Origin of the sequence: Azospirillum griseum, from assembly GCF_003966125.1 — a bacterium.
GTDB classification, from domain to species: domain Bacteria; phylum Pseudomonadota; class Alphaproteobacteria; order Azospirillales; family Azospirillaceae; genus Azospirillum; species Azospirillum griseum.
Map to the genome: position 1 here is coordinate 1 of NZ_RXMA01000011.1, position 164,920 is coordinate 164,920.

At 67.3% G+C, this 164,920-nt stretch carries 149 protein-coding genes, 2 tRNA genes, 1 other RNA gene and 1 riboswitch; of the genes, 70 read left to right on the top strand and 82 right to left on the bottom strand.

Going from position 1 to position 164,920, the window contains the following annotated elements:
- Positions 1-100 precede the first annotated feature (100 nt).
- From EJ903_RS13030 to fdhD, 10 genes are all read right to left on the bottom strand, one after another.
- Positions 101-1,060, bottom strand: a complete 960-nt coding sequence (locus EJ903_RS13030; protein WP_246015530.1) for a formate dehydrogenase subunit gamma — start codon at positions 1,058-1,060, stop codon at positions 101-103.
- Positions 1,061-1,137: 77 nt separating this feature from the next.
- Complete coding sequence (locus EJ903_RS13035) at positions 1,138-1,317, bottom strand: hypothetical protein (protein ID WP_126615900.1); 180 nt, start codon at positions 1,315-1,317, stop codon at positions 1,138-1,140.
- The gene (gene fdh3B, locus EJ903_RS13040; protein WP_126615902.1) at positions 1,317-1,949 is read right to left on the bottom strand and encodes a formate dehydrogenase FDH3 subunit beta; all 633 of its coding nucleotides are present in this window, start codon (positions 1,947-1,949) and stop codon (positions 1,317-1,319) included. The genes EJ903_RS13035 and fdh3B overlap by 1 nt, the downstream gene beginning before the upstream one ends.
- Positions 1,950-1,968: 19 nt before the next feature.
- A complete protein-coding gene (locus EJ903_RS13045) occupies positions 1,969-4,875 on the bottom strand; it encodes a formate dehydrogenase subunit alpha (RefSeq protein ID WP_126615904.1) in 2,907 nt (968 codons plus the stop codon).
- Between the two features lie 13 nt (positions 4,876-4,888).
- Complete coding sequence (locus EJ903_RS13050; protein WP_210211440.1) at positions 4,889-5,104, bottom strand: formate dehydrogenase; 216 nt, start codon at positions 5,102-5,104, stop codon at positions 4,889-4,891.
- A 26-nt stretch (positions 5,105-5,130) separates the two neighbouring features.
- Positions 5,131-5,775: a TorD/DmsD family molecular chaperone gene (locus EJ903_RS13055; protein WP_126615906.1), complete on the bottom strand. Its 645-nt coding sequence runs from the start codon at positions 5,773-5,775 to the stop codon at positions 5,131-5,133.
- 312 nt (positions 5,776-6,087) lie between these two features.
- A complete protein-coding gene (locus EJ903_RS13060) occupies positions 6,088-6,696 on the bottom strand; it encodes a DUF3306 domain-containing protein (protein ID WP_126615909.1) in 609 nt (202 codons plus the stop codon).
- Positions 6,693-7,250 carry a DUF3305 domain-containing protein gene (locus EJ903_RS13065; RefSeq protein ID WP_126615911.1) on the bottom strand — a complete coding sequence of 186 codons (558 nt, stop codon included), beginning with the start codon at positions 7,248-7,250 and terminating at the stop codon, positions 6,693-6,695. Before EJ903_RS13065 ends, EJ903_RS13060 begins: the two co-directional genes overlap by 4 nt.
- Positions 7,247-7,867: a molybdenum cofactor guanylyltransferase MobA gene (mobA, locus tag EJ903_RS13070; protein ID WP_126615913.1), complete on the bottom strand. Its 621-nt coding sequence runs from the start codon at positions 7,865-7,867 to the stop codon at positions 7,247-7,249. Before mobA ends, EJ903_RS13065 begins: the two co-directional genes overlap by 4 nt.
- Entirely contained in the window at positions 7,860-8,750 is an 891-nt protein-coding gene (fdhD, locus tag EJ903_RS13075; RefSeq protein ID WP_126615916.1) for a formate dehydrogenase accessory sulfurtransferase FdhD, read from the bottom strand. The genes mobA and fdhD overlap by 8 nt, the downstream gene beginning before the upstream one ends.
- Positions 8,751-8,834: 84 nt before the next feature.
- Here fdhD and EJ903_RS13080 point away from each other — a divergent pair, with 84 nt between their 5' ends.
- The 6 genes from EJ903_RS13080 to EJ903_RS13105 all read left to right on the top strand — a co-directional run bounded on the left by EJ903_RS13080 (position 8,835) and on the right by EJ903_RS13105 (position 17,434).
- On the top strand, positions 8,835-9,530 hold the full coding sequence (locus tag EJ903_RS13080) for an ABC transporter permease (RefSeq protein ID WP_126615919.1): 696 nt from the start codon (positions 8,835-8,837) through the stop codon (positions 9,528-9,530).
- A gap of 79 nt (positions 9,531-9,609) precedes the next feature.
- Entirely contained in the window at positions 9,610-10,470 is an 861-nt protein-coding gene (locus tag EJ903_RS13085; RefSeq protein ID WP_126615921.1) for an ABC transporter substrate-binding protein, read from the top strand.
- 101 nt (positions 10,471-10,571) lie between these two features.
- Entirely contained in the window at positions 10,572-12,872 is a 2,301-nt protein-coding gene (locus EJ903_RS13090) for a TPR end-of-group domain-containing protein (protein ID WP_126615924.1), read from the top strand.
- Positions 12,873-12,969: 97 nt separating this feature from the next.
- Positions 12,970-15,078, top strand: coding sequence for a 4Fe-4S dicluster domain-containing protein (locus EJ903_RS13095; protein ID WP_126615926.1), 2,109 nt, complete (start codon positions 12,970-12,972; stop codon positions 15,076-15,078).
- Positions 15,079-15,223: 145 nt separating this feature from the next.
- On the top strand, positions 15,224-16,240 hold the full coding sequence (moaA, locus tag EJ903_RS13100; RefSeq protein WP_126615929.1) for a GTP 3',8-cyclase MoaA: 1,017 nt from the start codon (positions 15,224-15,226) through the stop codon (positions 16,238-16,240).
- Positions 16,241-16,306: 66 nt separating this feature from the next.
- On the top strand, positions 16,307-17,434 hold the full coding sequence (locus tag EJ903_RS13105) for a CaiB/BaiF CoA transferase family protein (protein ID WP_126615932.1): 1,128 nt from the start codon (positions 16,307-16,309) through the stop codon (positions 17,432-17,434).
- On the opposite strand, the gene EJ903_RS13110 is transcribed toward EJ903_RS13105, so the two are convergent.
- The 3 genes from EJ903_RS13110 to EJ903_RS13120 all read right to left on the bottom strand — a co-directional run bounded on the left by EJ903_RS13110 (position 17,431) and on the right by EJ903_RS13120 (position 20,598).
- The gene (locus tag EJ903_RS13110) at positions 17,431-18,732 is read right to left on the bottom strand and encodes a pentapeptide repeat-containing protein (protein ID WP_126615935.1); all 1,302 of its coding nucleotides are present in this window, start codon (positions 18,730-18,732) and stop codon (positions 17,431-17,433) included. The genes EJ903_RS13105 and EJ903_RS13110 overlap by 4 nt on opposite strands.
- A 145-nt stretch (positions 18,733-18,877) precedes the next feature.
- The gene (locus EJ903_RS13115; protein WP_126615938.1) at positions 18,878-20,035 is read right to left on the bottom strand and encodes a GNAT family N-acetyltransferase; all 1,158 of its coding nucleotides are present in this window, start codon (positions 20,033-20,035) and stop codon (positions 18,878-18,880) included.
- A gap of 95 nt (positions 20,036-20,130) precedes the next feature.
- Positions 20,131-20,598, bottom strand: coding sequence for a RidA family protein (locus EJ903_RS13120; RefSeq protein WP_126615941.1), 468 nt, complete (start codon positions 20,596-20,598; stop codon positions 20,131-20,133).
- Between the two features lie 347 nt (positions 20,599-20,945).
- Between EJ903_RS13120 and EJ903_RS13125 the strand changes: the two genes are divergently transcribed.
- The 3 genes from EJ903_RS13125 to EJ903_RS13135 all read left to right on the top strand — a co-directional run bounded on the left by EJ903_RS13125 (position 20,946) and on the right by EJ903_RS13135 (position 25,501).
- Positions 20,946-22,808 carry a flagellin N-terminal helical domain-containing protein gene (locus EJ903_RS13125; RefSeq protein ID WP_126615943.1) on the top strand — a complete coding sequence of 621 codons (1,863 nt, stop codon included), beginning with the start codon at positions 20,946-20,948 and terminating at the stop codon, positions 22,806-22,808.
- Between the two features lie 281 nt (positions 22,809-23,089).
- The gene (locus tag EJ903_RS13130) at positions 23,090-24,796 is read left to right on the top strand and encodes a methyl-accepting chemotaxis protein (RefSeq protein WP_126615946.1); all 1,707 of its coding nucleotides are present in this window, start codon (positions 23,090-23,092) and stop codon (positions 24,794-24,796) included.
- A gap of 141 nt (positions 24,797-24,937) precedes the next feature.
- Positions 24,938-25,501, top strand: coding sequence for a bacteriohemerythrin (locus EJ903_RS13135; protein WP_126615949.1), 564 nt, complete (start codon positions 24,938-24,940; stop codon positions 25,499-25,501).
- 60 nt (positions 25,502-25,561) lie between these two features.
- Here the strand turns inward: EJ903_RS13135 and pgi are convergent, their stop codons facing one another.
- The 7 genes from pgi to EJ903_RS13170 form a co-directional block, all read right to left on the bottom strand.
- Complete coding sequence (gene pgi, locus EJ903_RS13140) at positions 25,562-27,214, bottom strand: glucose-6-phosphate isomerase (protein WP_126615953.1); 1,653 nt, start codon at positions 27,212-27,214, stop codon at positions 25,562-25,564.
- 133 nt (positions 27,215-27,347) lie between these two features.
- Entirely contained in the window at positions 27,348-28,706 is a 1,359-nt protein-coding gene (locus EJ903_RS13145) for a M16 family metallopeptidase (protein WP_126615956.1), read from the bottom strand.
- A gap of 2 nt (positions 28,707-28,708) precedes the next feature.
- The gene (locus tag EJ903_RS13150) at positions 28,709-30,109 is read right to left on the bottom strand and encodes a M16 family metallopeptidase (protein ID WP_174237297.1); all 1,401 of its coding nucleotides are present in this window, start codon (positions 30,107-30,109) and stop codon (positions 28,709-28,711) included.
- Between the two features lie 105 nt (positions 30,110-30,214).
- On the bottom strand, positions 30,215-30,805 hold the full coding sequence (locus EJ903_RS13155) for a DUF3035 domain-containing protein (protein ID WP_126615959.1): 591 nt from the start codon (positions 30,803-30,805) through the stop codon (positions 30,215-30,217).
- 109 nt (positions 30,806-30,914) lie between these two features.
- Positions 30,915-31,409, bottom strand: a complete 495-nt coding sequence (lspA, locus tag EJ903_RS13160; RefSeq protein ID WP_126615962.1) for a signal peptidase II — start codon at positions 31,407-31,409, stop codon at positions 30,915-30,917.
- A gap of 148 nt (positions 31,410-31,557) precedes the next feature.
- On the bottom strand, positions 31,558-34,389 hold the full coding sequence (gene ileS, locus EJ903_RS13165; protein ID WP_126615964.1) for an isoleucine--tRNA ligase: 2,832 nt from the start codon (positions 34,387-34,389) through the stop codon (positions 31,558-31,560).
- Positions 34,390-34,603: 214 nt separating this feature from the next.
- Positions 34,604-34,990, bottom strand: a complete 387-nt coding sequence (locus EJ903_RS13170) for a winged helix-turn-helix transcriptional regulator (RefSeq protein WP_126615967.1) — start codon at positions 34,988-34,990, stop codon at positions 34,604-34,606.
- Between the two features lie 180 nt (positions 34,991-35,170).
- Between EJ903_RS13170 and EJ903_RS13175 the strand changes: the two genes are divergently transcribed.
- Positions 35,171-36,043, top strand: coding sequence for an SDR family oxidoreductase (locus EJ903_RS13175; RefSeq protein WP_126615969.1), 873 nt, complete (start codon positions 35,171-35,173; stop codon positions 36,041-36,043).
- A gap of 63 nt (positions 36,044-36,106) precedes the next feature.
- On the opposite strand, the gene EJ903_RS13180 is transcribed toward EJ903_RS13175, so the two are convergent.
- The 4 genes from EJ903_RS13180 to EJ903_RS13195 form a co-directional block, all read right to left on the bottom strand.
- Positions 36,107-37,660, bottom strand: a complete 1,554-nt coding sequence (locus tag EJ903_RS13180) for a SpoVR family protein (protein ID WP_126615972.1) — start codon at positions 37,658-37,660, stop codon at positions 36,107-36,109.
- A 75-nt stretch (positions 37,661-37,735) separates the two neighbouring features.
- Positions 37,736-39,028 (bottom strand): YeaH/YhbH family protein, encoded by a 1,293-nt coding sequence (locus tag EJ903_RS13185; protein ID WP_126615975.1) that lies wholly within the window; start codon positions 39,026-39,028, stop codon positions 37,736-37,738.
- 105 nt (positions 39,029-39,133) lie between these two features.
- A complete protein-coding gene (locus tag EJ903_RS13190; RefSeq protein WP_126615978.1) occupies positions 39,134-41,080 on the bottom strand; it encodes a PrkA family serine protein kinase in 1,947 nt (648 codons plus the stop codon).
- Positions 41,081-41,876: 796 nt separating this feature from the next.
- Positions 41,877-42,278, bottom strand: a complete 402-nt coding sequence (locus EJ903_RS13195) for a response regulator (protein ID WP_126615981.1) — start codon at positions 42,276-42,278, stop codon at positions 41,877-41,879.
- 147 nt (positions 42,279-42,425) lie between these two features.
- On the opposite strand from EJ903_RS13195, the gene EJ903_RS13200 reads away from it, so the two are divergent.
- Positions 42,426-43,286, top strand: a complete 861-nt coding sequence (locus EJ903_RS13200) for an NUDIX hydrolase (RefSeq protein WP_126615983.1) — start codon at positions 42,426-42,428, stop codon at positions 43,284-43,286.
- A 3-nt stretch (positions 43,287-43,289) separates the two neighbouring features.
- Here the strand turns inward: EJ903_RS13200 and gluQRS are convergent, their stop codons facing one another.
- Positions 43,290-44,165 (bottom strand): tRNA glutamyl-Q(34) synthetase GluQRS, encoded by an 876-nt coding sequence (gene gluQRS, locus EJ903_RS13205; protein ID WP_126615987.1) that lies wholly within the window; start codon positions 44,163-44,165, stop codon positions 43,290-43,292.
- A 229-nt stretch (positions 44,166-44,394) separates the two neighbouring features.
- On the opposite strand from gluQRS, the gene EJ903_RS13210 reads away from it, so the two are divergent.
- Entirely contained in the window at positions 44,395-44,958 is a 564-nt protein-coding gene (locus EJ903_RS13210) for an HNH endonuclease (protein WP_246015533.1), read from the top strand.
- A 21-nt stretch (positions 44,959-44,979) separates the two neighbouring features.
- Here the strand turns inward: EJ903_RS13210 and EJ903_RS13215 are convergent, their stop codons facing one another.
- A complete protein-coding gene (locus EJ903_RS13215) occupies positions 44,980-45,552 on the bottom strand; it encodes a demethoxyubiquinone hydroxylase family protein (RefSeq protein ID WP_126615990.1) in 573 nt (190 codons plus the stop codon).
- A gap of 30 nt (positions 45,553-45,582) precedes the next feature.
- The gene (locus EJ903_RS13220; RefSeq protein ID WP_126615993.1) at positions 45,583-46,086 is read right to left on the bottom strand and encodes a disulfide bond formation protein B; all 504 of its coding nucleotides are present in this window, start codon (positions 46,084-46,086) and stop codon (positions 45,583-45,585) included.
- Positions 46,087-46,288: 202 nt separating this feature from the next.
- Between EJ903_RS13220 and EJ903_RS13225 the strand changes: the two genes are divergently transcribed.
- Positions 46,289-46,373: transfer RNA gene (locus tag EJ903_RS13225), tRNA-Leu, on the top strand.
- A gap of 239 nt (positions 46,374-46,612) precedes the next feature.
- Positions 46,613-46,969, top strand: a complete 357-nt coding sequence (locus EJ903_RS13230) for a carboxymuconolactone decarboxylase family protein (RefSeq protein WP_126615996.1) — start codon at positions 46,613-46,615, stop codon at positions 46,967-46,969.
- Between the two features lie 17 nt (positions 46,970-46,986).
- On the opposite strand, the gene EJ903_RS13235 is transcribed toward EJ903_RS13230, so the two are convergent.
- Positions 46,987-47,071, bottom strand: a tRNA-Leu gene (locus EJ903_RS13235).
- A 177-nt stretch (positions 47,072-47,248) separates the two neighbouring features.
- Between EJ903_RS13235 and EJ903_RS27260 the strand changes: the two genes are divergently transcribed.
- The gene (locus EJ903_RS27260) at positions 47,249-47,422 is read left to right on the top strand and encodes a hypothetical protein (RefSeq protein ID WP_174237298.1); all 174 of its coding nucleotides are present in this window, start codon (positions 47,249-47,251) and stop codon (positions 47,420-47,422) included.
- Positions 47,423-47,455: 33 nt separating this feature from the next.
- Here EJ903_RS27260 and EJ903_RS13240 read toward each other — a convergent pair whose 3' ends face one another.
- Positions 47,456-47,701, bottom strand: a complete 246-nt coding sequence (locus EJ903_RS13240) for a hypothetical protein (RefSeq protein WP_126615999.1) — start codon at positions 47,699-47,701, stop codon at positions 47,456-47,458.
- Between the two features lie 106 nt (positions 47,702-47,807).
- Complete coding sequence (locus tag EJ903_RS13245) at positions 47,808-48,560, bottom strand: competence/damage-inducible protein A (protein WP_126616002.1); 753 nt, start codon at positions 48,558-48,560, stop codon at positions 47,808-47,810.
- A gap of 77 nt (positions 48,561-48,637) precedes the next feature.
- Here EJ903_RS13245 and sfsA point away from each other — a divergent pair, with 77 nt between their 5' ends.
- From sfsA to radC, 3 genes are all read left to right on the top strand, one after another.
- Positions 48,638-49,360 carry a DNA/RNA nuclease SfsA gene (gene sfsA / locus EJ903_RS13250; protein ID WP_126616005.1) on the top strand — a complete coding sequence of 241 codons (723 nt, stop codon included), beginning with the start codon at positions 48,638-48,640 and terminating at the stop codon, positions 49,358-49,360.
- Between the two features lie 59 nt (positions 49,361-49,419).
- Positions 49,420-50,235 carry a type I methionyl aminopeptidase gene (gene map, locus EJ903_RS13255; RefSeq protein WP_126616008.1) on the top strand — a complete coding sequence of 272 codons (816 nt, stop codon included), beginning with the start codon at positions 49,420-49,422 and terminating at the stop codon, positions 50,233-50,235.
- Between the two features lie 327 nt (positions 50,236-50,562).
- On the top strand, positions 50,563-51,222 hold the full coding sequence (radC, locus tag EJ903_RS13260) for a RadC family protein (RefSeq protein WP_246015552.1): 660 nt from the start codon (positions 50,563-50,565) through the stop codon (positions 51,220-51,222).
- Between the two features lie 84 nt (positions 51,223-51,306).
- Here the strand turns inward: radC and EJ903_RS13265 are convergent, their stop codons facing one another.
- Positions 51,307-54,618, bottom strand: a complete 3,312-nt coding sequence (locus EJ903_RS13265; RefSeq protein ID WP_126616011.1) for a bifunctional diguanylate cyclase/phosphodiesterase — start codon at positions 54,616-54,618, stop codon at positions 51,307-51,309.
- 458 nt (positions 54,619-55,076) lie between these two features.
- Here EJ903_RS13265 and purB point away from each other — a divergent pair, with 458 nt between their 5' ends.
- Positions 55,077-56,372, top strand: a complete 1,296-nt coding sequence (gene purB, locus EJ903_RS13270; RefSeq protein ID WP_126616013.1) for an adenylosuccinate lyase — start codon at positions 55,077-55,079, stop codon at positions 56,370-56,372.
- 90 nt (positions 56,373-56,462) lie between these two features.
- On the opposite strand, the gene EJ903_RS13275 is transcribed toward purB, so the two are convergent.
- Positions 56,463-57,089 (bottom strand): TetR/AcrR family transcriptional regulator, encoded by a 627-nt coding sequence (locus EJ903_RS13275; protein WP_246015534.1) that lies wholly within the window; start codon positions 57,087-57,089, stop codon positions 56,463-56,465.
- A gap of 157 nt (positions 57,090-57,246) precedes the next feature.
- Between EJ903_RS13275 and EJ903_RS13280 the strand changes: the two genes are divergently transcribed.
- Positions 57,247-58,374 (top strand): alkene reductase, encoded by a 1,128-nt coding sequence (locus EJ903_RS13280; protein WP_126616019.1) that lies wholly within the window; start codon positions 57,247-57,249, stop codon positions 58,372-58,374.
- A gap of 172 nt (positions 58,375-58,546) precedes the next feature.
- Here the strand turns inward: EJ903_RS13280 and EJ903_RS13285 are convergent, their stop codons facing one another.
- Both EJ903_RS13285 and EJ903_RS13290 read right to left on the bottom strand, forming a co-directional pair.
- Complete coding sequence (locus tag EJ903_RS13285) at positions 58,547-59,158, bottom strand: chemotaxis protein CheX (RefSeq protein WP_126616022.1); 612 nt, start codon at positions 59,156-59,158, stop codon at positions 58,547-58,549.
- A 5-nt stretch (positions 59,159-59,163) separates the two neighbouring features.
- Positions 59,164-59,523 carry a response regulator transcription factor gene (locus EJ903_RS13290; protein ID WP_126616025.1) on the bottom strand — a complete coding sequence of 120 codons (360 nt, stop codon included), beginning with the start codon at positions 59,521-59,523 and terminating at the stop codon, positions 59,164-59,166.
- A gap of 178 nt (positions 59,524-59,701) precedes the next feature.
- Here EJ903_RS13290 and EJ903_RS13295 point away from each other — a divergent pair, with 178 nt between their 5' ends.
- From EJ903_RS13295 to EJ903_RS13305, 3 genes are all read left to right on the top strand, one after another.
- The gene (locus EJ903_RS13295; RefSeq protein ID WP_246015536.1) at positions 59,702-60,127 is read left to right on the top strand and encodes a putative toxin-antitoxin system toxin component, PIN family; all 426 of its coding nucleotides are present in this window, start codon (positions 59,702-59,704) and stop codon (positions 60,125-60,127) included.
- 106 nt (positions 60,128-60,233) lie between these two features.
- Entirely contained in the window at positions 60,234-60,701 is a 468-nt protein-coding gene (locus tag EJ903_RS13300) for a hypothetical protein (RefSeq protein WP_126616031.1), read from the top strand.
- A 160-nt stretch (positions 60,702-60,861) separates the two neighbouring features.
- Positions 60,862-61,434: a DedA family protein gene (locus tag EJ903_RS13305; protein WP_126616034.1), complete on the top strand. Its 573-nt coding sequence runs from the start codon at positions 60,862-60,864 to the stop codon at positions 61,432-61,434.
- A 133-nt stretch (positions 61,435-61,567) separates the two neighbouring features.
- Here the strand turns inward: EJ903_RS13305 and EJ903_RS13310 are convergent, their stop codons facing one another.
- The 3 genes from EJ903_RS13310 to EJ903_RS13320 are packed head-to-tail and all read right to left on the bottom strand — an operon-like array spanning position 61,568 to position 63,814.
- Positions 61,568-62,728 (bottom strand): PP2C family protein-serine/threonine phosphatase, encoded by a 1,161-nt coding sequence (locus EJ903_RS13310; protein WP_126616036.1) that lies wholly within the window; start codon positions 62,726-62,728, stop codon positions 61,568-61,570.
- A 12-nt stretch (positions 62,729-62,740) separates the two neighbouring features.
- Positions 62,741-63,496: an ATP-binding protein gene (locus tag EJ903_RS13315; protein WP_126616039.1), complete on the bottom strand. Its 756-nt coding sequence runs from the start codon at positions 63,494-63,496 to the stop codon at positions 62,741-62,743.
- 9 nt (positions 63,497-63,505) lie between these two features.
- Entirely contained in the window at positions 63,506-63,814 is a 309-nt protein-coding gene (locus EJ903_RS13320; RefSeq protein ID WP_246015538.1) for an STAS domain-containing protein, read from the bottom strand.
- Positions 63,815-64,093: 279 nt separating this feature from the next.
- Here EJ903_RS13320 and EJ903_RS13325 point away from each other — a divergent pair, with 279 nt between their 5' ends.
- The 5 genes from EJ903_RS13325 (at position 64,094) to EJ903_RS13345 (ending at position 71,838) form a co-directional block, all read left to right on the top strand.
- Complete coding sequence (locus EJ903_RS13325; RefSeq protein WP_126616041.1) at positions 64,094-66,478, top strand: ATP-binding protein; 2,385 nt, start codon at positions 64,094-64,096, stop codon at positions 66,476-66,478.
- A complete protein-coding gene (locus EJ903_RS13330) occupies positions 66,475-69,423 on the top strand; it encodes a hybrid sensor histidine kinase/response regulator (protein WP_126616044.1) in 2,949 nt (982 codons plus the stop codon). The genes EJ903_RS13325 and EJ903_RS13330 overlap by 4 nt, the downstream gene beginning before the upstream one ends.
- Positions 69,420-70,829 (top strand): DUF1329 domain-containing protein, encoded by a 1,410-nt coding sequence (locus tag EJ903_RS13335; RefSeq protein WP_126616047.1) that lies wholly within the window; start codon positions 69,420-69,422, stop codon positions 70,827-70,829. Before EJ903_RS13330 ends, EJ903_RS13335 begins: the two co-directional genes overlap by 4 nt.
- 128 nt (positions 70,830-70,957) lie before the next feature.
- Positions 70,958-71,293 carry an ArsR/SmtB family transcription factor gene (locus EJ903_RS13340; protein ID WP_246015554.1) on the top strand — a complete coding sequence of 112 codons (336 nt, stop codon included), beginning with the start codon at positions 70,958-70,960 and terminating at the stop codon, positions 71,291-71,293.
- Positions 71,290-71,838, top strand: a complete 549-nt coding sequence (locus EJ903_RS13345) for an SRPBCC family protein (protein WP_126616053.1) — start codon at positions 71,290-71,292, stop codon at positions 71,836-71,838. The genes EJ903_RS13340 and EJ903_RS13345 overlap by 4 nt, the downstream gene beginning before the upstream one ends.
- A 10-nt stretch (positions 71,839-71,848) precedes the next feature.
- Here EJ903_RS13345 and EJ903_RS13350 read toward each other — a convergent pair whose 3' ends face one another.
- The 8 genes from EJ903_RS13350 to EJ903_RS13385 all read right to left on the bottom strand — a co-directional run bounded on the left by EJ903_RS13350 (position 71,849) and on the right by EJ903_RS13385 (position 81,311).
- Positions 71,849-72,673 (bottom strand): ferritin-like domain-containing protein, encoded by an 825-nt coding sequence (locus EJ903_RS13350; protein ID WP_126616291.1) that lies wholly within the window; start codon positions 72,671-72,673, stop codon positions 71,849-71,851.
- Between the two features lie 180 nt (positions 72,674-72,853).
- Positions 72,854-73,273, bottom strand: a complete 420-nt coding sequence (locus EJ903_RS13355; protein WP_126616056.1) for a F0F1 ATP synthase subunit epsilon — start codon at positions 73,271-73,273, stop codon at positions 72,854-72,856.
- Between the two features lie 111 nt (positions 73,274-73,384).
- Positions 73,385-74,803 carry a F0F1 ATP synthase subunit beta gene (gene atpD / locus EJ903_RS13360; RefSeq protein WP_126616059.1) on the bottom strand — a complete coding sequence of 473 codons (1,419 nt, stop codon included), beginning with the start codon at positions 74,801-74,803 and terminating at the stop codon, positions 73,385-73,387.
- Between the two features lie 92 nt (positions 74,804-74,895).
- Positions 74,896-75,780: a F0F1 ATP synthase subunit gamma gene (locus EJ903_RS13365; RefSeq protein ID WP_126616062.1), complete on the bottom strand. Its 885-nt coding sequence runs from the start codon at positions 75,778-75,780 to the stop codon at positions 74,896-74,898.
- Positions 75,781-75,864: 84 nt separating this feature from the next.
- Complete coding sequence (gene atpA, locus EJ903_RS13370) at positions 75,865-77,394, bottom strand: F0F1 ATP synthase subunit alpha (protein WP_126616065.1); 1,530 nt, start codon at positions 77,392-77,394, stop codon at positions 75,865-75,867.
- A complete protein-coding gene (locus EJ903_RS13375; protein ID WP_126616068.1) occupies positions 77,394-77,963 on the bottom strand; it encodes a F0F1 ATP synthase subunit delta in 570 nt (189 codons plus the stop codon). Before EJ903_RS13375 ends, atpA begins: the two co-directional genes overlap by 1 nt.
- Before the next feature lie 431 nt (positions 77,964-78,394).
- Entirely contained in the window at positions 78,395-78,898 is a 504-nt protein-coding gene (locus EJ903_RS13380) for a cache domain-containing protein (RefSeq protein WP_126616071.1), read from the bottom strand.
- 166 nt (positions 78,899-79,064) lie between these two features.
- Positions 79,065-81,311 (bottom strand): primosomal protein N', encoded by a 2,247-nt coding sequence (locus tag EJ903_RS13385; RefSeq protein ID WP_126616073.1) that lies wholly within the window; start codon positions 81,309-81,311, stop codon positions 79,065-79,067.
- A gap of 103 nt (positions 81,312-81,414) precedes the next feature.
- On the opposite strand from EJ903_RS13385, the gene fsa reads away from it, so the two are divergent.
- From fsa to EJ903_RS13415, 6 genes are all read left to right on the top strand, one after another.
- Positions 81,415-82,071, top strand: coding sequence for a fructose-6-phosphate aldolase (gene fsa, locus EJ903_RS13390; RefSeq protein WP_126616076.1), 657 nt, complete (start codon positions 81,415-81,417; stop codon positions 82,069-82,071).
- A gap of 21 nt (positions 82,072-82,092) precedes the next feature.
- Positions 82,093-82,806, top strand: coding sequence for a DUF484 family protein (locus tag EJ903_RS13395; RefSeq protein ID WP_126616079.1), 714 nt, complete (start codon positions 82,093-82,095; stop codon positions 82,804-82,806).
- Complete coding sequence (locus EJ903_RS13400) at positions 82,803-83,753, top strand: tyrosine recombinase XerC (RefSeq protein ID WP_126616082.1); 951 nt, start codon at positions 82,803-82,805, stop codon at positions 83,751-83,753. The genes EJ903_RS13395 and EJ903_RS13400 overlap by 4 nt, the downstream gene beginning before the upstream one ends.
- A 123-nt stretch (positions 83,754-83,876) precedes the next feature.
- Entirely contained in the window at positions 83,877-84,842 is a 966-nt protein-coding gene (locus EJ903_RS13405; protein WP_126616085.1) for a SphA family protein, read from the top strand.
- Positions 84,843-84,854: 12 nt separating this feature from the next.
- Complete coding sequence (locus EJ903_RS13410; protein ID WP_126616088.1) at positions 84,855-86,072, top strand: MFS transporter; 1,218 nt, start codon at positions 84,855-84,857, stop codon at positions 86,070-86,072.
- A 105-nt stretch (positions 86,073-86,177) separates the two neighbouring features.
- Entirely contained in the window at positions 86,178-87,620 is a 1,443-nt protein-coding gene (locus EJ903_RS13415; RefSeq protein ID WP_126616091.1) for an amidase, read from the top strand.
- 135 nt (positions 87,621-87,755) lie between these two features.
- On the opposite strand, the gene EJ903_RS13420 is transcribed toward EJ903_RS13415, so the two are convergent.
- Positions 87,756-88,742: a helix-turn-helix domain-containing protein gene (locus EJ903_RS13420; RefSeq protein WP_246015540.1), complete on the bottom strand. Its 987-nt coding sequence runs from the start codon at positions 88,740-88,742 to the stop codon at positions 87,756-87,758.
- Positions 88,743-89,126: 384 nt separating this feature from the next.
- On the opposite strand from EJ903_RS13420, the gene EJ903_RS13425 reads away from it, so the two are divergent.
- Positions 89,127-90,191: a type II asparaginase gene (locus EJ903_RS13425; protein ID WP_126616297.1), complete on the top strand. Its 1,065-nt coding sequence runs from the start codon at positions 89,127-89,129 to the stop codon at positions 90,189-90,191.
- Positions 90,192-90,569: 378 nt separating this feature from the next.
- On the opposite strand, the gene lpdA is transcribed toward EJ903_RS13425, so the two are convergent.
- Complete coding sequence (gene lpdA / locus EJ903_RS13430) at positions 90,570-91,970, bottom strand: dihydrolipoyl dehydrogenase (protein WP_126616093.1); 1,401 nt, start codon at positions 91,968-91,970, stop codon at positions 90,570-90,572.
- A gap of 306 nt (positions 91,971-92,276) precedes the next feature.
- Here lpdA and EJ903_RS13435 point away from each other — a divergent pair, with 306 nt between their 5' ends.
- Together EJ903_RS13435 and EJ903_RS13440 are read left to right on the top strand one after the other, a co-directional pair.
- Positions 92,277-93,881, top strand: a complete 1,605-nt coding sequence (locus EJ903_RS13435; RefSeq protein ID WP_126616096.1) for a CYTH and CHAD domain-containing protein — start codon at positions 92,277-92,279, stop codon at positions 93,879-93,881.
- A gap of 9 nt (positions 93,882-93,890) precedes the next feature.
- Complete coding sequence (locus EJ903_RS13440; protein ID WP_126616098.1) at positions 93,891-94,514, top strand: nucleotide-binding protein; 624 nt, start codon at positions 93,891-93,893, stop codon at positions 94,512-94,514.
- A gap of 45 nt (positions 94,515-94,559) precedes the next feature.
- Here EJ903_RS13440 and EJ903_RS13445 read toward each other — a convergent pair whose 3' ends face one another.
- The 3 genes from EJ903_RS13445 to EJ903_RS13455 form a co-directional block, all read right to left on the bottom strand.
- Entirely contained in the window at positions 94,560-95,354 is a 795-nt protein-coding gene (locus EJ903_RS13445; RefSeq protein WP_246015542.1) for a methyltransferase domain-containing protein, read from the bottom strand.
- A 130-nt stretch (positions 95,355-95,484) separates the two neighbouring features.
- Positions 95,485-95,628 carry a hypothetical protein gene (locus EJ903_RS13450; protein WP_246015543.1) on the bottom strand — a complete coding sequence of 48 codons (144 nt, stop codon included), beginning with the start codon at positions 95,626-95,628 and terminating at the stop codon, positions 95,485-95,487.
- A 210-nt stretch (positions 95,629-95,838) separates the two neighbouring features.
- Positions 95,839-97,305 (bottom strand): sensor histidine kinase, encoded by a 1,467-nt coding sequence (locus EJ903_RS13455; protein ID WP_126616104.1) that lies wholly within the window; start codon positions 97,303-97,305, stop codon positions 95,839-95,841.
- 128 nt (positions 97,306-97,433) lie between these two features.
- Between EJ903_RS13455 and rfaE1 the strand changes: the two genes are divergently transcribed.
- Positions 97,434-98,882: a D-glycero-beta-D-manno-heptose-7-phosphate kinase gene (gene rfaE1, locus EJ903_RS13460; RefSeq protein ID WP_126616109.1), complete on the top strand. Its 1,449-nt coding sequence runs from the start codon at positions 97,434-97,436 to the stop codon at positions 98,880-98,882.
- A 135-nt stretch (positions 98,883-99,017) separates the two neighbouring features.
- A complete protein-coding gene (locus EJ903_RS13465) occupies positions 99,018-100,211 on the top strand; it encodes a phosphoglycerate kinase (protein ID WP_126616111.1) in 1,194 nt (397 codons plus the stop codon).
- Between the two features lie 74 nt (positions 100,212-100,285).
- On the opposite strand, the gene EJ903_RS13470 is transcribed toward EJ903_RS13465, so the two are convergent.
- A complete protein-coding gene (locus EJ903_RS13470) occupies positions 100,286-101,080 on the bottom strand; it encodes an SDR family NAD(P)-dependent oxidoreductase (protein ID WP_126616114.1) in 795 nt (264 codons plus the stop codon).
- 159 nt (positions 101,081-101,239) lie between these two features.
- On the opposite strand from EJ903_RS13470, the gene EJ903_RS13475 reads away from it, so the two are divergent.
- The gene (locus tag EJ903_RS13475; RefSeq protein ID WP_126616117.1) at positions 101,240-102,121 is read left to right on the top strand and encodes a LysR substrate-binding domain-containing protein; all 882 of its coding nucleotides are present in this window, start codon (positions 101,240-101,242) and stop codon (positions 102,119-102,121) included.
- 21 nt (positions 102,122-102,142) lie between these two features.
- Here EJ903_RS13475 and EJ903_RS13480 read toward each other — a convergent pair whose 3' ends face one another.
- Positions 102,143-103,387 (bottom strand): MFS transporter, encoded by a 1,245-nt coding sequence (locus EJ903_RS13480; RefSeq protein WP_126616119.1) that lies wholly within the window; start codon positions 103,385-103,387, stop codon positions 102,143-102,145.
- Between the two features lie 110 nt (positions 103,388-103,497).
- Between EJ903_RS13480 and EJ903_RS13485 the strand changes: the two genes are divergently transcribed.
- The 6 genes from EJ903_RS13485 (at position 103,498) to EJ903_RS13510 (ending at position 109,906) form a co-directional block, all read left to right on the top strand.
- On the top strand, positions 103,498-104,328 hold the full coding sequence (locus EJ903_RS13485) for an AraC family transcriptional regulator (RefSeq protein WP_158627934.1): 831 nt from the start codon (positions 103,498-103,500) through the stop codon (positions 104,326-104,328).
- An 8-nt stretch (positions 104,329-104,336) separates the two neighbouring features.
- An RNA gene (gene ffs / locus EJ903_RS13490) (signal recognition particle sRNA small type) lies at positions 104,337-104,434 on the top strand.
- Between the two features lie 140 nt (positions 104,435-104,574).
- Complete coding sequence (locus EJ903_RS13495; protein WP_126616125.1) at positions 104,575-106,467, top strand: DNA polymerase III subunit gamma/tau; 1,893 nt, start codon at positions 104,575-104,577, stop codon at positions 106,465-106,467.
- Positions 106,464-106,787, top strand: a complete 324-nt coding sequence (locus EJ903_RS13500) for a YbaB/EbfC family nucleoid-associated protein (protein ID WP_126616128.1) — start codon at positions 106,464-106,466, stop codon at positions 106,785-106,787. The genes EJ903_RS13495 and EJ903_RS13500 overlap by 4 nt, the downstream gene beginning before the upstream one ends.
- Positions 106,788-106,891: 104 nt before the next feature.
- The gene (gene recR / locus EJ903_RS13505; RefSeq protein WP_126616130.1) at positions 106,892-107,485 is read left to right on the top strand and encodes a recombination mediator RecR; all 594 of its coding nucleotides are present in this window, start codon (positions 106,892-106,894) and stop codon (positions 107,483-107,485) included.
- A gap of 171 nt (positions 107,486-107,656) precedes the next feature.
- On the top strand, positions 107,657-109,906 hold the full coding sequence (locus tag EJ903_RS13510) for a phytoene desaturase family protein (RefSeq protein WP_126616133.1): 2,250 nt from the start codon (positions 107,657-107,659) through the stop codon (positions 109,904-109,906).
- A 122-nt stretch (positions 109,907-110,028) separates the two neighbouring features.
- Here the strand turns inward: EJ903_RS13510 and EJ903_RS13515 are convergent, their stop codons facing one another.
- Entirely contained in the window at positions 110,029-110,565 is a 537-nt protein-coding gene (locus EJ903_RS13515) for a c-type cytochrome (RefSeq protein WP_126616136.1), read from the bottom strand.
- Positions 110,566-110,804: 239 nt separating this feature from the next.
- Between EJ903_RS13515 and EJ903_RS13520 the strand changes: the two genes are divergently transcribed.
- Positions 110,805-111,575, top strand: coding sequence for a 3-deoxy-manno-octulosonate cytidylyltransferase (locus EJ903_RS13520; protein ID WP_126616140.1), 771 nt, complete (start codon positions 110,805-110,807; stop codon positions 111,573-111,575).
- Positions 111,576-111,598: 23 nt separating this feature from the next.
- Entirely contained in the window at positions 111,599-112,465 is an 867-nt protein-coding gene (locus EJ903_RS13525) for a prephenate dehydratase (RefSeq protein WP_126616143.1), read from the top strand.
- 91 nt (positions 112,466-112,556) lie between these two features.
- On the opposite strand, the gene nudC is transcribed toward EJ903_RS13525, so the two are convergent.
- Positions 112,557-113,480, bottom strand: coding sequence for an NAD(+) diphosphatase (gene nudC, locus EJ903_RS13530; protein WP_126616146.1), 924 nt, complete (start codon positions 113,478-113,480; stop codon positions 112,557-112,559).
- A 118-nt stretch (positions 113,481-113,598) separates the two neighbouring features.
- Between nudC and hisN the strand changes: the two genes are divergently transcribed.
- The 7 genes from hisN to EJ903_RS13565 all read left to right on the top strand — a co-directional run bounded on the left by hisN (position 113,599) and on the right by EJ903_RS13565 (position 123,024).
- Entirely contained in the window at positions 113,599-114,381 is a 783-nt protein-coding gene (gene hisN, locus EJ903_RS13535) for a histidinol-phosphatase (RefSeq protein WP_126616149.1), read from the top strand.
- Between the two features lie 29 nt (positions 114,382-114,410).
- Positions 114,411-114,959 (top strand): hypothetical protein, encoded by a 549-nt coding sequence (locus EJ903_RS13540; protein WP_126616151.1) that lies wholly within the window; start codon positions 114,411-114,413, stop codon positions 114,957-114,959.
- A gap of 348 nt (positions 114,960-115,307) precedes the next feature.
- Positions 115,308-117,137 carry an extracellular solute-binding protein gene (locus EJ903_RS13545; protein ID WP_126616154.1) on the top strand — a complete coding sequence of 610 codons (1,830 nt, stop codon included), beginning with the start codon at positions 115,308-115,310 and terminating at the stop codon, positions 117,135-117,137.
- A gap of 61 nt (positions 117,138-117,198) precedes the next feature.
- A complete protein-coding gene (locus EJ903_RS13550; protein ID WP_126616157.1) occupies positions 117,199-119,082 on the top strand; it encodes an extracellular solute-binding protein in 1,884 nt (627 codons plus the stop codon).
- 49 nt (positions 119,083-119,131) lie between these two features.
- Entirely contained in the window at positions 119,132-120,244 is a 1,113-nt protein-coding gene (locus EJ903_RS13555; protein WP_126616160.1) for a microcin C ABC transporter permease YejB, read from the top strand.
- Positions 120,245-120,247: 3 nt separating this feature from the next.
- The gene (locus tag EJ903_RS13560; protein WP_126616163.1) at positions 120,248-121,366 is read left to right on the top strand and encodes an ABC transporter permease; all 1,119 of its coding nucleotides are present in this window, start codon (positions 120,248-120,250) and stop codon (positions 121,364-121,366) included.
- Positions 121,363-123,024 carry an ABC transporter ATP-binding protein gene (locus EJ903_RS13565; protein ID WP_126616166.1) on the top strand — a complete coding sequence of 554 codons (1,662 nt, stop codon included), beginning with the start codon at positions 121,363-121,365 and terminating at the stop codon, positions 123,022-123,024. The genes EJ903_RS13560 and EJ903_RS13565 overlap by 4 nt, the downstream gene beginning before the upstream one ends.
- Before the next feature lie 48 nt (positions 123,025-123,072).
- Here the strand turns inward: EJ903_RS13565 and EJ903_RS13570 are convergent, their stop codons facing one another.
- Both EJ903_RS13570 and EJ903_RS13575 read right to left on the bottom strand, forming a co-directional pair.
- Positions 123,073-123,582 carry a GNAT family N-acetyltransferase gene (locus EJ903_RS13570; RefSeq protein ID WP_126616169.1) on the bottom strand — a complete coding sequence of 170 codons (510 nt, stop codon included), beginning with the start codon at positions 123,580-123,582 and terminating at the stop codon, positions 123,073-123,075.
- A gap of 32 nt (positions 123,583-123,614) precedes the next feature.
- Positions 123,615-124,259 (bottom strand): glutathione S-transferase family protein, encoded by a 645-nt coding sequence (locus tag EJ903_RS13575; RefSeq protein WP_126616172.1) that lies wholly within the window; start codon positions 124,257-124,259, stop codon positions 123,615-123,617.
- A gap of 233 nt (positions 124,260-124,492) precedes the next feature.
- Between EJ903_RS13575 and EJ903_RS13580 the strand changes: the two genes are divergently transcribed.
- The 3 genes from EJ903_RS13580 to EJ903_RS13590 all read left to right on the top strand — a co-directional run bounded on the left by EJ903_RS13580 (position 124,493) and on the right by EJ903_RS13590 (position 127,748).
- On the top strand, positions 124,493-125,863 hold the full coding sequence (locus EJ903_RS13580; protein ID WP_126616176.1) for a leucyl aminopeptidase family protein: 1,371 nt from the start codon (positions 124,493-124,495) through the stop codon (positions 125,861-125,863).
- Positions 125,864-126,029: 166 nt separating this feature from the next.
- Complete coding sequence (gene fliG, locus EJ903_RS13585) at positions 126,030-127,052, top strand: flagellar motor switch protein FliG (protein WP_126616179.1); 1,023 nt, start codon at positions 126,030-126,032, stop codon at positions 127,050-127,052.
- A gap of 207 nt (positions 127,053-127,259) precedes the next feature.
- On the top strand, positions 127,260-127,748 hold the full coding sequence (locus EJ903_RS13590) for a MarR family transcriptional regulator (RefSeq protein ID WP_126616182.1): 489 nt from the start codon (positions 127,260-127,262) through the stop codon (positions 127,746-127,748).
- 19 nt (positions 127,749-127,767) lie between these two features.
- Here EJ903_RS13590 and EJ903_RS13595 read toward each other — a convergent pair whose 3' ends face one another.
- Positions 127,768-128,694, bottom strand: coding sequence for a 2-hydroxyacid dehydrogenase (locus EJ903_RS13595; protein ID WP_126616185.1), 927 nt, complete (start codon positions 128,692-128,694; stop codon positions 127,768-127,770).
- Between the two features lie 97 nt (positions 128,695-128,791).
- On the opposite strand from EJ903_RS13595, the gene EJ903_RS13600 reads away from it, so the two are divergent.
- Positions 128,792-129,475, top strand: a complete 684-nt coding sequence (locus EJ903_RS13600) for a pseudouridine synthase (protein WP_126616188.1) — start codon at positions 128,792-128,794, stop codon at positions 129,473-129,475.
- A gap of 35 nt (positions 129,476-129,510) precedes the next feature.
- On the opposite strand, the gene EJ903_RS13605 is transcribed toward EJ903_RS13600, so the two are convergent.
- The 4 genes from EJ903_RS13605 to EJ903_RS13620 form a co-directional block, all read right to left on the bottom strand.
- A complete protein-coding gene (locus EJ903_RS13605) occupies positions 129,511-130,659 on the bottom strand; it encodes a TAXI family TRAP transporter solute-binding subunit (RefSeq protein ID WP_246015544.1) in 1,149 nt (382 codons plus the stop codon).
- An 88-nt stretch (positions 130,660-130,747) separates the two neighbouring features.
- On the bottom strand, positions 130,748-131,242 hold the full coding sequence (locus tag EJ903_RS13610) for a HupE/UreJ family protein (RefSeq protein ID WP_126616194.1): 495 nt from the start codon (positions 131,240-131,242) through the stop codon (positions 130,748-130,750).
- Positions 131,243-131,847: 605 nt separating this feature from the next.
- Positions 131,848-132,375: a hypothetical protein gene (locus EJ903_RS13615; protein WP_126616197.1), complete on the bottom strand. Its 528-nt coding sequence runs from the start codon at positions 132,373-132,375 to the stop codon at positions 131,848-131,850.
- A gap of 66 nt (positions 132,376-132,441) precedes the next feature.
- Positions 132,442-133,179 (bottom strand): SDR family NAD(P)-dependent oxidoreductase, encoded by a 738-nt coding sequence (locus EJ903_RS13620; RefSeq protein WP_126616200.1) that lies wholly within the window; start codon positions 133,177-133,179, stop codon positions 132,442-132,444.
- Between the two features lie 151 nt (positions 133,180-133,330).
- Between EJ903_RS13620 and EJ903_RS13625 the strand changes: the two genes are divergently transcribed.
- Entirely contained in the window at positions 133,331-134,602 is a 1,272-nt protein-coding gene (locus EJ903_RS13625; RefSeq protein ID WP_246015545.1) for a ChaN family lipoprotein, read from the top strand.
- Positions 134,603-134,709: 107 nt separating this feature from the next.
- Positions 134,710-136,167 (top strand): DNA recombination protein RmuC, encoded by a 1,458-nt coding sequence (locus tag EJ903_RS13630; protein WP_126616206.1) that lies wholly within the window; start codon positions 134,710-134,712, stop codon positions 136,165-136,167.
- 22 nt (positions 136,168-136,189) lie between these two features.
- Here the strand turns inward: EJ903_RS13630 and EJ903_RS13635 are convergent, their stop codons facing one another.
- Positions 136,190-137,212 (bottom strand): GlxA family transcriptional regulator, encoded by a 1,023-nt coding sequence (locus EJ903_RS13635; protein ID WP_126616209.1) that lies wholly within the window; start codon positions 137,210-137,212, stop codon positions 136,190-136,192.
- 107 nt (positions 137,213-137,319) lie between these two features.
- Between EJ903_RS13635 and EJ903_RS13640 the strand changes: the two genes are divergently transcribed.
- Positions 137,320-137,994, top strand: coding sequence for a DJ-1/PfpI family protein (locus tag EJ903_RS13640; protein ID WP_126616212.1), 675 nt, complete (start codon positions 137,320-137,322; stop codon positions 137,992-137,994).
- A gap of 38 nt (positions 137,995-138,032) precedes the next feature.
- Here the strand turns inward: EJ903_RS13640 and EJ903_RS13645 are convergent, their stop codons facing one another.
- On the bottom strand, positions 138,033-138,407 hold the full coding sequence (locus EJ903_RS13645) for a hypothetical protein (RefSeq protein WP_126616214.1): 375 nt from the start codon (positions 138,405-138,407) through the stop codon (positions 138,033-138,035).
- Positions 138,408-138,581: 174 nt separating this feature from the next.
- Between EJ903_RS13645 and EJ903_RS13650 the strand changes: the two genes are divergently transcribed.
- The 6 genes from EJ903_RS13650 (at position 138,582) to EJ903_RS13670 (ending at position 144,494) form a co-directional block, all read left to right on the top strand.
- Entirely contained in the window at positions 138,582-139,139 is a 558-nt protein-coding gene (locus EJ903_RS13650; protein WP_126616217.1) for a DUF2975 domain-containing protein, read from the top strand.
- Positions 139,140-139,143: 4 nt separating this feature from the next.
- A complete protein-coding gene (locus EJ903_RS13655) occupies positions 139,144-139,389 on the top strand; it encodes a helix-turn-helix domain-containing protein (RefSeq protein ID WP_126616220.1) in 246 nt (81 codons plus the stop codon).
- Positions 139,390-139,629: 240 nt separating this feature from the next.
- Entirely contained in the window at positions 139,630-141,648 is a 2,019-nt protein-coding gene (locus EJ903_RS13660; protein WP_126616222.1) for a methyl-accepting chemotaxis protein, read from the top strand.
- Between the two features lie 131 nt (positions 141,649-141,779).
- Positions 141,780-141,953 carry a hypothetical protein gene (locus EJ903_RS27265; RefSeq protein WP_174237301.1) on the top strand — a complete coding sequence of 58 codons (174 nt, stop codon included), beginning with the start codon at positions 141,780-141,782 and terminating at the stop codon, positions 141,951-141,953.
- 178 nt (positions 141,954-142,131) lie between these two features.
- Positions 142,132-144,153 carry a methyl-accepting chemotaxis protein gene (locus EJ903_RS13665; protein ID WP_126616225.1) on the top strand — a complete coding sequence of 674 codons (2,022 nt, stop codon included), beginning with the start codon at positions 142,132-142,134 and terminating at the stop codon, positions 144,151-144,153.
- A gap of 137 nt (positions 144,154-144,290) precedes the next feature.
- Positions 144,291-144,494 (top strand): hypothetical protein, encoded by a 204-nt coding sequence (locus EJ903_RS13670; protein ID WP_126616228.1) that lies wholly within the window; start codon positions 144,291-144,293, stop codon positions 144,492-144,494.
- 57 nt (positions 144,495-144,551) lie between these two features.
- Here the strand turns inward: EJ903_RS13670 and thiC are convergent, their stop codons facing one another.
- The 15 genes from thiC to ffh form a co-directional block, all read right to left on the bottom strand.
- Entirely contained in the window at positions 144,552-146,276 is a 1,725-nt protein-coding gene (gene thiC / locus EJ903_RS13675) for a phosphomethylpyrimidine synthase ThiC (protein WP_126616231.1), read from the bottom strand.
- Between the two features lie 150 nt (positions 146,277-146,426).
- Positions 146,427-146,556, bottom strand: a riboswitch (TPP riboswitch).
- A gap of 99 nt (positions 146,557-146,655) precedes the next feature.
- Positions 146,656-147,639, bottom strand: coding sequence for a CorA family divalent cation transporter (locus tag EJ903_RS13680; protein WP_126616234.1), 984 nt, complete (start codon positions 147,637-147,639; stop codon positions 146,656-146,658).
- A gap of 49 nt (positions 147,640-147,688) precedes the next feature.
- A complete protein-coding gene (locus EJ903_RS27345) occupies positions 147,689-148,054 on the bottom strand; it encodes a hypothetical protein (protein WP_210211441.1) in 366 nt (121 codons plus the stop codon).
- Positions 148,055-148,101: 47 nt separating this feature from the next.
- A complete protein-coding gene (gene argB / locus EJ903_RS13690; RefSeq protein ID WP_126616237.1) occupies positions 148,102-149,001 on the bottom strand; it encodes an acetylglutamate kinase in 900 nt (299 codons plus the stop codon).
- Positions 149,002-149,063: 62 nt separating this feature from the next.
- Positions 149,064-150,335 (bottom strand): cation:proton antiporter domain-containing protein, encoded by a 1,272-nt coding sequence (locus EJ903_RS13695; RefSeq protein WP_246015546.1) that lies wholly within the window; start codon positions 150,333-150,335, stop codon positions 149,064-149,066.
- A gap of 13 nt (positions 150,336-150,348) precedes the next feature.
- Complete coding sequence (gene yihA / locus EJ903_RS13700) at positions 150,349-151,011, bottom strand: ribosome biogenesis GTP-binding protein YihA/YsxC (protein WP_126616239.1); 663 nt, start codon at positions 151,009-151,011, stop codon at positions 150,349-150,351.
- A 187-nt stretch (positions 151,012-151,198) separates the two neighbouring features.
- Positions 151,199-152,950, bottom strand: a complete 1,752-nt coding sequence (yidC, locus tag EJ903_RS13705; RefSeq protein WP_126616242.1) for a membrane protein insertase YidC — start codon at positions 152,948-152,950, stop codon at positions 151,199-151,201.
- A 56-nt stretch (positions 152,951-153,006) separates the two neighbouring features.
- Positions 153,007-153,318: a membrane protein insertion efficiency factor YidD gene (yidD, locus tag EJ903_RS13710; protein ID WP_126616245.1), complete on the bottom strand. Its 312-nt coding sequence runs from the start codon at positions 153,316-153,318 to the stop codon at positions 153,007-153,009.
- Positions 153,315-153,845: a ribonuclease P protein component gene (gene rnpA, locus EJ903_RS13715; RefSeq protein WP_126616247.1), complete on the bottom strand. Its 531-nt coding sequence runs from the start codon at positions 153,843-153,845 to the stop codon at positions 153,315-153,317. Before rnpA ends, yidD begins: the two co-directional genes overlap by 4 nt.
- A gap of 7 nt (positions 153,846-153,852) precedes the next feature.
- A complete protein-coding gene (rpmH, locus tag EJ903_RS13720; RefSeq protein WP_012973146.1) occupies positions 153,853-153,987 on the bottom strand; it encodes a 50S ribosomal protein L34 in 135 nt (44 codons plus the stop codon).
- A 97-nt stretch (positions 153,988-154,084) separates the two neighbouring features.
- Entirely contained in the window at positions 154,085-154,489 is a 405-nt protein-coding gene (gene rplS, locus EJ903_RS13725; RefSeq protein ID WP_126616250.1) for a 50S ribosomal protein L19, read from the bottom strand.
- 40 nt (positions 154,490-154,529) lie between these two features.
- The gene (gene trmD / locus EJ903_RS13730) at positions 154,530-155,345 is read right to left on the bottom strand and encodes a tRNA (guanosine(37)-N1)-methyltransferase TrmD (protein ID WP_126616253.1); all 816 of its coding nucleotides are present in this window, start codon (positions 155,343-155,345) and stop codon (positions 154,530-154,532) included.
- Positions 155,342-155,920, bottom strand: coding sequence for a ribosome maturation factor RimM (rimM, locus tag EJ903_RS13735; RefSeq protein WP_126616256.1), 579 nt, complete (start codon positions 155,918-155,920; stop codon positions 155,342-155,344). Before rimM ends, trmD begins: the two co-directional genes overlap by 4 nt.
- 24 nt (positions 155,921-155,944) lie before the next feature.
- Positions 155,945-156,298, bottom strand: coding sequence for a 30S ribosomal protein S16 (gene rpsP, locus EJ903_RS13740; protein ID WP_126616259.1), 354 nt, complete (start codon positions 156,296-156,298; stop codon positions 155,945-155,947).
- A gap of 69 nt (positions 156,299-156,367) precedes the next feature.
- Positions 156,368-157,735 (bottom strand): signal recognition particle protein, encoded by a 1,368-nt coding sequence (ffh, locus tag EJ903_RS13745; protein WP_126616262.1) that lies wholly within the window; start codon positions 157,733-157,735, stop codon positions 156,368-156,370.
- 298 nt (positions 157,736-158,033) lie between these two features.
- On the opposite strand from ffh, the gene EJ903_RS13750 reads away from it, so the two are divergent.
- On the top strand, positions 158,034-159,386 hold the full coding sequence (locus EJ903_RS13750; protein WP_126616265.1) for a pentapeptide repeat-containing protein: 1,353 nt from the start codon (positions 158,034-158,036) through the stop codon (positions 159,384-159,386).
- Positions 159,387-159,411: 25 nt separating this feature from the next.
- Here the strand turns inward: EJ903_RS13750 and EJ903_RS13755 are convergent, their stop codons facing one another.
- The 4 genes from EJ903_RS13755 to EJ903_RS13770 form a co-directional block, all read right to left on the bottom strand.
- Positions 159,412-160,071, bottom strand: coding sequence for a J domain-containing protein (locus EJ903_RS13755; RefSeq protein WP_246015549.1), 660 nt, complete (start codon positions 160,069-160,071; stop codon positions 159,412-159,414).
- An 87-nt stretch (positions 160,072-160,158) separates the two neighbouring features.
- Positions 160,159-160,821, bottom strand: coding sequence for a hypothetical protein (locus tag EJ903_RS13760; RefSeq protein ID WP_126616268.1), 663 nt, complete (start codon positions 160,819-160,821; stop codon positions 160,159-160,161).
- Between the two features lie 2 nt (positions 160,822-160,823).
- Positions 160,824-162,125, bottom strand: a complete 1,302-nt coding sequence (locus EJ903_RS13765; protein WP_246015551.1) for a DUF2336 domain-containing protein — start codon at positions 162,123-162,125, stop codon at positions 160,824-160,826.
- Positions 162,122-163,861, bottom strand: a complete 1,740-nt coding sequence (locus EJ903_RS13770) for a sensor domain-containing diguanylate cyclase (RefSeq protein WP_126616271.1) — start codon at positions 163,859-163,861, stop codon at positions 162,122-162,124. Before EJ903_RS13770 ends, EJ903_RS13765 begins: the two co-directional genes overlap by 4 nt.
- Before the next feature lie 205 nt (positions 163,862-164,066).
- Here EJ903_RS13770 and EJ903_RS13775 point away from each other — a divergent pair, with 205 nt between their 5' ends.
- Entirely contained in the window at positions 164,067-164,798 is a 732-nt protein-coding gene (locus EJ903_RS13775) for a pyrimidine 5'-nucleotidase (protein ID WP_126616273.1), read from the top strand.
- Positions 164,799-164,920: the final 122 nt, after the last annotated feature.

Below are 164,920 nucleotides of genomic sequence, written 5' to 3' on the forward strand. Positions count from 1 at the left end.
TCGACCCAGCTCCCGCCATAAGGGCCGACATACAGAATCCATTTCAACGAACGCTGCTACTCATCTTTTCCAAATGCGATTCCCGTGGCCCCGCCCCGCATCATTCCGCCGGGGCCTTTGGCGCGGGGTGATGATGGTCGGGCACCTCCCCGGTCACTTCCTGAACCCACAGGGAATGGTGTTCGCGCGCCCACTGCAATTCGACCTGGCCGTCGCCCATCGCGGCAAAGGCCCCCTCCATGCCGATGGAGCCGATGTAGATGTGGGCCAGGATGATGGCGATCATCACGATGGCAATGGCGGCGTGCGCCAACTGGAACAGTTGCAGTTCCAGCAGGGTGGCGAAACTGAAGGGGAAGATCAGTTGCACGCCGGTGTAACCCAGCGCCGCGCCACCGACGATGGTCGCCCAGAAAATCACTTTCTGACCGCCGTTGAACTTGCGGGCCGGGGGGTGGACGCCCTTGGAGAAAAGCCCGCCCGCCTTCAGAAACCACACCAGATCGTGGCGCTCCGGAATGTTGTGCCGCACCCACATGACAAAGATCAGCAGCAACCCCAGCAGAAAGGCGAAACCCAGGAAATTGTGGGCGATCTTGCCGTATTGGGTCAGGGTGGCAAAAGGCTGCGCCCCCAGGATCGGCAGCAGAACGTGACGGCCATAGAGCAGGTTGAGGCCCGACAGCGCCAGAACGACAAAGCTGCCCGCCGTCAACCAATGGGCCGCCCGCTCCACCGTGTTGAAACGTTCGATGGTCTGGCCGGTCTTCGCCCCGTCGATGCGGATGCGCCCGCGCAACAGGAAGAAGAGCGCCAGCAAACCGACGATCCCGCCCAACACCCAGCGCCCATACTCGCTGAGGGGACCGTTGCGCAGGGCGCGCCACGCCTCGCCTTCCGATTGGATCAGCACGGCGGCTTGTTTGTTGGGGATGGAAACGATGCCCACCGTCTCGCCGGTGCGCAGGCTGTGCCAGACCGCCCCGCGATCCACCCCTTCAATCTGGGTCGGGACCGGCGGCGCGTCGCCAGCGGCAAGGGCCGGGCCGGTCGTGGCCAAACCGGAAAGCACAACAAGGGCGGAAAGAGCGGCTAAGGTCCGAGGCCGTCGTTGCATCGTCGTCACTCTCCCGCCCGTTAGAAACGCTGAGTCGCGGTGCGCTGTTGAAGCGCCCGCAACTCATCCTCGCTGCGCGGCGTGTCGGGCGTGCCCTGATACACGCCCTTCTCGATGTGGATCGGACGCGGGGCACCGTCCTCCTGGCACCCGGCCAGCAGAACCGCGCACCCAACGACGATGACCCAACCGCGCATCATCACTGCCCCTGCTTGCGTTCGCGCAACTGGTCGCGTTCCTGCCCGTTCTTGGTCTGGTAGGCGGTCCCCCAGCCCCAGGCCCCGGAGCCGAACCCACGGGCGACGACGCGCTCGCGGTAAATGTCGGACACCTTGTCGGCGTCACCGGCCAGCAACGCCTTGGTGGAGCACATTTCCGCGCACAGCGGCAGCTTGCCTTCGGCCAGACGGTTGCGTCCGTATTTGCGGAACTCGGCGTCGGACATGTCCTCTTCCGGCCCACCGGAGCAGAAGGTGCATTTGTCCATCTTGCCGCGCGTGCCGAAATTGCCCGCCTGCGGGTATTGCGGCGCGCCGAACGGACAGGCGTAGAAGCAGTAGCCGCAGCCGATGCACAGATCCTTGTTGTGCAGCACCACGCCCTGTTCGGTCTGATAGAAGCAATCGACCGGGCAGACCGCCTTGCACGGCGCGTCGGAGCAATGCATGCAGGCGACCGAAATGGTCCGTTCACCCGGCTTGCCGTCGTTGATGGTCACGACCCGGCGGCGGTTGACGCCCCAGGGAACCTCGTTCTCGTTCTTGCAGGCGGTGACGCAGGCGTTGCATTCGATGCAGCGTTCCGCGTCGCACAGGAATTTCATGCGGGCCATGGTTCAGCGCTCCCCGTGCTCAAACCGCCGCCGTCACGCGGCAAAGGGTGGTCTTGGTTTCCTGCATCTGCGTGACCGAGTCGTAGCCGTAGGTCGTCGCGGTGTTCGCCGCCTCGCCCAGCACGATCGGATCGGCCCCCTTGGGGTATTTGCCGCGCAGATCCTGGCCCTGATACCAGCCACCGAAATGGAAGGGCATGAAGGCCACGCCGCGCCCCACCCGCTCCGTCACCATCGCCTTGACCTTGACCCGACCCTTTTCCGCCCCCTCGACCCACACCATCTGACCGTCCTTGATCCCGGCGTTGTTGGCGTCGAACGGGTTGAGTTCCACGAACATGTCCTGCTGCAACTCGGCCAGCCACGGGTTCGAGCGGGTTTCGTCGCCACCGCCCTCATACTCGACCAGACGGCCCGAGGTGAGGATGATCGGGTAGTCCTTGGACACGTCGCGGTCCTGGATCGACTTGTAGAGCGTGGGCAGACGCCACGATTTGGTGTCCTTGTAGGTCGGGTAGCTGGCGACCAGATCGCGGCGCGGGGTGTAGAGCGGCTCGCGGTGGATCGGCACCGGATCGGGGAAGTTCCACGCCACGCAACGCGCCTTGGCGTTGCCCGGCGGATTGAGACCGTTCTTGACCGCGACACGCTGGATGCCGCCGGACAGGTCGGTGGTCCAGGACACCGCGCCGATCTTCTCGCCGCCGATCTTCTGGATGACCGCCAGTTCCTCCGCCGTCAGCTCCTTGTCGAAGCCCAGCTTCTGGAGCATCGCCATGGTGACTTCGGGGTAGCCGTCCTTGATCGGCGAGCCTTCGGGGTAGGAGCCTTCGGCCAGCAGGGTGACGCCGTTGCGCTCCACCCCGAAGCGGGCGCGGAAGGCTCCGCCGCCCTCGGCCACCGGCAGCGAGGTGTCATACAGGTTGGCCGTGCCCGGATGCTTCATCTCCGGCGTGCCCCAGCAGGGCCAGGGCATGCCGAAGAATTCGCCGTCGCAGGGACCACCGACGGCGCGCAGCGTCGTCTTGTCGAAGGTGGCCTGATGCTCCATGTGCAGCCGCATGCGCTCAGGCGACTGGCCGGTGTAGCCGACCGACCACATGCCGCGATTCCACTCGCGGGTGATGTCCTCGACCAACGGTTCGTTGCCGTTGACCTTGATCGCCTTGAACAGATCCTGGTCGAAGCCGAACTTCTTGGCGAAGCGGTGCATGATCTCGTGGTCGGTCTTCGCCTCGAACAGCGGTTCGACGACCTTTTCCCCCCACTGCACCGACCGGTTCGACGCCGTGCGCGACCCGTAGGTTTCGAACTGGGTGGCGGCGGGCAGCAGGTAAAAATTGTCCTTCCGGTCCGACAGCACCGCCGTCATCGTCGGATAGGGATCGACGACGACGAGAAGCTCCAGCTTCTCCATCGCCTTCTTCATTTCCGGCAGACGAACCTGGCTGTTGGGCGCGTGGCCCCAGAAGACCATGGCCTTCAGCGATTCGGGCTGGTCCAGATTCTCCTTGGCTTCCAGCACGCCGTCGTACCAGCGCGACACCGGAATGCCGGTCCGCTCCATCAACTCCTTGGACGTGAAGCGGGCGAGCAGCGAGTCGTAAGACACCCCCCACACCCGCGCCCAGTGCTTCCACGCCCCTTCGGCCAAGCCGTAATAGCCGGGCAAACTGTCGGAGGTGACGCCGAAATCGGTCGCCCCCTGCACGTTGTCGTGCCCTCGGAAGATGTTGGTGCCGCCGCCGGTCACGCCGACATTGCCCAGCGCCAGTTGCAGCACACAATAGGCGCGCGTGTTGTTGTTGCCGATGTGGTGCTGGGTCCCGCCCATGCACCAGACCAACGTTCCGGGCCGGTTGGAGGCCAACGTGCGCGCCACGCGGCGCAGCTGCGAGCCGGGAACCCCGGTCACACGCTCCACCTCCGCCGGGGTCCATTTGGCGACCTCGGCGCGGATGTCGTCAAAACCGTACACACGCTTGGCGATGTAATCCTTGTCCTCCCAGCCATTCTCCAGAATGTGCCAGAGGATGCCCCAGATCAGCCCGACGTCGGTGCCGGGACGGAAGCGGATGTATTCGTCGGCCTTGGCGGCGGTGCGGGTGAAACGCGGGTCGGCGACGATCAGCGGGGCGTTGTTCTGCTCCTTGGCCTTCAGGATGTGGAGCATCGAGACGGGGTGCGCTTCGGCGGCGTTGGAGCCGATGAAGAACATCGCCTTCGACTTCTGGATGTCGTTGTAGCTGTTCGTCATGGCACCATAGCCCCAGACGTTGGCCACGCCCGCGACCGTCGTCGAATGGCAGATGCGCGCCTGGTGATCGACGTTGTTGGTCCCCCAGAAGGCGGCGAATTTGCGGAACAGATAGGCCTGCTCGTTGCTGTGCTTGGCCGATCCCAGCCAGAACACCGCGTCGGGACCGGATTTCTGCCGGATCTCCAGCAGCTTGTCGCCCACCTCCTGGATCGCCTGGTCCCAGGTGATGCGGGTCCAGGTGCCGTTGACCATCTTCATCGGGTAGCGCAGGCGGCGTTCGCCGTGCGCGTGTTCGCGCACCGACGCGCCCTTCGCGCAATGGGCACCCAGATTGATCGGGCTGTCAAAACCGGGTTCCTGGCCGATCCAGACCCCGTTTTGAACCTCGGCCACCACGGTGCAGCCGACCGAACAATGGGTGCAGATGGTCTTGACCTGCTTGACCGGCGCGCCTGCTGCGGCCGGGGCAGCGCTGGCGGCGTCGGCCTTCTTCACCATGCCGAACGGCATCGTTGCGGCCAGCGCGGCCCCACCGGCGGCAAGACCGGAGGTGCGCAGGAAGGCGCGACGGTCCACCGTGGCCCCGGTGACGGAGCCGACAGCGGCGGACAGGCTGCGGGACAGGTGGCGGCCACCGGCGGCGGTCGAGCGTTTCTTGACGAGCATCGTGGCGATCCTCTCAGAAGCGGCTCAGCGCATAGACCGTCCGCACATGGTCGGTCTCGCGATAGCCGGTGGTGGCGGGGGCGGTGGGAGCGGCTTCGGCGGTGGGGGCGGCACCGACCGCACCAACGGCGGCGGCACCCAGGGCACCGACGCCAAGACCCGCGACGCGGAACAGGTCGCGCCGCGCCATCGCACCGTTGGGCTTATCCGCTCTGTGTCGTTCCGTCATGGTCCCGCTCCCGTCCATCCCGTCCATCACGCCGCAAGGTCAAAGGCCCGGCCCTCGACCGCCAGAAACTGTTCCCCGACCGCGCCGACCGCCCGGTAAAAGCGCGCCGACGGCGAGGTCTGCAAATCCGCGAAAAACCGCCCGGCCCACGCGCCGATGTGACGGTCGTAAAAGCGCTTCTGCCCGTCCAGGCCAACCGGTGCGGCATCGCCCGTTTCGGTGGTTTCCTCGAACAGGCCGCCGATCAACCCGGCCATCATCTCGCACAGGGCGGCCAGATGGTCTTCGGGTTCGGTCACGCCATCGGCGCGCGCGATGCCCAGCCGGGCCATGTCGTCGCGCAAAACGGCCAACGGCTTTTCGTTCATGAAACCGGTGAGGTAGTAGGAGGCGTAGGGCAAGCGTTCGCTGCCGCCAACGCCGATGAACAGGGTGGTGAACTCCGCCGCCACCGCCGCCGCGTCGCTCTCCCGCGCGGCCCCGGCCAGCGCGTTGAGCGCGTCCCCGAAACCGCCACCATCGCCGCGCAGGTCGGCCAGGGCGGCCAGCAACCCGTCATCGGGGGGTGCGCGCAGCAAGCGGGCGAGCAAGCCATAGACCTGGGCGCGCAACAACTCCTCCTCCGCCACCTCGGCGGAGTCCCGGTTGTCTTGCGCAAGATCGGCGCTCATCACCACGGATCGTTGCCCTTCCATCCCCACGACCATGGGCTTGGCGGCGCGGCGGATCCCGCCGGTGCCGGATGGTCCTTCGGACCCTCACCCATTTTGATGCCACCCATTTTGATGCATCTGCGAAAAGCCATTGCTCAACAGAGGCTTAACACAACAGACGTTGTTAATAAGAAAGCCCGCGCCGACCCGTTGTCAACAAAGGACAGGGGCGAATTGTGGGTCAACCCACTCTTTTTGAAAGCGCTATGCCCGCCGCGTCAGAGCGCCCCTTGCGTGGCAACGGGCGACGGTGCGTTGCGGCGTTTTGCCTCACACCCGCGCGGAGGGGACCGTGTCCTGTTCCCCATCGGTGAGAGGGTGGGGACGGATGGGATCGACGGCCAGGGCGGAGTCAGCCAGCGGAGTCTCCACCGGCGACGGCAACGCGTCGGCCGGGTGGGCAAGGTCTTCCCGCCCCTCCCCCTGGTGCTGGGGGGGCGTGGGGGATTCCGCCGGTTCTTCCGTCAGGAAGCCGCGCCCGACGCGATAGAGCGTCTTGACCGGGTTGGCACCGGTGAACAGGCCCGCGTAATCCTCGGCGTAATCCTTCAGCCCATCGTCGTTGGCGTAGACCGGATCGGAGGTCCACAGCTTGCGCAACGCCTGACGGTGCAGGTCCTCCGGCACGTCGGCGCGCAGGAAGGGGGTGAAGTCGGACTCGGCGGTCAGTTCCTCGACCGACGGCAGATCAGCCAACGGGTCCGATCCGGAATCGGACATGGAATCCGGCGCGGCCTCCACCGGAACCGCACCGTCCACCGCCGCGCCGGACTCGGCTGACGGCACCGGCGGCCGGGATGGTGGTGAATCGACCGGAACCGGCGTCGCCGCCCGGCGCTTCAGCCGCGACCAGCGCGACAGGAACGGTTCGTCGCTCACCCTGTCCCTCCGCCTTGTGGTCCACCACGCCTGCCGTCACCCCGTCTGTCATCCTTGTCGAAATGACGCTTGCGTTCGCGCTTTTCGAACGGGACGTCAACGTGGTGCTGATCGACGAAATCCCGGACCAGCGCGGTGATGTCCGGCGGCATCGGCACGGTTTCCACCACATCCATGCCGACCTGATACCCCTCCCCCTCATGGGCCGACGCGGTGACGACCACCGGAATCATGGCGTCGCCCGCCGCGTCGGGGCGCAGCACCACCCACAGGCGGGGCGGTTCCTGCGACAGGTTCAGGCGGTAGCCTTCGGTGTCGGTGCGGAACAGTTCCAGCTCCAGCGTCGCCGCGTGGGTGTGGGTCCAACCCTCGCCGCTGCGCAGGAGCCGGCCCGGCGGTTCGACCGGTCCGGCGCCGGGGATCACCGCCGCCACCCGCCACGACCAATCCGCCCACGGGCTGGTCGAGGCCCGCCGCTCCACCACGATGCCCAGCGGCAGGGTTTCGATGCGGCGCAGCGGGGCGGTGCCCGGATCGACGGGGTCGTCGGTCATCGCGAAGCCCCCCAGACCAGCAGCCGTTCGGCCTCCTCCAAATCCTCCGGGCGGTTGGCGTTGAAAAAGGGATCGACCGGATCGGTGGAGAAATCGGCCACCGCCAGCCGGTGGCGCGCGGTCCAGGCATCGACCTTGCGCACCCCCTCCTCGGTCACGGCGTGGCGCAGATCGGCGGCCAACGCCACCGGCCACAGGCCGAACACCGGGTGCATCTGGCCGTCGGACCGGGCGCAGGCCAGAGCGGCCCCGTCCCGCTCCGCCGCCGCGATCAGGCGCGCCACCAGATCGCCGGGCACAAAGGGCGCGTCGGTGGCGAAGGTCACGACCCAGCGGGCGTCGGGGGCGTGGTCGCGCGCCCATTCCAGACCTGTCAGCACCCCGGCCAGCGGCCCCGGATAGCCGCCGACCACGTCCGCCGCCACCGGCAAACCGAACGCGGCGAAGCGCGCCGGGTCGCCGTTGGCGTTCAGCACCAGCGCGCCCACCTGCGGGCGGGCGGCGTCGATGATGCGCTCCAGGATCGTCCGGCCCGCCAGCTTCTGCAAATTCTTGTCACCGCCGCCCATCCGGCGCGACAGCCCCCCGGCCAGCAGCAGCCCCACCACATCACTCATCCTCGCGCCCTCCCTTGCGCGCGTGCCGATGCTCCTCCTCCCCGGCGGTGTCGGAGTCGGCGTCGAAGATCAGACGGTCGGTTCCGGCCAGGGCGAGGAAGCGCTTGCCCTTGGCCCGCCCGACCAGCGTCAGGTCCACCTGCCGCGCCAGCTCCACCCCCCAGGCGGTGAAGCCCGAACGGGAAATCAGGATCGGAATGCCCATCTGCACCGTCTTGATGACCATTTCAGAGGTCAAACGGCCCGTTGTGTAAAAGATTTTGTCCGCCGCCGACACAGCGTTCAGGTGCATCCAGCCGGCCACCTTGTCCACCGCGTTGTGCCGCCCGACATCCTCCATATAGACCAGCGGCTGGTCTTCCCGGCACAGCACGCAGCCATGGATCGCCCCGGCCTCCAGATACAGGCTGGGCGTCCGGTTGATCGCCTTGGACAGCGCGTAAATCCACGAGGTGCGCAGCCGCGCGCCGGTCGGCAGCCGGGCGGTGCCGAAGCTTTCCATCACGTCGCCGAAGGCGGTTCCCTGGGCGCAGCCGGAGGTCAGCGTCTTTTTCTTCAGCTTGGCCTCGTAATCGGTCGCGCGTTCGGTGCGGACGACGACGGTGTCGGTCTCCTCGTCCACGTCGATGGCGGTGATGCGGTCGTCGCGCCGCAGCATGTTCTGGTTCAGCAGATAGCCGACGGCCAGACACTCCGGGTAATCGCCGATCGTCATCATGGTGACGATTTCCTGGCCGTTCAGATAGAGCGTCAGCGGGCGTTCGACGGTGACGGCGATCTCGACCGGGTGGCCATCCTGGTCCAACCCGGCGACGCGTTCGGTCAGCTTGGGGTTCGCCGGATCCGGCTGTATGGTGAGGGATGCGGTGGGTGCGGTGGTCATGGGCGCGAGTGTGGGCGACCGCCGCCGCCTGGGCAAGCCCAACCGTTGCCGCACCCAACCATTCCCACCATCCGTTCGGATCGCATGCAGGATTTCACCCAGGCGCTGGCCACCGCCGTCGAGATGATCGTCACGCTGGACACGGGCCTGTTGCGGATCGTCGGCCTGTCGTTGCGCGTCAGCCTGACCGCCCTTCTGGCCGCCACGCTGATCGGCTTGCCGCTGGGGGCGGCCATCGCCGCCCTGCGTTTTCCGGGGCGGCGCGGGCTGGCGGTGACGCTCAACACGCTGATGGGGTTGCCGCCGGTGGTGGTGGGGCTGGTGGTGTTCCTGCTGCTGTCGCGCTCCGGCCCCTTCGGGGTTCTGGGGCTGCTGTTCACGCCCACGGCGATGATCGTGGCGCAAACCGTGCTGATCGTGCCCATCGTCGCCTCGCTCGCCCGGCAGACGGTGGAGGATCTGCTGGTCGAGTACGACGATCTGCTGCGCGTCACCGGGGCCGGGCCGCTCGCCACCCTGACCACCCTGCTGTCCGAAGCGCGGTGGAGCCTGTTGACCACGGTGCTGGCCGGGTTCGGGCGCGCGTCGGCGGAGGTCGGGGCGGTGATGATCGTCGGCGGCAACATCGAACACGCCACCCGCGTGATGACCACCGCCATCGCCCTGGAAACCAGCAAGGGCGATCTGCCCACCGCGCTGGGGCTGGGAATCGTCCTGATGACCCTGTCGCTGCTGGTCAATTTTGTCGCATCCCTGCTGCGGGAGACCGCGCGGCGCTGATCACGCCCGGATGGGGCTGGTCGCGGGCCGCCGCACGCGCTACGTCTTGGAGAGCACAACGCCAAGGGAGGAGTGCGCCATGCAGCGCCGTTCCGTCATCGGTCGGGTCGTTTTGGGTCTCGCCGCCGCCGTCACCCTGTGCACGCTGGGCGGCGCGCCGGGCGCGCGGGCGGAGGACCGTTTCATCACCGTGGCCTCGACCACCTCGACCGAGGATTCCGGGCTGTTCAAGGCGCTGCTGCCCGCCTTCACCGCCAAGACGGGAATCGCGGTGCGCGTGGTCGCCAAGGGAACCGGGCAGGCCATCGATCTGGCCAAGCGCGGCGACGCCGACGTGCTGTTCGTCCACCACAAGCCATCGGAGGAGAAATTCGTCGCCGAGGGCTTCGCCGCCGAACGCAAGCCAGTGATGTACAATGATTTCGTCATCGTCGGCCCGGCCAAGGACCCCGCCGGGGTGAAGGGATCCAAGGACGTGGCCGACGCCCTGGGCCGGATCGCCGCCGCCAAGGCCCCCTTCGTGTCGCGCGGCGACGACAGCGGGACCCACAAGGCCGAACTCGCCCTGTGGAAAGCCGCCAACCTGGACCCGGCCAAGGCGGAATCCGGCCAAGGCTGGTACAAGGCCATCGGCCAGGGCATGGGACCGACCCTGAACACCGCCGCCGCGCTGGAGGGCTACGCGCTGGCCGACCGTGGCACCTGGCTGAACTTCAAGAATCGCGGCGGCCTGTCGATCCTGGTCGAAGGCGACAAGCGGCTGTTCAACCAATACGGCGTGATGCTGGTCAGCCCGGCCAAATTCCCCCACGTGAAGGCCAAGGACGGCCAGAGCTTCGTCGATTGGCTGGTGTCGGCGGAAGGGCAACAGGCCATCGCCGCCTACCAGATCGACGGCCAATCCCTGTTCTTCCCCAACGCCAACGAACCGGGGGTGTGAGCGCCGGTTGAAACACTTCCGCTCCGCATCCGCTCCCCACTTCCTGTTTCCATCACAACCCTGATAGGTTGATCACGGAGTGGGATTGGGGTGCGGGTGCGATGAGTGGGGTTGCCAACACCAGCGTTGAGGAAATTGCCGACTGCATGCGCGCCCGCAAACGGGCCAACCAGGCGTGCAGTCTGCTGATCGGGGCGGGCTGCTCCGTGTCCGCCGGGATTCCGCTGGCCAACGGCTTCGTCAGCCGCATCCAAAAAGAACATGGTGCCGCCTATCGCCGGGCCAAAACCAAACACTACCCGGACGTGATGGCGGAGCTGGGCGACGGCTACCGCCGCGATCTGGTGGCCGAGGCCATCGACAAGGCCCACATCAATTGGGCGCACATCGCCATCGCCCAATTGATGAAGCATGGCTATGTCAGCCGGGTGCTGACCACCAATTTCGACCCGCTGGTGGTGCGCGCCTGCGCGATGGTCGGGGAATTCCCGGCGGTCTATGACTTCGCCGCCTCCCAGAATTTCCACCCCGAATATCTGCCGGAAAAGGCGGTGTTCTACCTGCACGGCCAGCGCGACGGCTTCATCCTGCTGCACACGGAGGAAGACGTTCGCCGCCACAGCGCCAACCTCGCCCCCCTGTTCCGCGAGGCCGGGCAAGGGCGCATGTGGCTGGTCGCCGGGTACAGCGGGGAAAACGACCCGGTCTTCACCCATTTGGAAGCGGTCGAGCATTTCCGCTACAACCTGACCTGGGCGCGGTATGAGGACGAGGATCCGCCACCCCACCTGACCCAAAAGCTGCTGAAGCCCGGCAAGGGGACCCTGTACCTGCGCGGCTACGACGCCGACCGCCTGTTCGTCGAACTGGCGCAACGGCTCGATTGCTTCCCTCCCGATTTCATCAGCGCCCCGTTCCAGCATCTGCGCAACACGCTCGACCGGGTCGGCCCCTTTCAATTGCCGCACAAGGCTGGGCCGCTCGACATCGTGCAGGAGGCCCGCAAACGCATCGACCACGCCGAAACCGTGGTGCGCAGCGCCGCCGACGCCACGCGGGACCGTGTCCTTCAGGCCATCCTCCGGGCCGATTATGCCGACGCGGTGCGCGATGTGACGGACGGAGCCATCGCCGAGGACGCTGAACTGCGGGGCTTGATGGCAACCGCGCATTTCATGCTGGGTGTCAATGCACAGCAGAGGGGAGAAAGCGCGACCGGCAAAGAATTTGAACGCGCGATCAGCACCGCCATCGAACAGTATCAGCGCTGCCTTGCTCTCAAACCCGACAAACACGAGGCGTGGAACAACTGGGGCAACGCCCTCGCCGATCAGGCCAAGACCACAGGCGGAGACGACGCGCGCACCCTCTTCGACGTGGCCGGACAGAAATACGCCGAGGCCATCGCCATCAAACCCGACGACCACGAGGCGTGGTACAACTGGGGCATCGCCCTCTTCCATCAGGCCAAGGCCACAGGCGGAGACGACGCGCGCACCCTCTTCGACATGGCCGGGCAGAAATACGCCAAGGCCATCGCCATCAAGCCAGACTTCCACGAGGCGTGGTACAACTGGGGCAACGCACTCTTCCATCAGGCCAGGGCCACAGGCGGGGACGACGCGCGCACCCTCTTCGACGTGGCCGGGCAGAAATACGCCAAGGCCATCGCCATCAAACCAGACAAACACGAGGCGTGGTACAACTGGGGCAACGCCCTCGCCGATCAGGCCAAGGCCACAGGCGGGGACGACGCGCGCACCCTCTTCGACGTGGCCGGGCAGAAATTCGCCGAGGCCATCGCCATCAAACCAGACTTCCACGAGGCGTGGTACAACTGGGGCGTCGCCCTCTCCGATCAGGCCAAGGCCACAGGCGGGGACGACGCGCGCACCCTCTTCGACGTGGCCGGGCAGAAATACGCCGAGGCCATCGCCATCAAACCAGACAAACACGAGGCGTGGAACAACTGGGGCAACGCCCTCTTCCATCAGGCCAAGGCCACAGGCGGGGACGACGCGCGCACCCTCTTCGGCTTGGCCGCGCAGAAATACGCCGAGGCCATCGCCATCAAACCCAACTGCCACGAGGCGTGGAACAACTGGGGGTTTGCCTTTCTCTATTTGGCAAACATCACAAGCGGGACCGAGGCCGCGCAGAATCTTGCGGAAACCGATGCACGATACCGCCGCGCCCTGTCCTTGACGCCTAACGCCCCAAACACCCTCTACAACCTCGCCTGCCTGCACAGCCTCCGTCGCAACGAATCCGCCTGCCGGATGTGGTTGACCCGTTGCCTGGCCATCCCCCACCCCAACGCCAAACGCCTCCTGTCCTCCGACAGCGATTTTGACTCCCTGCGCGACACACCCTGGTTCCAGGGGTTGCTTGCCGCGCTGTAGCCCCCACACCTCCACTTTCCCATTCCCAAGCCCCCGCCGCCGCCCATATCACTGATGGGGGAAACCGGGGCGGACACCCGGCAGGGGAGGAACCAGAATGATGGACGGCGGGCGGGGCATGCTGGTGTGCGATTGCGCGGGTGGCGTTCCCCTGGATGGGGCAGCGCTGGGGGCGGCCTGTGGCGCGGGCGGGGCGGTGACGGTGCATCACCAACTGTGCCGGTCGCAGCTCGACCGTTTCGAGGCCGCGTTGGGACACGCGGGCGGCGCGCCGCTGCTGGTGGCCTGCACGCAGGAGGCCCCGCTGTTCCGCGAGATCGCGGCGGATGTGGCACCCGACACCGCGCTGGGCTTCGTCAACATCCGGGAAAAGGCGGGCTGGTCGGACGAGGGGGCGCAGGCGCTGCCGAAGATCGCCGCGCTGCTGGCCGAAGCCGCCCTGCCAATTCCGCCCACCGGGGCGTTGACGCTCAGCTCCGGCGGGGTGTGTCTGGTCTATGGCTCCGACGACCGGGCGCTGGAGGCCGGGCGGCGGCTGGCCAAGCATCTGGACGTCACCGTGCTGCTGACGACGGCGCGCGAGGTGGCTCCGCCGCCGGTGCTGGACGTCGCCCTGTTCCGGGGCCGCATCCGCAAGGCGGCGGGCTGGATCGGCGCGTTCGACATTGTGGTGGACGATTACGCCCCCGCCCTGCCCTCCGCGCGCGGGGCGCTGGCCTTCGAACCGCCGCGCCAGGGGGCGACGGCGCGCTGCGACCTGATCCTCGACCTCACCGGCGGGCCGCCGCTGTTCCCCGCCCATGGCCGCCGCGACGGCTACCGCCGCGCCGACCCCGGCAACCCGGCGCAGGTGGCCGACGCCCTGCTCGACCTGATCGATCTGGTGGGGGAGTTCGAAAAACCGCTGTTCGTCGATTACAAACCGGACCTGTGCGCCCATTCCCGCAGCCGCAAAACCGGCTGTTCGCGCTGTCTGGAGGTCTGCCCGACCGGGGCGATCACCCCCAACGGCGACGCGGTGGCGCTCGACCCGCATGTCTGCGCCGGTTGCGGATCCTGCGCGTCGGTCTGCCCGACCGGGGCCGCCACCTACGCCCTGCCGCCCGCCGCCACGCTCTATGACCGGCTGCGCACGCTGCTGACGACCTTTGACAAGGCGGGGGGTGCCAAGGCGGCGGCCAACAAAACCGGGAAAAGCGCGCCCGCCCTGTTGATCCACGATCCCCGCCATGGCGAGGAGATGATCGGCCTGATCGCCCGCCATGGCCGGGGGCTGCCCGCCCGCGTCATCCCCTTTGCCGTGAACGAGGTGACGCAAACCGGATTCGACCTGTTCGCGCTGGCGCTGGCCTATGGCTGCACCCAGGTGCGCGTGCTGACCGGGCCGGAGAATGCCGGGGAAACCGCCGGGCTGGCCGCGCAGATCGGGCTGGCGGAGGCCGCCTTCAGCGGTCTGGGCTATGGCTCCGGCCGGGTGGCGGTGATCGAGTCGCGCGATCCCGACGCGGTGGAGGCGGCGCTGTGGGATCTGCCCGCCGTGGCCCCGCACCGCGCCGCCAGCTTCCTGGCGATGGGTGCCAAGCGCGCCGTCACCATGCTGGCCCTGCGCCACCTGCACAGCGTCGCCCCAGCGACGACAGGGGCGGCAACGGTGGAGGTGCTGCCGCTGCCGCCGGGCGCACCCTTTGGCCGGGTGGCGGTCGATGTGGCGGGCTGCACGCTGTGCCTGTCCTGCGTCGGGGCCTGCCCGACCGGGGCGCTGCTCGACAACGCCGACAAGCCGACGCTGTCCTTCGCGCAGGACGCCTGCGTGCAGTGCGGGCTGTGCAAGGCGACCTGCCCGGAAAAGGTCATCACCCTGGTCCCGGAGCTGGATTTCCGCGACCGCGCGCGCGGTGCGGTGGTGGTGAAGGAAGAGGAACCCTTCTGCTGCGTGTCCTGCGGCAAGCCCTTTGCCACCCAATCCTCCATCGAGAAGATCGTGACGGTGCTGGCCGGCAAACACTGGATGTTCGCGACTCCGGAAGCCGCCAACCGCATCCGCATGTGCGAGGATTGCCGGGTGCAGGACCAGTTCACCCAGGGCGGCGCGCCCTTCGCGCTGGGTGAACCCCGGGTGACGCGCACCACCGACGACGATCTGCGCGAACGGGCGGAGGCCGAACGCAACGCCGCTGCGGACCCCGGCAAGCCCCATCACCATTGACCACCACCACCCTTGACCCCACCACCCTTGACCATGGTCAAGGCGTGCGCCCCCTACCCTATGGGACAAGGGCGCACCATATCTGTATGATGTGTGCCACCAACGAAAGGCGCTCCGCCGGAGCGTCCCCCTGCGGAGCCTGCCGATGACGCGCGAGACCCCCGCCCCCCTGATCGACCCCTTCGGTCGGGCCGTGAAGTATCTGCGCGTGTCCGTGACCGACCGCTGCGATCTGCGCTGCGTCTACTGCATGGCCGAAGACATGAGTTTTCTGCCCAAGGCGGAGGTGCTGACGCTGGAGGAGCTGGACCGGCTGTGCAGCGCCTTCGTCCGGCTGGGAACCCGCAAGCTGCGACTGACCGGCGGCGAACCGCTGGTGCGGCGCGACGTGATGCAGTTGATCCGGCGGCTGGGCCGCCACGTCAAGGCGGACGACCTGGACGAGCTGACCCTGACCACCAACGGAACCATGCTGTTCAAGCACGCCGCCGGGCTGTTCGACGCCGGGGTGCGGCGGATCAACGTGTCGTTGGACACGCTCGACCCCCACAAATTCCAGGCGATCACCCGCTGGGGCAAGCTCGACAAGATCCTGGGCGGCATCCAGGCGGCCAAGGAGGCCGGGCTGGCGGTGAAGATCAATTGCGTGGCGCTGAAGGGCGTCAACGACGACGAGATTCACCGGATGGTCGCCTGGTGCGGCCATGAGGGCTTCGATCTGACCTTCATCGAGGTGATGCCGATGGGCGACATCGGCGAGGGCGCGCGCTACGACCAATATTGGCCGCTGACCCATCTGCGGGCCGAGCTGGAAACCCGCTGGACGCTGGAGGACAGCGACCACCGCACCGGCGGCCCCGCCCGTTACGTCCGCGTGCGCGAAACCGGCCAGCGCGTCGGCTTCATCACCCCGCTGACGCACAATTTCTGCGAAAGCTGCAACCGTGTCCGCCTGACCTGCACCGGGACCCTCTACATGTGTCTGGGGCAGGAGGACGCCGCCGACCTGCGCGCGCCGCTGCGGATGAGCGACGACGACGGGCACCTGATCGACGCCGTGCGCGCCGCCATCGCCCGCAAGCCCAAGGGCCACGACTTCATCATCAACCGCCAGACCAACGGCCCGGCGGTGTCCCGGCACATGAGCGTGACGGGGGGATAAGGCCACACAGCCCGGCGCGCCGCGCGCCAACCAAAAAAACACGAAAAAGCACGGGAAACGCCCACCATGCCGCTGCCCTTCCTGTCCGGCCTGCGGGTCATCGACCTTGGCCAGTATCTGCCCGGCCCGCACGCCGCCCAGCTTCTCGGCGATCTGGGGGCGGAGGTGGTGAAGGTGGAGCCGCCGGACGGCGATCCGCTGCGTTTCCTGGGTCCGACGGACAGCGACGGCGTGACCGCCGCCTACAAAATCTTCACGGCGGGCAAGACCGTCGTCACCCTGGATCTGAAAACACCCGATGGCCGCGCCGGGCTGGAGGCGCTGATCCAACGGGCCGACGCGCTGGTCGAAAGCTACCGTCCCGGCGTGATGGAGAAGCTGGGGCTGGGCCGCGACCGGTTGCGGGCGCTGAATCCGCGCCTGGTCCACGCCAGCCTGTCGGGTTGGGGCTACAGCGGCCCCTACGCCACGCGGGCTGGGCATGATCTGAATTACATGGCGGTCGGCGGCGGGCTGGACGCCTCCGGCCTGCCCGATCAGCCGGTGATCTCCTATCTGCCGGTGGCCGATTTCGCCTCGGCCCAACAAACCGCTTTGGCGGTGGTCGCCGCACTGTTTGGGCGGGAGCGAACGGGCGAGGGCTGCTTCCTCGACCTGTCGATCATGGAAACGGTGCTGGGCTGGCAGGGCATCAACCTGACCGCCGCCGCGCGCGGCCAGATGCCCCAACGGGGCGAAGCGCTGCTGTCGGGCGGGGTGGCCTGTTACCGCATCTACAAGACGGCGGACGGACGTTTCATCACCCTGTCGGCGCTGGAGCCGAAATTCTGGCGCGGCTTCTGCGCGGCGGTGGAGCGGCCCGATTGGGTGGCCCGGCAGGCCGATCCGCTGCCGCAACAGGCGCTGACGGCGGAACTCGCCACGCTGTTCGCCAGCCGCAGCCTGTCCGATTGGCAAACCCTGCTCGACCCGGTGGATTGCTGCTTTGAAGCGCTGCCGGAGATCGGGGAGATCGCCGCGCACCCGCACATCGCCGCGCGCGGGCAAATTCAAACCACCGACGGGCCGGAACCGCTGGTGGAAACCCGGATGGGCCTGCGCGTCGATGGCGGCCAGCCCCCCGCCCGCACGCCCTGGCGGGCCAGCGACACCGCCACGGTGTTGGCCGCCTGGGACGGCAACACAACAGGCTAAACCGCCAACAGGGCCGCCGCGTCCCCCTCCTCCCGCACCGGCAGGGGGCCACGGCGGGCACCCGACAGATAGGCGCGGGTCAGGTCCGCCGCGTCCTCGTCGCAACCGCGCAGGTCGGCGGAGCAGAGGTTCGCGTTTTCGAACACGGCGCTGGTGATGCGGGCACCGGACAGCCGCGCCCCGCGCAGGTCGATGCCGCTCAGGGTGGCACCGGTCAGGTTGGCGGGCCACAGGCGGCCGGTCGGGGTGCCATCGGGCTTGCGCAACTCGACCCGGCCGAAATCGGCGTCCCCCGCCCGCGCACCGGTCAGATCGGCCCCCATCAGATTGGCCCCGGTCAGGATCGCCTGATCCAGCTTCGCCCGGCTCAGATTGGCCCCGCCGAAATCGGTCAGCGACAGTTGCGCGTTGGACAGCGACGCCTCGCTCATCTGGGCGTTGCGAAAGACCGCACCGGACAGGTCGACGGCGGTCAGATCGACCCCGCGCAAATCCATGCCGGTGAAATCCGCCCGCTCCCCGCGTGCCCCGCCGCTGTTGATCCACAAAGTGTGGCTGTCCAGCATCCGCCGCACGTCGGGCGGCAGGGCGCTGGTGCTCTTCATGTAGATGGCACCGTTCAGGTTGGCCCCGACCACATCGGCCTTGGTGAAATCGACGTTGCGCATCACCGCGTCGCGCAGATCGGCGTTGCGCAGGATGGTCTGGTTGAGCGTCGCGCCGTTCAGGATCGCCTGTTTCAGCTTGGCCCCGGTGAAATTGGCCTCGCTGAGGTCGGCCCCGGCCAGATTGGCGGCGAACAGGTTGGCCCCGGCGAAATCGGTGCCGCGCAACGCGCTGTTGGTCAGATCGGCGTGGCTGAGGTCGGCGTTTTTGAAGTTGACACCATCCAGGGAGGCGTCCTGCAGATTGGTGCGGTTGCGCACCTCCTCCCGGCCCGACACGAAGGTCAGGATCTGACCGGGGCGCAAATCCGCCTCTTCGAAATCGGTGCTGCGCAGATTGGCCTTGAGAAAATTCGCCCCGCGCAGATCGGCCCGGACGAAGCGGGACCCGACCAGCACCGCCCGGCTGAAATTGGCCCCGAACAGGTCGGACATGTCAAAGCTCACCCCCTCCAACTCGGCGTCGGAGAAGTTGACCTGGGTCAGAACCGCCGAATTGAGCGTGAAGCCCTTCAGCCGCAGTCCGGACAGGTCCACCGCCTTGGCCTGAAGCCGCACCCCGCCGGGACGGAGCTTCAGGTACATGAGATGGTCCCTGACCTGCTTCAGGAACTCCATGCTTCGATCGTTCATCGAGCCGTCCCCGTTCCAGCCCTATCGCGCCGACGATCATAGGCCGAATGGTCATACCGAAAAAGCTGCTATTACATATTGATGTGATTCTAAACCATCGCTGGAAAGAGTATCCCAACCGATCATTCCGCTGCCATGTCTGGTTTCAACCATCCTGGCGATAGGGCGACAGTTCGGCCAACGCCGCCATGTCGGCGGCGACCGCCGCGCGTTCACGGACCAGATGATCGTCCAGCGCCTTGCGGAATCCGGGGTCGGCCACCCAATGGGCGCTGTGGGTTTCCACCGGCAGATAGCCGCGCTGGATCTTGTGCTCGCCCTGCGCCCCGGCCTCCACCCGCTTCAGTCCGCGCGCGATGGCGAAATCCAGGGCGCGGTAATAGCAGGCTTCGAAATGCAGATGGCGATAACGCCCGTCCGACCCCCAATTGCGGCCATAAAGCGTGTCGCTGCCCAGAAGGTTGAGCGCGCCCGCGACCCACGCGCCCTGATCCTCGCACATCACCAGCACGACGCGGTCGGCCATGGTCTGACCCAACCGGTCGAAAAACGCGCGGGTGAGATAGGCCCCGCCCCATTTGCGGTCGGCGGTGTCGAGGTAAAAGCGGTGGAAGGCGTCCCAATGCTCCGGCTTCAGGTCATCGCCGGTCAGGGTGTGCAGGCGGACACCGCTGTCGGCCACCGCGCGCCGCTCCTTGCGGATGGCCTTGCGCTTGCGGGCGTTCAACGCCTCCAGAAACTCATCGAAGGTGGCGTAACCGCGATTGTCCCAATGATATTGCACGCCCACCCGGCGCAACCACCCGGCCTGTTCCAACCGGTCGGCGTCGGTGGCGTGGGGAAAGGTGACGTGGACCGACGACACGCCGTACCGCCGGGCCACCCGCTCCAACGCGGTGATCAGGGCGGCGGCGACCTCCTCCCCCGCGCCCGGAGCCAGCAGCAGGCGCGGGCCGGGGACCGGGGTGAAGGGAACCGCGACCTGAAGCTTGGGGTAATAACGCCCGCCCGCCCGTTCATAGGCGTTGGCCCAGGCGTGATCGAAGACGTATTCGCCGTAGGAATGGCTTTTCAGATAGGCGGGGACCGCCCCCACCAACCGCCCGCCGCCGTCAAAGGCCAGAAGATGGCTGGGTTGCCAACCGGTTTCGCCGCAGGCCGACCCCGACTCCTCCGCCGCCAACAGGAAGGCGTGGCAGAGGAAGGGATTGTCGGGACCGGCGCAGGTGTCCCACGACGGGGCATCCACCGCGCCGATCCCGGTGATGATCTTCACGGTGATGGCGTCCTGACCGTCCGGCATTGACCCTTCTCCCTTGCCGCCCCTGGTTCCGGGTGCGAGCCGGGACATGGTGTCTCCGCCGTTCGGAGGCAAGACGCCCACCGCGCCGCGACCGATCAGGCGACTTCCAGAACCGCGTCCACTTCCACCGCAACGTTGCCCGGCAGCGACGACACGCCAACAGCGGCCCGCGCGTGCTTGCCCGCGTCACCGAACACGTCCTGCATCAGCTCCGACGCGCCGTTGATGACCAGCGGGTGATCGTGGAAGTCCGGGCCGGCGTTGACGAAGCCGCCCAGCTTCAGCACGCGGGTGACGCGGTCCAGATCGCCGCCCAGCGCCGCCTTGGCCTGGGCCAGGATGTTCAGCGCGCACAGGCGGGCCGCCTCCTTGCCCTGTTCCAGCGTGTAATCCACACCGACCTTGCCGACGAATTTGCGCTCGCCGTTCCAGATGGTGATCTGGCCGGAGATGTACAGGGTGTTGCCCGAGCGCGTGTAACCGACATAGGCCGCCACCGGGGCCGCCGCCTGCGGCAGTTCGATGTTCAGTTCCGCCAGGCGCGCGTCGATCCGACTGGTCATGATGCTCTCCCGTTTCCGCCTTATAAGGCCGGTTTGGTTGGTTGACGGGGCGACCATACCCGCGCGGATCGGTGGATGGGAAGATTCCTCCCACGGACTCACCGGCAGATCCATCCCCACCGGCAAAGTTTTCCCGGAATCTTTTTCGACTCCCCCAGCGGGCGTTCTGGCCCAGCGGATCGGCGATTTTTGCCGACTCGGAAATATTATTGTTATTAATCAATGAGTTATCCTGCAATTTTGGAGTTGGCACGGTCCTTGAAAGAGTGGTGTCACGCAAACGCACGTTGCCTCGCTCCGGTCAAAAGACCAGCCGCGAGGACAGCCTCAGAAGGAGACTTGGAGCCATGGCCAACGACGTCACTCTCACCGCCGCAATGCGCACCAACCTGCTGCAACTGCAGGGGACCCAGTCGAACATCGACAAGAAGCAGAACATTCTGTCGACCGGCAACAAGATCAACTCGGCCCTCGACGGCCCGACCGCCTTCTTCGCTGCCAAGGGCTTGACCCAGCGCGCGGGCGACCTGTCGTCGCTGAAGGACGCGATGGGCCAGTCGATCAGCACCATCAAGGCTGCCGACAAGGGCCTGACCTCGATCGACAGCATGATCGACCAGGCCAAGGGCCTGACCACCGCCGCCTACGCCGCGCTGGGCACGGACGCCGCCTCGGTCGCCACCCGCAAGTCTCTGGCCGCCCAGTTCAACAATCTGAAGGACCAGATCGACAAGCTGGCCGGTGACAGCGGCTATCAGGGCAAGAACCTGATCGGCGGCAACGGCCTGCGGCTGGACAGCACCAGCACCTCGCGCCAGGCGGTCAACACCATCCAGGGCATCGAAAACGCCCGCGCCACCAACGTCATCTCGGCGGACACCTATTCCATCCGCGTCAAGGGCAAGGGGACCATCGAAGGCGCGGTCGGCGACATCGGCAGCGCGGAAAACGCGCACGGCCTGACCGGCCTGAAGCTGTCGGGCAAGATGGCCACCACGCTGGGCAGCTTCTCCGACGTGCAGATCGAGGTGCGCGGCGCTTCGGGCCGCGAGCGCTCCTTCATCATCACCGACGGCAAGGAAAGCCGGACGATCTCCTACTTCGACAACAACCAGACCATCGACACCAAGCTGGCGACCGCCGCCACCTCCGGCGTGGCGCAGTCTTCGCAGGTGTCGATTGGCGGGACGATCGAAGCGGGTGACATCTTCACGGTGACGGTGGAAGGCCAGACCTTCAGCTACACCGCAACGTCCTCCGACGTGGCCGTTGGTCAAACCGGTCGGGCGAACATCGCTTCGCAGCTCCGCGCCTCGATCAACAGCGCGCTGGCGACCGGTGGTCGTTTGAACGGCAAGGATCTGGCATCCACCTCGGTCGGTACCCAGGGAACCATCACGCTGACCGGTGCCACCACCGCCGGTGTGGCCCGTGAAGTGACGCTGTCGGCCTCCACCACCAACGCGCTGACCAAGCACATCTCGGAAAGCTTCTCGTCGGGCACCGTCGTGTCCTTCACCGTGGACCGCAAGCTGCTGGAATCCGCGAACAACTCCGGCAACGGCATCTCGGTGATCGAAAAGAAGGTCGATCTCCAGGTTCAGATCACCAACCTGAACGGCGCGCAAATCACCCGCGATGGCATGAACAACCGGGGTGAAGCCAAACTGGCCGATGGCGACCAGTCCTTCGCGTTCGACAGCGGCACCGTCCGTCTGAAGATCGACCAGCAGACCATCCAGCAGGCGGCCTCGGCCAACTGCTCCGCCAACATCGTGACCAAGCAGGTGACGGACGCCAACACGTCGAACGACCTGACGGTGCAGTTGAACGAACGCAACACCAACACCATCAACGTCACCACGGTGAACCTGACCACCAGCGGCCAAGGCCTGCGGTTGGACTCGGCGCAAAACGACTGGACCGACCGCGCGGACATCGACAAGGCGGTCGCCGGTCTGGATTTCGCCAAAGCCACGGTGCGGTCGGCCTCGCAACAGCTCTCGACCAACCTGAACATCATCACCACCCGTGAAACCTTCACCAAGGAGTTCAGCGACGTCCTGACCGAAGGTGCCAGCAAGCTGACGCTGGCCGACCAGAACGAAGAGGGTGCCAGCCTGCTGATGCTGCAGACCCGGCAACAGCTCGGCACCATCGCCCTGACCCTGGCCAACCAGTCGCAACAGTCGATCCTGCGTCTGTTCTAAGACGGGGGTCTCCCCTAGGCAAACGTGCCGCGTCGATGGGCGCCCCGGTCGGGGCGCCCACTCGCGTTTCTGGACACCGCATCTTCCCCCTTGATTTGCGTGGTGGCCCGAACCTATCTCGCTCTTGGTTGAGAGAACCGAGAGGGCGAAGCGCGCCGACTCGGCTCCGGCGCAAAACATTGTTGCCCGTCATGCGGATAAACAATTCGTAGCAAATTTCCGATACTGTTCCGTCCATCCTGCCGACCCAGGTCCATTTCTTCCAATCAGGAACGACATCCATGGCCTCCCTGCTGAACGCCCCCATCCGCACCCGCCTGTTCCTGGGATTTGGCGCGGTCCTTCTGCTTCTGGTGAGCCTGACCGTGGTCGGCGTGAACGAGGTGCGGAAGATCGACACCGATCTGACGATCATCAACGACGTCAACAGCGTCAAACAACGCCACGCCATCAATTTCCGGGGCAGCGTCCACGACCGCGCGATCGCGCTGCGCGACGTGGTGCTGGTTCCGGACTCGATTCTGCCGACCGTTCTGGGTGACATCGACCGGTTGACCGGCTTTTACGCCGAGGCCGCCAAGCAGCTTGACGCGCTGGTCGCCACCATGGCCGCCAGCATCAGCCCGGAGGAACGGGCGATGATCGCGGCGATCAAGGAGACGGAAGCCAAGACCCTGCCGTTGATCAAGAAGGTCATCGACACCCGCAAGGCCAACAACATCCCGCAGGCCCAGGAAGCCCTGCTGGCCGACACCCGCCCGGCTTTCAACGAATGGCTGACCCGCATCAACGCCTTCATCGATCTGCAGGAAAAGAAGAACAACGTTCTGGCCGCCCACGCCAGCGTCCTTGCCCGTGGCTTCCAGACCCTGATGGTGACGCTGTGCGCGGTGGCCCTGCTGCTGGCCATCGGCTTTGCCCTGTGGACGCTGGGGGCGCTGCGCCCGCTGCGCCGCCTGACCGACAGCACGCTGAAGCTGGCCAAGGGTGATTTCACCGTCGTGGTTCCGCACGCCCAGGGCAACGACGAGATCGCCCAGATCACCGGCGCGGTCGAGATCCTCAAGACCAACGCCGCCGAGGCCGACGCCTTCCGCCGCCGTCAGGCGGAGAGCGAGCAGGCCGCCGACGCGAAGAAGCGGGCGGAGATGAACGCGCTGGCCGACCGTTTCGAAAGCGAGGTCAAGGGCGTCGTCAACAACGTCTCCGCCTCCTCCGACGATGTCCGCACGCTGGCGCGCAGCCTGAGCAGCACCGCCGAGCAGACCGAAAGCAAGGCGACCACCGTGGCCGCCGCGTCCGAACAGGCGTCGGTCAACGTCCAGACCGTCGCCGCTGCGGCGGAGGAACTCGCCGCCTCCATCTCCGAAATCGGCCGCCAGATCGGCGAAAGCACCCGCAAGGCCAAGCAGGCCGCCGATCAGGCCGACGGGACCAACCGCATCGTCGATGGCCTGTCGTCGAAGGCCAACCAGATCGGCGACGTGGTGAACCTGATTTCCAGCATCGCCGGACAAACCAACCTGCTGGCGCTGAACGCCACCATCGAAGCCGCGCGGGCCGGTGAAGCGGGCAAGGGCTTCGCCGTGGTGGCCAGCGAGGTGAAGAGTCTCGCCAACCAGACCGCCAAGGCGACCGATGACATTTCCCAGCAGATCGCGGAAATCCAGTCGGCCACCGCCGACGCGGTCGCCGCGATCAAGAACATCGCCGCCACCATCGGCGAGGTGAACAGCATCGTCGGGACCATCGCCGAGGCGGTGGACGGCCAGAACGCCGCCACCATGGAAATCGCCCGCAACGTCCAGCAGGCCGCCGCCGGCACGAACGAGGTGTCGTCCTCGATCAACGGCGTGCTGCACGCGGCGGCGGAAACCGGCGGCGGGGCCAACCGCCTGCTGACCTCGTCGGGCGAGCTGTCCAAGCAGGCCGAACTGCTGCGCACGCAGGTGGACCGCTTCCTGGCCAGCGTGCGGTCAGGCGGTTGACAGAGGGCGGCTGATCGACAGCCGTTCGTCACCCCGCGTCAAAACGTAGCAAAACCACCGCCGGGCGCACGCCCCGCTTGATGCGCCCGGCGGCTGCGATTAGACGAAGGGCTTCCCTTTTTCAGGAAAGCCCGAATCGTCATGGTGTGCGACAGCGCGGAGTGTGGGGCGGTCGATTATGGCTCGCTGGTGTGGAGCGACGACCTGCGTCTTGGCATCGACACCATCGACGACCAGCACCGCACCTGGATCGCGTTGGTCCAGGCCTATCAGAGCGCGGTGCGCGCCGGTGGCAGCGCCGAGGAGATCCAACGGACGCTGGACGCCGCCACCGCCTACACCGAAAGCCATTTCGCCGACGAACAGGCGGTGATGGAGGAAGCGGGCTACCCCTTCCTGGACGATCATCTGGCCCAACACCGCCTAGCCTGGCGCCGCGTGAACGGCCTGAGCGCCGAGGCGCAACCGGCGGATGGAATTGACGCCCCGACCGACTCGGCCGCCGCCAGCTCCACCAACACCCCCACCAACACCAACGATCTGCGCGACAGCCTGGCCGATTTCCTGCCGCAATGGCTGATGCTGCACATCAACACCGCCGACCGCCAATTCGCCCGCTGGTACCGCAGCCGCCAGACCGGCGAGAACCCCTGCGCCCCGGCGGCGGTCGATGACGGTCGGGTGTTTTCCGACATTCCGCTGTAACCCCCCTCCCCCGCGCATCGGCGGGAGAGGGAAGACACAAGCTGTAGAGCTGCCGCCGGGTCAGCGGTTGACCCGCCACCAGCCCATCAGGCCGCTGGTGGAGGCGTCGTGCGCGCCCGGCTGCGGTCCGCTGTCCAGCTCCGGCAGGATGGTGTTGGCCAGTTGCTTGCCCAACTCCACCCCCCATTGATCGAAGCTGTTGATGTCCCAGACGATGCCCTGGACGAACACCTTGTGCTCGTACAGCGCGATCAGCGCGCCCAGCGTGGCCGGGGTCAGGCTTTTCAACAGGATGGTGTTGGACGGGCGGTTGCCGGTGAAGACGCGGTGGGGAACCAGCGCCTCGACCGCGTCGGGCGCTTTGCCCGCGCGGGTCATCTCCGCCCGCACCTCGTCCGCCGTCTTGCCGCGCATCAGCGCTTCGGCCTGGGCGAAGACGTTGGACAGCAGGATGCGGTGATGCGCCCCCGCCGTCTCCCCAATCGGGTTGTGGCTGGTGGCGGTGGCGATGAAATCGCAGGGGATCAGCGACGTGCCCTGATGGATCAACTGGTAGAAGGCGTGCTGGCCGTTGGTGCCGGGTTCGCCGAACACCACCGGGCCGGTGGCGTGATCCACCGGTTCGCCGCCGCGCGTCACCGATTTGCCGTTGCTCTCCATGTCCAACTGCTGGAGATAGGCGGTGAAGCGGTGGAGATACTGGTCATAGGGCAGCACCGCGTGGCTCGACGCCCCCCAGAAATTGACGTACCAGACGCCCAGCAGACCCAGCAGCACCGGCATGTTGCGGTCCAGCGGCGCGGTGCGGAAATGCTCGTCCATCGCATGGGCACCGGCCAGCAGCTCGGCGAAACGCTCCGGCCCGATGGCGATGGCGATGGGCAGGCCGATGGCCCCCCACAGGGAATAGCGCCCGCCGACCCAATCCCAGAATCCGAACATGTTGGCCGGGTCGATGCCGAACTTCACCACCTCCGCCTCGTTGGTGGAGACGGCGACGAAATGCTTGGCGATGTGGGCGGGGTCCTTGGCGCTCTCCAGGAACCAGCGGCGGGCCGAATGGGCGTTGGTCAGGGTTTCCTGGGTGGTGAAGGTCTTCGACGCCACGATGAACAGGGTGGTGTCGGGGTCCAGCCACTTCAGCGTTTCGGCCAGATGCGTCCCGTCGATGTTCGACACGAAATGCAGGGCGACGTGGGGATGGGCGAAGGGCTTCAGCGCCTCCGTCACCATCACCGGCCCCAGATCGGATCCGCCGATGCCGATATTGACCACGTCGGTGATCGGCTGGCCGGTGTAGCCGGTCCAGCTCCCATCGCGCACGGCGCTGGCGAATCCGTTCATCCGCTCCAGCACGGCGCGGACGTCGGGCATGACGTCGCGGCCATCGACCGGAACCGGGCGGTCGGATTGGTTGCGCAAGGCGGTGTGCAGCACCGCGCGCCCTTCGGTCAGATTGATCGGCGCGCCGCCGAACATGCGGTCGCGCCAGCCTTCGACATCCTGTTGCCGAGCCAGATCGAGCAGAAGGGTCAGCGTCTCAGGGGTGATGCGGTTCTTGGAATAATCAAGGAACAGCCCGGCGGCGTCGAGCGAGAAGCGGTCGAACCGGCTGGGATCGGCGGCGAACAGGTCGCGCATGTGGGTGTCGCCAAACGCCTGGCGATGCTGGGTCAGCGCCGCCCAGGCGGGCGAGCGGGTGAGCGCGGTCATGATGCTTGGACTCCTGAAACACGATGGTCCTTTGACGCGGCGTGTGGAGCCTAACACCGACCGGCGCGAGCGGCCATGCGCCAATGCACGCAATGGCCCGCTTCGCCCAGAGGTTTTTGACCGGAACCGCCGGTCAGCGCGCCTCGTCCACCGTTTGTGTCGGCGTCACCCCATCGGGGCGACCGACCAGCACGGTCAGCAGCCGGGCCGGATCCAGCAGGCGCTTGGCGACCCGCCGCACGTCGTCCGCCGTCACCGCGTTGATGAAGCGGTCGCGCTGGCCCAGATACTCGATGCCCAGCCGGTCGCGCTGCACCTGCAACAGCGTCTTGGCGATGGACGCCGTCGATCCCAGTTGCAGCGGGAAGGAACCGGTCAGATAGGTCTTGGCGTCGGCCAGTTCCTGATCGGTCACGCCGCCGTCGGCCATGCGCGCCCATTCCGCCCGCATGATCGCCAGCGCCTGCCCGGCCTTGGCGTTGACGGTGGAGCCGCCCGCGACCACCATCGCCGCATGGTCCATCGGCGCGAGGTAGCTGTAGACGCCATAGGTCAGGCCGCGCTTTTCCCGCACCTCCTCCATCAGGCGCGAGTTGAAGCCGCCACCGCCCAGCACGTAATTCATCACCGTGGCGGCGTACCAATCGGGATCGCTGCGCTTCACCCCCGCCTGCCCCATCAGGATGATGGTCTGCGCCGTCGGACGCGGCAGCAACAGCGTCTCACCGGCCCCCTGCGGCGACACCTCCGGCAAGACCGCCATTTGGCTGGTGGCGGGCAGCGCGCCGAACAACCGGTCGAGCGCACGGCCCAGCGCCTCCGGCGTCACGTCGCCCGCCGCCGTCACCTTCAACCGGTCTCGGCCAAACTGGCTGTGGACGAATCCGCGCAGATCGTCGGCGGTGATGCGGCCCAGGCTGTCAGCGGTGCCGCGCAACTCCACACCATAGGGGTGATCGGGGAAGGCGGTGCGGTAGAACAGCCGCCGGGCCAATTGGTTGGGATCGGCCTGTTCGCGCGTCAACCCGGCAACGACGCTGGCGCGCACGCGGTCCACCGGGTCGGCGTCGAAACGCGGTTCGGTCATCGCCTGCCGGGCCAGATCGACCGCCTCGTCCAACCGGTCGCGCAGGCTGCGCAGCGACCCGGTGAAGGCGTCCCGTCCGGCGCTGAATCCCAGCGACGTGGCGCTGTCCTGCAAGCGGTCCTGGAAGCTGGCCGAATCGAGCGGCCCAGCCCCTTCGTCCAGCGTGTGGGCGACCAGATTGGCCAGCCCCTCCTTGCCCGCCGGATCCCGCGCGCCAGCCCCTTCGAAGGCCCATTCCAGCGCCACCACCGGGACCTTGTGATCCTCCACCAGCCAGGCTTCGATCCCGCCGGGGCTGACCACCTTCGTGATGGTGATGGCGTGGGCCGAAACAGCGGGAACGGCGATGGCAACGGTCAGCGCCAGCAGGGCCAGCGCCGCGCCGCGAACACTCCAGGCGCGCATTCTCAACCGTCCTTTCCAACCGGCGGCAACAGCAGGCCGGTGACGTGGTTGCTCTGGCCCAGCACGGCGCGGGCGGCGGCGTTGACCTGTTCGGCGGTGACGGCGTCGATGCGGGCGGGCCAGGATTCGACATCGTCCAGGCTCTGGCCGGTGGCGAGCGCGGCTCCCAGCGTCTGCGCCGGGCCGGTCAGGCTGTCGCGGGCGTAGGCGGCGGCGGCCAGCATCCGTTTGCGCGCGGTCGCCACCTCCGCCTCCGTCACGCCCTGGTCGAGCAGGGCGCGCAATTCGCCCCACAGCGCCTCTTCCACCCGCTCCATCGGCACCCCGGCGGCGGGTACGGCACCGGTGCTGACGGTCCCCATGTCCCAGGCGGTCGGGTTGTAGCTGAACCAGACCGAGGTCGCGAGCTTGCGCTCCACCACCAGCGTCCGATAGAGGCGCGTGGTCGATCCGCCGTTCAGGATCTCCGCCAGCACCTGCAAGGCGTAGGCGTGGCCGCCGCTGTCCAGCCGGTAGGACGGGGCCACCCATTGCCGCGAAATCATCGGCTGCCGCACCTCCGCGTCGCGCAGGGTGACGCGGCGTTCGGCCCGGATCGGCGGCTCGGTCACGCGGCGGCGTTCGGGCACGGCGCGGGCCGGGATTTGGCCATAGGTCCGCTCGGCCAACGGTTTCAACTCCTCGGCCGAGACATCGCCGGACACCACGAGGATGGCGTTGTTGGGGGCGTACCAGCTTTTGTAGAAGCGCTCGGCGTCGGCGCGGGTCAGCGCCGCCATCTCCTGCGGCCAGCCGATCACCGGGGTGCCATAGGGGTGATGGACGAACAGGGTGGCGTTCAGCAATTCGCCGATGCGGTCGGACGGCTTGTTCTCCACCCGCTGGCGGCGTTCTTCGATGATGACGTCGCGTTCGGGATCAACCACCGCGTCGGTCAGGCGCAGATTCGCCATGCGGTCGGCCTCCATCGACATCACCAGCTCCAGCCGGTCGCGCGCGACGTTCTGGTGATAGGCGGTGTAGTCGTAGGAGGTGAAGGCGTTGTCGCGCCCGCCATTCTTGGCCACGATGCGGCTGAAGGCCCCCGGTGCCAGACGGTCGGTTCCCTTGAACATCAGATGTTCCAGGAAATGGGCGATGCCCGACACGCCGCGCTCCTCGTCGGCGGATCCCACCTTGTACCACACCATGTGGGTGACGACCGGCACGCGGCGGTTGGGGATGACCACCACCTGCATGCCATTGGCCAAGGTGAAGCTTTCCGGGAAAAACACGCCCTTCTCGGCAGCGTGGGCAACCGACAGCGGCAACGGAATCCCCGGCAGGGCAACGGCCCCCAGCGCCAGGCACGCGGCCACGGCCAGACGCGCGGCGGTGCGGCGGGGGAGGATGGGTGCGGGCATGGCAACTCCCGAACAGTCGGACACACGACGATGGATGAGGCAAAAACACGAAGGGCGTCTTCCCGGTGGGGAAGACGCCCTTGCAAAACTGGTGCGGCGACGCGCTTAGAACAAGCCTTCCAGCGGGGCCTTGCGCTTGCGTTCGATGGTCGGCGACCCGGCCCCGTCCAGCGCCTTGCCCTGGGCCTGGGCCTCGCGCAGGCGCTGCTGCTCCTTGACCGGATCGACAACGGTGAAGGGCTGCTCCTGCTTCTGCCAGAACAGGATTCCGTCGATCCAGCTCTTGTCGGCGACGATGAGCTGGGTGGTTTCCTGATCGACCTTGGTGCGGATGTCGGGATCGACACCACCCTTGGCGGCGACCTTGCCAACCAGCGCCGATTCGCCCGCCGATTTGCCGGTGGCGGCGGCGCGCGCGGCGGCGGCCTTGCCACCCATCACAGCGGCGGCGGCGGTCTGGGTCGGCGAGGAATCCTGCGGGCGGGCCGCACCGGGGCGCGGCTTGGGCAGGTTGGCGGGCAGCATGCTGGGCGGCAGGGTCAGCGGCGCGCGCGACACGACGGTGAATTCGTCCGGGCTTTGCCGGTCAAGGCCGATGGAGCGGCGAACGTCGCTGCACCCACCCAGCGCCAGCGCCGCAAGCGTCAGCGCGACGAGAGACCGGGGGGAGGAGAGGGAGGTCTTGAGGCTGGTCACGTTCGGATTCCGTCGTCAGTCACTTGGCGTCAATCACTGGGCGTCGATCGCTGGGCATCGATCACAGAACGCGTCAATCACGGCATGAGCGGTCGTCGCCGCCCCTCTCTTACGACTTTTCGCGGCCCGCGAACAGTCCGTCGAGCAGCAGAAACGCCACACCGACGCTGATTCCGGCGTCGGCGACGTTGAAGGCCCAAAAATGCCACTCGCCCCAATGGAAGTCGAGGAAGTCGGCCACCGCGCCAAAGCGCAGCCGGTCGATCACGTTGCCCACCGCCCCGCCGATGATGCAGCCGATGGCCAACGCCATCAGACGGCGGTCGGCCTGCCGCAGCCACCCGACCAGACAGGCCGCGATCACCGCCGCGATCCCGCTCAACACATAGGGCATGTAGGACGCGCCGCTGGCGAAGGTGCCGAAGCTGACCCCGTAATTCCACACCAGGACGAGGTTGAAGAAGGGCGTCACCTCGATGACGTGGGGAATCGGCTGCATCACCGACTCGAGGATCCACCATTTCGACACCTGATCGAGCAGGGCGATCACCGCCGCGACGATCAAGCCGAACCGGGTGTAGGACGGGGGGGAAAAGCTGGTCATGGCACCACGCATCCCCCTCTCCCCCCCGGGGAAAGGGTCGGGGTGAAACGGTCACGCCGCGCCCCGGTGCGGGGGCCTTGCGGCCCGCACACCCGGCCCCTCCCCCCGGGGGGGAGAGGGACCAACGGCGCGACGGAAGCGGGTATGGTCATTCCACCGCGTCGGCGCAACGACCGCACAGCGTCGGATGATCGGCGACGGTGCCGACCTCCGGCAGGATCTTCCAGCAGCGTTCGCACTTCTCGCCGTCGGCCAAGCCCGAAGCCACCGCGATCCCGGCAACATCGGCCAACGCGAAGGCCCCATCCGGAGCCGTTCCCTCCACCAGGGTGATGGCCGAGGTGATGCACACGTCCTGGAAATCGACGTCGGCCAGCAACGCCTTGGTCGCCGAATCGACATACACCGTCGGATTGGCCTGAAGCGAGGAGCCGATGGCCTTGTTGGCCCGCTCCAGCTCCAGCGCGCCGGTGACGACGCGGCGCACGCCGCGCACCACCGACCATTTGGCGGCGAGGTCGTCGTTGCGCCAATCCGCCGGGATCGCCGGGAATTCGCGCAGATGCACGCTTTCCTCCGTCCAGCCCAAGCCCTCGGGCCGGGCGAGCCACGCCTCTTCCGCCGTGAAGCAGAGGATCGGGGCCAGCCACGCGGTCAGCGCGGAGAACAGATGCTCCATCACCGTGCGCACCGACCGGCGGCGCACCGAATCGACGGCGTCGCAATAGAGGCTGTCCTTGCGAACGTCGAAATAGAAGGCCGACAGCTCCACCGCGCAGAAATTGTGCAGGGCGACGAACAGGGCGTGGAAGTCGTAGGCTTCGATCTTCTCGCGCACCAGCTCGTCCAGCTCGGCCAGACGGTGCAGGACCCAGCGTTCCAGCTCCGGCATCTGCGCCACGTCGATGCGCTCGGCCGGGCTGTAATCGGCCAGCGCGCCCAGCAGATAGCGCAGGGTGTTGCGCAGGCGGCGGTAGAGGTCGGCCTGGGTCTTGATGATCTCCTTGCCGATCCGCAGATCCTCCGAATAGTCGGAGTTGATGATCCACAGGCGCAGGATGTCGGCCCCATACTGGTCGCAGATTTCCTGCGGAGCGACAACGTTGCCCAGCGACTTGGACATCTTGCGGCCCTGCTCGTCCAGGACGAAGCCGTGGGTCAGCACCGCGTTGTAGGGCGCGCGGCCCCGCGTGCCGCAGCTTTCCAGCAGCGAGGAATGGAACCAGCCGCGATGCTGGTCGGAGCCTTCCAGATAGAGGTCGGCGGGCCAGGCCAGTTCCTCCAGCCGCTGTTCCAGCACGAAGGCGTGCGAGGACCCCGACTCGAACCAGACATCGACGATGTCGCGCACCTGCTCGAACTCGTCGGCGTCATAGCCGTCGCCCAGGAAATCCTTGGGATCGCGGGCGAACCAGGCGTCGGCCCCTTCCTGTTCGAACAGGTCGGCGATGCGGGCGAACACGTCCGGGTCGCGCAGGATGGAGCCGTCGGACTTGCGGACGAACAGCGCGATCGGCACGCCCCAGGCGCGCTGGCGGCTGATGCACCAGTCCGGGCGGCTTTCGATCATCGAGCGGATGCGGTTCTCGCCCTGCTCCGGGACCCAGCGGGTGTTGGAGATCGCCTGCAACGCCGTCTTGCGCAGGTCGTTCGTCTCCATCGAGATGAACCATTGCGGCGTCGTGCGGTAGATCAGCGGGGCCTTGGACCGCCAGGAATGCGGGTAGCTGTGCTTCAGCTTGTTGCTGGCCAGCAGCGACCCGGCCTCTTCGAACGCGGTCAGCACGGCCTTGTTGGCCGGGCCGGGTTTGCCCTGGTCGGTGTAGATCGCCAGACCGGCGAACAGCGGCACATGGGCGTAGTAACGGCCATCCTCGCCGACCGTCTGCGGCACCTCGATGCCGTTGGCCTGACCGAGATGGAAGTCGTCCTCGCCATGGCCCGGCGCGATGTGGACGAAGCCGGTGCCGACGTCGGTGGTGACAAAGCCACCGGCCAGCAGCGGAACCTTGAAGTCATAGCCCTTGGCCACCAGCGGATGATGGCAGACGCTGCCCGCCAGATGCGCGCCGGGGAAACGGTGCAGCGCGGTCCAGCCGGTGATCCCGGCCTCGGCGAACACAGCCTCGGCCAGCGACGCGGCCATCACCAGCCGTTCGCCGACGGTGGCCTTGCTGCCTTCGGTCACGGCGGTGACGTCGTAGGTCACATACTCGATCTCGTCGCCATAGGCGATGGCGCGGTTGGCCGGCAGCGTCCAGGGGGTGGTCGTCCAGATCACCACGCTGGCGTTGTCGATCTCCGGCACCGAGGCGCTGGCGACGGGGAAGCGGGCGAAGGCGGTGGTGGAGGTGTGATCGTGGTATTCGATCTCGGCGTCGGCCAGGGCGGTCTTTTCCACCACCGACCACATCACCGGCTTGGCCCCCTTGTACAGCCCGCCATTGGCCGCGAATTTGTGGATTTCGCGGACGATCTGCGCTTCCGCCGGGAAGGTCATGGTGGCGTAGGGGCGTTTCCAATCGCCCTCAACGCCCAGGCGACGGAACTCGTCGGCCTGGATGCCGACCCATTCCTGCGCAAACTCGCGGCATTCGGCGCGGAACTGGATGATCGGCACGTCATCCTTGTTCTTGCCCGCCTTGCGGTATTTTTCCTCGATCTTCCATTCGATCGGCAGGCCGTGGCAATCCCAACCCGGCACGTAATCGGCGTCGAAGCCCTGCATCTGCCGGGTGCGGACGATCACATCCTTCAGGATCTTGTTGACCGCGTGGCCGATGTGGATGTTGCCGTTGGCGTAGGGCGGGCCGTCGTGCAGCACGAACTTCGTCTTGCCCTTGGCCCCGGCGCGCAGCTTGCCGAACAGGTCCATGTCGGCCCAGCGCTTCAGCAGCTCCGGCTCTTTGGTCGGCAGGCCGCCGCGCATCGGGAAATCGGTGCGGGGAAGGAAAACGGTCGATTTGTAATCGCGGGTCATGTCGGATCCCTGGAAAAGCGTCAACGCCGCGCGGTCATGGATGGATCGGACGCGGCCATGCAGAGTCGTCCCCGGCCCTCCTCAGAGAACCGGGCCGGTAATTCGCGCCCCAAACGCAAGGATCCAGAACGAGACTCCCATGGCGCGGGATATTAGCGGCGCGCGCCGTGGGGTCAAGGAGATGGCAGCGCCGCAACCGACAAAGCACGCGCGCCTACACCTCCCCGTTCGCCGCGTCGAATTGGGCGCGGGCGGCGCGGATGGTGGGGTGGCTGTCTTCGGCCCAAATCGCCAGAGCCTGCAACTGGCCGAGGAAGGATTCGCCCAGGGGGGTGAGGCGGTAATCAACGGCGGGCGGTTTGGTCGGGTAGACGCGACGGAACAGCAGCCCGTCGCGTTCCAGATTGCGCAGCGATTGGGTCAGCATCCGTTTGGAGATGTCGGGGATCGTCCGTTGCAGGGCGCTGAACCGGCACGCGCCATGGCTGAGCGTCAGCACGATCAGCGCGGTCCATTTGTCGCCCAGATGGTCCAGCACCTCGCGCACCGGACATTGCCGCCGGTCTGCGGGCGATTGGTTCAGCGCGGTCCAGCGCTCCATCCCGTTTGGAACAGCCGGTGTCCCATTCGGAACGACCGGCGTGGCCACGACCGCACCGTCCGCCGGGAGGCGGTTCCCTTCTGATAACCTGGGCATGAAAAGCTGCCTCCTTCTGCACGGCTCCAACAGTCTCTATTTTAGACCAACGGTCGGATTGAGACCACACAGAAGGACGCCATCATGTCACAGACCTCCCGCATTCTCGTCACCGCCGCCAGCGGCGCGCTGGGCCGCCTCGTCGTCGCCGCTTTGCTGGAGCGGGTGGATCCGTCGCGCGTCGTCGCGGCGGCGCGCAACCCGGACAAGCTGGCCGATCTGGCCGCGTGGGGGGTGGAGGTCCGTGCGGCCGACCACGAACAGCCCGACACGCTGGCCACCGCCTTTGCCGGGATCGACCGCGCCCTGCTGATCTCGTCAAACGAGTTCGGCCGCCGCCTGCCCCAGCACACCAACGTGATCCAGGCGGCCAAGGCGGCCGGGGTCGGGCTGCTCGCCTACACCAGCATCCTGCACGGCGACCGGTCGCCCCTGGCGCTGGCCACCGACCATGTCGACACCGAAGCGGCGCTGCGCGACTCGGGCGTTCCCTTCGCCGTGCTGCGCAACTCCTGGTATCTGGAAAACTACAACGGGGCGATTCCGGTCGCGCTGGAACATGGTTTGGTCTTCGGCAGCGCCGGAGAGGGCCGCATCGCGGCGGCGGCGCGGGCCGATTACGCGGCGGCGGCGGCGGCGGTGTTGACCTCCGATGAGGACCAGAACGGCAAAATCTATGAATTGGCGGGCGACAGCGCCTTCACCATGGCCGATTGGGCGGCGACCCTGGCGACGGTCAGCGGCAAGCCGGTCGCCTACCGCGATCTGCCCCAGGCTGATTACGCGGCGCTGCTGGCCCAACATGGCCTGCCGGAGGCCTTCGCCGGGCTGCTGGCCGATTCGGACGTCGGCGCGTCCAAGGGCGGGCTGTTCGACGACAGCAAGACGCTGTCCCGTCTGATCGGCCGCCCGACGACGACGCTGACCGCCGCGCTCACCGCCGCGCTGGCTGGCTGAACGAACGCACCCGATCCCTCACCCCCGCTTGACACAAGCCGGGGTGAGGGATCGGCGTTTGCGTCAACCCGACACGCCGCTGGGGGCGGTGACGGCGTGCTCCTTCAGGATGGCGTCGGACACCGCCGACACCTCCACCAACTGCACCTCATAGCCCCACAGATTGGCGATGTGGCGCAGCACCGCCTTGGCGTCGCTTTCGTCCAGCAACACGCCGTTGGTCACGCGGTGGTGCAGGATCAGCTTGCGGTCGCCCGCCAGATCGACGTCCACGATCTGGATGTCCGGTTCCAGGAAGCCCAGATCATATTGGCGAGCCAGCATCTTGCGCAACGAGCGATAGCCCCGTTCGTTGTGGATGTGATCGACCAGCAGATAGGGATCCTCCGCGTCGTCGCGCACGCTGAACAGCTTCAGTTTCCGCATCAGATGCGGGCTGAGATATTGCAGGATGAAGCTTTCGTCGCGGAAATTGGCCCAGGCCTCGCGCACCGCCGCCATGCCGTCGCCCCGCCCGGCCAGATCGGGGAAATACTGCCGATCCTCGTCGGTCGGCTGTTCGGCGATGCGGACGATGTCCTGCATCATGGCAAAGCCGAGCGCGTAGGGGTTGATGCCCGAAAAACGCTTGTCGTCAAACTCCGGCTGAAACACGACCGAGGTGTGGGAGTGCAGGAACTCCAGGAACGCCCCCTCGCTGATTTGCCCGGTTTCGTGCAGGCGGGACATGATCTGATAATGCACGAAGGTGGCACAACCCTCGTTCATCACCTTGGTCTGTTTCTGCGGGTAGAAATATTGGGAGATGTGGCGGACGATGCGCAGCAACTCCCGCTGCCAATGCTCCAGGCGGGGCGCTTTTTTCTCCAGGAAATAGAGGATGTTCTCCTCCGGCAGCCCCAGCAGCTTCTTGCGCTCCGACACCGATTTGGGCGGGCGCTGACCGGCGGCGGGGCGCGGCACGGTGCGCCACAGATCGTTGAAGGTCTGCTCCTGATACTCCTGCCGTTCGCGCTCCCGCTTCTGCTCCAGCCGCAGGTCGAGCGTGCGCTTTTTCGGGTATTTGTGGACGCCCTGGCTCATCAGCGCGTGGGCGGCGTCGAGCACCCGTTCCACCGCCGCGTAGCCGTAACGCTCCTCGCACTGGTTGATGTAGGTCTTGGCGAATTCCAGATAATCTAGAATGCCCTCGGCGTCCGTCCATTGCTGGAACAGCTGGTTGTTCTTGAAGAAATGGTTGTGGCCAAAGGCCGCGTGGGCGATCACCAGCGTCTGCATCGTCATGGTGTTTTCTTCCATGATGTAGCTGATGCAGGGGCTGGAATTGATGACGATCTCATAGGCCAGACCGCGATAACCCTTGCGGTACAGCATCTCGTCGCGGGCGAAATGCTTGCCGAACGACCAGTGCTTGTACATCAGCGGCATGCCGATGGACGAATAGGCGTCCAGCATCTGTTCGGCGGTGATGACCTCGATCTGGTTGGGGTAGACGTTCAGCCCCATCTCGTTCAGGGCGATGTGTTCGATGGCGTCGTAGACGCGCTTGATCGTGTCGTAATCCCAATCGACGCCGTCGTAAATCAGCGCGCCCGGTTTGGTGATGACTGCCGTCATGCTCAACCCTCCCCCCGTGTTCTTCACGGTTGTTGCTCGCGGTGTTCCGTGCAAAACCGATGATCCCGAAGGCGCTCAGGCCCCCACCTTGTCGCGGGCGAACAGGTCGCGGAAGACCGGGAAGATCTCCCGGCGCGAACGGACCCGGCGCATCGCCAGCGGGCGGTCCGGCCCCTGCACCTGCTTGTAGGTCCGCCACAATTCCGTTTCGCGGCCCAACGCCGACAGGCCCATGTTGTGCTCCGCCGCCACCTCGATGTAGGCAAAATACTGGCAGTAGGGGACGATGACGTCGCGCAGCAGCGCCGCCGATTTGGCGTTGTCCGACGACATGTTGTCGCCGTCCGACGCCTGGGCGGCGTAGATGTTCCAATCCTGGGGCGGGTAACGCTCCTCGATCACCTTGCGCATTTCTTCCAGCGCGGTGGACACCACGGTCCCGCCGGTTTCCGCCGAATAAAAGAAGGTCTCCTCGTCCACCTCCTTGGCCTCGTGGGTGTGGCGGATGAAGACGATGTCGACCGCGCCGTAACGCCGCTTGAGGAACAGGAACAGCAGCATGAAGAAGCGCTTGGCCAGATCCTTCATGTGCTCCGTCATCGATCCCGACACGTCCATCAGGCAGAACATCACCGCCTGCGCGATCGGCTTCGGCACCGTGTCGAACCGGTTGTAACGGACGTCGATCGGGTCGATGAAGGGGATGCGCTTGGACCGCAGGATTTGCCGCTCCAACTCCTGCCGCAATTCCTGAAGCCGTTCGGGATCCTCCCCGGCCTCCTCCGCCTCGCGCAGCAGGGCTTCGAGTTCGGCGATCTCGGCGGGTTTGGGGCGGCGCAGGGCGATGCGGCGCGACAGGCTGTTCCGCATGGTGCGGACCAGGCTGAGATTCGCGGGCGATCCCGACACCGAATAGCCCGCACGGGTCAGGGTGTGTGATTCGGTCTGCTTGACCTTCTGCTTCACCAGATCGGGAAGCTCCAAATCCTCCAGGAAAATGTCGAGGAACTCGTCGCGCGACAGGACGAAGCGGAAATCATCCTCGCCCTCGCCGTCCGCGCTGCCCTCGTTGCCACGCCCACCGCCACCGCCCTCGGGACGGGGGATGGTGTCGCCCTCCACATACTCCTTGTTGCCGGGCACGACGTAATCGCGCACCCCGCCGGAGCCGGAGCGGTGAAAGGAGGGTTCGCGCACGCCACCGGCGGCGATCGTCACCTTTTCGCCGTTCTCCAGATCCTGGATGCCGCGCTTGCCAGACGCGTCGCGCACCGCCTTGACCACCTGTTCTTTCGCACGCCGCAAGAAACGCTGGCGGTTCGCCAGACTCTTGCCCTGCGGGTTCAGGCGACGGTCGATGATGTTCATCAAGGGACTGGCCCTCCCACCCCGTTGCTTCACGCACCCTTGTTCCTGTGGGGGGCGGCGGGGCCGCAGCGCCGATCAACGGCACCCCGGCCCGCCGCGAACCCGTCAGCCCGCCTGCTTGACGCGCATGTACCATTCCACCAGACGACGGACCTGCCGTTCGGTGTAGCCGCGCGCGGTCATGCGGGACACGAACTCGGTGTGCTTCTTCTCGGTTTCGCCATCCTTCTTCGACCCAAAGCTGATGACCGGCAGCAGATCTTCGACCTGGCTGAACATCCGCTTTTCGATGACCTCGCGGATTTTCTCGTACGAGGTCCAGGACGGGTTGCGCCCGGAATTGGCCGCCCGCGCGCGCAACGCGAACTTCACCACCTCGTTGCGGAAATCCTTCGGGTTGGCGATCCCGGCCGGCTTCTCGATCTTGGTCAGTTCCTGGTTCAGCAGCTCGCGGTTCATCAACTGGCCGGTGTCGGGATCCTTGAAATCCTGATCCTCGATCCAGGCGTCGGCGTAATCGACGTAGCGGTCGAACAGGTTTTGGCCGTAATCGGCGTAGCTTTCCAGATAGGCTTTCTGGATTTCGTTGCCGATGAACTCCGCGTAGCGCGGGGCCAGCTCGGCCTTGATGAACTCCAGATACTTCTTTTCCATCTCCTCGGGGAATTGCTCGCGCTTGATCGACTGTTCCAGCACATACATCAGATGCACCGGGTCGGCCGAAATCTCCGTGGAGTCATAGTTGAAGGTCGATGCCAGCACCTTGAAGGCGAAGCGGGTGGAGATGCCGCCCATGCCCTCGTCCACCCCGGCCTGATCCTTGTACTCCTGCATGGATTTGGCCTTGGGGTCGGTCTCCTTGACGCTTTCGCCGTCATAGACCCGCATCTTGGAATAATAGCTGGAGTTCGGATGCTCGCGCAGCCGCGACAGCACCGAGAAGCGGGCCAGCATCTGCAAGGTCGAGGGCGCGCACGGCGCGGTCGCCAGATCGGATCCCTGGACCAGCTTTTCGTAAATCTTCTGCTCTTCCTGCGCGCGCAGGCAATAGGGGACCTTGATGACGCAAATGCGGTCGATGAAGGCCTCGTTGTTCTTGTTGTTCTTGAAGGTCTGCCACTCCGCCTCGTTGGAGTGGGCCAGGATCACGCCCTGATAGGGAATCGCCCCGATGTTTTCGGAGCCGACGTAATTGCCCTCCTGTGTCGCCGTCAACAGCGGGTGCAGCATCTTGATCGGGGCCTTGAACATCTCCACAAACTCCAGCAACCCTTGGGTTGCCCGGTTCAGCCCGCCGGAGAAGCTGTAGGCGTCGGGATCGTTCTGGCTGAAGATCTCCAGCTTGCGGATGTCCACCTTGCCGACGAGCGAGGAGATGTCCTGGTTGTTCTCGTCGCCCGGTTCGGTCTTGGTGACGCCGATCTGGCGCAGCTTGCTGGGGTGCAGCTTCACGACCTTGAAGCGGGAGATGTCGCCACCGAATTCGTCCAGCCGCTTGACCGCCCACGGACTCATCAGCCCGGTCAGGCGGCGGCGCGGGATGTTGAAGCGCTCCTCCAACACCGGCCCCATGTCCTCGGGGTTGAACAGGCCGAGCGGGCTTTCAAAGATCGGGCTGATCTCCTTGCCCGCCTTCAGGACATAGATCGGGCATTTCTCCATCAGCGTCTTCAGACGCTCCGCCAGAGAGGATTTGCCGCCGCCAACCGGCCCCAGCAGATACAGGATCTGCTTGCGCTCTTCCAAACCCTGGGCGGCGTGGCGGAAGAAGCCGACGATCCGTTCGATCGTTTCCTCCATGCCGTAGAATTCGGAAAAGGCCGGGTAGATCTTGATGGTGCGGTTCATGAAGACCTTGCCCAACCGGGGGTCGCGGGCGGTGTCCACCACCTCCGGTTCGCCAATCGCCGCCAGCAGCCGTTCGGCGGCCGACGCGTAGGCCATGGGATCGTCGCGGCAAAGCTGGAGATAATCCGTCAGGGACATCTCGGTCTCGCGGCGGCCTTCATAGGATTGCGCGTAGCGCGTGAAAAGTTCGTCAGCCGGGAACATTGGTCGCTCCGTCTTATCTGATCCGATGCGTCAAGCCGCAGGAGAACCCGAACGGCCCTGGCGGCGATCGCCGCAATCCCTTGGGGCGGTCAACGCCGCCCACCATCGAACAAGCCAAGAGGCAACGCGGAGCGGCGGAACCGTCGCCCCGCTCACCGGAAGATAACATCGCCGTGAACCGTCGGAAATCTGGCCCGGCCCAGCGGCCAGCGCCACATTCCGCAACTCTTGATGTGGGTGTTCCTCCGTCGAAATCCATATGACGAAGCGGAGGATCAGGGAAATTTGCGCAATGAACAACTTGGAATGGAACAAACGGAAGGCGGCAGGGTGATGGTGTGTGTCACGGTGTGGACCGGCGGCGCTGCGCGCCCATCCAGTCAGAACAATGTGCCCGGTGCGGATCGACGGGGCGTCCGTGTTCACGCCATAACCCCCCTCTGAGTGTTATCCCGCAAAAATAGTCCGTGCTGTCGTCGCTACACCCAACTCTGCGCCGCAATGGTTAACAAAAACCCGTTTCCCCGCTGGGACCTTCCCCAAGGGCCTATGGCGTTGCGCCAAGCCATCGGTCTCAGCCCCATCACACACCCGCATGCCAATTGGCTGGATCTGCGCCCCGGAATGGTGCGACTGATTTCCCACCATCGCCAAGATCCAAATTGCGTGGATGCGTGGCGCGCGTCGGCAAAGGCCGGACGCACATTGCCATTTCACTTTTGCTATCAAATGGTTATCGCGATTGCCACAGCGCGGCAAAAAATAAAAACACCGGTTGGCAAAGGCCCTTGACGGGTCATTCCAGCGGTGAAAGCCGTTCGGTCAGCACTTGGCGCAGCGTGTCGGGTGTGGCGGGTTTGGCCAGAATCGCCTCTGCCCCGGCGGCCCGTGCCTCCGCCACCCGCTCCTCATCGGCCCGGTTGCTCATGAACACGACCGGCAGGGACCGACGGCGCGGGTCGGGATGGGCGCGCAGATGGCGCAGGAAGGAAAACCCATCCATCGGTTGCATCTCGACATCGCACAAAATCAAACCCGGCGTGTGGGCATCCAGAACGGCCAAACCGCTCTGACCATCGGCGGCCTGATGGACGGTGCCGACACCCAGCCCCTTCACCATGCGGACCAGCACCATGCGGGTGAAGGATTCATCCTCCACCACCAGAACCGACGCCGTTGTCCACGACCCTTCCGCCATGACCCTGCCCTTTCCATCGCGGAGTCCGCGCCACGACCGTGCCGTCCTGTGTACGTGCGCACCCGAATTCGCGCAAGCGGTTCGCAAGAAACCACCGCCGGGCGGACCGGACGTTGCGTTCAAGCCTGTGGTCGGGTTAGATCGGGCATGAGCTTTCTCGATCACATCCGCGCCTGCAACGCGCATGACCTGTCCGGCTTCCGCCGGTTCGAGCTGAATGGGCAACCGGTCGGTTGGGTGCGCCACGCGATGGCCGAGGCGATGGCCGACGCCCTGCCCGGCTTCCTCACCACCCCCGACCGCCTGACCCTGGCCCCGGACATCACCGGTTTCGACGCGCGGTCCGACCGGTTGGCCGACGCCGCCCACTGGCTGGCGGAAACGGGGGTCATCACCCCGCTGCGCGGCGAATTCTATCCGGTCGGCACCGGGTGGGGCGTGCCGCCGCTGGCGCGGCTGGACCGGGCGGCAACGGCGGTGTTCGGCACCGAATCCTATGGCCTGCACGTCAACGGCGTCGTGCGCGGGGCCGATGGCGCGCCGCGCCTGTGGGTGGCCACCCGCGCCCGCGACCGCATCATCGCGCCCGGCAAGCTGGACAACATGGTGGCGGGCGGCCAGCCCATCGGCCTGACCCTGGCCGACAATCTGCGCAAGGAGGCGCAGGAGGAAGCCGGGCTGCCCGCCGCGCTGGTCGACCGCGCGGTGTCGGTCGGTGCGCTCGGCTATTGCCTGGAAACGCCGGAGGGGCTGAAGCGCGACCGCCTGTTCCTCTATGACCTGGAATTGCCGCCGGACGTCACCCCGGTGAACACCGACGGCGAGGTCGAGTCCTTCGCCCTGTGGAGCCTGGAGGCGGTCGCCGCGTCGGTGCGGGACAGCCAGGATTGGAAATTCAACGTCCCGCTGGTCATCATCGATTTTCTGATCCGCCACGGCCACCTGACGCCGGACGACGAGCCGGAGTATCTGGCCCTGATCGACGGGCTGCGCCCCCCGCAACGCTGATCGTCAGGGATCGGGAAAGCCCGCCAGCGCCCGCACCGCCGCCGCGCTGTGCCCGGCCTCGCGCAGGGAGCGCAGGGATTGGGCGCGGTCGCGCTTGGCCAACCGTTCCCCCGCCGCGTTGCGCAGCAGCGGGTGGTGGTGGTGGTCGGGCGGGTCGAAGGCGAACAGCGCCTGCAACAGCCGGTGCAGGTGGGTGGCGAAGAACAGATCGACGCCGCGCGTGACCAGCGTCACCCCCTGGCGGTGGTCGTCCAACGTCACGCTGAGGTGATAGCTGGTCGGCGTGTCCTTGCGCGCCAGCACCACATCGCCCAGCAGCGCCGGGGTCGCGTCCTGCCAGCCCTCCGCCCGGTCGTGCCAGCGCAGCGGCCCGGTGAGTTTTTGCGCCCGCGCCACGTCGAGCCGCCACGCCCAACCGTCGCCCGCCGCCATCCGGTCGGCGCGCTGCCCATCGGACAGGGCGCGGCAGGTGCCGGGATAGAGCGGGCCGTCGGGGCCGTGCGGGGCCGCCCCCGCCCGCGCGATTTCGGCGGCGATCTCCTTGCGGGTGCAGAAGCAGGGGTAGACGACGCCCAGCGCCTGCAACCGCGCCAGCCCGGCCCGGTACTCCTCCAGATGCTCCGACTGGCGGCGCACCGGCCCATCCCACGCCACCCCCAGCCACGCCAGATCCTCGATCAGGTCGCGCTCATGCTCCGGGCGGCAGCGGTTGGGGTCGATGTCCTCGATCCGCAGCAGGAAACGCCCATCCGACTCGCGCGCCGCCCGCCAACCGAACAGGGCCGAATGGGCGTGGCCCAAATGCAGATGCCCGGTCGGGCTGGGGGCGAAGCGGGTGACGACCGGGGTGGGACGGGTGGGGATGGCGGGCGTGGTCATGACGGCTGTTATAGCGACTCCAGCGGCCCGCTGCCCAGCGCGGCAAAACGGTGACACAACGGTGAAGATTGGAACGCGCGTCCCGCCGCGTGTTGTGCGGCCCTGCTTGATCCACTATATCTATGATGGTTGACACTATGCAGACTCTGGCGCGCGCCGTCAGGACCGCGCCGGAACAGGACAAACCGGACCCCGCCGACACGCGGGCGTCATGATGAGGGAGTGGCCGTTGGTTCCACCGCCCAACCATTGTCCGGCCCTGGTGCTGAACGCGGATTTCCGTCCGCTCAGCTACTACCCCCTGTCGCTCTGGTCCTGGCAGGAAACGGTCAAGGCCGTGTTTCTCGACCGCGTCAACATCGTGTCGCATTACGACCGGGTCGTGCGCTCCCCCCACTCCGAATTCCGCCTGCCCAGCGTCATTTCGCTGAAGGAGTTCGTTCCGGCCAACCGCCGCCCCGCCTTCACCCGCTTCAACGTGTTCCTGCGCGACCGCTTCACCTGCCAATATTGCGGCCGCCCCTTCCCCACCCACGACCTGACCTTCGACCATGTGATACCGCGCTCGCGCGGCGGACGGACGACCTGGGAAAACGTCATCACCTCCTGCGCGGCCTGCAATCTGGCCAAGGGCAACCAGATGCCGCAGAGTTGCGGGATGGTCCCGCTCAGTCCGCCGTTCCAGCCCAGCGCGCACGAACTGCAAGAAAATGGCCGAGGCTTCCCGCCAAACTTCCTTCACGAAAGTTGGCGGGATTTTCTTTATTGGGACACGGAGTTGGATCCGCTGTGAGCGGGATACAGGCGGGTGTCTTCACACCCGCTCGGCCACCCAGATCACCGCCTTGGTCCCGGCCTTGATCGCGGCGGACAGCAGGGGATAGGCCGGGGCGTGTTCAGCGTCGTTGGCCAGCCCGATGTCGCGGTGCTCGACCTCTTCGGCCTGGAACTGGCGGATGTTGGCGGCGAGATCCGCCTCCTCGGGGCCGAGATGGGCCAGTTGCTCTTCGTAATGGCCCTCGATCACCTCTTCCACCGCCACGGTGCAGGCCATCGCCGCCCGTTCGCCCAGCAGGGCGGTTCCCGCCCCCAGCAAAAAGCCGGTGACGTGCCACAGCGGTTGCAGCAGCGTCGGCCGCACCTTGCGGGCGTTCAACTGCTGTTCGAAATAGCGCAGATGGACCAGTTCCTGGTCGGCCATGTGGCGCAGGGTCTTGCCGTGCCGCCCCTTGCCCATGACGGCGATCTGCCCTTCGTAAATCCGCTTGGCCCCATATTCTCCGGCGTGATCGACGCGGACGATGCGGGCCAGCCGCTCGCGCGGCGTCGGATCGCCGGGCAGCGCCCCGATGGGGCGGGCGGCGGGGGAAGCGGCGGTCTGGGTCACGGTGCGATCCTCATCACAACGGTCCGGGTCTCAGCGACGATAATTGGTCTTGGCGGCGGTCAGGGCAAAGCCCGCCAGCGCCAGAGACACAAGCACGTTGTAACCCGCCATGGAAACCCCGAACAGCGACCACGCCACTTCGTCGCAGCGGGTGACGGGGGCGGCCATGACCTGGGCGCGCAGGGCCTCCAGCGAGGTGGCCGCCGCCGCCCCGCCGCAGGACGAGGTACCGGCCCACCAATGCTGTTCCACCCCGACATGGAAGGCGGCAATGCCCGCCCCGACCAGCAGGGCCAGCCCGCTCAGCCCCAACAGGGCGGCAACGGCGCGGTTGGACCGGCGCAGCGCCAGCGACGCCATGGTCAGCGCCACCACCGCCACATAGGGCCAGCGTTGCAGGATGCACAGCACGCAGGGCTGATAATCCAGCACGAATTGAAAGAACAACGCCGAGGCCAGGGTGCCGACGCTGGCCAGCGCCAGCAGGATCGCCGCAAGGCGCGGGTCGTTCACAAGATCGGGAAACGTTTTCATAAGACCGGACTCTAGCGCGCGGCGGCGCGGCGGGCCAGCGCGGCGCAACGGGTCCGGACCGGATCGGTCGGCATGGCAGGGTCTCGCCCCCGATGGGGAATAGAGCGGGGGTGCGGATCGTCACGCCCGTTGCACAAACCCCGGGACCGCATGCATTTTTGGCTTTGCCTTTTCACGCGGGTGCGCTAGAAGGAGCGCCGTTGCGGGCGTGGTGGAACTGGTAGACGCGCCGGACTCAAAATCCGGTTCCGAAAGGAGTGTCGGTTCGATTCCGACCGCCCGCACCACCTTCTCTCTACAATCTGTTTGCTGACAGCCGGTGCGATGGCCGCCTTGCGCGGTGCGGTCGCAGACCGGTTTTTTTGTTTTTCCCATCCCGCCCGCCTCGCAGCACCCGGAATCGTCCCGGCGCTCCTCACGTCTTGACCATTCAATTAGTATACTCTAATTTAGAAACATCTCACGGATACGGCGCAGGCCGACCGTTCCACACATACACGCTCCAAACACAGAAGGACGCTGTTCGATGCACAAGAATTGGCCGCAGATGGCGGGGGAATTGTCCGGTGCGATCCGCGACCTGCGCGGCGGCGCGCCGGAGGTGATGAAGGCGTTTTCCGGCATGGCGCAAGCCGCGCTGAAGGCCAACGCGCTCGACACCAAGACCAAGGAGTTGATCGCGCTGGGCATCGCCGTCGCCATCCGCTGCGACGGCTGCGTTGCCTTTCACGCCGAAGCGGCGCTGAAACAGGGGGCCACCCGCGACGAGGTGATGGAGACGATGGGCATGGCCATCTACATGGGGGCCGGTCCGTCGGTGATGTACGCCGCCCAGGCGGTGGAGGCGTTCGACCAGTTCGCGGCGAAAAGCGCGGCGGCTTGACCAGCCACGTCAATGGATGGTGCGGGCGGCGGGACTCGAACCCGCATGCCTTGCGGCGAGGGATTTTAAGTCCCTAGCGTCTACCGGTTTCGCCACGCCCGCACAGCGCGATGGACGGCTGAAATCACCCTTCGGGGTTGAATTCTCCGGCGTGAAACACCCCATCGCGTCGCCATGACTTAGACAATTGCAGGGGATGCGGTCAAGCCCCCTGCGCAACCGGCCAAACATCCCCATATCCATCGCTGCGATGACGGACAGGTTGGAAGGGAACGGACGGTGGACTCGATTGACTGGCTGTCGTTGACCGCGCTGCTGATGGTGGCGGTTCTGGTGGTCCCGGGGGCGTTGCGGATGAATCGCGGGGTTCTGCTGCGCAACGCCGCGCTGTGGCTGGCGGCGGTGGTGGCGCTTGTGTGGGTTTACGACCGATTCGGTCCCTTCGGCTTCTGAGTTCGGGATCTGACCGCCTGCGCCAAAGACCGATCAGGGCCGGTTGTCCTCGTTCAGCGCCATGATGCCGATGCCCATGGCCACGCTGCCGAAGGTCAGCATCAGGCTGGCGTAGAGCATGACCACCGCCTCGACCGCGTAGTCGCTGTTGCCGATCAGGGTGGCCAGACGCGCCACGTCGAACCACAGCAGGCCACTGCCCAACACCACCGCCCCGGACAAACCGGCGACGAGGTGGCGCAACAGAAACAGGATGGCGGCTTTTTCAAAGGGTTTCATGGTGCGGCTCGGTAAGACAGCGGCCCGTGTGGAATATGACATAGGCGGGCCGCCACAACCGGCAACCCGCCCTTGGCCCGAATCGGGGTGCGAACAGGGTTTCCCCTTAGCCTTTCGAGCCGACGGTGACGGTGGGCGTGCCGCCCAGCCGCTGGATGATCCCGGCCAACGCGTCGGCGGCCCCCGCCACCTCCGCCTCGTCGGTCCCGCGCAGCACCAGGCTGACGCCGAAATAGCCCGCGCGGAAATAGGGGTAGCTGCCGATCTCCAGATTGGGATGACGGTCTTGCAGGGCGCTGAGGTCGGCGGCGATCACCCCCTCCCCCAACTCACAAGCCACGGTGCGGGCGTGCAACTCCGGCCCGCCGACCAGACGCGGGACCACCCCGTCCAGCATCGCCCGCATGATGTTGGGCACACCGGCCATGACGAAGACGTTGCCAAGCTGGAAGCCGGGGGCCTGGCTGATCGGGTTGTCGATCAACACCCCACCCGCCGGGATGTTGGCCATGCGCAACCGCGCCTCGTTCAACTGGCCGGGGGCGTAATGGCGCTCCAGCCGGGCGACGGCCTCCGGGTTGCGCTCCAGCGCCACGCCGAAGGCCTTGGCGACGCAGGCCGAGGTGATGTCGTCGTGCGTCGGCCCGATGCCGCCGGTGGTGAACACGTAATCGTAGCGCGCGCGCAGCGCGTTGACCGCCGCGACGATCTCCTCCTCCACATCCGGCACGACACGGGCCTCGCGCAGACGCACGCCGATCCCCGCCAGGGTTTCGGCGATGTGGGGCAGATTGGCGTCCTTGGTGCGGCCCGACAGGATTTCGTTGCCGATGACGAGGACGGCGGCGGTGGGATTCATCCGAACGCGCTCCGGGGAAGTGGGACGGGGATCACGCTTGCGCCCGTCCGAGCGGGCGGGTAGCGTCGGGCCACACGATGCGCTTTCCCGCCCCCCTTCTTCAAGGCCGACTGATCCGCCGCTACAAACGTTTCCTCGCCGACGTCGATCTGGGCGGGGAGACGGTGACGGTTCATGTCCCCAATTCCGGCAGCATGATCGGGCTGGACACACCGGGCGCTATGGTCTGGCTCTCGCGCTCCGACAACCCCAAACGCAAGCTGGCCCACACGCTGGAACTGGTGGAGCCGGTCCCGGCCTGGGGGGAGGGGCTGGTCGGCGTCAACACCGGCCATCCCAACGCGCTGGCCGCCGCCGCCATCGCCGCCGGGACCATCCCGGAGCTGGCCGGTTACGCCCGGCTGCGGCGCGAGGTGAAATACGGCGTCAATTCCCGCATCGACCTGCTGCTGGAAGACCCCGACCGGCCGCTCTGCTACGTCGAGATCAAGAACGTCCATTTGCGCCGTCCCGACCGGGGCGACGGGCGGGCCGCCGAATTTCCCGATTGCGTCACCGCGCGCGGGGCCAAGCATCTGGCCGAATTGTCGGCGATGGTGGCGCAGGGGCATCGGGCGGTGATGCTCTACCTTGTCCAGCGCGGCGACTGCACCCATTTCACAACCGCCCGCGATCTCGATCCCGCCTATGACGCCGCGCTGCGCCGGGCGTTGGATTCGGGGGTCGAGGCGCTGTGTTGGTCTTGCGCAATCACGACAGACGCGATTGAATTGCAGGATCCGCTGACGGTTCGGCTGTAACGCCGCCGGTCGGCGTGTGTCGTCACCCGCGTGGTCTTGTCTCTTGGGGGCTTTTCGTCTTGGAACACAACAACGTCGAATCCAACCGCGTGCGGCTGCATGGCCCGGAAGGGTTCGAGGGCATGCGCAAGGCCGGTCGCCTGGCCGCCCTGACGCTCGACTTCATCGGCCCCTATGTCCAGCCGGGCATCACCACAGGCGAGCTTGACCGCATTCTGGAGCAATTCATCCGCGACCATGGGGCAATCCCCGCCCCGCTCGGCTATCGCGGTTTTCCGCGCGCCAACTGCATTTCGGTCAACCACGTCGTCTGTCACGGCATCCCCGGCGACAAGCGGCTGGTCAACGGCGACGTGCTGAACATCGACGTCACCCCCATCGTCGATGGCTGGTACGGCGATTCGAGCCGGATGTATCTGTGCGGCGATGTTGGCGTTAAGGCGCGCAAGCTGATCGATGTGACCTATGAATCGATGATGCTCGGCATCGCCGCCGTCAAGCCCGGTGCCACGCTGGGTGACATCGGCCACGCCATCCAGACCCATGCGGAGGCGAACCGCTTTTCCATCGTCCGCGATTTCTGCGGCCACGGGCTGGGCCGGGTGTTCCACGAGCCGCCGTCCGTCCTGCATTACGGCAAGCCGGGCGAAGGGCTGGTGCTGCGCGAGGGCATGATCTTCACCATCGAACCGATGCTGAACGCCGGTCGCCACGACGTGAAGATCCTCAGCGACGGGTGGACCGCCGTGACCAAGGACAAATCCCTGTCCGCCCAGTTCGAGCATTCCATCGGCGTCACCGCCGACGGGGCGGAGATCTTCACCCTGTCCCCGGCCGGGCACACCAAGCCGCCCTACCCCGAGGCCACGGCCTGATCGTCCGAATCCGTGTGTTTCGCTTTTTGCGTGCGTGTCCTCTGGGCGCTCACGCAAGAAGGCTCTATAGTCATCGCCGAGCATCAGTATGGCGATGGGCGAATGACGGGCGGCAAACGCAAAAAGAGCGCAGGCAAACAGTCGGAGACGGCGCACACCGCTTCAAGCGGCGGACTGAGTGACGCTGGATTGCGCAGCGCCACCCTGAGCAACGCCGAATTGTTCCCGGATTTGCCGCAAGTCACGCCCGTCACACCAGCCGCCGCGTTCACGGGGGATACCGCACCGGGCGACGATGCCGACCACCACAGCGGCCACCGCGAACGCCTGCGCGGGCGCTTCCTGAACCGGGGGGCCGACGCGCTGGAGGATTACGAGCTGTTGGAGATGGTGCTGTTCACCGCCATCCCACGGTGCGACGTGAAGCCGCTGGCCAAGACGTTGATCCAGGCCTTTGGCGATCTGTGGGGGGTGGTCAACGCCCCGGCGGAGCGGCTGCGCGGCTTCAAGGTCGATCGCGCGTCGATGAACAGTGATGTCGCCGTCGCCACCGTGCGGATTGTCGGAGCAGCGGCCTTGCGGGCGATGCAGCAGCGGGTCATCAACCGTCCGGTGCTGGCCTCCTGGCAAGCCTTGCTCGATTACTGCGCGGCGGCGATGGCGCACGAGCCGACCGAACAGTTCCGCCTGCTGTTCCTGGACCGCAAAAACATCCTGATCGCCGACGAGGTGCAGCAGCGCGGCACGGTGGACCACACCCCGGTCTACCCGCGCGAGGTGGTCAAGCGCGGGTTGGAGCTGTCGGCCAGCGCCGTCATCCTGGTGCACAACCACCCCTCGGGCGATCCCACCCCCAGCCGCGCCGACATCGAGATGACCAAGGAGATCGTGCGCGCCGCCCAGGCGGTGGGGCTGGCGGTGCACGATCATCTGATCATCGGCAAGGGCGGCAAACACACCAGCTTCAAGGCGCAGCGTCTGCTGTGACCGGCGGCTGTGGTGGGCGGCGGGTTCAGACCAGCCCCACAGTCATCGCGTCAAACCATCACCCGATCCGCCATCAATCCGCCGTCAATCCGCCACGTCGGCAATCTCGACCACACCGGTCGAACGCTCCCGTTTTGACAGCGGTTGAGCCTCATCCCGGGGGGATTGCGGTTCTCCAGTCTGGGCCTTCAGGAAGGACACGAAATCGTCGTAGGGCATCGGGCGGCCCAGCAGGTAGCCCTGGATCTGTTCGCAGCCGAGATTGGCGAGGCAGGAAAACTGCTCCTCCGTCTCCACCCCTTCGGCCAGGGTCTGCATGCTCAGGGACCGCGCCATGCTGATGATCGCCTCGGCGATGGCCCCACTGTCGGGATCGTTGGGCTTCAATTCATTGACGAAGCTGCGGTCGATCTTCAGCTTGTCCACCCGGAAGCGCTTGAGGTAGCTGAGGCTGGAATAGCCGGTGCCGAAATCGTCGATGGCCAATTGCACGCCCATTTCGCGCAGTTGGGCGAAGGTTTCGGCCACCAGTTCGGAATCGTCCATCAGAACGCTTTCCGTCACCTCCAGTTCCAGCGCTTCCGCCGGAACGTTGTAGGCCGACAGCCAGCCCGCCACCCGGTCGGCCAGACCGGGGCGGCGCATCTGCACCGCCGACAGGTTGACAGCGATCAACAGATCCTGATGCCGCAACAGCTCCGCCGCACGGCGGCAGGCCTCGCCCAGCACCCAATCGCCCAGGGGCAGGATCAGGCCGGTGTCCTCGGCCACCGGGATGAACTGACCGGGCATGATGAGCGTGCCGTCGGGCTGTCGCCAGCGCACCAGCGCCTCCGCCCCGACCAGACGACGCCCACCCACGGCGAACTGCGGCTGGAAGAACAGCTCCAACTCGTTGTTGGCCAGCGCCCGGCGCAGGTTGTTTTCCGTCCACATCCGATCGGACGCCCGGCGATTCAGCTCCGGCGTGAAGAAATGATAGGTGGCGCGCCCGCCATCCTTGGCCGCGTACATCGCCATGTCGGCGTTTTTCAGCAGCGCGTCGATGGTGGTCCCGTCCTGCGGGTAGATGGCCACCCCGATGGACGGCGTAACCTGCAACTCATGCCCGTCGATCAGGAAGGGTTCGGACAGGTTTTTCAGCACCTTGCGCGCGACGATTCCGGCGGCGTCGCTGGAGTCCATGTCGCTGATGAGGATGATGAACTCGTCGCCGCCCTGACGGCTGACCGTGTCGCTGGCCCGCACGGTGGCCTGAAGCCGCACCGCGACCTCGCGCAACAGCTTGTCGCCGACCTCGTGCCCCAGACTGTCGTTGATGGTCTTGAAGCGGTCGAGATCGACGAACAGCAGACCAACCTTGTTGCCGTGCCGTTCCGCCGACAGCATCGCCCGTTCCAGACGGTCGCGCAGCAGAAAGCGGTTGGGCAGATCGGTCAGGAAGTCATACTGCGCCAGATGGCGGATGCGCTCCTCCTGCGCACGGGTTTCGGTGATGTCGGTGAAGGCGGCGATGTAATTGACGACCGCGCCAGCCTCGTTCACCACCGCCTTGACGCTCAACCACTCCGGAAAGACATCTCCATTCTTGCGGGTGTTCCAGATTTCCCCGGCCCAGTGGCCGTTGGTCTGCAACTGTTCCCACATGTCTTGGAAAAACGCCGGGTCATGGCGGTTGGACCGGAGGAATTTCGGGTCCTGCCCCACCGCCTCGTCCCGGCTGTAGCCGGTGATGCGGGTGAAGGCGTCGTTGGCGGCGACGATCCGGTTGCGCTCGTTGGTGACGAACATGCCTTCGGCGGCGTTGTCGAACACCTTGGCCGACAGGCGCAATTCCCATTCCGCCCGTTTGCGCTCCGTGATGTCGCGGGCGATGGCGGAATAATAGGTGTCGCCGTCATAGGCGATCCGGCTGGCCGTGACCTCCAGTTCCAAGGTGCGGCCGTCCGGCGTGCGGTAGACGGTTTCGTAATGGGCGGCGGTGTCGTCCGGTCCCTCGGCGAACCGCTTCAGCAGATCCGCCTGCCCCATCACCAGATGCTCCAGCGTGCCGCCCAGGGCGGCGCAGCCGAAGGGGTTGATGTAGGCGATGCGCAACTGGGCGTCGGCCAGGACGACGATTTCGGAGACGTGATCGACGAAGAAGTTGGCCAGATACAGTTGGCGGGCGCGTTCGCGCAGCATGGTGTCGCTGCGCCGCATGCTGCTTTCGTATTTGTGGACCAGACGCCGGATCCAGCCGGTGATGAGCCAGGAGACGCCCACCGACGCCGCCAGCGCCAAAGCCAGAACGGCCACGGTGGTCAGCACCCGCTGGTCCACGCCCCGGCTGATTTCGGCGCGCCGCGCCTCCATCTCCCGCGCCACATCGTCGATGTAGAATCCGGCGATCAGCGACCACCCCCAGACGCCGGGGGCCGAAACATAGGCCATTTTAGGCGTTGGCCGCCCCGACACCGGGTGCACCCAATCATAGCGGATTTCCCCGCCGCCCTTGCGCGCGATGTCCAGGAATTTCAGAACCAGCTCGCGCTCGACCTCCCAGGGCAGTTCACTCGCGTTCATGCCCTCCGAGGTGGGCGAGGTCAGCGACAGCAGGACCCGGCCATCCTCGCGCAGCACGCCGACATAGCCGCTTTCGCCGAATCGGAAGGAGCGCAAGCGATCCAGCGATTCCTGTTGCAGCTTGGCCTCCACCGCCGCCATCGAATCGCTGGCCCCGATGATCCAGTCATACGGTTCGAACCGGCGGACATAGGCGATCTTGTCCACCATCTTGGTGGGGTTGTCTGGCATGCTCCAGCGGTAACGGGCGAAGCCGCGCAGATGCGGGTCGTGCGCCGCGCGCAGCAGCTCCTGCATCACCTTGGCCGCCGCCGTGTCGCTCGACCCGATGGGCGACCATCCCTCCCGCTTGGGATCCATGGGCATCAGCACCGTGGTCCCGACCGGGTCGTTGATGAAGTAATAGCCCCGCCCGTTGGCAAAGCGCAGCGGACGCAACGTGTCCTTGATCGATTCCTTCACCGCCGCTTCGGGCAGCAGGTCCTTCTGCCGCTCGTAAACGGCGCGCGCGATGGTGTAGGCCTCATCCACCTGGGTGCGAAGCTGTTCCTTCAGCAACGGCTCGGTGCGCGAGCGCATGTAAGCCAGATAGGACCGCGCGTTCTCGACCTCCTGCTCCAACGCCTGGCGCTGTTCCTGAAGGTAGCGGGTCTCCGACTGGTGCAGGTCGGTCTCGAAATCCGCCCAATGCTGCCAGACGAAGTAAAAACCCAGGCCAAGCACCAGCACCGTCACCAGCGACAGCGACGCCAAAAACTGCAGGCGGTACAGCCGGGCCTCGTCGGACGAGCGAGACGGCTCGCGCACCAACTCGGCAACAGGATCAGACAACGAACCTCCTCCTGGCACGCGGAACAACGAACGGAGCCTTGCCGCGCCGCAATTCTTGCTGAATGCCCGCAAGACTGCAACCGCAAGCGCGCGGAAATGATCGTGGCGCGACTCCGAAACAGGATATTTCTCGCAAGAGAGTTGCCGGAGGCGACAACACCACCGGATGGCACGCCGCTGGCAGTTCCGTTTCCAGCGTCACGAACACAACCTTGGCGCTTTCACCCCCATCACTCGCACCAATTTTCCGGTCACTCCATTGCCTTAGCCGACTCTTGGGCGGAACTCCCCGCATGTTTGCGCCCCTGCCACGCCCTTCGCAAGGCTTTGCAACGGCGGCCTCCGCCGGTATGGTCGCGCGCGCGTGGCGGATCGCCCGCCGCCGGGTGCTTGGCGCACCCACCCCAACCGTTCGCCCACCGCCGTCGTTTCAGGACCGCATCCTTCGGAGAGTGCCGATGATCCCCCGTTACACCCGCCCCGACATGGCCCGCATCTGGGAGCCGGAAAACCGCTTCCGCATTTGGTTCGAGATCGAGGCGCACGCCTGCGACGCGCAGGCCGAACTGGGCGTCATCCCCAAGGAGGCCGCTGCGGCCGTGTGGGCGCGCGGCAAGTGGGAAATCGACCGCATCGACGAGATCGAGCGCGAGACCCGGCACGACGTGATCGCCTTCCTGACCAATCTGGCCGAGTATGTCGGGCCGGAGGCGCGCTTCGTCCACCAGGGCATGACCTCGTCCGACGTGCTGGACACCTGCCTGGCCGTGCAGCTGACCCAGGCCGCCGACCTGCTGCTGGACGGCATGGACAAGCTGCTGGACGCGCTGAAGCGCCGCGCCTACGAACACAAGAACACCGTGACCATCGGCCGCAGCCATGGCATCCACGCCGAGCCGACCACCTTCGGCCTGAAGCTGGCCGGTCACTACGCCGCCTTCGCCCGTGGGCGCGAGCGTCTGGTCCAGGCCCGCAAGGACATCGCCACCTGCGCGATCTCCGGCGCGGTCGGCACCTTCGCCAACATCGACCCGCGCGTGGAAGAGCATGTCGCCGCCAAGCTGGGGCTGGCGGTGGAGCCGGTCTCCACCCAGGTCATCCCGCGCGACCGCCACGCCTTCTACTTCTCGGTCCTGGGCGTCATCGCGTCGAGCATCGAAAATCTGGCCGTGGAAATCCGCCACCTGCAACGCACCGAGGTGCGCGAGGCGGAGGAGTATTTCCACCCCGGTCAGAAGGGGTCGTCGGCGATGCCGCACAAGCGCAACCCGGTGCTGTCGGAAAACCTGACCGGTCTGGCCCGCATCGTCCGCGCCGCCGTCACCCCGGCGCTGGAAAACGTCGCCCTGTGGCACGAGCGCGACATCTCCCACAGCTCGGTCGAGCGCATGTTCGGCCCCGACGCCACCGTGACGCTCGACTTCGCCCTGGCCCGTCTGACCGGCATGATCGAAAAGCTGGTGGTCTATCCGGAGCGCATGCAAAAGAACCTGGACGATCTGGGCGGTCTGGTCTTCTCGCAGCGCGTGCTGCTGGCCCTGACCCAGGCCGGGATGAGCCGCGAGGACAGCTACAAGGCGGTGCAGCGCAACGCCATGCAGGTGTGGGAAAAGGGCGGCAACTTCCTGGAGCTGCTGGCCAGCGACGCCGACGTCGCCAAGCACATCAGCCGCGAGACGCTGGCCCCGATGTTCGACATGTCCTATCACACCAAGCATGTCGACACGGTGTTCCAGCGCGTGTTCGGAGCGTGATCGGCTCCAGACCCGCTGTGTGAGTTGATGCGGAACGGGGCGCGTACAGCGCCCCGTTTTCGTTTCCGCTGTGTGAGCGCCCGCCGTCCGTCAGCCGCGCGGCGTCAGGCCGTGCGCGATGGTGTGGGCCAGGGTGGCGACCACGCCCAGAACCCGGTCGTTGTCACGACCGAACACCACCTGATCCAAAAAGCCCAGGCCGAAACTCAACGTCGCGATCCCCGCCGCCACATTGGCCAGATCGACGTCAGCGGCGATGTGGCCCCGTTCGCGGAAGCTTTCCAAACGCTTGAGCAGGCAGGGAATCCGGCTTTCTGACAGCGCGCGCCCCATCTCCTCGGCGATCGCCGGATCGACCAGGGCGCGGGACAGCACCACGCGAGTGAAGTCGCGGCAGGCCCAGCTGTGCGCCAACTGCGCCGTCAGGAAATGCGCCAGATCGGCTTCCAGGCTGTCAGCGGGCGGGGGCAAGGCGCAGCCGCCGGTTTCCTGCCGCCAATAATGCTCGACCACCGCCAGCAGCAGCCCGCTCTTCCCGGAAAAATAGCGCTGGATGAGCTGTTCGTTGACCCCGGCCCGCCCGGCGATCTCCCGTGTCGTCGCGGCGTCGAATCCGCGCTGGGCGAACACCATCTTGGCGGCGTCGAGCAACGCGCCCTTGGTCGCCTCCCGGTCGCGCTTGCGCCCCGCGCCATCGCCACCGCAGCAATCATCCACGGGCGCTGTTCCCTGCTCCACGGTCTCATCCTCCTCTGGGGCGTCCGTCACCCCCTGCGCTGTTGATAATAAGTATGTCGATGCATACTTGACAAGGGGAGGCGGATGGATCAAGTATGTACTCACATACATACAACCCGCCGACGAGACTCCCGCCATGAGCCAGAGCACCCAAACCCAAGGCACCAGCGCCGACCTGTTCACCCCGCTGCGTCTGGGCGCCATCGAACTGCCCAACCGCATCATCATGGCCCCGCTCACCCGCAGCCGGGCCGGGGAAGGCAACGCGCCGACCGCGCTGAACGCCGAATATTACGCCCAGCGCGCCAGCGCCGGTTTGATCGTGACCGAGGCGACGCAGGTCTGCGACACCGCCCAGGGCTATCCCAACACGCCGGGCCTGCACACCGACGCCCAGACCATCGGCTGGCGCGCGGTGGCCGAGGCGGTGCACGCCGCAGGTGGCCGCATCGTCACCCAATTGTGGCACACCGGCCGCATCTCCCACCCGCTGTTCCAGCCGAACGGCGCGCTGCCGCTGGCCCCGTCGGCCATCGCCGCGCAGGGCCAGCTTTACACCGGCCAGGGCATGGAACCCTTCCCGACGCCGCGCGCGCTGGAGACCGCCGAAATCCCCGCTCTGGTCCGCCATTTCGCCGATTCCGCCAAACGCGCGGTGTTCGACGCCGGTCTGGACGGTGTCGAGGTTCATGGGGCGAACGGCTATCTGATCGACCAGTTCCTGCGCGACCGCACCAACCACCGCACCGATCAATATGGCGGCAGCGTGGAAAACCGCGCCCGCTTCCTGATGGAGATCCTGGAGGCGACCACCCACGCCATCGGGGCGGACCGCGTCGGCCTGCGCCTGTCGCCGACCGGTGCCTTCAACGACATGGCCGACAGCGACCCGCTGGGCCATTTCACCACCGTCGCCAAGGCGCTGAACAGCTTCAATCTGGCCTATCTGCACGTGATCGAGGGCCGCCCCGGCCACCACATGGCCCCGGCGGAGGGTCAGCCGCACGTCGCCGCCGCCCTGCGGTCGGTCTACAAGGGAGCCTTGATTCTGAACGGCGGCTACAGCCGGGCCGACGCCGACGCCGCCATCGCCAAGGGTGAAGCCGACGCCATCAGCTTTGGCGAACCCTTCCTGGCCAACCCGGACCTGCCGGTCCGCTTCGCCCGCAACGCCGCGCTGAACGAACCCGACCGCACGACCTATTACGGCGGCGGGGCCAAGGGCTACACCGATTATCCGGCGCTGGAGACGGTCGCCGCCTGACCAAACGGCACCGCCCCCGGAACGAGAGGCGGGCGGTGCTGCCCAGCGCGTTTTGCTGGGTTCCTGTTGTTGTGTGCGCTCCCCCGGTTGGGGAACACGCCCCTGCTTCCCCAACCGCCGACGGCCGGACGCACGCCCCATGCGTTCGGCCGTCTCTTTGCGGCGGGTTCGGTCAGAGATTGGCGATGGCTTGGCGGATCGCCGTGCGGAACGCGTCCAGCGACGCGATGTCCAGCAGGAACAGCGCATGCCCGTGGGCGTCGCCCGCCGCGAGCGCCATGTCGATGCGCACGAACAGCACCGGATCGTCGGCCGACCCGATCACCTCTTCCGCCTTGCCGGAGCCATAGCCCGGAACGGTCCCGGCGATCTCACCACCGATCAGGTTCGACAGGCTGGCCAGACAACCGTTCAGGATGATGTTGCCGATCTCGGTCAGGGCGTCCTGTTCCATTTCGCCGGGGCCGTTGGCCGCCGGGTCGATGGGAACCAGCCGCCCAACCAGGGCCAGCGTCCCTTCCTCCGGGAAAATCAACATGGCTTCACCGGTGAAGGGACCGGCGAATTCGCCGCGCACGGCGCAGACCGGCGGCTTGATGCCCGGGGCCAGATCGTGGGTGATCCGGGCGCGGGTGGACACCGCGAAGGACGGCACCGACAACCGAACCTCTTCCCCCAGCATGGAACTCAGCGCCGCCGCCGGTTCCCCCATGCCGATGTTGAAGAGTTCGGCAATTGCGTCCGCTTCGTCGCCCGTCAAATGAAACGAGTCATCGGCGGCCATCGGCGTCACTGCCCGCCAGCGGCGAGGAACTCGCGAATCTTGTCCGATGTGATCGGCTTGGCGATGAAGCGCACGCCGAGCGCCTCCGCCTTCATCTTCAACGAGTCCTGGACGTTGGCGGTCAACAGGCCGATGTGCAGGCCCAGAAAACGGTCCTTCAGCCGTTCGCACAGGGTCAACCCGTCCATGCCGGGCATGTTGTAATCGACGATGGCAGCCACCGGCACCGTCTCGCCAATCACCTCCAACGCCTCCTCACCGCTGGCGGCGGCGACGATGGTCCAGTCCGGGCGCAGCGACGTGATGACGCTGCCGACCATGTTGCGCGCCAGCCGACTGTCGTCGACGATGAGAATCGTGGTCATGCCCTGAGTTCCGCCGTTAATGATCGGTTGACACAATTTGGTGTTCTTAGCGCAAACTTTGGTTCTGAACAAGAAAGGGCGGCAGGGTTTCGGTATGTGTGATGATAAAAAATCAACAGAACCTGCCGGATCGGTCAGAATTCGCGCCCCTTCGATCGATTGTCCACCGATCCGGGCGGTGTTGGACACCAACATCCTGGTGTCCTACGCCCTGATGACGGGACGGCCGCCCCGTCACAACCAACGCCAGCACGATGCGTTGCGCCGCTGTGTGGAGTGGGTGCGCCGTGACCATGGGCTGTTGGGCAGCGAAGACACTCTGGCGGAGTTGCGATCCACCCTTTTGCGTCCGGATTTCGAGCGCTATCAGAGAAAGGCGGCGCGGGTGCGGTTTTGCGAGGCCATCGAATCCGAAACCACACGGGTGGCGCAACCGCCCGACGTCCGTCTGTGCCGCGATCCCAACGATGACATGTTCCTGGCCGTGGCCCTGGCGGGCGACGCCGATTGGCTGGTCACGGTGGATCAGCAATTGCTGTCGGTCGGACGGGTCGGGCGCACGGTGATCCTGCGTCCGGAACGGCTGCTGGAACGGCTGGGCTGAACGGGTGATCCCGGGTTTTCTCGGTGCCCAGCGGTCGATTTCGCTCGACAGACGAGGGGTATTAGCGGAATAAAAAGGGAACACTTCGCAAACTGCGAGTGAACGGATGACCGCCCAGCCCCTGCTCTTCACCGATCTTCCCACGACCGACCGGGTGCGCAAGCCCCCCCGCCGACCGCGTTCGGGCAGCATCGCCGCCCCGGTTGCGGTCGATCAGGTGCACGAACCGCTGCGCCCGACCGCCGCGTTGCCCGTGTTTCCCGCAAGCGCCCCCCCCACCGCCGTGCCCCCCACCACCGTGCCCCGCGTCAACGCCTCTTTCGATCTGGTGCCGCCAGGTCCGCCGCCGCCCTTCGATCCGGCCACCTTGTCCAACGCGGAGGCGCGGGCGCTGATTCACGCCCTGCCCGATCACAAGCTCAGCCACCTCTTGCTTGAAGCCGCGCGGGAGTTGAAGCGGCGCGCCCTGCCCGACAATGATCCGGACGACCCGGACACCGACGCCAGCCCCAACCCGGCGCTGTTGCGCGCCGCGCGTCAGGTGGCGGCGGAGCTGTCGGGCGAGGATGTCTGATCGAGCGTTCAAAGTCTGACAGAAAGTTTAGGGGACAAGCCGTCCGGCCTATGCCATGATGCGCAATCAGCCGTTTTGTTTATGTTGCGCCGCACAATAACGCAGCCCATCAGGAGCAAACCGGCAACAAAGCGTCGCGTGTCGTCTCCCGGAGGGGGCTTTGGACTGGATCAACTGGTTGCAGGAATGGGGCAACGCCTTCTACCCGCTGGCGTTCTTCTGGGCTTTTTTTGAAGGTGAAACATTTGTCATCTTCGGCGGGATGGGCGCGCAGCTTGGCATCATCAATCTGTATTGGCTGATCGGCACGGTGTGGATCGGCAGCTTCATGGGCGATCAGCTGTGGTTCTGGCTGGGGCGTCGGTGGGGAGCCAAGGCGCTGGCGCGCTTCCCGTCCGCCGAAACCCACGCCAACCGTGCCTTGCGCTGGTTGGAGAAATACGGCGTCGCCTTCATCCTCAGCTTCCGCTTCCTCTATGGTGTCCGCAACATCGCCTCGGTGGCCATCGGCACGTCGAACATGCCGTGGAGCAAGTTCCTGTTCTGGAACTTCCTGGCCGCTGGCATCTGGGCGTGCAGCTTCGCCGGTGCCGGCTACATGTTCGGCGAAGCGGCGGCGACCATCGGCGAGAACGGACCAAAGATTCTCATCCTCAGCGTGGCGGCCATCGGCGGATTGTGGATCGCCTTCAAAAGCATCCGCTGGGTTGTGCGGCGCTTCGCCGCGTCCTGAGACCGGCACCAGCCACCGGCGGAGTCGGCCTCAGCCCCGCTCCGTCAGGGCCAGCAGAATTCACCGCGCCGGGCCTTCCCGGCGCGGTTTTTTGTGACGGTCGAGCGTTCGCCGCCCCGACCTGCACCAGTCCTCACGCCCGACGGGCGATCCACACCGCCGTCAGATCATCGCGCAACGGCAGGTGCGTGCGGGCGTAGAAGCGTTCCTTCATCGGTGTCAGCGGATGGGCGCGGTTGGCCTCCACCGCCGACCGGACGAAATCGGGAACCGCATCCTGCCCCAACGGTCCCAGCCCGTTGGCTCCCCCGCATTCGATCAGCGCGTCGCTGTAAAGAAACAGGAAGCCGCCGCGCGGCAGGCGGTGGCTGTGATCGGTGTAGCGGGCGTGGCGCGAGGCCCCCAGAACCAGCCCGGCCGAATCCAGCAGGCGGATGTCCCCCCCCACCCCCAACACCGGGTTGGGCGACCCCGCTGCCGCGTAAGTCAGCGTGTCGGTCGTCAAGTCAAGGATACCAAAGAATGCTGTGGCGAACTGCCCGGTCGGCAGCACGTCCTTCAACGCCCCGTTCAACTGCATCAGCCATTGCGAGGGAGCCGCGTCCTGCATCGGAAAGCGGTCGATCAGCGTGTGCAGACGAAAGGTGTTGATCGCCGCCGTGATGCCGTGCCCGGCGAAATCGATGATGAGAAAGCCGACCCGACGGTCGTCCAGCGGATAGACGCCCCAAAAATCCCCGCCCAACTCCGACGACGTTTCAAAATGCGCCTCGAGCACAAGGCCGTAGCGCTCCGCCACCGACTGCAACCGGCGTCCCTCCGGCAACAGGGAATGCTGCATCGCCCGCGCGTGCGCCAGTTCCCGCTCCACCCGCGCGCGATAGGCGGCCAGATCGGTGAACAGCTTGCGCTTTTCCAGTTGGTGACGCACCCGCGCCACGCATTCGCCGGGCTTGATCGGCTTTGAGATGAAATCGCTGCCACCCGCCTCGAAACAACGGACCTGCTCCTGGTCGCTGTCGAAGGCGGTCTGGAACAGCACGGGCAATTGTTCGTGCGTGGCGTTGCGGCGCAGCGCCTCGCACATCTCCAGCCCGTTCATCACCGGCATGTCGACGTCCAGCAGCACCAGATCGGGGCGGAAGCTCTCCACCGCCTTCAACCCCTCCGCCCCGTTTTCGGCAAAGGCGATCTGGGTGATTCCCGCCCGCCGGATCACCAGCGCCAGGGATTTGCGGTTGAACTCGTTGTCGTCAACGATCAGGACACGGCTGTCGGACAGCGAAATGGCCATGTCAATGGCCCGTCAGACGTCGAAATGCAGAACGGTGCAGCGTCCGCCATCGGTCACGGCCACACGGCTGGCCAACGCGCGCATGAACACGAATCCACGCCCGGAACGCGCCTTGCCATCGCTCGCCGGGGACGTTGCCCCGCTGTCGAACCCACCGCCCTGATCGACCACGGCGATCGCGATCGTCGTCGCGTTCCATCGGCAGAAAATATCGATGCGGCGGCGCTTGATGGCGGGATCGCCCAAGCGGTCGCGCAGCAGTTGCCCGAACACGCGGTAGCCGTCGGGCTGGTTCTTCGCCGCGCTGGAGATCCCCAGATTGCCGTGCACGATGGCGTTGGCGATGGCCTCGTGCAGGCACATCTCCACGTTGGCGCGGTGATCCGCCGACAAGGCCCCACGACGCGCCAGCTCGTCGCACACCAGAACGGCGCATTGCAGGCCATAGGCGGTTCCGGTGGTCAGCGACAGATAGAATCCCGGCTCCACCGCCGGTGCACCGGACCAGTCTTCCATCAGGGCGGCGGGTTCATCGCCGCCCTCCCCCAGCTCCACGGTCAGGAACGGGTTGCGGTGAAAGGCCTCGCGCAGGCAATCGCGGTCGGCCCGCTCCACCAGCAGCGCGTCGGCCCAGGGCGGTGCCGCGTCGGAAGGAACCGGCTCGAAGCCGTTGACGTCGAACCGCGCCGTCACCCGGGCCGTCATGTCGGCCGGAACACGATCCCGCACGACGCAGAAGGGACGCAACGGAGAGGGGATCGTATCCATGTCAGGTCATCACTGTTCGATGGTGACGATTTCGTTGATCTTGGCCAGATCAATGGACCGTTTTACGTCGCCGCGCGGGCCGCTGACAACCAGCTTGATGTTCCGCTGCTCCGCTTCCTCCTGAAGGATCAGCAGCATGCCCAGACCGGCGGAATCGATGAAATCCAGCGCCGACAGGTTCAAGACGAAGCGGCGCAGGCCGTTGCCATCCAGCAGCTCGACAATGTCCCGCAGACGATCATGATCGGTGAACTCCAGGCGTCCCGACAGCTGGACTTCAACCGTGTCCTGTTCCACGCGCGATCGAAACTCCATCATTCCCTCTTCTTGTGGCGGGCCGCGCGCCGATGCGGTCGCGCGCGTTTCTCGGATGAAACGCCTATGCACAGTAGTGCAACGCAGCGACTCTTCACAAGCATCGTCATACCGGGATGCTCAAGCCTGCGCAAAAACGCGACAAAACCGTCAACATCTTCGCCTGCGCCATCGATCATGGACGGCGGCGGTCGGAACGGGGTAGAAGAAATCCGGCGGCTTCACCAACGCGCGGGCGCTGCCCCAGTCAATCAGTCAGCCCACTGGCCGGAACACCATGGCATGAACAGGATCGCACAGGCGTGGCGGCGGGTGCCGACGGTGTCGGCCAAATTTCTGCTGATCCTGATTCCCAGCCTGGTTCTGGCCGTCTCGGTCTTTTCATCGGTGTTTTTTTACAACCGCCACCAGGACTTGCGTCTGGCCCTGCGCGACAAGGTGTCCACCATCGCCGACATCAACGCGGCGGCGCTGTCGGCCAGCCTGTGGAGTTTCGACGTCAACGCCATCCGCAACGTCGTCCAGGCCATCGCGGCCAACCGCGAACTGGTCTGCGTCGAGGTGACGGACGATCTGGCCGACGGGCTGTTCGTCTGGCCCGGTGTGGATTGCCCCACCGACAGCCCCAACACCGAACGCCGCGCCATCAAGGTGCAGAATCTCCAGGTCGGGACCATCACCCTGCATTTCAGCTACGACGCGGTGCGCGAACAGCTTCGGCAGGAGATCGTCAACACGGTGTTCCTGTTGCTGATGATGCTGGCCGGGACCGTCGCCGCCGCGCTGGCGGCGCTGCGCCTGACCATCGGCAAGCCGCTGCGCCGCCTGATCGCCTCCATCCTGCATTCCGAACAGGGGTTCGGCCACCGCCCGGTCGACTGGAGCGCGGCGGATGAGCTGGGGCGGGTGATCCACGCCTACAACGGCATGCTCGCCCGCCTGGGCGAGGAGGAAGCCGCCCTGCGCAAGAGCGAGCAACGCCTGTCGCTGGCCATCACCGCCACCCGCTCCTCGGTGTGGGATTACGACCCCACCACCGGGCAATATTGGTGGTCGAAGGAGTTTCCCGCCCTGCTGGGCTATGGCCCGACCGAGCTGGCGATGACGACCAAGACCTGGGTCTCGCTGCTCCATCCGGACGAGGCCGACGACATCGTCGCCGAGTCGCGCCGCCGCCGCCGGGACAAGGCGCTGGCCTACAGCGCCGTGTACCGCATGCGCCGCCGCGATGGTCAATGGGCCTGGATCGAGGACCGCGCCACCGCCCTGCGCGATTCCCAGGGCAACGCCCTGCGCATCACCGGGACCATGTCCGACGTGACGGAGCGGGTGCAGGCCGAACTGGATCTGGCGCGCGAGCGCAACATCCTGCAAATCACGCTGGACAACACGGATCAGGGCATCATCAAGGTGGACCGGGATCTGCGGGTGGTGATGTCCAACCGCCGCGCCGCCGAATTCCTGAACATCCCGCCGGAGTTCCTCGCCGCCTGCCCGGTCTTCCCCGACATCGTCAGCCTGCAACGCAGCCGGGGCGAGTTCAACGAGATGGGCGACGACCCCGACCTCTACCTCGCCTATGGCGGCGATGACCTGGAAGACGGGTTGTCCGGCGGGGGTGGCGGGGGCAGCGTGTGGGAACAGCCGCTGACCTTCAAGCGCCGCCGTCCCGATGGCCGCATCATCGAGGTGCGCACCAACCCGCTGCCCGAAGGCGGCTTCGTCCGCACGTTCACCGACGTGACGGTGGAGGCCCGCTCCGCCGAGGAGATCTTCAACGCCATGCAGGCGCTGGGGGCCGCCTACGCTGATCTGAAGGAAACCCAGGCCAGTCTGGTGCAGGCCGAAAAGATGGCCTCGCTCGCCCTGCTCGTCGCCGGCGTGGCGCATGAGATCAACACCCCGATCGGCATTGCCTTTGGCTGCTCCACCCATCTGTCCAGCCGCACCCAGGCGCTGAACGACGCGTTCGAAGGCGGGACGATGAAGAAATCCGATCTGGCGGCCTACGTCGCCACCGCCGGGGAATCCTCCCGCCTGATTCAGCAGAACCTGACCCGTGCGGCCGAACTGATCCAAAGCTTCAAGCGCGTGGCCGTCGATCAGACCAGCGAGGAACGCCGCGCCTTCGACCTGCTGGCCTATCTGGAGGAGATCGTCACCTCGCTCGGCCCCACCCTGCGCAAGGGGCCGCACCGGGTTGCCATCGCCTGTTCGCCCGGCGTCGTCATCGACAGCTTCCCCGGCGCGCTCAGCCAGGTCGTCACCAATCTGGTGATGAACGCGCTGACCCACGCCTTCCCCGACGGCACCAAGGGGCATATGGTCATCGACGTCGATGATCTGGAGGATGGCGATCTGCAAATCCGTTTCGCCGACGACGGAGTCGGCATCCCCGAGGAGCACCGCAACAAGGTGTTCGAACCCTTCTTCACCACCAAACGCGGGGCGGGCGGCAGTGGGCTGGGCCTGCACATCGTCTTCAACCTCGTCACCCAGACGCTTGGCGGGCGGATCTCGGTTGACAGCGCGCCCGGCGATGGAACTACGTTCACCCTGCGCATTCCCAAATCCATCCCGGCGGTTGCCGCCGTCGCGGGTGTGGACAGCCCCGCAACCAGCCCGGCCACCGTCGGCACCGCCAGCCTGGAGACCGCAGCAGCATGAGCATGGGCGCTCTGGCCGACCGCATGTTCGACGACGACGACATCCTGTTCGCCGACGAGGATGACGCCAACGGCGTTGGCGTGGCGGAAGAGGCACCGCCCCCCTGGACCGTTCTGGTGGTCGATGACGAGGCCGACGTCCATCTGATGACCAACCTGCTGTTGGCCGACGTCACCTTTCAAAACCGCCCGCTCGACCTGATCGGTGCCCACACCGCCACCCACGCGCGGATGATCCTGGAAAACCGGCCCGACATCGCCGTCATCCTGCTGGATGTGGTGATGGAACAGGACGATTCCGGCCTGCGGCTGGTGCGCTGGATCCGCGACGATCTGGGGAACCGCGACGTGCGCATCATCCTGCGCACCGGCCAGCCGGGCCAGGCCCCGCAGCGCGACGTCATCGTCGATTACGACATCAACGACTACAAACCCAAAGCCGACCTGTCGGCGGAAAGCCTGTTCACCGCCGTCATCGCCGCCCTGCGCGCCTTCGATCAGATCCAGTCGATCGAAACCCGGGTGGCCGAACGCACCCGCGAGCTGCGCGAAAGCCGCGAGCAGATCAACGCCGTGCTGGAGGCCAGCCCGATCGGGGTCTGCGCCTATGACGAAAGCGGCATCATCGTCCTGACCAACCACCGGCTGACCACCCTGCTGGGCGTCTCCAAGGACCGGCTGCTGGGCGGCAGCATCGGCGAGCTGTTCGCGCCGATGGAGGATCGGCAGGACGAACAGCGCTGGCTGTTCTACCGCCGCCAGATCCGCGACGCGGAGGTGAAGCTGCTGCGCGCCGACGGCTCCAGCTTCTGGGCGCTGATGACGGTCGATCCGACCCACGTCAACGGCCAGCCGGTCTTTCTGTCCTGGATCTACGACATCACGCGCCGCAAGCTGGCCGAACGCCAGATGGAAAACGCCAAGGAGCAGGCCGAGCAGGCGACCAAGGCGAAATCCGCCTTCCTCGCCACCATGAGCCACGAAATCCGCACGCCGATGAACGGCGTGCTGGGCATGCTGGGGCTGCTGGAACGGACGGAGCTGGACAGCCACCAGCTCGACACCGTGGCGACCATGCGGGAATCGGCCACGTCGCTGTTGCGCATCATCGACGACATCCTGGATTTCTCGAAGATCGAGGCCGGGAAGATGGACGTCGAGCGCGTCGTCGTCTCCATCCCCGCCCTGGTCGAAGGGGTGGCGGAAACGCTGGCCCCTTCCGCCCGCGCCAAGGGGTTGTCGCTGCTGACCTACATCGACCCGGCCATTCCTCCCGCCCTGCTGGGCGATCCGGTCCGGCTGCGGCAGATCCTGTTCAACCTCGGCGGCAACGCCATCAAATTCACCGAACATGGCCGCATCGTGTTGCGGGCGGGGTTGAGCGGCCTCAGCCCGGACAGCGCCGCCTTGCGGATCGAGGTCATCGACACCGGCATCGGCATCCCCGACGCCGCCCGGCGGCGGCTGTTCCAGCCCTTCACCCAGGCGGAAAGCTCCACCACCCGGCGGTTCGGCGGCACCGGCCTCGGCCTGTCGATCAGCCGCCGTCTCGCCACCCTGATGAACGGCGAGATCGGGGTGGAGAGCAACCCCGGCGACGGCTCCACCTTCTGGCTGACCCTGGCGTTGGATCGGGTGGACGCGCTGCCGCCCGTCGGTGACGCCCCCCCGGTCGCCGACACCCCGGATGACCCGATGGCCTTGGACCTGTCGGGCCTGACGGTGCTGCTGGGCGTGCCCGACGCCACCGAACGCGCCTTCCTGTCCAGCTATCTGGAGGTTGCGGGCGCACGGGTTCTGCCCGCCGGGGATCCGCAACAGTTGGCGACCCAGGCCCGCATCGCCCGGGACGCCGGATGCCCGGCCAGTGTGGTCGCGGTGGACGAGGCGCTGCGGGTTCCCGCCGCCGCCTGCGCGCCGGAGGAGTTGGGACGGCGCAGTGGCGAGGCCTGCCCCCCCATCGTGCTGTTGATGCAGGGCAGCGGGGGCGATCGCCCCAGCGGCAACACCGTGCCGTTGGGGCGGCCGGTGCGCCGTGTGCCATTCCTGCGCGCGGTCGCCACCGCCGCCGGGCGCGGGTCGTCGGTGGAACCACCGCCAACGGCCACCACCCCATCCAGCCGCCCGGCGGAGAGCGTGCCGGTGGAACTGGATGCCGAGCAGGCGCACGCCGAGGGCCGCCTGATCCTGGTCGCCGAAGACAACGCGGTGAACCGCAAGGTGCTGGGCATGCAGTTGCGGGCGCTGGGCTACGCCGCCGAGATGACGCCGGGCGGGGCGGAGGCGCTGGCCGCGTGGCGCGGGGATCGCCGTTACGCCCTGTTGCTGACCGATGTGCAGATGCCGGAGATCGATGGCTTCGAACTGACCCGCCGCATCCGCGCGGCTGAACAGAACGGCGATGGCCCCGCCGGAGCCGCACGCCTGCCGATCATCGCCATCACCGCCAACGCCGCGCCGGGGGAGGTCGCGAGCTACCACGCCGCTGGCATGGACGCGGTGTTGAGCAAACCGCTCGACCTGTCGCAACTCGCCATCACCCTGGCGCGCTGGATGCCCCCGCTGTCCAGCGACGCACCGGGCGTCACCGTGGCGGCAGCCCCCCCACCAACCAACGCCGACGCGCCCATCGACCTGAGCGCGCTGCGCGCGCTGTGTGGAGGAGACGACGGCATGGTGGACGAGCTTTTGGGCGATTTCCGCAGCACCAGCCGCGAGATTCTGGCCGGTCTCGACGCCGGTCTGCTGAATCAGGATCTGTCCGCCGTGCGCGCCGCCGCGCACAACCTCAAAGGCTCCAGCCGCAACGCCGGGGCCAAGCCGCTCGCGGACGCGGCGTTGCGCTTGGAACAGGCGGCCAACGGCACCACCGACTGGCCGACCCTGACGCGCTTGGCCAGCGATGTCCACGCGGCCTTCGCCGCTCTGGAACAGCACCTGTCATGACCGCCCCCGACCACCCCAACCGCCGCAGGGCGCTGGCGTTGCTGGGCGGGGCGGCGGCGGCGGCCCTGCCCCTTCCAGCAACCGCCCAGACCACCCCCGCCCCACCACCTCCCATCCAAGACTCGCCCGCCCCAACCGCTCCACCGGTCCCACGGTTGGGGGAGGAGTTGACCCCCTTCGGCGCGATCCGCGCGGGGAACCGCACCCGCGTCATCCCGCCCTGGACCGGTGGCCTGATCAAGCCGCCGCGTGGCTACACACCCGGTCGTCACAGCCCGGATCCCTTCATCGAGGATGGCCGTTGGATCACCGTCGGCCCGGCGGATGTGGAACGCTACAAGATCCGGCTGTCCGCCGGGTTGCAAGCGCTGCTGGCCAAATACCCGACCACCTTCGAAGTGCCGGTGTTCCCCTGCCGCCGCAGCGCGGCGGCACCGCAACGGATCTATGACGCCAGCTTGGAAAACGCCACCCGCGCCGCCCTGGGGGCCAATGGGTTGGTGCTGTCGGGGGCGCGGGTGGGGGTTCCCTTTCCCATCCCCGCCAACGGCGTCCAGGCGATGTGGAACCACCTGCTGCGCTGGCGCGGCGGGGCGATGAGCCACACAAGCCAGACCGTGCTGCCCGGCGGCGACGGCAAATTCAGCGACCGCCTGTATCAGGAGGATTTCCTGTCCCCTTACGCCGCCGGTGAGGGTGGCACGCCGCTGCTGTACCGACGGACCACCCTGACCCCCGCCGACCAGAGCGGCACCACCCTGCTGACACAAGCCACCCTGAACCCCATCCAATCGGGGTTTCGCGCCTGGTTCCGCGCGGGGGAGCGGGGGCGGGTGCTCCCGGCCCCGGATTTTCTCTATGACACCAACGATCCGGCCACCGACGGCATCGCCACCGCCGACATGCTCGACATGTTCAGCGGCCCGCTCGACCGGTTCGACTTCACGCTGATTTCCCGGCGGGAAATGTATGTTCCCTACAACGCCTACCGCATGAACACGCCCAACCTCGCCCCCCACGAGTTCCTGTGGTACGGCCACCCGAACCCGCAGTTCCTGCGCTATGAGATGCACCGGGTGTGGATCGTCGACGCCCGGCTGAAGCCGAATTTCCAGCACAAGCTGCCCGACCGCACCTATTACCTGGATGAGGATTCCTGGCAGATCGTGATGGCCGAGCATTACAACGGCAAGGGTGAGTTGCAGCGCTACGCCGAGGCCCACAACGTCGCCCATTGGCAGGTCCCGGCCTTCGTCCCTGCGGCCGAATTTGTGTATGACCTCACCGGTGATCGCTACGTCGCCCGTGGCATCGACAATCTGCAGCGCCCGCCGGTGTTCGACAAACCCCTGAAGCCCGACGCCTTCACCCCGGAGTCACTGGTCCGTCGCGGTCGCCGCGACTGAGCGTTCGGCTGCGTCGTCACACCGGGCCACTTTGTGCGGCCACACATTCAACCAATTGGTTGACAGTCACCGCCGTCGGGTTCATAGTCAACCATATGGTTGAGCAAGATTCCCCCCAATTGGACAGCGTGTTTCACGCCCTCAGCGACAACACCCGACGGCGGATGCTGCGGGATTTGGCGGACGGGGAGCGCACGGTCGGGCAACTGGCCGAACCCTTCGCCATGTCGCTGGCGGCGGCGTCGAAGCACATCAAGGTTCTGGAAAGCGCCGGCTTGATCCGGCGCGAGGTGCGCGGACGCACCCATCTGTGCCGCCTGGACCCCGGACCTCTGTCCAACGCGCAACGCTGGCTGACCTTTTACGAGGCGTTCTGGACCGATCGCCTGTCGGTTCTCGACCGGTTGCTGCGCGAATCCCCGCTCCCCGCCCCCCCCACCACCGACAAGGATGCCGATCCATGACCGACACCGCGACGCTCGACGCCTCCGTCGAGTCCTTTGCCCGCTGGAGCGAGCCGCTGAGCCTGACCCTGCAACGGCTCTTGCCCGGTCCCATCGAACGCTGCTGGTCCTATCTGACCGACAGCGACCTGCGCCGCCAATGGCTGGCGGCGGGTGTCATGCCCGACCGCACCGGGGTTCCCTTTGATCTGGTGTGGCGCAACGACGAGTTGACCAACCCGCCGGGCCAACGGCCCGAGGGTTTTTCCGCCGAACACCGGATGGAAAGCCGCGTGCTGGCGCTGGAGCCGCCGCGCCGTCTGGTCATCGCCTGGGGAACCGCCAGCGAGGTCGAATTCACCCTGGAACCGAAAGGGGATCGGGTGCTGTTGACCCTGGAGCATCGGCGGGCGCCGGATGCCGCCATGCGGCTGAAGGTCAGCGCCGGGTGGCACATCCACCTCGATCTGCTGGCCGACCGGTTGGCGGGGGCCGACTCCCTGCCCTTCTGGGATCGCTGGGCCGGGCTGCACGCCGCCTATCAGGACCGTTTGACCAGCGGCTGAACGCCGCCGTTCAGGCCGCCATCCGCTCCAGCTTGCGGACACGGCGATCCACCAGCCACCACGCCCCGCGCGATGCGACCGCGCTCAAGGGCGAATGCGGCTTCAGCCCACAGGCCTTGAACACCATGGAGACCGCCCGGTCGATGTGCTTGGGCTGGTAACGGCCATAGGCGCGCCGCATGTAGGCGGCGTTGCACCGGGCGTGATTGTAAACCGCGTCCGGGGCTTCGTTCGCGGCGAAATAGGCGTAGGCGAGTTCGTCGTCTTCGGACTCGCCGATGCGCGACAAGGCCACCTTCAGGCGCTGGAAGGTGCTCAACCCCTCCAAGTCGCGGTATTTCTTGGAATAGTCGTAGAAAATCTTGTAATGGCGCAGCTCATCCGCCGCGATCCGGCGGCAGATCTCCCGCAACAGCGGCTCTTCGGTCGAATCGCCGATGGCGGTGTAATAGGAGCTGGTGCCGGTCTCGACGATGCAGCGGGCGATCATTTCGCCGGTGCGCGAGCCACGCACCGAGGCGTCCAGATCGATCGGCACGCGGTAGCCCGCGCGGAAGCGCGCCACCGCCCCATCGAAATCAAAGGACGGGTCGGCCAGCGTCGCCCAACGGCCCAGCGCCGCGCCGTGCTGCACCTCCTCGTCCGCCCAACCGCGCGCGACCGCCTGAAACTCAGGATCATCGCTGAAGACGTTGCAGAGGTAAGCGGTGTAGTCGTGGGCGTTGTACTCCACCAGGGCCGCCGCCTTGATGAGCGGAACCAGATCGGAGTCCACCGTGCTGGGATCAAACCCATCCCAGGGGAGATCCTCCAACCGCCAATGCCCGCGCGCCATGATCCGCTTCTCCTTCACCACCCGCCTGGGGATGGCCTGATCGAACATTTGGGACCGGAACCACGCACGGCCTGATCCATCCGACCGTTGAATGTAGTCACACTTTTCGGCGTTGCAACAGAAACGGGCGGTTCGGATGACCGAACCGCCCGTTCTTTTTCACACGCTCGTGACCGAGGGTCAGTGCGCGGCACCCGGGGTTGCCAGCGCGTCCAGCTTGGCTTGCGCCACCGCCAGCTTGGCTTCGACGGCCGCCTTGTCGGCGTCCGACGCGGCGTCGCTCAGATCCTCCGACAGGTCCTTGATCGCCTTTTCCACCGCCGCGCGATCGATGGCCGACAGCGCTTGCGCCTCTTCGGCCAGAACGGTGCAACGGGTCTCGGTCACTTCGGCGAAGCCGCCCGCGACGAAGACGCGATCAACAACCCGGTCGCCCTCATACACCTCGATGACGCCCGGACGAACCGTCGCGATCATCGGCGCATGGCCCGCCAGCACGCCGAAATCGCCTTCCGTCCCCGGCACCACGACCATGTCCACCGGAAGCGACTTCAGCAGCTTTTCCGGCGAGACCAGCTCGAATTCGACTTTGTCGGCCATGGGTTCCCTGGTGCCTCTTTGTAAGCGCCCACCCCATCCGAACGGCACAGGGTGGGCGAACCGTTTTCCAACCAGACCACGATCCGCCCCGCAAGCGGGGCGGGATCAGGATCAGGCCGCCAGCTTCTTCGCCTTGGCGATGGCTTCGTCGATGGTGCCGACCATGTAGAAGGCGGCTTCCGGCAGGTGATCGTAATCACCGTTCACGATGCCCTTGAAGCCCTTGATGGTCTCTTCCAGCGGGACGAGCACGCCGGGGGTGCCAGTGAACACTTCGGCGACGTGGAACGGCTGCGACAGGAAGCGCTGGATCTTACGGGCGCGGGCCACGACCAGCTTGTCTTCTTCCGACAGTTCGTCCATGCCCAGAATGGCGATGATGTCCTGGAGCGACTTGTAGGTCTGCAGGACCTTCTGCACCGAACGGGCGACCGTGTAGTGCTCGTCACCGACGACGCGCGGGTCGAGGATGCGGCTGGTCGAGTCGAGCGGATCGACGGCCGGGAAAATGGCCATTTCCGCGATCGAACGCGACAGCACGGTGGTGGCGTCCAAGTGGGCGAACGACGCGGCCGGGGCCGGGTCGGTCAGATCGTCGGCGGGCACGTAAATGGCCTGCACCGAGGTGATCGACCCCTTCTTGGTCGAGGTGATGCGCTCTTGCAGCGCGCCCATGTCCGTGCCCAGCGTCGGCTGATAGCCCACCGCCGACGGGATGCGGCCCAGCAGCGCCGACACTTCCGAACCGGCCTGCGTGAAGCGGAAGATGTTGTCCACGAAGAACAGCACGTCCTGACCTTCTTCGTCGCGGAAATATTCCGCCAGCGTCAGGCCGCTCAGCGCGACGCGGGCGCGGGCACCCGGCGGCTCGTTCATCTGACCGTACACCAGCGCCACCTTGGAGCCGGGGCCGTCGAGCTTGATGACGCCCGACTCGATCATTTCGTGATACAGGTCGTTGCCTTCGCGGGTGCGTTCGCCCACGCCCGCGAACACCGACACACCACCGTGCGCCTTCGCGACGTTGTTGATCAGCTCCATGATGGTCACGGTCTTGCCGACGCCCGCACCGCCGAACAGGCCGATCTTGCCGCCCTTGGCGTAGGGTGCCAGCAGGTCGATGACCTTAATGCCGGTGATCAGCACCTCGGCGTCGGTCGACTGGTCGACGAACTCGGGGGCCGCGCGGTGGATGGGGAAGCTGCGCTCGGCGGTGACGGGACCGCGCTCGTCGATCGGCTCGCCGATGACGTTGATGATGCGGCCCAGGGTGGCCGGGCCAACCGGCACGGCGATCGGCGCGCCGGTGTCGACGACCTCGGCCCCACGCACCAGACCGTCGGTGCTGTCCATGGCGATGGTGCGGACCGTGCTTTCGCCCAGATGCTGCGCCACTTCCAGGACGAGGGTCTTGCCGTCGTTCTGGGTGTGGAGCGCGTTCAGGATCGCCGGCAGGTCGCCGTCGAACTGCACGTCGACGACGGCGCCCGTAACCTGCGTGATCTTGCCGACAGAAGTGGTGGTGGCCATGGAGTAAAGCTCCCTAGGAACTCGGTAAGTGTCGGTGTGCCGTCGCCGGCGCAATTGATGTCGCTGAAGTCCGCCCTACGCGGGATGCCGCCTTAGAGAGCCTCGGCACCGGAGATGATTTCGATCAGCTCCTTGGTGATGTAGGCTTGGCGCGTCCGGTTGTAGGTGATCGTCAGCTTGTTGATCATGTCGCCCGCGTTGCGCGTCGCGTTGTCCATCGCGGTCATCCGCGCGCCCTGTTCGGACGCGGCGCTTTCCAGAAGCGCACGGTAGACCTGGATCGACAGGTTGCGCGGCAGCAGTTCGGCGAGGATCTGCTCTTCGTCCGGCTCGAACTCGTACACCGCCTTCACCTCGTCCGTCGGGGCGGCGTCCGTTTCCGGAACGGCGAAGGGGATGAGCTGCTGCACGGTGACGATCTGCGAGATCGCCGACTTGAACTTGTTGAAGATGATCGTGCAGACGTCGAACTCGCCCGCGTCGAACATCGACAGAACCTTCTGCGACACCATGTCGGCGTCGGCGAAGGACAGGCGGCGGCGGCCCACATCCTCATAGCCATGAACCATCAGCGCCCCGAATTCGCGGCGCAGCTGGTCGCGGGCCTTGCGGCCGACGGTCAGCAGCTTGACGGTCTTGCCTTCGCCCTGCAGGCGGGTGATCTGGCGCTTGGCCTCGCGGACGATGGAGCCGTTGAAGGCACCGCACAGACCACGATCCGAGCTGACGATGACGAGCAGGTGAACCGAATCGGAACCCGTTCCGGTCATCAGCTTCGGCCCGTTGCCGCTGCCCTGCACGTTGGCCGCCAGCGACGCGAGCATACGGCCCATGCGCTCGGCATAGGGGCCGCTGGCTTGCGCCTGTTCCTGCGCACGGCGCAGCTTGGAGGCCGCGACCATCTTCATGGCCGAGGTGATCTTCCGCGTCGATTGGACGCTCGAGATCCGGTTCTTTAGGTCCTTGAGGTTAGGCATGCCGGCCCTTCATTCCGCTCGAGGTCGTTCCGTGTCCGTCAGGGATGACGGCGAGGGGGCGGTTGCCCGCCCCCACACGGTCGGTCAGGCGAAGACCTTGGCGAAGCCGTCGAGGAACGCCTTCAGCTTCTCTTCGGTCGCCGACGTGATTTGCTTGTCGTTGCGGATCGCCGCCAGGATGTCCGCGCCCTTGGCGCGGATTTCGCTGAGGAACTTCGCTTCGAAGCGGTTCACATCCTCGACGCGGATGGCGTCGAGGTAGCCCTTCACGCCCGAGAAGATCGACACGACCTGCTCTTCGACCGGCAGCGGCTGGAACTGGCCCTGCTTCAGCAGCTCGGTCAGACGCGCGCCACGGGCCAGCAGACGCTGGGTCGCGGCGTCGAGGTCGGACGCGAACTGCGCGAAGGCGGCCATTTCACGGTACTGCGCGAGTTCCATCTTGATGGTGCCCGCAACCTGCTTCATCGCCTTGATCTGGGCGGCGGAGCCGACGCGGCTCACCGACAGACCGACGTTGATGGCGGGGCGGATGCCACGATAGAACAGGCCGGTTTCCAGGAAGATCTGACCGTCGGTGATCGAAATCACGTTGGTCGGGATGTAGGCCGACACGTCGCCCGCCTGGGTTTCGATGACCGGCAGAGCGGTCAGCGAGCCAGCGCCATGGGCGTCGCCCATCTTGGCGGCGCGCTCCAGCAGACGCGAGTGGATGTAGAACACGTCGCCGGGATAGGCTTCGCGGCCGGGCGGACGGCGGAGCAGCAGCGACATCTGACGGTAAGCGACGGCCTGCTTGGACAGGTCATCGTACACGATCAGGGCGTGCATACCGTTGTCGCGGAAGAACTCGCCCATCGTGCAGCCGGTGTAGGGCGCCAGGAACTGCAGCGGAGCCGGTTCCGAGGCCGTGGCGGCGACGACGATGGAGTATTCCAGCGCGCCGGCGTCTTCCAGGGTCTTGACGATCTGGGCGACGGTCGAACGCTTCTGACCAACGGCGACGTAGATGCAGTAGAGCTTCTTGCTCTCGTCATCGCCCTGGTTGATCGGCTTCTGGTTCAGGAAGGTGTCGATGGCGACGGCGGTCTTGCCGGTCTGACGGTCGCCGATGATCAGCTCGCGCTGACCGCGCCCAATCGGAACCAGGCTGTCCACGGCCTTCAGGCCGGTCTGCATCGGCTCGTGCACCGACTTGCGCGGGATGATGCCCGGGGCCTTCACTTCGACGCGCTTGCGCTCGACATCGACCAGCGGACCCTTGCCGTCGATCGGGTTGCCCAGGCCGTCGACCACGCGGCCCAGCAGACCCTTGCCGACGGGAACGTCGACGATGGTGCCGGTGCGCTTGACGGTGTCGCCTTCCTTGATGCCACGGTCGTCACCGAACACGACGACACCGACGTTGTCGGTTTCGAGGTTCAGCGCCATGCCCTGCAGGCCGCCGGGGAATTCCACCATTTCACCGGCGCGGACGTTGTCCAGGCCGTGAACGCGGGCGACGCCGTCGCCCACCGAGAGAACCTGACCGACTTCGGCGACATCCGCCTCGGTTCCGAAATTCGCGATCTGCTGCTTGAGGATCGCAGAGATTTCTGCGGCGCGGATATCCATCAGACTGATCCCCCTGAGGCCTTCATGGCGAGTTGCAATTTGTTCAGCTTCGTGCGCACCGAGGTATCGACCATGCGCGAGCCGAACTTAACGATCATGCCGCCGATCAATTCGGGATCGACGGAGGTGTTGACCAAGACATTGGCCCCGATGGACGCCTTGAGCGCGTCGATCACGGCCTGACGCTGCGCGTCGCTCAACGGCTGGGCCGAGGTGACGGAGGCCGTCACTTCGCCACGGCGCTGCGCCAGCATGGCCAGGAAGCCGTCGATCATGCCGCTGATCGCGAACAAACGCCGGTTCGTCGCGGCCAGCCCGACAAAGCGCTTGGTCAGATCGGACACGCCCGCGCTGTCCAGCACGGCGGCCATCGCCCGCGCCTGGTCGGCGCGGCTGATGACCGGGCTGCGGACGAGGCGACGCAGGTCAGCGCTCTCGGCCAGGATCTGCTTCAGCGTGGACAGATCGCTCGCGACCGTGTCCAACGCCTGATTTTCGTCCGCAAGCTCGAACAGCGCGGTGGAGTAGCGCGCAGCGAGTTCGGAAACGCCTGTTCCTTCGGATGCCACCTGATCCCTCGAATTGAGTTCGGTAGACGGTGAATTCAGCGGCCTTAAAGGGCGTCAACCCGAGGCACAAACACCCCAGCCGCGAAAGCGAGCGGTCCAATATCACAGCTTCCGCCACCACGCAACGGGGTCTGGACAATTTGGCTGCGGCGTTTTGAGCAACTGCGGAATCGCCGCTGCGACCGGGGGAAATCGGCGGTCACTGGTCATACCGGACGCCGCGTCCGGCGCGTCCGGATCGGGGTTTTGCGACGGATTCCGGTGACTTGCCGGGCATGACGCCATCGCCCCATCCCGAACCGCACCGCCGTCGGCCCGACGGTCCCACCGCACCGCAACACGGGCCGCTCGCCCCCACGCGGGTCGCCGCGCGCCCCGCACCCGCGAAAACGACCGCCCCGACCGCTCTTTTGACAGCGAGTCGCAGCGCCTCAGCGGTAGACGCCGACCGCCAGCGTGTGCTCCTGCCCGTTCAGCACCAGCCGCCGGGCGTGCAGCGTCTTGCGGGTGATCTGGCCCGACAGCGGGTCCAACCACTGATAGGTGACATCGGCGTGCCCCTGCCCCGCCACCGCGTCCAGCACCTCCCGCATGAAGGGCTTGCCGGTCACGTCGCGCAGGTCGGACAGGTCCGATCCGTTCAGGGACGGGGTCCAGCCATGAGCCAGCATCACCCCGTCGCGGTCCAGCACCATCGGGTACAGATCCCGGTCGATGAAGGGTCCGGCCCGGTTGGCGAAGGCCCCGACCGCCGCCGCCACGCCGTCCTGCCGCAAGAAGGCTTCGGCCCGGTCCATCATCGCCAGCGCTTCGGCGTCGGTGCCACGGGTGCGCGCGGGCGCGCCCGCCGCCAGCGCGATGATGAGCAGCAGCAGCAGAACGGGCAGAACCGTCAGCAGGGTGTGGCGATGGAATTGGCGAGACAGCCAGTGCATCAAACGATCCGAAGAAGAACGCGCGCCCACGCGGGGCGAGCCTCGTGTGCCAGCCTTGTGTGGTAGTACCATGTTGGATCGGTGCGCAACGGATCAATCGTCACAGGTGCCATGCTGGCGCGAAGCGGACAATTCGCCGCAGCCATACCGACCAATTGTTTCGCATTTATAGAAAACTGTAGGGATCCACGTCGATCTGCACCCGGATGGCGGGCGGAATCTCCACCCGCTCCAACCAGGCCGCGATCAAGGCCTGGACCTGCGTCGCACGCGGGGCCTTCAGCAGCAGGCGGCGGCGGTGCCGACCGCGCAGCAACGCCAGCGGGGCCGGGGCCGGTCCCAGCACATGCACCGTGTCGTCGCGCGGGGCCGCCCGCCCCAGCGCCAGCGCCACCCGGTCCACCAGCGTTGGATCCTCGCCCGACACGATCAGCGCGGCCAGACGGCCAAAGGGCGGCATCCCGGCGTCCTGCCGCATCTCCGCTTCCAACTGATAAAAGCCGTCGCGGTCGCCAGCCGCCAGCGCCTGCATCACCGGATGTTCGGGCATGAAGGTTTGCAGCATGACCGTTCCGGGCCGCTCGCCCCGCCCCGCCCGTCCGGCCACCTGATGCAGCAATTGATAGGTGCGCTCCGCCGCCCGCAGGTCGCCGCCGTTCAGCCCCAGATCGGCGTCCACCACCCCGACCAGGGTCAGCATGGGGAAATGATGGCCCTTGGCCATCACCTGGGTGCCGATGATCAGGTCCAGCTCATGGTCGCTGATCTTGCGCACCATCTCCTGAATGGCGCGCGGGCCGAACAGGGTGTCGGACGCCATGATGGCGGCGCGGGCGTCGGGGAACAGCTCCGCCACCTCCTCGGCGATGCGCTCCACACCAGGGCCACAGGCCGCCATGGTCCCTTCCTCCCCGCATTCCGGGCAGGCCGGGGGCAAGGGCTGTTGCAGGCCGCAATGATGGCATTGGAGCTTGCGGGCCAACCGGTGTTCAACCAGCCACGCCGTGCAGTTCGGGCATTGCATCCGGTGGCCGCAGGCCCGGCACAGGGTGAGCGGGGCGTAGCCGCGCCGGTTCAGGAACAGCATCGCCTGTTCCCCCGCCGCCAGCGTGTCGGCCAAAGCCTGGCGCAGGCTGGGGGCGAGCCAATGGCGGGCGGGCGGGCGGTCCCGCCGCAGATCGACCAGCGCCACCTCCGGCAACTGCGCCCCGCCGTGGCGGGAGGGCAGCGCGATCCGGGTGTAGCGCCCGCTGTCGGCGTTCACCTTGGTTTCCAGCGACGGGGTGGCCGACACCAGCACGATGGGCAGCCCACCCAGATGGGCGCGGGCGACCGCCATGTCGCGGGCGTGGTAGATCGCCCCCTCCTCCTGCTTGTAGGCGGAGTCATGCTCCTCATCGACGATGATGACGCCGAGATCGGGGTAAGGCAGGAACAGGGCGGAGCGCGCGCCGACCACCACCGGGACCTCGCCCTTGGCCACCGCCCGCCAGGTGTCGCGGCGCTGCGATCCGGTCAATTCCGAATGCCATTCGGCCGGGGCCGCGCCGAAACGGCGGGCGAAGCGGTCGAGCCATTGCGCCGACAGGGCGATTTCCGGCAGCAGGATCAAGGCCTGCTTGCCCTGCTCCAACGCGGCGGCGATGGCCTCGTAATAGACCTCCGTCTTGCCCGATCCGGTCACGCCGTCCAGCAGCACGGTGGTGTAGCCGCCCGCCCGCACCCGCTGGCGCAGATCGTCCGCCGCCGCCGCCTGATGGTCGGACAGGGTCGGGCCGGGCCGGGTCCAGTCGGGCCGCCCGCCCGGCGGCAACGGCGGCAACAGCAGCGGCTCGAGCAACCCGGCCTCGGCCAGCCCGCGCACCACGGTCACGCCGCAGCCCGCCTCCTCCGCCAGTTCGCCGGGCGTGCGCGGCGGGCCGTCCTCCAGCAGCGCCAGCACGCGGCGGCGGGCGTCGGTCATCTTGAAGCCGGGCGGGGCCAGCGCGTCGGGCCGCAGCAGATAGGCCAGCGTCTCGCGCGGCGGCTCCAGCGCCGCCGGAACGCTCATCGCCATGCGCAGCACGAAGCCGGGCAAGGTCATGGTGTAGGCCGCCACCCATTCGACGAAGCGCCGGGCCACGGCGGTCATCGGCGGCGCATCGAACCGGCGGATCACCGGCTTGAGCCGCCGCGCCTCCACCACCCCGGCCCCCGGCCCCCAGACCACGCCGATCACCCGGCGCGGCCCCAGCGGCACCTCGACAAAATCGCCGGGGTTGAGCGCCATCCCAGCGGGCACGCCATAGTCGTAGGCCTCGCGCAGCGGCAGCGGCAGCGGCAGCAGCACGGCGACGCGCGCGCCCATCCCCAGAAGATCGCCTTGCGGATCCCCGGAATCGGGCGGGCGGGAACTGGCGGAAGCCTCACGCATGGGCTAAAGTGACGCAACGTCCCAAGCGCGGCTCGGGATGGGCCATCGGCGCGCCGCCGGTGAGGCCGACCCGGTCATTTTCTGAAAGCATGGATCCTTCGTCATGAAGTTCTTCGTTGACACCGCCGACATCGCCGAAATCCGTGATCTGGCCGATTCCGGTCTGCTCGACGGTGTGACCACCAACCCCTCCCTGATCGCCAAGAGCGGCCGCCAGTTCCTCGATCTGGTCGCCGAAATCTGCGACGTGGTCAATGGCCCGGTCAGCGCCGAGGTGGCCTCGACCGATTTCGAGACCATGTTGCAGGAAGCGCAGAAGATCGCCAAGATCTCCCACCGCGTCGCGGTGAAGGTTCCGCTCACCCCCGCCGGCCTGAAGGTCTGCAAGATCATGTCGTCGCAGGGGACGATGGTCAATGTGACGCTGTGCTTCTCCCCGGCGCAAGCGATCCTGGCCGCCAAGGCCGGTGCCACCTTCGTCTCCCCCTTCGTCGGCCGCCTGGACGACATCGGGCAGGACGGCATGGGCCTGATCACCGAGATCTGCGAGATCTACAAGAACTACGACCATTTCAAGACCGAGGTGCTGGTCGCCTCCATCCGCAACCCGATCCACATCGTCAAGGCCGCCCGCCTGGGCGCGCATGTGGTCACGGCCCCGGCGTCGGTGCTCAAACAGCTCTTCAACCACCCGCTGACCGACAAGGGCCTGGCGCAGTTCGTCGCCGATTGGCAGAAGACCGGTCAATCCATCCTCTGATCCGGTGACGGGACGACGCCCATGGGCCGGGAAACGGGACACACCCAACGACCGACGCACGCCGTCTCTTGCGACGACGTCCGCGCCTATCTGCGGGGACACCCGGATTTCCTGGTCCAGAACGCCGATCTGGTTCCCCACCTGACCCCGCCCTCGATCGATCGCGGGCGGGGTGTGGTGGATTTGCAAATGTTCATGGTGGACCGGCTGCGCGGCGACCTGCGGCGGTTGAAGGACCAGAACCGCGAGTTGCTCGGGTCCAGCCGGGCCAACCTGAACAGCCAGAACCGCATCCACGCCGCCGTCCTCTATCTGCTCGACGCCCAGAGCTTCGAACAGTTGATCCACACCATCACCAACGATCTGGCGGTTCTGCTGGATCTGGACGTCGCCTGTCTGGTGGTGGAATCCAACGGCAGCGACATTCCGCACGTCCAGACCTCCGGCGTGCGGGTGGTGGCGGCGGGGACGGTGGCCGATCTCCTGGGGCACGCCGACGTCGCCCTGAACGCCGACATCGTTGGCGATCCGCTGCTCTATGGCCACGCCGCCGCGCTGGTGCGGTCCGAAGCGCTGGTCCGCATCCAGGTGTCAAGCGAAACCCCCGACGGGCTGCTCGCCTTTGGCAGCCGCGATCCCCACACCTTTCAGCAGGGGCAAGGCACCGATCTGGTCGGTTTCCTGGCCCGCGTGATCGAACGCGTCATCCGGGGCTGGCTGGACCTGCCCGCATGACCCAACCGGTTCTCGGTTTTTCCGCCCAGCCCGACGTTCAGGACGCGCTGGACCATTGGCTGCGCTGGATGGAGAGCGAACGCACGCTGTCGCCCCACACCCGCGCGGCCTACCGCGCCGATCTGGCGGAATTCCTGGTCTTTCTCACCGGCTATCGCGGCGGGCAGCCACCCGGCCTGAACGACCTGTCGGAGCTGAAGGCCGGGGATTTCCGCGCCTGGCTGTCGCGCCTGTCGATGGATGGCCTGATCGGGGCAAGCCGGGCGCGCAAGCTGGCCTCGCTGCGCAACCTGTTCCGCTGGCTCGACCGCAGCGGGCGGCTGCACAACCCGGCCATCGCCAGCCTTGCCACGCCGAAGGTCAAGCGCCCCCTGCCCCGCCCGCTGACGGTGATCGACACCGACCGCTTTCTCAGTGAAAGCGAGCAGGAGCGCGAGGAGCCTTGGGTCGGCCAGCGCGACCGCGCGCTCTACACCCTGCTCTATGGCTGCGGCCTGCGCATTTCCGAAGCGCTGGGTCTGGCGCGCAAGGACGCCCCGCTGTCCGACACCCTGCGCGTCACCGGCAAGGGCCGCAAGGAGCGGATGATCCCGGTGTTGCCCGCCGTCAGCGACGCGGTGCGCGCCTATCTCGCCGTTTGCCCCTTCACCCTGCCGCCGGACGGGCCGCTGTTCGTCGGCGTGCGTGGGGGCCGCTTGCAGGCCAGCGTCGCCCAATTGCAGATGCGCAAATTGCGCGCCCTGTTGAATCTGCCCGACAGCGCCACCCCGCACGCCCTGCGCCACAGCTTCGCCACCCATCTTCTGGCCGATGGCGGCGATCTGCGCGCGATCCAGGATTTGCTCGGCCACGCCTCGCTCTCCACCACCGCGCGCTACACCGATCTGGAAAACGAACAGTTGATGAGCGTCTACCGCTCCGCCCATCCACGGGCGCGCAAGGGGTAGCCCCCGGCACCCCGCGTTTTACGCTGGATCGACCCCGATTGATTCGTGCCGAAACCGGATAACGGTCAATCATTCCCCCTGCCTACGCTTGCCCCACAAAGCAATCAAAGAACAGGGGGCGTCATGAGCATCCAACTTTCCATCAAAACCCGTCGGCGCAAGACCCGTCTGGCCGCTACCGCCATCACAACCGCACTGGTCATCGGCGCGGCGGTCGGCGGGTGGGCGTCCGGTGCGGCGGCGACGGAAAACGGCGCGCCGACCACACCGTTCGGCGTGTTTGATTTTGGGGCCGGCATGTTGCCGCCGCCCACGCCCTATGGCGCGGTGGGGCTGCGCACCAATTTCTATTCCGCCACCTCGGTCAAGGACGGGTGGGGCAACACCGCCAATTCCGATTTCAACCTGCATGTGCTGTCCGTCGGCGCGGCCTACATCAAAATGACCGACGTGGAGGTTCTGGGGGCCAAATACGGCTTCGGCGGCGTCGTGCCGTTTCTGGACATGGGCGGTCATTTGACCATCCGGACCCCGGTCGGCCCGCTCAATCTGCAAAGCCAGGTGTTCAAGCTGGGCGACATCCAGGTCTATCCGGTGATGCTGCAATGGCAGGCCAAGAACCTGTTCATCAACGCCGCCGCCCAAATTCAGGCCCCGACCGGCAGCTACAACGTGAACCGGCTGTTCAACCCCGGTGCCAACCATTGGGCCTTCGCCCCGGTGGTCGGCGTCACCTATCTGACCGAAGGCGGGTTCGAGCTGTCCTCGAATGTCGAGTTGAACATCAACACCGTCAACCCGAAGACCAAGTACCGCAGCGGCATCGAGTTCAAGCACGAGTTCGCCGTCGGCCAGCATGTCGGCCCGGTCACGGCGGGGCTGGGCGGATACTGGTACCAGCAGATCACCGACGACACCGGACCGGGTTCGGGCACCGGCAACCGGGCGCGGGTCTTCGCCGTCGGGCCTGCCCTCAGCTATTTCGAACCGGGCATGCCGCTGGTCACGGTCCACAGCTACAAGGAGTTCGGGGCGCGGAACCGGTCCCAGGGCATCGCCACCGCGCTCCGCGTCGCCTACTCGTTCTAAGGGAGGGTGGACATGACCAACACGGCCTCTCCCCCCGCCCCCCGGCAAGCCACCGGCAAACAGGGGGCCGTCATTCTGCTGGGCGGCAGCCTGACCATCGTCGGGTCGGTGATGATCGCCCCGGTCCTGCCCAAGATCGGGGCCGAATTCGGGCCGACCACCGCGCACGCCGACGCGCTGGTTCCGCTGGTCGCCGCCGGTCCGGCCCTGACCATCGCGCTGTTCGCCCCGATCGCCGGTTGGATGGCCGACCGGTTCGGGCGCAAGGCGATGCTGATGCTGGCGACGCTGCTGTACGCGCTGCTGGGGGCCGCCCCCAGCCAGCTGAACGAGTTGTCGCACATTCTGGCCACGCGCCTGCTGTTCGGCTGCGCCGAAGCCATGGTGATGACCTGCTGCACGACCCTGATCGGCGATTACTGGCAGGGGGCGGACCGTTCCCGTTACGTCGGCCGCCAGGTGGTGACGATCGCGGTGATCGGCTCGATCTTCTTCGTGCTTGGCGGGGCGGTTGGTGAAACCTCGTGGCGCGCGCCGTTCCTGCTCTATCTGCTGCCCTTGCTGCTGCTGCCGGTGATGGCGGCGACGCTGTGGGAGCCGACGCGCGCCGAACGGCGAAACGGGCCACGGACAACGCTGGACCGGGCGGCCTGGGGGCGGGTGGCCACCGCCTACACCCTGATTTTCCTCGGGATGCTCGCCAGCTTCATCGTGCCGGTTCAGTCACCGGTCGTCATCGCCGGTCTGGGCGTCACCTCCAGCACCCTGATCGGCCTGTGCGCCGGTCTGGGTCTGCTGGCGACGCTGGCGGGGGCGATGGCCTGGCCCCTGGTCCGCCGCCGCATCGGCACCGCGTTCGTCAACGCCCTGCTGCTGGGGTTGTTGGCGGTGGGGCTGTGGCTGATGGCGCGCGCCGACAGCTACAACGCCGTGCTGGTGGCGGTCGCCATCCATGGTTTCGGCGGCGGCATGCTGGTGCCGAACGCGCTGGCCCCACTGCTGGAAAACCTGCCGGAATCGGCGCGGGCGCGCGGTGTGGGCGGCTTCACCTCCTGCCTGTATCTGGGCCAGTTCGTCAGCCCGATCGTGATCGCCATCATCGCCGCGACCACGCACAGCATCCCCTCGGCAATCGCTGTGTTCAGCGTCGCCACCCTTGCCTTGGCCGGAACGTGGTTGCTGGTCGGCGCACGCCGCGCCCGACCGGCTCACGGCGCGGATCCGGCGTAACCCCCCCTCCGCACCCACCGTGTGAGCGTTTGCACCCACTTGCCGCAGGGGCCGGTTGGACCCTCCCCCCTGCGGCCTTTTTCCGATGCATCAGGAGACGGAATCATGGATCACAGCACCGTTGCCACGGAATGGCGGGACGGCCTTGGTCTGGCGGCGCTGATCCGCCAGGGGACCATCACGCCAGCGGAAGCGCTGGAGGACATCCTCGGGCGGATCGAGCGGGTGAATCCGGCGCTCAACGCCATGGTTGAGGACCTGCGCGACTCCGCACGGAGCACCGTGCGCGATGGCGCAAATGGCGACGGCCCCTTCCACGGCGTTCCGACCGTCATCAAGGACCTGTTCATGCCGGTGCGCGGCGTGCGCATGACCAACGGGTCGCTGACCTGTGCGCGCGGCGTCGGCCCGGTGGACGGCGAGGTGGTCGCCCGTCTGCGCCGCGCGGGCGTGGTCATCGCCGGAACCACGACCTCGCCGGAGTTCGGCACCTCCTACGCCACCGAGTCCCGGCTGCTCGGAGCCACCCGCAACCCCTGGTCGCCCAGCCACACGCCGGGCGGATCGAGTGGCGGGGCGGCGGCCCTGGTGGCGGCGCGGGCGGTCCCCTTCGCCCATGGCAACGACGGCGGCGGATCGCTGCGGGTTCCCGCCTCCTGCTGCGGCGTGTTCGGTCTGAAGCCGACGCGCGGGCGCGTGTCCAACGGGCCGCTGATCGGCGAGGGCTGGGCCGGAATGGGCATCAACCACGCGATCACCCTGTCGGTGCGCGACAGCGCCGCCCTGCTGGACGCCACCGCCGGGATGGCCCCCGGCGATCCCTATGACGCTCCACCCCAGACGGAACCGTTCTTGGCGGCGGTCAACCGCCCGCCGACGGCGCTGCGGATCGGGCTGGTGCGCAACCTCGCCCCCTGGCCAACCGATCCGGCCTGTCTCGCCGCCGTCGATCACACCGCCGCGCTGTGCGAAAGCCTGGGTCATCACGTCGAAGAAACGACGCTGCCGGTCAACGCGCTGGAGTTCTACGACACCGTGTTCACCATCATCGGTGCCCAGACCCGCAGCCTGTTGACGTTCCTGGGGCAGGTCAGCGGCCATCCGGTGAACGAAGAGGATCTGGAGCCGCGCACCCGCGTTCTGCTCCGCGCGCGCGGCGAGGTGAGCGGCGCGCGCTACGCGGCGGCGGTGGATTGGATCCACGCGCTTGGCCGCCGCATGGCGAATGTCTTCAGCGGTTGCGACCTGATCCTGACCCCGACCCTGGCCAAGCCGCCGGTCCTGGTCGGCGCGCTGGACATGCACGACGACCAGACCCTGGACGACCTCATCCACCAGTTCCACAGCGTCTCGCCCTTCACCGCGCTGTTCAACGCCAGCGGCCAACCGGCAATGTCGGTGCCGCTGTTCTGGAGCGACGCGGGCCTGCCGATCGGCAGCCATTTCGCCGCGCCCTTCGGGGCGGAATCGCGGCTGTTCTCGCTGGCCGGGCAATTGGAAGCGGCCCAGCCCTGGGCCGGGCGCGTGCCGCCCATCAACGCGCTGTAAGCGGGACGGTGGCAAGACAGGCGCGCTGACAGTCCCGCTGCCCTCCTTCCCCCCCCGGCACGCACGGCGCAGCCCTTCCCCGCGAAGGGGCTGCGCCGTGGCGTTTCCGGTGTTCCCTTTTGGTTGTCCTGCGTCTCACGCCCGCGCGCGGCGCAGCGTTTCGGACGGCAGTTCTCCGAACAGATCGCGGTAGTCACCGGCAAAACGGCTCAGATGCCAGAAGCCCCAATGGGCGGCGACGTCACCGACCGACACCGGGCTGGTCTGCCCAGGATTTTGCAAGGCCCGCCGGACGCCGTTCAGCCGCATCACCCGCAGGAACTGGGCCGGGCTGCACCCCAGCGTCTGATGGAAACAGTTCTGAAGCTTGCGGCGGCTGACACCGAGATGGCGGCAGACGTCGTCGATGGTGGGTTGGCGGTCCATGTTGTCCATCACATAGGCGCGGGCCTTGTCGACAACGCGCTTGTGCGGTGGACAGGCGCGCAGATCATCGCCCTCACCGGTGGACAGGGCTTCCAGCAGCAGGTCGGCCACCAGGCTTTCCAGCGCAACCCGGCTGGCGTGATGCTCCAGCGTCTGCGCCAATTCGGGCAGGTTGCCGAAAATATCCTCAAAGCTTTGAAACAGGCGCTGGTTGGTCGATGGCAATCCATGCAGCCGGTTGGGGGTGGTTCGGATCCGGCGGGCGGCGAGCGCGCAGCCGGACGCGTCGGCCATGTCGCTCAACCATCCGCGATCCACCGCGACACAGACCAGATCAAGCTGTTCGGGCGTGCGCAACTCCGGCAAATTGCCCGCGTTGGCCAGCAGGCCGGAGGGAAAGGACAGCGTCCGCCCGGCCAGACGCCCGTCCCCGCTGGCCCCCATCGGCAAACTGAACACCAGGGAGCCGGGCCAGGCAGTCCCTTGCTTGCTCAAGGACCGATTGGTCTGGTCGCGCAGGATCTGCATCCGGTCGAGCTGGACGGCGGCGAGCGCCCCGTTGAAGCGTCCGGGCGACCATTGGGCAAAGGTCAGATCCCAGCCCTTGGCAAGGCTCGCGTGCTGGCTGGCGTCCACCGAGCGGGCGGTGAAGACCCGCGCGCGATGGCCTGTCCTGTCCTGTGCGCCTGTGTCCAACAAAGGGCAACCTCCGCCGGGCAGAAGATGGTGAGGAGAGGGACGGAACGCCGACCCGTCCCCTTGCACCAATGACACCGCAAACGCCATGCCAGAGGATCGGGCGCACCCGGCGTGGCGTTCGTCGCCGATGGCTTGACCCAAGCATTTTAGCGCGACAACTGATTGTTATGCAATTGGACTGTTTTGTCATGATCCCGTTTCATCGGACGGGCCGCGTCGGCGTTTTTCGCAGGGCTGCCTTACACCCGGCGCTCGCCCCATTGACGCACCATTCACCGGCGCGCCCATCGCCATTCACCCGGAAAACGGACTGTTCCCCTCGCCAACAATAACGAGCGGCGCACCAACCGCGCCGCAGGGCATGGAGATCACCACGTGTCGATGACCACATTCGCCAGCGCGCTCGCCGTCTGCACCGCGCTTCTGACCAGCGCCGCCGCCTTTGCCCAAGACAAGCTGCCCAACGTCACCATCCTCGCCACCGGCGGGACCATCGCCGGGACGGGGGCGACCAGCACGACCACCGTCGGCTACACCGCCGCCAAGGTCGGCGTGGAACGCCTGATCGAAGCGGTGCCGGAACTGAAGAAGGTCGCCAACGTCAAGGGCGAGCAGGTCTTCCAGATCGCCAGCGAAAACATGACCAACGAGCATTGGCTGACGCTGGCCAAGCGCGTGAACACGCTGCTGGCCCAGCCGGACGTCGATGGCATCGTCATCACCCACGGCACCGACACCATCGAAGAGACCGCCTATTTCCTGAACCTGACGGTCAAGAGCACCAAGCCGGTGGTGATCGTCGGCGCGATGCGCCCGTCGACCGCCATCAGCGCCGACGGCCCGATCAACCTCTACAACGCCGTCACCCTGGCGGGCAGCAAGGACGCCGTCGGCAAGGGCGTGCTGGTGTCGTTGAACGACCAGATCAACGCCGGTCGCGACGTGACCAAGGCCAACACCTCGACCGCCGACACCTTCCGCACGCCGGAACTCGGCTTCCTCGGCTACATGCAGGACAACAAGCCGCATTTCTACCGGCAGGTCATCCGCAAGCACACCGCCGAGACGGAGTTCGACATCAGCAAGCTCGACAGCCTGCCGCAGGTTGACATCGTCTATGGCTACGCCAACAACAACCGCATCGCGCTCGACGCCTTCGTGAAGGCCGGGGCCAAGGGCATCATCCACGCCGGTGTCGGCGACGGCAGCCTGTCCAACGCGATGAAGCCCGGTCTGGTCGAGGCCCGCAAGGCCGGTGTCCTGATCGTCCGCTCGTCCCGCGTCGGCAACGGCATCGTCGCCCGCAACGGCGAAGCCAACGACGACGAGCTGGATTTCGTGGTCAGCGACACCCTAAACCCGCAAAAGGCCCGCATCCTCCTGATGCTCGCCCTGACCAAGACCACCGACAGCAAGGCGATCCAGAAACTGTTCTACACCTATTGATCGGTTTGCTGACGGATCGGTTGATCCTTGAATAATACCGGGCGGGCGCGGTGGGAAACCACTCACCCGCCCGGTGCCGTTTTGGAATGTCTGGGTGGGGATTTGACACCGATGAACACAGATGGACACAGATTTTTAAGATGAACTGGAATGCTGTATTTATCTTGAAATATTCAAATTTGGTCGCAGTGTAGTGTTTTAATTTTAAAAATTGTCGCAATGATACCACTCGAATCGCAACCGAGATTCGACATTCATCCTATTTATCTGTGTCCATCTGTGTTCATCGGTGTCAAAAAACAAAACGCCCGCCCTCCCCGCCATATCGGCACGGAAGAGCGGGCGTTGTTCACCTCAGCCCTCTGACCGGATGCCCGATCAGATGTGCAGCGGGCGACCGTCCACCGCCAGCGCCGCTTCCTTCACCGCTTCCGACAGGGTCGGGTGGGCGTGGCAGGTGCGGGCGATGTCTTCGGACGACGCGCTGAACTCCATGGCCAGCACCAACTCGCCGATCATCTCCGACACATTCGGCCCCAGCAGATGGACGCCCAGCACCGTGTCGGTGGTGGCGTCGGCCAGGATCTTCACGAAACCGTCGGTATTGCCACCGGCGCGCGCGCGGCCGTTGGCGGTGAAGGGGAACTTGCCGGTGCGGTAGGCGATGCCCGCCGCCTTCAGCTCCTCTTCCGTCTTGCCGACGGCGGCGACTTCCGGCCAGGTGTAGACGACGCCGGGGACGAGGTCGTGGTTGACGTGGCTCTTCTGCCCGGCCAACTGCTCGGCCAGCGCGACGCCTTCCTCTTCGGCCTTGTGGGCCAGCATCGGGCCTTCCACCACGTCGCCGATGGCGTAGATGCCCGGCACGTTGGTTTCAAAATGCTTGCCGATCTTCACGCGGCCTCGGTTGTCCAGCTCGACGCCGACCGTGTCCAGGCCCAGGCCCTGGGTGAAGGCGCGGCGGCCGATGGCGACCAGCACGACGTCGGCCTCGATGGTTTCCGCCGCACCGCCCGCCGCCGGTTCGACCGTCAGCGCGACACCGGCGTCGCCGACCGTGGCCCCCGTGACCTTGGCCCCGAGCTTGAAGGTCATGCCCTGCTTGGCGAAGATGCGTTGCGACTGCTTGGAGATCTCGCCGTCCATCGTCGGCAGGATGCGGTCGAGATACTCGATCACCGTGACCTGAGCGCCCAGACGGCCCCAGACCGACCCCAGCTCCAGCCCGATCACGCCGCCGCCGATGACGACCAGACGCTTGGGCACCTCCGGCAGCTCCAGCGCGCCGGTGGAGGAAACGATCTTTTTCTCGTCGATGGTGATGCCGGGCAGCGGGGTGACTTCCGACCCGGTGGCGATGACGATGGCCTTGGACGCGGTGACGGTGCCGACACCCTCGACCTCGACCGTCGTGCCGGAGGTGATGGTCCCGGCCCCCTTCAGCCACGTCACCTTGTTCTTTTTGAACAGGAACTCGATGCCGCCGGTGTTGTCCTTAACCACCTTGTCCTTGTGCGCCAGCATGCCGGGCAGGTCGAGTTCGACGCCGCCGACCTTGATGCCGAACTTGGCCAGCCCGTGGGCCGCTTCCTCGAACTTCTCCGACGCCGCCAGCAGCGCCTTGGAGGGGATGCAGCCGACGTTCAGGCAGGTGCCGCCCAGCGCGGGCCGCTTTTCCACGCAGGCGACCTTGAACCCAAGTTGGGCCGCGCGGATCGCGCAGACATACCCGCCGGGACCGCCGCCGACGACGACGACATCAAAAGTGCTTTCAGCCATGAGAGGCTTCCTTCCGCCAGTCTTGCTCGTTGCCAAAAGCCGTCCCATCCAGCGGGGAGGGCCGCGCGGCGATATATGCCCGCACCGCACGCGACTGGCAACGGGACACTTCGTCCCGGCACCGTCCCGCCCGCCGCATGGCCCCCGACCTTCGGCCTAGGCGGAAGGCGTGATGCTTGCGCCACTTGCGGTTTCCACAACCGGAGTTATTGTATTCTTTCTGTAACTTGACCCTGGTCAGCCCCTGTGCAAACACGGCACCATAGGCCGATGACGGTCGCTGATCGGGGGTTCAAGGCGCAAGCCATGGCTGAAGCGGACACCAACCGCGAGACGGAACTCAAGCTCGCCGTGCGGCCGGAGGATCTGGCGATCCTGCGCAAGTCATCGGTCATCACCGGGCGGGCGACCGGCTCCATCACCAGCCGCAAGCTGGAAAGCACCTATTACGACACCGCCGACCGGCGGCTGCAGGACCGGCTGGCCACGCTGCGGGTGCGCAAGACCGGCGACGGCTATGTCCAGACGGTGAAATCCGCGCCGGAGGCCGATGGCCTGTCGCGCGGCGAATGGGAATGCGCCGTCCCCGACAACCGCCCCGACCTGACCCTGATCGACGGGGAGGACGCGCTGGCCGTTCTCGGCCCTCTGAGCGAGTCGGACCTGGAGCCGGTCTTCACCTCCGTCATCGACCGTGGCCGGGTGGAACTGGTGGTCGGCACGGACGGAATCGAATCGGTGATCGAGGTCGCCTTTGACAGCGGCGAGGTGCGCCTGCCCGATGGCCGCGCCGAACCGATCTGCGAAATCGAGCTGGAATTGAAAAGCGGCTCCCCGGCGGCGCTGTTCGATCTGGGGCTGGAACTGGCGGCGGCCGCCCCGGTGCGGCTGGAAACCCGGACCAAGGCGGCGCGCGGCTACGCCCTGGCGGCGGGCGAGGGCCACCAGTCGGCCAAGGCGGAAAAGCTGACGCTCGACGCCGACATCACGGTGGAGGGGGCCGTGGCCCGCATCGTGCGCGCCTGCGTCGCCCATCTCGCCGCGAACGAGGCGGTGACGCTGACCGGCGACGATCCCGAAGGCGTCCACCAGATGCGGGTGGCGCTGCGCCGCCTGCGGTCGGCCATCGCGCTGTTCCGCCCCTTCGTGCCGACCGCGCAATATCTGTGGCTGGTCGGCGAGATCAAATGGTTGGCGGGCAGCCTTGGCCCGGCCCGCGATTGGGACGTGTTCGCCACCGAACTGCTCGCCCCGGTGCGCGACGCCTTCCACCGCGCCGACGGCCACGGCCACGCGGTGGTTGAGGACATCGACGCGCTGGCCGCCGCCGCCGAGGCCCGCCGCCGCCGCGCCTACGACACCGCGCGCGAGGCCGTCGGCTCGCCCCGCTACACCGCCTTTCTGCTGGGTCTGGGGGCCTGGGTGGAAAAGCGCGGCTGGCGCAACCAGCCGGTGAACGAGGAATCGATCCGCCTGTTCGGCCCGATGGTCGATCTGGCCGATCACCTGCTGGAAAAGCGCCACCGCAAGGCCAAGCGCTCCGGCCAGGGCTTCGCCCATCTGCCGGTCGCCCAGCGCCACCAGCTCCGCATCGCCCTGAAAAAGCTGCGCTACGCGGCGGAGTTCTTCCGCAGCCTGTACGACGACAAGCCGGTGCGCCGCTACCTTCAGGATCTGGGGGCGATGCAGGACGCCTTGGGCCATCTGAACGACGTCGCCACCGCCACCCGCCTGCTGCACGAACTGCACGAGGACGGCAGCCATTCCCTGCCGGGCGAACCGCGCGCGGCGGGCATCGTCATCGGTTGGCACGCGCGCGGGGTGTCGGACACCGAAGCCGCGCTGGTCGCCCTGTGGCATGATTTCCTTGACGCCAAGCGCTTCTGGTCGAAGCCCGAGCCGGTGGTGTAGGCTGGCCTGATGCTCACGATCCTCGTCGCCAACATCAAGGGTGGCTGCGGCAAGACCACGCTCGCCACCCATCTGGCCGCCGCGTCCGCCGCCAGCGGCCTGTCCACCGTGCTGGCCGACGTGGACCGTCAGCACTCCTCCCTCGGCTGGCTGGAACGCCGCCCGGACAGCGCCCCGCGCGTGGTCGGGGTCGATTGGGCCAAGGACATCACCGACATCCCGCGCGGCTACCGCCGTTTGGTGATCGACGCGCCCGCCGCGCTGAAAACCAAGCAGATCGAGGATTTGGTCAAGATGGCCGACATCGTCGTGCTGCCGGTGCTGCCCGGCGCGTTCGACGAACAGGCGACCCAACGGTTCCTGGGCAAGCTGGACGAGTTGAAGGCCATCGCCAAGAACAAGAAGGCGGTGGCGGTGGTCGGCAACCGCGTGCGCGCCCGCACCAAGGCGGCTGACCGGCTCGACCAGTTTCTGGGCGGGATCGGCCATCGCGTCGTCGCCCGCCTGCGCGACAGCCAGATCTACGCCGACGCGGCGGCGACCGGCCTCAGCCTGTTCGACATGCCGGGCAAACGCGCCGCCGAGCAGCGCGCCGATTGGGATCCGCTGCTGGCCTGCCTGGACGCGGTGTAAGGAACCCAGCGCAAGGCAGGCGGTGCAACTCACCGCCTGATCCGCCTATCCGGCGACGCGGGCGACGATGAACAGATGGCGCGTCGGGACCAGCGTGTTGCCGAACGGGTGTTCGGGATAGGCGGCCTCCAACCGCGCGCGGTAATCGGCCAGAAAGCGGTCCAACTCCACCCCCGCCAACCGCTCCATCACCGGGGCCAGCGCGTCCGACCGCAGCCATTGCAGGATCGGGGTGTCACCGCTCAGAACATGGTGGTGCTCCGTCTCCCACAGCTCGACCGACACGGCGAGCGGGCTGAGCCAATTGTAATACTCCTGCGCCCCGTGCGGCGGCGGGCGCAGCGCGTCGGCCAGACGCTCCGCCCAGGGGCCATCGGCGGCGGTGTCGAGCAACAGGCGGTGCGCCATCAGCGCTTCCGGGCGCGGCAGCGCCACGGCCAGCAGCCCGCCGGGGGCCAAGCATTGCAAAAATTCGGGAAACAGCCGCTCGTGGTGAGGAACGGCCTGCAACCCGCCGAAGGACAGCAGCAGATCCACCGGCCAGGACGGACGCCACACCGACAGGTCGGCCTGTTCATAGCGCACGCGCGACGGCACGCTTTGCGCCCATTGCAGCAGGGCGGGCGACGGGTCCACGCCCATCACATCGACCTCGGGCCATTGGGCGGCGAGCAGCCGGGTGACGGAACCGGAACCACAGCCCAGATCGACCACGCTGGCCGGGGTGATGGGGGGAAGGGATTCCAAAAGATCACGGACGGGCCGACGGCTCAACGCGTCCAACGCGGAGAAGGTCGAACGGTCCCAGGACAAAAACGCGGACGGCGAAACGGCGGACATGGCACACCCCCTTGGGGTCAGGCCGCAGGTTTGCGGTCCGATTGGCCGATGCAACGATGGCAGAGTTTGGAAAGACGAAACGGACGGCACCGGCGGCAGCCCTCCGCCGCCGGTCAACCACCCAAACGAATCAGTGGGCGGCGTCCAGACGGTCGAAATGGCGACCGATGGCGGAGAAGATGTAGGCCACGCAGCCCAGGAAAATCAGGATGCCGCCGACCGCAAAGGCGTCGTCCGACGCGCGCGACGAGGCCAGCAGACCGACAAACGCCATGATTCCCGCGATCGCAGGCGACACCCAAGCACCCAGAGCCTTCACGTCCTGATTTCCTTCCACTGCGCGACCGGCCCATCGGTGGGGAACCGGCGACGGTTTGCACCCGCGTCGACCGAGGACCTCATGGGAGGGAGATCGGCGAACGCTTTCGATCTGAACGAATCTTGCGGCAGAATGCCCCCATTTTCAATGCGACACAAACGACTTTTACGTTGCAGCAGACGCAAGTCTGGCCTCCCCGCCCGCCGCTCCTCCGGGGGTGGCGGAGACGGGCGACAGCGGCAGATCGAGCGCGAAGACGCTGCCCTCGCCCGTGCTGGCCAACAGCCGCAGATCGCCGCCATGGGCGCGCGCCACCTCGCGCGCGATGGCCAGCCCCAACCCGACCCCACCGGCCCGCGCCGACCCGGCGAAGGGCTGGAACAGATGGTCACGCGCGCGCGGCGGCAGGCCGGGGCCGTTGTCGGTGATGGTCAGGGTCAACCGCTCGCCCCGCCGCTCCACCGCCACCCGCACGCCGACCGCCCCGGCCTGCACCGCGTTGCGCCCCAGATTGACCAGCGCGCGCGACAGTTGGTCGGCGTCGGCCTGCAGGACCAGCCCGGCGGGAACGGCGTTGCTCCAACCGGCCTCCACCCGCGCGCCATCGGGCCGCAGGGTGGCGAGCACCTGCTCGCCCGCCTCCTCCACCAGCGCCCGCAGATCGACCGGGGCCAACCGCAACGGCAACGCACCGTCGCGGGTGAAGGACAGGGTTTGCCCGCACAGCTCCACCGCCCGGTCCAGCGAGGCCATCAGCCGGGGCGTGACCCGCCGCACCTCCGGGTCGGTGCTTTCGCTCAACCGTTCCGACAGCAGGGAGGCGGTGGACAGGATGCCGCGCAAATCGTGGTTGATCTTGGCGACCGCCGTGCCCAGCGCCGCCAGCCGTTCGCGCTGGCGCAAGGCGGTGCGGACGGTCCCCTGCATCGCCGCCAGCTCCCGCCCGGCCACGCCGATTTCGTCACGGCGACGCTCCGGCACCATCGGCGGCGCGCCGTCGGGATCGCGGCGGAAGGCGACCACCCCGTCGGTCAGGCGGCGCATCGGGCGGACCAGCAGCGCGTTCAGGGTGACGAAGACCAGCCCCGCCGCGATCAGCGAGATGGCGACCGACACCGCCAGGATGCTGCGCGAAAAATCCAGCATCGCGTTGATCATCGGGCGTTCGTCCATCGTCACCTCGACCCGTTGAGCGTGGTCCTTGGGCGACCGGTCGATCACCCGGATCACGCGGTCGCGCCCCTGCACCAGCGCGCCAAAGGCGTCCATGATCAGCGACCAGTTGCTGCTGGCGCGCAGGTCAAAGGTGTCATCCACCTCGGGCGGCATCGGGCGGGACAGCATGTAGACGCGCGCGTCCGGCTGGATCAGGTCGATCACATGCGCCCCGGCGTAGGAGAGCAGTTTCACCTGCAACGCCTTCGTCACCATGAAATCGGGGGCCGCCTCCACCGACAGGGCGGCGATGTGGGCGGCGGCCAGCCGCTCCTCCAGATAGGTCAGGCGGAACCGCGCGATGGACGGGGTGTAGATCAGCACCTCGGCCAGCAGCACGAACAGGATGGTCAGCACCAGCAGCTTGGCCGACAGGCTGTTGGCGACGAACGGCAGACGCAGGGAAGCCAGACGCATGGGAAAGGACCATCGGAAGCGAGGCAATCGCCGCCATGCTACCATCCCGTCGGCAAACCGCCGCCGCCAAACGCCACACCGGCTTTGTTCGCTGGCGTCGTCCCGTCGGCGTTGGTATGAGAGACGCCATGAGCGACCTTGCCCGTCACATCGACACCCTGTCCCGCGCCAACGTGCTGTGCCTTGGCGACGTGATGCTCGACCGTTTCGTCTATGGCTCGGTGGACCGGGTGTCCCCGGAGGCCCCGATCCCGGTGCTGCGGATCACCCGCGACGTGCCGAAGTTGGGAGGGGCCGGCAACGTCGCCGCCAACCTCATCGCGCTGGACGCCACCTGCCGGTTTGTCTCGGTGGTGGGACAGGACGCGGTCGGCACCGATCTGCTGGCGCTGCTGGCGCAGGAGAGGGTCAGCGACGGCGGATCGATCGTGGTGGAGGCGGGGCGGCAGACCACGGTCAAAACCCGTTTCATCGCCGGACAACAGCAGTTGCTTCGGGCCGATGTGGAGACCGTCGCACCGATCACCTGCGCGGACCGGGTTCTGGCCCAGATCGAACGTGTCCTGGCCGAGGTCGGCGGGGTCATCCTGTCCGATTACGGCAAGGGCGTGCTGACCGACGATCTGATCGCCGGTGTGATCGCCGCCGCGCGGGCGGCGGGCAAGACCGTGGTGGTCGATCCCAAGGGCCGCGACTATCGCCGCTATCGCGGGGCCGACATCCTCACGCCGAATCGCAAGGAGCTGATGGAGGCCACCGGCCTGCCCGCCCACAGCGACGAGCAGGTCGTGACCGCCGCGCGCCGCCTGATCGCCGACTGCGGCGTCGGGGCCGTGGTCGCCACCCGCAGCGAACAGGGCATGTCGGTGGTGACGGCTGACGCTGTGACCCATCTGCCCGCCCAGGCGCGCGAGGTATTCGACGTGTCGGGGGCGGGCGACACTGTGGTCGCCACCCTGACCGCCGCCCTGTCGGTCGGGGTCGGGCTGACCGACGCCGCCCGGCTGGCCAACCTCGCCGCCGGGCTGGTGGTGGGCAAGGTCGGGACCGCCGTCGTCCGCACGCACGAGCTGCTGACCGCCCTGCACGAACAGGAATGGCGGCACGGCGAGGACAAGGTTGCCACCCGCGACGAGGCGGCGGAGCGCGCCGAACGCTGGCGGCTGCGCGGCAAGCGCGTGGGCTTCACCAACGGCTGTTTCGACCTGCTGCACCCCGGCCACATCTCCCTGCTGAAGCAGGCGCGCGCCGCCTGCGACGTCTTGGTCGTCGGGCTGAACAGCGACGCGTCGGTCAAACGCTTGAAGGGCGACAGCCGCCCGGTGCAAAACGAAACCGCGCGCGCCACCGTGCTCGCCTCGCTCGGCGTCGTCGATCTGGTGGTGGTGTTCGACGAGGACACGCCGGAAAGCCTGATCCACGCGGTGCGCCCGGACGTGCTGGTCAAGGGGGCCGACTACACCGTCGCCACCGTTGTCGGGGCCGGATTCGTCCAGAGCTATGGCGGGACCGTGCTGCTGGCCGAACTGGTCGAGGGGCAGAGCACCACCAACACCATCAAGCGCCTGAAGGGCTGACGGTTTCCCGGCCACCGGGCCGCGACGGAATCGCCCCCGCGCGGGCGGTTGCAATGCGCGGTGGGCTGTGGTTGGGTGCGCGCAAAGATCAACATTCCGGCCAGATTCTGGCCTTCCGACTGGGGACGCACGGCAATGACCGAGTTCAACACGATCGACGACCTTGAGGTGAACGGCAAGACGGTGCTGGTGCGCGCCGATCTGAACGTGCCGATGCAGGACGGTGCGGTGTCGGACACCACCCGCATCGACCGCCTCGTTCCCACCCTGAAGGAACTGTCGGCCAAGGGGGCCAAGGTTGTCGTCCTGTCGCACTTCGGCCGTCCGAAGAACGGCCCGGACGCCAAGAACTCGCTGCGCAACGTGCTGGACGCGCTGAGTGCGGCCGTCGGCCAGACGGTTGCCTTCGCCACCGATTGCGTCGGCCAGCCCGCCCAGGACGTGATCGCCGCCGCCGCGCCCGGCGCGGTCATCCTGCTGGAAAACACCCGCTTCCACGCGGAAGAGGAAAAGAACGACCCGGCCTTTGCCGCGCAGATCGCCGCCCTGGGTGATGTCTACGTCAACGACGCCTTTTCCGCCGCCCACCGCGCCCACGCCTCGACCGAGGGTGTGGCCCGCCTGCTGCCCAACGCCGCCGGCCGCCTGATGGAAGCGGAACTGAAGGCGCTGACCCTGGCGCTGGAAAAGCCGGAACGTCCGGTCGCCGCCGTCGTCGGCGGGGCGAAGATCTCGACCAAGCTCGACCTGCTCGGCAACATGGTCCGCAAGGTGGACATGCTGGCGCTGGGCGGCGGCATGGCCAACACCTTCCTGTACGCGCAGGGCGTCGATGTCGGGGCCAGCCTGTGCGAAAAGGACATGGCCGATCAGGCCCGCGCCATCATGGCGACGGCCAAGGAGGCCAACTGCGAAATCCTGCTGCCGACCGATTTCGTCGTCGCCAAGGAGTTCAAGGCCGGGGCCGCCAACCGCGTGGTCGCCGCCGACGCCATCGGTGCCGATGAAATGGCGCTGGACGTCGGTCCGGCGACCGTCGCTTTCCTCGACGGCAAGCTCAAGGCCGCCAAGACCCTGGTTTGGAACGGCCCGCTGGGCGCCTTTGAAATCGCCCCGTTCGACGCCGGGACCAACGCCGTCGCCCAGATCGTGGCGGCGCGCACCACGGCGGGCGGTCTGCTGTCGGTCGCGGGCGGCGGTGACACGGTCGCCGCGCTGGCCCACGCCGGGGCCGAAGCCCAGTTCACCTACGTCTCGGCGGCGGGCGGTGCCTTCCTGGAATGGCTGGAAGGCAAGGACCTGCCCGGCGTCGCCGCGTTGAAGAAGTAAGCGGTCGATGAAAAGCACGGGCGCGGTGGCGGGGTTCCCCCCTCCCCGCGCCCGTTTTGCGTATTTCAGCCCCCTCACCGCGCGGTGTAGGCCCCATCGACCAGCATCGGTTGGCCGTTGACGAAGCTGGACACGTCGCTCAACAGGAAACAGGTCATCGCCGCGATCTCGTCGGGGCTGCCCCAGCGTCCGGCGGGCGAATCGGTGACGAAGGCCATCTTGTCATCGCGCGTGGCAAACAGTTGGTCGGACATCGCCGTGTCGACAAAGCCGGGGCACACGGCGTTGACCCGGATGCCGTCCGCCCCCAGCTCCAACGCGGCGCTGCGCGTCAGCCCGACCAACGCGTGCTTGCTGGCGGTGTAGGCGGCGACGTTGGCGAAGCCGACCACCCCGGCCATCGAGGCGTTGAACACAATCGACCCGCCGCCAGCGCTGGCCCGGATCGCCGGAACCTGATGGCGCAGGCAGTGGAACGCGCCCCGGACGTTCACGTCGAAAATCGCGTCATACACATCGTCGCCCATCCGGTCGGCGGGACCGGCGGTGCCCAGCGCGCCCGCGTTGTTGAACGCGCCGTCCAACCGGCCAAAGGCGTCGAGCGTGGCGGCGACCAGCCGGGCCACCTCAGCGTCCTGGGCCACGTCGGTCGGAACCACCAGCCCCTCCCCACCCGCTGCGCGGATGTCGTCGAGCAGGGCCGCGCAGGCGTCGGCCCGGCGGGCGGCGAGCGCCACGCGCGCGCCCTGGGCGGCCAGCTGACGGGCGGTCGCCGCGCCGATGCCGGAGGACGCGCCGGTGATGATGAACACCTTGCCCGCCAGATCGGGGTAGCGCGCGCCGCTGGGAAGAGCGCTGTTCCTGGTCATGCTGTTGATCGTCATGGCAACCATCGCCTTGCTGCTGCGGGGAAGACAGCGGCACTATGATTGCGGCGTGAAAACGCAGAAATACCGCGTTTGTTGGATCACTCAGAAGCAAAACTGTGGAATGAAAGCGAGGGGGGGGAATGAAAGCCAGGGTGGGGCATGGACCGGTTTGACAGCATGCGCGTCTTCACCCGCGTGGCCGAGGCGGGCAGCTTCGCCGCCGCCGCCAAGCCCCTGACCCTGTCGCCGACGATGATCGCCAACCACATCCGCGCGTTGGAGGAGGATTTGGGCGTCCGCCTTCTGAACCGCACCACCCGGCGGCAAAGCCTGACCGAAGCGGGAACCGCCTATCTCGCCCATTGCCACAGCGTGTTGGCGCAGATGGCGGAGATGCGCGCCGACCTGCTGGCCCAGCGCGCCGAGCCGCGCGGGCGGTTGCGGGTGTCGGCCCCGGTGTCCTTCGGGGTGGAGCGGCTGATTCCGGCGCTGGCCGATTATCTGGCCGCCTGCCCCGCCGTCGATCTCGCCTTGGACGTCAACGACCGCGCCGTCGATCTGGTCGATGAGGGGTATGAGGCGGTGATCCGCATCGGCCCGCTGACCGATTCCCGCCTGATCGCCCGCCCGCTCACCCCCTATCGGATGGTGGTGGCGGCCTCCCCGGCCTATCTGGCGCGGATGGGCCACCCCACGGCACCGGAGGAACTGGCCCACCACACCTGTCTCGCCTTCCGTTACGCGGCGAAGTCGAAATGGCGCTTCACCGGCGAGGATGGGACGGTCCAGATCGCCGTCCAACCCCGGCTGGAGGTGAACAGCGGCCCCGGCCTGCGCGCCGCCGCCCTCGCCGGGATCGGCGTCGTGATGCAGCCCGAGGCGCTGTTGGCCAACGACCTTGCGGCCGGACGCCTCGTCGCCCTGTTCCCCGACCACGCCCTGCCCAGCCGCCCGATGACGCTGCTGCACCAGAAAGACCGCCGCATGTCGGCCAAGCTGCGCAGCTTCATCGATTTCGTGACGGCGCGTTTTCCACCCTAACCAGGGTTGCGCGCCGGTTGGTCACTCCGCCGCCGCCGGAACCGTCCCGGCCACCTCGTCGGGTCGGTGGGGGAAGGCGAGCGACGACAGGAAGATCGACCCGCCCAGCGCGGCCAGCACCAGCATCACCAGGGTGAATCCACCGGGGAAGGCCCCCACACCCTGATCATGCAGCACCGCCACCAACGGGACCGCCACCGCGCTCGCCGCGAAGGAAATCAGGTAACGGATGGAGTAGGCCCGCGCCCGCCACGCGTCATCGGTGTATTTGGCGACCATGGTGTCGTTGATCGTCACTTGGCCGAAGATCGTGAACATCATCACCGTGGCCACCGCCACCAGCCCCCACCCGCTGGCGTAGCCCGCCAGGATCAGGCAGGGGGCCTGCAACACCGACAACGGGATGAAGATGGAGCGCAGGGTGTGGCGGTCCACCAGCCGCCCGACGATCAACTGCGAGGTCGCGCCGATCCCATAGACCGCGCAAACCAGCGCGCCGATGCCCAACGGGGTGCTGGTCAGCAGGCTCAGCCGTTCGTCGAACAGCTTGGGCAGGGCCAGCGTGGCCGCGTTGAACACCACCCCGCCCGCCACCGTCGTCACCGCCAGCACGGAAAAGGCGCGCAGCACCACCGCGCGCGGCAGACGGCCCACCGTCCGCGCCGCCGCCTTGACCGGAGCCAGGCCATCGGGAACCAGCGCCAGGAAGGCGACACCCAGCCCGATGGTGAACAGGCCGGGCAGCACGAAGGCGGCGCGCCAGCCGAACCCTTGGGTCAAGCCGCCGGTGGCCAGCGCGGCGACGGCGATGCCCAGATTGCCCCAGACGCCGTTGATGCCGATCTCCCGCCCGACCCGACCGCCCAGCGCGTGGGCGTGGGCGGTCAGCAGCGCGGTCCCGACCGGGTGGTAGATCGCCCCGAACAGCCCCATCACCGCCAACCCGGCGGCCAACTGCACCGGCGTGCGCGCCAACCCGGTGAGCGCCGCCGCCGCGCCCATGCACAGGAAGAAGACGACCATCATGTTGCGGCGGCTCCAACGGTCGCCCAGCCAGCCCGCCGGAACCGACCCCGCGCCAAAGGCGATGAAGCCGCCCAGCGACAGGCCAAGAAGCTCGCCATAGCCCAACCCGAATTCGTCGGCCATGCCCAGCACGGCGGTGGGAAACACCAGCATCAGCAGATGATCAACAAAGTGCCCGGCGTTGACGAAGCCGATGACCCGGCGGGACTCCGCCGCAGTGGGTGAGGATGGCGATGGCATGATGAATGTCCCTGACCTGCGTTTGGTCTGGACAGGGTAAGCGCGTCCGCCATGATGCGTCTGGTCAACATCTGTCGCGAAACGGACACGTCGCCGGAGGGCACCCACCGATGCGCATCACCAGCCCCGGCCTGCCCCGCTTCGATCCCTACCAGCAACCGATCCTCGCGCTCGCGCGCGACTACCCGCAAGGGTCGGTCGTCGATCCCCACCAGCACAGCCGGGCGCAACTGCTGTTCTCCACCAGCGGAACCATGCGGGTGACGACGCCGACCGGGGCCTGGATCGTGCCGCCGCTGCGCGCGGTGTGGATTCCGGCGGGGATGGAGCATGGCTGGGTGGTGACAGGGCTGGTGCGGCTGCGCACCCTGTTCGTCGATCCCGCCGCCGCCCCCTTCCTGCCCACCGACGCCTGCCGGGTGATCGAGGTGTCGGAGCTGCTGCGCGCCCTGATCCTGGCGGCGATGGATCTGCCCGCCGACGCGCCGCCCACCGCGCGCAGCGGCCTGATCGGCGCGCTGGCGCTGGACGAGCTGGCCCGCGCGCCGGAGGTGCCGTTGCGCCTGCCCTTGCCGCAGGACCCGCGCCTGCGCCGCCTCTGCCAAGCCCTGCTCGACGACCCCACCCGCGCCGACACGCTGGAGGGCTGGGCCGACCAGACCGGGGCCAGCGGCAAAACCATCGCCCGCCTGTTCCTGAAGGAAACCGGCCTGACCTTTGGCGCGTGGCGGCAGCAGGCCCGCTTGGCCGAGGCCGTCGCCCAACTCTCCCTGGGCCGCCCCATCGCGCAGGCCGCCCGTGCGGCGGGCTACGGCAGCGCCAGCGCCTTCACCGCCATGTTCCGCCGCGCCCTGGGGGCCAGCCCGCGCGCGTATCTGAGCGGGGAGGACAACACAAAGGACTCGGAATCACCTTGCATCCCGGCGTCACAATCGCCATAACAGCGGCGGGAGACTGGCGTCGGACGAGTTCCTCGCCAACCTGGTCAGGTCCGGAAGGAAGCAGCCACAACGAGTTCAGGCTCGGGTCGTTCGTCCAGTCTCCTGCTTTCCTGAATTCATGCCTGATGCAAAGACGGTGCGGAGCGCGCCGCACAGAAACCGGCGACAGAGCGGCGCGGGGGCGTTATGGTGCGCCCGGTTGATGAACCGCCGATCCATCCCCTGCCGCCGAAACGGGCCTGCCGCGTGACCGACACCGCCGCCGCATCCACCGCCACCCCCGCGCATCCGCCCGCCACCGGGCTGGCCTATCGGGTGCTGGCGCGCAAATACCGTCCGAAGAATTTCGACGAGCTGATCGGCCAGGACGCGCTGGTCCGCACCCTGACCAACGCCATCCATTCGGGCCGCATCGCCCAGGCCTTCATGCTGACCGGGGTGCGCGGGGTGGGCAAGACCACGACCGCCCGCATCATCGCCCGCGCGCTCAACTGCGTCGGCCCCGACGGGACCGGCGGGCCAACGGTCAGCCCCTGCGGCGTCTGCGACCATTGCCGCGCCATCGCCGAGGACCGGCACGTCGATGTGATGGAGATGGACGCCGCCAGCCACACCGGCGTGGATGACATCCGCGAGATCATCGACGGCGTGCGCTACGCCCCGGTGTCGGCGCGCTACAAGCTCTACATCATCGACGAAGTGCACATGCTGTCGAAGAACGCGTTCAACGCGCTTCTGAAGACGCTGGAAGAGCCGCCCAGCCATGTGAAGTTCGTCTTCGCCACCACCGAAATCCGCAAGGTTCCGGTCACGGTGCTGTCGCGCTGCCAGCGTTTCGACCTGCGCCGCGTCGATGCCCAGGTGCTGAAGGACCATTTCACCCGCGTCACCGGCCTGGAAGGGGCGGAGATCGAGGCCGACGCCGCCGCCCTGGTGGCGCGCGCCGCCGACGGATCGGTGCGCGACGGGCTGTCGCTGCTCGATCAGGCCATCGCGCTCGCCAACGGACGGGTCACGGCCCAGCAGGTGCGCGACATGCTGGGGCTGGCCGACCGCACCCGCGTGATCGACCTGTTCGACGCCACCCTGTTCGCCCGCCCGGCCGACGCGCTGGACATCCTGTCCGACCTGCACCGGGTTGGGGCCGATCCGTTGGTGATCCTTCAGGATCTGCTCGACCTCGTCCACAATCTGACCCGGTTGAAGGTGGTCCCGGACACCGCCAACGACCCCAGCCTGCCCGAGGCGGAGCGGACGCGCGGGGCCGTCCTGTCGGCCAAGCTCGGCATGCCCGCCCTGACCCGCGCCTGGCAAATCCTGTTGAAGGGGTTGGGCGAGGTGCAGGTCGCCCCGGTGCCGCAACAGGCGCTGGAGATGGTGATCGTCCGCCTGTCCTACGCCGCCGACCTGCCCACACCGGGCGAGTTGATCCGCCAGTTCCAGGCCCAGCAGGGCGGTGCCGGGGGCGGCGCGCCGTCGCGCGGTCCCGGCGGGGGTGGTGGACCGGTCGCGGTGGTGTCCAACGGCGTCAGCGCCGGGGGGGCCGCCCACGCGGTTGCCCGCCGCGTTGACCCGCAGACCCAGCCTGCCCAACCCCAGCCCGCCCAACCGGCGGCGGCTGTGGCGGTGGGAGCGGCAACCGGCGACGATCTGGCCCCGATGCCGCGCGATTTCCGCGCGCTGGCCCAACTGTTTTCGGATCGGCGCGAGGGCGCGCTCTACGGCTACCTCGTCAACGCCGTGCATCTCGTGCGGATGGAGCCGGGGCGGCTGGAGCTGAAGCTCACCGCCACCGCCCCGCCCAACCTGCCCTTCCGCGTCGGCCAGTTCCTGACCGAGTGGACCGGCCAGCGCTGGATCGTCGCCCTGTCCGACGGCCCGGCCCAACCGACCCTGGGCGAGCAGGAGGCGGCGGACAAGCGCCGCGCCCGCGCCGACGCCGAAGCCCACCCGGTGGTGCGCGCCATCCTGGACAGCTTCCAGGGGGCCGAAATCATCGACATCCGCGATCTGGCCGCCATCGCCGCCGCCGAAAGCGGGACCATGGCCGACGACGGCGAATCGCCCGATTTCCTGGTTCAGCAGCAAGACGACGGGGTTTATTACCCCCTCGACGACGAAGGAGAGTATGACCGATGAAAAATATCGGCAACATGATGAAGCAAGCCCAGCAGATGCAGGCCAAGATGCAGGAAATGCAAGCTGGCCTGGACAGCGTCGAAATGTCGGGACAGTCCGGGGCCGGGATGGTCACGGTGACGGTCAACGGCAAGGGCGAGATGAAGAAGATCAAGCTTGAGAAGGCCATCGTCGATCCCGAAGAGATCGAGGTGCTGGAAGACCTGATCATGGCCGCCTTCAACGACGCCAAGAAGAAGGTCGAGGCCCACGTCGCCGAGGAAACCTCCAAGCTGATGGGCGGGCTGAAGCTGCCCCCCGGCATCAAGCTGCCCTTCTGATCCGGCGTCCTGCCCGGCCCCCTCTCCCCACCGGGGAGAGGGTTGGGGTGAGGGGGATCACCCCCACGCCCCCTTTCCCATGATGTTCCGCACGCACCGGCCCCATGATCGGACCTGAAATCGAACGCCTGATTCAATTGCTGTCCAAGCTGCCGGGGATGGGTCCACGGTCGGCGCGGCGGGCGGCGTTGCATCTGATGAAGCGGCGGGACAGCCTGATGGTTCCCCTGTCCGAAGCCATGGCGCTGGCCGGGGAAGCGGTGCGGGCCTGTTCGGTCTGCGGCAACCTCGACAGCCGCGACCCCTGCACCGTCTGCGCCGATCACAGCCGTGACCGCAGCATCATCTGCGTCGTCGAAGACGCCGGGGATCTGTGGGCGCTGGAACGCACCCGCGCCTTTCGCGGGACCTATCATGTGCTGGGCGGCCTGCTGTCGGCCCTGCAAGGTGTCGGCCCCGACGATCTGAATCTCGACAAGCTGGCCGAACGCGCCGCCGACCCGGCGGTGCGCGAGGTGATCCTCGCCCTCAACGCCACGGTGGATGGCCAGACCACCGCCCACGTCGTCACCGACCGGCTGGCGGGGACCGAGGTCGCGGTGTCGCGGCTGGCCCACGGCGTGCCGGTGGGGGGCGAGCTGGATTATCTGGACGACGGCACCCTCACCGCCGCCCTGCGCGCCCGCCGCCCGCTGTAACCCGTCCGCTGCAAACACCCCTGTAAACATCCACCGGTCATTCACGCATCGCGAACGACCGGTCCCCGTCGTTCGCGAAGTGGGGCCGCCGTTTTGCGGATCACCGCTCGCCCAACCCACCCCGGCCCGGCAGGGTCATCGCGGTTTTCCACCCGCGACGAGACCGCCGCCATGCCCGCCTTTCTCTCCTCCCTCGCCTCCACCAAGCTGCCCACCGCCCTGCGGCTGGTTCTGGGCTTTTCCCCCTGGATCCTGTTCGGCGCGTTGCTGCCGCTGGTCGGGGTGGGTGCCGCCAGCGCCGGGGGGCTGGCCGTCAGTCTGGCCCTCTGCGCCCTGGACAAGCTGCGCGGCTCCTGGAAAGCGCCGGAGCTGGTCGCCGCCGCCTATTTCCTGCTGATGCTGCTGGCGGCCCCGATCGGCTGGTCCTGGCCGCAGGACCACATCGGCCTCAGCCTGCATCTGGCCTTGGCGGTGATGGCCTTTGGCGGCTTGGCGCTGGGCCGACCCTTCACCCTGGATTACGCGCGCGACGACTGGCCGCCCGCCCTGTGGGAGCGGCCCGAATTCCGGATGATCAACCGGGCGATGACCGCCTTGTGGGGGGCGCTGTTCCTGGTTGGCGCGGCGGGGTTCGCCCTGGGCGACGCGGGCACGGCGGCGGCGCTGTCCATCGGCTCCACCGCGCTCGGCGCGGTCCTGAACCGCCGCGCGCCGCGCTGGTTGATGGAGATGGGCTTGCGCCGCCGTCTGGCCGCGCTGGATCCCAACCCCTGGACCGCGCCGGACTTCCCGCCGCGCGATCCGGACATTGCAGCCCCGGCCATCCACACCGCCCCCAGCCACCGCGCCGACTCCGGTGATGAAACCTGCGACGTGGCCGTCGTCGGCTCGGGCATTGGCGGGTTGAGCGCCGCCGCGCTGCTGGCCAAGGCCGGGTTGCGGGTGACGGTGCTGGAGGCGCACGACCGGCCCGGCGGCTTCTGCACCTCCTGGCTGGTCAAGGCGCGCAACCGCAAGGAACCGGGCGCGGAGCCGTTCCGTTACCGCTTCGACGCCGGGGTCCACGACATCAGCGGCGCGCACCCCGACGGGCCGCTCGGCCATCTGCTGCGCAGCCTGGAGATCGACGGGCGGCTGGACTGGCGTCCGGTGACGCGCGGCCTGTATCTCGATGGGCGGTCCCGCCTTTTGCCCGACAACGCCGACGGTCTGGTCGCCCTGATCGCCGCCGAACACCCCGGCAGCGCCGCCGGGCTGACCGCCTTCATGGCGGAGATGCGGGCAATCCACGCCGATCTGTACCGGGGGTGCGGCGCGCGCGGCCTGCCCAACATCCCGGCGACGCTCGACGCCCTGCGCGCCTACGCCAGCCAGTCGCCGCACGCCTTCCGTTGGCAGGGGGTGAGCTTCCCCGCCATGCTCGCCCGCTTCGTCCCCGACGAGGGCGCGCGGCGGATGCTGTCGGTCCTGACCGGCTATCTCAGCGACCGGCCGGACACGCTGACCGTCACCCAGATGGCCCCGATCTTCGGCTATTGGTTCGACGGCGGGCGTTACCCCATCGGTGGGTCGCAGGCGCTGGCCGACGCGCTGGCCGACTCGGTCCGCGCCAACGGCGGAACGCTGCGCCTGCGCACGCCGGTGAAACGCATCCTCATCGAGGATGGCCGCGCCGCCGGAGTCGAGACCGCCGACGGTCGCCGCATCCGCGCCCGCGCCGTGCTGTCCAACGCCGACCTGCGCCGCACCCTGCTGGAGTTGGTCGGGCCGGAGCATTTGCCGCCCGCCGTTGCCGCCCGCTGCGCGGCGCTGCGGCCCTCGACCTCCGCCTTCATGGTGACGCTGGGGGTGGAGGGCGTGCCGGACCTGCCCGCCGTGACCTTTGTTCAGGATGACCCGACGCTGGGCATCGCCATTCCGTCGCGGCTGGATCCCGGTCTGGCTCCGGCGGGCCATTCGGCGATCACCCTGATGCGGCTGGCCCCGGCCAACCCCACCGGCGCCGATGCGCTGTGGGACCGCAGCGCCCCCGATTACAAGGCGCGCAAGGCGCGGGAGGGCGACGCGCTGATCGCCGCCGCCGCCCGCGTCATCCCGGACCTGCACCAGCGCATCACCGTGCGCCAGGACGCCAGCGCCGCCACCTTCGCCCGTTACGCCCGCAGCACCGGCGGGGCGATCTACGGCATCGACCCGACTCAGGACACCGCCAGCCGCCGGTCGCCGATTCCCGGCCTGGTTTTGGCCGGTGGCGGTGTCTTCCCCGGCCCCGGTGTGGAGGCTTGTGTCATCTCCGGGCGGCTGGCGGCGGAAGCGCTGCTGGGGGCCGACCGCCTGAGCCTGGACGCCCTGCGCGCACCGTCCAGAGGCGCAGACAACGGGAGAGCCACCACCACCCGCCCCGCCCTGGTGAACGCCTGATCCCCCGAACCCCTGACCCACCGCGCAGCAAAAAGCCCCGGCGTCCTTGCGGACGACCGGGGCTTTTCGGTTCAACCGGTCTCGCCACCCGTGAGTCGGAGTGCGATCCTCGCGCGCCGGGATTACGGCAGCGGGGCCGGGCTGTCGGACAGCGAACGGAGATAGGCGATGACGTTGGCGCGCTCCGCATCCTTCTTCAGACCGGCGAAGGTCATCTTGGTGCCGGGGGCGTAGGCCTTCGGGTCGTAGAGGAACTTGTTCAGCTCGTCATAGCTCCAGGTGCCGCCGGTCTTGACCAGCGCGTCGGAGTAGCCGAAGCCCGCCACGTGGCCCTTCGGACCGCCCAGCACGCCGAACAGGTTCGGGCCGACCTTGTTCGCCCCGCCCTTGTCGAAGCTGTGGCAGGCCGCGCAGGCCTTGGCCGCCGTTTGACCGGCGGCGGCGTCGGCCGAGGCCATCAGCGGACCGATGGCCGCCGGACCCGCCGCAGCGGCAGCCCCCTTGTCGGCGACCGCAGCCCCCGCCGGCGCGGCAACGACATAGGCGCTCTTTTCCAGCTTCTTGGGATGGACCAGCACCTCGGACGCGAAGCCGGTCAGCATGGCGATCAAGCCCGCCAGCAGAACGGCGCCAAAAATCTTGTTCAACTCCATGCTCATGTGAGTCTCTTCGTCCTTCGTGTCTTCTGTTCGCCGGCCGTTGATCCGCCGGGGGCGTTCCCGCCGCCTTCGCGTGAGGCGTCGCCCGCACCATACCGCGCGCGCACGGGCTTGTCACCGGCTTGGGATGTGGAAAAGGTCCCGCGCTGCACCGCCACAAGCCTTGACGCCGCCGCCGCTTCCATGGTTCACCCGCCCCAGACGCGGCCCCCGCGCCGGTTCTTTGCAGCGAGCCACCGATGATCGCACCGACCTCCCCGCCGCCCAGCAACCCCATCGTGGTGATTCCGGCGCGCATGGCGTCCACCCGCCTGCCCGGCAAGCCGTTGGCCGACATTCTGGGCATGCCGATGATCGTCCATGTCCTGCGCCGCGCGATGGAGGCCGACATCGGCCCGGTCGTCGTCGCCTGCGCGGAAAAGGAGATCGCCAAGGCGGTGGAGGCGGCGGGCGGGACCGCCGTGCTGACCCGCCCGGATCACCCCTCCGGCTCCGACCGGATTTTCGAAGCGGTCAGCCTGCTCGACCCCGATGGGCATTACGACGCGGTGGTGAACGTGCAGGGCGACCTGCCGACCATCGAACCCGCCGTCGTCCGCGCCGCCTTCGCCCCGCTGTCCGATCCGGCGGTGGACATCGCCACCCTGGTCGTCCCGATCCGCCGGGAGGAGGAGCGCACCGACCCCAACGTGGTCAAGGCGGTGCTGGAACTCGCCCCCTCGACCAACCGGGGCCGCGCGCTCTACTTCACCCGCGCCACCGCGCCGTGGGGCGAGGGCGAGCTGTACCACCACATCGGCCTGTACGCCTACCGCCGCGCCGCGCTGGAACGCTATGTCCGCCTGCCGCCGTCGGTGCTGGAGCAGCGCGAACGGCTGGAGCAGCTCCGTGCGCTGGCCTTCGGCATGCGGATCGACGCGGCGGTCGTTGACGCGGTGCCACTGGGCGTTGATACTCCCGCCGATTTGGAGCGCGCCCGCACGGTGCTGGCCCGCCGCTTCTCCCTGTAACACCCGACCGCCGAGTCCCAACCGTGTCGAACGCAAACGTCATCGCCTTCCAGGGTTTCCCCGGGGCCTATTCCGATCTGGCGTGCCGCAACGCCCGCCCGACCATGACGACCCTGCCCTGCCCGACGTTCGACGCGACCTTCGCCGCCGTGCGCGAGGGGCGGGCGTCGCTGGCGATGATCCCGGTGGAAAACTCCATCGCCGGGCGGGTGGCCGACAACCATCACCTGCTGCCCGAAGGCGGCCTGCACATCATCGGCGAGCATTTCCAGCGGGTGAACCACATGCTGCTGGCGCCCAAGGGCGCGACGCTCGGCACCATCAAGACGGTGCGCAGCCACATCCAGGCGCTGTCGCAATGCCAGGCGATGACCCGCTCGCTGGGGTTGGAGGCGATCAACCACGCCGACACCGCCGGTGCGGCGCGCGAGATCGCGGAGCTGAACGATCCGCAACACGCCGCCATCGCCTCCTCGCTGGCCGCCGAAATCTACAACCTCGACATCCTGAAAAGCGGGATCGAGGACGCCGATCACAACACCACCCGTTTCCTAATTCTGTCGCGCGACCCCAAGCAGCCCGCCGCCGGGTCCTGCCGGACGGTGACGACCTTCGTCTTCAGCGTGCGCAGCGTGCCCGCCGCGCTGTACAAGGCGTTGGGCGGCTTTGCCACCAACGGCATCAACATGACCAAGCTGGAAAGCTACATGGTCGGTGGCCGCTTCACCCAGACCCAGTTCTACGCCGACGTCGAAGGCCACCCCGAGGAACGCCCGCTGAAGCTGGCGTTGGAGGAGCTGGATTTCTTCGCCCGCGAGGTCAAGATCCTGGGCGTCTACCCGGCCAACCCCTTCCGCTATCAGGAAAGCCAGTTGATCGGCGAGGATTGAGCCGGGGCGGCGTCAACGCTGCGGCCAAACACGAAAACGGCGGACCGGGGCAACCCGATCCGCCGTTTGTCGTTTCACCCCACCCGCCTGATCACCCCTGATCGATCCAATCGCGGATCAGGCGGTGGGCGATGGAATCCTTGCGGGCCAGCCGGAAATCATCGCTGGGGGTGTGGTCGCGCAAAAAGGCGCGGTCGAACCAGCGGGCGCTTTCCAACTCGTCCTGGTCGGTCGAAATGTCGAAGCTGGTCGCCCGCGCGGTGAAGCCGAGCATCAGGGAGGACGGGAAGGGCCAGGGCTGCGACGAGCAATAACGCACGTCGGTCACGGTCAGGCCGACCTCTTCCAGCACCTCGCGCGCCACCGCCTCCTCCAGGCTTTCGCCCGGTTCGACGAAGCCCGCCAGCACCGAATGGACGCCGGGGGGAAAGCGCGATTGCCGCCCCAGCACCATGCGGTCGCCGCCATCGTGCACCAGCATGATCACCGCCGGATCGGTGCGGGGGAAATGGTGGGTGGCGCAGGCGGCATCGGTGCAGACGCGCACATGCCCGCCCTCCGCCATCGCCGCCGGAGCGCCGCAGACGCCGCAAAAGCGGTGCCGGGCGTTCCACCACGCCATGCCTCGGGCGTAGGCGCAATAGGCCCCCTCCCCCGGCGGCATCTGCGGGCCGACGCTGCGCAGATCCTCGAACCGGCCCAACCCGGCCAGCGGCGGCAGGGTGTCCGGCGACTCCGCCCCCGGCAGATCGACGGCGAAGACCGGCGCGCCCGCCGCCTCCCCCTCGGTCAACAGGCCCAGAAAGATCGGCTCCTGACCAAGATCGAGCGATGCCGGAACCAGAACGGCGCGCGGGGCATCAGCGGGGCCGGTGACGAAGTTGCGCGATTGCCAGACCGGCAGGACGCGCGCGGTCGCCGACCGGCGCGCCTCGTTCAGCCAATCGGCATCCTTGCGGCGGTGCGCGGCGCGGTCGAGCGGCACGCACGCGTAGACGTTGGGTCGTTCGGACATGACCGGCAGGCTGCCACAACCCCGCCGCGCCGGAAAGGGGGTGCCGCGCGCTTTCGGGTTTGCGCCGCCGTCGGGCGTGGTTAGGATGCCGCCGACACCGCCCGGAAGGATCCCCACGATGACCGAGATTTGCCCCGCACCCCTGGTGGCCCTGGCCCAGCGGCTGGCCGACGCCAGCGCCAGCGTGATTCGCGGCTATTTCCGCACCGGCGTGACGGTGGACGACAAGGCCGATCAATCCCCCGTGACCGTCGCCGACCGCGAGGCCGAACGCGCCATCCGCGCGATCCTGGACGCCGAACGCCCCGACGACGGGATTTATGGCGAGGAGTTCGGCACCAAGAACCTCGACGCCGAATGGGTGTGGGTCATCGACCCGATCGACGGGACCAAATCCTTCATCGCCGGGCGGCCGATCTTCGGCACGCTGGTCGCCCTACTCCATCGCGGCACCCCGGTGATGGGGCTGATCGACCAGCCGATCATCGGCGACCGCTGGCTGGGCGTGACCGGGCAGCCGACCACCCACAACGGCCAGCCGGTGCGCGTGCGCCCCTGCCCCGGCGGCATCGCGGCGGCGATGTTCGGGACCACCTCCCCCGACCTGTTTCCCGGAGAGGATTACGACGCCTACCGCCGGGTTGCCGCACAGGTGAAGGTGTCGGCCTATGGCGGGGATTGCTACAGCTACGGGCTGCTTGCGTCGGGCTATTACGATCTGGTCGTCGAATCGGGGCTGAAGCTGTACGACTTCGCCGCCCTGGTTCCGGTCGTGATCGGGGCGGGCGGGCTGATGACCGATTGGGACGGCGCGCCGCTGAACGCCGCCTCCACCGGGCGGGTGATCGCCGCCGGGGATCCGCGCACCCACCGCGAGGCGATGGCCGCGCTGGCCGGTTGAGCGCACCCCCTTTTCGTTTTGGATTCGCAATGACACCGATCACTCAACCATCCCGTTCCGTCTTCGACACGTCGCCGGAAAATCTGCGCCCCTTCCTGGAGGGGTTGGCGGCGCGTGTGGCCGCCGGGTCCAACTGGATGGTGCGCAAGAAAACCCTCTGCGACCTGCTGCTCGGCCTCGACGCCTTTTTCGCTCTGCCGGAGAGCGAACGCCTCGCCATGCTGGACACGGTCGCGGCACCGGACGACACCGGCGCGGAAGGCGACACGCCCGCAGCCAACGCACCCGAGGATGATGGCCCCGAGGACGGCCGCGCCGATTTCCGCGAAGTCCTGCCGATCTATGTCGGGGCGATCCTGGAGCAACTGGCCGAGAAATCCATTTCGAGTCCGGAACAAGCCATGATCTACATGCTGTCCATCCATCCGGAGCATCATGGTGCGGCGGAAGCCTGGATGCTGGCCAACCCACGCCACGGAAAGGCGGTGCGCAAGCTGATCCGCACGGATCGCCGGTACCGCCAACTGATGGAACGCCTGACCCCCAAGGATCTGGACCAAGACACGGCCATCGCCTGACACCCCCGGCAAACCCGAGTTTGGCTTGAATAGTCAGGGCAATCACTTGAACGAGGGATCATCGCAACGCAAGCAAGAATGGACACGGATTTCACGGACAAAGATCAGAGATTACACGGATTTTTGACCCCAATCGTATCCCGCCATGAGGTTTGCGACCAGTTCGCAAGCAGGATGGCTCTGAGACGCGTTCCGTGAAGTCCGTGAGGAAAATCCGTGAAATCCGTGGCAGATCTTGCTCCGGTCGGTCGCACGATGCTTCAAGCGATTGCCCTGATTGAATAGTCCTTGACCGCGACCGGTGGCTCACCGTCAATCAAGGACCCTTCCCCTGGATCGGGTTTGCCGATGCGCCGCGTTCTTGCCGTTGCCGCCACGCTGCTGTCCCTGGCCCTGCCCGCCTATGCCGGAACAGCGGTCGTTCCGGCTTTGAAACAGTTTGGCGAGCCACAATTCGCGCCGGATTTCACCCATTTCCCCCATGTGAATCCGAACGCGCCCAAGGGCGGATCGGTGACGCTCGCCGCACCCGGCAGCTTCGACAGCCTGAACAGCCTGATCCTGCGCGGCGTGCCCCCGCGCACGCTGGGGCTGATCGCCGACACGCTGATGGTTCCCTCGGGCTGGGAGCTGGACGCCGCCTATGGCGCGCTGGCCGAGAGTGTGGAACTGCCCGACGACCGGTCCTGGGCGATCTTCACCTTGCGGGCCAACGCGCGCTGGCACGACGGCGTGCCGGTGACGGCGCAGGATGTGCGCTTCACCTGGGACCAGATTCAGGCGCACGGCGCGCCCTTCCTCAAATCCTTCCTCGACCGCGTCAAGACGGTGGAGGCGCTGGACGACCGCCGGGTGAAAATCACCGTGGATGGCGGCGGCGACCTCAAGCCGATCCTGGATTTCGCCCTGACCCTGTCACCGCGCCCGCAGCATTGGTGGACGGCCAACGGACGCGACCTGTCCAAGACCACGCTGGAACCGCCGCTGGGCAGCGGTCCCTACCGGATCAAAAGCGTCGATCCCGGCCGCAGCATCGTCTTTGAACGGGTGGCCGATTACTGGGGACGGGATTTGCCGGTCAACCGGGGGCTTTACAATTTCGACAGCGTCAAGATCGACTATTACCGCGACGACGATGTAAGCTTCGAAGCCTTCAAGGCCGGGGCCTATGATTTCCGCGCCGAGAATCGGGCCTTGCGCTGGGCCAGCGGCTATGATTTTCCGGCGATGCAGGATGGCCGGGTCGCCCGCCTCGCCATCCCCAGCGAGCTGCCGCTGGGCGCGCAGGGCTTCCGCCTGAACACCCGCCGCCCGGCCTTCGCCGACCCGAGGGTGCGGGAGGCGTTGGGACTGCTGTTCGATTTCGACTGGATTCGCAAGAACATCCTGGCCGGACAGTACCGCCGGACGCTCAGCAACTTCCCCAACTCCGATTTCGGCGCGCGCGGCCTGCCCGGCCCGGCGGAACTGGTCCTGCTGGAGCCGCACCGCGCCCAACTGCCCGACCGGCTGTTCACCCAACCCTTTGCCCCGCCGACCACCGACGGCAGCAGCAACACCCGCGCGCAACAGCGCGACGCCCTGCGCCTGTTCAAGGAGGCCGGGTGGGAGACCCGCAACGGAACCCTGACCAACGTCAAGACCGGCGAACCGCTGCGCATCGAGTTCCTCGACGGGACCGGCGCGCTGACCCGCGTGGTCCAGCCCTACATCGAAACGCTGCGCAAGATCGGCATCGACGCCACCCTGCGCATCGTCGACAGCGCCCAATATCAGGCCCGGCTCGACGAGTTCGATTTTGACGTCGTGACCGTCAATCTGAACTTCTTCACCCCGCCCGGCACCGAATTGCGGACCTATTTCGGCTCGGCGGCGGCGGACACCAAGGGATCGGCCAATTACGCGGGCGTGCGCGACCCGGTGGCCGACGCGCTGATCGAACGGGTGTTGGCGGCCAAGGATCTCGACAGCGTGCAGGCCGCGACCCGCGCGCTCGACCGCGTGCTGCTGTGGGGATTCTTCATGATCCCGCACTGGCACAACCCGGACAATTGGGTGGCGCACAAGACCTGGCTGGCCCACCCCGCCACCCCGGCAAAATACGATCAGGATTTCCGCAACACCCATTTCCCCGCCAATTGGTGGGTCGATCCGGCCAAAGCGGGCGCACGGCCTTGATGTGGCCCCAATGAGGGGCTACTTCCGAACGAACGGATTCACCACAATGACGGGGTTGGGAATGCAGGGTCGGACGCGCGTGACACTGGCGGCGATGGTCGGCGCGATGCTGCTGGCCGCAGGCCCGGCAACGGCGCAGGACACCAGCGCCACGACGCCCCCGGCGCTCCACGCCATCACCCAGCACGGCGCGCCGAAATACGGCCCGGATTTCCAGCATTTCGACTACGCCGATCCCAACGCCCCCAAGGGCGGAGAAATCAAGCTGTCGGCCTTCGGCGGCTTCGACAACCTCAACCCCTTCATCCTGCGCGGCCAGACCGCCGCTGGGGCCGGGCTGGTCTTCCAGACCCTGACCACCGGCAGCGGGGACGAGGTCGGGACCGAATACGGTTTGCTGGCCGAAACGATCCGGGTGGCGAAGGACCGCAGCGCCGTCACCTTCACCCTGCGGCCGCAGGCCCGCTTCCACGACGGCACGCCCGTCACCGCCGAGGATGTGATCTGGAGCTTTGAGACGCTGCGCGACAAGGGCCATCCGGTCTACCGGACCTATTACGCCGACGTCGCCAAGGCGGAGAAGACCGGGGAGCGCGCCGTCACCTTCACGTTCCGCAACACCGACAACGCCGAACTGCCGATCATCATGGGGCAATTGCCGGTCCTGCCCCAACACGCCTTCGCCACGCGCGATTTCGCCACCACCACGCTGGAACCGCTGATCGGCAGCGGTCCCTATCGCGTGGCGGAGGTGCAGGCGGGTCGTTCCATCACCTACCAGCGCGTCACCGATTGGTGGGCGAAGGATCTGCCGGTCAACCGGGGCCGCTACAATTTCGACCGCATCCGCTACGACTATTACCGCGACCTCGACGTGTCCTTTGAAGCCTTCAAGGCCGGGGCCTATGATTTCCGGGTCGAGCATTCGTCGAAAAACTGGACGACCGGCTACAACACCCCCGCCGTGAAGGATGGCGAGATCGTCCGCGAGGAGATCAAGCACCAGGATCCGCAGGGGATGCAGGCCTTTGCCTTCAACATCCGCCGCCCGATCTTCCAGGACCGCAAGGTGCGCGAGGCGCTGAATTACCTGTTCGATTACGAGTGGACCCGCGCCAACCTGTCTTATGGCCTGTTCCAGCGGACCAAGAGCTATTTCGCCAATTCGGAATTGGCGGCCACCGGCCTGCCCTCCCCCGCCGAACTGGCCCTGTTGGAACCCTTTCGCGGCAAGATCCCGGACGAGGTGTTCACCACCCCGTTCGAACCGCCGAAAACCGACGGCAGCGGCAACATCCGCCAGAATCTGCGCACCGCGCTGGGCCTGTTGAAAGAGGCCGGGTGGGATCTGAAGAACAACAAGCTGGTCAACACCGCCACCGGCGCGCCCTTCCGCTTTGAAATCCTGATCGCGCAGGCGGACATGGAACGGATCATCCAACCTTTCCTGCGCAATCTGGAGCGCGCCGGGATCGAGGCAAGCATCCGCGTGGTGGACACCGCCCAGTACCAGAACCGCACCGACAATTTCGATTTCGATATGACCATCGAACGGATGGCGCAATCCTTGTCACCCGGCAACGAACAGCGGGATTACTGGGAATCCTCACGCGCCGACCTGCCCGGCAGCCGCAACACCATCGGCATCAAGAATCCGGTGGTGGACGCGCTGGTGGAAAAGATCATCGCCGCCCCGGACCGCGAGGCGCAGATCGCCGCCACCCGCGCGCTGGACCGCGTGCTGCTGTGGAACTGGTACGTCATCCCGCATTGGCACGACAGCGTGCACCGGGTGGCCTATTGGAACCGCTTCTCCCATCCGGCCATCACCGCCAAATACGGGCTGGGCGTGACCGACATCTGGTGGGTCGATCCGGCGAAGAACGCCAAGCTGGCGACCAGCGCCCGCCGCACCGCCCCGTCACCCGCAACACCGTCGCCATAACCCCGCAAGTTCCACTGCAATTCCGCCAAAGACGGGGACGCCACCGCCCATGCTGGCCTACATCACCCGCCGCCTGCTGCTGATCGTGCCGACGCTGGTCGGCATCATGATCATCAATTTCCTGATCGTGCAGATCGCCCCCGGCGGCCCGATCGAGCAGATGATCGCCCGCGTCCAGGGCACGGCGGTGGAGGCCACCTCGCGCATCGGCGGCTCGGCCAGCGGCGACAGCGGGGCCACCACCCAGCAACACGCCCAAACCGGCGGCGACAGCGGCAACCGCTACCGGGGCGCGCAGGGGCTGGATCCCGCTTTCATCAAGCAGTTGGAGAAGGAATTCGGCTTCGACAAACCGTTGCACGAACGCTTTCTCCACATGATGGGCAATTACGTCGTCTTTGATTTCGGGACCAGCTATTTCCGCGACCGCCGGGTCGTCGATCTGGTGATCGAAAAAATGCCGGTGTCGATTTCGCTGGGGGTATGGACGACGCTGATCGTCTATCTGGTCTCCATCCCGCTGGGCATCGCCAAGGCGGTGCGCGACGGCCAGCCCTTTGACGTCTGGACGTCGGGGGTCGTCATCGTCGGCTACGCCATTCCGGGCTTTCTCTTCGCGGTGCTGCTGATCGTCGTCTTCGCCGGGGGCCGATACCTCGACTGGTTCCCCTTGCGCGGTCTGGTGTCGGACAATTGGGCGTCGCTGCCCTGGTACAAACAGGTTCTGGATTACCTGTGGCACATGGTGTTGCCGGTGCTGGCCATGGTGATCGGCGGCTTTGCCGGGCTGACCATGCTGACCAAGAACTCCTTCCTGGAGGAGATCGGCAAGCAGTATGTCGTGACCGCGCGGGCCAAGGGTCTGGCGGAACGGCAGGTGCTGTACGGCCATGTCTTCCGCAACGCCATGCTGATCGTCATCGCCGGATTCCCCGGGGCCTTCATCGGCATCCTGTTCACCGGGGCGATGCTGATCGAGGTGATCTTCTCGCTCGACGGGCTGGGCCTGCTGGGGTTCGAGGCGGCGATCAACCGCGATTATCCGGTGATGTTCGGCACGCTGTATTTCTTCACCCTGTTGGGTCTGGTGATGAATCTGGTCGGGGACGTCACCTATGTCCTGGTCGATCCCCGCATCGATTTCGACTCGCGGAGCGTCTGAGCCTTGCGCCTCACCCCCATCACCCGCCGCCGTCTGGCGAATTTCCGGGCCAACCGGCGCGGATTCTGGTCCTTCTGGATCTTCCTGGCGCTGTTCACCCTGTCGCTGGGGGCGGAGTTCATCGCCAACGACAAGCCGCTGGTCGTCCGCTACGACAACGCCCTCTATTGGCCGGTCTTCACCGCCTATCCCGAAACCACCTTCGGCGGCGAGTTCGCGACGGAAACCGATTACCGCGACCCCTTCGTGCGCGAACTGATCGCGGCCAAGGGCTGGATGGTGTGGGCGCCGATCCGCTACAGCTACCGCACCATCAATTACAACCTGCCGGTTCCCGCCCCGGCCCCACCGTCGGCCGACAATTGGCTGGGCACCGACGACCAGGGGCGCGACGTGGTGGCCCGCCTGATCTACGGCTTCCGCATCTCCGTCCTGTTCGGGTTGACGCTGACGCTGTTCTCCTCGGTCATCGGGGTGATGGCGGGTGCGGTCCAGGGCTATTTCGGCGGGCTGACCGACCTGCTGTTCCAGCGCTTCATCGAGATCTGGCAGGGGCTGCCCACCCTGTTCCTGCTCATCATCCTGGCCAGCGTGGTGACGCCGACCTTCTGGTGGCTGCTGGGCCTGCTGCTGCTGTTTTCCTGGACCGCGCTGGTCCATGTGGTGCGGGCGGAGTTCCTGCGCGCCCGCAATCTGGATTACGTGCGGGCGGCGCGCGCGCTGGGGGCGAGTGACGTCACCATCATGGTCCGCCATGTGCTGCCCAACGCCATGGTGGCAACGTTGACCTTCATGCCCTTCATCCTCAACGGGTCGATCACCACGCTCACCGCGCTGGATTTCCTGGGCTTCGGCCTGCCGCCCGGCTCCCCCTCGCTGGGCGAGCTGCTGGCGCAGGGCAAGGCCAACCTGCAAGCGCCCTGGCTGGGCCTGACCGCCTTCATCGTGCTGGCGCTGACGCTCAGCCTGCTGATCTTCATCGGCGAGGCGGTGCGCGACGCCTTCGACCCGCGCAAGACCATCGCCGCCCTGTCCACCGGGGTGTCCACGGCGACGGACGAGACCGCAGAGGCGGTGGACCGCAGCCACGCCGCTTCCTCTTCGACAAGGCCCCGCCCATGACCGCCGCCACCCAGACCGACGCCTCCACAGCCGCCGCTCCCCTGCTGTCCATCACCGACCTGCGCGTGGATTTCCGCAGCCCCAATGGCGTGGCCCACGCGGTCAAGGGTGTGTCCTTCGCCATCGCCAAGGGCGAAACGTTGGCGCTGGTCGGCGAGTCCGGCTCCGGCAAATCGGTGACGGCGCTGTCGATCCTGCAACTGCTGCCCCAGCCGATGGCCAGCCACCCCGCCGGGTCGTCAATCCGCGTCAACGGCACCGAGATGATCGGGGCGGACGAAAAGACCCTGCGCGGCGTGCGCGGCAACCGCGTCGCCATGATCTTTCAGGAGCCGATGACCTCGCTGAACCCGCTCCACTCCATCGAGCGGCAGATCAACGAGACGCTGTTCCTGCACAAGGGTCTGTCGGCCAGCGCCGCCCGCGCCCGCACGCTGGAGCTGCTGCGGCTGGTCGGCCTGCCCGATCCGGACAAGCGGTTGAGCGCCTACCCGCACGAACTGTCGGGCGGCCAGCGCCAGCGGGTGATGATCGCCATGGCGCTGGCCAACGAACCCGATCTGCTGATCGCCGACGAGCCGACCACCGCGCTCGACGTCACCATCCAGGCGCAGATTCTGGAGCTGCTGAAGGATCTGCAACGCCGCTTCGGCATGGCGCTGCTGCTCATCACCCACGATCTGGGGGTGGTGCGCAAAATGGCGGACCGGGTTTGCGTGATGAAGGGCGGGGAGATTGTCGAGCAGGCGGCGGTGGCCGATCTGTTCGTGCGCCCGCAACACCCCTACACCCGCGCCCTGCTTTCGGCCGAACCACGCGGCAACCCGCTGACCCCGCCCGACGACGCGGCGGAGGTGATGGCGGCGGACGGGCTGAAGGTGCATTTCCCGATCAAGAAGGGGCTGCTGCGCCGCACCGTCGGCCACATCCGCGCCGTCGATGGCGTGTCGGTCGCGGTGCGCCAGGGCCACACGGTGGGGGTGGTCGGCGAATCCGGCTCCGGCAAGACCACGCTGGGGCTGGCGCTGCTGCGGCTGCACGCCAGCGCCGGGGCCATCCGCTTCGACGGGGTGGACGTGCAGGGCTGGACGGCCAAGCGGATGCGCCCGTTGCGCCGGGAGATGCAGGTGGTGTTTCAGGACCCCTATGGCAGCCTGTCGCCGCGCCTGACCGTCGGCCAGATCATCGGCGAGGGGCTGGCCATCCACAAGCTGGGCGACCCGGCGGAGCGCGACCGCATGGTCGCCCGCGCGCTGGAGGAGGTCGGCCTGGATCCGGCCAGCCGCCACCGCTACCCGCACGAGTTTTCCGGCGGCCAGCGCCAGCGCATCGCCATCGCCCGCGCCCTGGTGCTGAAGCCGCGCTTCCTGGTGCTGGACGAGCCGACCTCGGCGCTCGACATGTCGGTGCAGGCGCAGATCGTCGATCTGCTGCGCGACATCCAGGCCCGCCACAATCTGGCCTATCTGTTCATCAGCCACGATCTGCGCGTGGTTCGCGCCCTGTCGAGCCATGTGATGGTGATGAAGGACGGCAAGGTGGTGGAACAGGGGCCGACCCAACGCATCTTCGAAGCCCCGCAGCAGGACTACACCCGCGCCCTGCTGGCCGCCGCCCTCAATCTGGAATCGGTGAACGCTCAGGCGGTGCGGGGCTGACGCCACCGCGCTTGCGGCGTCACCGCCTGCCCATCACCGCCCGTTTGGTCACAGCCGGTCGCGGATCATCAGCAGGCTGGGAATCACCATGCCGTTGGCGATGCGGACGTCGAGCGGCCCCAGCGGGCGGAACCCCTGCGACTGGTAAAACTCACCGGCCACAAGGCTGGCGTAGCATTCGAACCGCTGCACCCCCGCCGCCCGCGCATCCACCACGCAGCGCTCGATCAACGCCGCCCCCACCCCACGCCGCAGCCAATCCGGGTGCGTGCCGAAATGGCGGATGTGGCCCAGGGTCGGGTCCACCGGGTCGTTCGGGGCGTCGGGCCGCTCCAACGACCAACCGCCGCACCCGACCGGAGTCCCGTCCGCCGTTTCCACCACGTAATAGCGACCGGAGCGCAACAGGGCCGGGTTGGCGCGCATCATCAGCGGCAGCACCCGATCCAGCGCCCCCGGCGGATAGCCCGGCTCCATCAGCGTGGTGTAGCAGACGCGCAGCAGATCGCTGACCGCCTCGGCGTCGGCCGCGACGGTCGGGCGAACCGCCAGGGGCATGTCCGGTAATCGCGTCACGGCAGCCCCGGCCCTCACAGTTGCAGCACCCAGGGTTCGGCCTTGGCGGCGGCGGTCCACTCCTGCATCGCGGGCAACGCCTGCACCGCGTCCATATAGGCCCGCGACACCGCGTCCACCACCACGCCATAGGTTTCGAAACGGGTGACGACCGGGGCGAACATGGCGTCGGCGATGGTGAAACCGCCAAACAGGAACGGCCCGCCCTGGCCGAAACGGGCGCGGCAATCGGCCCACAGCGCCTGGATGCGGGCGATGTCCGCCGCGCTGTCGGGAGTCATCCCCTCCCCGTGGCGGTCGATCTTCAGATCCATCGACATGGCGTTGCGCAGGGCGGCAAAGCCCGAATGCATCTCCGCCGACACCGACCGCGCGATGGCGCGGGCGTGCGGATCGGCCGGCCACAAACCGGCGGCGGGGGCCAGTTCGGCGACATACTCGCAAATCGCCAGCGAATCCCAGATCACCCGATCGCCGTCGATCAGGCACGGCACCTTGCCGCTGGGGCAATGGGCGAGGATCTGCGCCTTGGTCTCGGGCTGGCGCAGGGGAATGACAATCTCGGCAAAGCTCACCCCGGCCTGCTTGAGCGCCAACCACGGGCGCAGCGACCAGGAGGAATACGCCTTGTTGCCCACAACCAACGTCATAGCGCTCATCTCTCACCCACCCATACCGAAAGGAGAGGCCGAGCATGCCCAGGCACAGCAAGGGGCGCAAGCCCCCCTCGGCGCATGGCTCGTCACCACCACCATTCCCGATGAAATCGTTCGGAATGAAAGCATTTTGCGCGTTTTCCGGCGCAATCCCGGCCATTGCCCCCTTTTCAGCCGGGCGTGGGCGCGCCATCCTTACCGGACATGACCGTTTGATTGCCAAAGGATCGCCTGTCTTGCTCGCCACCCTGCTCGCCGTTGCTCCGCCGGACACCGTCGCCCTCATCCCCGTGACCAAGGCCGGTTTGCCGGATTGGCTGGCCGGTCAATCACCGGAGACCGCCGCCTGGCTCAAAACCGTGGGCTTCGCCGGGGACGCCGGAAGCGTCGCCTTCCTGCCGGGCGGCGATGGCGCGCGCGCGCTGGTCGGGGTGTCGGCGCTCGATGACCTGTGGGCCTTCGCCGGGTTGCCGACCAGCTTGCCCGCCGGGTCCTACCACATCGACGCGGCGCTCGACGCGCGGGCGGCCACCCGCGCGGCGCTGGGCTGGGCCTTGGGCAGCTACCGCTTCACCCGCTACAAGAAGACCGACAAGCCGCTGGCCGGGCTGGTCTGGCCCGCGCACGCCGACCGGGGCGAGGTGGAGCGCACCGCCAGCGCGGTGACGCTGGTGCGCGATCTGGTCAACACCCCCGCCTGCGACCTCGGCCCCGCCGAACTGGCCGACACCGCCCGCGCCCTGGCCGAGGAGTTCGAGGCCGCGCTCGACGTCATCGTCGGCCCCGATCTGCTGGACCGCGATTACCCGGCGATTCACGCCGTGGGCCGCGCCAGCCCGCGCGCGCCGCGCCTGATTGATCTGCGTTGGGGCAACCCGGAGCATCCGAAAGTCACCATCGTCGGCAAGGGCGTGTGCTTTGACACCGGCGGGCTGGATCTGAAACCGTCCTCCGCCATGCTGATGATGAAAAAGGACATGGGCGGCGCCGCCCACGCGCTGGCGCTGGGCCGGATGGTGATGATGGCCGGGCTGCCGGTGCGGCTGCGCGTGCTGGTTCCGGCGGTGGAAAACGTCGTCGGCGGCGATTCCTTCAAACCGATGGACGTGCTGAAGACCCGCAAGGGCCTGACGGTGGAGGTCGGCAACACCGACGCCGAAGGCCGCCTGATCCTGTGCGACGCGCTGGCGGAGGCGGATTCGGAACAGCCCGCTCTGCTGATCGACTTCGCCACCCTGACCGGGGCCGCCCGCGTCGCCCTGGGGCCGGACCTGCCCGCCCTGCTGTCCAACAACGATTCCCTGGCCAGCGACCTGCTCGCCGCCGGGACGGAGGTCGAGGATCCGATGTGGCGGCTGCCGCTGTGGGCACCCTACCGCAAGGGGCTGGACAGCAAGGTGGCCGACCTCAGCAACGTCACCAGCAACGGCTTTGCCGGAGCCATCACCGCCGGGCTGTTCCTGCAGGACTTCGTGTCGAAAGACACCCCATGGGCGCATCTGGACACCTACGCCTGGAACAGCGGGACCCGCCCCGGCCGCCCGGAGGGCGGGGAGGCGCTGGGCCTGCGCGCCGCCTACGCGGTGATCGCCAAGCGGTTCGGCTGACGCCCGCGCGCGGTGGGGCAAAGGGGGGCGCCCGTCTTTGCCTCACCCGGCACCGCCGGACGACTCGCCGAATCCATGGCGCGGCGGATGGGAACGTATTACAACAGAGTCCATGGTTTAGAGGTCGCCGGGTCGGGCGGCGGGGCGACGGGGTGGAGACAGAGAGATGGCGCTGAAGGTTCGTGAGGATTTCCGCACCCTCACCGGCCCGGAAAAGGCCGCGATCCTGATGCTGGCCTTGGGCGATGAGCATTCGTCCAAGCTCTTCTCCATGATGGACGATGAAGAGATCAAAGAGCTGTCGCAGGTGATGGCCAATCTCGGCACCGTGTCGGCCAACATCATCGAACGCCTGTTCGTCGAGTTCGCCGAACAGATGTCGGCCACCGGATCGCTCGTCGGCTCCTTCGACTCCACCGAACGGCTGCTGATGAAGACCTTGCCCAAGGACAAGGTCGACCAGATCATGGAGGAAATCCGTGGTCCCGCCGGTCGCACCATGTGGGACAAGCTGGCGAACGTGAACGAATCCGTTCTGTCCAACTATCTGAAGAACGAATACCCGCAGACCGTCGCCGTCGTGCTGTCCAAAATCCGCCCGGAACACGCCGGGCGCGTGCTGACCCAGCTGCCGGAAAGCTTCGCCATGGAAGTCATCATGCGCATGCTGCGCATGGAGGCGGTGCAGAAAGAGGTTCTGGACGACGTCGAACGCACGCTGCGCACCGAGTTCATGACCAACCTGGCCCGCACCAGCCGCCGCGACAGCCACGAAATGCTCGCGGAAATCTTCAACGGCCTGGACCGCACCACCGAACACCGTTTCATGGCGGCGTTGGAGGAGCGCAACCGCGACAGCGCCGAGCGCATCAAGTCGCTGATGTTCACGTTTGAGGATCTGTCCAAGCTCGACCCGTCCGGCGTGCAGACCCTGTTGCGCACGGTGGACAAGCAGAAGCTGGGAACCGCGCTGAAGGGCGCGTCGGAAACGCTGAAGGATCTCTTCTTCTCCAACATGTCCGAACGCGCCGCCAAGATCATGCGCGAGGACATGGCCGCCATGGGTCCGGTCCGCGTCCGCGAGGTGGACGAGGCGCAGATGTACATGGTCCAGCTGGCCAAGGATCTGGCCGCGCGCGGCGAAATCGTCATTTCCGAAGGCAGCGGCGAAAACGAACTCATCTATTGATGGGCGTTGCGGAGTCTGCCTCTCCAGCATGATGCCCTGGCCCCGCAACCGCTCCACCGCACCGAATCGTCTCTGCGATCGACGCCTGACACCGCGCGGATCGTTGGCACGGTCCGCGAAAGGCTTGCGCGTGTGGGGTGGGTTGGGCGACACTCGGCGCGCGGGATCCGGGCGCGGCCCTGGACGCGGATATGGCTGGGGGGAAGCATGGCTCGGAACCTCAAGGCGCTGGGTTTGTGGCGTGCGGCGCTGGTCGCCAGCGTGCGGCAGGACGGGCCGGATTTGTCGGCCCGGCAATTGGCGATCCTGTTGCAGGTCTATCTGACCGACCCACCCCACACCGTGCGCGGGCTGGCCGCGCTGCTGAACATCTCCAAACCCGCCGTCACCCGCGCCCTGGATCGCCTGTCGGTCCTCAGCTTCGTCAAACGCAAGCGCGACACCGAGGACAAGCGCAACGTCCTGGTTCAGCGCACCGTCAGGGGCAGCGTCTTCCTGTCGGACTTCGCCGAGCTGGTGATCGCCGCCGGGGCGGTGACGGAGGAGGACATGGCCGTCGTCCGCGCGGAAGAGGCGCTGGCCCTGGCCGCCAAGAACCGGCTGGAAGCCGCCCTGAAATCCCCCGGCCCGGCCACGCCGACAGCGGTGGAGGCGGCGGTCGTGGCGGCCGCAGCGGTCGCCACCCCGTCGCAATAGTCCCGCCTCCCCCCGCTTCTCAATAGCCGCGTCGGCGGTCCACCCGATTCGGCAGCGGCTGCCCGGCGCGGAACGCGGTGACGGCGGTGGCCACCTGTTGGGCGCAGCGCGACGGGTGGGTGATGCCCGCGACGTGCGGGGTGATGCGCACCCCCGGATGACGCCAGAACGGATGACCGGGCGGCAAGGGTTCCTCGACGAACACGTCCAGGCTGGCCCCGCGCAGACGACCCGAATCGAGCGCGGCCAGCAAATCCGCCTCCACCACATGCCCACCGCGCGCGGCGTTGACCACCACCGCCCCCGGCGGCAGCGCAGCGAACAGCGCGGCGTTCAACAGCCCGTGCGTGTCCGGGGTCAGCGGCAGCAGGCACACCAGAATGTCGGTCTGCGGCAGCATGGCGGCCAGCCCCTCGGCCCCGGCGAAGCTTTCCACCCCGTCGATGGTCTTCGGGCTGCGGCTCCACCCGACCACGCGGTAATCCAGGCTGCGCAGGCTGCGGGCGGAGGCGACGCCCAGTTCCCCCAACCCCAGAATGCCGACGGTGACGTCCCCGGCGGGCTTGTGGCCCAGCGGCTGCCAGCGCTCCGCCGCCTGAAGCGCGGCGTATTCCTCCATCTGGCGGTGCCAGCGCAGGACCTGGAGCACGACGTAGCCGGCCATATCCGCCGTCAAACCATCCGCCACCATGCGGACCAGCGGCACGTCGGGCAGCGTCGGATCCTGCAACAGCGGCTCCACCCCGGCTCCCAGCGACACGATCAGGCCCAGATTGGGCAGGCTGGCCAGCATCCCGGCGGGCGGCTTCCACACCACCGCCACGGTGATGTCCGCCACGTCACCGCAATCGGGCCAGACGCGCATCTCCACCCCGGGCAGGCGTTGGGCGATCTCGCGGCGCCAATCCTCGGCGTTGTCGCTGGCGGAGCAGAACAGAAGCGTCACGGCGGTTCCCCTGGTAGAAAGGACAGGACGGCGCGGAGCATAGCGCCATTCCCCCAGCGGGGAGCCATTCCCGATCCGCGCATCTGAAAGGTCGTCCGTGCCGCGTCTGATTCTCTTGAACAAACCCTACGGCGTGTTGCCGCAATTCACCGACGACCAGGGCCGCCCAACGCTGGCCGGGTGCCTGCCGGTACGCGGGGTCTACGCCGCCGGGCGGCTGGACCGCGACAGCGAAGGGCTGCTGGCCCTGAGCGACGACGGCGCGCTGATCGCCCGCATCGCCGCGCCGAAAAACAAGATGCCGAAAACCTATTGGGTGCAGGTGGAAGGCGAGCCGACCGACGCGGCGCTGTACGCGCTGCGCGCGGGCGTGACGCTGAAGGACGGCCCCACCCTGCCCGCCCTGGTCGAACGGATCGACGAACCGGCCAATCTGTGGCCGCGCGACCCGCCGGTGCGTTTCCGCGCCGCCATCCCCACCGCGTGGCTGGCCCTGACCCTGCGCGAGGGGCGCAACCGGCAAGTGCGGCGGATGACGGCGGCGGTCGGTTTTCCCACGCTGCGGCTGATCCGCTGGTCGATTGGTGATTGGACGCTCGACGGGCTGGCCCCCGGCCAATGGCGCGAACTGACGGTCCCCGGCCCCGAACGCGCGCCCACCCCGGCGCGGTCCGCCACCAAAGCCAAACCAACGGGCAAGGCCAAAACCAAAGGCACGGCCAAGCCCACCAACAAAAAGCCCACCGCCCAAAAACCCGCCCCGCGCTCCCCACGCCGCTGACCGGCCCGGCCTGACAGCTTGGCAGCTTGGCGGCCTTACGGCTTGGCCGGGGCCACCGCCGGGGCGCGGGCGTTGGTTTCGTTGGCGGCGTCGCCCAGCAACCCGGCCTCTCGGTAATAGCGCTCCGCCCCCGGATGCAGCGGAATCGCCACGTCGGTCGCCGCCTTGGCCGGGTCGAAGCTGCGCCCGCGCGGGTGCCCCTCGGCCAGCACGCGGCGGGTGTTCTCGTGCCACAGCGCCTTGACCACGCCGTAAATGAGATCGGGGTCGCGGTCGGCCCGCACCAGCAGCTCCGCCCCCAGGCTCAGGGTCGGGGTCGGGGCGGTTCCGGGATAGGCGTCGCCCGGAATCTCGCTTTCCAGGTAAAAACGCAGGTTGCGGCGCAGCCGGGCCGCCGGTTCGCCGTCGATCGGCAGCAGCCGGATCGGCACCCGCGTGGCGACGTCGCTGACCGCCGCCACAGGATAGCCGCCGACCATGAAAAACCCGTCCAACTCGCCCTTGGCCAGCCGGTCGGCGGCGGTGGCGGGCTTCAGATACTGGGGCGTGATCGTGCTTTCCGACAGGCCATAGGCGTCCAGGATCAGGCGCGCTTCGACCAGCGTGCCCGACCCCTCCTCGCCCAACGACAGGCTGCGGCCCTTCAGATCGGCGATCCGGTCGATGAAGCCGTCGGAGCGGACCACCACCTGAATCGCTTCGGCGTACAGCATGCCCAGCGAGCGCAACCCCTCGAACGGCGGCTTTCCGGTGAAACTGCCGGTCCCGCTGTAGGCCCAAAAGGCGGTGTCGGCCTGGGCAAACCCGGCCTCGACCGCGCCCGACCGCAGCAGTTCGATGTTCTCGACCGATCCGTTGGTCGCCTGCGCCACCATGATCAGGCCGGGAATGCCGCAACTGCCGCCCCGGTCGCAGGGCCGCGACCCCGGCGGGTTGGAAATGGCGTTGGCGATCAAACCACCGATTGGGAAATAGGTGCCGGAGGTGGTCCCGGTGCCGATGCGGAAATAGCGCAAATCCTGCGCCAGCCCGGTCGAAAAACCACCGGCCTGCGCGGCCAGCGCCAAGCCCGCCGCCCCGGCCAAAAGACCGCGCCGCGTTGGCCCGCTGGCCCCGGCGGCGGGGATCCGGGACGGGGTGGGAAGGTCAGACGCCGAAGCGGCGTTGCGTCCTGCGCGTGGCACCGGGGACATTCCCATTCGCTGGAGGGGCGGAAATCGCAAGTTCCCTACAAGATCCCCGCATCGCCGCCCCATTTCAAGCCGCGAACGGTTAAATTATTCCAATCAGATCCAGAACGCCCGCGACCGACACCGCACCGCCACAGAGCCGCACCGCGCGCGGCGATTCCGCCTGCGCCACCAGTTGCGACAACCCCACCCCGGCGCACCCCACCAGCAGCAACCCACAGGCGAACCCGGCCCAGAACAGGATGGTTCCCTGATGGGCGTGGCCATGAAACACCGCCGCGACGGCGGCGACGATCACCACACACCACACCGGCACCCGCACCGCCAGCGCCACCAGCGCGCCCACGACGATCAGGGCGACCGCTAGGCCCGGCGCGGCGTAGGGCAGGCGCAACCCGACCTGCGCGGCGATGCCCGCCAGGATCGCGGCGGTCACGGCGGCGGTCAGGGCCTGCCAGACGGCGGTTCCCCCCACCTGCCCGGCCCACAACCCGATGCCAAGAAAACCCAACAGGTGCTGAAGGACCCACACGGGTTCGATCAACCCCGACCCGAAGGCCCCCGTCAGCGTCGTCATGCCCCCATCCCCCGGTTTCGCCCTGTCCCCGGCGCGGTATGCGGGGCATCGCGGCCCGGGTCAAGTGACGCGTGGCCTCACCCGGGGCAATCGCTTGAAGCATCGTGCACACGACCGGAACAAGCGTTGCCACGGATTTCACGGATTTTTCTCACGGATTTCACGGAACGCGCCTCAGAGCCATCCTGTTTGCGAGCTTGCGACACACCTCGCGACAGGATGAGTGAAGCGATTTGAGGAAAAAATCCGCTAAATCCGTCCTTTTGTCCGTAAAATCCGTGTCCATTCTTGCTTGCGTGATGATGATCCCTCGTTCAAGCGATTGCCCTGTGGCCTCACCCGGCCCGGCTGATCCGGCCAATCCATCGGTTTTCCGCGTGCGGTTGCCCGCTCCATCGCGGCGGGATAGGATTTTGCGCCTGTTTTTCAACGACGCCGCCATGCCTGCCAACCACGCAATCCCTGCACCACCCGCCCGCTGCCACCGCCGTCCGGCGGCGGATGGGCGCGCGGCCCCATCAATGGAACAGTGGAACAGGGGGCGGAAAGCTGTTGCACGGTGTTTCAAACGTTCCATTCACCACCGCGAACCACCCGGTTGGCGGTCAGCGTGCCAGCGGATCGCCCAGTTGGCGCAACTCCAACTCGCGCCTCATCAGGTCGCGCTGTTGCAACGGGTCCAGACGGCCCAGCGCGTCGTCGGCGCGCATCCGGTCGGCTTCCGGGCGCAACAGGTCGCGCTTGAACGCGTCGGTGGCGCTCTGGGTCGACGGGGGCAGCGGCAAAGGCACGGGACGCGGCGGGGCGGGGGACACCGCCGGATCGGGGAGTGGGCTGGAGGATCCGGCGCGGGGCCGACGGGTGGGGGGCTGGGTCTCGGCGATGCGCGGGGGGATGGCACCGCGCTCCACCGACTCACCGGGCACGTCGATCCGGGTCTGTCGGGTTTCCAGTTCGATGGACCGGAAACTGGGCTTCAGGCCGACCCGTTCCACGCCAGGCGATGTCACACCCGGCTGCGTTGCACGGGGCGTTTCCAAACGGGGCGTATCCGCCCCGGCGCAGGCCGTCAGCGTGGCAACGGCAAGGCCAAGCAGCGCCAGACGGCGCAAGGGGCGGGGGATGTGTGTCATACCAACGATATGGTCCGCCCCCCGACCGCAAACAAGGCGTTTCCGCCATCGCCCGCCCCGCCGCCCTCAGAACAGGTGCTGGCCGCCGGTGATGAACATTTCGGTTCCGGTGACGTAACCGGCGTCCGGTCCGCACAGGTAATGGATCACCGCCGCGACGTCCGCCGGGGTTCCCATGCGCTTCAACGGAATGCGCGGGATGAGCACGTCGTATTCCGGCCCGGTCATCGCCGTTTCGATTTCGCCCGGAGCCACCGCGTTGACGCGGACGTTGATTTCGGCGAACTCAACCGCCATCTCGCGGGTCAGGCCCGACAGCGCCGCCTTGGAGGTCGAATAGGCCGACCCGGCGAAGGGGTGGACGCCGTGCCCGGCGATGGAGGTCACGTTGACGATGGCCCCCTTGCCGCGCGACAGCGGGGCGGCGAAGCCGCGCGCCAGCACCAGCGGGGCGAAGAAATTCAGCTCGAACACCTGATGCCATCCTTCGATGGACCCGTTCAGGCAGCCCAGCCGTTCCTTGATCGGCGTCTTGGGCGAAATGCCCGCGTTGTTGACCAGCGCGTGCAGCGGCCCGCCGTCCAGCACCCGATTCGCCTCTTCGATGAAGGCGGCGCGGCTGGCCGGGTTGGCCAGATCGGTCGGGATGTGGTGGGTCCAGTTGGGATCCCGGCGGCAATGGGCGGGGATGTCCTCGCGCGCGCAGGAGATCACGCGCCAGCCCTCGGCGCTGAAGCGCGCGACGGTGGCGTGTCCGATGCCCCGGCTGGCGCCGGTCAGGATGACGGTTTTGCGGTGTGGCATGCCCCCATGCTACCCCGCTTTGCCGCCGGGGGAAAGCGCTGAGAATGATTCGCGATTGGAAAGACCGCTCCCCGCTGTTGACGCCGCCGCCCGGCGGCCCAACCTTCAGCGCCACCCCCTTCCACCCCCTGCCCCGCCGGAGCCGCCGCCCGTGCCCCGCCCATCCGCCCCGTTCACGCTGGCCCTCCTCGGCGCGGCCCTCCTGTGCGCCTCCCCTGCGCGGGCGCAGGACACGCCCGCCGTCACCGTCCTGCCGACCCCACCGGCCTGCGTCGCCCCGGGCGTCTGGGCCGATGGCGAGGGCAAGCGGCTGACCATCGCCACGCCGCTGCGGCGAATCGCCGAGTTTCCCGTCATCCTGTTGGGCGAGCAGCACGACAAGCCCGACCACCACCGTTGGCAGCTTCACACCCTGGCCGGACTGCACGCCCACAACCCCGACCTTGCCATCGGGCTGGAGATGCTGCCGCGCCGGGCGCAACCGGCGCTGGACCGCTGGTCCGCCGGGGAATTGGACGAGGCGGCGTTCCTGGCCGCCAGCGAATGGGCCACGGTCTGGGGCTTCGACCCGGAGATGTATCTGCCGATCCTGCGCTTTGCCCGGATGAACCGGCTGCCGCTGGTGGCGCTGAACGTCGACCGCAGCCTGATCGCCCGCACCGCCCGCGACGGCTGGGCCGCCATTCCCGCCGACGCGCGCGAGGGCGTCGGCCAACCCGCCCCGCCCAGCGACGCCTACCGCACCCGTCTGGCCGAGGCGTTGGCCGCCCACCCCGACCGGGACGGCGACAAGACCCCGGCGGACACCCAGGCGGACACCACGAGCGGCAACACCCCCGCCGCCCAACGCTTCATCGAGGCGCAAAGCGTCTGGGACCGCGCGATGGCCGAGCGGATCGCCGACACCCGCCGCCGCACCGGGCGCAGCGTGGTGGCGATTCTGGGAGAGGGGCACATCACCCACCGCCACGGCGTGCCGCACCAGTTGGCCGATCTGGGCGTCAGCGAGTCGGCGGTGCTGCTGCCCTGGGACGCCGACCGGGCGTGCGCCGATCTGGATGGCCGCATCGCCGACACCGTGTTCGGCCTGGACACACCCGCCGACAGCACACCCGTCTCCAGCCCGCCCCCGCCGCGCCCGCGCCTGGGCGTGCAGATCGCCCCAACCGCCGACGGCTTGCGGGTTGAACAGGTGGCAACGGGCAGCGTCGCGGCGGCGAGCGGGCTGGAGGCGGGCGATGTCCTGCTGACCGCCGCCGGTCGCCCGCTGCGCCAGCCCGCCGACCTCACCGCGCTGGTGCAACGGCAAACGCCCGGCACCTGGCTGCCGCTGACCATCCGGCGCGGCGACGCCACGCTGGAACGGCTGGCGAAATTCCCGCCCGATCCGGCGGCGGAATCACCCCCACCCGCCGCACCGTGATGGCCCGATGATGGGATGAGCCGAAATGGTCCGCGCCGGTTCCAATTCCCGGTTTGTTCCTGTAGCGTGACCGCGCGGGACAACGGGTTGGGCGCGGCGGAGCGGTGATGCAGTCCTTTGCGGTGGATGTGTGGTCGGTGGTGGTCGGGCTGATCGCTGGGATTGGCCTGGGCGGCGGAGTCGTCTGGGCGCTGGTCGGCGCGGCGGCCGCGCGGGCGCAGGCCGACGCCGCCGCGCTGCACGCCGATCTGTCGGCCCGCCTGGATCTGGCCGAACGCACCGAGGATGACCTGCGCGAGGAGGTGGAGGCGCGCGACCACCAGATCGCCCGCCTGTCCGGCGACCTGTCCGCCGCTCGGGAGCAACACGCGCGCCTGACCGCCCGCATGGACGCCGAACGCGCCGCCGCCGAGGACAAGCTCGCCCTGCTGGAACGGGCGCAAGCCGCCCTGTCCGACAGTTTCAAGGCGCTGTCGGCGGAGGCGTTGCAGCGCAACAACCGCAGTTTTCTCGACCTCGCCCGCGAAACGCTGGCCGGATTTCAGGAGCAGGCGCGCGGCGACCTCGACCAGCGCCAGACCGCCATCGCCGCCATCGTCGATCCGGTGCGCCAGTCGCTCGCCAGCATGGACCAGCACATCCGGGAGCTGGAGGCCAGCCGCGCCGGGGCCTATGAGGGGTTGCGGCAGCAGGTGGCCTCGCTGGTCGAAACGCAGGCGCATCTGCGCTCGGAAACCGGCAATCTGGTGCGGGCCTTGCGCAGCCCGGTGACGCGCGGGCGCTGGGGCGAAATCCAGTTGCGCCGGGTCTGCGAAATGGCCGGGATGCTCGATCATTGCGACTTTCAGGAACAGGCGTCGGTGGACGCGGCGGGCGGTCGCCTGCGCCCCGACCTGACCGTGACCCTGCCCGGCGGCAAGACCATCGTCGTGGACGCTAAAACCCCGCTGGAAGGCTATCTCGACGCCATCCAGGCGGAGGACGAGGCCGGGCGGCGCGACGGGCTGGCCCGCCACGTCCGCCATGTCCGCGAACACATGAAGCAGCTTGGGACCAAGGCCTATTGGGACCAGTTCGCCGACAGCCCGGAATTCGTCGTGCTGTTCCTGCCCGGCGAGAATTTCTTTTCCGCCGCGCTGGAGCAGGACCCGGCCCTGATCGAAGCCGGAATCGACCACCGGGTCATCCTGGCCACCCCCACCACGCTGATCGCGCTGCTGCGCGCCGTCGCCTATGGCTGGCGGCAGGAGCGGTTGGCCGACAACGCCCGCGCCATCAGCGCGCTGGGGGCCGAACTCTACAAACGTCTGTCCGATCTGGGCGGGCATATGGACCGGCTGGGGGCGCAGCTCGACAAGGCGGTCGGCAGCTACAACGGGGCGGTCGGCACCCTGGAATCCCGCGTCCTGGTCAGCGCCCGCCGCTTCCGCGATCTGGGGGCCGCCCCCGACGGCAGCGACCTGCCCCTGCTGGAGCCGCTCGACCACAGCCCGCGCCGGTTGCAGGCGACCGAACTGCGCGGGGTGGCCCTGCCCGAAGCGGCGGAATCAGCGGTCGGTGGCTGATCCGGCACGCCCTCGATCTGGTTCAGAACCGCTCGCGGTAGCTCTGCGGGCTGGTCCCGACGCGGCGCAGAAAGCTGCGGCGCAACGTGTCCTCCCCGCCGAAGCCGCAGCGCGCCGCCGTCTGCGCCACGCTCGCCCCCTGCTCCAGCATCCGCCGCGCCGCCTCCACCCGGATCGTCTCCACCGCCCGCGCCGGGGTCTGGCCGGTGGCCTGACGGTAATGACGGGAAAAGCTGCGCGCGCTCATCGCCGCCCGCGCCGCCAGGGCGGTCAAGGACAGGTCGCCCCGCAGATTGTCGGCGATCCAGGCGTGCAGCGCGTCAAAGCGCCCGGTCACCGCCGGATTGGCCGTGGCCGGGTTGGTCGCGGTCTGCAAGGTCAAGGTCGCGCTGAACTGGGCCTGACCGCCGGGCCGCTTCAGGAAGACCACCAGTTGCCGCGCCACCGCCAGCGCCGTGCGACGGCCCAAATCCTCCTCCACCAGGGCCAGGGCCAGATCGATGCCCGCCGTGATCCCGGCGGAGGTCCACACCGCCCCGTCACGGATGAAGATCGGATCGGGATCCAGCCGCACCCGGGGAAAGCGGGCGGCAAACTCGGCGCAGCGCTGCCAATGGGTCACGGCGCGCCGCCCGTCGAGCAGCCCGGCTTCGGCCAACAGGAACGCCCCGCTGCACACCGACGCCACCCGCCGGGCCGCCCGCGCCCGCGCCGCGACCCAGGCGACCAGCGCGGCATCGTCGCACGCCGCCGTCACGCCAAAGCCGCCCGCCAGAATCAGCGTGTCCACGGCGGCGTCGGGCGACGGCAGCGGTGCGGCGTCCAGCACCAGCCCGGCGCTGGTCTGCACCGGCCCGGCGGCGGCGACCAATTGCAAGGCGTAGGGGGCCGGTCGCCCCGCCGCCGCCGCCAGATCGTTGGCCGAGGCGAACACCTGCATCGGCCCGGTGATGTCCAGGATCTGGGCGTTGGCAAAGCCCAGCGTCTCCACCCGTCGGGGGGTGTGGATGGGCTGCGGCGGGCGTGGGGATAGCGGCGATGTCATTGGCGGAATTTGCCGGGTGATTGGCGCTTGCGCCACAGCGTGACGCGCTAGGCTGCCCGCCGTCAATCCTCCGCCCATCCCCTCAACCCACCCCAACAGGTGCCGTCATGACCCTGGGCTTTGGCCTGCTCGCCTTCCCCACCGTCCAGCAACTCGACCTCTCCGGCCCCTATGAGGTCTTCGCCAGCGTGCCCGGTGGCGAGGTCCATCTGTTGTGGAAGGACACCGCCCCGCTCCGCTCGGCCACCGGCCTGATCCTGACGCCAACCACCCGCCTGGAGGATTGCCCGCCGCTCGATGTTCTGTGCGTGCCCGGCGGCACCGGAATCAACGCCCTGTTGGAGGACGCCGAAACCCTCGCCTTCGTCCGCGCCCAGGCGGACCGCGCCCGCTTCGTGACATCGGTCTGCACCGGCGCGCTGGTGCTGGGGGCCGCCGGACTGCTGGCGGGCAAGCGGGCAACCACCCATTGGAACGCCATGGATTTCCTGCCGCGCTTCGGGGCCATCCCCACGCCGGGACGGGTGGTGGAGGATGGCCGGATCATCACGGCGGGCGGGGTGACGGCAGGCATCGATTTCGGCCTGACCGTCGTCGCCGCCCTGCTGGGACGGACGGAGGCGGAAACCATCCAACTGGCGTTGGAATACGCCCCCGCCCCGCCCTTTGCGGCGGGAACCCCGGATCAGGCCCCGGCCCCCGTGCTGGCCGCCGCCCGCGACCGGCTGGCCGCCAGCCGCGCCGCGCGCGTCGCCATCCTGGAGCGGTGGCGCGGCGCGTAAGCCCCCGCGCACCCCCGCGCGCGCCCGATCCGTCCTCCTTATTGGCCCGGTGCCTTGTCGGGCGCGCGGAATTCCACCCGCACCGGGGTGTTGTCGTTCAACCGCCCGCTGCCCGATCCGCTCATCAGGTCGGGGGCGCGGCGGATGTCCACCACGCCATAACGCCCATCGTCGCACGACACCGCAACGATCATGCGCGGCTCGATGCTCGACGCGTCGTACACGCCGTTGCACGATAGGGTCTTGTCCGCCGTCTGCACGGCGTAACGGCCCAAGGCCGAGTCCGTCCGGGCCTGGGCGACGCCCGTCAGGGGCGTCCGGTCGCCCAGCGTGCCGGTGACGGGGATCTGGAACACGGTGGTGCAGGCGCTGGTCAGCGTGAGCAGCGCCAGAGCGGACAGGGAACGCAGCATGGAGAAATCCTTTTCAGACATGGGCCTTCGCAGACACGGGCCTTTGCAGACTTGGGGAAACGCGAGGCCATCAAGGGACAACGCCCCCGGTCTGGCGCCTTGACCGGAGCGCGTTCTTTCTGTAATTCGATAATTCGTTATTGCCAAGCAGTAATTTTCTCGAGGACACCCCGCATGAGTCAGCCCCTTCGCCAAGCCCGGCAGGACCGGATCACCCGTGTGAGCCGCCGTCTGGCCGCCACCATGACGCTGCTGCTGGCGCTGACCCCGGCCGGGATCGCGCTGTACGCCATTGGTTTTTCGGAAACGATGCTGGCCAGCCATCCCTGGTTGGCCGGGCTGCGCCTGCCGGTGCGCCCGCTTGCCTTGGAGGAGTCGGCCCTGGCCACCGCCGCGCTGCTGGTGGCCGCCGCCCCCAGCCTGTGGGGGCTGTGGGAATTGCGGGCGCTGTTCCGGGGCTTTGCCGCCGGGATGGTGTTCTCCCCCAGTTCAGCCCGGCGGTTGCGGCGCTTCGCCCTGTCGCTGATGGTGTCGGGATTGAGCGAGCCGGTGGGGTCGGTGCTGCTGAGTCTGGCGGTGCTGCGCCACAACCCGCCGGATGGCCCGCACGGCGCGCTGTCGATCAGCACCGCCGACCTGTTTGTTGTTCTGCTGGGCGTGGTATTGCTGGTCATCGCCTGGGTGATGGGCGAGGCTGCCGCCCTGGCCGATGAAAACGCGGGTTTTGTCTGATCTTATGCCGATTCGTGTGACGCTCGACCTGATGCTGACCAAGCGGCGGATGAAGGCCAAGGATTTGGCCCAACGCATCGGCATCACCGAAGCCAACCTGTCCCTGCTGCGCACCGGCAAGGTGAAGGGGCTGCGCTTTGAAACGCTGGCGAAGATCTGCGCCGTCCTGGAGTGCCAACCGGGCGACCTGCTGGCCCATGACCCCGACGACGCCGATTTCCTGGACTCCCCGGACGGTGGGGGCGTGTAGCGCGTCCACCCAGGCCGCACCCGCCCGAGTCGCACCCAACCACCCCGCACCCGCCGTGCGCGCAATCGCGCCGCGCGTTGATTATGAAACAGGCAGCCATTGCCCGCGAAATAAGCAAGACAGTTTATCGCTAACATCTTCCTTTCTGTTTCGTGCAATTTTCTGTAGCAATCTTTTCATTTTCTCACAAAGCAACCCTGGTAGTTTCCGGCGCAATTGTTGTGTTGGAGGCCAATCCTGATGCTGAGATCCCTGAAAATCGCCGCCCTGACCAACCTGTTCGGTGCCCTCATCGCGCTGGGCTTTGTCGTGGTCGCCGGAACCGGAATGCTCGCCATCAACGAGCTGAAGGTCGGCGGGCCGGTCTATCAGCGGATCGTTTTGGGCAAGGATCTGATCGCCGACATCCTGCCGCCGCCGGAATATGTGATCGAAGCCTATCTGGAGGTCACGCTGGCGCTGAACGACCCGTCCACGGTCACGCAGCGGCGCAACCGCCTGGCCCAATTGCGCAAGGATTACAACGACCGCCGCGCCTATTGGGCCAAGCAGGACATCGATCCGACCATCCGCGAACGGCTGACCGTCACCTCCCACGCGCCGGCAACCGCCTTTTGGACGGAGGTGGAGGGCAAATTCCTGCCCGCGCTGTCCAGCGGCGATCTGGCCACGGCCATGACCTCCTACAAGGCCCTGACCACCGCCTATGGCGAGCATCGGGCGGTGATCGACTCGATCGTCGTCAACGCCAACCGGATCAACGAGGCCACCGAGCGCGACGCCAACGCCCGCGAGGCGCAGTTCATGGCGGCGGTGTGGATCGTGTCGGCCCTGGTTCTGGTGGTGGTGGCGCTGGGAGTGCTGGGCATCCTGAACCGGGTGATCCGCCCGGTCACGCAATTGACCGGCGTCATGCGGGCGATGGCCGACGGCAACCTGCCGGTCGCGATCCCGGTCAACGAACGCCAGGACGAGATCGGCGCGATGACCAGTGCGCTGCGCGTCTTCAAGGAGCACGCGGAGGCCGACCGCCGGCGCCGCGCCCAGGACATGAACCGCGAGCAGGTCGAACGGGAAAAGCAGGCCGTTCTGCTGCGGATGGCCGAAACGGTGGAGCGCGAGGCGGGCAACGCCGTGGACGCGGTGGCCAAACAGACCAGCACGATGGCCGACAACGCCACCCGCATGGCCGATTCCGCCCAGGCGGTCAGCGACAACAGCCAGACGGTGGCCGCCGCCGCCACGCAAGCCCTGTCGAACGCCCAAACCGTGGCCGCCGCGTCGGAACAGCTCAGCGCGTCGATCCGCGAAATCGCCATGCAGATCAGCACCGCCAGCGCCATGACCGGGCAGGCGGTGGACGCCTCCACCCACGCCGAAGGGACCATCCAACGCCTCTCCGAGGCCGTCACCCGCATCGGCGAAGTCACCACCCTCATCAACGACGTGGCCGGACAAACCAACCTGCTGGCGCTGAACGCCACCATCGAAGCCGCGCGGGCCGGGGAGGCGGGCAAGGGCTTCGCCGTCGTGGCGAACGAGGTGAAGGCGCTCGCCGGGCAGACCGCGCGGGCCACCGGGGAAATCGAATCGCAGATCGCCGCCATCCAGGCCACCACCGCCGACGCGGTGAAGGCCGTGCGCGCCATCGCCGAACAGGTGCGCGGGGTGGAAACCGTGTCCTCCACCATCGCGTCCGCCGTGCAGGAGCAGGAGGCCGCCACCGGCGAGATCGCCCGCAACGTCGAACAGACCACCCAGGCCGCGCAGGAGGTTGCCAACCGCATCGCCAACGTCTCCACCGAGGCCACGGCCACCGGCGAGCGCGCCAGCGCGGTGATGAGCCTGTCGGATTCCGTCGCCACCAGCATCGACCAGCTCCGCCATGTCCTGGTGGAAACCATCCGCACCGCCACGCCGGAGGTGAACCGCCGTCAGTTCGACCGCCACGTCCTCAACCGGCCCGGTCGTCTGCGCGTCGGTGGGCAGGATGTGGCCGTGACCATCGACAACGCCTCTGAAGGCGGCGCGCAGATCAGCGGCTTGCCGTCCGGCGCGCTGGCCCAGTTGCGCGAGGGGGTCGCCGTGCAGGTGATGGTTCCGGGGATCGACGGGGCTGTTCCCGCAACCGTCCGTTCACAGGACCGCAACGCCCAAATCCATCTCACCTTCACCCTGCCCGTCAGCGAGCAAAGCCGCTTTGCCGACCAGTTCCGCCGTGCGGTGTCCGGGGTGGCCCTGCTGGCGCAACCGGCCTGATCACCATCGCCACGCGGTCGCGTCGGTTGGACGCGGAGGCTGCACAGCGCGCTGCGGTTTTTCCGCGCCTGTGCTAGCGTCCGCGCTCCCGCCCGATTGGGCGATGCCATGATTGTGTGAACGAGGACGCCATGACGGAACAGACCGTCCGTTGCCCGCGCTGCGACAACCGCCACCCGGCGGACGCCCCCACCTGCCCGCACTGTCTCTCGATTCGGCGCAGCAACGCGGTGCTGGCCGTGGCCTTTGCCATGCTGGTGCTGCTGGCCCTGGTCGGATGGGTTGGTACTTTGGTCATGACCTGACCCGCGCGGAAAAGACTTTGGTGCGTGAATGAGCAAAGCCTGTTCAAAGCGTGGGCAGGCCGCACAAAGAAACGTCAGATCTGTCTTTTGCCTATTTTTTGGCATTTTTTTGCTTGTCTTGCCCCCGCGCCGGTGACATCCACCCTTTTAGACTCCGTTCAGTCGAAGGGTGCCCACCATGCTGAAGAACCTGAAAATCGCCGCTCTGACCAACCTGTTCGGCGTGGTGGTGACGCTGGGGTTCCTGGTGGTGGCCGCCACCGGCATGCTGGCCATTCGCGAACTGAAGGTGGGCGGGCCGATCTATCAGCGGATCGTTTTGGGCAAGGATCTGATCGCCGACATCCTGCCACCGCCGGAATATGTGATCGAAGCCTATCTGGAAGCCACCCTGGCCTTCAACGATCCCTCGACGGTGAAGCAGCGCCAGGAGCGGTTGGCCCAACTGCGCAAGGACTATGATGATCGGCATGAGTATTGGCTGAAGGAGGATTTCGAACCGACGATCCGCAAGCAACTCACCGAGACCTCGCACGCCCCGGTGATGCGCTTCTGGACCGAGGTCGAAACCAAGCTGCTGCCCGCCCTGGCGAAAAAGGACGAGGCCGCCGCCCGCAGCGCCTACAAGGCGGTGTCGGACGCCTACACCGCGCACCGCGCCGTGGTGGACGCCATCGTCACCGCCACCAACCGCTACAACAGCGAGACGGAGGTCTACGCCGCCGACCGGGAGCGTCTGTTCATGACCGCCGTCTGGGTGGTGTCGACCATCGTGTTGGGCGTGGTGGTTCTGGGCGTGCTGGGGATTCTGCGCCGGGTGGTCAAGCCCGTCACCGAGCTGACCGGGGTCATGCGGACGCTGTCGCAAGGCCAGTTGGATGTCGCCCTTCCCGCCAACGACCGCGCCGACGAAATCGGCGCGATGACCAGCGCGCTGCGGGTGTTCAAGGACAACGCCCAGGAGGCCGACCGCCTGCGCCGCGCCCAGGAGGAGGACCGCATCGCCGCCGAACAGGAAAAGGAAGCGGCCCTGCTGCGCATGGCCGAAACGGTGGAGCGCGAGGCGACCAACGCGGTGGACACGGTGGCCAGCCACACCGGGCAGATGGCCAGCAACGCCACCAGCATGGCCAATTCCGCCCGCGCGGTCAGCCAGAACAGCCAGAATGTGGCCGCCGCCGCCACGCAGGCGCTCGCCAACGCCCAGACCGTCGCGTCGGCCTCCGAACAGCTCAGCGCGTCGATCCGCGAAATCGCCATGCAGATCACCACCGCCAGCGCCATGACCGGGCAGGCGGTGGACGCCTCCACCCACGCCGAACAGACCATCCAGAAGCTGGCCGAGGCCATCACCCGCATCAGCGAAGTGACCAACCTCATCAACGACGTGGCCGGACAAACCAACCTTTTGGCGCTGAACGCCACCATCGAGGCTGCACGGGCCGGTGAAGCGGGCAAGGGCTTCGCCGTCGTGGCGAACGAGGTGAAGGCGCTCGCCGGGCAGACCGCGCGGGCCACCGGGGAAATCGAATCGCAGATCGCCGCCATCCAGGCCACCACCGCCGACGCGGTGAAGGCCGTGCGCGCCATCGCCGAACAGGTGCGCGGGGTGGAAACCGTGTCCTCGACCATCGCGTCCGCCGTGCAGGAGCAGGAGGCCGCCACCGGCGAGATCGCCCGCAACGTCGTCCAGACCACCAACGCCGCGCAGGAGGTCGCCGCCCGCATCGCCGACGTGTCGACGGAGGCCACCTCCACCGGCGAACGCGCAACGGAGGTCAACGCCCTGTCGGGCAAGGTCGCCAGCAGCATCGACCAACTGCGCCGCGTGCTGATCCAGGCGATCCGCACCGCCACGCCGGAGGTCAACCGCCGCCAGTTCGCCCGTTACCCGCTGAACCGGCCCGGACGCCTGTCCATCGGTGGTTCCGACCTCTCCATCACCGTGGACAACGCGTCCGAAGGCGGGGCGCAGATCAGCGGCCTGTCCGCCGAAGCGTTGAAGAGTCTCAGCGTCGGGCAGGCCACACGCCTGACCCTGAGCGGTGTGGACGCCACCGTTCCGGCGGTGGTGCGCTCGATCAACCGTGAAGGACGTCTGCATCTGACCTTCACGGTTCCCGACCACGACCAGAAGCGCTTCGTCGAACAGTTCAGCCGTCTGGTGGCCGGAATTCCGCCGATGGAACAGGCGGCCTGACGCGCCGCACCGCCAAAGCCGTCGCATGACAGCGAATTCATGACGGTTGTCGGGTGTGATGCTCCAACATGGGGCTTCACGCCATCGCGGAGGGTGGTCAGCGCGCCATTCCCCCTGCCGAACGCCCGGTTTCCATCATGAGCGACAGCACCGCCTGCCCCTATTGCGGGTCCGATTACGGCCATGGCCCCGATGAATGCCCCCTGTGCCGCTCCGCCCGCCGCAAGGACGTGGTCATCCGCTGTGTGATCGGGCTGATGTTCCTGGTCCCGATCCTCACCCTGTTCGCCACGGTGGTGTTCGACAGCGGGGTCGGGGCCGCGCTGTTTTCCCTGGATTGAGGTGACGGAGCGGGGCGGCAACAGCCCCGCTCCGTCATCCCCCCTTGCGGCTGCCGCTTATGGCTGCGGCTGGTAGATCTCACCGCCCGACGCGCGGAACTTCTCCGACATGTCGGCCATTCCGGCCTGCGCGGCGTCGCGGATGTCCTGCGTGATCTTCATCGAGCAGAATTTCGGGCCGCACATCGAACAGAAATGCGCGGTCTTCGCCCCGTCCGCCGGCAGGGTTTCGTCGTGGTACGCCTCCGCCGTGTCGGGGTCGAGCGCCAAGGCGAACTGGTCGCGCCAGCGGAAAGAGAAACGCGCCCGCGACATGGCGTCGTCGTGCAGCCGCGCGCCCGGATGCCCCTTGGCCAGATCAGCGGCGTGGGCGGCGATCTTGTAGGCGATGACCCCGGCCTTCACATCGTCGCGGTCGGGCAGGCCCAGATGCTCCTTGGGCGTGACGTAGCAGAGCATGGCGGTGCCGAACCAACCGATCATCGCCGCACCGATGGCGCTGGTGATGTGGTCATAGCCGGGCGCGATGTCCGTCACCAACGGCCCCAGCGTGTAGAAGGGGGCCTCGCCGCACAGGGCCAACTGCTTGTCCACATTGGCCTTGATCTTGTGCATCGGCACATGGCCCGGCCCTTCGATCATCACCTGGACGTCGCGTTCCCAGGCCACCTTGGTCAGTTCGCCCAGCGTCTCCAGCTCGGCGAACTGGGCGGCGTCGTTGGCGTCGGCCTGACAGCCGGGGCGCAGACCATCGCCCAGCGACAGCGCCACGTCATAACGGCGGCACAGCTCGACAATTTCCGGGAAATGGTCGTAGAGGAAATTCTCGCGGTGGTGCGACAGGCACCATTTGGCCATGATCGACCCGCCACGCGACACGATGCCGGTCACGCGCTTGGCGGTCAGCGGGATGTGGGCCAGCCGCAGACCGGCGTGGATGGTGAAGTAATCGACCCCCTGTTCGGCCTGTTCGATCAGCGTGTCGCGGAACAGCTCCCAGGTCAGATCCTCGGCCTTGCCCTTGACCTTTTCCAGCGCCTGATAGATCGGCACGGTGCCGATGGGAACCGGGGCGTTGCGCAGGATCCATTCGCGCGTCTGGTGGATGTCCGCCCCGGTGGACAGATCCATCACCGTGTCGGCCCCCCACCGGATCGCCCACACCATCTTTTCCACCTCCTCCTCAATCGACGAGGTGACGGCGGAATTGCCGATGTTGGCGTTGATCTTGGTGCGGAAATTCCGGCCGATCACCATCGGTTCGGATTCCGGGTGGTTGATGTTGGACGGGATGATGGCCCGCCCGCGCGCCACCTCGTCGCGCACGAACTCCGGCGTCACGAAATCGGGAATGGACGCACCGAAATCCTCGCCGTCGCGCGGGGTGTCGAGCGCGGCCAGACGGCCCAGATTTTCACGGATGGCGACGTATTCCATCTCCGCCGTGACGATCCCGGCGCGGGCGTAGGCCATCTGGGTGACGGCCACACCGGGCTTGCCGCACAGCGCACCGCTGGCGGTGGTGTCCACATCGCGGCGGTTGAGGATCCAGTCGCGGCGCAGCGCGTCCAAACCCTTGCGCACGTCGATGCGGGCCGCCGGGTCGGTGTAGGGACCGGACGCGTCATAGACGGTCAGCGGCTCCTCGCCACCGCCCAGGCAAATTTCGCGCAGGGCGACGCGGATGTCGGGAAAGCGGCTGCCCGCGACATGGCGCTTGCGCGACGCGGGCAGCGGGCCGGTCGTGATCGGGTGGATGGCGTGGTCGAAATCTTTTGGCACGGGGTTTCTCCGTCTGGCGTTGGGGCGGACAAACCCGGGGCAGACGGAGGCGGTGGATCGCGGATGGGGAGCCTGGTGTCCTGGTTGGACCGTGTCCTGGCTGGACTGTGCCCTGGTTGGACTGTGTCCCGGCCGGGCCACCGGCGGCGGCCCCATCGCGTGTTCCCTCCCTTCGCCGGCATGACCCGGATCAGGTTCGAAGGGTCATCACGCTGCCGGGTGCGCGCGGCACCGACCGGTGATATCTCAGCCCCCTGGCGGGGCCCCCCTGGAATGGCCGCGATGATGGCGGCACACGCGCAGACTGTCAAAGGAAAGCCGCACGGACGATCAAAATAGCAAACGATCGCGACTCACACCCAAGCCGCCCGTCCACTGTTCACATCCAGCGGCGCAGCCGCACAAAGATCATCGGCAACAGCGCCGACAACACCATCAGCAGCAGGGCCGACGGGTAGCCGAACGCCTCGTCCGATCCCGGCATGCTGGTGAAATTCATGCCGCAGACGCTGGCCACCAAGGTCGGCGGGAACAGCAGAACGGTGAGGATCGAGACGATCTTGACGATCTCGTTCTGCTCCACATTGATCTGACCCAACGTGCTGTCCAACAGCAGCGCCACCTTGGACGACAGGAACACCCGGTATTCGTCCAGGCCGCGCGCGTCCTGCAACGCGGTGCGCGCCCAGCGGCGGGTCGGCTTGCGGGCGTTCCAGCCCTCGTTGCTGGACAGGAACTCCAACATGCGGATCAGGCTGGCGAGGCTGATGTGCGCCCGGCCGACCAGATGGCCGGTGTGGCCGATGCGCTTCAGCGCGGCCTGATCGTCCATCGCCTCCATCCGCCGGGTCGGCGATTCCCCCCGGAAGGCGCGGCGGTTCAACTCGTCCAGCGCCACCCCGGCCCGGCGCAGCACGGCGGCGGTGCGGTCGATCAGCCCATCGACCAACGCCCCCATCACCAACTCGCCGCTGCCCAGCGCGGCCGGGCTGTGGCTGATTTTGCGGCGGAAGGCCAGGAACGCGCGGGGGTCGATGTCGTGGATCGTCACCAACCGCTTGCCCGCCAGCAGGAAACTGACCGCCGTCAGGCGCGGTTCGTCGGTGTCGGCCCAGACCAGCGCCATCACGGTCAGGGACAACACGCCGTTGACGATGCGCAGGCGGCTCGATTCCTCGATCTCCGCCATCTGTTCGCGCGTGGGCAGGGGCAGGCCGATCATGGCCTCCACCCGCGCCAACTCGGCCGGGGTGGGGTTGAGCAGGTCGAGCCACACCGCCGAATCGGGCAGCGGCCCGGCGGCGGTGTCGGCCGCCTTGTCCCAGGTCAGGAGGCCGCCATCGTTGACGAAAACGTGCAGCACGGGCGGTGCTCCTTGGCGTGGACGGATTGCGCGCGGGGAACAGGCCCGCTCACGTCATCCGCCCGCCCCGCCGGGGCTTGATGAACGATACGATGGAGGACATGGCGGAGGACTTGCCATCCGCCTTGTCGGCTGCGGCCTTGCCCCCTCCCGGCTTGCCCTCGGACGGGGCGGAGGGCGGCGGGTCGAGGTCCAGCCCCGCCCCTTCCGCCTTCAGCGCCTGCGCCAGCTTCCGCCGAAACGCCCCGCCGTCGTTGCGGGCGTCCAGGAAATGGCCGACCGCCTGTTGAGCGTTGTCCCGGTCATAGGGAACCTTGCCGAAGACCGCCAGCTTGGCGCGCTCCACCAGCTTCGGATCCATCTTCTCGCGGATGTCCCGAATCTGCTGGAGCAGCTTTTCACGCGGGTCGGTCATCGGTGGGCCTCGGCGGTGATGCGGGTCTCCTGCGCAATATAGCGCGATCAGCCGCGCCCGATCAGGGTCCCGACACCGCCCTCGGTGAAGATCTCCAGCAACAGGGCGTGCGGCACGCGCCCGTCGAGGATCACCGCCGCCTCGACGCCCTTTTCGACGGCGTCGATGCAGGTTTCGATCTTCGGGATCATGCCGCCCTGGGCCGTGCCGTCGGCGATCGCCTCGCGCGCGGACTCCAGGGTCATGTTGTCGATCAGGGTCTTGTTCTTGTCGAGCACCCCGGCGACGTCGGTCAGCAGGAAGAAGCGCGCGGCCTTCAACTCCGCCGCCACCGCACCCGCCGCCGTGTCGGCGTTGATGTTGTAGGTGTCGCCCTTGTCGTCGAAGCCGACCGGCGCGATCACCGGGATGATGTCCGACTTGGCGAGCGCGTTCAGGATCTCCGGGTTGACCTTGTGCGGTTCCCCGACGAAGCCCAGATCCAGCACCTTTTCAATGTGGCTGTCGGGGTCGCGCTGCACGCGCTCCAACCGGCGGGCGGTGATGAGGTTGCTGTCCTTGCCCGACAGGCCGACGGCGCGGCCGCCCGCGCTGTTGATGGCGGCGACGATCTGCTTGTTGATCGACCCGGCCAGCACCATTTCGACCACCTCGACCGTCGCCTTGTCGGTGACGCGCAGGCCGTCGATGAAGCTCGACTGGATCTTCAGGCGGTCCAGCATCTGCCCGATCTGCGGGCCGCCGCCATGGACGACCACCGGGTTGATGCCAACCTGCTTCAACAGCACGATGTCGCGGGCGAACAGTTCGGCCAGCGCGGCGTCACCCATGGCGTGCCCGCCATACTTGATGACAAAGGTGCTTCCGGCGTAGCGGCGCATGTAGGGGAGCGCCTCGGACAGGGTGCGGGCCTTGGTCAGCCACTCGTCACGGGTCGGATTCGACACGGCAGGTTCCCTTTGTCGGGATGGACAGTGGGGCTTCTTTAACGGAAAGCCCACGCCGTTGCCTAGGGGGCAATTTTTTGGTCACAAAAGCGGGGTGTCGGCCAGCGTTCCACCAGCCGGGTCATCGGTTGGGTCAGCGCCGTCACCGCCACCGCCATCAGCACCATCGCCGAGAAACAGGCGGTCGACAGCACCCCGGCGTCGAGCAGGATTGTCAGAACAATGACCTCCATCAAGCCCTTGCACGGCATCAGCGCGCCCAGCCGCAGGGCGTCGCGCCAGCCCTCCCCGCTCATCCGCGCCGGCAGCGCCGTGCCCGCCAGCTTGCCCACCAGCGTGACGGCGCAGGCAAGCGCGAACACCGCCCACTGCGCCGGGTCGCCCAGATCCAGCGTCACCTTCAACCCGGTCAACGTGAAGAAGAAGGGCAGCAGGATCAGGGTGGCAAAATGCTCCAACCGGGCCAGGATCGCCGCCGCCAGCCGACGCGGCATGGCGGTACCGGCGACGAACGCCCCAAGGATATAATGCAGCCCGATCGCTTCGGTGATGGCGGCGGATGCCAGCAGCGCCGCGCAGGTGACAACGACCGCCATGTCGCCGATCTCGCCACCGGGGGCCACCCGGTCCATCAGCCGGGCCAGAACCGGGCGGGCCACCAGTTCGGTGACGCCGACATAGGCAAAGCCCAAGGCGGCCACCACCGCCACCGCCGCGCCCGATCCCCCCGCCGCCCAGGCCAGCACCCCGGTCATCAGCAGCCACAGCAGCGCGTCGTTCACCGCCGCGCAGCCCAACGCCAAACGGCCGATCCGGTCGTTCAGCAGTCCCATTTCCCGCAGGATCGCGCCCAGAACCGGCAGCGCCGTCACCCCGATGCACACGCCGAATCCGGCGGCGAACAGGCCCGGCGTGGCGCGCGGCCCGGTCATGCCGGGAAAGGCCCCGGCCAGCCACCAGCCGACCGCCCCACCCAACAGGGTCGGCACGACCATGCTGGACAAGGCCACCCCGGCAAAGGCGCGGCCCCGCCCGCGAAACTCCGCCGGGTCGAGGTGCAGGCCGGTCAGAAAGGCGAAGAACAGCACGGCCAGCAGCGCCAGACCGGACAGCGGGGCCAGAGCCGCCGGGGCGAACAGGGCCGACCACAGGCCGGGGGCGAACTGCCCCAGCACCGACGGCCCCAGCGCGATCCCGGCCAGAATTTGGATGACCACCATCGGCGCGATGCGCCGCGCCCCGGCCAACCGCCAGACCAGAAACGGCCCGGCGATCAGCAACAGCGCCTGGATCAGAAACAGCAGCGTCGGCGTCAGGGACAGCGACGGGAACACCGGCGGCACCCGATCACGCGGCGGCGAGCTTGGCGAGGCTGGCGCGCAGTTCGGCGATGCCGATGTTCTCCTCCGAACTGGTCGCGTGGATGTCCGGGAAGGCCGCCGGGTGCTTCTTCAACGCCTCTTCCGTGGCGCGGCGCAGGCCATCAATGCCCGAGGGCTTGATCTTGTCGATCTTGGTCAGCACGACGACGTAGGGCACGGCGGTGCGGTCGAGCATGTCCATGATCTCATGGTCGTTCGGCTTCAGGCCGTGGCGCGAATCGACCAGCACCAACGCGCGCTGCAAGGTGACGCGGCCGCGCAGGAAACGGCGGACCATGTCGTTCCACGCCTCGACCTTTTCCTTGGATTCCTTGGCGTAACCGTAACCGGGCATGTCCACCAGCTTCAGCCGGTTGCCCAGATTGAAGAAATTGAGCTGCTGCGTGCGGCCCGGCGTGTTGGAGGTACGGGCCAGCGTCTTGCGCCCGGTCAGCGCGTTGACCAGGCTGGATTTGCCGACGTTGGACCGCCCGGCAAAGGCGACCTCCGGCAGATCGGCTTCCGGCAATTGGTTCAGGGCGTCCGCGCCCCACACGAAATCGCATTCCTTGGCGAACAGCAGCCGCCCCGCTTCCAGCTCGGCTTCGTCAAAACCGGAAATGATGCTGTGTTTGGTCGGGATGGTCATGGCGGTTGCCTTGTGCAAAGCCCCGCCAGCGGGGGGCGGGACGCCCACGCGGACGGCGTGGGATGGGTGAAGGGTTGTGGGTGGTGCGGCGCGGGAGAGGAGTGCCGCAAAACCCGGTGTCCCCTCCCCCGGCCCGAACGGGCCACCCTCCCCCGCAAGGTGCGGGAGAGGGGTGCGCGGATCAGGGTCAGACCTTGACGCCCATGCGGCGCATGATCATCCACTGCTGGGCCACCGACAGCAGGTTGTTCCAGGCCCAGTAGATCACCAGACCGGCCGGGAAGCTGGCCAGCATGAAGGTGAAGACGATGGGGAGGAACTGGAACACCTTCTGCTGCACCGGGTCCGGCGGGGCCGGGTTCATCTTCTGTTGCAGCCACATCGTCACGCCCATGATGATCGGCCACAGGCCGAGATGCAGCATGGCGGGCGGATCCCACGGGATCAGGCCGAACAGGTTGAACAAGGTCGTCGGATCGGGCGAGGACAGATCGTGGATCCAGCCGAAGAACGGCGCGTGCCGCATTTCGATGGTGACGAACAGCACCTTGTAGAGCGCGAAGAAGACCGGAATCTGGATGAGGATCGGCAAGCAGCCCGACACCGGGGAGACCTTCTCGCGCTTGTACAGCGCCATCAGCTCCTGATTCATCCGGGCCTGATCGTCGCCGAACTTCTCGCGCAGCTCCTGCATCTTCGGCTGAAGCCCCTTCATCTTGCTCATCGCCTGATAGGACTTGTTGGCAAGCGGGAAGAAGACGGCCTTGACGCAGATGGTCAGCATCAGGATGGCGATGCCGAAATTGCCGATGACGTGGGCGAAGAAATCCAACGCGTAGAAGAAGGGCTTGGTCAGGAAATAGAACCAGCCGAAATCAATCGCGAGATCGAAGTTGGTGATGCCCAGCTTGTCGGCGTAGGCGTCCAGCAGCTTGACCTGCTTGGCCCCGGCGAACAGACGCCCGGTCTGCTCCACCGTCGCCCCCGGAGCCACCTCGACCACCGCGCCCAGCGTGTCGGTCTGGTAGCGGTCGGTGACGCCGACGGTGCTGTGCAGGTAACGGGCGGTCACTTTTTCCTTTTGGTCGGGAACCAGCGAGACCAACCAATATTTGTCGGTGATGCCGATCCAGCCGCCGGTCGTGGAGACCTCCTCCTTGCCCTTCTTGCGCAGGTCCTCGTAGCTCTTTTCCGACAGCTTGCCGTCGAACACGCCGAGCGGGCCTTCGTGCAGAATGTAATAGCCGGAGGTCTGCGGGGTGCCGCTGCGCGACACCAGGCTGTAGGGCATCAGGCGGACCGGGGTGGTCCCGGTGTTGGTCACGGTCTGCGTGACCGTGAACATGAAATCATTGTCCACCGCGACCTTGCGGGTGAAGACCAGCCCCTGGCCGTTGTTCCAGGTCAGCGTCAGCGGCTGGGCCGGGGTCAGAATGGTGGCCGACGCGGTCCACACCGTCTTGTCGGTGGGAATGGCGACGGCGCGATCCTCCGGCACCCAGCCGAATTCAGCGTAATAGGCCTGCGCGGTCCCGGCCGGGGCCAGCAGCACGATTTCCGCGCTCTTGGGATCGGGCGTTTCGTGATAGGTCGCCAGCGTCAGGTCGTCGATGCGACCGCCGGTCAGGTTGACCGAACCGTGGAGCGACGGCGTGTCGATCTTCACGCGGCCACCGGCGGCAACCTGTTCGGCCACCAGCGTGGCGCGGTCCTTGACCGCCGCGTCGGTTGCGGCACCGGGGATCTGTCCGGGCAGCGCCGGGCTGCCGGGGATGGCCCCCGGAACCGGCTTCGGCACGGACAGTTCCGCCTGCGCGGCCTGCTGGGCGGCGAGCTGCTTCTGCTGCTCCATCCGGGGCTTCTCGTAAAAATATTGGAAGCCGAGCAGGATGGCGATCGACAGGGCAATCGCGAGGATGAGGTTGCGTTGGTCGTTCATGGCGTCCCGGTTGCCGTGAGGCCTTTTGAAGAAGGGCGGCGTGTGCGCGGCCTTGATTACGGGTTTTCGCGGTGCGCGGCAACAGCCGCCTGTGTGGCATCGGCGTGTCCGCCGCCATCACACCCCCGATCCACCGGGCGGGAGGCCGTTCCCGGCACCGGGTCATAGCCCGACCCGCCCCAGGGATGGCAGCGCCCCAGACGGCGCAGGGTCAGCCAGGATCCACGGATGGCCCCGTGGCGTTCCAGCGCTTCGATGGCGTAATGGGAGCAGGTCGGTTGAAACCGGCAATGCCAGCCGACGAAGGGCGACAGCGTCCAGCGGTAGAGATAGACCAGGGCGCGCAGCCCATGGGCCAGCGGACTCATGCCAGCGGACTCAACGACGCTGGGTCCGCCCCCTCCGACCGGCCCGACTCGGGTGGGGTTGGCTGCGGTTGGGCGGGTTCGGTCGTTGCGGGTTCACCCGGGCGGAGCTTGGGCGCGCCCGGCGTGACCAGCGTGGCCTTGGCGGGAAGCGGCCCCACCAACAGGCCAAGGCGCTTCAGCCCGGCGAGCAGATCGCCAAGCAGATCGGCCCACGGCCGTTCCGCCGTGGTTGCGCGCGCCACCAGGACAAAATCATGCCCGGGGACCGCGTAAACGGGAAGGATCTGTCGGGCCGCCTCGCGCAACCGGCGGCGGGCGCGGTTGCGCACAACCGCGTTGCCCACCTTGCGGCTTGCCGTCAGCCCAACGCGAACAAGCGGCTCGCCGGGGGCGGGCCGCTGTCGTTCGTCGTGCTGACGCACCTGGAGAATCAGGCCGGGCGCCACATGCTTGCGCCGTGTCCCAGCCACGGCCAGAAACTCCGGCCGGCGCATCAGGCGCCCGACCGCGCGGTCCGGCGCCGTCATCGCGACCTTAGGCGCTCAGGACCTTGCGGCCACGCGCGCGGCGGCGGGCGATGACCTTGCGGCCACCGACGGTCGCCATACGAGCGCGGAAGCCGTGACGGCGCTTGCGCACGATTTTGCTGGGTTGGAACGTGCGCTTCATGGCGCATACTCCCTAATAAAGAATGGTGCTTGGACGATCCGGCGTCCGTGGGGTCACGAACGCCGGGGTGATGAACCTGCGACGACAGCCGTCCGCCTTACTCGGCGGCGGCGGCCTTGCTGGCGCGCGGGGTGATGCCGTGGCCGGTCGTGCGCTCGGAGATGCGAGCGGCCTTACCACGCAGGTCGCGCAGATAGTACAGCTTGGCGCGACGGACGTCGCCCTTGCGGACCAGCTCCAGCGAGTCGATGCGCGGGGAATAGAGCGGGAACACACGCTCCACGCCTTCGCCGTAGCTGATCTTGCGCACGGTGAAGGACGAGTTCACACCAGCGTTCTTGCGGGCGATAACAACGCCTTCATAGGCCTGGACGCGTTCGCGCGTGCCTTCGACGACCTTCACGTTCACGCGGACGGTGTCGCCCGGCGAGAAAGCGGGAATGGTCTTGCCGCCGAGGGCCTTTTCGATCTGTTCCTGCTCGATCTGCTGCAACAGGTTCATTGCACTATCCTTTTCAATCGGTGCGCCTCGCGGCGGACCGTCACTCCGGTTTCGGATCGCGCCGGCGAACCTGCCGTCGACCCTTGTTCGTAACACTCGCGTCCCGTGCCCGCCGCTCCGCCTCGTAGAGCGACCACAGGTCCGGTCTCCGGGCCTCTGTGATCCTCTCCGCCTCGGCGACGCGCCAGGCCTGTACCTTTCCGTGGTGGCCGGACATCAAGACATCCGGCACCGCGCGCTCCACACCCTGCCCATCGGTCCAGACCGCCGGGCGGGTGTAGTGGGGATACTCCAGCAATCCCCGCTCGAAACTCTCTTCCCCCGCCGTGTCCGCGTTGCCCATGACACCAGGGAGCAAGCGCACCACGGCATCAATCAGGCTCAGCGCGGCGAGTTCACCGCCGGACAGCACGAAATCCCCGAGACTGACCTCTTCAAGGCCATGCGCGTCGAGAACCCGCTGGTCCACCCCTTCGTACCGACCGCAGAGCAACGTCACCACCGGGGCGGCGACCAACTCCTTGACCAGTTCCTGGTTCAGCACCCGCCCGCGTGGCGACAGGTAAATCGCCCGACCGCGTCCCGGTGCGCCCACAGGTCCAGCCGTTGCGGTCAAGGCCGCGTCGAGGACGTCGGGCCGCATGACCATACCGGCCCCTCCGCCGAATGGGGCATCATCGACGGAGCGGTGTTTATCGCGCGCGAACGAGCGAATGTCCACTGATTCCAGCGCCCAGACTCCATTTTCCAACGCTTTCCCGGCCAAACTGTGACCAAGTGGCCCCGGAAACATCTCCGGGAACAGCGTCAGAACCTTGGCGGTCCAGACCAGGGGGCCTTGCGCGCCGTGATTCACGGCCGCTGCTCCCCCTCACCATCCTCAGCGTCCTCGTCCCCATCTTCCGGCCCATCGCCGTCGCCCTCGCGGGCTTCGATGACGGTGGGAAGATCAACAACGATTCGCCCGCCCCGGACATCCACCACCGGCACGCACGCCTTGGAGAAGGGCAACATCTCCAAGGCCCCCGAACCGATTCGAATCTCCAGGACGTCGCCGCCCCCGAAATCGTAGATCGCCTTCACCATGCCGTAGAGGCTGCCGTCGGCCCGTTCCGCCCGCAAACCGATCAGGTCCGCGTGATAGAACGAATCGTCGTCCTCCGTCTCCGGCAAGGCGGCACGATCCACGTGGAGGCGCACACCGGCCAGCGCCTGGGCCTGTTCGCGGTTGGTGATGCCCTCGACCTTGGCCAGGAACAGATCCTTGACCTTGCCCTGAAGCGTCACCTTGAACAGACGGGCACCGGTTTCATCCGCCAACGGGCCATAGGCGGCCACATCGGCGGGGTCCTGGGTGAAGCTGCGGAGCTTCACCAGCCCCCGAACGCCATGCGATCCCGCGAACTGGCCGACGCAAATCATGCTGGTCATCGTTGGATCGCCCGGCGCTCAGTCTCACGCCTCGGCGGCGGCGCGGGCGGCGGCCTCGGCCTTCAGACGCTCTTGCGCCTTGGCCTTCGGAGCCGACTTCTTCGGGGTCTCGCGCTGGGCGGGCTTCTCGATCAGGCCGGCGTTGGCCAGGAACAGGGCCACGCGGTCGGTGGGCTGACCACCAACCGACAGCCAATGCTTGGCGCGCTCGACGTCCAGAACGATGCGCTGGTCGCTTTCGCGCGGCAGCATCGGGTTGTAGGTGCCGATCTTCTCGATGAAGCGGCCATCGCGCGGGCTGCGGGCGTCGGCAACGACGATCGCGTAGAACGGACGCTTCTTCGCACCACCACGGGCCAGACGAATCTTGAGCGACATGAGACGAAACTCTTTCCTGTTAGAACGTTGACAGTCTTGCGCCAGTGGCGCGGGTCCTCTTCGCGGGGGTCAGAACGGCCCCCGGAAATTCTTTGGCAGAATGCTTTGCAGCCCGTGGCGCATCAGCCCCTTCTTGCCCATCTTCTGCACCTGCTTCATCATCCCGCGCATGCCCTCAAACTGCTTCAGCAGCTTGTTGACCTCCTGCACCGAGGTGCCGGAGCCGGTGGCGATGCGCTTGCGGCGCGACGCCTTGATGATGTCGGGGTTCTTGCGTTCCGCCTTGGTCATCGACGAGATGATCGCTTCCTGACGCTTGATCAGGCTGTCGTCGATGTTGGCGTCCTTCATCTGTTCTTTGATCTTGCCGATGCCGGGCAGCATCCCCATCAGGCCGGACATCCCGCCCATCTTGCGGAGCTGCTTGAGCTGCATCGCCATGTCGTCCAGGTCAAAGCCCTGGCCCTTTTCCATCTTGCGGGCGAGCTTTTCCGCTTCGTCCTTGTCGATGGTTTCCACCGCCTTCTCGACCAGCGACACCACGTCGCCCATGCCGAGGATGCGACCGGCGACGCGGTCGGGGTGGAAGGGTTCCAGCGCGTCGATCTTTTCGCCCACGCCCAGCAGCTTGATCGGCTTGCCGGTGATCTGGCGCATCGACAGGGCGGCACCGCCGCGCGCGTCGCCATCGACGCGGGTCAGCATGATGCCGGTGATGCCGACCTTGTCGTTGAAGTTGGTGGCGACGGTGACGGCGTCCTGGCCGGTCATCGCGTCGGCGACCAGCAGGGTTTCCACCGGGCTGGTCGCGTCGCGAACCGCCGCGACCTCCGCCATCAGCTCCTCGTCGATCGACAGGCGACCGGCGGTGTCGAGCATGACGACGTCGTAACCCTCCAGACGCCCGGTTTCCATCGCCCGCTTGGCGATGGTGACGGGGTCCTGGCCCGGAACGATCGGCAGGGTGGCGACGCCAACCTGTTCGCCCAACACCTTCAACTGTTCCTGCGCGGCCGGACGGCGGACGTCCAGCGAGGCCATCAGGACCTTCTTGCGGTCCTTCGTCTTCAGCCGCAGGGCGATCTTGGCGGTGCTGGTGGTCTTGCCCGACCCCTGCAACCCGACCATCAGAATGGGAACCGGCGGGGCGGCGTTGAGGTTGATGTCAACCCCCTGCCCCAGCATCTCCACAAGGTTGTCGTGGACGATCTTGATGACCTGCTGGCCCGGCGACACGGAGCGCAGCACCTCGACACCGACGGCGCGCTCCTTCACCTGGGTGACGAACTGCTTGACCACCGGCAGCGCGACGTCAGCCTCCAGCAACGCCACGCGAACCTCGCGCAGCGCCATGGAGACGTCTTCTTCGGTCAGCGCGCCACGGCGGCGCAGCTTGTCGAAGATGTCGCCCAGACGGCCGGTCAAACCTTCAAACATCAGTCGGTCGATCCCACAACAACGGTTCCGTTTCCGCACAAGCGCAAAAGCGCCAGTGCGCGACATTCGCGGACTGGCGGAGATACCCGGCATAGGGCCAGGGACCCGGTCTATCGGCTTGGCGGAAGACAGGTTGGCGGACCATAGAGAAGCGGCGCGCCCGAGTCAACACCGACAAAATCAGCCTTGAAACATCCGGGTTGTCAGCGGAATGTTGTGTGACACCTTTACGATTCTTAACTGTTTTTTGGCGTCTTGCATCCATTCTGGACCGCCAGATGAAAGAGGGTTTCCGGCGATGTCGTCCGCCCAGGGCTTCGGGTCCAACACGCCGCGCACCAAGCTGACGCAAAGTCAGTTGAACGCGATTCTGCTGCGCCACCTGGCTTTCCGCAAAAGCCAGCCCGGAGGTGTGCGGGCGAATCTGAAGATGCGCGACCTGTCCCACCTCGACCTGTCGGGCATTGATCTGTCGGACGCCGACCTGTCGGGGGCCAAGCTGTTCAGCGCCCGCTTGACCGGGGCCAACCTGTCGAACGCCAACCTGTACGCCGCCGATCTGCGTTTGGCCAATCTGGAGCGCGCCGATTTGCGTCGGGCCGATCTGCGCGGGGCCTGTTTGCGCGGGGCGGTGCTGACCGAAGCGTCGATGGTCGAGGTTGATCTGCGCGACGGCACGCTGCTGCATTATGATTCCAGCGGCGAGATGACGGCGCACCAGTACGAGAACGCCGTCCTCACGTCCGAAATGACAGCGGCGACCATTCGAGGGGCCGACCTGTCGCGGGCCAAGATCGCCAACGCCTTCGTCATGCAGACCGACCTGACCGACGCCGTGCTGCGCGGCACCAAATTCATGCGCGCCAACCTGACCGGATCGAACCTGACCGGCTGCGATCTGACCGACGCCGATCTGACCGAGGCGAACCTGACCGGGGCCACCCTGTCGGGCGCGGTGATGACCGGCTGTGCCATCAACCGCACCAACTTCAGCGGGGCCACGCTGATCGGCGCGATTCTGGACGCCGCGCAGCTGCGCGCGCCCAACCTGCAGGCGGCGGTTCTGGCCAAGCCCCTGGAGAATCCCGACGACGATCTGCGCGACCTGCTGGTGGCGCACGCCGCCTGGATCGAAAGCGGCGGCAAGGAGGGAACCCGCGCCGATCTGTCCACCCTGGATCTGTCGGGCCGCAAATTGGACGGGGTCAATCTGTCCGCCGCCATTCTCAATTGCATCACCTTGCGCGGGGCATCTCTGGCCGGAGTGTCCATGGCCATCGCCGATCTGTCGCTGGCCGATCTGCGCAAGGCCGATTTCACCAACGCCGACCTGCGCGGGGTGAATCTGGAACGCGCCACCCTGACCGGCACCAACCTGACCGGGGCGCAACTCGGTCCCGTCCACATCCAAACGATGAGCGGCCATGTCTGGCGCGCCAACCTGCAACGCGCCCGGCTGGGCATGGCCCTGCTGCGCAACGCCGACCTGCGCAAAGCGAATCTCTCCGGGGCCAATCTCGCGGGCGCGGATTTGCGCGGGGCCAACCTGAGCGAGGCCGACCTCAGCGGAGCCGACCTGACCGGTGCTGCGCTCGACGGGGCGACGCTGGACAACGCCAACACCGCCGAGGCGATCGGCCTGCCGACCTGACCCAGAACCGCGCCACGCTCCGGGTTCAGGAGACCCGGCGGGAGACCCACGCGCCCGACGGGTAGACGGTGCGGACGTGCTGGATCAGGATGTTGCGGGCGTCGAGCAACTGCCCCATCCGCTCGCGGCAGGCGACGACGCCGGTGTCGGGGTGATAGACCGGGGCCAACTCACGAAAACGCCGCCGGACCAGATCCTCGTCGAAACACCATTCGCTGACGAAACCGAACATCAGGGCGGCGTCGCGCACCTCGGTGATGCGGCCATCCAGCGGTTGGAAGGACAGGCGTTGCAGCGCGTGCGCCAACGCCTTGTTGCGGTAGCCCAGCGTTTCCACCGCCGCCTCCAGCCGCCCGACATCCCCGGCGGGCATGACCCGGAATCCCGGATCGGCCAGCGCCACAGCGGCGGCCAAAGCCCGACGGACCGCCGCGTCGCTGCCGGTGACAGAGGCGCACAGCGTCAGAACGGCAGCCCCGTCGGCGTCGTGATCCCCCGGATCCTCGGCCCCGTCCGGCAACAGCAGAGTCGCCGCCCGCGCCAGCGCCCCCGCATCGGTCCCCCGCGCGGCGGCCAGCGCCACCACCGCGTCGCGCAAACGCACGCCACAGGGCACGCGCCGCAGCGGCGGTGAATCGGTGGCAAGATGGGGCATGGGGGGCGAATCGCCAATGGGCGCGGTCATGGTGGGCACCAACAATCCTCAGCGCCCGCGAATCCTAGCGCAAAGGCCGGATTCCCCGCAACGGCTCTGTGGGATTGACCACGCGCCTCAGCGCTTCATCAACGCGGCGGACCCTGGTGGCAGCTTGTCCAGCAGATCGGTGATGTAGGCGGTTTCGGATTTGCCGGACATGGCGGCAAAGCCCTTCAGCATTTGGCTGCCAAAGGAGAAGACATTGGCCAGATCGATCCGCCACGCCCCGCCTTCGCGGACGAAATCGGCGGGAACCAACGCCGGGCGGTTGTCCACCATCAGCAGACCTGAAGCGTGATCGCCCTTGACCCGCACCGGCCCCAGCGCGCTGCGGGCGATGATGTTGGGGCCAAGCCAACCCTGCTTCAGCGCGTGATCGGCAATGTCGCCCACCGACATGCGGCGCAACTCCGCCGGTCCCAGATAACGGCGCAGCCCCATGGCGGCGAAGCGTTCGGCGGGTTCCAGCCGATCCAGTGCCGAATCCCCTGGCGCTCGTGCGGCGTTGCGCACCGACTCCAGCGCCTTGACCGAGGCACGCGACAGCAAAGGCACAGCATCGCGCCCCCGCTGGGCAGACAAAGCCGCCTTGGCAGTGTCAAAGGCGGCGGCGACCTCGCGCTCCTCCGCTGTCGCCCGTGGCGGCGTGTTGGCCCACACAGCCGGGGGCAACGACAGGGCAAAAACACCGAACGTCAACGCACGGAACACAGCGCGGCGAGCAACGGAACGCGTCATGGTCACGCCTTGGCCTCGACTCCGAAGAACTCCAACTGCCAGCGCATTTCATCGTCGCTCATCGGGTAATGCGTCCCGTCGCGCGCGTTCAGCGCCGTCTTGGGTGGAATCTGCGCCAAGCGCAACTGGGCCTGCCGGGCAAAGCGCATGGTCAACCCGGCCCGCCAGCACAGGGCCGTGACAGCGCGCGGGGCATGGGTGCCGATGATGCGATCCACGATGGCCACCGGGATCTGCGACAGTTCCGACAGGCCAGCCAGAACAAACGCCCGGTCGCCTTCGACCATCGACCCTTCCAGGACGGATTCGGTCAGCTTGCCTTCCTTGAACAGCCGTGCCGCCCGGTCGGACGGGCGTTCCGTCGGCTTGTCCGATCCCGCAGCAGGGCCGCCGACCGGATCGCCGCCGAAATCGACCGGACCACCGCCCGACGCCGCCTTGCCAACGCGCTGGCGCACCGCCTCGGCCAACTCGCGCGCCGCCGCCGGGTCCAGGTCTTCGCGGTTCTGCAGCACCTTCAGCAAACCATCGGCCACGAAGCTGGCCAGACGCGCCACCGCGCGCGCGGGCAGGCGCGGACGACGCACCAACGGGGCGTGCCACGGTTCATGCTGGGGCGCGCGGTCCAGAATGCGGTCCAGCGTGTCTTCCCGCACCTGGGCCGAGGCGTTGCCGAGCAGGGCCGTGACCGCCGCCTCGTCGTCGGACCGGGCGATGGCGTCGGCGACCGCCGCCGACACGTTGCGGCGGCTGGCGATGGCCGACATCGCGCCCGACACCGGCCCTTTCATGATGATGTCGGCCAGATCCTCGTCGGTCAGGATCGGGGAATTCAGCAGCACCGGGCTGCACACCGACAGTTCGACGTCGCGGGCCAGCGTGTTGATGACGCCATGGGGGGCGTTGGGCAGATCCTTCAGCGCTTCGGCCAGAATGCCGCGCACCTCGGTCGCCTGATCGCGCGCCAGGGTTTCCAGACACTCGACCGTCAGCTTTTCGATCTGCGCGGCCTGGTTGGCCGACAGCTCCGGCATCAGGCGCGCGATCTTCTGGGCCACCGCGCTGCGCACCATGACCTCGCGGTCCTTGGCGAGCATCAGGTCGGCCTGGCGCGGCGTTCCGGCGTTGGTGGCGATGGCGCGCCGCACCTCCGCCGCCGCGTCGGCGGCCAGGAAATACAACAGCTCCGGCCGTGTCTTGGGATGCTCAGCCACCTTGCGGCGCACCGCCGGGTCGGCGCTGCGCACCATCTGTTTGGCGGCCTCGTAATCGGCGGGATCGAGCTGTTCGGGTCGCAAGGTCACGGCGACGCCTCCGCGACGGTGGTGGAGGAAGACGGTTCATAGGCCGGGGCCAAGGCGTAATGGCCCTTGCCGCTTTTCTTGGCCGCGTACATGGCAACGTCGGCGCGGTCGGTCAACTCCCGCACCGTTTCGCCCCGGCCCGGAACATGAACGGCGATGCCGATGGACAGGCCCAGCGGCTTTTCCGGGCTGGCCGACAAGTGGGCAAGACCAACCATGCCGGACAGCAGGCGTTCGGCCACCCGCTTGGCCTGCGCCTCATCGGCACGGCCCAGCCACAACACAAACTCGTCACCACCCAAACGCCCCGGCACATCGCCAGGCCGCACACCGGTGGACAGCAGGGTCCCGATGGCCTTCAGCACCGCGTCGCCCTGCTGGTGGCCGTGCAGGTCGTTGACCGCCTTGAAATTGTCGAGATCGACGTAGAGCAAGGCCGACGCTCCGCTGTCGGGACGGGCGAGGCTCTCCTCCAGCCGCTCGAAGAAGGTGCGGCGGTTGAACAGGCCGGTCAGCCCATCGCGCTCCGACAGACGGCGCAGCCGCTCCTGATAGGCCAGATGGGCGTGCGCGATGCCGATGTGGTCGGCCACACCGGACAACAGATGCAGGTCTTCCTCGTCCCACGGCTCGGCGTTGTCACCACGCCACAGCAAAACCGCCCCGTTCAGCGCCTGCCGGTGCTCGGTGCGCTCGCCGATGATCAGCAGATCGCCCAACCGCTCCACCACGACCCCATCGCTGGCGGCGATGCGATCCAGCAAGGGGCGCAACGCGTCTTCGCCGCCGCCCTGACCATCCACATCCACCTGCGCCAGATCAGCCCCGAATTCCGCCACCAACGTCAGGCCGCTGCCAGACCCGGCCCCCTCCGCCGGGGTTTCGGTCGCCCGATAGATGCGGCAACCGTCAGCGGTCAAGGCCCGCGCCGTTTCCGCCGAGGCCACCGACAACGCTTCGAACGCGTCCAACCGATCGCGCAGGGTGTGGACGATGTGGGCAAGCAACCGTTCACGGTTACGCACCCGCGCCAACTCCGCCGAGCGCAAGACCTGATCGGTGACGTCACGGCACACCCCGCGCGCGCCCAACCATTCCCCTTGCGAACCGAACAGCGGCAGCGCCGAGGCCACGACACAGGCCGGAGTCCCGTCCGCGCTCTTCAGCCACAATTCGCTTTGATCGACCGGACGGCGGCTGTCGAAGGGCAACGGCAGGTCGCCCCATTCGTCAAGCGCCAGACTGCGCGGATCGCGCCCGATCAGACTGTCGGCGTCGTACCCCAGGGCACCCCGGTTTGTGACGAAGACAAAGCTGCCGTCCGGCCCGGTTTCCCAGGCGAAGTCGGACGACACCTCCACCAGATCCTTGTAGCGCCGCCGCGATTCGGTCAGCGTGTGGCGCAGTTGACGTTCGAGCGTGTCATCGCGTCCCAGCAGAAGGAATCCGCCATCGGTCTGGGGCACCCCAGCCCATTCGACGATCATGATCCCCCGCGCCGATTCGACCGGGACCGACCGCAATCCCGGCGCAACGCTGGCCCCAGTCAACCAACCGATCAGCGCGGGCAACCAACGCGGGTCGGCGTCCAGCAGGTCTTCAGCCTCGGCGTTCGCGTCGGCCACCGCCATGTCCGCACCCAGCCGCAGAGCCGGGCCGGGATAGGTGGCGATCAGCGCGGCAACGCCGACGGGGTCTTGAGCGGAGGGGGACGCGGTGGCCAAGGGAAGATCCACGGTGGTCTCTGTTGTGGAGAAGGATCTGGGTGGGAGCAGGTCTCGCTGTGAGAAAAACCGATAGAGGATAAAACGTAAAAGTGCGAGCGGTCGTAGCGTCGGCCATGCTACCGCCTTGCTGGTTAATCTTCAATCAACCATCGCATCCGGGGAAAACGCAGGAAACCGCCTTGCCGCCGGGCGGGACAGGCTCCATTGTTGCGCCATGACCGCATCTCCCAGCCTTGTCGGCCTGCGTGACACCGGGGTTTGGATCTTCGACCTCGACAACACGCTTTACCCCGCCTCCTGCAACCTGTTCGCCCAGGTGGATCGCCGCATCGGCGAGTACATCGCCCGCCATTTCGACATCCCGTTCGAACAGGCACGGCTTCAGCAAAAGCGGTTCTTCCGCGAGTATGGGACCACCCTGAACGGGTTGATGGCTGAACACCGGGTCGATCCCATCGATTACATGGACTATGTCCACGACATCGACGTCAGCTCCGTGCAGCCCTCCGCCCTGCTGATCGCCGCGTTGGACCGGCTGCCGGGGCGCAAGGTCATCTACACCAACGGCTCCACCCGCCACGCGGAGAATGTGGCCGGGCGGCTGGGTGTGCTGGACCGGTTCGAGGCAATCTACGACATCGTCACCGCCGATTACCGGCCAAAGCCCGATCCGCGCCCCTACGCCGACCTGATCGCCCGCCACGGCATCGACCCGGCGCGGGCCTGCATGGTCGAGGACATCGCCCGCAACCTGGCCCCCGCCCACGCGCTGGGCATGACCACGGTGTGGCTGCGCGGGGAGAAGGATTACGAACGCGCCGGGGTCGAGGACGGCCAGCACATCGACCATCAGGTCGATGACCTGCCGCGCTGGCTGGCCACGGTCGCCGGGCTGGAGGTCGCCGGGCTGGAGTCTGGGGCAGACGGCCCGGCAACCCCGCTCTGACCCTGCGTCATGGCGCGGTCGCGCAGGAACGCGCCCACGGGAATCGCATTTGGAAAAGATGAGTAGCAGCGTTCGTTGAAATGGATTCTGTATGTCGGCCCTTATGGCGGGAGCTGGGTCGA

Coding starts and splice junctions, on each gene's coding strand:
- EJ903_RS13445 (WP_246015542.1), bottom strand. CDS start 95,354: ATGTCCGCCGTTTCGCCGTCCGCGTTTTTGTCCTGGGACCGTTCGACC.
- EJ903_RS13310 (WP_126616036.1), bottom strand. CDS start 62,728: ATGGCCATTTCGCTGTCCGACAGCCGTGTCCTGATCGTTGACGACAAC.
- recR (WP_126616130.1), top strand. CDS start 106,892: ATGATCGGACCTGAAATCGAACGCCTGATTCAATTGCTGTCCAAGCTG.
- EJ903_RS13480 (WP_126616119.1), bottom strand. CDS start 103,387: ATGCCATCGCCATCCTCACCCACTGCGGCGGAGTCCCGCCGGGTCATC.
- EJ903_RS13115 (WP_126615938.1), bottom strand. CDS start 20,035: ATGCCGGACGGTCAGGACGCCATCACCGTGAAGATCATCACCGGGATC.
- sfsA (WP_126616005.1), top strand. CDS start 48,638: ATGCGCTTTCCCGCCCCCCTTCTTCAAGGCCGACTGATCCGCCGCTAC.
- yidC (WP_126616242.1), bottom strand. CDS start 152,950: ATGAACGACCAACGCAACCTCATCCTCGCGATTGCCCTGTCGATCGCC.
- lpdA (WP_126616093.1), bottom strand. CDS start 91,970: ATGGCTGAAAGCACTTTTGATGTCGTCGTCGTCGGCGGCGGTCCCGGC.
- EJ903_RS13440 (WP_126616098.1), top strand. CDS start 93,891: ATGCTCACGATCCTCGTCGCCAACATCAAGGGTGGCTGCGGCAAGACC.
- ffh (WP_126616262.1), bottom strand. CDS start 157,735: ATGTTTGAAGGTTTGACCGGCCGTCTGGGCGACATCTTCGACAAGCTG.
- rpmH (WP_012973146.1), bottom strand. CDS start 153,987: ATGAAGCGCACGTTCCAACCCAGCAAAATCGTGCGCAAGCGCCGTCAC.
- EJ903_RS13290 (WP_126616025.1), bottom strand. CDS start 59,523: ATGACCACGATTCTCATCGTCGACGACAGTCGGCTGGCGCGCAACATG.
- mobA (WP_126615913.1), bottom strand. CDS start 7,867: ATGAGTGATGTGGTGGGGCTGCTGCTGGCCGGGGGGCTGTCGCGCCGG.
- EJ903_RS13095 (WP_126615926.1), top strand. CDS start 12,970: ATGATGGACGGCGGGCGGGGCATGCTGGTGTGCGATTGCGCGGGTGGC.
- EJ903_RS13110 (WP_126615935.1), bottom strand. CDS start 18,732: ATGAACGATCGAAGCATGGAGTTCCTGAAGCAGGTCAGGGACCATCTC.
- EJ903_RS13450 (WP_246015543.1), bottom strand. CDS start 95,628: ATGGCGTTTGTCGGTCTGCTGGCCTCGTCGCGCGCGTCGGACGACGCC.
- EJ903_RS13775 (WP_126616273.1), top strand. CDS start 164,067: ATGACCGCATCTCCCAGCCTTGTCGGCCTGCGTGACACCGGGGTTTGG.
- EJ903_RS13415 (WP_126616091.1), top strand. CDS start 86,178: ATGGATCACAGCACCGTTGCCACGGAATGGCGGGACGGCCTTGGTCTG.
- EJ903_RS13640 (WP_126616212.1), top strand. CDS start 137,320: ATGACCCTGGGCTTTGGCCTGCTCGCCTTCCCCACCGTCCAGCAACTC.
- EJ903_RS13610 (WP_126616194.1), bottom strand. CDS start 131,242: ATGACGACGCTGACGGGGGCCTTCGGGTCGGGGTTGATCGAACCCGTG.
- fsa (WP_126616076.1), top strand. CDS start 81,415: ATGAAGTTCTTCGTTGACACCGCCGACATCGCCGAAATCCGTGATCTG.
- EJ903_RS13630 (WP_126616206.1), top strand. CDS start 134,710: ATGCAGTCCTTTGCGGTGGATGTGTGGTCGGTGGTGGTCGGGCTGATC.
- EJ903_RS13615 (WP_126616197.1), bottom strand. CDS start 132,375: ATGACACACATCCCCCGCCCCTTGCGCCGTCTGGCGCTGCTTGGCCTT.
- EJ903_RS13500 (WP_126616128.1), top strand. CDS start 106,464: ATGAAAAATATCGGCAACATGATGAAGCAAGCCCAGCAGATGCAGGCC.
- fdh3B (WP_126615902.1), bottom strand. CDS start 1,949: ATGGCCCGCATGAAATTCCTGTGCGACGCGGAACGCTGCATCGAATGC.
- EJ903_RS13385 (WP_126616073.1), bottom strand. CDS start 81,311: ATGCGTGAGGCTTCCGCCAGTTCCCGCCCGCCCGATTCCGGGGATCCG.
- EJ903_RS13280 (WP_126616019.1), top strand. CDS start 57,247: ATGAGCCAGAGCACCCAAACCCAAGGCACCAGCGCCGACCTGTTCACC.
- EJ903_RS13355 (WP_126616056.1), bottom strand. CDS start 73,273: ATGGCCGACAAAGTCGAATTCGAGCTGGTCTCGCCGGAAAAGCTGCTG.
- EJ903_RS13750 (WP_126616265.1), top strand. CDS start 158,034: ATGTCGTCCGCCCAGGGCTTCGGGTCCAACACGCCGCGCACCAAGCTG.
- rpsP (WP_126616259.1), bottom strand. CDS start 156,298: ATGTCGCTCAAGATTCGTCTGGCCCGTGGTGGTGCGAAGAAGCGTCCG.
- EJ903_RS13045 (WP_126615904.1), bottom strand. CDS start 4,875: ATGCTCGTCAAGAAACGCTCGACCGCCGCCGGTGGCCGCCACCTGTCC.
- EJ903_RS13220 (WP_126615993.1), bottom strand. CDS start 46,086: ATGAAAACGTTTCCCGATCTTGTGAACGACCCGCGCCTTGCGGCGATC.
- EJ903_RS13180 (WP_126615972.1), bottom strand. CDS start 37,660: ATGACGGCAGTCATCACCAAACCGGGCGCGCTGATTTACGACGGCGTC.
- EJ903_RS13425 (WP_126616297.1), top strand. CDS start 89,127: ATGACCACATTCGCCAGCGCGCTCGCCGTCTGCACCGCGCTTCTGACC.
- EJ903_RS13345 (WP_126616053.1), top strand. CDS start 71,290: ATGACCGACACCGCGACGCTCGACGCCTCCGTCGAGTCCTTTGCCCGC.
- atpD (WP_126616059.1), bottom strand. CDS start 74,803: ATGGCCACCACCACTTCTGTCGGCAAGATCACGCAGGTTACGGGCGCC.
- hisN (WP_126616149.1), top strand. CDS start 113,599: ATGACCGAGATTTGCCCCGCACCCCTGGTGGCCCTGGCCCAGCGGCTG.
- EJ903_RS13285 (WP_126616022.1), bottom strand. CDS start 59,158: ATGGCCGCCGATGACTCGTTTCATTTGACGGGCGACGAAGCGGACGCA.
- EJ903_RS13655 (WP_126616220.1), top strand. CDS start 139,144: ATGCCGATTCGTGTGACGCTCGACCTGATGCTGACCAAGCGGCGGATG.
- EJ903_RS13570 (WP_126616169.1), bottom strand. CDS start 123,582: ATGCCCCTGGCGGTTCGCCCGACCGTCGCGGCCGACGCCGAGGCGGTC.
- EJ903_RS13510 (WP_126616133.1), top strand. CDS start 107,657: ATGCCCGCCTTTCTCTCCTCCCTCGCCTCCACCAAGCTGCCCACCGCC.
- EJ903_RS13150 (WP_174237297.1), bottom strand. CDS start 30,109: ATGCCCGCACCCATCCTCCCCCGCCGCACCGCCGCGCGTCTGGCCGTG.
- EJ903_RS13545 (WP_126616154.1), top strand. CDS start 115,308: ATGCGCCGCGTTCTTGCCGTTGCCGCCACGCTGCTGTCCCTGGCCCTG.
- EJ903_RS13320 (WP_246015538.1), bottom strand. CDS start 63,814: ATGATGGAGTTTCGATCGCGCGTGGAACAGGACACGGTTGAAGTCCAG.
- rimM (WP_126616256.1), bottom strand. CDS start 155,920: ATGACCAGCATGATTTGCGTCGGCCAGTTCGCGGGATCGCATGGCGTT.
- EJ903_RS13470 (WP_126616114.1), bottom strand. CDS start 101,080: ATGACCAGGAACAGCGCTCTTCCCAGCGGCGCGCGCTACCCCGATCTG.
- EJ903_RS13230 (WP_126615996.1), top strand. CDS start 46,613: ATGCACAAGAATTGGCCGCAGATGGCGGGGGAATTGTCCGGTGCGATC.
- EJ903_RS13335 (WP_126616047.1), top strand. CDS start 69,420: ATGACCGCCCCCGACCACCCCAACCGCCGCAGGGCGCTGGCGTTGCTG.
- EJ903_RS27345 (WP_210211441.1), bottom strand. CDS start 148,054: ATGACCGACCCGCGTGAAAAGCTGCTCCAGCAGATTCGGGACATCCGC.
- EJ903_RS13465 (WP_126616111.1), top strand. CDS start 99,018: ATGACCGAGTTCAACACGATCGACGACCTTGAGGTGAACGGCAAGACG.
- EJ903_RS13170 (WP_126615967.1), bottom strand. CDS start 34,990: ATGGAGCGCTGGACCGCGCTGAACCAATCGCCCGCAGACCGGCGGCAA.
- yidD (WP_126616245.1), bottom strand. CDS start 153,318: ATGAGTCCGCTGGCCCATGGGCTGCGCGCCCTGGTCTATCTCTACCGC.
- EJ903_RS13065 (WP_126615911.1), bottom strand. CDS start 7,250: ATGACCGACGACCCCGTCGATCCGGGCACCGCCCCGCTGCGCCGCATC.
- EJ903_RS13050 (WP_210211440.1), bottom strand. CDS start 5,104: ATGACGGAACGACACAGAGCGGATAAGCCCAACGGTGCGATGGCGCGG.
- EJ903_RS13575 (WP_126616172.1), bottom strand. CDS start 124,259: ATGAGCGCTATGACGTTGGTTGTGGGCAACAAGGCGTATTCCTCCTGG.
- EJ903_RS13195 (WP_126615981.1), bottom strand. CDS start 42,278: ATGGCGGAAGGGTCGTGGACAACGGCGTCGGTTCTGGTGGTGGAGGAT.
- EJ903_RS13520 (WP_126616140.1), top strand. CDS start 110,805: ATGATCGCACCGACCTCCCCGCCGCCCAGCAACCCCATCGTGGTGATT.
- EJ903_RS13760 (WP_126616268.1), bottom strand. CDS start 160,821: ATGACGCGTTCCGTTGCTCGCCGCGCTGTGTTCCGTGCGTTGACGTTC.
- EJ903_RS13085 (WP_126615921.1), top strand. CDS start 9,610: ATGCAGCGCCGTTCCGTCATCGGTCGGGTCGTTTTGGGTCTCGCCGCC.
- lspA (WP_126615962.1), bottom strand. CDS start 31,409: ATGACCAGCTTTTCCCCCCCGTCCTACACCCGGTTCGGCTTGATCGTC.
- EJ903_RS13090 (WP_126615924.1), top strand. CDS start 10,572: ATGAGTGGGGTTGCCAACACCAGCGTTGAGGAAATTGCCGACTGCATG.
- rfaE1 (WP_126616109.1), top strand. CDS start 97,434: ATGAGCGACCTTGCCCGTCACATCGACACCCTGTCCCGCGCCAACGTG.
- EJ903_RS13645 (WP_126616214.1), bottom strand. CDS start 138,407: ATGCTGCGTTCCCTGTCCGCTCTGGCGCTGCTCACGCTGACCAGCGCC.
- EJ903_RS13300 (WP_126616031.1), top strand. CDS start 60,234: ATGACCGCCCAGCCCCTGCTCTTCACCGATCTTCCCACGACCGACCGG.
- EJ903_RS13200 (WP_126615983.1), top strand. CDS start 42,426: ATGAGCTTTCTCGATCACATCCGCGCCTGCAACGCGCATGACCTGTCC.
- EJ903_RS13185 (WP_126615975.1), bottom strand. CDS start 39,028: ATGAACATCATCGACCGTCGCCTGAACCCGCAGGGCAAGAGTCTGGCG.
- yihA (WP_126616239.1), bottom strand. CDS start 151,011: ATGACCATCCCGACCAAACACAGCATCATTTCCGGTTTTGACGAAGCC.
- EJ903_RS13175 (WP_126615969.1), top strand. CDS start 35,171: ATGTCACAGACCTCCCGCATTCTCGTCACCGCCGCCAGCGGCGCGCTG.
- EJ903_RS13130 (WP_126615946.1), top strand. CDS start 23,090: ATGGCCTCCCTGCTGAACGCCCCCATCCGCACCCGCCTGTTCCTGGGA.
- EJ903_RS13485 (WP_158627934.1), top strand. CDS start 103,498: ATGCGCATCACCAGCCCCGGCCTGCCCCGCTTCGATCCCTACCAGCAA.
- pgi (WP_126615953.1), bottom strand. CDS start 27,214: ATGACCGCGCTCACCCGCTCGCCCGCCTGGGCGGCGCTGACCCAGCAT.
- EJ903_RS13190 (WP_126615978.1), bottom strand. CDS start 41,080: ATGTTCCCGGCTGACGAACTTTTCACGCGCTACGCGCAATCCTATGAA.
- EJ903_RS13475 (WP_126616117.1), top strand. CDS start 101,240: ATGGACCGGTTTGACAGCATGCGCGTCTTCACCCGCGTGGCCGAGGCG.
- EJ903_RS13350 (WP_126616291.1), bottom strand. CDS start 72,673: ATGGCGCGCGGGCATTGGCGGTTGGAGGATCTCCCCTGGGATGGGTTT.
- rnpA (WP_126616247.1), bottom strand. CDS start 153,845: ATGACGGCGCCGGACCGCGCGGTCGGGCGCCTGATGCGCCGGCCGGAG.
- EJ903_RS13620 (WP_126616200.1), bottom strand. CDS start 133,179: ATGCCACACCGCAAAACCGTCATCCTGACCGGCGCCAGCCGGGGCATC.
- EJ903_RS13135 (WP_126615949.1), top strand. CDS start 24,938: ATGGTGTGCGACAGCGCGGAGTGTGGGGCGGTCGATTATGGCTCGCTG.
- nudC (WP_126616146.1), bottom strand. CDS start 113,480: ATGTCCGAACGACCCAACGTCTACGCGTGCGTGCCGCTCGACCGCGCC.
- EJ903_RS13665 (WP_126616225.1), top strand. CDS start 142,132: ATGCTGAAGAACCTGAAAATCGCCGCTCTGACCAACCTGTTCGGCGTG.
- EJ903_RS13660 (WP_126616222.1), top strand. CDS start 139,630: ATGCTGAGATCCCTGAAAATCGCCGCCCTGACCAACCTGTTCGGTGCC.
- gluQRS (WP_126615987.1), bottom strand. CDS start 44,165: ATGACCACGCCCGCCATCCCCACCCGTCCCACCCCGGTCGTCACCCGC.
- moaA (WP_126615929.1), top strand. CDS start 15,224: ATGACGCGCGAGACCCCCGCCCCCCTGATCGACCCCTTCGGTCGGGCC.
- EJ903_RS13590 (WP_126616182.1), top strand. CDS start 127,260: ATGGCTCGGAACCTCAAGGCGCTGGGTTTGTGGCGTGCGGCGCTGGTC.
- ileS (WP_126615964.1), bottom strand. CDS start 34,389: ATGACCCGCGATTACAAATCGACCGTTTTCCTTCCCCGCACCGATTTC.
- EJ903_RS13550 (WP_126616157.1), top strand. CDS start 117,199: ATGCAGGGTCGGACGCGCGTGACACTGGCGGCGATGGTCGGCGCGATG.
- EJ903_RS13145 (WP_126615956.1), bottom strand. CDS start 28,706: ATGCGCGCCTGGAGTGTTCGCGGCGCGGCGCTGGCCCTGCTGGCGCTG.
- EJ903_RS13555 (WP_126616160.1), top strand. CDS start 119,132: ATGCTGGCCTACATCACCCGCCGCCTGCTGCTGATCGTGCCGACGCTG.
- EJ903_RS13410 (WP_126616088.1), top strand. CDS start 84,855: ATGACCAACACGGCCTCTCCCCCCGCCCCCCGGCAAGCCACCGGCAAA.
- EJ903_RS13515 (WP_126616136.1), bottom strand. CDS start 110,565: ATGAGCATGGAGTTGAACAAGATTTTTGGCGCCGTTCTGCTGGCGGGC.
- EJ903_RS13405 (WP_126616085.1), top strand. CDS start 83,877: ATGAGCATCCAACTTTCCATCAAAACCCGTCGGCGCAAGACCCGTCTG.
- EJ903_RS13330 (WP_126616044.1), top strand. CDS start 66,475: ATGAGCATGGGCGCTCTGGCCGACCGCATGTTCGACGACGACGACATC.
- EJ903_RS13080 (WP_126615919.1), top strand. CDS start 8,835: ATGCAGGATTTCACCCAGGCGCTGGCCACCGCCGTCGAGATGATCGTC.
- EJ903_RS13565 (WP_126616166.1), top strand. CDS start 121,363: ATGACCGCCGCCACCCAGACCGACGCCTCCACAGCCGCCGCTCCCCTG.
- EJ903_RS13105 (WP_126615932.1), top strand. CDS start 16,307: ATGCCGCTGCCCTTCCTGTCCGGCCTGCGGGTCATCGACCTTGGCCAG.
- rplS (WP_126616250.1), bottom strand. CDS start 154,489: ATGAACCTGTTGCAGCAGATCGAGCAGGAACAGATCGAAAAGGCCCTC.
- atpA (WP_126616065.1), bottom strand. CDS start 77,394: ATGGATATCCGCGCCGCAGAAATCTCTGCGATCCTCAAGCAGCAGATC.
- EJ903_RS13245 (WP_126616002.1), bottom strand. CDS start 48,560: ATGAATCCCACCGCCGCCGTCCTCGTCATCGGCAACGAAATCCTGTCG.
- EJ903_RS13120 (WP_126615941.1), bottom strand. CDS start 20,598: ATGACCAGTCGGATCGACGCGCGCCTGGCGGAACTGAACATCGAACTG.
- EJ903_RS13325 (WP_126616041.1), top strand. CDS start 64,094: ATGAACAGGATCGCACAGGCGTGGCGGCGGGTGCCGACGGTGTCGGCC.
- EJ903_RS13380 (WP_126616071.1), bottom strand. CDS start 78,898: ATGCACTGGCTGTCTCGCCAATTCCATCGCCACACCCTGCTGACGGTT.
- EJ903_RS13240 (WP_126615999.1), bottom strand. CDS start 47,701: ATGAAACCCTTTGAAAAAGCCGCCATCCTGTTTCTGTTGCGCCACCTC.
- EJ903_RS13650 (WP_126616217.1), top strand. CDS start 138,582: ATGAGTCAGCCCCTTCGCCAAGCCCGGCAGGACCGGATCACCCGTGTG.
- EJ903_RS13540 (WP_126616151.1), top strand. CDS start 114,411: ATGACACCGATCACTCAACCATCCCGTTCCGTCTTCGACACGTCGCCG.
- EJ903_RS13400 (WP_126616082.1), top strand. CDS start 82,803: ATGACCCAACCGGTTCTCGGTTTTTCCGCCCAGCCCGACGTTCAGGAC.
- EJ903_RS13755 (WP_246015549.1), bottom strand. CDS start 160,071: ATGACCGCGCCCATTGGCGATTCGCCCCCCATGCCCCATCTTGCCACC.
- EJ903_RS13395 (WP_126616079.1), top strand. CDS start 82,093: ATGGGCCGGGAAACGGGACACACCCAACGACCGACGCACGCCGTCTCT.
- purB (WP_126616013.1), top strand. CDS start 55,077: ATGATCCCCCGTTACACCCGCCCCGACATGGCCCGCATCTGGGAGCCG.
- EJ903_RS13455 (WP_126616104.1), bottom strand. CDS start 97,305: ATGCGTCTGGCTTCCCTGCGTCTGCCGTTCGTCGCCAACAGCCTGTCG.
- EJ903_RS13055 (WP_126615906.1), bottom strand. CDS start 5,775: ATGAGCGCCGATCTTGCGCAAGACAACCGGGACTCCGCCGAGGTGGCG.
- EJ903_RS13670 (WP_126616228.1), top strand. CDS start 144,291: ATGAGCGACAGCACCGCCTGCCCCTATTGCGGGTCCGATTACGGCCAT.
- EJ903_RS13635 (WP_126616209.1), bottom strand. CDS start 137,212: ATGACATCGCCGCTATCCCCACGCCCGCCGCAGCCCATCCACACCCCC.
- EJ903_RS13125 (WP_126615943.1), top strand. CDS start 20,946: ATGGCCAACGACGTCACTCTCACCGCCGCAATGCGCACCAACCTGCTG.
- EJ903_RS27265 (WP_174237301.1), top strand. CDS start 141,780: ATGACGGAACAGACCGTCCGTTGCCCGCGCTGCGACAACCGCCACCCG.
- fdhD (WP_126615916.1), bottom strand. CDS start 8,750: ATGACCACCGCACCCACCGCATCCCTCACCATACAGCCGGATCCGGCG.
- EJ903_RS13365 (WP_126616062.1), bottom strand. CDS start 75,780: ATGCCTAACCTCAAGGACCTAAAGAACCGGATCTCGAGCGTCCAATCG.
- EJ903_RS13315 (WP_126616039.1), bottom strand. CDS start 63,496: ATGGATACGATCCCCTCTCCGTTGCGTCCCTTCTGCGTCGTGCGGGAT.
- EJ903_RS13035 (WP_126615900.1), bottom strand. CDS start 1,317: ATGATGCGCGGTTGGGTCATCGTCGTTGGGTGCGCGGTTCTGCTGGCC.
- fliG (WP_126616179.1), top strand. CDS start 126,030: ATGGCGCTGAAGGTTCGTGAGGATTTCCGCACCCTCACCGGCCCGGAA.
- EJ903_RS13435 (WP_126616096.1), top strand. CDS start 92,277: ATGGCTGAAGCGGACACCAACCGCGAGACGGAACTCAAGCTCGCCGTG.